This window comes from Gordonia zhenghanii, assembly GCF_021738965.1.
GTDB lineage: Bacteria > Actinomycetota > Actinomycetes > Mycobacteriales > Mycobacteriaceae > Gordonia > Gordonia zhenghanii.
On the sequence record NZ_JAKKOQ010000006.1, the window covers coordinates 1 to 224726 of the forward strand.

Below are 224726 nucleotides of genomic sequence, written 5' to 3' on the forward strand. Positions count from 1 at the left end.
GGAGGGGAAACGCCCGGCCCCATTCCGAACCCGGAAGCTAAGCCCTCCAGCGCCGATGGTACTGCACTTTAATCAGTGTGGGAGAGTAGGACACCGCCGAACTAAACATCGTAGAGCCCCCAACACATCCGTGTGTTGGGGGCTCTACCACTATCTACACACTTATAGAACTCGCAGCGGCACGTAACCCCGTTCGCTGGTCGAGCGGAGTCGAGACCCTCGTGCGTACAGCGGATCTCGACTCCGCTCGATCAACGAAGAAGCCGCTCAACCCGCCGGTCGAGCGAAGTCGAGACCCTCGTATGTACGACGGATCTCGACTCCGCTCGATCAACAGGGTGGCGGGTTTGCGCTTGTAGCTCACTGCCGCGTACAGCGGATCTCGACTCCGCTCGATCAACGAAGAAGACACCCACCCCGCCGGTCGAGCGAAGTCGAGACCCTCGTGCGTACGGCGGATCTCGACTCCGCTCGATCAACGAGGTTGGCGGGCCGCGCTGTGGCTCACTGCGGCGTAGAGCGGATCTCGACTCCGCTCGATCAACCGAGGCGGCGGGCCCGCGTCCTGGCCTCACAGCGGTACACGCCCACCCTGCTCGTCGAGCGGAGTCGAGACCTCCTGGCGTACAGCGGATCTCGACTCCGCTCGATCAACGCGATTGGTGGGTGAGAGGTCCAGCCTGACGACGGTTCTGGACGCCGCTCGATCAACGTGGGTGGTGCGTTATAGCGGAGCACGCCCCATTCTTACTGGTCGCGCAAACAGCCCGGGTCGTCGACGACGACCCGGGCTGAAGTGCTCTGACGAGTCAGAGGAGGGCAGACAGGGCGGTGAGCCGCTCGTGCGCCTGCGTCATGATGGACTGGATCAATTCGTCACAAGACGGGAGGTCGTTGATCATTCCGACGACCTGACCGGAAGCGAGCACACCCGCATCGGTGTTCCCCTCGACGAGGCCTGCCTTCAGCAACATGGGCGTGTTGCCTGCCATGATGATCTGCTGCCAGGTCCGTTCACCGGACTTGCGCATCGAGGCGCCGTCGCGGAGCATCGTGGTCCAGCGCATGCCCGTCATCTGCTTGAACTCGTTGGCATTGCGGGCTGCGGCGATGAGTGCCTTCGGGCGTGAACCGCTCTCGAGTGCCTCGACGAGTCGGGTGCGGAGCACGCGATGCGGCATCCCGTCGACCTTGGTCGAGACGACAGTGTCGTTCAACGTGCGGTCCAGGTACTCCTGTTTGACGCTGTCCGGGACCGCCGAATCGGACGTCAGCAGGAAGCGAGTGCCCATCGCTACGCCGTCGGCTCCGTAGCCGAGCGCTGCCACCAGTCCCCGGCCGTCGAAGAATCCGCCGGCAGCGACCACCGGAATCGACGTCTTGCCCGGTCCACCGAGTGCGTCGACCACGGAAGGCAAGAGGAGAGTGGTCGCGACGGGTCCCGTGTGGCCGCCGCCCTCACCGCCCTGCACGATCACGGCGTCCGCGCCCCACGAGGCGACTTTGACCGCATGCTTGGCCGCTCCGATGGACGGAACGACGGCCAAGCCATGATCTTTCAACTTCGCGATCAGATCAGGCTTCGGGGCGAGCGCGAAGGAAGCGACCTTGACGCCTTCGCGGATGAGCAGGTCCACCCGCTCGGCTGCGTCGGTGGCGTCCGCCCGAAGATTCACACCGAACGGCTTGTCGGTCAACGTCTTCGTCTTCTTGATCGCGAACTCGAGCTCGTCGTACGTCATCGTCGCCGATGCGAGGATCCCCAGTCCGCCTGCATTCGCGGTGGCCGCGGTGAGTGACGGTCCCGAGACCCAGCCCATACCGGTCTGCACCACCGGGTACTTGACTCCGGCGAGTTCGGTGAACCGGGTGCTCAGAGCGGGAGCGGTCACGATTTGACCTCGCGGTTGCGCGTCGCCTTCGGGTCGAGCACATCGCGGATGATGCGGAGTTGCTCGTCGGTCGGAGTCTCGGTGACCGGTGCGGCCTCGAGTCCAGCGACGGGGAATCCCGTGTTCTCGGCGACCTCGTCGGCCGTCACCCCGGGATGAAGCGAGCGTGCCCGCATCGTGTGTCCCGGGCCGTCGAAGTCGAAGACACCCAGGTTGGTGACGACGCGGTGGATGTTCAACGAGTCGAATGCCGGGTTGCTGCCGTCGACCTTGTCGAAGCCGACGCCGCACACGATGTCGACGGTCTCGACGAACACGCGTGTGGAGTGGCGAGCCACCCAGTAGCTGGTCGGATGTCCGAGCGTGTTGCCGGGCGCGCCACGCAATCCGAACATTTGGCGCGTCGGCTGTTGAAGTGGTCCGAACGCAGACAGATTCTGGTTGCCGAACCGGTCGATCTGGTTGGCGCCCATGACGACATGGCGGCGGCCGCCTCCGATGACGTCGAAGACCTTGCGGAACGGCATCCACCCCTCGGCTGCGCCGGACTGGCCGACGGCAGGTGTGTCGGCGAGGATCAGCGCTTCGCCGTCGGTGATGAGGAGGTCGGGCTCGGTGGTCAGACGCGCGAGACGGGCGCCGATCAAGGGCGTCGGCGCCATCGGCGACGCCATGATCTCGCCGGATCCGGTGAAGATGTCTGCGCAGGCTGCGACACAGTACTCGGCGCGGGTGATGTCGGTGGTGCTCACTTGTTCTCCTCCTGCTCCGCGTGCCAGCGGATGACTTCCTCCTGGTACGTGGCCTCGTCGACGTCGAGGAAGCGCGTCCGGAACGCGGCCCACGACTGCTCGTCGCCGGCGGACTCGGCGTAGAAGCGCTGGAACGACTCGTCGCGGCGATAGGCGCCCGCGAATGTGAAGTGCGCTCCGTTCGGCGCGCTGACGACCCGGTCGACGTCCATCCGATTGAGGAGGAGACGCTCGTTGGGCGCCTCGGCCATCAGTTCCTCGGTGGAGACGATGCGGTCGACCTCCAGGTAGCGGCGTTGCGCCGCTGCCAGGTACAGGCCGTCGAAGTAGGGGTCGATGCCGGTGTAGGCGGCGTTCCCGTGGGCGTCCGCGACGTCGAGGTGGACGAAAGCCGCATCGAGGGTCAGCGCGGGCATCGCGACCAACGTCTGGGTGCGACCGTCCGCATCCGGGTACGGCGACTGAACTGTCTTCAGTTCGCCCTGCCAGAAGTCGAATGCCGCGGACCCGAGCCCGGCGCGGATCGGCATGAACGGCAGGCGGGCGGCCGCAGCCTGCAGACCGCACTTGACCATGCCCTCGTCCATCTCACGCGACTCGATGGCGCCGGAGGTCCGGGCCTTCGCGAACCACGGATCGTAGAACGGCGCGGAGTCCAGGGAGACGAACCCGTAGTAGGCGCGGCGGACCTTGCCCGCGGCACACAGCAGCCCAAGGTCGGGTCCGCCATAAGTGACGACGGTCAGATCCTTCACGTCGCTGCGTGCGATCGCCCGGACGAGGGCCATCGGCTTACGTCGAGATCCCCACCCGCCGATCCCGATCGTCATACCGTCGCGGAGTTCGGCGACGACGTCGTCGAGCGAACTCGTCTTGTCTCGAAAACCCATTCCTCAGTTCCCTTTCGGCTTGCCGGTCTCGACGAACGCGTCACGGTGTTCGTCGCTCACTCCGGCCAGATTCAATTCGTAGGTGTATCGCTGCTCGAGCAGGTAGCTCGTCTTGACGTCGACCGGATCGATTCCGTTGATCGCCGCCTTCGCTGCGCGGATCACCCGAGTGTCCTTGGCGTCGATCTTTCGGGCGACGTCGAGTGCGGCGTCGAGCAGTTCCTCACGAGGGACGGCCCGGTACACCGAACCGAAGTGGACGAGTTGCTCGGCAGTCGCGTTCTGCGCGGTGTAGTACAGCGTCCGCATCATGTGCTGCGGGACGAGTCGCGCGAGGTGAGTCGCGGCCCCGAGCGCTCCACGATCGACTTCGGGGAGCCCGAAGACCGCATCGTCGGATGCGACGATCACGTCGGCGTTGCCGACGAGTCCGATGCCGCCGCCGACGCAGAAGCCGTTGACCGCGACGATCACCGGGACGGCGCAGTCGTAGACGGCGGAGAACGCAGCGGCGCAGCCCTTGTTGGCGGCGACGAGCGCGTCGAAACCCGCCGACTCCTGCATCTCCTTGATGTCGACGCCCGCGTTGAAGCCACGGCCTTCGGCCCGCAAGATCACGACGGTTGTCTCGGGGTCGTCGCCAGCGGCGCGAATGTCGTCGGCCAATTGAAACCATGCTGTGCTCGGCAGCGCGTTGACCGGTGGAAAGTCGACGGTCACGGTGACGATGCCTGATTCGATGCGGTCGGTGGTGATCGGCACACCTGCTCCTTACATTCCGCAGTACCCAAGCAAATGCTTGCTTGTCCGGTAGGGTAGCACTCATGAGTGAAACAGCGCATACGCCTGCCGATCTCGGTATCGCAGGTTCGACGGTCCTGGTGACCGGCGGCGTTCGCGGCGTCGGAGCAGGAATCGCCGACGTCCTGGAGGGGCTGGGGGCGACTGTCGTCGTCTGTGCTCGCCGCCCTCCCGACGAGCCTGTCGACGGCCGAGACTTCCATTCGTGTGATGTCCGAGACCCGGATGCGGTCGCTGCGATGATCGAGGCGGTCGTCGCTCGACACGGACGGCTCGACGGGCTGGTCAACAACGCGGGCGGATCGCCGTTCGCATTGGCGGCCGATGCCTCGGACCGGTTCACGCAGAAGATTCTCGAACTGAACCTCCTCGCGCCGATGATCGTTACGCGCGCCGCACAGGCTGTGATGGCGAGGCAAGAGGACGGCGGCGCCGTCGTCAACGTCTCGAGCGTCAGCGGTCACCGACCGTCGCCCGGGACGTCGGCGTACGGAGCAGCCAAGGCCGGGCTGGACAACCTGACCCAGTCCCTGGCTGTCGAGTGGGCTCCGGCGGTCCGGTTGAACTCCGTCGTCTGCGGCCCCGTCCAGACGGAACTGTCGCACCTGCACTACGGAGACGACGCCGGGATCGCCGCTGTCGGCGAGACCATCCCGATGGGGAGGCTGGCGTCGCCAGTCGACGTAGGTCGGGCCGTGGCCTTCCTCCTGTCGCCGTTGGCCTCCTACATCACCGGTTCGACGCTCACCGTCCACGGTGGAGGCGAGAAGCCGGCGTTCCTCTCGGCGTCGAACGCCGACAACGCGGTGTGAGACGTCCGGCCCGTTCGCGAGCCGCGTCTGACGAAACTGCCTGACGAACCTACAAGTGCCAGAACAGGAAGTGATTGAACAGTGACAGAGGGAAGAGATCTCGACTCCGCTCGATCAACGGAAGACGACTCCGCTCGATCGGCGGAAGGCGACTCCGCTCGATCAACGGAAGGTACCGCTCGCGTCGTCATCGTGACGGGCGCCGGGCAGGGGATTGGTCGCGCGCATGCTCTCGCATTCGCCGCAGAGGGCGTGAAAGTCGTCGTCAACGACTACGCTGCCGACTCCGCCGAGTCCGTGGTGGCAGAGATCGTCGAGTCGGGTGGCGAGGCCGTGGTCGCCGCGGGCGACGTCGCGGACTGGGACACCGGTGCGGGCATCGTGCAGAAGGCGATCGACTCGTTCGGACGTCTCGACGCGCTCGTGAACAACGCCGGATTCCTGCGCGATCGCATGTTGGTGTCATTGAGTGAAGAAGAGTGGGACTCGGTGGTGCGAGTGCATCTCAAGGGGCATTTCGTGATGCTTCGGCACGCGGCTGCGTACTGGCGCAGCGAGGCGAAGGCCGGTCGGACCCCGCAGGCACGCATCGTCAACACGTCGTCGGGTGCGGGCATCTTCGGCTCGGTCGGGCAGGGCAACTATGCGGCAGCGAAGGCCGCCATCGCCGAGCTGACGATTCAGGCGGCTACCGAGCTCGGCGGCTACGGGATCACGGTGAACGCCATCGCACCGTCCGCTCGCACGCAGATGACGCTCGGTGCAGGCGGCGAGATGGCCGAGCAGATGGCGGCGCCGGAAGACGGCTCGTTCGACGCGATGGACCCGGCGAACATCTCGCCCCTCGTCGTGTGGCTCGCCTCCGCCGACGCCGGTGACGTCACCGGCCGCTTGTTCGAGGTCGAGGGCGGGGTCGTGACTGTTCTCGACGCCTGGCAGCGCGCCGCGACCGCCGACAACGGTGCACGGTGGGAGCAGGGTGAACTCTCCAGCGTTGTACCCCGGCTCGTCGCCGAGTCGCCGAATCCGGTCAAGGTGTACGGCGCCCGCTGACCGACGCTCGCGCAGTCGAGGCCCCGCACTCCGAAATCGGAGTGCGGGGCCTCGATTCTGCTATGGGAGCGGGCGTTCCGTCAGGCGGTCGCGCCGGGGGCGCGGACGACCATCGGGACGCCGGGGAAGTAGGCGGCCATCTCCGAACGGCAACGGCGGAGTGCGGCCACGCCGTAACCCTTCTTGCGGCTCTCCGGACGGATCCAGATGCGGACATCGACTTCGCCGCCGACGAGCTCCCCGAAGACGATGCCGATCTTGTCATCGTTCTCGACCGCGACCAGCCAGACAGCGTCCTCGTTGTCGACGCGTCCGACCCCTTGCGCGATCTCGTCGCCGATCTCGCCGGCCGGTGCGCCCGAGCCGTCACCCGCGACGCCCTGTTCAGCGGTGCGCTCGGTGAACAGGTCTGCGTCGTCGCTCGCGGAGAACGGACGCAGGTTCAGCGTATCGCCGCTGCTGGCCGGTCGGTCGGCGAGCGTGAACGTGATCTCGTGGTTGAGATCGTCGAGCTCGCTCTGGTTCTTGCGGCGTCCCTCTTTGGTCAACTGATGCAGCGACATGTTGAGGACGGCTTCGGCTCCGAGCTGAGACTTCCCGAGGAGCTGGGAGATCGCGGCGGCCGCGGAGTCCCGGTCGTCGGCTTCGACGATCGTGTCCAGAACCTCGTGACGCCGCTCGAGGGCGGTGAGCAATGCATCGGTGATGTCGCGACGGGTGGTTGCCTGGTCCAAATCAGTCATAGACCGATCGTTGCACGACTTCTCTGTTACCGGCAGGTCTACCGAAGGGTAAGTTCGCGGCGCTGCCGATGGTGTGGGGCAACGGGTTTCGGCGAGTCACTTTCACAAATCTAGAACACGTTCTAGTCTGGTGTGATGAGTGGAGAACAGACCGACCTGCCTGCCGACCGACTGCTGCACAACCCGGTGCACCTCGGCGATCTGATGGTCGCCGCGCTCAAACGGCACGCGAACAGCCCTGTCCTGCAACTGGGCGACACTGAGCTCACCGGCCGCGAGATGGCCGACGCGATCAGCCGGTACGTCCAGGCGTGCGAAGGCCTGGGGTCGGGAACCGGCACGGCCGTCGGTCTCCTCGCGTTGAACCGCCCGGAAGTGCTGTTCGTCGTCGGCGCCGGGCAGACGCAAGGATGGCGTCGGACGGCGTTGCATCCTCTCGGATCGGCCGACGATCACGCGTACGTCCTGTCGGACGCCGGTGTCACCACGCTGATCATCGATCCGGTCCCGATGTTCGTGGAGCGGGCCGTCGCGTTGCTCGAGAAGGTCGACGGCCTCACCCAGGTCCTTACGCTCGGACCGGTGCCACCAGAACTCGCCGAGGTGGGCGTCGACCTGATCGCGGAGGCCGACCGCTACACAGCAAAGACGTTGACGGCCAAGACTCTCGACCCCGAGCACGTCGTGTCGATCACCTACACCGGGGGCACCACAGGCAAGCCGAAGGGCGTGATCGGGACTGCGCGCGCGATGTCGACGATGACACAGATCCAGCTGGCCGAATGGGAGTGGCCGGAGCGGCCGCGTTTCCTCATGTGCACACCGCTCTCGCATGCCGGCGCCGCCTTCTTCGTGCCCACCCTCATCAAGGGCGGCACGATGCTGGTGCTCAGCAAATTCGATCCGGCCGAGGTGTTGGAGACGATCGAGCGGGAACGGATCACGGCGACGATGCTGGTGCCGTCGATGATCTATGCGCTGATGGACCATCCCGACTCCCGCACGAGGGACCTCTCGTCGTTGGAGACCGTCTATTACGGTGCGTCGGCGATCAACCCGGTCCGGTTGGCAGAGGCCATCGACCGGTTCGGTCCGATCTTCGCGCAGTACTACGGTCAGTCCGAGTCGCCGATGGTGATCTCGTACCTCCGCAAGGACGAGCACGATCAGGCCAGGCTCGGTAGCTGCGGTCGGCCGTCGGCGTTCTTGCGAACCAAACTGGCAGGCCCCGACGGAGAGCCTGTCGCGCCGGGCGAGCCCGGTGAGATCTGCGTGTCCGGGCCGCTCCTGGCAGGCGGCTACCTCGGACTGCCCGAGCAGACGGCCGAGACGTTCTCCGACGGTTGGCTGCACACCGGCGACGTCGCGCGGGAGGACGAGGACGGATTCTGGTTCATCGTCGACCGGACCAAGGACATGATCGTCACCGGGGGATTCAACGTGTTCCCCCGCGAGGTGGAGGACGTCGTCGCCGAGCACCCGGCGGTCGCCCAGGTCGGGGTGATCGGGGTGCCCGACGAGAAGTGGGGCGAAGCGGTGACCGCCGTCGTCGTCCTGCGATCGGACGCCGACCGGTCCGACGCTGCAACCGGCCGGATCGCCGAGGAGATTCAAGCGGCAGTCAAAGAGCGCAAAGGCGGGGTACAGTCGCCCAAACGCGTGGTCTTCGCCGACTCTCTGCCACTCACGGCACTCGGCAAGCCCGACAAGAAAGCCCTGCGCGCTCAGTTCTGGGAGGGTCTCGAGCGCTCAGTAGGGTGATCGTCTCCGCTGCGCTCAGAATGTGGCCGGGTGCAGCCGGAGACCGCCCACACCGATCCCGTCGCACGATTCGACTGACAGTCGACTCGTGCGGCGGGATTCTCCCTTTCTGGCCGCTACTCTGTAGCGAAAGCGGCGAGGAGATGTGATGCGGATTCGCATGGGTGCGACAGTTGCGAGCGTAGGACTGCTGGTGGGAATCGTTCCGCTCGGACTAGTTCCGGTAGTCCGGGATGCGACACTCGGCGTCGCGCAAGCGCAGTCCTGCGCTCACGCATCGGTCGACGTGAAGATCCCGGCTGCGACGCCGGTGCTCTCATGGGCCGAGAACGTCGGGTTCGACGCGGACGGAGACCTGTGGGTCTCCCGCGTCCTCGGGAACGTGATCGAACGGTACAGTTCGGGGCCGTCGCAGCAGACAGCTGGCCGTCCGACCGCCCGCGTCCACATCGATTCTCCGGGTGCGGTCCGTCTGGGGCCTGGCGGACGGATGTACGCGACGTCGGGTGACACCACGCTCAACATGATTCCCGGGCTGCCCCTTCGCGGCACTGTCGTTTCATTCGATCCGGCTGCGCCGGAACGGGTTCGGGTCGAGGCACGTGGGCTGGGCATGCCGAACGGACTTGCGTTCGACGAGCGGGGCACGATGTATGTCGCGGACTCGAACCTCGGCGTCGTCCGTGTCCGAGGAGACGGGACGATCGACCGTGCTTGGTCCGCGCGTGCACCGCGAAATCTGGCTCCCGATGCGACCGTGAACGGGACTGGAATGAACGGAATGGCGATCGTCGGCGGGGACGCTTACGTCGGGATGACCACGAGTGCGAGCGGTCGGATCTTGCGCGTCTCGCTCGACGATCCCGCCGACGTGTCGGTCGCTGCGGACCTGACGGCTCCGTGGCCCGGAGTCGTCGACGACCTGGCGATTCTGGCCGACGGGCGTCTCGCCGCCGCGACGACGACGGGACAGATGATCGTCGTCGACAAGAACAAGCGACGCTGCGTGGTCGACGCCGGCCGCCCGCTGACGTCTCTCGCAGTGACGCCGTCCGGCGATTCCCTTGTCGCGGGAACCGAGGACGGCGCCGTGCTCGAGTTCAGCGGGCGATTGTTCGGCGCCCCGGCCTGACCGTGCTCACGCGCGATCGCAGACGATGACCGGGATTCTCCGGTCAGTCCATGCCGCGTACGCGTCGAAGTCGGCATACAACTCGACCAGCTTCGGCCACAATTCGCCGCGCTCGGCGTCCCCCGCGATGCGGGCCGTGTAATCGCCAGTGTCCGAACCGATCTGAATCCGCACCGCCGGATCGGCCTTCAGGTTGTGAAACCAGGCGGGATTCGCGGGTAGACCGCCCTGCGACGCGACGAGCACGATCGACTCGCCGTGTCGCAGGTACAGCAACGGCACCGTGCGCTCCTGGCCGGACTTGCGTCCCGTGGTCGTCAGCAGACACACGGGGACCGGCCTGCGCATGGCGGCCCCGACCCGCCATTTGTCGCCCAGGCGTCCTCCGGTGGCCCGGTACAGAGCGGTGTTCAGCCGCGACCCGTACTTGATGAGCCGTCCGACGATCGGCGAATCCAGTTGTGCGGGCCGGTTACTAGGATCCATCGGGTCAGATTCGCTCGAGAATCGTCGCCGTCGACAGCGCTCCGCCTGCGCACATCGTGACCAGCGCGTGCTCGCCGTCGGTGCGTTCGAGCTCGTGCAGCGCGGTGGTGATCAGCCGCGACCCCGTGCTGCCGACCGGGTGCCCGAGAGCGATCGCACCGCCGTTGACGTTGACCTTGTCCATGTCGGCGCCGTGGACCTGCGCCCAGCTGAGCACGACCGACGCGAATGCCTCGTTGATCTCGACGATGTCGATGTCGCCCAAGCTCATGCCGCTCCGGGCGAGGACACGCTCGGTGGACTGCACGGGCCCGTCCAGATGGTAGTAGGGCTCGGCTCCGACGAGGGCCTGGCTCTTGATCCGGGCGCGGGGACGCAGCCCGAGCTCGCGTGCCTTGTCCTCGTCCATGATGAGTACCGCCGCCGCACCGTCCGAGATCTGCGATGCCGTTCCCGCCGTGTGGATTCCGCCCTCCATCACGGGCTTCAGTGCAGCGAGCGACTCACGCGTCGTCTCGCGGAGACCTTGATCCCGTGCGACGTCGAGGATCTGGCCGGTCAGTTCGCCTTCTTTGGTGCGCTCGGGCGCCTTGACGGTGAGGACTTCGCGGTCGAAGCGACCCTCGTCCCAGGCGCGCTTGGCGTTCGTCTGTGACCGCACGCCGAGCGAATCGACGTCGTCGCGGCTGATGCCACGTCGTTCGGCGATGCGTTCGGCCGCGTCGAACTGGTTGGGCATGTCGATGCTCCACGACTCAGGACGACGCGGGCCCGCGTCAGTGCCGACGTTCGCGCCGAGCGGCACATGCGACATCGATTCGACGCCGCAGGCGATACCGATGTCGATCGCACCGGCCGAGATCAGTCCCGCCACAAGATGATTCGCCTGCTGTGCGGATCCGCACTGGCAGTCGACGGTGGTGGCGCCGGTCTGCCACGGCAGCCCGGAATGCAGCCACGCGGTGCGCGTGACGTTGTTGCCCTGCTCGCCGACCTGCATCACCGCGCCGCCGATCACCTGCTCGACGAGAGCCGGATCGATTCCCGCTCGCTCGATGACCCCGAGCTGCGCGGTGCCTAGTAGCTCGGCTGCGTGCAGCCCTGACAACCAGCCGTTGCGCTTGCCGATCGGCGTGCGAGCCGCCTCGACTATTACCGGTACACCCATGCCGAAAGTCCTTTCTTGACGTTAATCTTCACCAAAACTAGAACAAGTTATTGTTCACGTCTATCCAGTGTGGCAGAGTGTGAGCTACAGCAAATTGTAACGGGTTCTCGTTTCAGGCGGGGCCCGCGCAACCTTCCGAAATGAGGTGATGACGTGACCCAGGCGCAGAGCGTTGAGACGGGGGCGTCGAAGGAATCGGCGGGCGGCTGCCCGTTCATGCATCAAGAGGGGTGGGACTTCACAAATCCCGATCTTTTGCAGCAGGGCATCCCGGTCAAGGAGTTCGCAGAGCTCCGCAAGACCGCGCCGATCTGGTGGAACGCACAACTTCCAGGCAAGGGCGGCGGCTTCCGGGACGGCGGCTACTGGGTGGTGTCACGGCTCGACGACATCCGAGAGATCTCGAAGAACGCCGACGACTGGTCGGCGGCCGAGAACGGCGTCATCATGCGATTCGACGACGAGATGGAGCCGGAGCAACTCGACGCCACCAAGGCGCTCCTGATCAATCACGATCCGCCGGAGCACACTCGCATGCGCAAGATCGTCTCGCGGGCATTCACGCCGAAGGCGGTCCACGCACTCGAGGACACCCTCGACGAGGCGGCACGCCGGATCGTGTCCGAGGCAGCAGCGGCAGGAAAGGGCGACTTCGTCGAACAGATCGCCGTCGATTTGCCACTCCTGGCGATCGCCGACCTGCTCGGCGTCCCCGAAGAAGATCGCGCCAAGCTGTTCCACTGGTCCAACGCGATGATGAATTACGACGATCCCGACTTCGAGCCGGACGCGTTGACCGCCAACATGGAGATCCTCGGGTACGGCTACAACATGGCCGAGAAGCGACGCGAGTGCCCGGCCGACGACATCGTCACCACCCTGATCGAGGCCGACATCGACGGCCACGCGCTCGACGAGACCGAATTCGGATTCTTCTTCATCCTGCTCACCGTCGCGGGCAACGAGACCACGCGTAATGCCATCTCGCACGGCATGAACGCGTTCCTCGACAACCCCGAGCAGTGGGAACTGTTCAAGAAGGAGCGGCCCGCTACGGCGGTCGACGAGATCGTCCGCTGGGCGACCCCGGTCAACTGCTTCCAGCGCACCGCCAAGCGCGATCTGACCCTCGGCGGCGTCGACATCAAGAAGGGCGAGCGCGTAGGCATGTTCTACGGGTCCGCCAACTACGACGAAGACATCTTCGACGATCCGTACACCTTCGACATCACGCGTGATCCCAACCCGCACGTCGGATTCGGCGGCAACGGAACGCACTTCTGCATCGGAGCCAACCTGGCCCGCATGGAGATCAACCTGATGTTCAACGCGATCGCCGACCTCATCCCCGACATCACCAAGATCGGAGACCCCAACCGTCTCCGTCACGGGTGGATCAACGGGATCAAGGAACTTCAGGTCGACTACGGGACGAAGTGAGGGTGCATGGCTGACGAACTGCCGTCGTATCTCGACCTCGATCGAGAGAACAATCCGGCGGTGCTCGCCGGGCGTCGCTCGCGAGACGCAGTGCTCGCACGCGATAAAGACGCGTGGCTCGCCAACTTCGCCGCCAACGCCGTCGTCGAAGACCCGGTAGGGCCGTCGATGTTCGACGAAGACGGCGTCGGACACCGTGGGGCCGAAGGTCTTTCCGCTTTCTGGGACAAGACCATCGGCACCACCGAGAAGATTGACTTCGCCTTCGACAAAGAGATCATCTGCGGCGACGAAGTGGCGTACGTCGGAAAGATCGTCACCCACATCGCGGGACACATCTCCGAAGCGAACGGGGTCTTCACCTACAAGGCCGACAGCAACGGCGACCTGGTGGCGTTGCGGGCCTTCTGGGAGGTCGGAGAGACGATGTCTTCTCTGCGCCCCGCTTAGATTCGGTTCGTGACAAGAGCCCGACGCCATTCGGTTGGCGTCGGGCTCTTGTTGTTTCGTCGCTTGTGCGTTGCGTGAGGCGTGTGTCGCGGAATTGTCCGCCGCGCAGTCCTCGCCGACTCGGCTAGCGCCTCGTGGGCTGCGGGGAGCGCGGCGAACAATTCCGCGACACACGCTTTGGGCATCAGTTGTTGAGTCTCAGATGCTCGGCGTCAACCGAACGGCGTCGGGCTCTTGTCCTGAGCTGTCTTTGCGGGGCGCAGTTTGTCCTCGGAGTCTCTGCGCCCGCGTTGAGTTACGCTGTCCTACTTTTTGAATCTCTTCGCGACGTGGGAGTCGACGGACGCGACGCCCTGGTCGGCAATCGCGATGGCGATCAGGCCTGCGATGAGGGCGAGGGGGAGTTCGTAGCCGCCGTCGGACGACCAGAAGCCTGCGTCGATGTGGGCGATGAAGATGGCGCCGATCATGTCGAAGATCAGGAGGAGCGCGACCAGCGGGACGGCGATGCCCGCGATCAGCGCGATGCCGCCCGCGAACTCGAGGATCGCGGCGACCCATGCGGACAGCGTGGGCAGCGGAGCGCCCATCATGTCGAAGCCTGCGGACGTGGCGTCCATGCCGTTGACGAACAACTTCTGGCAGCCGTGTGCCAGGAAGATGATGCCGAGAATGACGCGGGCGATCGTCGTCGACAGGCCCTGTGCGTGTTTGAGCGGGTTCATATGTGGCTCTCCTCCGAGAGTGTGGGGGCGGGCGCTCTCGCGAAACGCCTGAATAGAACGAACTAGAACGATCGAACCACTTACCTTTCGTAAGCGCAAGTGAAGGCGTACATTGATCTTGTGTCCGATTCCGCAGTGCTGCCGTACGACGTCTTCGCGAAGAAGTGTCCGTCGCGGCAGGTGTTCGAGCACGTCACCGGGAAATGGGGCGCGCTGGTCCTCGGCTGCCTGGACAGCGGGCCGCAGCGTTTCGGCGAGATCCGCTCGCAGATCGAGGGAATCAGCGATCGGATGCTCACTCAGACCCTGCGCACCCTGTGCGACGACGGGCTCGCCGTCCGTACCGCGGACTCGCCTGCGCACCCCGTCTATCGGCTGACCGAAGCCGGCGAGGATGTCGCCGCGGCAGTTCGGACCCTCATCACGGCCGTCGAGGACGCGATGACGAACGGTGCGGGAGTATAGGTTCTCAATGACATCTCGGCCGAGCCCAACGAGAACGAGCGGAGCCGAGATCGATGATCTCGGCTCCGCTCGTCTAGTTCAGTCGGTGCGTGCGGACTAGGGTTTGTCCGCCCCGACGACCCACATCGAGAAGTACTGGGAGCCGCCGCCGTATGCGTGACCGAGCGCCTTCCGGACGTCCGGCACCTGGTGGGCGCCCCCCTTGCCCATCACTTGGATGGCAGCTTCGGCACAACGGATCATTCCGGACGCGCCGATGGGGTTGGACGACAGCACGCCGCCGGAGGCGTTGACTGGCAGTCTGCCGCCGATAGCCGTCTCACCGGCCTCGGTGAGTTTCCATCCCGAGTACTCGGGCATGAAGCCGAGGTTCTCCAACCACATCGGTTCGAACCAGGAGAACGGCACGTAGATCTCCGCCGCATCGATCTCTTCGAGCGGATTCGTGATCCCGGCGGCCTTCCACAGTGCGGCGGAGGCGTCGCGCCCCGCCTGCGGGCTGACCACGTTGCGATGCGAATAGGAGAGCGGTTCCGTGCGCATCGCCGTTGCGTGCACCCACGCGACCGGACGCCCCTCGGCGAGTGCGTCGTCGGCGGATGCCTCGTCGCCGATGACGACGGCGCAGGCACCGTCCGACGACGGGCAGGTCTCGTCGAATCGAATCGGATCCCACAGCATCTGGGAGGCGAGGACCTTCTCGACAGTGATGTCCGGCTGCTGCAGATGGGCGAGCGGATTGAGGGAGCCGTTCTTCCGGTCCTTCGCCGCGACCATCGCGCCGATGTGAGCTGGAGCCTTCGAGTTGTTGATGTACGAGCGTACGTGCGGGGCAAAGAAGCCGCCGGCACCCGCGCCGACCGGCATCGTGAACGGGACAGGAATCGACAACGCCCACATGGCATTCGACTCCGACTGCTTCTCCCAGGACACGGCCAGCACGCGGCGGTGCACGCCGCTGCTCACCAACGACGACCCGACGATCGCCGTCGACGCTCCGACTGAACCGGCGGTGTGCACCCGGATCAGTCGTTTGCCGACGGCGCCGATGGCCTCCGCCATCGCGAGTTCGGGCATCATGGACCCCTCGAACAGGTCGGGAGCCTTTCCGATGACGATCGCATCGATGTCGTCGAGACTCACCTGAGCGTCCTGCAGGGCCCGGTCGATCGCCTCGCGGCACAGTCCGGCCATCGTCACGTCATGTCGCTTGGCGACGTACTTGGTCTGCCCCGTGCCCAGCACGGCGGCGCGATTGCGGCCCATCAGTTCCCGCCTTCCAACGTGAGCACCATGTTCTGCTGCAGCAGCGGCCCGCTCGTGGCGTGCGCGACGGCTGTCCAGGCGTCCTGGGTCAGGATCGCGTGCGCCGCGTAACCGATGCGCTGCAAGCCTGCGGAGAACAGCGCGTTCCCGCCCATCACTCCGCCGGACGGATTGATCCGCGTGCTGTCGCCGATCCCGAGTTCGCGTCGGACGATCAGTTCCTGATGCGTGTACGGCGCATGGATCTCGGCGACGTCGACATCACGGCTGCGGTCGCCGAATGCGGTGTCGGCGGCCAGTTTCGTCGACGGTGAGCGCGTCAGATCTCGCGCTCCGAAGTTCGGGGTGTCGATGCGGTGATCCCAGCCGGTGACCCAAGCCGGGTTGTCGACGAGCTCGCGGGCTCGTTCCTCGCTAGCGAGGATGACGGCGGCACCTGCGTCCGCATACGGCGCGATGTCATGCGCGCGCAACGGATCTCGAACATACGGCGCAGTCAGGAGTTCATCGGCGTCGGCGCTGTTCGTGCGTGCGGCGACGGCGGCCATCTCGGCCTCGGTCCAGCTGCCGGCGTCGATGCCTGCGCGAGCCTGCAGTCCGGCGAGTGAGGACGCGCCCGGCCACAGCGGCACCACCGTGTACGGGTCGGTCTGCAGTGTCAGAGTCATGTCCATGTCGCCAGCCGACGACTTGCCGAAACCGTAGGCCAAGGCGAGGTCCACTTCGCCGGTCGCGATCTTGACCCACGCCTCGTACAGGGCCCATGCAGCGTCCATCTCGACGTGCGACTCGTTGATCGGTGGGACGGCGCCGATCGCGTCGATCGCCGAGATGAACGAGAACGCCCGCCCGGCCAGATAGTCCGATGAACCGCTGCACCAGAATCCGATGTCGGTGCGGCTGATGTTCAGGTCGGCGTACAGCTTCTCGAAGCAGGGGATGAGCATCTCGACACCATTGGTGGTGCCGTGCGTCTGCGGGACGTTGGCGCTGTGGGCGAACCCTACGACTGCGATCCGCGGGAAATCCGTACTCATGGTTCGGTCGACTCCTTTCGCAGGTCTACAGGTGGTTTCGGTACGACTCGAAGTCGGCGTCCGGTTCGCCGTTCGGAGCGAAGTGACTCACGTTGCGTAGCGTGTGGTCCCATTCGGCTTCCGGGCGCCAGACGGCTTTGACGCGCATGCCCATCCGAACGTCCTCGGCGGGGGTGTCGAGGATCAGATGCAGGAACGGGATGTCGGCACCGTCGAGCAGCACGTAGGCGGCGACGTACGGCGGTTTGATCTGCTGACCGAGGAACGGCACGTTGACGATGCAGAACGTCGTGATCGTTCCGGTGTCCGACAGTTCGACGCGGTCGACAGTCGGTGAGCCGTCGGCCGGGCTCGCCTGGCGTGGTGGGAAGTAGACCTCGCCGGTCGCGACGCGGCCGCCGATGAGCTTGCCCGCCTTGAGTCCTTCGAGGTACCAGGACTCCTGTTCGGTGGCCGAATGGGAGATCGTCATGCCGATCGGCGTCGTGACGATCACGTTGCCTGCGTCGTCGGCGATCGACTCCCCGTCTGCCGGCACTGCGGCCTCGGCGGTGTCGCCGAGCGAGAAGTGGCCGATGTCGTCGATCCGTCCGGTGCGCACTTCGCGCCACACAGCGTGCACCCGTGCTCCGGTGCTCATCTGATCGGGCGAGTCGGCGGCCACCGCGTGCAGCAGCGACGTGTCGGCGCCGTCGAGGCGGATCAGCGCCCACGCGAACGGCCGGTCGAGCGGCTGTACGTCGGACGGAGACGGTTGCCAGGACCAGGACTCGACTGTGCCGACCGGCGAGACCTCGACGATGTCGGTCGTCGCCGATCCGGTCGTGGGGTCGAACTCGTTCGGCGGCACGCTCACTCGGCCGTCGGACCCGCGACTGCCGACGATGCGGCCGTCTCGGAGGGCGAGTGCGAACTGGGAGAGCACGGGGCCGAGCGACCTCGTGTAATCGAAGGTGTTGGTCAGGTCCGCGGATAGGATCTCCGACTCGGGCGCGGGCACCGACACTTCGGGACTCGAATGTTGGGCACTAGTAGTCACCTCCTAACTAGAACACGTTCTAGTATTCTGGGCAAGGGTTCGATGAGTCTTCGATGAAAGGTGCGCGCGTGAAACTCGGTCTACAGCTGGGATATTGGGGTGCGGATCCCATCGAGAACGCTGCTGAACTCGTACTCGCAGCCGAGCGCGAGGGCTTCGATTCGGTGTTCACCGCGGAGTCGTGGGGGTCGGACTGCTACACCCCTCTCGCCTGGTGGGGGTCGCAGACCGCACGCGTGCGGTTGGGGACTGCGGTGGCGCAACTGTCGGCGCGACCTCCGACGTCACTGGCGATGGCGGCATTGACGCTCGACCACCTCTCGGGCGGACGGCACGTGATCGGGCTCGGCGTCTCCGGTCCGCAAGTGGTCGAAGGCTGGTACGGGCAGTCGTTCGGCAAGCCACTCGCGCGGACTAGAGAATACGTGCAGGTGGTGCGGGACGTACTCGCGCGTGAAGCGCCCGTCACCAGCGACGGGCCGCACTATCGACTCCCGCTGGCCGACGGGACCGGCGTCACCGGGCTGGGAAAGCCGCTGAAGTCGATCACCCATCCGCTGCGCGCCGACATTCCGATCTGGCTCGGCGCAGAAGGGCCGCGGAACGTCGCGCAGACTGCGGAGATCGCCGATGGATGGCTCGCCGTCTTCTACACGCCGCGACTGGCCAGCATGTTCGACGCCTGGCTCGACGAAGGCTTCGCACGACCGGGCGCCCGCCGGTCGCGTGCGACCTTCGAGATCGCTGCGAACGCGCAGTGCGTCATCACCGACGACGTTCCGGCGGCCATCGAACGGTATCGTCCGTCGACCGCCCTTTACGTCGGCGGCATGGGCGCGAAGGAGAAGAACTTCCACGCTGACCTGTACCGTCGGATGGGGTACGGCGAGGTCGTCGACGAGGTCGGACGTCTGTTCCGGTCTGGTGACAAGGCCGAGGCCGTCGCCGCCGTGCCCGACGAGATGGTCCGCGAGACGATGCTCGTCGGCACCCGGGACGAGGTTCGCGAACAGATCGGTGCGTGGGAGAGGGCCGGCGTCACAACGCTGATGGTCACGGCTCGGGACGTGCAGACGATTCGGGAGTTGGCCGGACTGGTCTGACCGTCGCGCGCGGTCCGGAACGTCAGTGCATCGCTCGGATGCAGTAGCTGCGGAGCTCTTTGACCGTGGCAGATTTGGCAGCTCCCGCGAATCTGAAGGCATGGCTGAACGAGACTCGCCCCGACTCCGTCTCGACGAATCCGTCGCAGGCGGCGAGGCGCCCGTGAGTGATGACGGCTGCGATCTCCAGGCTTCGGGCCGAGGTGCCCTGGCACGCGTGGACCGCCGCATCTCTGCCCTCGTGAGTCACGTCGCCGACGACTGTCCAGGTGACGTCTTCGGACATCCAAGTCGACACTGTCTGTCCGTCGCCGCTGGCCCACGCGGTGACGATCTCGGTGACTATCCCTATCCGGGGTGCATTCCCGCAATCGGTCGGGAGCGTGATCTCCATGACCGGATTGTAGGCCTCGGGGTGATGCGCGGCAGGGCGTCGTCCGGCAGTCAATCCGTCGACGAGATCACTTCTCGTGCGGTCGCAGTGACGGAGTCTCGCAGCCACTGTCGAGGTCTGCCGTCGGGAAGGTGCCTGCGGACTGCTCCGTACGGAAGGTCGACGAGTGCGTACATCGCTCGGTCGAACTCTTCGGGACCGGGCTTGTCGAAGTGGCGGCGCGCCCAGTCTTCCAGCGCCGCGCGCGCGGTGGCGTTGCGTTCGCGGAGTTCGGCGGCGACCGTGTGCGGTGCGCGACGGTCTATCCCACGTTCGTCGAACGTCAGAAGCAGTCGGGCCTTGCCTGGGTTCGCGCCGCACCAGTCGAAGACGTAAGCGATCGCGGCGTCCGCCGCCGCCGCGGTGTCGGTGTCTGCCAGCGCGTCCACGAAGCCCGTTTGGAACTCGGCGATCGTGCGTATCCAGAGTCGTGCGAGGATCTCGTCGCTCCCCGCGAAGCGGTGGTAGACCGAACCGGAGGGGGCGCCGGTCGACCGGGCGACGGCCGCGGCGGTGACGGCGGCGGGCCCCTCGTCGACTGCGATCTGCAGTGCCGCGTCTAGGAGGTCGTTGGTGCTGAACTTAGGACGGCGGCCCACGTCACGTTGCGGTCGACGTCGCCAGGACGGTGCCCTGCGCCACGGCGCAGAGCTTCGTTTCACCCGCGTCGTCGACGACCTCGATCCGACATCGAGCCGTCGCCTTACGGCGGCTGGAGTGCACGAGTTCGGCCGTCGACCGCAGTACGGAGCCATCTCGGGCGCTGGACACGTAATCGATGGTGAATCCACTGGTCAATACGCTTGGTCCGAGGCCGATCGCGGCGGCGAAGGTGATGCTGTTGTCAGCGAGATAGGCGAGAACGCCGCCGTGGACGAGACCGTACTGCTGGCGGAGTCGGTCGTCGACGGGCACTTCGAGAACGGCGCGGTCGTCGCCGAATGCCGTGAGACGCGCGCCGAGCAATTCGCTGAACGGCTGCGCGTGCAGGACTTGACTGGCGAGTTCGAACTCCATGTATTAGAGACTGGCCGCTAATAAAATCGATGTCAAGGCCTCGATCACGGACCGCGTCCGCAATTTCATTCGCCGGTGAACGAAGGCTTCTCCTTGTTGGCGAACGCGCGGGGGCCGATCTTCGCGTCGGCCGACTTGAAGACGGCGGCGCCGAGTTCGGCGTCGATCTTGAACGCCTCCTCCTCGTGCAGGCCTTCCGAGTCGCGGATGGTCTTGAGGATCGCCTGGACCGCCAGCGGTCCGTTCGCCGCGATCTGGTCGGCGATCTGCAGCGCCTTGTCGAGTGCCGTGCCGTCCGGGACCACATAGCCGATCAGTCCGTACCGCTCGGCTTCGGCCGCGGTGATGTGCCTGCCGGTCAACAGGATGTCGGCGGCGACGGTGTACGGAATCTGCCGAACCAGGCGGACGGCGCTGCCTCCCAATGGGAAGAGTCCCCACTTCGCTTCCGACACACCGAATTTCGCACTCTCGCCTGCGACGCGGATATCGGTTCCCTGCAAGATCTCAGTACCGCCTGCGATCGCAGGTCCCTCGACTGCTGCGATCAGCGGTTTGGTGAGACGACGGCCTTTGAGGAGTGCGGGCAGTCGGGTCAGGTCCCAGCCGCCCTGGGTGAACTTGTCGCCGGGGGCCTGCTTGTTCATCGACTTGAGGTCGGCCCCCGCACAGAAGTAGCCGCCTGCGCCGGTCAGGATGGCCGCCCGGATCTCCGGATCTGCGTCGACCTGGTCCCATGCCTGCTCCATGATCGCCATCATCTCGGCGGAGAGTGCGTTGCGTGCCTGTGGACGATTCATCGTCACGATCAGGACGTGGCCCCGCTTCTCGACGAGGCATTCCGGTGCTGCGGTGGCGGTGGTCTGTTCGGACATTGATTCCTCCGGTCTCGTGCCATGCCTTGCCACGGACAGTAACACGTTCTAGTTTTGACGCATGGCTTACACAATCGCGGACCTCATCGAGCACGCCGTCGACCTGATGCCCGACCGAGTCGCCCTCGAATCAGGGGACGAGTCCCGGACCTACACCCAGATGGAGGAGCGGTCGAACGCGATCGCTCACCAACTCGCCGAACTCGGTGTCGGACCCGGCGATCGAGTCGGTCTGTACAGCAGAAACACCATCGAATCCGTCGAGTCGATGATCGCCATCTTCAAGATCCGCGCGGTCATGGTGAACGTCAACTACCGCTACGTCGAGCCCGAACTCGAGCACATCATCACCGACTCCGGGATGAAGGTGCTCATCCACGAAGGCCGCTACACCGAACGCGTCTGCAACGTGTTATCGAAATCGCCGCACGAGGTGGTCGCACGGGTGGTGGTCTCGGCTCCGACCGACCAACAACCAGGGCTCGACGAGCGGGACGGCGTGGCCGTCGTCGACTACGAGGAGGCGATCGCCGGATCGTCTCGCGAGCGCGACTTCACCGAGCGCAGCGACGACGACCTGTACATGCTCTACACCGGCGGAACCACCGGGAAGCCGAAGGGTGTCGTCTGGCGTCAAGAAGATGTGTGGCGCGTCCTCGGCGGCGGGATCGACTGGTACTCGGGCCGACCGGTCGAGAGCGAGTGGGAGCACGCCGAGACCGGGGCCGCGGGCGGTCAACTCGTCCGATTCCCGATCCCGCCGTTCATCCACGGCGGCAGCCAGTGGGCCATCTTCCAGTCCCTGTTCGCGGGCGGCAAAGCCGTCGTCTACCCCGACTTCGATGCGGCCGAAGTGTGGGCGGCCGTCGAGAAGCACAAGGTGAACGTCGTCTTCATCACCGGAGACGCGATGGGGCGCCCGATGATCGAGGCGCTTGAGGCCGGCGACTACGACACGTCGACCGTCGTGTCCGTCGCCTCGTCTGCCGCGCTGTTCTCGCCCGCCGTCAAAGAGCGGTACTTGGAGAAGTTCCCGAATGCCGTCGTCATCGACGCGATCGGGTCGTCCGAGACCGGGTTCGGCGGCATGGGCATGGCGGTCAAGGGGCAGAGCCGAGTCGGCGCGCCGACGGTCAAAGCCGATCCGAACACGCACGTGCTGCGTGAGGACGGGACACGGCTGCAACCGGGCGACGACGAGGCCGGCCTTCTCGCCCGGTCCGGTCACATTCCGCTGCGCTATCACAACGCGCCTGCCAAGAGCGCCGAGACATTCGTCGAATACGACGGCATCCGCTATTCGCTGCCCGGTGACTCGGCGCGCATCGAAGCAGACGGAACCATCACGATGCTCGGCCGCGGGTCGATGTCGATCAACACGGGCGGCGAGAAGGTGTTCCCCGAAGAGGTCGAGGCCTCGCTGAAGTCGCATCCCGACGTCTTCGACGTGAGCGTCGTCGGTGTCCCCGACGAACGGTTCGGGCAACGCGTCGCAGCCGTGATCGCCTCGCGTAGCGGCGCCCGTCCGACGCTGGCGGAACTCGGCGAGGTGGTTCGCTCGGACCTGGCCGGATACAAGGTTCCGCGCAGTGTGTGGTTCGTCGATGAACTCAAGCGTTCGCCCGCAGGAAAACCCGACTATCGGTGGGCAGCCGAGGTGGCATCGGACCGGCAGCCCGACGAGGCCCTGTAGCGATGTCCGCCGTACCGACGTGCATCAATCAAGCCCCGTAGTCACTCAAGCCCGTAGCGAATGTAAGGACACAAGAATGAAGACTGACCTCAGCGAGAAGTTCGGTATCGAATACCCGATCTTCGGATTCACGCCGAGCGCGCACGTCGCTGCGGCGATCAGCCGAGCAGGCGGCCTCGGGGTGCTCGGGTGCGTGCGATTCAACGAGGCCGAGGAGCTCGACGAAGTCCTCGAATGGATGCATGAGAACACCGACGGCAAGCCGTTCGGTGTCGACGTCGTGATGCCTGCAAAGATCCCGACCGAAGGGTCCAAGGTCGACCTGGACTCGATGATTCCGCCCGAGCATCGCGCGTTCGTGGAGCGGACGCTCGACGACCTCGGCGTCCCGCAATTGCCGGACGGTGGCGACCGCGTGAACACCGGGGTCCTCGGGTGGCTGCACTCGGTGGCCCGCTCGCACGTCGACATCGCCATGGAGCATGCGCGCAAGTACGGGCAGATCAAGCTGATCGCGAACGCGCTCGGCTCGCCGCCCGAAGACGTCATCGGGCTCGCGCACGAGAACGGCGTGCAGGTTGCCGCACTGGCGGGAGCTAAGGAACATGCGCTCAGTCACGTGAATGCGGGCGTCGACATCGTGATCGCGCAGGGGTACGAAGGCGGCGGTCACACCGGTGAGGTCACGTCGATGATCCTGTGGCCCGAACTCGTCGACGCGCTCGGCGACACCGCCCCCGTCCTCGCCGCAGGAGGGGTCGGGAGCGGCAGGCAGATGGCTGCCGCCATCGCGCTCGGCGCACAGGGCGTGTGGATGGGCACCTACTGGCTGACGGCGGCCGAGTACGAGTTGGGCGCCACCGGCGACGGCCCGTCCACCGTCCAGCAGGCCCTTCTCTCTGCGACGTCGCGCGACACCGTTCGGCGGCGCATCTACTCCGGTAAGCCGGCCCGGCTGCTCAAGACGAAGTGGACCGACGCATGGGACGCGAAGGGGGCGCCCGAACCGCTTCCGATGCCGCTGCAGAACTTGCTGGTCGGCGAGGCTCACGCGCGTATCTCGCAGGCAGCCGACCCCGAGGTCGTCGCCATGCCCGCAGGTCAGATCGTGGGCCGCTGCAATGAGATCCTGCCCGTCGAAGAGATGATCTCCGGACTGGTGGCCGAGTACAAGCAGGCTGCGTCCAGGATTCAGGCGACCCTCGACTGACCGAGGCGGTGGCGGTCCTACTTCCGCCCGTATCGACGGTTGAACCGTTCGACTCGGCCCTCGGTGTCCATGACGCGTTGCGCACCCGTCCAGAACGGGTGCGAGTCACTGGTCACGTCGACGACGATCAACGGGTAGACGTTGCCGTCCGACCAGTCGACAGTGTTCTCCGACGTCGCCGTCGACCGTGTCAGAAACTCGGTGCCGGTCGCGGCGTCACGGAACACGACGGGGTGGTAGTCGGGGTGGATTCCGGTCTTCATTCTTGTTTCCCTTCGGTGCGCTTTGGCTGTTCAGGCTGGTTCTTGGGTCTCGACTCCCCTCGACCAGCGGCGGAGGGCTCCGCTCGACCAGCGGCGGAGGGCTCCGCTCGACCAGCGGTAGGGGATTCCGCTCGACCAGCGGCGGGGGTCTCCGCTCGACCGGAGACGGGAGCCTCCGCTGGGGACGGGACCTCCATGTCGTCGCACGGGTCGCGATGGGCGTGCCCGAACGGCGACGGCAGTGATGTCACGTACTCCTGACCGCGCGACATCTCGTCGTCGGTGACCAACGCGTCGTACAGCGCGCGACGCACGTCGTCGGGGTCGGCGCGATGACACAGGACGGTCAGCGCGTTGTGCCGGTCGCCGTGATCGGAGTCCCACCGGAGTGCGGCAATGGCCAGATGCTCGGGGTCCACGGTCGAATGGTCGTCAACGCAGGCCAGCCACGTTCCGACGTGCAAGATCGAGAGCCCGCCGCCCGCGGACTCGAGCCACATGACGTCGTCGGGGTCGGAGGCCAGCCACATCCGGCCACGTGCTGTCACCACGCCTTCGAGTAGTACATCGAGGGTGTCGTGGAGTCGTTCCGGATGGAACGGGCGGTCGGCCTCGAACGAGACGAGCCGTACTCCGCAGTCCTCATCCAGGTCGGGCCCCCCGGCCAAGAGCGGATCGAACGGCTGCGTCGGCCGACCGCGAGGAGCCCCCGGCGCCATCGAACCGAGAGCGCCTTCGACGATCTCCCGCGTGAAGGCCTGCTGACTGTTGAGAGTGCGCATCCCGGCAGAGGGCGCGAGACGCAGGAGGACCGCATGCAGGCGAGCGAGGTCGTATGCGCTCTCCACGCCGTCGGCGCCCTCGATGATGATCGCATCCGCGAACCGGGCCTGGGAGACAGCGATCTGCGAGAGGGTGCGCTCGTCGTCGAGTGAGGTCAGTTGCGCCTCGGTGAGAGTCAGGTCGCCGGTCGCGTCGGCCAACCAGGTACGCGCGTCGATCCCGCACAAGGTGTCCTCGACGGCGACGTCCACGCCGGCCGGGCCGGGGGCGACTCCCGGAGCTTCCACTACTGTGCTCGCGATCTCGACGGCCAACTGCTCGGGCTCCACGGCGGGGTCGAGCAGCACGATGATCCGCTGCACGTCCGGATCGCGGTGCAGAACGCGGAGCATCGGCAACAGGTCGAGACGGAGCGTGCACGACACGCATCCGTGCTCGAGTTCGACGTCGTCGATGGTGAGGGCGTCCGCGCCGTCGCGCGACATCCGGTGCTCGATGCGAGTGACTCTCCCGGTCGCTACGTCGCGCAGGTCGTGTGAGACGACGGTCGTGCCCGGAGTCAGAAGCGTGTAGGCGATGCGTGCGCTGATGGTTCGGTTCAGACCGGTCACCAGTGTCACTGGCGTGCGGTGTGTCGCGTCGGGCATGGGCGACTCCTTCGGTTCACATTCTCGCGTCACCTTAATGAACACGATTTCCGTTTGATTGATTCCGACTGTAGCGTGCCGGATGTATCTAATGCGAATCGTTACCGATAAGAAGGAGTGCATGTGTCCGCCGAATGCCAAGTGACCGGGCGGGTTCCCGGATTCGGAAAGCGAGTCTCGCACTCGCATCGACGAACGTCACGGCAGTGGCGACCCAACATCATGCGCAAGACGTACTGGGTTCCCTCGCTGGGGCGACGTGTGACGTTGCGGGTGTCCGCAGCAGGAATCAAGACCATCGACCGGGACGGTATCGACGCCGTCATCGCACGAGTCCAGGCAGCGGGGCGACTTTCCAGATGAGCAAGAGCACTGACATCCGCCCGATCGTGAAACTCAAGTCGACCGCAGGTACCGGGTACACCTACGTCACCCGCAAGAACCGTCGTAACGACCCGGACCGCCTCGTGTTGCGGAAGTACGACCCGGTGGTCCGTCGCCATGTCGAGTTCAAGGAGGAACGCTGATGGCCAAGAAGTCCAAGATCGTCAAGCAGGAGCGGCGCCGTGAGGTCGTCGCGCGTTACGCGGAGCGTCGCGCCGAGTGCAAAGCGATCATCGCCTCGCCGTCGAGTACGGGTGACGCCGTCGCGTCGGCGCGGTCCGAACTGGCGAAGCAGCCGCGCGACGCCAGCGCCACCCGCCTCCGCAACCGCGATGCCGTCGACGGGCGGCCGCGTGGATACATCGGCAAGGCCGGTGTGTCGCGCATTCGGTTCCGCGAGATGGCCCACCGAGGCGAACTCCCGGGAATCACGAAGGCGAGCTGGTGATGGCGAAGAACTCGAAGCCGCGCATGTCGCCGGTCAAGCGACGCCGGGCCGACCCGAACCTGACGTTCGACTACAAGGACACCGAGGTCCTCCGTCGTTTCCTGTCCGACCGCGGACGGATCCGCGCTCGCGCGGTGACGGGACTGTCGCCCCAACAGCAGCGGCAACTCGCGACCGCCGTGCGGAACGCACGCGAAATGGCACTGCTCCCTTTCGGTTCCGCTCGCTGATGTGCAGTCCCGTCGGTCGATCGAGCGGTCCTTTCCGTTGATCGAGCGATTTCCTCCGTTGATCGAGCGGAGTCGAGATCGTGTGCGTGCGTTGTGGTCTCGACTCCGCTCGACCAGCGGGGTGGCTCGGCGAGCCGGGGCGGAGCGGATCGCCTTGCGTGCGTTGTGGTCTCGACTTCGCTCGACCAGCGGGGTGGCTCGGATCGTGTGCGTGCGTTGCGGTCTCGACTTCGCTCGACCGGCGGGGTGGCTCGGCGAGCGGGGTGGCTCGGCCAGCGGGTGGGCTCGGCGAGCGGGGCCGACCTCAGGTGGTCCAGGTCGGGGAACCCAGCGAGGCGACGAGGGCCGAGCGGGCGGTCTTGAAGGTCGCGGTCTCGGGGAGCGTGTCGACGATCCAGACGCGAGTCGGGCGCTGTTTGGGGCCGAGGTCGGGCTGTTCGTCGAGGAACGTCTCGAACTCGGCACGATCGACGCCGTCGGCGACGAGGACGGCTCCAACGGCGTCGCCGATCTCGATCGGGACGCCGAGTACCACCACGTCCGATACGCGAGGATGCCTGCGGAGCACGCTCTCGATCGGGCGGGTTCCGAGGTTCTCGCCGTCGACTCGCAACCAGTCGCCGATTCGGCCGGCGAAGTGCACGTAACCGTCGGCGTCCACCCAGGCCAGATCGCCGGTGCGGTACACGTCGCCCCGCATCCGTTCAGCGGTCGCCGCCTCGTCGCCGTAATAGCCGTCGAATAGTCCAGGACCCGACATGTTCACGATCTCCCCGACCACTCCGGGGTCGACGGCGTCGAGTGTGTCCGGGTCGACCACGGCGACCGGAGCGACCAACGGGCCGAGCGCGTCGTCCGGTGTCTGAGGCGTTCGTGAGATCGAGACGCCCGACTCGGTCGACCCGAAACCGTCGACGACCCGTGCGCCGAAACGGCGTGTGAACTCGGCGCGGTCGGCGGCCGACGCTTCGTTGCCGTACATGATGCGCAGCCCGGTCTCTGCATCGTCCGGGCGCGGAGCCGTCTTGAGTATGTAGTTCAGCGGTTTGCCGACATAGTTTGCGTACGTGACGCCGTACCGTCGCACGTCGTCCCCGAACCCGTGGGCCGAGAAGCGTGGTGCGATCGCGATCGACGATCCGCCGGCCGCCGCGACCGACCAGCCTGCGATCAACGCGTTCGAATGAAACATCGGCATCGACAGGTAGGCGACGTCGTCCGGGCCCATCCCGAAACGGTCGGCGAGCATCGCTCCCGGCGCGGCGAACTTCCGTTGACTGCACCGCACGGCCTTGGGGTCTCCCGTGGTGCCCGACGTGAAGATGAGCATCGTCAGATCCTGCGGGTCGCTCTCGACCGGCACGAAGTCGCCGGGTGTGAACGCTTCGACGGTCGACGTCCACTCGGTTGACGAGACGTCGACTGTCCGGGCTCCGGGGACCTCTGGCAGCAGGGGAGCAGTCTCCGGTGACACCAGGATCAGTTGGCAGTCGGCGAGCGCAGCATCGGCGGCGAGTGCATCGCCTCGCCGGGTCGAGTTGAGGCCGACGAGCACGAAGCCGCCCAGTGCTGCCGCCGCGAAGAGCCGCGAGAACTCGACACCGTTGCCCAGGAGGACTCCGACGTGCGCCGGTCGTTCCTCGTCCAGCAGCGACGACGCTGAGGCCGCATAGCGGCGAGCGTCGGCGAGGTGATCACGCCACGAGGTGAACTCGCCGTCGAACCAGATGCCTCGGTCGTCGACGTCGGCCAGCGGTGCGAGCAACTGTCCGAGCGTGACGGCGTCGGTGACCGACGACGTCGTCATCGGTCGGCCAACGCTGCACCGAGGTCGCCGAGTGCCACCGGGGCCGATCCGTACGTGAACTCGTTCTGCTTGGCGCGCAAGAAGAACCGGTGGACCGGATGAGACGTGTCGAGGCCGACGCCACCGTGCACGTGTACGGCGGTGTGCGCGACTCGATGGCCGGCGTCCGCCGCCCAGAACGCAGCGGTGTGGACTGCCGACGTGGCCTCAGCGGCGTCGGTGTCTGCCGCACCCGACAAGAGCCAGGCGGCCTGAGCAACGGTCAACTCGAGTGCCTGTGCATCGATGTAGGCATCGGCAAGGCGTTGGGCGACGGCCTGGAACGAGCCGATCTTGCGGCCGAACTGTTCGCGCTCACGCGCGTACTCGGCCGTCGTCGCGAGCGCGCCTGCCACGACCCCGGACTGGTCGGCGGCCACGCCGAGACGCAGGAGGTCACGAGCATGGGCCGCGGTGGCCGCGCCGCCGCCCAAGACGGTGCCCGCGGCGTCGTCGAAGGCGACCGAGTACACCGGGCTCAGGCCGGTAGACCGGGTCTCGGCGACGGTTACGCCGGGGCCGTCCTCGACCACCACGACCACCGGGCCGTCGGTGCTCGCCGCGATCACGAGGAGCGCGTCGGCCGCGTCCGCATACGGCACATTGACCTTGGTTCCGGTGACCCGACCGTTCGGGGACACCGTCGTCGACGGGACGAGCACGTCGAAGCCCAGGTCCTCTTCGACGGCGGCCGAGATCACTGCGTCGCCGACGACCGCCTTGCCGAGCAGATCGCGAAGGGCATCGCCGCCGTGTTCGGCGAGAAGGGGGACGGCGGCCACTGCGTGCTGCGGGTACGGCAGACGAGCCAAGGCGCGGCCGAGGACCGTTGCGACCGCTGTCGTCTCTAGCGTCGTCAGATCGGCCCCGCTGTCGCCGGCGACAGCGGATGGCGCCGCCAGACCGAGAAGGCCTGCGCTCGCGACCTCGCGCCAGAGGTCTGCGTCGATCGGTGCGCGGTCGGCTTCGAGCTGTGCAGTGTGCTCGGGGGGCGCGACTCGTGCGGTGATGTCCGTGGTGAGGCCGGTCAGATCGCCTGCCGCCTCGGTGGGAGTGAAGTCCATGTGAGAGTTCTCCTTAGAGGTGGTCAGCGCCGGGCGTGCGGCAGGCCGAGTGCGAGCATGCCGATGATGTCGCGTTGGACTTCGTTGGTGCCGCCGCCGAAAGTGAGGATCAGGGAGGTCCGCGCGAAGCGCTCCAAGCGGCCCTGCAGGTGTGCGCCGGGGGAGTCCTCGCGCAGCGTCGCTGCCGGACCGACCACCTCCATCAGCAGTCGGTACGCCTGCGTTGCGAACTCGGTCCCGAACACCTTGGTGGCCGACGCGTCTGCGGGCGACGGCGAACCGCCCTGTGCCGCGATGGAAGCGATCTTCCAGTTGATGAGTTTGAGGAACTCGACTTTGGCGTGGACCTGCGCCAGGTTCGCCTGCACCCACGGCAGGTCGGCGAGGCGTCCGCCGCCGTATGGCTGTTCCCGCGCGAACGTGAGCGTCTCGTTCAGAGCAGTCTGGATGGGCGCGGCGCTGCACAGCGCCACGCGCTCGTGGTTGAGCTGGTTGGTGATCAGCGACCAGCCGCCGCCCTCTTCGCCGACGATGGAACTCGTGGGCACTCGGACGTCCTGGTAATAGGTCGCACTGGTATCGACGCCCGACATCGTGTGGACCGGCGTGTAGGAGAAGCCTTCCGCCGTCGTCGGCATGACCAGCATCGAGATACCCTTGTGCTTGGACGCCTCCGGATCGGTGCGGCACGCCAACCAGACGTAGTCCGCGTACGGGATCAGGCTGGTCCACATCTTCTGCCCGTTGATCACGTACTCGTCGCCGTCGCGGACCGCCGTGGTGCGCAGAGCCGCCAGGTCGGTGCCGGCGCCTGGCTCGGAGTAGCCGATCGAGAAGTGCAGTTCGCCTGCCGCGATCTTCGGCAGGAAGAACTCCTTCTGCTCGGGAGTCCCGTAGTGCATGATCGTCGGCGCCACCGAATTGATCGTCAGGAACGGGACCGGAGCACCCGCGATCGCGGCCTCGTCGGTGAAGATCAACTGGTCCATCATCGACCGGTTCGCACCGCCGAACTCCGTCGGCCACCCCAATGCCAGCCAGCCGTCTGCGCCCATCTGTCGGACGACGTCCCGGTACGCGTCCCCCTCGCCCATCTCGCCGCCATCGCCGCCGCTCAGGGCCGTTCGTCGATCGGTTGTCATCAGGCCGCTAAAGTAGGAGCGCAACTCGCGGCGCAACTCCTCCTGATCGGCTGTGTACGCGATGCGCATGGGTGATTCTCCTGCGATCCTCGAGACGCTCGCGCGCCGGTATGGTTGGCTACTTCTGAAACACGTTCTAACGTGAATGTGCCGAGTCCGTCAACCAGCGGGCAGGAGATCTCAAGGAGGAAGCAATGCGAGTGAAGTGTGATTTCGACCTGTGTGAGTCGAACGCGGTCTGTGTGGGCATGGCGCCGGACGTGTTCGATCTGGACGACAACGACTACCTGGTGATTCTGGATGAGGATCTGCCTGACTCCCGTGCCGAGGAGATGCGTCAGGTCGTAGCGTCATGCCCGCGTTCGGCGCTCTATATCGAGTGAGGCGAATGCGGTTCGGGTCAACGTCTTTCGCGAAGGCACTAGCCGAATTGTTAGAACATGTTCTAGTCTGAGTCGCGATGTGGACGATCGGCGCCGATCCGGCGCGCAGTGGAGAGGGTTCGAGAGTGGGCGAAACATTGGACGGCAAGGTCGCGATCGTCACCGGCGCAGGCGGCGGTCTGGGGCGGGCCGAGGCCATCGGTCTGGCAGCTGACGGTGCGACAGTCATCGTCAACGACCTCGAGCGCGCACTGGGCGCCAGCGACGTCATCGACACGATCACGTCGGCCGGCGGCAAAGCAGTACGAGTCGCGGGCGACATCGCCGATTCGGCGACCGCGCGCGAACTCATGCGTACCGCGACCGACGACCTCGGCGGACTCGACGTCGTGATGAGTAACGCGGGCATCACGCGCGACACGATGCTCTTCAACATGTCCGACGATGAGTGGGACCTCGTCCTCAACGTGCACCTGCGCGGACACTTCCTGCTCAACCGGAACGCGGCTGCCCACTGGCGTGCCGCGTCGAAGGCCGAAGGCGCCCCGACGTACGGGCGCCTCATCAACACTGCGTCCGAGGCCGGTCTGCTCGGCCCGGCAGGGCAAGCCAATTACGGAGCTGCCAAGGCGGGAATCACCGCGTTGACACTCTCCGCGTCGCGCGCCCTGTCGCGATACGGAGTCACCGCGAACGCGATCTGCCCGCGCGCGCGAACATCGATGACGGAGAACGTCTTCGGCGATGCGCCGGAGAACGGTGTCGATCCGCTGTCGCCTGATCATGTCGTCACGCTGGTCCGCTACCTCGCGAGCCCTGCCGCGGAGAACGTGTCCGGTCAGGTCTTTGTCGTCTACGGTCCGAAGGTCACTCTGATGGCGGCTCCGAAAATCCGTGAAGTCTTCGCTGCAGAGGGTGACGAGTGGAGTTCGGAGGCGCTGGCCGGGACACTGTCGTCGTATTTCGAGACGCCTGCTGGAAAAGAGACATTCTCCGCGTCCGAGTTGATGGACTAGAGCGATTAGTCTGATGAATCGTCGATGTCGAGTTGCGTCTCTGAAGCGCCTTACCACCGTGGTAGGTTGCCTTCAGCGCTGGGAGGAGGGGACTTGCTGACTAAGCTGGCCGCTCCGATGAACGGCGTCGGCAACTTCGTGGCTATGACCGTTGAGGCGACCCGCGAGCTGTTTCGCCGACCGTTCCAATTCCGAGAGACAGTGGAGCAGTCCTGGGCGATCGCCCGCGTCTCCCTGGTTCCGACGCTGCTCGTCGCCATTCCGTTCACCGTCCTCGTGAGCTTCACCCTGAACATCCTGCTCCGTGAGATCGGCGCACAGGACTTGTCGGGCGCAGGCGCAGCGCTCGGAACGATCACGCAGATCGGTCCGATCGTCACCGTGCTCATCGTGGCGGGCGCAGGTGCGACCGCGATCTGTGCCGACCTCGGTGCGCGCACGATCCGCGAAGAGATCGACGCCATGCGGGTCCTCGGCATCAACCCGATCCATCGACTCGTGGTTCCGCGGGTGGTCGCCTCGACCGGCGTCGCACTGCTGCTCAACAGCCTGGTCTGCACGATCGGCATCGCGGGCGGTTTCGTGTTCTCGGTGTACTTGCAGGACGTCAACCCCGGCGCGTTCATCGCTAACCTGACGTTGCTCACCGGCCTCGGCGAACTCATCATCTCGATGATCAAAGCCGCACTGTTCGGTCTGTTCGCGGGGTTGGTCGGCTGCTATCGCGGACTCAATGTAAAGGGCGGAGCCAAGGGCGTCGGCGACGCGGTGAACGAGACGGTCGTCTACTCGTTCATGGCGCTGTTCGTCGTCAATGTGGTCGTGACCGCGGTCGGGCTGAAAGCGACGATGGGCTGACATGGTACTTCCGGGAACTACGCGACTCCTCACTGCGCGCGTTGCGCTCAAGCGTGCAGGTGAGGACTGGAACAAGATCGGCGATCAAGCCCTCTTCTACTGGGACTCGATCATCTCGATCCCGCGGGCGATCCGCCTGTACAAGAAGGAGATGCTGCGGCTCATCGCCGAGATCTCGATGGGCACGGGCGCGCTCGCCATGATCGGCGGCACCGTGGTGGTCGTCGGCTTCCTGACTCTGTTCACGGGCGGCACCATCGCGGTCCAGGGCTACAGTTCGCTCGCCAACATCGGCGTGGAAGCGCTGACGGGCTTCTTCTCCGCGTTCATCAACGTCCGTATCGCGGTCCCGGTGATCGCGGGCATCGGGTTGGCAGCCACCATCGGGGCAGGCGCGACGGCACAGTTGGGCGCCATGCGCGTGAGCGAAGAGATCGATGCCCTCGAAGTAATGGCGATATCGTCCATCCCGTACCTGGTCAGCACCCGAATCGTCGCAGGGCTTGTCGCGATCATTCCGCTGTACTCACTGGCCGCACTCGCGTCGTTCATCGCGAGCCGGTTCGCGACGGTCGTCATGTACGGGCAGTCCGGCGGCGTCTACGATCACTACTTCTCGACGTTCTTGATCCCGTCGGACATCCTGTGGTCGTTCGTGCAGGCCATCTGTATGGCCGTTGGAGTCATGCTCATCCACACCTACTACGGCTTCAACGCGTCGGGCGGCCCCGTCGGCGTCGGCGTCGCGGTGGGCAACGCGGTCCGCGCCTCCTTGGTCGTGGTCGTCGTCATCACGCTTCTCACGTCGCTGGCCATCTACGGCTCCGACGGCAACTTCAACCTGGCCGGGTGAGGGGACATGGCAACTAGGACCCGTGGAAACGGTGTGCGCAAGATCGCTGCGAGCGTGATGGTCGTGTCGCTCGTGGTCATCGTGGCGCTCGCTGCCGGGCAGTTCCTCGGCTGGTTTCAGGACACGAAGACGGTCACGGTGTTCGCGCCGCGCGCAGGCTTGGTGATGAATCCTGATGCCAAGGTGAAGCTCCGCGGTGTCACCGTGGGCCACGTCGCCAGTGTGCGGGAGATCGGCGATCAGGCCGAATTGAAGCTCGACATGAACACCGGTCAGCTGTCGTCTGTCCCCGGGAACGTGCGTGCCGACATCAAGTCGAACACGGTCTTCGGCGCCAAAGCCGTGAATCTCGTGGTGCCGGCCGACGGCCCGCGCGGAACGCTCACGGCAGGCGACGAGATCGACGCCGACCACGTCGTCGTCGAACTCAACACCGTCTATCAACAACTCGTCGGACTGCTAGCCGAGACCCAGCCCGAGAAGTTGAATGTGGTGCTCGGCGCCGTCGACGAAGCACTGTCGGGCCGCGGCAAGCAGATCGGTGACTCGCTGGTCCAGCTGAACGACGTCCTCGGCAAGACCAATCGTCACCTGCCCGAACTGAACCGAATGTTCAAAGAGGCCGCGGGTGCGACCGACGTCTACGCGGATGTGATGCCCGACCTGATGCGGACCGTCGACAATGCGACGGTCGTCGGCAACACTTTCGTCGAGAACTCGGCGAATCTCGACCAGTTGTTGATCAACGTCACCGGAATGGCGCGCAGCGGCAACGGCGTGCTCAGCAAGAGCAAGAAGGACTTGATGAGCACGCTCAGCGATCTGAACCCGGTCACCGACCTGCTCGGCTACCAGTCTCCGGGCCTGCGGTGCTTCATCACCGCGGCCAGCGACGCCGCCGACACGGCAGGGCCGTTCCTCGGCGGTCGCAACGGGATGCTGTTGCTCGACGCCGCGCTCATCCCCGGCCAGGACCCGTACCGCTACCCGCAAGACCTGCCGGAAGTCGGTGGCGACGGTCCGCCGACCTGTGAGGGCGGGCTCTCGGACATCACCTCCAAGAAGAAGACTGACTTCTACGTGATCGACAACGCACCTCAGCCGTATCAGCCGCGTACCACTCCGAAGGTGCAGTCGGCCAAACTCTTCAACCTGTTGTTCGGAGGTACGCCTCGTGGATAGACGCGCACGCGCGTTCCGCGCGACACTCATCAAACTCGGCACCTTCATCGTCGTCATGCTCATGGTCCTGACTGGTCTGGTGATCGTGTTCAGCAAGTACCAGAGCGGCAGCTCCATCACCTACGTTGCGATGTTCGACAGTGCGTCCGCGATGAAGTCGGGGAGCTCGGTCGAGATCGCGGGCGTCGAAGTCGGCACCGTGAAGAGCATCGAACTGACCGAGGACAACAAGGCGCACGTCGAGTTCACGGTCAACGAGAACTACCGGCTCCCCGAGTCGGCGCGCGCGCTCATCCGGTACGAGAACCTCACCGGCGACCGATACCTCGAACTGCAGCCCGGTGACGGCGATCTCAACACAGCGATGGCCCCGGGTGACGAGATCCCGATGGGCCGGACCGAACCTGCCTTGGACCTCGACAAGCTGTTGGGCGGGTTCAAGCCGCTGTTCCGGACGATGGACGCCGATGAGGTCGACAAGCTCTCGTCTGCGCTCATCGCGGTGTTCCAAGGCCAGGGCGGCTCGCTGAACTCGTTGCTCGCGAGCACCTCGTCGTTCACGAACGAGATCGCCGACCGCGACCAGCTCATCGGCAGTGTCATCGACAACTTGAACAAGACGCTCGGCACACTTGAAGCCGATCATCGGGGACTCGACGAGAGCGTCGACCGGATGCAGCAGCTGATCAGTGGACTGGCGGGTGACAAGGACGTGATCGGTCGGGCGATCAGTGAGAGCGAATCGGCCACCACCGACCTCGCCGATCTGATGGGGGCCATCCGCCCAGACACGAAGAAGGCGATCACCGCACTCGGGACCACGTCCGGAAACGCCCTCAAAGCGGAGCCGTTCATTCGCGACCTGCTGACGCGCCTGCCAGGCGACTTCAAGAAGCTGTCGAACCTCGGCAGCTACGGTTCGTGGCTGCAGATCTACTTCTGCCGGATCCGACTGCTGTTGCCCGGCCCCGGAAACACCCAGTACTACTACACGGCCATCGACGCGATGGGCGACCAGACGACTGCAGGCGGGAGGTGCGCGCAATGAGTGAAGCCCAGACTCCTGATCGCCGGACCAAGCGGTCGAAGGCGTCCGTCGGCGTGATCGGCGTGATCCTCACCGCGATGCTCGTCATCAGCGCCCTGCAGATGGACCGGCTGCCGTTCCTGTCCCAGATCAGCACCTACGACGTGTACTTCGACGACGCGGGAGGCCTCGCATCGGGCGACGTCGTGATGGTCGCAGGCATCGAGGTCGGCAAGATCGAAGGGCTGACGCTGGATCAGACCGACGACGGGACGCGTGCGAAAGTACGGTTCCGACTCAACGACACCGTGGTCCTCGGCGAACGGACGCGCGCCGCGATCAAGACCGAGACGGTCCTGGGGCGTCGTAATCTGACGTTGAATCCCCTGGGGGAAGGCCGTCTCGAACCGGGCCAGTCGATTCCGGTGGACGCCACCGTGTCGCCGTACACGCTGACCGACGCACTCGACGACGCGACCACGACGCTGCGGGATACCGACACCGACCAGCTCAACGAGGCGCTGTCGACGATGTCGGACACCTTCTCCAAGACCCCTGACAACGTCCGCGGCGCCGTCGACGGCGTCGGCCGGTTGTCCAAGGCGATCGCCGACCGTGACAACGCACTCAACGACTTGCTCGACCGAGCTCGCGGTGTGACCGACATCGTCGGCAAGCGGAGCCAGCAGATCCGAGAGATGCTGATCGACGCGAACTCGCTGCTCGGCGAGCTGAACATGCGCCGCCAAGCGGTGCGTCAGTTGATCACGGGTGTCCGGGACGTCGCCTCGCAGATCACCGGCGTCGTCAACGACAACGAGGAGCAGCTGCGTCCGGTCCTGGAGAAGTTCAACGGAGTCCTCGACATCCTCAACGACAACGAAGAGGACTTCGGGAAGGCCATCGACAACCTCGGGCCGTACGCGAACATCCTCGGTGAAGCTGTCAGTTCCGGTCCGTACTTCTCGTCGCTCGTCGGTCTCCCGACCTTCGGTGATTACATGGGCTCGTTCATGAGGGTGATGCAACGCAAGTACCCGGAAGCCGCCAAGTACTTCTACGACTTCTCCGGCGGGCCGTTCTTCCCGAAGAATTGGGGCCAGGGCCCGAACTCGGACGCGCCTGACATCCCGCGTGAGACGCCGAAGCGAACCTATCCGACTCCACCTCCTTCTACTACCAAGCCCTCGACCACCAAGCCACAGAACGGGGGCCGCTGACATGGGTAACAAGCGTCGCGTGTTTGCGGCAGTAGCCGGCGTAGTCGTCCTCGCCTTGATTGCGGGAGGTGTGTGGTTCGGTGTGCAGCGTGCCACCACCCGAAATCTGACTGCGTACTTCCAAGCGGTCTCCAGCCTCTACGAGGGCGACTCGGTGCGAGTCGTCGGTGTCCCGATCGGCACAGTCACCTCAATCGAACCGCGGTCGGGCGAAGTGAAGGTCGTCATGCGCGTCGACAACGACGTGCAGCTTCCGGCCGATGTGCGCGCGGTCATCGTCGCGCAGTCGCTGGTGTCCGGGCGGTTCGTACAGCTCAGTCCCGGGTACGCGAATGGCCCCGAGCTGGCACAGGGTGACGCCGACATCCCGATGGAGCGCACCGCCGTGCCAATGGAGTGGGATGACGTGAAGAAGCAACTGTCCGAGCTGACCGAAGCGGTCGGTCCGGACGGTGCGGACAAGGGCACCGCGGCCCGAGCGGTCGACACGATCGGCGACAACCTGGACGGGAACGGCAGCGCCATCGCCGAGTCGATCAAGCAGATGTCGTCGGTCATGGGCACCCTCGCGGAGAACCGCGACGACGTGTTCGCAACGGTCAAGAGTCTGCAGACTCTCACCGATGCGCTGTCGACGAGTCATGAGCAGATCGTTCAGTTCAACGGCCGGATGGAGTCGGTGAGCGGTGTCATCGCGGGCAGCAGCGAAGCCATGGGCGACGCGATGACCAACCTCAACGAGGCCATCGGCGAACTGGAAGGCTTCCTCGGCGAGAACAGCTCGACAGTCGTCTCGACCGTCGACAAGCTGTCGCAACTCACTGCCACGCTTAAGCGCAAGGACGAGCAGCTGCAGGGACTGCTGCATTCGGCTCCGACTCAGCTGGCCAACTTCTTCAACATCTACAACCCGCTGACCGGCGCGCTCGACGGCGTGTTCGGCCTCGGAATGGGCAACAACCTGATCACCATGCTGTGCGGCAGTATGGAGTCGACGGCCCGACCCGGCGACACTGAGGCCGACATCGAGGCGTGTGTCGACATGATCGCGCCGATCATGAAGGACGTCGTCGTCAACTTCCCGCCCTTCATGGCCAACCCGGTGATCGGCCGGACGGCGACTCCCGATCAGATCACCTATCAGGACGCGAGCGTTCGGGCGCGAGCGCGTGCAGGTGTGGTCCAACGTGACGAGATCAGTCGCGAGGCTGCTCCGGACCCGTTGGCCGATCTCCTCGTGCCGTTCGGAGGAGAAGGATGACGCGCACACGGAGACACCGGGATCTGGGACACCGGGGTCTGGGACACCGGGGACAGGCGCCCAGAGGAACGGCTCCCAAAGGAAGGGGTCGCCGTCGTGTCGCCTGCCTCGCCGCAGGCGTACTCCTGCTCGCCCCCGTCGCGGCGTGCGGAACCGGGCCGGTGTCGACTCTCTCGTCGATCGGCGCCCAAGGAACCGGGGACGGCGCATACACGATCAACGCGTTGATCCCGACGGCGTCCGGCCTGGTCGTGAATGCCCCGGTCATGATCAAAGACGCAACCGTCGGAAGCGTCGGTGACATCAAGATCAAGGACTGGAGCGCCGAGATCACGTTGCGACTCGAGAAGGGGGTCGAGGTTCCGGCCGGTTCGCACGCCATGATCGGAATGACCAGCGTTCTCGGCTCCGCGCATATCGCGATCGTCCCGCCGGACGAGCCGACCGGCCAGAACCTAGCTCCCGGCGGGAGCCTGGCGCTGCCGAACTGTCCCGAGCAGAAGAACATCGCCGCGCCGGAAGGTAAACCGGTCGCCGACATCAACTCGGCGCAGCAGGTCGAAGCGTGCATGTATCCCACCACCGAGCAGGTCTTGAGCTCGCTGTCCGTGGTGCTCAACGGAGGCGGCCTCTCGCAGGTCGGCGACGTCGTGCACGAGTTGAGCCAGGTGTTCGGCGACAACGACGACGAGCTGCGCACCCTGATCCCGCGACTGAGCACTCTGGTGAACGACTTGAACGGGCAGACCGGGAACATCATCTCGGCGATGGAGGGTCTCGATCGTCTGTCTGCGGCCATCAACGACCAGACACCGACCGTTGAGCGGGCTCTCGAGTCGGGACCGGAGATCCTTCAACTCCTCGTCGATCAGCGCAAGAATCTGACGACTGCACTCGACAACGTCGGGAATCTCTCGTCGACGGTCAACGACGTCCTCGACGAGAACACGAAGGACATCGAGACGATCGTGCCGAACCTGCGCAAACTGCTCGAACAGTTGGCGCAGACCGGTCCTGCGCTCTCGAACTCGCTGCGGATCCTGCTCACCTTCCCGTTCATCGAGGAGAACATCCCGACGATCGTGAAGGGTGACTACGTCAACTCCGATCTGGTCCTGGACCTGACGTGGAATCGCCTGAACAAGTCGATGATCACGTCGTTGTCGACGGGGCCCGAAGGCGTCGTCGGCAAACCCGCAGCAGGCGCCAAACGCGGAACGAACCCGTTCACGTCGCCGCTGAAACCGGGAGTCACGACGAAGAAGCCCAAGGACCCCGCCAACCCGACGCCGTCGGAGCTGACGCCGAGCGCTAAGAAGCCCGCGGCCAGCACCAAGGCCCCGGCCTCGACCTCGAAGAAGAACGGAGCGAACTGATGAAGATCACCGGGTTCGTCCGTATGCAGCTCATCATCTTCTCCATCGTCTCGGTGATCTCGCTGCTCGCAGTGGCGGTGTTCTACATCCGAATCCCGCAGATGTTCGGGATCGGGTCGTACAACGTGACGGTGTCGATGCCGACGACCGGTGGGCTCTACCAGAATGCGAATGTCGCATTTCGCGGCGTGAACGTCGGCAAGGTCGGCAGTGTGAAGCTGACCAGTGACGGTGTCGTCGCCGAACTGACGATCGACTCCGGCACCGACATCCCGGCGAACTCGTCTGCCGCGGTCCGCAGCGTGTCTGCCGTCGGTGAGCAGTACGTCGACTTCATCGCACCGGAGTCGCCGTCGACCGAGGTGCTGACCGAAGGCGCCGACGTCCGCACCGAGGACGTGCCGATCGAGATCTCGACGATGCTCGACCAGGCCGACGCGTTGTTGGCCGAGGTCGGGGACGCTCGTGTCCGTGAAGTGATGGACGAGGCGTTCACCGCGTTCAACGGAACCGCGGACGATCTCGCGCGAATGATGGACTCGATGGTGTTGTTTGTGGGCGCCTTCCACAAGAACGTCGACGTCGCGGTCGATCTGGTCCGTCAGGCCGGACCGCTGCTGGCGACGCAGACCAAGACTGCGTCAGAGATCCGGTCGTGGACAGCGGACCTCACGAAGGTCACCGACCAGTTGCGAGCCAGCGATCCGGACATCACCGATATTCTCGCGAAGGGCCCAGGGGTCGCGAACCAGGCGCAGGACCTCTTCGACGACATGGGGCCGAGCTTCATCTCCGGAATGGGGAACCTCCAGGTCGCCGCGCAGACCATGCGAATCTATCTGCCCAACCTGCGCCAGACTGTCGTCCTGTACCCGCGAGTGCTGTCGGCGCTGATCACCGCGATCAACACCGGATCGAGCAGACACGGTCCGAACGTGAGCTTCGGTCTCGGTTTCCAGGACCCGCCGACGTGTTCGGTCGGCTTCGTGCCACCGGATCAGTGGCGGTCGCCTGCCGAGACGACCGCACAGGACCTGCCGCCGGGCATGCTGTGCCGCCTGCCTCAGGACGCGCAGTCGTCCGTTCGCGGCGCCCGCAACTTCCCGTGCGTCGAGTTCCCCGGTCGGCGAGCGCCGACGCCGGAGGAGTGCCGAACCGGCTACGTGCCGTCCGAACGCGACAACGTCGCACTTCCCAACGGCTTCCCCGGGACGGACCTTCCGAAACAGCCCGCGGGGTACGTCGTTCCGGGTACTCCTACCGATCACGACCCGACGCCGGCCACTTACGGCACCACGTACGATCCGGAGACGGGAAAGTTCATCGGGCCGGACGGCAAGACGTACTCGACCCAGAACAGCACCGATAACCGCAACCAGAAGACGAAATGGTACGAACTGATCACGAAGACGGTGGAATCCTGAATCCCTCGGGCGACGACGAGCGTAAGGCTTCGATAGAGCGGTCGAGTCCCCTCTCTCGTCGCCGGAAGCCCGGCAGACGTGACGGCACCCGTGAAAAACCGGCAGATCGTGAAGGGCCGGTCACGTCTGAGGAGGGTACTGAGCCTGACGAAGCGGTGAATGCGGACGAGGCGGCGACCGAACAGGCCGCTGTCGAGAAGCCCGGTTCCGACGCCCTCGATGCTGATTCCGTTGCGGTCGAAAGTGATTCGACCTCGGCCAGCGATTCCGAGGACGCGATATCGGCGGACGATCGTGGGCGCGGGGTCTCCTATCGAGATCGCCGCCCGTCGGTGAAGGCTCCGGTCGGGTCGGGGCGCTCGTCGTCCAAGACAATGCTGATCGCTGTCGGCACCGCGCTCGGTGCGATCGTCTTGGTCGCCGCGATCGTGGTGAGCATCGTGTTCATGGTGGCGTCGGCACGCATCGACGACGAGCGCGAGCTGCGCGCGAACTACGACCAGTTCGCTCAGGAAGTGGTCGTCAAACTGACCACCCTGAACAAAGAGAACGCCGACTCGATGCTCGACTTCATGAACAAGCACACGAGCGGTCGCGCGCTGCAGCAGATGCGTGAGTCGATGAAGCAGGCGACCGATCTGATCCGCGAAGACGACATGAAGACCAAAACGACGGTCGTCGCGTCGGCGGTCGAGAACGCCGACGAGGACGCAGGTTCGGTCCTCGTCGTGTTCGTGTGGGAGAGCACGGCGCCCGAGGCCCCGGACAAGCCGGTGATCGAGACGTTCCGTTCGCGGATCGACATCACCCGGATCAACGGAGACCTGAAACTGACGAATTACGAGTGGGTGGGCTGATGAGCAGAAAGCTACGATTGCTGCTCGCCGGCGGCGGACTACTGGTCGTCGTCGCAGTGGCACTGGCCGTGGTCACCGGCGTTCGCTACTGGAGCATGAACGCCGAGGAGTCCGCTCGAGACTCCGCGGTGCAGGCCGCGCAGGAGCACACGCTCACCATGTTCGGGCGTGACCCCAAGAACGTGTCGGAGAACATCAACAAGACGATGGGTTTCCTGACGGGCTCGGCCAAGCAGGAGATGCAGAAGAACGTCACCGAGCACAAGATCGCGGAGACGGTGAAGAAGGACAAGATCGTCACCGTCGCCAAGGTCGAAGGCGCAGGCGCCATGGAGAACACCCGTGACACCGCGAAGGTGTTGATCTACCTCAATCTGTCGACATCGCGGAACACGAACACAGAGGAAGTCCAGATCGACCAGAGTCGCATCGTGTACGACATGGTCAAACGTGACGGCGAATGGTTGATCAGCACCATCGACATCCTTACCGACGACTCGCTGGCCTCGCGCGTTCAGCAGTCCGACGGGCCTGTCCCTTCGGGCGCAGTTCCGATCCCCTCGGGGACTCCGTCACCGGGGACGTCAGCGTCACCGGGTACTTCAACGCCGGCGCCTGCCACGCCGTAGCGCCGGCCCAACCAGGTCAGTGCAGAAGAATCCAGTTCAGAAGGGGCGTATCGAGACCGTGGTCTCGATACGCCCCTTCTGAACTGTGGTCTTGGCCCGAGAGCAGGTTCAGTTGCTCGTGTAGCCCATCGGCATCACGACGGCCTTGTGCTCGAGGTAGCTCTCGAGCCCCTCCCTGCCGTTCTCGCGGCCGATACCGGACTTCTTGTAGCCGCCGAACGGCGATGCGGGGTCGATCGAGTACCAGTTGATGCCGAACGTTCCCGTTCGGATCTGCTTGGCGACTTCGAGTCCCTTGTCGATGTCCTGCGTCCACACCGAGCCGGCGAGGCCGTAGTCGGAGTCGTTGGCGACGGCGATCGCTTCGTCGAGGTCGTCGTAGGCGATGACGCTGATGACCGGGCCGAAGATCTCTTCACGGGCGATCGTCATGTCGTTGGTGACGCCGGTGAAGATGGTCGGGCCGATGAAGTTGCCGGTGCCGACGCTCGGGGCCTGGACCTCGAGCACTGCGGTGGCGCCTTCCTCCTTGCCCTTCGCGATGTACGCGGCGACCTTCTCATGCTGCTTGGAATTGATGATCGGGCCGACCTTGGTCTCCGGATCGTCGGGCATTCCCGGCGTGAAGGTCGAAGCGACGGCGACCATCGCGTCGACGATCTCATCGTGGCGCGAGCGGGGCACGAGCACGCGCGTCTGGGCGACGCACGCCTGGCCTGCATTGAGGAGACCGGAGAAGATCAGCATCGGCGCGCTTGACTCGATGTCGGCGTCGTCGAGGACGATTGCGGCCGACTTTCCGCCGAGTTCGAGGGAGTAGCGCTTGAGCTGTTCGCCGCAGCGCGAGGCGATCTGCTGGCCAGCCCGCGTGGAGCCGGTGAAGGTGATCTTGTCGACGTCCGGATGCTCGACGAGGGCCTGTCCGGTCTCGACTCCACCGGGGACGATGGAGACGACGCCTTCGGGGACGCCTGCCTCGGTGAAGATCTCGGCGAGGACGTTCGCATTCAGCGGTGTCTCGGGTGCGGGCTTGAGAACGATCGAGCATCCGGCGGCGAGCGCAGGTCCGAACTTGTTGCAGAAAAGGAACAGCGGAACGTTCCATGCGATGATCGCGCCGACGACTCCGACGGCCTCGTGGAGCACCTGGGTCTCGCCGAAGATACCGGTCCGAGTCTCCTCCCACGTGTACTCGTCGGCAGCATCGGCGTACGCGCTCAGGCAGGCGGTGCCTGCGAATTGTTGGATGGTCGCGACGTCTGCGGGCGTCGCGCCCATCTCGGCGGACAAGAGTTCACTCAGTTCGGTCCCGCGCTCGTTGATCAACTCGACGGCGCGGCGGATCACTGCAGCTCGTTGGGCCGGAGGCGTGTTTCGCCACACCCCGGAATCGAAGGATTCGCGGGCGGCTCGGACCGCAGCGTCGACGTCGGTCGCGTCGGCGTTCGGGACCGACCCGATCTTGTCTCCGCTTGCGGGCGAGAAGACCTCGAGCACTTCGGTCGAGTGCGGGTCCACCCACTTTCCGCCGATGTACAGCTTGGTGATCTCGATCGGGTCGGTCATGCGTGCTCCTGATGCGTCGAGGGGTTTTCCTCGATACTAGAGCACGATGTAGAACACGTTCTAGAAACTGGGCACGGAATCTCGGTCAGGCGGTCGGCGCGACGTCGATGACGACCTCGAACTCGAGGAGTTCGGCTCCGGAAGCGACGGGCTTCTTGTCGCTCTTGTGTGCTGCGCGTGCATCGCCGCCCGCCCATGCGTGATAGCTGTCCTCGTCCTCCCACTGGGTGACGACGAAGTATCGGTCGTCGCCCTTCACCGGGCGGAGGAGCTGAAATCCGAGGAACCCGGCAGCGCCGTCGACGACACCCGCACGAGCGGCGAACCGCTTCTCCAGTTCTTCGCCTGCGCCTTCGGGGACACTGATCGCGTTGATCTTCACAATTGCCATGCCGCCGAGGCTACGCGGGGCGACGCGGAGCCGATAGGGTCGTTCGTTGTGAACTCGGACCCGATCCACGCATCGTCGTCGTACGACGTGATGGCGACGTCCGACGTCGGTCTCCTCGATCACGGCGGGCTCGACGTCGCGGACGGTGGATTCGGGGCAATAATCCTGGTCCACGGGCTGATGGGGCGCGGTCGTACCTGGCGTCGACAGGTGCCGTGGCTGCGGCGCTACGGCCGGGTGTTCACCTTCGACGCGGCCAATCATCAAGGCGCCGACGCCGTCGACCCGTCGGACACCTCGACGGAGCGGTTCGTCGCCGACCTCGCCGAGATCATCACCTGGATCGACCGGGGGCCCGCGGTGCTCGTCGGGCACTCGATGGGCGGACTGCACTCTTGGTGCACCGCGGCCGCCTATCCGGAATTGGTGTCGGCGCTCGTCGTCGAAGACATGGCCCCCGACTTCCGCGGTAGGACGACGGGGACGTGGACACCGTGGTTCGCCAGTTGGCCTGACCGGTTTCCCGACTTAGCCGCCGCGGTCGACATGTTCGGCGACGTCGCAGGCCGCTACTTCTACGAGGCGTTCGACGACGGTCGCCTGCACGGGTCGCTCGCCGTGTGGACTGAGATCGCGCAGGAGTGGGCCGTTCGGCACTTCTGGGACCAGTGGGAAGCCGTCGACATTCCCGTTCTTCTGGTGGAGGCAGGCTTCTCAGTGACGCCGCCGGGGCAGATGTCCGAGATGGCGAGTCGCAGGCCGGGGGCCTCCTACCTGCGAGTGGACGGCGCCGGGCATCTCGTGCACGACGATGCGCCGGGCGTCTTCCGGGGCGCCGTCGAGGCGTTCTTGAGTGAGCTCGCAGCGCGGGGGGCCTGAGGCGGGCAGGCAGCTAGCGAGACTCTCCGGCCAGACAGAACAGTCCGTCGTCGGTCACTTCGATCAGACCGTCGACCAGCAGTGAATCGAGGGCGCGAGCCCGCTGGCCCGGATCTCGTTCCCATGCGAGGTCGAGCGCGGAGCGTTCCACCGGGCCGGACGTGCCGCGCAGAACGTCGAGGAGACGTCCGCGCGCCTGACGATCGGTGCCCTCGAACTTCTGCACCCTCCGGGCAGGCCGATCGTGCTGCGGACGGCCGAGGCGCACCCAGTCGCACGTCGGCTCCAACGGGCACGCTTCGCACCGGGCTTCACGAGCAGTGCAGACCAGAGCGCCCAGTTCCATCAGCGCGGCGCTGAACGTCGGTGTCTCCGGGGTAGGCGATCCGTCGTCGGCGAGCGGGAACAGCGCCTGTGTCTCGGCCAGGTCGCGTCGCGCAGGGCTGCCAGGATGCTGGCGGCCGTGGACGGCGCGAGCCACCACACGTCGTACGTTGACGTCGACCACCGGCACCGACTGTCCGTACGCGAAACAGGCGACGGCGCGAGCCGTGTAGTCGCCGATGCCCGGAAGTGTCAACAGGGTGTCGACGTCCGACGGCACGACGTCGTCGAACCGCTCGGCGAGTACACGGGCGCACTCGTGCAAGCGCATCGCGCGACGTGGATAGCCGAGCTTTCCCCAGGCTCTGACTACCTCTCCGACCGATTCGACGGCCATGTCTGATGGCACGGGCCAACGCTGAACCCACTGGGTCCACGGTTCGACGACCCGCGACACCGGAGTCTGCTGGAGCATGACCTCGCTGATCAGGATCTGCCAACCGGTCACGCCCGGTTCGCGCCAGGGAAGCTGTCTGTGGTGCGCCCTGAACCAGGCGATGATCGTGGGCGGTGGCACACTGTCAGACATGGAGAATCTCACCCCGGCTCAAGCATGGGCACACCTCAAAGAAGGCAATAAGCGTTTCGTCGAGAGTCGCCCCATTCATCCGAGCCAGGGTATCGCCGACCGTGAAGCCCTCGTCGGTGGGCAGTCTCCGCAGGTCGTCCTCTTCGGCTGCGGTGACTCTCGACTTGCCGCCGAGATCATCTTCGACCAGGGACTCGGCGACATGTTCGTCGTCCGCACCGCGGGGCACGTCCTCGACCAAGCCGTGCTCGGGACCATCGAGTACGGGGCCGACATCCTCGACGTCCCGCTCATCGTCGTTCTCGGACACGACCAGTGCGGTGCTATCGGCGCGACGCTCGACGCGTTGGACAACTTGAACCTGCCCAACGGCTACGTCCGCACCATCGTGGAGAAGGTCGCGCCGAGTATTCTCCTCGGCCGAGCCGAAGGCCTCACGGCGTACTTCGAGTTCGTCACCAGGCACGTCCAGGAGACGACGCAGCTCCTCATGCAGCGCAGCCTGAAGATCGCTGAACGCGTCGAAGCGGGCGAACTCGCGATCGTGGGTCTGAGCTATCGCCTCGAAGACGGTCAAGTGAACCTCGTCGAGGTGATCGGCGACATCGGGGAGAAGCTCGAAACGCAGCCGGGGAATGCACAATAGCCGGGATCGCCCGAGAAGAATCTGCCGACACGCCGACGGTGACGACGTCGATCGCGCGGTTGCGGCGATACCGTTGCAACCGTGATCGAACCACAGGGACCGCTGCCTCCCGAGGTGTATTGGCGACGCCGACTCCTCGCGATCGTCGGTGGCGTGGTCGCCGTCATTGTGGTGATCGCCCTGATCGTTTGGGCGGGCAGTTCGTCCGACGACGGCTCCGATCCCACGAACGCTGCTGCAACGGATTCGGCGTCGCAGACGCCGAAGGCTCCGGCGCCCGCTCCGTCGTCGTCGAGTCAGGAGCCTGCGCCGAGCAGTGAAGCTCCGAGTGGAGGCGGTGAGCACGGAGCGGGCGGAGATCCGAGCGAGTCGTCGGCCGCGCCGACCAGCGACGCATCCGCGCCGATTGAGAACCTGTGCCCAGACCAGAGCCTCTCGGTCGTCCTCTACACCGACAAGCCGACGTACACGCAGGGCGACCAGCCGGTGTTCACGATCGTGACCACCAACGGCTCCCTCGCCGCCTGCAACCGTGACCTCGGAAAGAACGCGCAGAACGTGATCGTCCGATCGCTCGACGGCGCCCGCACCCTGTGGTCGGCGCAGGACTGCGCGCCCGACAAAGCCGTCAACGTCCAACTCCTCGAGCCGGGTCAGCAGGTCAGCGACGACACGACGTGGTCGGGCACCACGAGCAGCCCCGGCTGCAAGAAGCCCCGCCAACAGATTCCGGCAGGCGCGTACCAGGCGATCGCCAAGGTAGGCGAGAAGGAATCGGCGCCCATCACGTTCAACGTGGTCAAACCGGCCCAGCAGTAATCGGGTCGAGTGCTCTCGGGGTGGTCGAAGCAGCCCGGTCAGTCGAAACGTTCTGTCAGTCGAAACGTTCCAGGCTGCTCTCGGCCAGTCTCGAGAGTCCTTCGCGGATATGGCGAGCCCAGATGCTGCCGATGCCTTCGACCGCCTCGAGATCGGCCGCACTGCACGCGAGCAGCGCCTGAAGGGTGCCGAAGTAGCGGACCAGGCGATCGACGTGAGCGAACTGCAGACGCGAGATGCGCGCGAGCAAGCGATAACCGCGCGGACTCATCGACGTGTCCTGCGCTTCGATCGTCGTCGGATAACCGAACGCACCGGCGAGCATCGTGAGGTCGAGTAGATCGGCGTCCGACAGGCTCTCGACGGCTTCCAGGATCTGACGGGCCTGTTCGGGGCCGGCAGGCTCCGGACTCGCGTGGTAATCGCGGACCAGTAGTTCGCGCATCGTGTCGTTGTCGCTGATCAACTCCTCGAGCTGCAGCGAGACCTGCCGTCCGTTGACGCCGAGCTCGAGGACGTACTCCTCGATCTCCACGGACACGCGGCGCACCATCTCCATTCGCTGTGCCGCGCTCATCGCATCGCGCAGCAACACGTAGTCTTCGATCTCGGCACGCGAGAGCTGCGCGCTCACCTCGTCCAGTCTCGACTTGTATCGCTCGAGGGTCGAGAGGGCGACGTTCGCGCGCGAGAGGATCGCATCGGGATTCTCCACCACTCGACGTTGACCGTCGACGTAGACGCTGACGATCGACATCGACGCGCTCACCACGATCACCGGCACCCGCATCTGGATCGCCGTGCGTTCGCCTGCGCGATGCCGAGTCCCCGACTCCTCGGTCGGAATGGAGGGGTCGGGAACGAGTTGGACGTTTGCGCGGACGATGCGCCGACCGTCCGCCGACAGCACGACGGCCCCGTCCATCTTCGCGAGTTCACGCAGCCGGGTCGGTGCGAACTCGACGTCCAGGTCGAAGCCGCCGTCGCAGATCCGCTCCATGTCGTCGTCATAGCCCAGAACCACGAGTGCGCCCGTGCCTCCGCGCAGAATCCGCTCGAGGGAGTCGCGCAAGGCAGTGCCGGGGGCGACGCGTCGCAGAGTCTCCCGAGTCATGTCGACACGGACCGCATCGAGCGCCGATGTGTCGTTCATCGCAGCACGCACCTCTCGCACGAAGACGGTTACCGGTCGGCACCGGACCACGACTAGCGTAGCTGTGCGTGAAGCACGTTTTCCTGCCGCCCGCAGACCTCGAACCACTGACCCGCCACCCGAAGGCCGCGGCACCAGGCCAGCACATCGATCTGCATCACAGCACGTGCTTCGGCTGCGGCGTCGACGCTCCCCGCGGACTGCACCTGAAAGTCCTCGCGGGCGAAGGGCTCACCACCGACGCGCAGATGCCGGTTCTGGACTGGATGCAGGGCGGTCCGGGAGTCATCCACGGCGGTGTGCTGTCCGCCGCGTTCGACGAGGTGATGGGCACGTCGCCGTTGCTCGTCGGAAAGCCGGTCGTGACCGCCCACCTGGAGATCGACTACGCCAAGCCGATTCCGTTGGGGTCCACCCTGTACTTCCACGCGCGGATCCTCGGCCGACAGCGTCGGAAGATCTACATCGAGGCGTTCGCGCACCTGGGCGACCCGCAGGAGCGGGTCGCGGGCGCGCACTCGGTGTTCGTCATCATCGACGTCGAGGCACACTTCGCCGACTACTACGACAAGCGAGTGGTCCTTTAGCGGTGCTTCCCGTTCGGTCGGGCGTCAGAACGGTGCGTCGACAGGCTGCAGTCGGCGGCGTTCGAGCGCGCCGACCGCGTCGGCGAGACTCGCCACCTTGGTGATGCGGATGCCCTTCGGGAGTTCCTCGTCGCTGCCCGCCGGAATGATCGCGTGCCGGAAACCGAGCCGCTTCGCCTCGGCCACACGGCGTGCCGTCGACGAGACCCGACGGATCTCGCCTGCCAGCCCGACCTCGCCGATCGCCACGGTCGTCGACGGGACCGGTCGATCCGACGCCGACGAACCGATGGCGAGGAAGATCGCCAGATCGGCTGCGGGCTCGGTGACCTTCATCCCGCCGACAGTCGACGCGTAGACCTCGTGTTTACCGGTCGATATCTTCGCGTGTTTCTCGGCGACTGCCAGCATCATCGCGACGCGGGCGGAATCGAGCCCGGAGACCGCACGACGCGGCGACGGCATCTCGCTCTTGTTCAGCAACGCCTGGATCTGCCCGACCATTGCCCGCCGACCGTCCATCGCGACTAACGCGACGCTGCCCGGCACATCGGTCGGATGCTCATGGACGAAGATGCCGGACGGATCGGACACCTCGTGGATGCCGTCCGAACGCTGCTCGAAACAGCCGACCTCGTCCGACGGGCCGAACCGGTTCTTGATGCCGCGCACCATGCGCAGCGACGAATGACGGTCGCCCTCGAACGCCAGCACTACGTCCACCAGATGCTCGAGCGAACGCGGGCCCGCGACGTTGCCGTCCTTCGTGACATGCCCGACCAAGACCACCGCGATCCCACTCGTCTTCGCCAGGGAGACGAGTGCCGTTGTGACGGCGCGGATCTGGGTCACACCACCGGTCACCCCGTCGACGCCGGTCGCGACGAGCGTCTGTACCGAGTCGACGATCAACAGGCTGGGACGGACCTCGTCGACGTGGCCGAGGACCGTCGCCAGGTCGGTCTCAGCCGCGAGGAAGACGTTCTCGTGGACCGCACCGGTGCGTTCGGCGCGAAGCCGAACCTGCCCGGCCGACTCCTCGCCGGTGACGTACAGGGCGATGCGCCCCTGCGCAGCCCATTGCTTGACGGTCTCCAGCAGAAGCGTTGACTTGCCGACGCCCGGCTCACCAGCCAGCAGCACGACAGAACCGGGGACGATGCCCCGCCCGAGGACCCGGTCGAATTCGGCGATACCGATCGGCGTCGCACTCGACGTTCCCGCGTCGACGTCGGTGATGCGGCGCGCGGGGCTGCGCGGGACCACCGATGTCGTGCCGGCGGCGGCAGGCGCAGGCGCGCCCTCCTCGATCGACCCCCACTCGCCGCAGTCGGGGCAACGGCCGACCCACTTGGACACCTGGTGCCCGCACGCCGTGCACCGGAAGACTGCCTTCGCTTTCGCCACGCACCGAACTCTATGCGGAGGCTCCGACAATCGACAGCCGTGGCGCACGAGCCCGTGGACAACGCGAGAGCGCCTCCCCCGTAGAACCGGGGGAGACGCTCACTGAAGCTCTGGTCTGGACGGGTCAGTGACCCGATTCCTCGCCCTGGACGTCGCGGACCACGTCGGCACGCTCCTTGAGGGTTCCGGCGTCCACCGGGGTCTGGACGGTGAGGCTCTTCTCACCGATCTTCTTGCCTGCCAGATCGAGCACGTCGAACTTGAAGGTGATGGGGGCGGTGAGGCCCGCGCGCACCGACTTCGCGTTGGTCAGGGTCGCGGTGAAACGCTCGATGTCGGCAGCCTGCGCCGCCGAGGTGTCGACGTTCGCGGGGACGCCCGCCAGCAAGTTGTCGCCGGGCCCGAGCACGCGTGGGCCGGACTCCGGGCCGGTGTACTCGGCCTTGGGCTCGGTGAGCGAGACCGACGATCCTTCCGGACCGATGAGTTCGACGAACTTGACCTTGCGGGTGACGCTGTCGTTGGAGACCAGGAACGAGATGTCGAACGGTCCGCCGTCGGCGAACGTCTTGTCGGTGTTCTCGACCGGGTACACGATCTGAACGTTGCGCACCGAGATCTGGCCGTTGCGCAGTTCGTCGCCGTCGCGCATGTCCGGGTCGAGGGCGACCGATCCGGCCGAGCCGTTGACGGCGGGGAGCTGGTTGGTCGTCTGCGCGATCTTGCCTGCGCCGCAGGCCGCAGAGCCGAGGGCGATCGCGGCGCCGAGCGCACCGACGACGGTGGCCTTGGCCAAACGGCCGGTAGTCCGATTGAGCACTGACACCTTTTCCTCCGGGTGGTCGTCGCGCTGTCCGCCGGATGCGAACGCTCACTACGCAGCGTAGTGGTGTCGACCCGGAAAAGTTCGCCCGGGTCTGTCGATAATACTGGCGAATTATAGCCCGACCGCCGTGAACATGTGTTGACCTGCACCGTTGGAAAGGCGGTCAGTGGGTGGGTGTTACACTGGTAACACTCGAAAGGGGCAGGGAACATTGAATTTCAAAGTTGGCGACACCGTTGTGTACCCCCATCACGGTGCTGCTCGGATCGACGACATCGTCGTTCGGACCATCAAGGGTGAAGAAGTCGAATACCTGGTCCTGAAGGTCGCAGACGGCGACATGACAGTGCAGATCCCCTCGAGCAAGCTCGACTATGTCGGCGTGCGCGACGTGGTCGGCGAAGAGGGGCTCGGCGAGGTTTTCCAGGTGCTCCGTGCACCGAACGTGGAGGAGCCTACGAACTGGGCGCGCCGGTTCAAGGCAAACCAGGAGAAGTTGAACTCGGGCGACATCATCAAGGTCGCCGAGATCGTTCGCGACCTGTGGCGTCGTGAACAGGATCGTGGACTGTCAGCAGGTGAGAAGCGGATGATGACCCGTGCGCGTCGCGTATTGGTCGACGAACTCTCGCTCGCTCGGAACACCGATGACGAGAAGGCCGACAGCATCCTCGACGAGATCTTGGCTGCAGCGTCCTGACAATGCACGGTCGGCCACGCGTGGCCGTATTGATTCCCGCCGCAGGCATGGGCACCCGACTGGGTGAAGCCCAGCCCAAGGCGTTCGTAGAGGTCGGCGGAGTGACGCTGCTGGAACGCAGCGTCGCCGCCGCCCGCGAATCCGGGGTGGTCGACGAGATCGTCGTCGCCGTCCCGGAATCCCTCGCAGACAGCGCGCATCGGCTCGTGCCGGATGCGCGAATCGTCGTCGGCGGGGCGCAACGAAGCGACTCGGTGCGCGCGGCGCTCGCCGCGTCAGACGCCGCGCTGATTCTCGTCCACGATGCGGCTCGCGCGCTGACGCCGCCATCACTGTTCGCCGATGTCGTCGCCGAACTGTGCGATGGCGCCCCGGCGGTCGTTCCGGGAACACCCGTCGCCGACACCCTCAAACGAGTCGACTCCACATCCGGAGTCGTCGACACGGTGGACCGAGACATGTTGCGCGCCATCCAGACTCCGCAAGGCTTCGCTGCGGACGTGCTGCGGGCCGCGCACGCCGGATCCGGCGACGCGACCGACGACGCCGGGCTCGTCGAAGCCGCAGGCGTCGCAGTGAAAGTGATCCCCGGCGATGCGATGGCGTTCAAAGTGACCACCCCGTTCGACCTTCGCCTGGCGCGACTGCTCGCCTGAATCGGATACGAGAGAAGGAGACGCCCTCATGCGTGTGGGAATCGGCACGGACGTTCACCCGATCGAACCCGGCCGCGACTGCTGGCTGGCCGGACTGCGCTTCGACGACGCCGACGGCTGCTCCGGCCACTCCGACGGCGACGTCGGGGTGCACGCACTGTGCGATGCGCTGCTGTCCGCTGCGGGCCTCGGGGACCTCGGCGTCGTGTTCGGCGTCGACCGCCCCGAATGGCGGAACGTGACCGGTGCCGCGATGCTCACACACGTCGCGTCGTTACTCGACGCCGCAGGGTTCTCGCCGGCCAACGCCGCTGTCCAGGTGATCGGCAATCGGCCCCGAATCGGTCCGCGTCGCGCCGAGGCTCAGGACGTTCTCTCGGGCCTTCTCGGAGCTCCCGTGTCGGTGTCGGCGACGACGACCGACGGTCTCGGACTCACCGGGCGCGGCGAAGGCGTCGCCGCAGTGGCTACCGCACTGCTGGTCCTCAAGTAGAATCCCAGGCCGTGACGCTCAACCTGTACGACACCGCATCGCGCGAGGTCCGCGAATTCGTTCCCCTGCGACCAGGGACGGTCGGCGTGTACCTGTGCGGCGCCACTGTGCAGGGCGTCCCGCACATCGGGCACGTCCGAAGCGGTATCGCATTCGACGTTCTGCGACGATGGCTCGCCCACCGGGGATACGACGTGTTGTTCGTCCGGAACGTCACCGACATCGACGACAAGATCCTGCGCAAGGCCGCCGACGCCGACCGGCCATGGTGGGAGTGGGCAGCCACCCACGAGCGCGCGTTCACCACGGCGTACGACGCGCTGGGCGTCCTCCCGCCGTCCGCCGAGCCGCGCGCCACCGGCTTCATCACGCAGATGGTCGACTACATGCAGCGGTTGATCGACCGCGACCACGCCTACGTCGCCGATGGCAACGTCTACTTCGACGTCCGCAGCCTGCCCGAGTACGGGAGCCTGTCCGGGCACAAGCTCGACGATGTCCACCAGGGCGAGAGCGCGGGCACCGGAAAACGTGACCCGCGCGACTTCACACTCTGGAAAGCCGCCAAGCCCGGCGAGCCGTCGTGGCCGACCCCGTGGGGCGACGGCAGGCCCGGATGGCATCTGGAGTGCTCGGCGATGGCCACGTCACTCCTCGGCGGCGAATTCGACATCCATTGCGGCGGCATGGATCTGGTGTTTCCGCACCACGAGAACGAGATCGCGCAGAGTCACGGCGCAGGCGACGGTTTCGCGCGCTACTGGCTGCACAACGGCTGGGTGACGATGGGTGGCGAGAAGATGAGCAAGTCGCTCGGCAACGTCGTCGCCATCCCGGCGATGCTCGAGAAGGTGCGGCCCGTGGAACTGCGCTACTACCTCGGCAGCGCTCACTACCGTTCGATGCTCGAATACACCGACGCCGCGCTGCACGAGGCCGCGGTCGGGTACCGGCGCATCGAATCGTTCGTCCAGCGAGTGGCCGACCGGGTAGGCGACGTCGCGGTGGGCGAGGTGACCGACGAGTTCGCTGCGGCACTCGACGACGACCTCGCCGTCCCCGCGGCCCTCGCCGCCGTCCACAACGCAGTCCGTGAGGGCAACACCGCTCTCGAATCGGGAGATGCCGCGTCGGCGTCGGCGATCGCCGGGTCGGTGCGCGCGATGACGGCGATCCTCGGTACCGACCCCCTTGACGACCACTGGTCGGCGAGCGGTACGGACGAGGCGTCGACCGCGGCCCTCGACGTGCTGATCGGAGCCGAACTGGAACGTCGTGCTGCCGCACGCGCAGCCAAAGACTGGCCAGTCGCCGACGAGGTGCGTGATCGGCTCGCGGCAGCGGGCGTCGAAGTGACCGATACCCCCGACGGCGCCCAGTGGGCGCTGAAGACGAAGGACTCCTAGATGGCCGGCAATTCGCAACGTAAAGGCGCAGTCCGGAAGACGGGCAGTAAGAAGGGGCAGACCGCCGGATCCGGCGGTCAGCGCCGGCGCGGACTCGAAGGGCGCGGCGCGACGCCGAAGGCCGAGGACCGGGTCTACCACGCGAAGCACAAGAAGGCGAAGGCCGCCGAGCGGTCGTCGACCGGCCGTCCGCGCACCACGCGGAAGTCCGATGACGGGCCCGAGTACGTGCTCGGCCGCAACCCGGTCGTCGAATGCCTCCGCGCCGATGTCCCGGCGACGGCGTTGTACGTGCAGACCGGGCTCGACGCCGACGACCGGGTGCGCGAAGCAGTGCACACCGCGGGCGACCGCGGCATCTCGATCCTCGAAGTCGGCAGGCCCGAACTCGATCGGATGTCGCCGAACGGGATGCACCAGGGGCTCGCGCTCCAGGTGCCCGAGTACAAGTACGCCCACCCGGACGATCTGATGGCGGACGCGCTTGCATCGTCGTCGCAGCCGTTGCTGGTGGCACTCGACAACATCACCGACCCGCGGAACCTCGGCGCGGTGGTCCGCTCGGTCGCCGCGTTCGGTGGGCACGGTGTCCTGATCCCGCAGCGTCGGAGCGCGGGCGTCACGGCCGTCGCGTGGCGGACGAGTGCGGGCGCGGCAGCGCGGCTGCCCATCGCGCAGGCGCCGAACCTGACTCGAACCCTGGTCGCGTGGGCGAAGGCCGGCGCTCAGATCGTCGGCCTCGACGCGGGCGGCGACGTCACGCTCGACGAGTACGACGGCACCGGTCCGGTCGTGGTCGTCGTCGGATCGGAGGGCAAGGGTCTGTCCCGTCTCGTCCGGGAGACGTGCGACTCGGTCCTTTCGGTGCCGATGGCCGGTGACGTCGAGAGCCTCAACGCGTCCGTCGCAGCGGGCGTCGTGCTCGCCGAGTTCGCCCGTCAGCGACGTCAGGTCTAGCTGACGAGCGTGCCGCAGTATGCCGGTCTATGCCATGGGATTTCGTCGTATATCGGGCGAATCGTCATGCCGGGGCGTCCTGCGGGCGTCGACTGAATGACAGACGCGTCACAGGATTCTAGAAATTCAGCGTTTGTTCATTAACCTGTAAGCCGTGTTACACCAAGCGCAGCCGGGGTTCTTCGATCGCGTGCGTCGTCTGACGTCGCGACGAGTCGAACTCGGCGTGCGCGGATGGTGGGCGGTCGTCCTCGTCCTCGTAGCGTTCGTCGTCGTCATCCAGTGCGTCGCACTGGTCTACGGCATCCGCGGACCGGTGGACCTATTGGCCCATGACTTCGTCGGCCGTCCCGGCATCGGCGAGATCAAGATGGCGGGGCTGCTGCTGGCGCTCGTCTGCATGCCTGCTCGTCTGCGGTGGTGGATGCTCGGCGGCGTCGTGCTGCTCGAAGGCGTCTGGAACCTGCAGCGACTGATCGTCGGAGACCCGGCCACCGTCGGCAACGGCATCCTCTTCGGGCTCGTCGGCACCGGACTGTACGCGTTCTGGAGACTCCGCGGCGACGATAAGTCGGCGACGCTGAAAGCGGTCGGACTCGGCTTGATGATGCCGATCATGGGGCGCGTCGGCGACGCGTGGCTGGTGTTGTCGGCCAAAGCGAACGCGAAGGTCCTCGACGAGTACGTCGAGGTGGCCGACCGGGCACTCGGCTCACCGTCATGGGTGATCGGCCGCATCGTGTCCGACAGCGCGGCGCTCACTGAAGTGCTGAGCAAGGTGTACGTCTATCTGCCGGTCGGTGCGGCGATCATCGCGTTCTTCCAACTGCGCCATGTGGCGCGCGAGGGTTTTCCGCGCCATCACATCGTCCGCACGTTCCTGGTGATCGGCATGGTCGGTCCGATCATCTACTTCATCTTCCCGGTGGTCGGCCCGACGTACGCTTTCGGCCACGAGCAGTTGGGGTCGGGCTGGGTGGACGTCTGGCCGTGGGTCACACCTGACATCACCGAGCCCGTCGCCGCATATTTCAATCAGGGCATCGCGCGGAACTGCATGCCCAGCCTGCACACTGCGTGGGCGACCTGCATCCTCCTGCACGGTCTGCGTGGCTCGACGGCCTCGAAGATATTCGGCTCGGTGTGGTTCGTCTGCACGATCGCCGCGACCCTCGGGTTCGGCTTCCACTACGCGATCGACATCCTCGCAGGCATCGTGTTCACCCTGACTCTCGAAGCCGCGTTGACACGTCCGGAACTCGGCTGGACGCGACTGCGGATGGGGGTCGTCGGTGCGGGTGCGGTGGTCTTCGCCGGACTGCTGTTGGTCACCCGCCTCGCCGCGGTCCCGTTGTCGACGAGCGGCGCCGGGGGAGCGGTCCTGCTTCTGGCGCCGGTCCTGATGATGGCGGTGGCCTTCCTGTTCGTCGAGCGGCCCGAACTGCTGTCGGTGGGGCAACGACCTGGCGGTCCGACGATGCCGCCGCGCCTGTTCCGCGAACGGTCGCGCGCCTAGCCGTCGCGGTCGGTGCCTGCTCGTGAACGGCGCCGCGACGCTGTGACGTTCCACAGGCTGTCGGTCGTCAGCAGGATCAGCGCGACCCAGACGATCCCGAATCCGATCCAACGTTCGGTCGGGAGGTGCTCGTCGAGCACGAACACCGCGCACAGGAGTTGGACGACCGGGGTGACGAACTGGATCAGTCCGACGGTGACGAGCGGGATGCGTCGAGCCGCTGCGGCGAAGAACAGTAGCGGGACGGCGGTCGCGACGCCGGACAGCGCGAGCAGTGCGGCATGTCCGGCGCCGTGATCACCGAAGTCCAAGCCGCTCGATGTGCCGGCGAGGATCGCGAAGATCACCAGCGCGGGAGGTGTCAGGATCGCGGTCTCCAGCGTCAGACTGTGCAGCGCGGGAAGGCGGGCTCCGACCTTGTTCTTTGCGAGACCGTATCCGGCGAACGAGAAGGCGAGAGCCAATGCCGTGATCGGGATCGCTCCGCCCGCGATCGCCAGGTAGAGGCCCGCGACGACGCCGACGGACACCGCGGCCCATTGCAGCGGCCGGAGCCGTTCACGGAGGACGACGACGCCGAGCGCGACGGTCACGAGTGGGTTCAGAAAGTAGCCGAGAGCGGCGTCGCTGGTATGCCCGGAAGTGACTGCCGCGACGTACACGACCCAGTTGGTCGCGATCAAGAAGGCCGCGATCGTCACGCCAGCCAACAGTCGGCGCTGACCGCGCAGGCGAGCGATCCACGTCCAGTCCCGCATGATCGCCAACACGACGACGCACAACAGCAGGGTCCACACGATTCGGTGGGCGAGGATCTCCCATGGCCCGGTCGGTCGCAGCGCGTCGAAGAAGAGTGGGAACAGACCCCAACTGCCGTAGGCCGCGAAACCCGCGATGACGCCGCGAGTCGATTGCGGGACGATTCGCGGCGTCATCGCGCGCGTACGTCGATATTCGCAGCTGCCAACGACTTCCGTACTGCACGTGCGTGCTCAAGCGCCCCCGGAGTATCGCCGTGCAGGCATACCGACGTCGCGTCGGCGTCGATCATCGATCCGTCGACTGCGGTGACGGCTCCGGTCCGTGCGAGTGTCACGACACGGTCGGCGATCGTCTGGGAGTCGTGCAGCAGCGCGCCGGGTTCGGTCCGGGGCACCAGTGTCCCCTCCGGTGTGTAGCCGCGGTCGGCGAACGCCTCGGTGATGACCGGAACGCCGGCGTCGAGCGCGAGTCTCTGAGCAACGGAACCGGGCAGGCACATCAACGGCAGACCGGCCTTCGTGACGGCGTCGACCACGGCCCTAGCCTGTTGCTCGTGGTGCACGACGGCGTTGTACAGCGCCCCGTGCGGCTTCACGTACTCGACGGTGCCGCCGACGGACTCGGCCAGCGCGCGGAGCGCGCCCACCTGGTAGAGGACGTCCGCGATCAAGTCTTCAGTCGTCACGTCCATGAACCGTCGTCCGAAGCCGGACCGGTCCGGGTAGGAGACCTGCGCGCCGATCCGGACGCCCGAGTCGACAGCCTTCGCGCAGGTGTCACGCAGGATGGTCGGGGTGCCCGCGTGGAAGCCGCACGCGATGTTGGCGCTGCTGATGAGCGGAATGATCGCCGCATCGTCGCCGACGCCTTCCCCGAGGTCGGCGTTGAGGTCGATGACGGCGGTTGGACCCATGGGCTCAAGCCTAATCCCGTCCGTTCTGCGGACGCCTATAGTGTGGGCGCATGGCAGTGATGGACACGACGGTGATGATCGCCGACGGCGCGGTGCAGGGGCGCCGAGGCCGCGGCGGACGCAAGGGCACGATCGCGTGGAAGGGCATTCCGTTCGCGGCCCCGCCCGTCGGACCGCGCCGGTGGCGCGGACCGGAGCCCGTCGTGGGGTGGCCCGGTGTGCTCGACTGTGACGACTACGGGAACGCCCCCGTTCAGGACAAGTTGTTCACCGCGCGCGGGGCCGGACGCTTCCAGCCTCGCCACGAGGACTGCCTCACCCTCAACGTGTTCATGCCGGAGACTGTCTCGGCGGCGCCGCGCCCGGTCATGGTGTTCAACTACGGCGGGGCCTACATCCTGGGCGGTACGTCCACGCCGATCTACGACGGCGCGTATCTCGCGCGCTCGCGCGACGTGATCGTGGTGACCGTCAACTATCGCGTGGGTCCGCTCGGGTTCCTCGACTTGAGCGACTACTCGACTCCGGAGCGTCGGTTCGAGTCGAATCTCGGCCTGCGCGACATGGTCGCCGGGCTCGAGTGGGTGCAACGGAACATCGCCGCATTCGGCGGGGACCCCGACCGGGTCACCGTGTTCGGGGAGAGCGCGGGAGGGTCGGCCGCGATCACTCTGCTGTCGACGCCCGCCGCCGCCGGACTGTTCGCCGGAGCCATCTCGCAGAGCCCGGCTCCGGACCTGGTGGTGGAGAAGGAGAACGCGCAGGTCTTCGCCGACGAGTTCGTCCGGTTGCTCATCGATCCGACGCGGCGCGCTGGTGCCGAACGCACTGAGCCGCCGTTGGATCCCGAGGTCGTCGCACGGATCGTCGACGAGGCGTCGGGGATGGACTTGGTGCGCGCGGGCAACAAGCTGTTGGGATTCGCTCGAGCGGCGCAGTTGTCGGATCCGATGCCGTTCGCGCCGACCATCGACGGCGACTACCTGCCGCAGCGGCCGAACCATGCTGCCCGTGACGGCAACACGCATCCAGTTCCGCTGATGATCGGGCACAACAAGGACGAGGGCGAGTTGTTCGCTCGGTTCTGGAACATCCTGCCCGACGCGACCCAGGCGTTCGTCGGCGTCGACGATCCAGAGATCCAGATCGAGGTGCAAGCGCTCTATCCGGGCACTCGTGACCATGTACGTCTCGCCGCGGACGCCACCTTCTGGATCCCGACGCAGATGTTCGCCGCCGACCACAGCAAGCGTGCGCCGACCTACGTCTACCGCTACGACTACGCGCCCGCAGCGTTGAACCTCACCGGAATCGGCGCCACCCACGCGACGGACCTGTTCGCGGTGTTCGGCATCTACCGCGACCCGATCGGTGCGGGGCTGGCCGCCGCAGGCAGTTGGGCGTCGACCAGGCGGATCACCGCGACGGTGCAGTCGCACTGGACGTGGTTCGCGCGCAAGGGCGTTCCGTCGCCCAGCTGGCCGCGCTACACGGTCGACGACCGTCAGGTGATGATCCTGGACGATCCGCCCCGCGTCGTCGCCGACCCCGACGGCGGCCGCCGCAACGCCTGGGAGCGGGTGCATATGGCGGTCAGCGGGTGATTCGTCGGCGCTTCACGGTGTCGGCGCTCGCTTGCGCGGCGGTGCTGTTGGTCGGTGCGTGCAGTGACGGTGGTGGGGGTGATGACGGCGGCGGGGACGCGTCGTCGGTGCCCGACACGCCGGTGTCGACGTCGATGCCCTCGGCATTGACCCCCTCCTCGGCGTCGCCGACCGATTCTTCGCCGACTCGTTCTTCCCGGCCGCAACCGCCGACTCTGCCCCCGCCGTACGTCGAGGGCGCGGACTGGGTCGACACCGAGGTCGGACCGAGCCTGCAGATCCGACCCACTCGGAACGGGCGGAACGTCTCCGGCGACACGACCGGCGCCGAGGCGTGGAACGAGGTCCTCGCGCTGTACCCGGATGCGGACAGTCCCGGAATGCGCGCCCAGTTCGACTGCCACTGGACGTTCGCGCGTCTCGTCGATCCGGAGAAGCCGAGCTGGAACCTGGAACCCGACCGCCCCGTCGTCACCGAGAGCGAGATGATCTCGGCGAGATGCAATCCGGGTTTCGCCGAGGAGCAGTAGGCGGCTGGACTCGAGACCCTCTGCTACGAGCCGCGTGACCACATACTGGTCACGCGGCTCGTAATAGCAACTGCTGGGGGATCTCGACTGCGCTCGATCGGCAGGGTGAGGCAGTAGGGGTCAGTCGCGTCGGCGCATTCCGATGAGGCGGCAGACGACGTAGATGGCGAACGAGATGGTCGTGACAGCCACCGACACCGGGAGTTCCGGGGCGAGGGACAGGACGAGTCCGCCGACGGCGGCGAGTTCGGCGAAGACCACCGAGAGGACCAGGACGGTAGTCGGATTCGCGGTCAGACGGGACGCTGCGGCCGCGGGCGTGATCAGCAGGCTCATCACGAGCAGGGCTCCGATGATCTGGACGCCCTGCGCCGCCGCGAGGCCCACGAGGATCGCGAACACCACGGACAGCAGGCGGGTGGGGACGCCCGCAGTCTCGGCGACTCTCGGGTCCAGGCTCGCGAACAGGAGTGGTCGGTAGATGATCGCGTAGACGACGAGGACGACAGCCGCCGTCACGCCGACCGCGATCAGGCCGTCGGTGCCGACGCTGACCACCTGGCCGGTGAGCAGAGCGAAGCCCTGGCCGACGCGTCCGTGCAGTGACAAGAAGAGGACGCCGAGGCCGAGTCCGAACGCCATGACGACGCCGATCACTGAATCGCGTTCGCGCGCACGCTGACCAAGCAGACCGAAGACTGCTGCGGCGATCACGGCGCCGATCACGCCGCCGATGTTGACGCCGACACCCGCCAACAGTGCGGCCGCCGCGCCGGTGAACGACAGTTCGGCTGCGCCGTGTACCGCGAAACTCATCTGGCGCGCGACGATCATCGGGCCCAGGACGCCACCGATGAGTCCGAGGAGGGCGATCGCGAGCAATGACTGCTGCACGAACTCGTACGACAGCAGGTGGCCGGTCGCAGAGAACTCGAAGAACTGTCCCATGTTCGCGGCGATGGGCGTCGACGTCACGAGACCGCCTCGTCGGCGTACCCGTGCTCGACACAGTGATGCGAGTCCTCGCCGCCGACCACGATGAGCCTGCCACCGATCTGAACCACTTCGATCGGGCTGCCGTACAGATCAGACAGGGTCCTCGAGTTCATGACCTCGTCGACTGTCCCGATCCGGAACCGGCCGTCGGCGAGGTAGAGGACGCGGTCGACGAACGGCAGGATCGGGTTCAACTCGTGCGTGACGAACAGGACGGCGGTGTCCGCTCGACGTCGTCGCGCGTCGAGGAGGTCGACGACGACCTGCTGGCTCGTCAGGTCGAGGCTGGCGAGCGGTTCGTCGCACAACAGGATCGACGGATCGCGCATCAACGACTGGGCGATCCGCAGTCGCTGCTGTTCGCCTCCGGAGAGCAGACCGACCGCGGTGTTCGCGAAACGGGTCGCGTCGACCTCGGCGAGCACGGAGTCGACCCGCGCGCGGCGCGACCGCATTCCGCGAAGTCCCATGCCCCAGGACGATCCGTCCGCACCGAACCCGACGAGGTCGCGGCCGCGCAGCATCATCGTGTCCGAGTCGTCCGCGTGCTGCTGGGGGATGTAGCCGATGCGCCCGTTCACCGACACTTCGCCGTCGGTGAGACCGATTTGGCCGAGGGCGGTGCGCAGAAGCGTCGTCTTACCCGACCCGTTCGGGCCGAGAACGGCGATGAACTCGCCGGGAGCCACGTCCAAGTCCAGATCGCGCCATAGGGTCCGGGAGTCGAACGACAACCCGGATCCGGTGAAGCGCATTACCGGGTCGCTCACGCGTTCAATGCCTTCTCCAAGCCGGCGATCTGAGCCGACTGCCACGCGATGTAGCTGTCGACGCCTTCGGGGAGGGACTCGGTGAACTCCACCACCGGAACGTTAGCCGATTTCGCGGTCGCCAACACGGCCTCGGTGGCCGGATCGACCGACTGGACGTTGTAGAGCAGTGCCGCTGCTTTGTGACTGCGTAGAAGGTCGTCGAAGGTTGCGCGGTCGGCGGCCGACGGCGACTGCCCCTCTTCGACGGCTGAGGTGAACGCGGGCGGCGCGACGTCGGTGATCCCGGCCTCGTCCAGCAGTGTCGTTGCGAGCGGTTCGGTGGCTGCGATGCGGGTGTTCGGGTGGGCGGTTCCCAACGCGCTCATTCGCGCGCGCAGTCGGTCGATCTCGGCGCGGAAGGTCTTCGCGTTCGCTCGGTACGCCGCCGCGTGCGACGGGGCGACTTCGGCGAGTGCGTCGGCGATGTCGTCTGCGGTGTCGGCGACGACAGGCAGCGTGTAGAAGGCGTGCTCGGTGGCCGCGTGGTCGTGATCATCGTGGGTCTCGTCGGCGTGGTCATGATCGCTGTCGTCGTCGCCGTGGTCATGATCGCTGTCGTCGTCGCCGTGGTCATGATCGCTGTCGTCCGCGTCGTCGCCGTGGTCATGGTCGTGATCGCTGTCGTCGTCCTCGTCGAGGGCGGTGACCTTGTGCCCGTCGGCGTCGGCGGCGATGCGTTCCATATAGGCGTCGTAGTGCCCGCCGTTCATCACGATCACATTCGCGTCGAGGACGCGTGCGGCGTCGGCGTTCGTCGGCTCGAACTCGTGTGGATCGCCGCCGGGCTTGTCGAAGAGCGCGGATACGTCGGCGTCGTCGCCCGCGACCGCGTTCGCGACCGATGCCCACACGTCGGTCGAGGCGACGACGACGGGGTGATCGGTCTCTTGTGGACCCGAATCGCTGCCGCACGCGACGAGGGCTGCGGTCAACGCTGCGGTCGACACCAGGGCGGCGAACAGGCGGAATCGACGTGTGGAAGGCATGTGGTGTGCGGCTCCAGAAATCAAGGATGAAAAGTAATGACAATCGTTACCGAAAATAATAGGGCGCTCTCGAAGTGTTTGTCGAAGCGATGCGTGAACGTGCATCAGTCACCGCGACCGGTGGCCGGTTCCGTCGGTGGTTACGCTGGACACCATGACGGGTCGACACCTCCCGCGACGTCTGGCACTCATCTCGGTGCACACGTCGCCGCTCGCGCAGCCGGGGACCGGCGACGCGGGTGGGCTCAACGTCTACGTGTGGCAGACGGCGACGCGATTGGCCAAACGCGGGGTGGAAGTCGAGATCTTCACGCGGGCGACGTCGTCGGCCGACGAGCCGAGCGTTCAAGCTGCTCCGGGCGTCACCGTGCGGCACGTTCCGGCCGGACCGTTCGACGGTCTGGACAAACGGGATCTCCCCGGTCAGCTGTGTGCGTTCTCGGCCAACGTGCTGCGTGCCGAAGCCGCGCAGGACCCCGGCTATTACGACCTGATCCACTCTCATTACTGGCTGTCGGGGCAGGTCGGCTGGCTGGCCCGCGACCGCTGGGGTGTTCCGCTGGTGCACACCGCGCACACTCTCGCGGCGGTCAAGAACGCGTCGCTCGCGATCGGTGACACCGCCGAACCGGCGATGCGAGTCATCGGTGAGCAACAGGTGGTCGACGAGGCGGACCTGCTCGTGGTGAACACGCCGACCGAGGCCGCGGAACTCATCGACCTGTACGGGGCGGATCCCTCGCGCGTCGACGTCGTCGTCCCCGGAGCCGACCTCGATCGGTATTCGCCCGGATCGAAGCTCGCTGCACGTGCGCGGCTCGGTCTCGATCCGGACGATGTGCTCGTGACGTTCGTCGGCCGCATCCAGCCGCTGAAGGCTCCGGACGTTCTGTTGCGCGCTGTCGCGCCTTTGATCCACGCCGACCCGACGGGCCGTCTTCGGCTGCTCGTCGTCGGCGGACCGTCCGGCAACGGCCTCGGTCTGCCGGAGAGCCTCATCGAACTCGCCGCCGAACTCGGCGTAGCGAACCGGGTGACGTTCCTTCCGCCGCAGGCTCCCGACGATCTCGCCCAGGTGTACCGGGCGTCCGACCTGGTGTCGGTGCCGAGTTACTCGGAGAGCTTCGGACTCGTCGCCGTCGAAGCGCAGGCGTGCGGTATCCCCGTCCTCGCGGCCGACGTCGGCGGCCTCGGGGTAGCCGTCCACGACCGAGTGACCGGGCGCCTCGTCCGTGGACACGACATAAGCGAGTGGACCGAGCGGTTGGCGGAACTGCTCGCCGACCCGGATGGATTGCGCGCCATGGGGTCCCGTGCTGCCGTCCACGCCGAGAAGTTCTCGTGGGAGCACACCACCGATGCGCTCTTGACCAGTTACGACCGCGCGCTCGCCGGGTATCGCGGTTCCGGAAGTCGCCTGGCGGGACGCTTCGGGCTGCGCCGTCGTCGCCGTACCCGGTTGACGGTATGACCGGGACATACGTTGTGAAGGCCGCAGGCAGGGTGATTCCAGACGGATCGGGAATGGAGACCAGATGAGCACGACTGACTACACAGAGCAGTTGCGGACCGCCCTCGACGAGAGCGGCATCGACTACTCGCGGCGATCGTCCGGTGGCGCCAAGTCTGAGCACCTCGTCGTCGAACTCCCCGGCGAACGGAAACTCAAGACAACGGTCCTGCTGACCGCGGCCGTCCACGGCGTCCGGGTCGAGGCGTTCGTGTGCCGCCGGCCGGACGAGCAGTTCGAGGCCGTGTACAAGTATCTGCTCAAGCGGAATCGGCGGCTGTACGGCGTCGCCTACACGCTCGACAACGCGGGCGACATCTACCTGATCGGCCGGATCTCGAGCGACGCAGTGAGCCGCGACGAGATCGATCGGGTCCTCGGGCAGGTCCTCGAAGCCGCAGACGGTGACTTCAACCAGATCCTCGAGATCGGCTTCCTCACCTCGATCAAACGAGAGTGGGCGTGGCGGGTGTCGCGAGGCGAGCCGATGAAGAACCTCGAAGCGTTCGCACACCTCATCGACCCGGACGACCTTCCCGAGATCGCGCCGCTCGCCGATTCGGCTGCGCTCGACGCGATCGGTGAGCCGTCCAGAGACTGAACGGGACCGCGACTGGGTAAGGTCGGTGGAATCCCTCACCGACGAAGGACCGCCATGACATTCACTTCGCCTTTCCCGCCCGTCGAGATCCCCGATGTCAGCGTCTACGACTTCCTGTTCGGATCCCTCACCGACGCCGACCGTGAGCGGGTCGCTCTCGTCGACGCGGGGTCCGGAGCCACCACGACCTACGGTCAGTTGGTTGACCAGATCGACGCCGCCGCAGGCGCATTCGCCGCCCGCGGTATCGGAGTCGGCGACGTCGTCGCCGTCCTCGCGCCGAACATCCCGGCGTTCGCAACCGTCTTCCACGGTGTTCTTCGAGCCGGCGCGACAGCGACGACGCTGAACGCGCTGTTCACGGCGAACGAGATCACCAAACAGCTGCGCGACTCGAAGGCGCGGATGATCGTCACCATCTCGTTGATGGCTCCGCAGGCACTCGAAGCGGCGCATGCGGTCGGTATCGCCGACGGCGATGTCGTGATCCTCGACGGTGAGGGGTCGGAACCGACCGGGCACCCCAACGCTGCGGAACTGCTCGGTTCGGGGCAGCCTGCTCCCGACGTGACCTTCGATCCGGCGACGCACGTCGCTGCGCTCCCGTACAGCTCCGGCACCACGGGAAATCCGAAGGGAGTCAAACTCAGTCACCGGAACTTGGTGTCGAACGTCTCGCAGACCGTTCCCGTGCAAGGATTCCGGAGCGACGACGTCGTTCTCGCCGTGCTTCCGTTCTTCCACATCTACGGGATGACGGTTCTGCTGAACTCTGCGTTGAACGCGCGGGCGTCGCTCGTCGTCATGCCGAAATTCGACCTCGTCGCGTTCCTGGAGAACATCGCGGACCGCAAGGTCACCTACACGTTCATCGCGCCGCCGATCGCGGTCGCGCTGGCCAAACATCCGATCGTCGACGAATACGACACGTCGTCGCTGCACACCATCGTCTCCGGTGCCGCTCCTCTCGACGAGGAGCTCGGCAACGCCGTCGCCCGCCGTCTCGACCTGCGAATGCTGCAGGGCTTCGGTATGACCGAGTTGTCACCGGTCAGCCATGTGATCCCGTTCGACGGCGGCGAGAACACGATGGGGCGGGTGGCGTCGCTGCAGTCGTGTGGATGGCCGATCCCGAACACCGAGAACCGAATCGTCGACCCGGCGACCGGCGACGACGTCGAAGTGCCCGCCGACGGGACTTCGGCGCCCGGCGAACTGTGGGTGAGTGGCCCCAACGTGATGCTCGGGTACCTGAACAACGAGCAGGCGACCGCCGAGACGATCGTGGACGGGCATTGGCTGCGCACCGGCGACATGGCGACCGTCGACTACGACGGCTGCGTCACCATCGTCGATCGCCTCAAGGAACTCATCAAATACAAGGGCTACCAGGTGCCGCCCGCCGAACTCGAAGCGTTGCTGTTGACGCATCCGCAGATCGCGGACGCCGCCGTGATCGGTGTCGCCGACGCCGACGGTGAGGAGATCCCGAAGGCGTTCGTCGTTCTGCAGGACGACGCACAGCTCACCGAGGACGAGGTCATGGCCTTCACTGCGGAGCGCGTCGCACCGTACAAGAAGATCCGTGCCGTCGAGTTCATCGAGGCCGTCCCGAAGTCGGCGTCGGGCAAGATCCTGCGTAAAGACCTGAAGCAGTAGGACGGTTGGTCGAATGAACAGCGAGCATGCAGTCATCGAAGAGCAGCACGGCCGGGTACGGGTGCTGCGGTTGAACCGACCCGACGCCCGGAACTCGCTCACGAGCGGAATGATTCGTGAACTGCAGCGGGCACAGGCCGCTGCGGAGTCGGACGACGACGTGGACGTCGTCGTCCTCACCGGATCCGATCCAGCGTTCTGCGCCGGCCTGGACTTGCGTGAGCTCGGCGAAACCGGTGCCAATCTCACGGCGGAACCCGACCCCGGCATTCCGTTAGGTCATCCGTGGAAGCCGATGTCCAAGCCGGTGATCGGCGCGATCAACGGTGCAGCCGTCACCGGCGGCCTCGAGTTGGCGCTCGCCTGTGACTTCCTGATCGCCTCCGAGAAAGCGCGGTTCGCCGACACTCATGCGCGCTTCGGCCTCGTCCCCAGTTGGGGGATGACCGCCCGCCTGCCAGCTCTCGTCGGCCGTGCCTTCGCGGTCCGAATGAGTCTGTCTGGCGACTTCGTCGATGCGCGGACCGCGTTGCGCGTCGGGTTGGTCACCGAAGTGGTCCCGCACGAGTCCCTGATGGACAAGGCTCTGGACGTCGCATCGACTGTCGCGGGCAACGACCGGCCCGGTGTGCGCAGACTGCTCGCGTCCTACCGCCGAGCCGAACATCACCTTCTCGACCCGGCTCTCGCCGTCGAGCAGGAGACGGATCAGGAGTGGAAGAAGACTTTCGACCCGTCGGTGGTCGAAGATCGGCGCTCCTCGGTCATGGCGCGCGGCCGCGACCAGGCGCGCGGCTGACCTATCCGGCTTTCCTCTCGTCGAGCACTCTTCTGCTTGTCGAGCCCTTCTCCGTTTGTCGAGCCCTTCTCCGTTTGTCGAGCGGAGTCGAGACACGCTCTTGCTGGTCGAGCGGAGTCGAGACACGCCCGCAATCAGTGCGCTCACCGGGCATCGAGGACTAATAGTCCGTGGTGGCCAATGCGCGTACTGATTTCGGCACGACTCCCTGCCGTCGCGCTCGTATGGATCTCGACTCCGCTCGATCAGCAGTGGCGGGGCTCGATCTGCGGGGGATCTCGACTCCGCTCGATCGGCGGGCGGGGATCTCGACTCCGCTCGATCAGCGGGCGGGGACAGCAGTCGGTCGGTCAGCGGGGCGAGGGGTGCGGGCGATATGGAAAACTGGGCTCCATGAGCAACGGCACCTTGATCCTTATGCGTCACGGCGAGAGCGAGTGGAACGCGTCCAACCAGTTCACCGGCTGGGTGGATGTCGCACTGACCGAGAAGGGGCGCGCCGAAGCGGTCCGCGCCGGTGAGCTGCTCACCGAGCACGATCTGCTTCCCGACGTCCTGTACACGTCGCTGCTGCGTCGGGCGATCGCGACCGCGCAGATCGCGCTGGACGCCGCGGACCGCCACTGGATCCCGGTGATCCGCGACTGGCGGCTCAACGAACGTCACTACGGTGCGCTGCAGGGCCTGAACAAGGCCGAGACCAAGGCGAAGTACGGCGACGAGCAGTTCATGCTGTGGCGCCGCAGCTACGACACTCCGCCTCCTGCGATCGAGGCCGACGCCGAATACAGCCAGGTCGGCGACCCGCGGTACGACGGAATCGATGTACCGCTCACCGAATGCCTGCTCGACGTGGTCGAGCGCTTCATCCCGTACTACACGGAGACCATTGAAGCGGACCTTCGCGCAGGCAAGACCGTGCTGATCGCTGCACACGGCAACTCGCTGCGGGCGCTGGTGAAGCATCTCGACGGCATCTCTGACGCGGACATCGCCGAACTCAACATCCCGACCGGCAACCCGCTGCGGTACGACCTCGACGAGAACCTGCGTCCGGTCACGCCCGGCGGTGTCTACCTCGATCCGGAGGCCGCGGCCGCCGGAGCGGCAGCCGTTGCCGCCCAGGGTGGGAAATAGCGACGCCGTGCTCCGCGTCGGCTGATCCACGGGTCGCCGACGCGGAGCGGACGTGGTTCCTCCACGTCATGAGGTCGACCCGAATGGGCACTGCTCATCGGCTGCACAATCAGTGCGCGCAACCGGTGACCTCGGCTACATTGGAGGCATGGCAGACGCGACGATTTCGGTGACACATCTGGCCGAGCGTGAGCGCTATCGCGCTGATCTCGCAGATGAGGAACATGGCACGGTCGAAGTCGGATACATCGACTACACGACCGACGGCGACAACCTCGCGCTCACCCATACGGTCGTGTTCGACCAGTGGGGCGGAAGGGGTTTCGCGGCAGAACTGGTCAAGCAGGTCCTGGACGACATCCGAGCGAACGGGCGACACGTCGTCCCCGTGTGCTCGTACGTCGCCAGTTACCTCGACAAGCATCCGGAGTACTCGGACCTCGTCGCGAAGTGACATTCGAGTCGCGCGTGCATCACCGGGAGTTCATGTGTGAGTAACCAGCATTGCCCCGGAATGAATGGACGGCGAAGACTGGTCGCCCAAGCTGCGAACTCCAGGCGGTGACCGTAAGATCGCGGCTGTGTCCGAAACCAGCGGTGACCGCTTGATCGATGGTGCCGCGTCGAACGGTCGATTCGGTCCGGCGCGAGTCGACGCCCGCAGTCTCGACGCCCCCAATCTCGACGCCCGCAGTCGCGAGGGCGACAGTACCGGCTCCGCAGAGGTCGCCGACGTGTCGCGAACCCATCTCCTCGCGCTGATGGTGGCCGAGGCAGAGACCGGGATCGTAGTGGTCGACGAGTTCCACACCGTCGTGATGTTCAACGACAGAGCCACCGAACTGGGAATGGTTCGCGGTGTACTCGCCGACGCCATCGCCGAAGGCGTAGCGGAAGTCATGTCGACCGGAGCCGACCGACGATTCGACTTCTCGCCACCGCATTCGACGCTCGGCTTCGTCTCCACGGGGCGTGCGGTTCCGCGCCCGGTCGACACTGTGCGGTGCGTGGCGAGCCTCGCCGAGGCGAACGGTGAACGGTTCGTCCTCGTGTACGGCGACGACGACTCGACCAACCAGCGTGTGGAGGCGACCCGCCGCGACTTCGCCGCAAACGTCTCCCACGAGCTGAAGACGCCCCTCGGTGCGATCAGTCTGATGGCCGAGGCGATGCTCGAATCGCGTGACGACCCGCGCGCCGTCGAGCACTTCGGTCGTCGCGTCCTGAAAGAGGCGACCCGGATGGGCTCCCTCGTCAATGAACTCATCGGACTGTCCAAACTGCAGGACGGCCGAGTCGCCGACCTCATCGACGTCGACGTCGACGCACTCGTCGACGACGCAGTGGCCGGTGCAGGGGTGTCCGCCGAGGTCGCCGACATCGAGCTGGTCACCGACACGCCGAGTCGTCTGTCGATGAAAGGCGACCGAACGCTTCTCCTCACCGCGTTGAGCAATCTCCTCGTCAACGCCATCAACCATTCACCGACCGGCGACGTCGTGTCGGTGAGCCGCAAGGAAGTCGTCATCGACGACCGGGCGATGGTGTGCATCGCGATCACCGACCGCGGAATCGGCATCGCGGCCGCCGATCAGCAACGAGTCTTCGAGCGGTTCTACCGTGTCGACAAGGCGAGGTCGCGCGCCACCGGCGGCACCGGCCTCGGCTTGGCTATCGTGAAACACGTGGCAGCCAGCCACGGCGGACACATCGGGCTGTGGAGCAGGCCGGGGACCGGCTCCACGTTCAGCCTCTACATACCCATCGAACAGACCCCGGACCAAGCAGAGGAACAGTCGCGTTGACGCATGTACTGATCGTCGAAGACGAAGAATCGCTGGCCGACCCGTTGGCCTTCCTGCTCCGCAAGGAAGGTTTCGAGGCGAGCATCGTCAATGACGGAACGCAGGCGCTGCCCGCGTTCGAGCGAATCAATCCGGACATCGTGCTACTCGACCTGATGCTCCCCGGAGTGTCGGGAACCGACATCTGCAAGTCCATCCGCGCCAAGTCGGCGACACCGGTCATCATGGTGACCGCGCGCGACAGCGAGATCGACAAGGTCGTCGGCCTCGAACTCGGCGCGGACGACTACGTGACCAAGCCGTACTCGGCGCGTGAGCTGATCGCGCGCATCCGTGCCGTCCTGCGCCGTGGCGGAGTCGTCGCCGACGACGAAGACGCGGCGATCGGCGTCATCGAGGTCGGTCCGGTGCGGATGGACGTGCAGCGCCACACTGTGAGCGTCGGCGCCGACGAACTCACCTTGCCGCTCAAGGAGTTCGACCTTCTCGAGTACCTCCTACGCAACTCCGGGCGAGTCCTCACCCGCAGCCAGCTGATCGACCGCGTGTGGGGAGCCGACTACGTCGGCGACACCAAGACCCTCGACGTCCACGTCAAGCGTCTGCGGTCGAAGGTCGAACCCGATTCGTCGCAGCCACGCCACCTCATCACCGTTCGCGGACTCGGATACAAGTTCGAGGCGTGAGACCGAGCCCCGAGGCTACATCCGCTCGTACTTCAGATCCCGATCACCGCGGGAGGTAGCGGCCGCAGTCGCCGGATGCACGGCGACGAGACCGAGTTGGTCGCGGCGGCGGCAGGCGTCGGCCAGGATCTCATAAGCGGGTTCGCCGATCAGTTCGACGAGTTCGGGACGGTACGACTCGAACACCTGTGTCGCGCCGGTATGCGCGTCCGGCGATCCCGAGCAGTACCAGTCGAGGTCGTGTCCGCCCTCTCCCCACCCTCGTCGGTCGAACTCGGTGAGGGTGGTCTTCAGGATCTCGGTGCCGTCGGGGCGGGTCACCCAGTCCTGCTCGCGTCGCATCGGAAGCTGCCAGCACACATCGGGTTTGACGGTGAGCGGTTCCACACCGGTGCGCAAGGCCATCGAGTGCAGTGCGCATCCCTGCCCGGCGAGGAAGCCCGGCCGGTTCAAGAAGATGCAGGCGCCGTCGTGCAACCGCGTCTTCAGTGCCGGTTCGCCGTCCAGGTCCTCGTTCTCCTCGAGGTAGCCGTTCGGTCCGAGCGGATCGTCTCCGGACCCGTCGGCGTAGAACTGCCAGTCGTCGGGCGACAGCATCGCCGCACCTGCGGCCAGACGTTCGCGATCGTCGTCGTCGGTCAGATATGCACCGTGGGTGCAACATCCGTCGTCTGGGCGGTCGGCGATGATGCCCTGGCACGCCGGAGTGCCGAACACGCACGTCCACCGGGACAGCAGCCAGGTGAGGTCGGCGCTGACGAGGTGTTCGGGGTCGGCGGGGTCGACGAACTCGTACCACTCCCGCGCGAAATCGAGACCGACTTCAGGGGCGGGGGCGGGGTACGGCTGCTGTGATGACACGGGGATTCCTCTCGACACTGCGCGTCTACCGTAGTCGTGACTCGCGCCCGCGTGCATCGCCGAGTAGTTTGAACCAGTGCGACTAGGAGTGCTCGACGTGGGCAGCAACACCGTGCATCTGCTGGTTGTCGATGCGCATCGGGGTGGTCACCCCAGTCCGATGAGCTCGACCAAAGCAGTGCTGCGGCTGGCCGAGGAGATCGACGACGACGGACGGATGCGCGAGTCCGGGTCCCAGGCGCTCGTCGACACGACCGAGGAGTTCACGCGCATCGCGAACTCGTCGGGGTGCGAACAGATCATGGCCTTCGCCACGTCCGCCGTCCGAGACGCGACGAACTGCGACGACGTGCTGCGCAAGGTCAAGGACGCATCTGGCCTGGACATCGAAGTACTGCACGGCATCGACGAAGCGCGGCTCACCTCGCTCGCGGTCCGACGCTGGTACGGGTGGAGTGCAGGACGCATCCTCGCTCTGGACATCGGCGGCGGGAGCTTGGAGATGTCCAACGGCGTCGACGAAGAGCCGGATGTGGCGCTGTCGCTCCCGCTCGGCGCGGGTCGACTCACTCGAGAATGGCTGGACGGCGATCCGCCGAGTCGTCGCCGCGTCTCGGTGCTCCGCGACTGGCTCGACGCCGAGTTGAAAGAGCCTGCGAAGCAGTTGCGCGGCGCAGGCAAGGCCGATCTCGCCGTCGGATCGTCGAAGACCTTCCGGTCGCTCGCCCGACTGACCGGAGCTGCGCCTTCGGGTGCAGGCCCGCGCGTCAAACGGACTCTGACTGTGAGTGGTCTGCGGCAGCTCACCGCCTTCATCTCTCGGATGACCACGGCCGACCGGGCCGAGCTCGAAGGGGTCAGTGCGGACCGTGCTCCGCAGATCGTGGCTGGCGCGTTGATCGCCGAGACCGCGATGCGTGCACTAGGAGTCGATACACTCGATATCTGTCCATGGGCGCTGCGGGAAGGGGTCATCCTGCGTCGCCTTGATTCCGAGCAGGCAGGCGCCATGACGATCGCCTGAGAGACCACCGCACGACAGGCCACCGGAAGACAGGCCACTGCAGTACCGGCCACGGCCTGACACCCCACGGCCGACCAGACCAGACCATGAACTGACGACCAGGACGGAGCCACCACATGGCGGACAAATCCGAACCGGAGTCGAAGCCGATCACAGTGTCGGAGCTGATCGCGCGATCCGAAGGCGACGATGCGTTTCCACGCTCGGAGTCGATGTCGGTGCGCCGCCCCGATCGGCGCGACACCCCGACGACTGGGCCGACTGCGTCGGGAATGCCGTCGTACCGGGCACCCGAACGAGCTGACGACTCCACCGGCCCCCGCACGGTCGGTGCGAGCGGCATGCCCGGTTACGCACCGCCGACGACACCGCGTCCGACCCCGGACGCGAATGCCGTGACGGGCATCATCCCGGTGGTGCCCGACGGCCCGGACGTCGAACGCGACGGTGTTCGCGCAGCCGAGGCCGACGACTTCTTCGACGACGACCTGCCTGCCACCGAGTACCGCAGGGTCGAGGCGGACTCGTCCTCGATGGTTCAGGTGCGGCGCCCCGCCGAGTCCTCGCCGTTCGAGGAGACGGCGGCGATTCCCCTCGTCGACGACCGAGTCGACGACGATGAGGACGCCGCAGACGACGTGACGGAGGCCCCCGGCGACGACGAAGTCGCCGAGGACGACTCCGACGACACCGACTCTGCCGGTGGCTCGAAGACCGGGAAGGTCGCGGGCGCGGTCGGCGTCGTGTCGGCGGGCGTCGGCGGATCCATCCTGGCCGGTCGCGCCGCGCGGAAGGCGAAGAAGGCCGAGCGGAAGGCTGCGCGCCGGGCGGGCAAGGACCGGGCGGGGCACGAGGACGCGCACGAGAAGGTCGACGACCAGACCGCCGACGAAGCCCTGGCTGAGGACGGGCCAGCGGCACGCACGGCTCCCGTCGGGGCGGCGATGGCCGACGATCAGCCGACTCAGTCGATCGAACCAGTCGACGCCGACCGTCCAGTGACGGGCAAGGAGTCCCGCACCCCGGGCTCCCACGCTGCCGGCTCCCACGCCGCCGGCTCCCGCGCTGCTGGCTCCCACTCTGAAGACTCGAGCACCGAGGACTCGGACACCGGGGACTCGGAAACTGGGGACTCGGAAACTGGGGACTCGGAAACTGGGGACGGGGCTTCGGCGAAGTCCGAACCGTCGCCGGTGTTGGGCTGGCTGACGTTCGTCGGCGAGCTCATCCTGGGTCTCGCGGTCGGGGCCGGACTCTTCTGGGGTTTCACCGAACTCTGGAAGCGGTACGTCTATCTGGCCTTGATCTTGGCGATCGTGGTGATCTTCGCGATCGTCACGTTCGCTCACGTCCTGCGTAAGCGTGACCTGCCGACGACCCTGCTGGCGCTCGGCGTCGGCATGGTGGTGACCATCGGGCCGCTCGTCCTGCTCGCGGCGCAACCGTAGTGCGCGCGCGTTGACCCGATTGCAGTTCCAGATCCCGGTCGGCCTGTCGACGGCCTCGGTGTATCCGCAGAACACCGAAGCGGCGTTCGGCTACGCCGCCGACCTCGGATTCGACGGTGTCGAACTCATGGTCTGGGGAGAGTCCGTCAGTCAGGACATCGGGCAGGTCGCCTACCTGTCCCAGAAGTATCAGGTCCCGGTGCTGTCGATTCACGCGCCGTGCCTGCTGATCTCACAGCGCGTGTGGGGCCGCGATCCGAAGGCCAAACTGGTGCGCTCGGTACAAGCCGCCGAGGATCTCGGGGCCTCGACCGTCGTCGTCCACCCGCCGTTCCGCTGGCAGCGCGAATACGTGGCGGCATTCGACGACCTGGTCACCGGGCTGGAAGCGTCGTCAGGCGTGTCGGTCGCGGTGGAGAACATGTTTCCGATGCGGGCCGATCGGCTGTTCGGCGGCGGTTCCACGTCGTCGCAGCGCATGGCCCGCCGCGGTGGGCCGGGCGTCAGCGCGTCGGCGTTCGGCAAACCCATCGACCCGACCGCGACCGGTTACGACAACTACACCCTCGATCTGTCGCACGTCGCGACTGCTGGGCACGATGCGCTCGCGATGGCCTCGCGGATGGGGGCAGGCCTCAAACACCTGCATCTCACCGACGGAACCGGTGCCGCACACGACGAACACCTGATCCCCGGCGACGGCTCACAGCCGTGCATCGAGATCTGCAACGACTTGGCCGCAGGCGACTTCGACGGCACCGTGGTGCTCGAGGTGCACACCACATCGGCTCGGACTAAGAACGAACGTGCCGCGATGCTCGCGCGATCGCTGGAGTTCGCTCGTACGCATCTGCATCGCGACTCAGTGAAAGGCGTGCGATGACGAAACTGGGAGACCTGCTCGACCTGACTCGTATCGACGACCCGACGGGGACCGACGACTCGAGCGGATACGACCTCGTCTACCGGGCGCGGATCGACCAGACGTTCACGATCGGCCCGAAGGTACACGGCGGCAGCGTCCAGATGCTGGCGGCGAAGGCAGCCCGCGAGGCACTGCTCGACCTCGCCGATCCCGACGCGCGGGCCGCGTTGGAGGACGTCTCCGCGATCGCGATCGCGAGCGACTATCTCGCGGCGCCCGACCCTGCGGAGGTCGACGTCGCCGTGTCCATCGTCAAACGCGGGCGAACCGTGAACCTCGCGAGGGTGGACGTGACGCAGGGCGGACGCACGATGGTGTCGTCGGCGGTGACCCTCGGACGAGTGGACACAGGCGAAGCGGCGTACCGACTGCCCGGTCTGCTCGACGGTCTTCCCGTCGAGCCGGCCGACGACGGCCTGTCGATCGACGACTCCGCACTCGGCGACGTCATGCATCTCGGTCCGGCGTTGGACATGGTGCTCGACGCTGCGACGTTCGCTGCGGGGCGCGGAGAACGGGGCGACCCGGTGATTCGCGGGTGGATCCGACCCAAGGAGGCCGCGGACCAACCGAGCGATCTGGACCGGGACTTCCCGGTGCTGGTGTGCGATGTGTCGCCGCCGGTGTTGATGAATCTCGGCATGTTCGGCTGGGCGCCGACGGTGCAACTGACTACCTTTGTGCGGCGCAGGCCGGCAGCGGGCTGGCTGCGATTCGAGTCGTCGACGCACGAGGTGGGCAAGGGCATGTTCGACGAGGACCACGTGGTGCTCGACTCGACGGGCGCTGTCGTCGCGAATTCGCGACAGCTGGCCCTGATTCCTCGCCGGCCCTGATTCTCAACCGGCCCTGATTCTCACAGTCAACGAAAGGCACGTGATCACATGAGCGAGCGAGTAGCGATCGTCGGTGGCGGAAAGATCGGCGAGGCGCTTCTGGCCGGTCTGATCAACTCGGGCAAGCCGGTTCGCGACCTAGTGGTCGTGGAGCGTTTCGCGGAGCGGTCGGCCGAGTTGGTCGAGGACTACGGGGTGCGTGTCACTGACGACATCGCGGACGCGGCCGACGGCGCGCAGGTCTTGTTCATAGCGGTGAAGCCGGACGCCGTCGACGGTGTCCTGCAGGCGTTGAGCAAGGCGGAGGACAACAGTGACGAAGAGCGGGTCACCGTCACCCTCGTCGCCGGGCTCCCGACGAGCCGCTACGAGTCGGCGCTGCCTGCCGGGTCGCCGGTCATCCGCGTCATGCCGAACACGCCGATGCTCGTCAACGAAGCGATGTGTGCGGTCAGTCCCGGGCGGTACGCGAACGACGACCAGGTCGCGGTCGCGGTCCGGCTCCTGGAGTCGGTCGGCAAGGTGATGGTGGTTCCGGAGAAGTCCCTCGACGCGGTCACCGCGATCTCGGGTTCGGGTCCCGCCTACTTCTTCTTGATGGTCGAGGCCATGATCGACGCAGGCGTCTCGCTGGGCCTGACGCGCGCGCAGTCGGCAGAACTCGCAGTCCAGACGGTGAAGGGCGCGGGTGTGCTGTTGGCCGAGTCCGGGCTCACCTCGGTCGATCTGCGGGCGGCCGTGACGTCGCCCGGCGGGACGACGGCCGCCGCGCTTCGCGAGTTCGAGCGACACGGCCTGCGACATGCGGTCAACGAAGCGGCGTCGGCCTGTGCCGAGGCCAGCGCACGCCTGGCACGTCGACCCGACATTGAGGGTTCGCGGCCTGCGTCGCCGTTCACGCCAGAATCAGTTGTCGGCGGGCAATAACGTCGCTGCCAGCGACGATTGCGCTCAGCGGGAGTCCGTGTCGGCGAAATCGGCTCTTTCTGAGCCACTCACGTCGCACTAATCACATCCGCCACGCTAAGCTGCTCGCAGCACGTACGTGTCTGATGTCCGCCGGAGGGGAAGCCGGTGGCCGCGATGCGTGCACCGGAGGTTATAAATTCATGGCTGCAGAAAAGCCGGGAGAACGGAACGACTTCGCCGACCGTGGAGTTGCGAACGCATCGTCTGCGTCGCAGTTCCTCACTGTCGCAGAGGTCGCATCCCTGATGCGGGTCTCGAAGATGACCGTGTACCGACTCGTTCACAATGGAGAACTGCCCGCAGTTCGCGTGGGACGCTCGTTCCGCGTGCACGCGAAGGCAGTTCACGAGTACCTGGAGACGTCGTACTTCGACGCAGGTTAGTCACCCGTAAGGCGTGAGAACCACCGCCTGCCGCTCGGTGCGGCAGGCGGTTCGCGCATGTCCGAGCGTGTTCACGCTCGGACATCGGGACCGCCCGATTTCGCCTCGTGTTCACCGGGGCGGTAACATCGACCATCAGGTCGCTGTCGCCCCGGTATCCGCGAGGATGTCATGAGTCGGCGACGGCCCCGATAAGCATTGCCGGTCCACGGGGCGGCAGTAATCCGTATCGATCGTGAGGGAGAGCCCCATGGGTTCCGTTATCAAGAAGCGCCGCAAGCGCATGTCGAAGAAGAAGCACCGCAAGCTGCTCCGCCGCACCCGAGTGCAGCGTCGTAAACTCGGCAAGTGATCGAAGACCCGCCCCTCACCGGGCGGGTTCTTTGTTTCGGAGGGTCGTTGTCTCTGGGGTGCTTCCCGGATGCCACCGGTGGTCGATCGGAGTCGGGCACCCTAGTCTGGTCGCATGGTGCGTGAATTCGACGGCGAGGAGCCGGTCATCCCGCGTTCGGTCCTGGTGACCGGAGCGTCGTCGTTTCTCGGCGGGTACCTCGTCGCACGTCTGGCGGCGAATCCGGCGATCGAACGGGTGATCGCCGTCGACTCGCGTATCCCGAGCAAGGATCTGATGCGCCGAATGGGTCGCGCCGAGTTCCTGCGCCTGGACATCCGCAGACCGGCCATTGCGAAGGCCATCGCCACCTACGACGTGGACACGGTGGTGCACACCGCCCCGTCGATCATGGACTCGGCAGAGCATTCGGCGGCGATCAAAGAACTCAACGTGGTCGGGTCGATGCAGGTGTGCGCGGCCTGCCAGCGGAGTCCGTCCGTCAAGCGGCTCATCCTGCGCTCGACCTCGATGGTCTACGGAGCGAGCGGCAGTGATCCCGCGATGTTCGCCGAAGGGACCCGCGCGCGCCGCGAACCCACGGGCGGCTACGGCCGTGACCTCATCGACGTGGAGGGCTACGTCCGCGGTCTGTCCCGTCGACGGCAGGACATCGACGTGACGATCCTGCGATACCAGTCGATGCTGGGACCGCGCATCAAGACCCGAGTCAGTTCGTACCTGTCGATGCCGGTGGTGCCGACGGCGTTCGGCTACTCGCCTCGATTGCAGTTCCTGCACGAAGAGGACGCGTTGGCCGCGCTGGAGCACGCGACGCTCGACTCGAGGCCGGGCACCTTCAACGTCGCAGGCGACGGCGTGGTGAGCCTCGCCCAGGCAGTGAATCGGGCCGGACACGTTCGGCTGCCGGTAGCGGCGAGCATGATCCAGCCGATCATCGGCGTCCTACGCGACGGCTCGCTGCCGACGATGAGGTCGGGCACGACCGGGTACCTGACGTATGGCCGTGTGCTGGACAACACACGCATGCGGACCGAGTTCGGATTCGAACCGAAGTACACGACATCGCAGACTTTGGACGACTTCGTCACCCGCGGAAAGACCACGCCGCTGGTGTCTGCGGCAGCGTGGCGCGACCTCGAAGCACGGGCCGTCGTAGCGGCGACCGCACTGCAGTGACAAGGCTGTGCGCACGTACGATGGACCGCGACGGTAACGCAGACGGCCGCAGCGGCAGAGCCGAAGCGCAGCAGCAGTGGAGAGGGGGAGGTCGATGACGCCAGCAGACGAGCCGGGCGATGCGCGGACGGCGAAAGTGATCGCCCTCTACACCGATCCCCGAATCGGCGGGCGCGCCCCGGCCGGACACCCGAACACCGACGGTTTCGGACGCCCGGCGGCTCCGGTCACTCCGCTGCGAGACGGAATCGAACTGGGCGACGAGCCGTCGCCGACGCCGGTCGCCCCCGTCACGAACTCGCCGTTGTTCAGTCTCAGTGGACTCCGTGGAGCCGTCGCCGACTCTCTCATGGCGACATCGGGCTTCATCCGGGAACGCATGACCGGCGACTACACAGTGGACGAATTCGGATTCGACCCGCACTTCGCCGAATCCGTCTGGTTCCCGGCCCTGCGTCCGATCTATCAGAACTGGTTCCGAGTCGAGGTGACCGGTATCGAGAACCTGCCGTCGTCTGGAGGCGCACTGCTCGTCGCGAACCACGCGGGGTCGGTTCCGGTGGACGCGGTGATCACTTCTCTAGCGGTCCGCGACAACCACCCGAACGAGCGGTATCTGCGCATTCTGGCAGCCGACATGGCGTTCGAGACGCCTGTCGTGAGCGATCTGGCACGCAAGGTCGGGGCGACACTCGCCTGCAACAGCGACGCCGAAGCGCTGCTGCGACGCGGCGAGCTGACCGCGGTGTGGCCGGAAGGCTACAAGGGCATCGGCAAGCTGTACAAGGACCGCTACAAGCTGCAGCGCTTCGGTCGCGGCGGGTTCGTGACGACGGCGATCCGCACGCAGGCTCCGATCGTTCCGGTGTCGATCGTCGGATCCGAGGAGATCTATCCGATGATCGCCGATTTGAAGCCGTTGGCGAGGGCGCTCGGGCTTCCGTATTTTCCGGTGACCCCGCTGTTCCCGTGGCTCGGTCCGCTCGGTGCGATCCCGCTCCCGTCCAAGTGGCACATCCACTTCGGCAAGCCGATAGCCACCGACGGCTACGACGAGCAGGCCGCCGACGACCCGATGGTGGTCTTCGACGTCACCGACCACGTCCGCGAAGAGATCCAGCAGACACTGTTCCGCATGCTGAGCAGGCGCGGCAGCGTCTACATCGGCTAGACCGGACCCCCCCCGGGGGGTCCGGGCGGCCCGGCTAGCGCCGCTTACGCAGAACGCGCGTCGCAGCCGCAGCCGCTCCGCCCGCCGCACCGAGGACCATCGCCGAGCGTGCTCCGTACTTCGCCGCCTTGCGGGCGGTCCGGAAGTCGTACTGCTCCCAGCCTCGGACGCGAGCGACCTCTCGGAGGTCCGCGTCCGGGTTGATCGCGACGGCGTTACCGACCAGTGAGAGCATCGGGACGTCGTTGTGCGAGTCGGAGTAAGCCGTACAGCGCTTCAGGTCGAGGCCTTCGCGCACCGCGATCGACCGGACGGCGTGCGCCTTGCCCGGTCCGTGCAGGATGTCGCCGACGAGGCGTCCGGTGAACCGGCCGTCGACGCTCTCGGCGACGGTGCCGAGAGCACCCGTCAATCCGAGACGCTTGGCGATCGTCTGCGCGAGCTCGACGGGAGTCGCGGTCACCAGCCACACCTGTTGTCCGGCGTCCAGATGACGTTGGGCCAGTGCAGCGGTCGCAGGCCAGATCTTGTCGGCGATGAACTCGTCGTAGATGTCCTCGCCCAACTGCGCGAGCTCGGACGTCTCCCGGCCCGCGATGAACGAGAGGGCCTTGTCGCGACCGGACGCGACGTCGTCCAGGTTCTCCCGGCCGGTGAGACGGAACTTGGCCTGCTGCCACGCCACGTTCGCGATGTCGCCGTACGAGAAGTACTTGCGCTGCGCCAGGCCGCGAGCGAACAACACGATCGACGCGCCGTGCACCAGGGTGTTGTCGACGTCGAAGAATGCGGCCGCGGTCAGGTCCCGCACCTGACCGGGCTGATCGACGTGAATCCGGCTGCCGAGGGACTCGATCGCGGCGCGTGCGGAGGCCTCGCCGGCCAACGTCTGACGGAGCTCTTCGGCGGTCTGCCGGAACCGGCCTGCCCGCTTGTTGAGCCACGCCGTCATCCGGTGGAACTCGTCGTCGTCGGTCGGTCCGGTCCATTCGGCTCCGAGCATCTCGTCACCGGGACGCTCGCCCTCGGTGCGCAGCCGCGCACCGTCTCGGTCGTGTCGGACGTCGTCGCCGTCGGGATCCTCGGTGTGGTCGACGTCGAACTGCTCGGCTTCGAGCTCGGTCGCCTCGCGGAGATCGTCGCTCTCCTCGTCGGCGGCCTCGTAGTGCGAAGCGATCTCGTGATCGGGATCGTCGGGGGTGATCTCTTGATCGGGCTCGATCCAATCGCGGCTCATCGGCCACCTCCCATTCGTTGCGAGCGGAGCTCCACCGTGCACTGCAGCCAGCCTATCGTGGCGGGCGTCAGACGGTTCTGTTGCGCGACACCGCGCTGGCACGCTGGCACAATCGCAGGCATGAACGCCACCGTGGAACTGATGACGCGCGCCGGATGCCACGCGTGCGCCGCCGCCGAGCAGCATTTGCGCACCGTTCTCGCCGACTACGGGCTCGAACCGTCGATCGTCGACGTCGACGCAGCCGCTCAGTCAGGCGATTCGTCGCTGCGCGCCGAGTACGGCGACCGCGTGCCCGTCATCGTGCTCGACGGCGAGGAGCACGGCTACTGGGAGGTCGACGAACCACGACTGCGTGCGGATCTCGACATCCGCCGCTGACCGTCGGCGCCGATTGTCTGTCTTGTCACCCACGGCCTGGGGTGCCATCTGGGCCGTCGGTGATCTAGCCTGGAGACACATGTGCCCATCACGATGGCGCCGCAGGGGCGTTGTCGGCTCGATGGGCGGGAAACGGGCGATGCAGTGAGTGTCTTGTTGTTCGGAGTGTCCCATCGGAGCGCTCCGGTGTCGGTCCTCGAACGACTCACCGTCTCCGACACCGACCGCCCCAAGCTCGTCGAATCGCTCGTCCGGTCGCCTGCGATATCCGAAGCGATGCTCGTCTCCACCTGTAACCGGGTCGAGGTCTACGCCGTCGTCGAGGCGTTTCACCCGGCGCTCGAGGCCGTCGGCGACGTCTTCGGCGATCACACCGGCATGACGGTCGCCGAATTGACCGGCCACGCATACGTCCGATACTCCGAGGCTGCAGCCGAGCATCTGTTCACCGTTGCGGCGGGACTCGACTCGATGGTCGTCGGCGAGCAGCAGATCCTCGGCCAGATCCGAACGGCGTACACCGAGGCCGACCAGAACAAGTCGGCGGGCCGCACCCTGCACGAACTGGCTCAGCAGGCGCTGCGAGTGGGTAAACGCGTCCACCACGAGACCGGTATCGACCGGGCGGGCGCGTCGGTCGTGTCCGTCGCACTGCATCGGGCGGCGACCCTGCGCAACGTGTCCGTCGAGCACGGCCCGATGAAACGCGCCGTGGTCTTCGGGGCAGGCGCCATGGGGTCGTTGGCGACGAGCCGCCTCGCAGGAGACGGAGTCGAGCACCTGACGGTCGTCAACCGGACTTCCGAGCGTGCCGTCGAAGTGGCTGCCACCGTCGCCGAACGGTACGGGGTCACCGCAGTCGGTCGCGACGTCGAGGACCTCAGTGACGCGATGACCGACGCCGACGTCGTGGTCACCTGCACCGGATCGGTCAGTTCGGTCATCGACGTGGCAGCCGTCCACTCGGCGCTCAAACGACGAGTCAACCCGGCTCCGCTGATGATCTGCGACCTCGGCATCCCGCGCGACGTCGACGCCGCCGTCGTCAAACTGCCCGGCGTGCACGTCGTCGACATCGAAGGGCTCCGCGGCGACGAGGAGACCAAAGCGGCGCAGGACGACGCGATAGCCGCCCGCTCGATCGTGACGGACGAACTCGCCGACTACCTCGCCGCGCAGCGTCAAGCGGCGGTGACACCGACCGTGGCGGCCCTCCGTCAGCAGGCCGCCGAGGTGGTCGAGGGCGAGATCCTGCGTCTGCAGTCCCGGCTGCCCGACCTGGACACCGCCCAGCGCGACGAGGTCGCGAAGACTGTCCGTCGGGTGGCCGACAAACTGCTGCACGCTCCGACGGTGCGCGTCAAGCAATTGGCGTCCACCGGCCGCGGTGACCATTACGCGGAAGCTCTCCGTGAACTCTTCGAGCTCAAGCCCGGCGCCGCCGAATCGGTGTCGGCGTCCGAGACAGGCATCCCGGTGCCCGGCGAGCGCGACTCGCACTGACGTCACCGCGTCCCGTCTCGCATCACGACCGACTCTCATCACGACCCGACACGACAGGACGGCTACTGTGCCAAACGCTGCCTCAAGCGACCGACCCATCCGTATCGGCACCCGAGGTTCGCAGCTCGCGACCACCCAGGCTCAACAGATCGCCGATCGCCTGACCGCAAACGGGCATCCTGCCGAACTCAAGATCATCACGACGGCCGGTGACACGTCGACGGCTCCGGTCGCGCAGATCGGCGTCGGCGTCTTCACCACGGCGATCCGGCTCGCATTGCGCAACGGCGAATGCGACGTCGCGATCCACTCGTACAAGGATCTGCCGACGGCTCCCGAGCCGGACCTCGCGATGGCCGCGGTACCCGAACGCGTCGACCCCAGAGACGCCCTGGTCAGTCGTGGTGGCCTGGTCCTCGGTGAGCTGCCTGCGGGGTCGACGATCGGTACGTCGTCACCCCGAAGGGCCGCACAGCTTAGAGCACAGGGTCTCGGTTTGGAAATCCGCCCCCTACGAGGCAACCTTGATTCTCGGTTGGGCAGAGTCGCGAACGGGGAACTGGACGCGGTAGTGGTCGCCCGAGCCGGACTGGTACGCGTCGGTCGAGCCGATGAGGTCTCCGAAGCGCTTGACCCCGTGGTCATGCTTCCCGCTCCGGCACAGGGGGCCCTGGCCGTCGAGTGTCTCGCCGACGATGCCGAACTGGTGAGAATACTCGCCGAGTTGGACGACCCGTCCACCCGCATAGCGGTTGACGCCGAACGTGCAGTGCTCGCGGCCCTCGAGGCCGGATGTACGGCACCGGTCGGCGCGATCGCAGAGGTGGTCGAGTCGATCGACTCCGACGGACGCATCTTCGCCGAGCTCTCGCTCCGCGCGGGGGTGGCGGCCGAGGACGGATCGGACGTGATCCGCGCTTCGGCGGTTGGTCCGCTGGAGCGGGGCGTGCAACTCGGTAAGGATCTCGCCGCCGAACTGCTGGAGCTCGGCGCAGCCGAATACGTGCCCAAAGCGTAGGGCACGGTTCGCGCGACGCTGCACTCCGGTAAGAGGACAAGTCGGTGCTCATGACAGCGAGCAGAGCACCGAACGGACTGCAGCCCCCAGGGCGGGGGCAGGAGAGTGCGAACGCATGAGCCGTACGAAGAATGCTAAACCCGGTCGGATTCTGTTCGTCGGGTCGGGTCCGGGAAATCCGGACCTGCTCACAGTGCGAGCGCAGAACATTCTGGTCAACGCCACATCGGCGTTCGTCGATCCCGACGTACCGTCCGGTGTCGTGGCGCTGATCGGTTCGGCGCACGCCAAGGCCGAACCTGTTCCGACGCGCGCAGGCCGCAAGGCCGCCGAGGCAGCTGCCGAGGCCAAGGAGCAGGAGGGCCCCGACGTCATCCGTCCCGCGCTCGGCGAACCGGCTCAGGTCGCGAAGACCCTCGTCGCCGAGGCCAAGACCGGAGTCAACGTCGTCCGTGTCGTGGCAGGCGACCCGATGAGCGCCGACGCGGTACTCGCCGAGATGGGCGCGGTTGCGCGGACATCAGTGGCGTTCGAGGTGCTGCCGGGCATTCCCTCACACGCCGTCGTCCCGAGCTTCGCAGGCATGCCGATCGGCTCCGGACACACCGTGGCGGACGTCCGCGGCGACGTCGACTGGGGGGCGCTGGCCGCAGCGCCCGGCCCGCTCGTACTGAACGCGACGGCCGGACACCTTGCGGAACTCTCGAGCGCACTGACCGAGCACGGAGTGGCTCCGCAGACCCCGGTGGCGATCACCGTCAACGGCACCACGTGCGCTCAACGCACCATCGAGGCGACCCTGGCCACGGTCAACGACCTGGGAAGTGCTCTCACCGGGCCGCTGGTCCTGACGATCGGCAAGGTCGTCACCTCGCGCGCCAAGTTCTCCTGGTGGGAGTCGCGGGCTCTGTACGGCTGGACCATCCTGGTGCCGCGCACCAAGGATCAGGCAGGCGACATGAGTGAACGACTCCAGTCGCACGGCGCTATCCCGCGTGAGGTCCCGACGATCGCCGTCGAGCCGCCGCGCAGCCCTGCGCAGATGGAACGCGCAGTCAAGGGACTCGTCGACGGTCGCTACCAGTGGGTGGTGTTCACGTCGACCAACGCGGTTCGCGCCGTGTGGGAGAAGTTCGAAGAGTTCGGGCTCGACGCCCGCGCCTTCTCCGGCGTCAAGATCGCCTGCGTCGGCGACGCGACAGCGGCCAAGGTCCGCTCGTTCGGCGTCAACCCCGAACTGCTGCCGAGCGGTGAGCAGAGCTCGCTCGGACTGCTCGAGGAGTTCCCGCCGTACGACGAGGTCTTCGACCCGGTGGACCGCATCCTCCTGCCGCGAGCCGACATCGCGACCGAGACCCTGTCCGAAGGCCTGCGTGAGCGCGGCTGGGAGATCGACGACGTGACCGCGTACCGAACCGTCCGCGCCGCGCCGCCGCCAGTCGAGACCCGCGAGATGATCAAGACCGGCGGATTCGACGCCGTCTGCTTCACCTCGAGCTCCACTGTCCGCAACCTCGTCGGCATCGCGGGCAAGCCGCACGCCCGCACGATCGTGGCGTGCATCGGCCCGAAGACCGCGGAGACCGCGATCGAGTTCGGTCTGCGCGTGGACGTGCAGCCCGAGAGTGCGTCGGTCCCCGAACTGGTCGACGCGCTGGCTGCGCACGCCGCGCAGCTGCGCGCCGAGGGCGCGCTGCCGCCGCCGCGCAAGAAGTCCCGTCGATCGCGGTCTTGAGGGCGGCGGACATGAGTGCGTCGTTCACTCGGTTGCGTCGTCTCCGGACCACCCCGGCGATGCGTCGGCTGGTGGCCGAGACCCGGTTGCACCCGGCCCAGCTGGTGCTGCCGATGTTCGTCGCAGACGGCATCGAGGAGCCCCGTGCCATCTCGTCGATGCCGGGCGTCGTGCAGCACACGCCCGACTCTCTCGTCGTCGCGGCCCGCGAAGCGGTCGCGGCCGGAGTCGGGGGACTGATGCTGTTCGGCGTCCCCGAGCCCGCAGACAAAGACGGAGTCGGTTCCGGAGCCGATGACCCGGACGGCGTGCTCAACCGCGCGCTGCGTCTGCTGCGCGACGAACTCGGCGACTCGACGGTTCTCATGGCCGACACGTGTCTCGACGAGTTCACCGACCACGGGCACTGCGGCGTACTCGACGACCAGGGGCGTGTCGACAACGATGCGACTCTCCCGCGCTACGAGTCGATGGCGGTCGCGCAGGCTCGTGCGGGTGCGCACGTCGTCGCGCCGAGCGGCATGATGGACGGCCAGGTCGCAGCGATCCGCTCCGCCCTCGACGACGCCGGATTCACCGACGTGTCGATCCTCGCTTACACCGCCAAGTACGCGTCCGCGTTCTACGGACCGTTCCGGGAAGCCGTCGGCTCGTCCCTGCAGGGCGACCGCCGCACCTACCAGCAGGACACCGCAAACCGTCTCGAGTCGGCGCGTGAACTGCTCGCCGACCTCGACGAGGGCGCGGACATGGTGATGGTCAAGCCCGCGATGAGCTACTTGGACATCGTCCGGGACGTCGCCGATCGCGCCGATGCACCGGTCGTCGCCTATCAGATCAGCGGTGAGTACGCGATGATCGCGGGCGCCGGCGCGAACGGCTGGATCGACGCCGACGCCGCATTCGACGAAGCCGTGCTGTCGATCGCCCGTGCCGGTGCGTCGATCATCCTGACGTACGCAGCGGTCGACGTGGCGAGGCGGTTGTCTGAGCGCCTTCTTGGGTAGACCCATTACCCTGGAATCATGACCACCCCCGATCCCGGCGCACCGGACGTGCCGACCAGACCCGACAGTGTGAGACTGGCCGTCGAACTCTGGTGCGCGGTGATCGTCGCACAGTTGATCGCCGCCGTCGCCCAGTATCCGGTGGTGCTGGATCAGTCCCGCACAGTCCTCAACGACATGGCCGAACAGCAGGGGCAGGAGATGCCCGCGTCGCCGACTACGATGGCCGTCCTGTCGATGGTCCTGGTCTGCGTGATCGTGACGGCGATCGCTCTGACGGTGCTGAAGTTCTTCTGGGACGGGCGGAACTGGGCTCGCCAAGTACTCGGTGTGTTCAGCGCCTTCCTCGCCGTGGAACTGGTGTTCAGCGTGCTGTCCATGTTCGGCGACAGCGATTCCGGTGAGGGCGTCTCGGCGCCGGCGTGGTCCGGCGTGTTCAGCATCATCGGCGGCGTCGCCGCGATCGGCGTGCTCGTCGCGTTGATGAACAAAGACACCGCGGCCTACTGCCGAGACATGGCAGTCTGGCGAGACCACAAGCGACAGAACGGTGGCGTGCGAGGATGATCGAGTTCAGAACCCGGCTGCGGGAAGACAAGCCGAACCCTGATGACCGGCCGTCCCTGGTGGGCTGGGCCCTGCGACTGTGGATGATCTCGGGCGCACTGCTCATCGCTCTGGGTATCCTGACCATCATCGACCACTCGGTCTCCGTAGGCCTCGAGTTCGGTCCGTTGGCGATCGGCGTCCTGATCGTGCTCATCGGTGTCGCGTACTTCCTCCTCGGAGCCAAGACGTACCGGGGCGAACTGCAGTGGCGTTCGTCGCTGTCGGCACTGACCTGTGTGATCGTGGCACTGCTGCTTCCGTTGACGATCGGTTTCCAGAGTCCGGGTCTGGCCATCGTCCTCGTGGTCGCGGTGATCGGCCTCGGCGGATCGGTGCTCGCCTATCGGCCAGTGTCGGACGCCTGGTTCAAATGCCAGCTCGACGGAGACTGCGGCCCGCAGAGCGGTTCTGCGCCGACCGTGGGCGGGCGGACCGGCTCCGGTGACGAATCGTCCGGTCACGAATCCTCGGGTCGGCAGTCGTCCGGCGACGGCGGTGCCGCGTGAGCGGTGAGCACGACGAGATCGACGGGCCTGACGGGCTCGACGAGACGGCCGATGTCGCTGAGGAACTCGACGGGGATGACCCGAACGGGGACGAGCCGACCGGAAGCGAGGATGCCGGCGCGAAAAGCGAGTGGGCGGTCCCCGAGCGCGGCGAGACCCTCTTCTACGAGGAGGGCGGCAGCAAGTGGATCATCGCGATCGGTCCGGTGATGCTGGCTTTGACTCTGGCGTTGGAGATCGCGGGCGGCGGCCGCATCCACTGGGAGGTCCTGACGATCTTCGGGGTGATCCTCATCGGATTCTCGATCATGCAGGTGGTCGCGGCGCGCAGGCACGTCTCGGTGCGACTCACCGAGGAGACCCTGCGACAGGGGACACGTGTCATCGACCTCGCCGACATCGTGAAGATCTACCCGGAGAACACCGGGACCGAAGCCCAGAACTGGGAGGCCGCGCCTGCGCTCGGCGAACTCCACGCAGTGCCTCGACGACGTAAGGGCATCGGCGTGAAGCTGGCCGACGGCAAGCTCGCACAGGCGTGGGCCCGCGACGTCGACCGGTTCCGCACCGAACTCACCGAGGCACAACTCGCGGTCGCGATGGGGCTGCCGCCCACGGGAGCGTCGTCGACAGGTGCGTGACCGAAGCAAGAGGTCGCTGGTCGCGGCGGTCGTCGTCATCCTGGTCGTCGCTGCGGGCGTCGTGTGGTGGCGAGCAGATCGGGAGCCGTCGCATACAGCGCAGGAGCCGCAGCGCCACCAAGTCCATCTGGGCGACAGCTTCGCGTCCGGTGCGGGCACTGAACCGTTGGTGGACGGTGCGCAGTTCACCTGCCAACAGTCGTCGGTCAACTTCGGTCAGCTCGTCGCCGCGCGTCACGACTACCGACTGACGGACGTGTCGTGCGCGGGTGCGTGGACGAAGAGCCTCTACGAGGGACAGTACGAGGGCGTCGGACCGCAGTTGGACGCGGTGACCCCGGACACCGACCTCGTGACGCTCATGCTCGGTGGAAACGATGCGACTCTCTACTCGACGCTCATCGGCGTCTGCGCCCGCGTCGAGCCGTCGGACCAGAAGGGTGCGCCGTGCCGCGCCGAACTCGGGCGCGCGCCGACTCGGGCCGTCGACGACGCGATCGAGCCGGCCGTCGAACAGGCTCTGCGCGACATCGCCGTTCGTGCACCCCGCGCCCGCATCGTCGTCGCAGGTTATCCGTGGCTGGTACCCCGGGAACAGTCGTGCCGTCCGTCGGTCCGGATCGCCGACGGCGACATCGCATTCGTGCGGGGCGTCCAGGCGCGTCTGAACAGCGCGATCGAGAAGGCTGCGGACGCGACCGGTGCGAGGTTCGTCGACATGGCGCAGCGTTCGGACGGACACGACGCGTGCGCAGCCGACGACGTCCGCTGGATCGAACCGATGACCGGGACGACGGCCCGAGTCACCATGCATCCGAACGAGGCGGGCCAGCGCGCACTGGCCGACGCCGTCGATGAGGCCCTCGGATCGTAGGGCCGTACGGGCCGGGCGAACCTGAGACGAACCTTTGGCGATTGGGCCGAGCGGGTAGCTTTTGGGACACTGGAAGCCATGGCCGTCTCAGCGAACATCCCCGGTCCGAACACGGCGCGCAGTGACGAACTGTTCGCCCGCGCCGCACTAGCCGTTCCGGGTGGGGTCAACTCCCCGGTCCGCGCGTTCTCCGCGGTCGGCGGCACCCCCCGTTTCATCTCCGAGGCATCCGGGTGCACGCTGACCGATGTCGACGGAAATCAGTACGTCGACCTGGTGTGTTCGTGGGGCCCGATGATTCTCGGCCACGCTCATCCGGCCGTCGTGGACGCTGTCCGAAGCGCTGCTCTCGGCGGCTTGTCGTTCGGCGCGCCGACGGTCGGCGAGATCGAACTCGCCGAAGAGATCATCGATCGAGTCGACCCCGTCGCGCGCGTCCGCCTCGTGAACTCGGGCACTGAGGCGACGATGTCGGCGGTGCGTCTGGCGCGCGGATTCACCGGTCGCAGCAAGATCGTGAAGTTCTCCGGGTGTTATCACGGTCACGTCGACGCCCTCCTCGCCGACGCCGGATCGGGCGTCGCGACACTCGGCCTCCCGACGTCCCCGGGCGTGACCGGTGCCGCAGCCCACGACACGCTCGTCCTCCCGTACAACGACCTGGCGGCCGTCGAGGCGGCGTTCGCCGAGCACGGCGACGACATCGCCGCGGTCATCACCGAGGCCGCAGCGGGCAACATGGGCGCTGTCGCGCCCCAGCCGGGCTTCAACGAGGGACTCCGCGCAGTCACTGCGCGGCACGGCGCGCTCCTGATCATGGATGAGGTGATGACCGGGTTCCGAGTGAGTCCGGCAGGCTTCTACGGCGTCGACGGCGTCGCGGGCGACCTCTACACATTCGGCAAAGTGATGAGCGGCGGCCTGCCCGCTGCGGCGTTCGGCGGGCGCACCGACATCATGGAGCACCTCGCCCCCACCGGGCCCGTCTACCAGGCGGGCACGCTGTCCGGGAATCCGGTCGCCGTCGCCGCCGGGCTCGCCACGCTGCGCAACGCGACCGCCGAGGTCTACGAGCGGCTCGACGTGAACGCCGACCGGCTCGCGGGACTCGTCAGCGATGCGCTCGCCGAGGCGTCGGTCGCCCACCAGGTGCAGAAGGCAGGCAACTTGGTGAGCTTCGCGTTCACCGAGTCCGCCGATCCGCTCACCGATTACGCGGGCGTCCAGGCGTCACAGACGTGGCGGTTCGCCCCGTTCTTCCACGCACTGCTCGAACGCGGCGTCTACCCGCCGCCGAGCGCTTTCGAAGCCTGGTTCGTGTCCGCGGCACTCGACGACGCCGCGTTCTCGAAGATCGCCGAAGCCCTGCCCGCGGCTGCCGCAGCCGCGGCCGCCGCCGTCGCACCCGGAGAGGGAGACCGATGAAGACGATCGTCCACATGCTGCGCCACGGCGAAGTCCACAACCCCGAGGGCATCCTGTACGGCCGCCTCCCCGGATTCCGGCTCGCCGACAACGGACGAGACCAGGCCGAGCGGGTCGCAGGCGCGCTCGACGACCACGACATCACGCACGTGTTCGCGTCCCCTCTGCAACGCGCGCAGGAGACAGCTGCCCCGATCTCGGCATCGCACGGTCTCAAGACCGAGACCATCGACAACCTGATCGAAGCTGGCAACCAGTTCGAGGGGCTGCGCGTCGCCGTCGGCGACGGCGCGCTCAGCCAGCCACGGCACTGGCCCAAGCTGCGCAACCCGTTCACCCCGTCGTGGGGCGAGCCGTACATCAACATCGCTCACCGAATGCTCGCCTCGGCGAACGAGGCACGCGACGCGGCGCGCGGCCACGAAGCGGTGTGCGTGAGCCACCAGTTGCCGGTGTACACACTGCGCCGATTCCTCGAAGGCCGCCGCCTCTGGCACGATCCGCGGATCCGCCAGTGCTCGCTCGCATCGCTGACCAGCCTCGTCTACGACGATGACGAGCTCGTCGACATCGTGTACTCGGAACCTGCAGGCGCCTCCGACCCGCGCCTCACCGGAGCGTGAGCGGGATGCGACGTCCGCACCGGGTGTGGGTCGCCGCCCTCGCGGTGATCGCATCCGTCGGACTGGTCACCGCGTGCAGTACCGGCGACGACGCCGTCGCGCAGAACCAGAGCAACCAGTTCGTGTCGCCGGACGGAAAACTCGTCATCGCGTACCCCGAGAGCGAGCGCAAGGCCGCAGGCGATGTGACCGCCCCCGACCTGCTGACCGGTGAGGACATCGACCTCGCGGAGTTCAAGGACCAGGTCGTCGTCGTCAACGTGTGGGCGTCCTGGTGTGCTCCGTGCCGTAAGGAGTTCACCGAACTCGAGGCCGTCTATCAGAAGACCAAGAACGAGGGCGTGACGTTCCTCGGCATCGACTTCCGCGACAGCAAGTCGAACGCCCAGGACTTCTTCAGCGACAACAAGGTGAGCTACCGGTCGATGTACGACTACGGCGGCGCGTCGCTCGCGGCTCTCGGGGTGCCCGTCGGCGCCGTCCCGACGACGGTGGTCCTCGACCGGCAGCATCGTCCGGCGAAAGTCTTCCTCAAGGCGATCACCGAGAAGGAGCTGACCGCAGCGGTGCTCGACGTGGCGAACGAGCAGCCGCCCCGATGATCGAGACCAACCTGGCCGACGTCGGCGACTCGTTCGCCACGACCGTCGTCTCCGGACCGCTGCTGCTCGCCCTCGGGGCGTGCGTGATCACCGGCTTCGTGTCGTTCGCGTCGCCGTGCGTGGTTCCCCTCGTACCCGGCTACCTCTCGTATCTGGCCGGACTCGTCGGAGCCGAGGCTCCGGCGGTGTCGGTCGGCGAGGACCGCAAGGCAGGCCGTTGGCGTGTCGTCGGCGCAGCAGGCCTGTTCGTGCTCGGCTTCACCGCCGTGTACGTGCTGGCGACCGCAGCGCTGTTCGGGGTCACTTCGGTGTTCCTGGACACCGACCGCCTCGAACTGATGCAGCGCATCGGCGGTGTCATCACCATCGTGATGGGGCTGGTCTTCCTGGGCATGATCCCGTTTCTGCAGCGTGACCGCCGGGTGGCGCCGCGCCGCTACTCGAATGTGATCGGCGCACCGATCCTCGGCGCAGTGTTCGCCGTCGGCTGGATCCCCTGCAGCAGTGCGACGCTCGGCGCGGTGTTGAGCGTCTCGATGGCGACCGAGGGGCCGTCGGCGTGGCGTGGCGCACTCCTGGTGACCGCGTACTGTCTCGGACTGGGCATCCCGTTCCTCATCCTCGCCGCCTCGTCGGCGTGGGCGGTCCGGAGCCTGGGATTCATTCGACGGCACGCACGCACCATCCAGATCATCGGCGGCGTCGCGCTCATCGCAGTCGGTGTCCTGCTGGTCACCGGGATGTGGAACGAGGTAGTCGACTGGTTCCGACTCAATCTGATGAACGATGTGGAGTTGCCGGTATGAGTGCGACGCAGAGCTCGCTTCAGCGATTCGTGGTAGCCCCGCTGCGTAAGGCGTGGCGTGGACTCACCTCGATGCGCACGGCGCTCGCACTGCTGTTCCTGCTCGCTCTCGCCGCGATCCCCGGAGCTCTGCTGCCGCAGCGCGAGCTCAACGAACAGAAGACGAACACCTACATCGCCGACAAGGGCACGCTCGGCGAATGGATGGACCGGGTCCAACTCTTCGACGTCTTCTCCTCGAGTTGGTTCACGGCGATCTACCTCCTGCTGTTCATCTCTCTCGTCGGATGCCTCACCCCCCGTATCTGGGAGCATTACAAGGCATTCCGGACGCCGCCGGTCACCGCACCGCGCAACCTGGGCCGCCTGCCGCGACACATCACCGAGACCGTCGACGGTGACCCGGAGTCGGTCGCCGAGACGATTACCGGAAACCTGCGGGGATGGCGCAAGCGGGTTCGCGTCGTCGAGCCGTCCGAGCGCTATCCCGACGGCGCCGTCGAGGTGTCGGCCGAGAAGGGCTACCTCCGCGAGTTCGGCAACCTCGTCTTCCACTTCGCACTGCTCGCCCTCCTCGTCGCTCTCGCGACCGGGAAGATGTTCGGCTACGAAGGGTCGCGCACCCTGGTCGCCGACGGCGAGCAGGTGCTGTGCAACACCTCGACCGCCGTCTACGACACGTTCCGCTCCGGTGCACTCGTCGACGGCACCGGCCTTGCGCCGTTCTGCTTCCGCGTCGACGACTTCTCGGCGACGTTCCTGCCGAACGGGCAGCCCGACATGTACGACGCGAAGGTCGCGTACACGACCGACGTCGCATCGGCGCCCGACACATGGCCGACGACGTCGGTCCAGGTGAACAAGCCGTTGCGCATCGCGGGCGACCGCGTCTACGTTCTCGGCAACGGTTTCGCGCCGACGTTCACCGTCACCTTCCCGAACGGTGACCGACGGACTCAGACCGCGCCGTTCCTGCCGCAGTCGACGCAGACCATGCTGTCCGAGGGCGCCCTGCGTTTCGAGACGCCCGCGGGCATGTTCCCGAACCCGGACGAACGCCGGAAGAATCAGGTGGCGATCCAAGGTCTGTTCGCGCCGGACCCGGCCTTCGGTCACGGCGGTCTCCTCGACTCGCGTTCGCCGATCGTCTCCAATCCGACCGTCGCCATCCGCGTCTATCAGGGCGACACCGGCATCGACTCCGGGACACCGCAGAACGTGTACTCGCTGGATCAGAGCCTCGTCGACCAGGGGCGTCTCAATCAGAAGGCGTCGGTGAACCTCGAAGTCGGCAAGGACGTGCGGCTCGAAGACGGAACGCGGGTCTCGTTCGACGGGTACCAGCGGTGGGTGTCGGTGCAGGTGTCGCATGATCCGGCACAGACGTGGGTCCTGGTGTCCGCGGTCGCGATGGTGCTCGGCCTGGTGGTCTCGTTGATGATCCGCCGGCGTCGGATCTGGGCGAGGCTGGTGCCGGCCAAGGGCGACGACGGTATTGAAAACTCTGAAGTCCGACGTACTGTAGTAGAGGTTGCCGGGCTGGCTCGTACCGACCAGGCCGGCTGGGGCGAAGGCTTCGACGACCAGGCGCGAGGTCTTCTGACCAACGCCGACAAGCGCGCCCGACTGTGACGCGCGAGTTCGAGGAGAAGGATCACTGATGGAAGAATCGGCGTACGTCAACGAGACGCTCGGCCAGTACTCCGACTGGTTCTATGCCACGGCGATCACCGTGTACGCGATCGCGATGATCTTGTTCCTCGCATCGCTGGCGTCGGCGCGCTTCGCCAAGATCGAGCAGGCTCAGGAACGTGAACTCGTCGGGGCAGGCGTCGGGGCCTCCGCCGATGACCGGGTCCCGGGACGTGTCGCAGGTCCCGCGCCGCGCCGCGCCGCGGGCGAACGTCTCGGCGCCATGGCCTACCCGGTCGTGTGGGTCGGTCTGATCGCACACCTGGCCTCGATCGTGCTGCGCGGAGTGGCGACCGATCGCGCTCCGTGGGGCAACATGTACGAGTTCATCTCGTTGACGAGCATCGCGTGTGTCGTCGCTGGCGTCGTCGTGCTGCGTCGGCGCGAGCAGCGTCCGCTGCTGAGCTTCGTTCTGGTGCCCGTGGTCCTGCTCATGTTCATTGCGGGCAAGTTCCTGTACACGGTGCCTGCCCCTGTGGTGCCCGCGCTGAAGTCGTACTGGCTCGCGATCCACGTGTCGATCATCTCGATCTCGTCGGGCATCCTGCTCGTCTCCGGTGTGGCCAGCATCCTGTTCCTGGTGAAGCAGCGGTGGAACTTCGAAGCCGACGAGACCGCGAAGGGATTCACCGGAGGGCTGAGCCGACTGCTCGGGCACCTTCCGTCGTCCGAGTCGTTGGACCGCCTCGCGTACAAGTGCGTGGTGATCGGATTCCCGCTCTTCGGCCTCGGTGTCATCTGCGGCGCGATCTGGGCCGAGTCGGCGTGGGGACGTTTCTGGGGCTGGGACCCGAAGGAGACCGTCTCGTTCATCGCATGGATCGTCTACGCGGCGTACCTGCACGCCAGGGCGACGGCAGGGTGGCGCAACGCTGCGGCGTGGATCAACGTCGCCGGATTCGTGTCGCTCCTGTTCAACCTGTTCGCGATCAACCTCGTCGTCTCGGGTCTGCACTCGTACGCCGGACTCTGATCGGCCGCAGAACTCTCACAGACTCCGCAGGAAGTCCGGATCGTCGTCCGGGCCCTTCGGTGCTTGTTTGCGGCGGCGATCAGGGACGGGCTGCTCCGACGACTGCTGTAGGCCGACGAGCCGCCAACCCACGAACGCGATAGCGCAGATCAGAACTGCGACGAATACAAAACCCATGGCAACGGCCACCTCCTTCGAGTCCACGGTACTCGGAACTCCAGGGAGGTGGCCGTAATGTCGTTCGCCTGCCGTCTCCGGGGGCGGAACAGTAGAGGAAGTGTCAGGAACGATTGAGGAGGGCCACGACGTCGGCCTCGCGGAACCGGCGGTGGCCGCCCGGCGTACGGATCGACTTGAGGACACCGGAGGATGCCCAGCGGGCGACGGTCTTCGGGTTGACGTTGAACATCGCGGCCACCTGACCCGGCGTGAGGTTGTGCTGGGTCGCCAGCGCTGGCGTGATCAATCCGGTCTGCTCGTCGTTCTCGGCAATTGCGGTCATTGGGAGACCTTCCTGTATGTCGTGTGACGTTCCGTTGACTCTGGCGGGCTGCACGGTGCCGGTCGCCCGGTCATGTTCTATCTGTACACGCAGTTGGGGTGGTTGCTCGAACAGTCAGGTGTAAGTAAAGAGACCGTAATGTCCGTTAGGCGGGGGACTAAGGTCCCTATCGCCCGGGCCGATGAGCCCGCTCGGTGGGCGAAGAACGAGTCCGCACGTGCACGTATCCTGGAATCCATGAGTGAAGACCGTTCCGTATCCACGCCGTCGAACCAGGACGCGCCCGCCACGATGGGGACGCTCGCCGTCGCAGTCCTCCTGTACACAGCGGCACGACTCGCGCTCGTCGTCGCTCTCGCCGCGATCATCTACTTCGTCGGCAAAGCGGTGGGCGTCGACGTCCCCGTGCTCGTGGCTGCGGTGTTCGGCGTGCTGATCGCCCTCCCGTTGGGAATGGTCTTGTTCAAGACGCTACGGCTGCGAGTCAACGATCAGATCGCGCGAGTCGACGCCGAGCGCAGCGCCCGCCAGGCAGACATCCAGTCGCGTCTGCGAGGCGACGAGAAGTGACCCAGACGCGGGTCGTCGAGCGCTCGAGCGATCGAGCGTGGACGGCCGACGCCGTCCGTCGCATCGAAGCCGACGGTCGGCGCAGCGCCGACACACACCTGCTGAAAGTCGACCTCCCGGATTGGTCTCGCACGCCTGCAGGCGGCGTCGACCTCTACTTGAAAGACGAGTCGACGCATCCGACGGGTTCGTTGAAGCACCGACTCGCTCGATCGTTGTTCCTGTACGCGCTGTGCAACGGGTGGATCACGCCAGGCACCACGGTCATCGAGGCGTCGTCCGGGTCGACGGCGGTGTCGGAGGCGTACTTCGCGAAGCTGATCGGCGTCCCGTTCGTCGCGGTGATGGTCAAGGGCACGTCGCCGAGCAAGACCGCGTTGATCGAGGCTCAGGGCGGCATGTGTCATTTCGTCGACTCGCCGACCGAGATCTACACGGTCGCTCAACGACTCGAACGCGAACTCGGCGGCCACTTCATCGATCAGTTCACGATGGCCGAACGCGCCACCGATTGGCGGGGCAACAACAACATCGCCGAATCGGTGTTCGCGCAGATGGCTCGCGAGCCGCACCCGGTTCCCGAGTGGATCGTCGTCGGGGCGGGCACCGGTGGGACGTCCGCGACCTTCGGTCGCTACCTCCGCTACCAGCAGCACGACACGCGGTTGGCTGTCGTCGACGTCGAGAACTCGGTCTTCCTGCCCGCGTACGAGACGGGTGACGGAGCCCTCGTGTCCGCCGGTGCGTCCCGAATCGAGGGGATCGGCAGGCCGCGTGTGGAGCCGTCGTTCGTCTCGCAGGTGATCGACGCGATGATCGGGGTGCCCGATGCGGCGTCGGTCGCTGCCGCCCGCTTCCTGTCCGACCGCCTCGGTCGGCGCGTCGGCGGCTCCACCGGCACCAACTTCTGGGGCGCGTGCACCCTCCTCGGCGACATGGTTCGGCACGGGCGATCGGGCAGTGTCGTCACCCTCCTCTGCGACAGCGGAGACCGCTACGATCACACCTACTTCAACGACGACTGGGTTGCAGCCCACGGGCTCGACCTCGCGCCGCCGACCGCACTCCTGACCGAATACTTCGCGTCGGGCGTCTGGCGCGGCTAGAAGTCTCGTAACGTTGGTGTTCGACGGGCCTGCGGCGCAGGTCTAGTCGCCGGTCCGAATGCCAACGTCGGCGTGAGTGGAGGGGGACGCACGTGCCCGTTGTCGAGGCCGTCGATCTGGTTCGCGAGTACCGGATGGGTTCGGAGACCGTGCGCGCGCTCGACGGCGCGTCCCTCACCCTCGACGGCGGACAATTCGTCTCCGTCGTCGGACCGTCCGGGGCGGGCAAGTCGACGTTGCTGCACGTCATAGGCGCCCTCGACACACCGGACTCGGGGAGCATCCGGGTCGACGGAACGGATCTCGGCGGACTCGACGACGATGCGGCGTCCGCGTTCCGGCGGCATCGGGTCGGCTTCATCTTCCAGTTCTTCAATCTCGTCCCGACGCTGTCGGCGTGGGAGAACGTCGCCCTGCCGAAGCTCCTGGACTCGAAGTCGCTCGCCAAGGCGCGACCGCGAGCAGTCGAACTGATGGAGCGTGTCGGCCTCGGCGATCGGATCGACCACCGGCCGTCGGAACTGTCGGGCGGCCAGATGCAACGGGTGGCCATCGCACGTGCCCTCATCATGGATCCGATGATCGTTCTCGCCGATGAACCGACCGGAAACCTCGACTCGCACACCGGGGCCGATGTGCTGGCGCTGCTCGCCGACGTCGCCCACGAAGGCGCCGACCGACTGGTCCTGATGGTGACGCACGACCGCACCGCCGCCGAGGTCTGCGACCGCGTGGTGACGGTCCGGGACGGCCGGGTCGTCGACGGGATGGATAGGGCCGACAGGGTGAATAAGGGCGACAGAACTGATAGGGCCGACAGGGCGGACCGATAGGTGCGAGCGCTGCTGGCAGGCGTCACGCGTGTGCGGGTACTCGGGCTGCGTGAACTCGCGTCGCACCGATTGCGCGTGGTGACGTCGCTGCTCGTCGTGCTCGTCTCCTCTGCCCTCCTAGTGGCCGTCCTCTCCGTGTACGGCTCGCTCACCACGTCGGTGCGCGACTTCACCCAGGCCGTCTCCGGTGACGCGACGCTCGAGGTGGCGGCAATCGCCGACTCCGGGGTCGACGCCGACCTGGCAGGCGAACTCCGCCGCGACGTCGCGCAGGCCCGCACGGTGGTCCCGGTGATCCGCGGAACCGTGACGATCGCCGACGATCCGATGGTCCTGATCGGCTCCGATTATCGGGCGGCGTCGCTGTCGGAGGGACTGCGCGACGCCGTCGACGCCGACTCCGGCGTGAGAATCGACGACCTGGCCGACGGGATCGTCGCAGGTGACGCGACGGGCCTGCGCAAAGGTCACGAGGTCACGATCGGCGAACGAACGGTCACCGTCGTCGAGGTCCTCGGTGAACAGTCGCACCTACTCAACGGCGGCCGGTTCGTGTTCGCGTACCTCCCACTGGCTCAAGAGTTGAGCGGGTTGGACGGAGCCGTGGACTCGCTGCTGATAGTCCCGAAGCCGGGAGCCGACGAGGCGGCGCTGCGCGAGGGCGTCGAACGGGTCGTGGGAGATCGAGCGAGCGTCGTCGACCCGGAGTTCCGCGTACGCCAGGCCGAGGTCTCGGGATCGGTGGTGCGCGATTCGACGCTCCTGGTGTCGATGGTGTCGCTCGTGATCGCCGCATTCCTGATCTTCAACACGATGAACATGGCGGTCGCGTCACGGCGGCAGAGCATCGCGATGATCCGCGCTCTCGGCGGGCGGCGCAGACACCTGGCCGCGGACCTGCTCGGCGAGGCCGTGGTGTTCGGCGTCGTCGGCGGTGTCCTCGGCGTACCGGTCGGAATCCTCGCCGGTCGCTGGGCGCTCGGCCGCGTGCCACAGGACGGCGGTACGGCGGGCCTGGTCGTCGCATATTCGCTGCCGTCGTACGTTCCGGTGGTCGCTGTCGCGGCTGCCGTCGTCGCGTGTGTCGCGGCGACGTCGCTGGCTGCGAAGACCGTGTTCTCGGTCAGTCCGGTTGAGGCGATGTCGCAGGGGCAGGCTACCGACGCCGGACCTCTCTCACGGCGACTGCTCGTCGCGTGCGGGATCCTCGGCGTCGCGGGAGTGATCGCGTCGTGGGCGATCGTATCGGGCGTCGACGGGCGGCCTGCGATCCTGGCCGGTGCGGTGTACGCAGTGGGCGGAATCGTCCTGTGCTTCGCGCTGAGTCCGGTCCTGGTCGCTGCGGTGCGGGCCGTCGCGAACTGCTTCGGCAGTCCGGGGCGGCTGGGCGCCGTCAACTCCGAACGCGCTCCCCGGCGAGCGTGGGCCACCGTCATGACGGTCGCGGTCGCCGTGGCGGTCGGCATCGGTGTCTCGGGCGCCCTCGCCAATATGATCGGCTCGATCTCCAGTTCGTTAGACGGCCTCGCCGATCCCGACCTGTACGTCTCGTCCCAGGACGAGGACTCGGTGCCGCTCGGGCCGGTCCTCGCGCCGGAGATCCGACGCGACGTCGCGGCGATTCCGGGCGTGCACCAGGTCGTCGGCGGCCAGTGGGCGAGCGTCAACATCGGTGACGCCCGGGCGTTGATACAAGGCCTCGAAGAAGGGGCGTCGGCGCCGTTCCTGCGAAAGGCGACGCCGGAGTCGGCGCGAGCTGTGCTCGACGGTGACGGAATCCTGTTGTCGCACACCTTGGCTCGCCTACTCGATGTCGAGGCCGGGGACCGAATCGACATGGCGACGCCGACCGGACCGCACGCGATCACCGTCCTCGACACCGTCGACTACGTGTCGATGGACTCGGGGACTGCGGCCATGTCGGTGGACCTGCTGCACGACTGGTTCGAGCGGCCCGGCGACACCTACCTACAGGTGACACTCGATCCGGGGGCGGACGAACCCGCGATCCGCAAGGCGGTGGCCGCCGTCGCCGACGCGCACCCCGGGGCGGGCGGTGCTCCCGTCCACGTCTATTCGGGTCAGGAAGCGTTGGCGGCGACGCAGAAGACCGTCGAGCAGTCCGGGGCGTTCACCGTGGCCATCGGGTGGATCGTCTCGGCGGCCGCGGCCGTCGCCCTGCTCAACACATTGTTGCTGTCGGTCCTCGAACGCCGCCGCGAGATCGGCGTGCTGCGATCGATGGGGGCGTCCCGACGTTTCGTGTCGCGCATGGTGCTCGCCGAGGCCGGCGCGATCGCGATCGTCGGCTCCGTCGTCGGCGTCGTGATGGGGACGGGCCTGCACGTGCTGGCCGACGAGATCCTCGCCGAGACCACAGCCATCGAGATCGTGTACTCGCCGCTGTGGTCCTCGGCCTGGTACGTCGTGCTCGCCATGTCGTTGTGTCTGATCGGCGCGTTGGTGCCTGCGGTCCGTGCGTCACGGCTGAACATCAGCGAGTCGGTGGCGGCCGAGTGATTCACCGGCACCAGGTTGCGATCTGTCTCGCAGGCCTCGCGCTCGGCGCGGTCGTCGGGCTGCTCGTGCCTTCGGTGAGCGGGCCGGCGGCGGCCGCGATCGACCCCTTGCTGGTCACGTTGCTCTACGCGACGTTCTTCGGGATCCCGTTCGGCCGCATCGGTCGGGCGCTGCGAGACGGACGCTTTCTCGCGGCGGTGTTCGTCGTGAACTTCGTCGTAGTGCCGGTCGTCGCGTTCGCGCTGTCGCGGATCGTCGCAGACGATCAAGCACTGCTGGTGGGGGTCCTGTTCGTGTTGTTGGCACCGTGTGTCGACTATGTGATCGTCTTCAGTTCTCTCGCCGGCGGCGCCACGGACAGACTGCTGGCGGCGGCCCCGCTGTTGATGCTCGTCCAGATGGTCGCATTGCCCGCATACCTCTGGCTGTTCGTCGGTTCGGACGTGGCATCGACGATCGACGCGGGGCCGTTCGTCCGCGCGTTCGTTCTCATCGTCGTGGCTCCGATGGTTCTCGCGGGACTCACTCAGGGGCCGCGGCGCGCACTCGGTGGGGTCGCCGCGTGGAGCACGTCGTCGCCGAAGCGATGGTGCCGGTCATGGCATCGACTCTCGCCGTGGTGGTGGCCTCACAGATCTCCGATGTCCGGGACGAGTTCTCGTCGCTGACCCTCCTGATGCCCGTCTACGTGCTGTTCGCGGTCGTCATGGTCCCGATCGGGATGGGCGCGGGGCGACTCGCCGGACTCGACGTACCAGGCGTGCGCAGTGTCGCGTTCAGCGGTGTGACTCGGAACTCGCTGGTCGTCCTGCCGCTGGTTCTGGCGTTGCCTGCAGAGTTCGGGCCGGTGCCCCTCGTCGTCGTCACCCAGACGTTGGTCGAACTCGTCGTCATGGTCGTCATGGTGCGAACGGTCCCGCGTCTCGTCGCCTGACGTACACCTGCGCCGCGTGCGTCGAGAAGCCATCCCGCCGGTCGAGCGGAGTCGAAATCCGGTTGTCAATAAATATTGACAATCCGGTGACTGTCAACATAACCTGACATCATGCACGACGATGAAATGACGACAGACGCGACGTCAGTCGCGGGAACAGCCGCCAGCGACGATCCCGGAGTAGGTCTGGGAACGGTCCGGGCCCTCCGCGCACTCGCGGACCGCCTCGAAGACGTCCACGTGGCCTCGGCTCGCGCCAAGGGGTGGAGCTGGCAAGCGATCGCCGACGTCCTCCAGGTCAGTCGTCAGGCCGTGCATCAGAAGCACTCACAACGAGAGGCCGCTCCGGCGGCTGGGAAGGACGGCAACGATGTTTGACCGTTTCTCGCGCGACGACCGCGCACTGTTCATGTTCGCCACCGAGGAGGCTCGAGACCTCGGGCATCCTGTGTTCGGCAACGACCACCTGATCCTCGGCATGCTCTGCAACGCCCGGAACCCCATGTTCGGGGTGCTCGGCGACCTGGGATTCACGCTCGACGGCGCCCGCAAGGCCGTCACCGACTATCACGAAGACAATGACGAGCCGTCGACAACCGATGTCGACGGCCGGTACGAAGACGACAGAGAGGCACTCCGTAGTATCGGCATCGACCTCGATCGCGTCCGGGAGGCCGTGCAGTCGAAGTTCGGCGACGATCTCGCCGACGGCTGGGGTGAGCGCTCCAGACGCGGTCCGGGCCGCGGACGTGACTGCAGCGAAGGCCGCGGTCGCGATCGCGGACCGCACGGGCGTGGACCCGGCTTCGGCGGGCGCGGCCCCGGCTGGGGACCCGGTGGTCCGCGCGGTGGAGAAGGCCCGTGGGAAGGCGGCCCGTGGGAGGGCGGTCGGGGTCGTCGCGGACCCCGCGGTCGAGGTCGCGCCCGGATGAACGGCCCGGTGCGCGACGCGATGCGCTCGGCCGTCATGCTCGCGCGCAGTCGAGGCGATGACCGGATCGGCGTCCCTCACCTGATGCTCGGGATCCTCGAGGCGAACGACGGAGCCTCTCGCGCCGTCGTCGAGTCGGTGACCGGCGTCGAGACGCTGCGCGCCAAGGTTCAGGCGATGTTAGAGCCCGCCGCCGTGTGAGCGCCCGGGCCGGTACGGCGAGCTCGCGCCAGGCTTACGTGAGGCCGAGCGCGACGCCCGTGGCGAGGGCCCACACCAGCATCGCCAGACCGGTGGTCGCCAGCGACGGGATCAGGTCCCGGCCGCGAGCTCCCGAGACGATGGGACGGACTGCGATCACCGCGAGGGGAGCGGCAACGAATCCCGCGAACGCGGCCGTCGTCGCCGGGACGAGCGCGATCGTCATCACGAACGGGACGGCCAGCAAGAAGGCGAACAGTCCGCGGGTTCCACTCTCGCCGAGCCGGACGGCGAGCGTGATCTTGCCCGACTCCCGATCGGTCGGGATGTCGCGCAGGTTGTTGACGACCAGTACTGCGCTGGAGAAGGAGCCGACGGCCACCGCGGACAGACCGCCGATCCAGTCGACGCTGCCGACCGTCACGTACTGGGTGCCGAGAACGGCGACGAGACCGAAGAACACGAACACGGCGATCTCGCCGAAACCGAGGTAGCCGTACGGCTTCTTGCCGCCGGTATAGAACCATGCGCCCGCGATGCACACCACGCCCACTGCGATGAGCCAGTAGGCGGTCGTGATCGCGATCGCCAGGCCGGCGACGGCGGCGATCCCGAAGCAGGTGAACGCCGCGGCCTTCACCGCTCCCGCGCGGGCCGCGTTCGAGCCGACCAGCCGCATCGGCCCGACGCGGTCGTCGTCGGTGCCCCGGATCCCGTCGGAGTAGTCGTTGGCGAAGTTGACCCCGATGATCAGCGCGAGCGCGACGACGAGCGCCAGTGCTGCCTTCCACCAGGTCACGTCACCGAGGTGGGCTGCCGCCCCGACGCCTACGACGACGGGTGCGATCGCGTTCGGCAGCGTCCGAGGACGGGCGCCTTGAATCCATTCGTTGACGGTTGCCACGCTCTAAAGCATGTCATGGGGGCGGCGACTGTCGTCACGGGCCGCGACGGGGGCCGCGGAGGTGTGACATGGGACATGTGACTGGAAGTTTCCTACGTTCGGACGATGGTCCGCGAATCTGGAAGCATGCTGAGATCTTCCTGTGAAGATTACGCGGAAGGTTGCGGCCACGACGATGGCCGGACTAGTGGTCACGGGAGTGGCAGCGCCGGCATGGGCGAATGTGAATTTCGACGAGGCACTACTCCAACATGCGGATGCAGGAGTGCTGGCCGATCCATTCGAGGACGCCCTGGACGACCTGCATCTATGGGTCGACGATGAGGAGAAGCGGAAGAATTCGCTCGTCGTCGTCACTCCAGGGACCGCCGACACCGGACTGGGGGAGCGGACGGCGGGTCTGACCGGCAATCGAGAGAACTGGATCGTCAAGTATCCACAGTCGATCTGGCCGGTCAGTTCGGGCACGTCGTCATCGCTGCTGCCGATCTTCGCGCCCACCTACGACCAATCCCGCGGCGCAGGCGTCGACGCCAACGTCGCGATCATGCGAGCGCTGAAGGATGCTGAGCGAGTCGTCGTCTACACGGGCTACTCGCAGGGGGCGGACGCGCTCGGGAATGCGGTCGAGCGCGCTAACGCCGAGGGAGTGCTCGACGAGAATGACGTGATCGTCCTCGTCTCAGATCCGCGGGGGCCGTGGGGCCTCAAGTCGGGGCTGCAGAAGATCCCGGGCACCGGGATGATCATGGCTCTCGTCGGCGCTCAGAACGACGGCGCCCGCGACCCCGGGGACACGGGCGAGGCCCGAGTCGTCCAGGTGATCGTCAAGGGTGACCCGGTCGCGAACTGGCAGTGGGATCCGTTGCGTCCCGTGTCGTCATTGCTCGTCGACGCCGCCGGGTTCATCACCATCCACGCGGGCACCGGGAAGCACTCGTACGCCAACCTCCGAGGGCTCGAACTGGAGACGACGCTGTACAGCGCCGATGGCAACACGACGTACGAGGTGTACGACACCTACCACCCGTTGGCGCTACTGAACCTGATGATCGCCGAGGCTCTCGGAATGTCGGTCAGCGACGAACAGCTCGCCGAGTGGGATCAACAGGCCGAGAGCTTCTACCCGCTGCAGGACATCTCGCCGGAGACGGCGGCGCCGGGCGTGGAAGTACGTGACACGAAGCCTGAGACCACGACGGCCAAGCACCGTCTGATCGGCTCCGGTGGCAACCAGGTCGAGGCGCCGGCGTCGACGTCCGGGACCGATACCGACACGTACGAGCCCCGTCACGCGGCACCCTACGAGCCGCGCCATGCGGCTCCGGAGGTCGAGGAGACCGGATCCGGCGACCAGGGGAGTGGGAGTACCGAAACCGAAACCGAAACCGAGACCGGAGGATCGGATACAACAGGCTCGGACGCAGGGGGATCGGATGAAGCGCCCGAGCCCGAAGCAGCAGAGCCTGAAGCGGCCGAAACCGAGACGCCTGCTGCGGAGGCGACAGTGCCGGACGCCGGCAGTGACACGACGGCCGGCAGTGACACGACGGACAGCGAGGCTCCCGCCGCCTGATCTCAGCTCAGGTGTTCGCGCAACCGTCTGCGGTCCACTTTGCCGGGTCCGCGGCGTGGGAGGGCGTCGAGCACGAACACCTCGCGGGGTGCGGCGTACTTGTCGAGGCTTGCGGTGACGTGCTCGCGGACCTCGTCGACGGTCGGTGCCGTCGCGTCTGCCCTTGGCACGATCGCGGCCACCACCCTCTCGCCGAGTCGGTCGTCGGACAGTCCCACGACGGCGCAGTCGGCGACGTTCGGTAGGGCGCCGATCACGGCCTCGACGACTTGCGGGATCACGGTGAGGCCGCCGCTTGAGATCGCTTCGTCGGCGCGTCCGACGATCCGCAGGACGCCGTCGTCGACGGCTCCGAGATCGTCGGTGCGGAACCAGCCGGGTTCGACGAACGCGGGATGGTCGGGCAGATTGCGGTAGCCGAGAGCCACGGTAGCGCCGCCGAGAATCACGCGGCCGACCCCGTCGTCGGTCGGGCTCTCGATTCGAATCTCGGTGCCGCGCAAGGGAACACCGTCGTACACGCATCCGCCGGCGGTCTCGCTCATCCCGTAGGTCCGCACGATCGTCAGGCCGGCGTCCACGGCGTGATCTGCGAGCGGAGCCGGGGTGGCTGCACCGCCGACGAGGACGCCGTCGAGTTCGGCGAGCGCCGCAGTGGCCTCCGGCGACTCGAGCGCCTTGCGTAGCTGGACGGGCACCAGCGACGTGTACCGGCGCGGCCCGTCGAGGGCGTCGACCCCTTTGCGGACGTCGGCCGGGTCGAATCCGGACGAGACGTCGACGACGACCGGATCATGGCCCGCGGCCAGCGACCGCAGCATCACCTGCAGGCCCGCGATGTGATGCGGCGGCAGGGTCAACAGCCACGCGCCCGGGCCGCCGAGGGCTTCGGCGGTGGCGTCGGCCGATGCGCGCAACGTGTCGCGAGTGTGCATCGCGCCCTTGGGTGCTCCGGTGGTCCCCGACGTCGACACGACCAGTGCGGCGCGGTCGTCGATCTGTTCGCCGACACCGAGGTTCTCGGACAGCCGACGTGCCTCGTTCGAGTCAGTGTCGGGGAGCGGCAGGTACGCGGCGTCCCCGGACAGCAGCGCCGACAGATCCCGCCGTGCTTGCAGCACAGCGGGATTCGGCGGAAGCACCAGCGGTTGCAGGAGTCTCAGGGCAGGTCCTTCGGTGGCGGGAACGGATCGTCGTCGAACGGCCACGAGTTCTCGGCCAGGTGGTCGCGCACTCGTTGCACATCCTCGTCGCGCGGCAACTCGTCGGTCACCTTGGTGATCTCGACTCCGATGTCGACCGAGCCGACACGGCCACCGGGTATCAGATCGCTGGCGACCTGTTTCACCTCGTCGTCGGTCAGTTGGCGGCGCAGTAATGACAGAAGCGGGACGTAATCGCTCTGCGGAACTCCTTGCGGATATCCGGCGCGCAGCCACGCGCGGATCGTGGTGAGGAGCGATGGGCGGTCCATGAGGGTCGGCTAGTCGGTCGCGGGGACTTCGAGTGCCAGCGGCCACCCGGCTGCCGCCAGACGGGACGCGACCTGATGCATGTCATCGGCCGACGGAGCCTGTTCGGTGACGGCGTGGATCGCGTCCACGATCTGTTCGGGCGTTGCCGGGTTCTCCGTGCCGTGCTCGACCGCGAGTTTGAGCACGATGTCGGTGATCTCCGACTCGGTAAGTACCGGTGTGAGCAGTGCGAACAACGGCGGGTAATCGGCTGAGGGGACACCTTCGGGATACCCGGTGCGGATCCACTTGACGACGTTCTCAAACAGTGAAGGAGCCATGGTGGTCGATGATCCTTTCAGATCACTTGTAGGCGAAGTCGGGGAAGATCCGCAGATCGAAGTAGTACAGGAGGGTCTGGCGGGTGACCCAGAGGATTCCGACGATGATGATGAGCACCGCGAGTCCGACCAGGAAGTACCCGAGGTATTTGAGAGCGGGGTTCTTTCCTCCGGTGCTGGTGACGAGTTCGCCTTCGCCCGCGGCCTCGGCACGCATGCCGAGTGCGAACAGCGCGGGGATGCCTGCGCCGAGGAGCAGGCCTGCGGCGAGGACCTTCATGATGGATTCGACGATGTCCATGGGGATGCCTTTCGAGGTCCGGCGAATCAGGCCTGGGTGGTCGTCGACGAGTCGGTCGACGTCGGGACCGGCGAGCTGTTGTCGTCGTCCCATTCGGAGTTGACGTTGCTTGCGTCGATCTTCTGCTGCTGGGCTCGCCAGTACATGTAGGCGGAGAGCGCGGCGAGGATCACGAAGATCACGATCGCGCCCGGCGCACCGCCGATGAGATGAGCCACCCAGAAGCAGAGCGCGCCGACGATCGCGGCGGCCGGCAGAGTCGTGACCCAGGCGATCGCCATGCGGCCCGCGACGCCCCAGCGGACTTCGGCGCCCTTCCTGCCCAAGCCGCTGCCGAGGATCGAACCGGTTGCGACGTGCGTGGTCGACAGCGCCATGCCTGCGACCGACGAGGTGAGGATGATCGCGGCGGACGAGGCTTCGGCTGCCATGCCCTGCGGAGCCTTGATCTCGACGAGGCCCTTGCCGAGCGTGCGGATGATGCGCCAGCCACCGAGCCAGGTGCCGAGCGCGATCGCGCTGGCGCAGGCCAGGACGACCCAGAACGGGAGGCCGTGTGCGACGGATGCTGCGTCGAGGTGACCGGTGGCGATCAGGGCGAGGGCGATGACACCCATCGTCTTCTGTGCGTCACCTGTGCCGTGGGCGAGTGAGACCAGCGAGGCCGAGGCGATCTGGCCGCGGCGGAAACCGCGCTCCTTCTTGATCTCCGACATGCCGTTGGTGATCGCGTAGATGAGCAGCGTGCCGACCGCGGCGACGACGCAGGCGATGACCGGTGCGAACAGGGCCGGGACGATGATCTTGCCCAGGATGCCGTGCCAGTTGATGCCGGTGGTGCCGATCGCCGCCAGGCCCGAGCCGATGAGGCCGCCGAACAAGGCGTGCGAGGAACTCGATGGCAGACCGAACAGCCACGTGAAGAGGTTCCAGAGGATCGCGCCGATGAGGCCGGCGAAGATGATGATCAGCGCCTTGTCGGCGTCGAGTCCTTCGACGAGAGCCCCCGCGGAGTCGCCCGAGGTGTTCTGAATCTTCAGGACGTCCTTCGTGATCGTCGCGGCGACCTCGACCGAGAGGAACGCGCCGACCAGGTTCAGGATCGCCGAGAGACCGACTGCCACCTTGGGCTTGAGTGCGCCGGTGGCGATCGACGTCGCCATCGCGTTTCCGGTGTCGTGAAAGCCATTGGTGAAGTCGAAGCCAAGGGCTGTGACGATCAACAGCACCAGAATGATCATCTCTGCGGTCATGACGATAACTATGGGGTCCGCACCGTATACGACGTCAACTCATGTGGGATAGGAAACATTGCCTCGACCTGGGTGTTTACCATCTATTCCGACCTATTCACGCAATGTTCACCGACCTGATGGATGCGCGTCACCGAATGCGTTCGGCAAGGATTTCCGGACGGGGTACGAAAGGTGTCGCGCAGGTGAACGGCGCGCCGAGTCGGTTTCGGGGCTGTTGAGTGCGACGGGCGTCGCGGTCGGAGCGCTCGGTCGGTGTGCGAGAATCGGCCAATGACGATGAAGCTGGGCATGCCTATCAATTACGCAGGCGATTTCCGCGAGACCATCGAGAACTTGCGCGACTTCGAAGCTGTCGGCGTCCGAAGGGTGGCGGTCCCCGAGGCCTATAGCTTCGACGCGGTCAGCCAGCTCGGATACATCGCCGCGCGCACCGAGACGATGGAACTGCAGAGCGCCATCCTGCCCATGTACACGCGGACGCCGACTAACCTGGCGATGACCGCGGCCGGCATGGACTACATCAGCGGCGGCCGTTTCATCCTCGGAATCGGCGCGTCGGGCCCGCAGGTCATCGAAGGGTTCCACGGCGTCAAATACGACTTTCCTCTCGGCCGCGCTCGCGAGCACGCCGACATCTGCCGCCAGGTGTGGCGTCGGGACAAGGTGGAGCACCGCGGCCGCTCGTACCAGGTGCCGTTGACCGAGGAAGACGGCGGTTCCGGGCTCGGTAAGTCCCTCAAAATCATCAATCACCCGGTACGCGAGAACATCCCGATGCTGCTCGCGGCGATCGGCCCGAAGAATGTCGAGCTCGCTGCCGAGCTCTATGAGGAGTTCCAGCCGTTCTTGTTCCACCCCGAATACGTCGACGAGGCGTTCGGTCCGGCACTCGCGGCCGGTCGCGCCAAGCGCGACTCGTCGCTCGGCGAACTGTCGATCGTCGCCCAGGCGTCGGTGTTGATCACCGAGGACGCCGACAAGGCCGAAGCGGCGCTGAACGCGGTTCGTCACCACTCGGCGCTCTACATCGGCGGCATGGGCGCCCGCGGTAAGAACTTCTACAACTCGCTGGTCCAGCGCTACGGCTACGTCGACGAGGCTAAGCTCATCCAGGACCTCTACCTGGATGGCCGCAAGGACGAGGCCGCCGCAGCGGTTCCCGACGAGCTGGTCCGTGCGATGAGCCTCATCGGGCCGCGCTCGTTCGTGCAGGAGCGAGTCGCTGCCTTCCGCGGTGCGGACGTCGGCGTCATCCTCGCTTCGCCCGCCGCGCCGACCCACGCCGAGCGCGTCGAGGACATGCGCGTTCTCGCCGAGATCATCGGCTGACGCCGCCCCGTCGCTGGTCGAGCGGAGTCGAGACCCGCTAGTCGAGCGTTCCTCCGCTAGTCGAGCGGAGTCGAGACTGATCTCGACTCCGCTCGATCGGCGGGTCGACTCCGCTCGATCGGCAATAGAGGCGCTCAGTAGTAGTACGGGTAATCGTCCCAGTTGGGCTCACGCTTCTGAAGGAACGCATCGCGGCCTTCGACGGCCTCGTCGGTCATATAGGCGAGGCGGGTCGCCTCGCCTGCGAACACCTGCTGACCCATCAGTCCGTCGTCGGCCAGGTTGAAGGCGAATTTCAGCATGCGTTGCGCAGTCGGCGACTTCGAGTTGATCTTCCGCGCCCACTCGATGGCGGTGGACTCCAACTCGGCGTGGTCGACGACGCGGTTCACCGCGCCCATCTGGTGCATGGTCTCGGCGTCGTAGGCCTCGCCGAGGAAGAAGATCTCGCGCGCGAACTTCTGGCCGACCTGCTTGGCCAGGTACGCGCTGCCGTAGCCCGCGTCGAAACTCCCGACGTCGGCGTCGGTCTGCTTGAAGCGTGCGTGCTCGCGAGAAGCGAGAGTCAGGTCGGCGACGGCGTGCAATGAGTGGCCGCCGCCTGCGGCCCAGCCGTTCACTACCGCGATCACGACCTTCGGCATGGTGCGGATGAGTCGCTGCACTTCGAGGATGTGCAGGCGCCCGCCTTCGGCTTTCACGCGTGCGGCGTCGACGCTGTCGGAGGTCGCGCCTTCGACGTCCGAATCGTGGGTCGTCGCGTACTGGTAGCCGCTGCGCCCACGGATGCGCTGGTCGCCGCCGCTGCAGAACGCCCATCCGCCGTCCTTCGGCGACGGCCCGTTGCCGGTCAGGAGCACTGTGCCGACGTCGGGGGAACGGCGCGCGTGGTCGAGAGTGCGGTGCAGTTCGTCGACGGTGTGCGGACGGAACGCGTTGCGGATCTCGGGGCGGTCGAACGCGATCCGAACGATGCCGTTGGCGCGGCCCTCGCCGACGTGACGGTGGTAGGTGATGTCGGTGAGGTCATCGAATCCGGGCACCGGGTTCCACTGCGTCGGATCGAACGGGGCGTTATTCGCGTCAGTCATGCAGACGAGCCTATCGCCGGAGTGGTCGCTGTCGATGTCGCGATCCGGACCCGCCGACAACCGAAGGCTGCGCGGTGACGTCGGACGTAGTGCGGATACGGTGAGACGATGACGGAGACCTCCAAGCACGAGTGGGACATTCCTGCCACCGAAGAATCGCCGCTCGAAGGCGGTTTCCGTGCAGATCTGCAGATCACCACTGAGCGCGGCGGGCCGACGTACGGCGAGATGATCGAGCAGGTCCGGACGTTCATGGGCAAGGTGCGGTACGCCTGCCCGACCCACGAACTGGCCGACGAGATCATCGAGGACCTGCGCAAGCTCAACGCGAAGCTCGACACCATGCTGGTCGACGAGTGGACCAGCCCGTCGGGCACACGCATCGATCTCCCGTCGCGCGGCAACATCACCCTCCCGCCGTACGAGGTCCGAGACGGTGGACCCGACGGCGTCGAAGCCGAGGTCCGCTTCGGTGACTTCCATCTGGGCGGCAACGGCGTCGCGCACGGCGGGCACGTCGCTGTCGTCTTCGACGATCTGGGTGGAATGGCGGCCGCCTTGAAGGTCGGCGGCGTGGCCAGGACTGCGTATCTCACGGTGAACTACCGATCGTTGACGCCGCTGAACACCCCGTTGACGCTCAAGACCTGGGTCGAGACCCATGACGGCCGCAAACTGTTCGTCAAGGGCACACTGCACGACGGTGACCGTCTCTGCGCCGACCTCGACGCGCTGTTCATCCAACTCAAGCCCGGTCAGGCCTGATCGGGCACGGACGACCGACGCGTGGGCCCCGCACTTCAGTGACTATTGCGCGCCTCGTCGACCAACGTCAGGGCCGTTCTCAGGGCGGCGATTCTGTTCGTCATGAGAGTGCGTCGTCCGACGCTCAGGGCAGTGAGGTCGACTGCCTCGCATTTGGATAACAAAGAGCGCAGCTCACGGTTCGCGAGGTCCAGATCAGACGCGTCGTCGCCAGGCGTTTGTGTCATGTCCGCCACTCTTCCACTGTCGGCGTGACGGGGGCGTCGCGGTGGTTCAGAATCGACGGTATGGACTCGCCCGATTCTCGACTAGCTCTCGATATCGCCGATCCAGACTTCCTGCCGCCAGTCAATCCTGCGTGAGCTGATTCCCATCGACCACCGAGCCGGCCCGGCCAGCGATTTCACGGTGCGGGCAGCTGACGCCTCGGATGCCTCATTCCTGACCGAGATGCTGATCGAAGCAGCGTTCTGGCGCGCCGATGGGCCACTAGGCGCGGTCGACGACATCCTGCACGATCCAGAGCTCGCCCACTATGTCGCCGGATGGCCCAGAGTCGGCGACCGCGGAGTTGTCGCCGAAGACGCCGATACCGGCGCCTCCGTTGGAGCGGCCTGGCTGCGGTACTTCACCGCAGACGACCCCGGCTATGGCTTCGTCGAATCCGACATTCCCGAACTGGCGATGGGAACAGTCCGGCACCGCCGAGGGCAAGGAATCGGCGGGTGCCTACTCCAAGTGCTGATCGAGAGCGCTCGCAGCACCGCGATCTCGACGCTGAGCCTCAGCGTGGAGCCGGACAACAACGCCCGGCGTCTTTACGAACGCTTCGGATTCGCGACAGTCGGCCAAACGGGCGGCTCGCTCACCATGCTTCTTAGTATCTGACGTCGACCTAGACGCGATCATTGACATATTCTTATATGGGAATACCATTTCGCTATGGCACGCGCAGCAACGACGTCTGATGTCTTCAACGCAATTGCCGAGCCGCAGCGCCGGGAGATTCTGATGCTGCTACGCGGCGGTGAACGTGCGGTGACCGACGTCGCCCACGAACTGGGGATTTCGCAGCCGGGCACGTCAAAGCATCTGCGAGTGCTCCGGGAAGTCGGGGTGGTACAAGACCGACAGGAAGGTAAGCAGAGGCTCTACTGCCTGAATGCCCAGGGGCTGAGGCCGGTTCATGAGTGGACCGGCGGATTCGAGCAGTTCTGGAACGAGAGCTTCGACCGGCTGGACGCCTATGTCCAGGAACTCAAGCAGCGAGACGCCGAAGGGTGACTGATGAGTATTGGAAGACGAGACGCGAACGGGCCGAACGCCGCGGCGGACCGCGAGATAGTGGTCTCTCGCGTGATCGACGCACCACGGGAGTTGGTGTTCGAAGCATTTACCGAGGCGCGGCATCTTGCGCATTGGTGGGGGCCGCAGGGCTTCACCACCACGACGCGGACCTTCGAGTTCTGCGTCGACGGTGTCTGGGGATTCACGATGCACGGCCCGGACGGCACCGACTACCCGGAGTGGATCACCTGGACAGAGATCACTCCGCCTGAGCGGATTGTGATGGTCCACGGCGAGTCTCGCGACGATCCGAACGCATTCGAATCGGTCCTCACGTTCACGGCCGACCGGGGCGCGACCACCGTTGAAATGCTGAGTAGATTTCCGACCAGGGAGTTGCGCGACGAGGCGATCGAGAAGCACGGTGCGATCACGATGGGACAGCAGACCCTCGACAGTCTCGCTGCGCACGTCCTTGCCGATGCCCAGCAGAACGGGACTCAGATCTGATGGCCGGCAAGTTCGACGCTGGCGAGCACTCCTGGCCCGACGAGCCACCGTTCCACTCACGGTCTTCGTCGTCACGCACGAGACACGCGAGCCGTGGGAACGGCTGGGCGGGACCACGTTCCACTTCGTCAACGGTGGTATGAAGGCGGCGATCGAGCAGGCGCGTGCCGCTGCAGGCGAGCGGGACGTCCGCGTCTCGGGCGGTGGCGAGACAATTGTGCAGTGCCTCAATGCGGGTCTGATCGAAGAGTTCACAGTCGCACTCGCACCCGTGCTGTTCGGAAAGGGCATTCGGTTGTTCGAGGGCGTGGACGCGAGTCGCGTCGCCGTGGAGCAGGTCAGTTCGGAGTCGTCATTGCCGCTCGCCACTCACCTGACGTACGCCGTGCACGGTCGGAGTTCCCGCGGCTGATGCACAAGTCGGGGTGAGGGACGGACTGTCGCACGGACCGTATCGGCAACGCTCCCGTCGTCTACCAGCTATCGCGGATCCCCCGTGGGCGACCGTTTGGGCGGTTGTTTCGGGAGAATCATGGTGAAGGTGGCTCCGTGCCCAGTGCCGCGGCTGCTGGCGATGAGGGTTCCGCCATGTGCTTCGGCAAGCGCGCGGGCGATGGTCAGGCCGATTCCGCTGCCGCCCGCATCGCGGCTACGGGAGGTATCGGTGCGGTAGAAGCGATCGAAGATGTGCGGCAGGTGGTCGGCGGCTATCCCGTCCCCGTTGTCTTTGACTGTGATGTCGATCTGGTTGTTGTTGCGTCGGTGGCTGCTGACTGTGACTGTGCCTCCTGATGGTGTGTGCCGGAGAGCGTTGCTGAGCAGATTCGCCAAGGTCTGGCCGATCCGAGCGCGGTCGGCGTCGACGAAGTCGGGGACGGTCGAGCCTACGGTCAGTGTCACGCCCGCGTTATCGAATCCCGTTTGGGCTTCGCGGATCGCTGCAGTGACAATGTCGTTCACCGCAGTCGGTTCTGGGTTCGTCCGAAGTTGCTTTTCGCCAGCGAGGGAGACTGCGTCGATGTCGTCGGCGAGACGTTTGAGGCGGTCGGCGGCTCCACGTATGACGCTGTACATCTGCTCTCCAGGCACTCGAATTCCGTCTTCCGCGGCTTCTACCTGCGCAGCGATAGTCGTTATGGGTGTCCGTAGCTCGTGGGCGAGGTCGGACAACATCTGCTGGCGGACCTCCTCGGAGGTATCGAGTTGAATGGCGAGCTGGTTGACGCTGCCGGTGAGGTCACTGAATTCTCGGCCCAATCGGCTTGGCGGGACGCGAACAGTATGGTTACCTGCAGCGATGTTCGCTGTGGAAGTGACCACGGCACCGATGGATCGTTCGACTAGGCGCGTGATAAGCCAACTGACCACCAGTGCTAGGACAACCGAACTGAGTAGCGCGACAGATACCGACACTATGAGCGAGGAAGTAAACGCTTCCTCGACGTGGTGGGCCTGCGATGAGGTCGAGGATAGCCCTGCGTGTTCAAGATGAGTGTGGAACAGCTGCGGTGCCACTGCCCAGGCGACGAGTGCGGCGATGCTCGCGCCAGCGGCGATCACCAGGGTTTGCGCGATGAACAGGCGTGGAGCAAAACCAGATCGCGACGCGACGGTTTTCAGCTGACCGCAGAGGAGCCTCATTCGGGTTGCCGACCTTCGCCCATTCGGTACCCGACGCCCCGAATGGTGCGGATGTAGCGGCGGATGGCAGATCTGTCTCCTAGTTTCCGTCGCAGACTCGCGACATGCACGTCGACGACATGCGAGTCACCAATCCATGTCGAGCCCCACAATTCGGCCAGTATTTGGTCGCGACTAAAGACCATCCCGGGACGTCGCGAGAGAACGTCGAGGATGTCGAATTCGGTCCGAGTGAGTTCGACTGGGACTTCGGCGACTGTCACCTCGCGTGCGTAGGGGGCGATCGTTAGGTCGCCGATGCGGCGCTTCGTGCATTGCGGTGCCCCGGATGTGCTGGTCGTTCCGGTCCGTGGCCTGCGCAGCATGGCTTCGATGCGAGCGATGAGTTCGCGTGGGCTGAAGGGTTTGGTCAGGTAGTCGTCGGCCCCGGCTGACAAACCGATGAGGGTATCCACCTCGGAGGCTCGCGCCGTGACCATCACGACGTACGCGTCGCTGAATGTGCGCAATTGCCGACATACCTCGACTCCGTCGAGGGAGGGGAGCCCAAGATCGAGTATCACGACGTCCGGTGGGGTATTGGTCGCCGCTGAGACGGCAGCGGCACCGTCGCCGCTGATCGTCACGTCGAAACCGCTGCGTTGCAGGTAATCGGCGATCACCTCAGCGAGGTCAGGCTCATCTTCGACGACTAACGCGCGCAGTCCCGACCGCGGTCGCGGCTCAGCAATTGGCACATGGCCAGATCCGGCAACAATCGCATCCATGCCCTCTATCCTGATCGACCGCAGGTCGTGGTTCGACTCTCATCTGGGATCTTGAGCAAATCTTGATAGAGAGCATACGTAGCGGGCAGGTTGGCGCATGCACAGTCGAGGGGCATCAGAGCTTCACCGCTCTGATCACAATCTCCTGGCGCGTCCGATCGGATGCGTCACGGGCCGTCGCAACTGGCATCACGGCGAAAGTGCCGTATGTCTGCGGTGGCCTACTCCGCACCCGAAAGGACCACTACGTGAGCATTGACGTCACCACCGCTCCTTCTCTGAGTCCGTTGCCGTCTCCGCGTGACTTGTTCGCTGGCCACGCGGCCACCTTTCCGTGCCCGGGCGGGTTGGTGGGCAATACACCGGTGATGCGGATCGTTGAGCCGTTCTCGTCTATTGGGAATGGTTTCTGGGCGAAACTCGAAGGATTCAATCCAGGCGGGATGAAGGACCGACCTGCGCTCCACATGGTCGAGCGTGCTAAGTCTCGCGGGGACCTCGTACCTGGTGCGCGAATTGTGGAGTCGACCAGCGGTACGCTCGGCCTCGGTCTAGCGCTGGCTGGCATCGTGCACGACCACCCCGTGACACTCGTTACTGATCCAGGTCTGGAACCGATCCTCACTCAGATGCTCGCTGCGTACGGTGCCCGAGTCGAGACGGTTACCGATCCCCACCCCACCGGCGGATGGCAGCAAGCCCGGCGTGACCGGGTCCAGTCGATCCTCGCCGCGGACCAAAATGCATGGTGTCCGGATCAGTACACCAACCCCGACAATGTCAGCGCCTACCAGCCGCTCGCGTTGGAACTCCTGGCGCAGTTGGGGCACATCGACGTGCTGGTCTGTTCGGTCGGCACGGGCGGGCACTCTGCTGGAATAAGCCGGACCCTGCGCCAGTTCCTACCTGACCTCGACGTCGTCGGCGTGGACACTGTCGGGTCGACGATCTTCGGTCAACCGGCCCATAAGCGCCTCATGCGAGGCCTGGGATCGAGCATCTACCCCGAGAATGTCGATTACTCGGCGTTCTCCGAAGTGCACTGGGTCGCTCCGTCCGAGTCGGTGTCTGCATGCCGGACACTGGCATCGACGCACTATTCCACCGGCGGTTGGAGCGTCGGCGCGGTCGCGTTGGCGGCTGGATGGGTGGCCAGTACACGCTCGCCGGGCACAGTGGTCGCCGCTGTGTTTCCGGATGGTCCGCAGCGGTACTACGGAACGGTCTACAACGACGCGTTCTGTCACGCCAACGGCATCGATCCAACCGCCGGGCTGCCAACGGCGCCACTGACCATCGCTGACCCTGCCGATTCCGTCGTCACCCGCTGGTCACGTTGCAGCACCGTCTACCATCCGCTGGCCGCGCGATGAGGGGGCCGATCGCGACCTTTCGTACCTTTGATCGACCCAGTCAGGTTTTGATGGTGAACCAGTTCACCATCAACCTGGGCTTCTATATGCTCATGCCCTACCTCGCCGGATACTTGGCCGGTCCGCTTGGACTCGCCGGCTGGGCAATCGGACTAGTGCTGGGCATTCGCAACTTCTCTCAGCAGGGCATGTTCCTCGTTGGTGGCACCCTTGCTGATCGACTCGGTTACAAGCCGCTCATCGTTGCCGGATGTCTCCTACGAACTGTCGGCTTCGGGCTGCTCGCCGCTGTGGATTCACTGCCAGCGGTACTGATAGCGTCCGCGGCGACCGGATTCGCAGGTGCCCTGTTCAACCCGGCGGTGCGCGCTTATCTGTCCAAAGACGCTGGCGACCGTCGCATTGAAGCCTTCGCCGTCTTCAACATCTTCTATCAGGCCGGCATTCTCCTTGGCCCTTTGGTCGGGGTCGCATTGATGGCGTTCGACTTCCGTGCCACCGCGCTCGTCGCAGCGCTGGTCTTTGCCGTGCTCACTGTTGCGCAGATCCTCGCATTACCTCGCGATCGCGAGGACCGCGCAGCCGAGCAGCGAAAGTCTGTCGGTGCTGACTGGCGCACCGTCGCCGGAAACAAGAGATTCGTTCTCTTCTCGTGCGCGATGATCGGCTCGTACGTCCTGTCGTTTCAGGTGTACCTCGCGCTCCCTCTACACGCGGCGTCGATCACCTCCAGTGAGAAGGCTCAGTCTTCCCTCGTGGCTGCGGTGTTCGTTGTCAGTGGAGTCATCGCTGTGGCGGGACAGTTGCGAATCACGACGTGGTTTCGCCGCCGATTCGGGTCAACGCGCAGTCTGGGAGCGGGAATGGCGATCATGACCGCTGCCTTCGTTCCGCTGTTACTCGTTCCGACGGCGACGCTGGCCGGACAGGTCGCAGCGGTGATTGCGTTGCTGGTAACGGCCGCTGGTCTCGCTGTCGCGACAGCGACAGTCTTCCCGTTTGAGATGGACACCGTGGTCACCCTGTCCGGGGACCGGCTGGTGGCCACACACTACGGCCTCTACAACACCGTTGTCGGGGTCGGAATCCTGGCCGGAAACCTGGGCACCGGAGCGCTGCTCGGACTGGGTTACCAGATTGGGTTTCCTTCGCTGATCTGGATAGTTCTCATCGCCATCGGGGTTGGAGCGACGCTCGCGCTCCGTGCCCTCCACCGGGCAGGTGCCCTCGCCGGGCCGCAGTCGCGGACTGGTCCAGATGATGTTTCAGGTGGGCAAGGCGTCGCGCGGCGCGTCCAGCAAAGCTCGCCGACGACGCCATGACGTCATCGGTCACTGCTGGTCCGGTGTCGGTGGAGCAGCAGAATGCACTGCTTGGCATATACCCCATAGGGGTATATGCTGTCTCGTACGAACAAGGATGGAGTCCACATGCGAAAGCGTCTCACTGCGGTCGTCGCCGCCGGGGTCATTGGCGGAGTACTGGCGCTGACCGGTTGTGCCTCAGACGACAACGAACCGACAGCGTCATCGACACCAGGGAACACGCAGAGTCACGTGAGCGATCATGGCCACGCGGAATCCAGCGTCGGCGGAACGGGCCATTCGGGGATGGAACACCCGATGGATGGCGGGCCTGCACCGGAAGGCATCGAGACCGCGGCTGCTCCCAAGTACGCCGTCGGAACGCAGGTGAAGCTCACCGCCGACCACATGGAGGGCATGGACGGAGTGACGGCCACGATCGCGGGCGCGTACCGAACCAACACCTACGCGGTGACCTACACCCCCACCACGGGTGGAGATCCGGTCGAGAACCACAAGTGGGTCGTGCAGGAGGAACTCGAGAATGCGGGGGACCAGCGTCTGGCCGACGGCGCCGAAGTCACGCTCAGCGCCGGACACATGAAGGGCATGAAGGGCGCGAAGGCCACGATCGTCAGTTCGACCGACGAGACCGTGTACATGGTCGACTACGAAGCCGGCGGCATGAAGATGACCAACCACAAGTGGGTCGTCGAGAGTGAGATCCAGCCGGCGTCCTGAGGCGGAACATGAACGACTCGCCCCGCCCACGGCAGGGGTTGTGACCAGAACTAGGTGGGAGGAAAAGGCGATGCATTCTCCTAGCGGGCACCACCACGACGGCGTGGCCGGCGTAGCCGCGCACAACGGGTCCCAGCCTGGTTCGATACCGACTCACGGAGAACCGGCCGAAGCCGGCACGTCCCACAGTGGCCACGACATGGGCCGCGGCGACCATGGCGACCCCGAGCACCACGCGCATGGCGGCCATGATGGGCATGGCGGCGATGGGCATAGCGGTCACGGGGACCACGTCGGCCAGTTCCGCCGGCTGTTCTGGATCAATCTCGTCATAGCGGTACCGGTCGTTGCGTTCTCGCCGATGTTTGCGATGCTCCTCGGCTATTCGGTTCCCGGCTGGGGAGTGTGGGTCGCCGCGGTTCTCGGCACGGTCATGTACGTGTGGGGCGGTCGGCCGTTCCTCACCGGTGGCTGGAGTGAACTAAAGAGCCGCAAACCAGGGATGATGCTGCTCATCACCCTCGGGATCACCGTGGCGTTCCTCGCCTCGTGGGCCGCAACGCTCGGGCTCGTCGACCACGAACTCGAGTTCTGGTGGGAACTGGCACTACTAGTCGTCATCATGCTCCTGGGGCACTGGATCGAGATGCGGTCCCTGGCCCAGACCACCTCAGCGCTCGACTCCCTCGCGGCGCTCCTCCCCGACGCCGCCGAGCGGGTCGAGGACGACCAGGTGGTCGAGGTCGATCCGTCCGACCTCAGAGTCGGTGACGTCGTGATCATCAGGCCGGGCGGGAGCGTCCCCGCCGATGGGACCATCGTCGACGGCCGCGCAGACATGGACGAGTCCATGATCACTGGCGAGTCGCATCCAGTCGGACGGGGAGAGGGTGACGCGGTCACCGCTGGAACGATCGCGACGGACTCCGGCCTGCGGGTCACGGTCACCGCCACCGGAGACGACACCGCCCTGGCGGGTATCAACCGGCTCGTTGCCGACGCTCAGAACTCCACCTCGCGCGCCCAGCGCATCGCCGACCGCGCAGCCGCATGGCTGTTCTGGTTCGCGCTCGGCGCCGCCGTGATCACCGTCGTGGCCTGGACTCTCGTCGGAAATCCCGATGACGCAGTGGCCCGAACGATCACCGTGCTCGTCATCGCCTGTCCTCATGCGCTGGGGCTTGCGATTCCACTGGTGGTCGCGATCGCCACCGAGCGCGCCGCCCGCGGTGGCGTCCTGGTCAAAGATCGGCTCGCTCTGGAATCGATGCGCCACGTCGACGCGGTGCTTTTCGACAAAACGGGCACCCTGACAAGGGGCGAACCCACCGTCACCGGAATCGAGCCGGCCGACGGACTGAACGCCTCCGACGTCCTCGCTCTCGCAGCGGCCGCCGAGTCCGACAGCGAACACCCTCTCGCTCGGGCGATCGTGGTCGCCGCGAAGCAGCAGGACGTGCAGTTCGAACGGGCCAGCAGCTTCACCTCGTCCCCCGCGGTGGGCGTCACCGCGACAGTGGCCGGCCACGAGATCCGGGTCGGCGGACCACGCCTGCTCGAGGAGACCGAACAGGCAGAGATCGGTACCGCCGACGACTGGCGAGCCGAAGGAGCGATCATCCTGCACGTCGTCCGCGACGGCGAGATGATCGGTGGTCTCAAACTCGCTGATGAGATCCGCCCGGAATCGTTCGCAGCAGTCGATGCGCTGCACAGGCGCGGCGTAGACGTCGTCATGATCACCGGGGACGCCGAAGCTGTCGCGTCTGACGTCGGCGACGAACTGGGTATCGACCGCGTGTTCGCCGGAGTCCGTCCCGAGGACAAGTCTGCGAAGGTCGCCCAGCTGCAGCACGAGGGCAAGACGGTCGCGATGGTCGGTGACGGCGTCAACGATGCCCCGGCACTCGCCCAGTCGGACGTCGGCATCGCGATCGGCGCAGGCACGGACGTCGCGATCGCTTCGGCCGGCGTCATACTGGCGAGCTCCGACCCGCGCAGCGTCCTGTCGATCACTGAGTTGTCCCACGCCGCGTACCGGAAGATGAAACAGAATCTGTGGTGGGCAGCGGGCTATAACCTCGTGTCTGTGCCTCTTGCTGCTGGAGTCCTGGCGCCGGTGGGATTCGTGCTTCCGATGTCGGTCGGAGCTGTCCTGATGTCGCTGTCCACCGTCGTAGTCGCACTCAATGCCCAACTGTTGCGTCGCATCGATCTCGAGCCAGCCAAGCTCGCAGCGATTCCGGGCAACGACGACGCGCCGTCCCGCAAGGTTGCGGTGGCGAATCGCTCCTGACCGTCCCGCCGAAGACTGGGTACACCGCACTCGTTGTGCGTCCGACGCAATGCCGGTCCGTTTCACTCCTCGACGGGCAACTGCCTGATCGGCACGGCGGGCGATCCCACCGCGACGACATGATCGGGGAGGTCGCGGACCACCACGCTGCCGGCGCCGACAACCGTGTTGCGGCCGATCGTCACGCCAGCGCCGACCGTGACATCTGAACCGAGCCAACAGTTCTCACCGATGACGATGGGCGCGGTCCGCTCGGCGCCCGCGCGGCGGAGTGCATGATCGTCGATGGGATGCAGTGCGGTGGCGAGGGTCGCGGACGGGCCGATGCGGACATGGTCGCCGAGGACGATCGGACCGTCGTCCATCAAGAACGCGTTCGCGTTGATGTAGACGCCTGCACCGACCGTGATGTTGAATCCGTAACTGCACCGAAGGCGCGGGACGATCTCAGACCCGTCGCCGAATGCGGCGAACAGTTCGCGCGCAATGCTCGCCCGAGCATCGTGATCGGCGGCGCCGAGTGCGTTGAACCGGTCCATCGCGCGGCCGCACGAGTCTCGTAACGCGCGTAGATGAGGGGTGTCGAAGTACCAGTCGCCCGAGAGCAGCGCTTCGACGTCGGTCATCAGTCAGTCAGTTCGTGCGCCTCGACGACGAAGCCCGCTGCACGGAGACGGACGGCGAGGACGTCGCCCATCGCGACCGCCGGTGTCAGGACTCCTGAGCGGTCCGGGAGCGCGTCGCGGTCGAGCGCGAGGGTCAGTGCACTCTCACCGAGCATCACCGCGGTCGCCTTGTAGCCCGGGTCGCCGTGCGCACGCATCTGCGATCGGTATCGGCGTCCGGTGGTGGTGCGTGTGAACGTCTGGGTGACGAAATGTCCTGCGTCACGCGACTTCTCGGCCGGTCCCTCGCCGGGTTTCGGGAGGAGGTAGTCGAGGAGTTTGCGGGTGGGACGGAAGCTCATCGCACCGAGGAAGGCTCCGGTGCCGACCGAGACCGCGCCTGCGAGCAGTGCGGACAGACCGGGGACGCCGCCGACCGCCATCGTCTCCTGATAGCGGAACGCGTCGCCGTAGGCGCCGTTGAGCAGTGCGTTGGAGCGTCGGACGATTCGCGTGTTGTACGACGCCATGAAGAACGGTGCGAGTGTTCCGCTCAGCGACGGATCGACTCGATGGGCGTCGACGGGGGAGATGTCGCTCGGCTCGGAGTTCATCCCGGCCCGCGGGGTGTCGCCGGGACCGCCCGACAACGCTTGCGGGTTCAACAGTAGGCGCCGGGTCTGCGCGTCCTTCGCCTGATCGGCGATCACCCGTATCGAGTCGACGGTGCCGCCCGACGCGCCGCCGCGCATCGAGGTGAGCACCATCGTGGTGTCGGTCATCTCGCCCGCGCCGTCTTCGCTGATCTTCTTGTGCAGGACGTAGGCGCCGAGATCGGAGGGAATCGAGTCGAACCCGCACGCGTGGACGATCCGCGCGCCGGAACTCCGAGCCGTCTCGTCGACCTTGTCGATCGCGAAGCGAACGAACGGGACCTCACCGGTCAGATCGACGTAGTCGGTGCCCGCAGAGGCCGCGGCGACCACCAGGTTCTCGCCGTACCGCAGGTAGGGGCCGACTGTCGTGCACACGACTCGGGTGCGGGCGCACATCGCGTCGAGCGACGCAGGCGAATCCGAGTCGGCGACGACCAGCGGCCACGCCGCCGCGGCGTCGCCGAGCCTGCGGCGCACCGCCGCCAGCTTGGTCTCCGATCGCCCCGCCAGCGCCACCTTGGTGCCCGAAGGTGCGTGCTGTGCGAGGTACGTGGCGGTGAGTTCGCCCACGAAACCTGTTGCTCCGTAGACGACGACGTCGAATTCGCGACTCATGGGGTCGAGCCTAGTCGGGTCGCGCCCCGCTGTGCAGAGACGTGAGACGGCGGTGTGTCAGATAGCCGTGCGTCAGACGGCCGAGCCGAGAACGAACGCGCCGAACGACTTCGGAGCCTGGTCTGCGTAGAAAGCGTCGACGTCGACGACATTCCACCCCGCCGCAGTGATCGCGGCAGGGATGTCGCGTGTCAGATGGCAGCCGCCGCCGAGTCGCTTCTGAATCGGTTCGAGTCGCCGCTGCCACTTCCGGACGTTCGAGTCGGGCGCGGTCCCGTGTTCGAGGAACGCGAAGACGCCGCCGGGCCGAACCACCCTGCGCAGTTCTGCCAGCGCCGCATCGAGATCGGGGATCGTGCAGAGCGTGAACGTGGACAGTGCCGAATCGAACGAGTCGTCGTCGAAGGGAAGGCGCTCGCCGTCCAACCCGGACCGCTCGATCGGCACCGTCGACGCAGAGACCCGGGCGGCTCCCAACCGCCAGCCCGCATCGCTCGGCTCCACGGCCGCGACTGCGGTCACCGCGGGCGGGTACTGGCCGACGTTGAATCCCGAACCGAAGCCGACTTCGACCACCCGTCCGGACAGCGGCTCGCAGGTGCGGCCACGCAGTCCGTTCATCGCGGGCATTCCGCACGTCCGGGTGATGATCCGCGGCAGCACACGGTCGCTGTAGAAGCTCATGCACCGACGCTATAGGCCGCGGCATAGTGTGTCAGCCATGAATCCGTCCACTCTGCAGGCCCGGGTGATCGTCGACGAGATGATCAGCTGCGGCGTCCGTGACGCCGTCCTCTGCCCTGGCTCCCGCAATGCGCCGCTCGCGTTCGCTCTGCACGCCGCGCATCAGCAGGGACGCCTTCGCCTGCACGTGCGCATCGACGAACGCTCCGCAGGCTTTCTGGCGCTCGGACTGGCGGTCGCCGCCAAAACCCCGGTGCCGATCGTGATGACCAGCGGCACGGCCGTGGCCAACATGAGTCCGGCCGTCTTCGAAGCCAATTATGCGCGGGTCCCGCTCGTCGTCGTCAGCGCAAACCGGCCGTACGAACTCCTGGGGTCCGGCGCGAACCAGACCGTCGAGCAGTTCGGGATCTTCGGCACCCAGGTTCGGGCCACCATCAGCCTCGGACTCGCCGAGCAGGACCTGGACACCAACTCCCAGTGGCGATCGGCTGTCGGGCGCGTCCTCGCGACCGCGCGCGGCGCTCGTACCGGAAACGCGGGCCCCGTCCAGTTCGACATCCCGCTCCGCGAACCGCTGGTTCCCGATGCCGGTGACGACCTGGGTGCGGACCTCGCCGATCTCGAGGCAGGCAAGTTCGCGGGTCGGCCCGACGGAGCGCCCTGGACCAACGCTCCCGTCGGACGTCTCGACATCCCCCTCGAGATCGACCTGTCGCGCGACACCGTCGTCGTCTCCGGGCACGGTTCGGGAGTCCATCCGGAGCTAGCCGACCTTCCGACCGTCGCCGAACCGACTGCACCGACACCGCGAAACCCGCTGCACCCGTTGGCGTTGCGTGACCTGAAGCCGCAGCAGGCGATCATCTGCGGCCGGCCGACGCTGCACCGCTCGGTGTCCAGGCTCCTGGCCGACCCTTCCGTCGACGTGTACGCACTCACCACCGGGCCTCGCTGGCCCGATGTGTCCGGCAACGTCTGCGCCACCGGAACCCGAGCGGAGCCGACGGAGCAGCCTCGTTCCGCGTGGCTCGACGAGGCGCAGGCCGTCCACCGGCGCGTCGTCTCAGCGGTGGACGCCGAACTCGACGCCGCCGACACCACGACCGGACTTCACGTGGCCCGCACGGTCGCTTCGGTCATGGAACCCGGCGATCGTCTCGTCGTCGGCGCGTCCAACCCGGTCCGCGACATCGCCCTCGCCGGCCGTGTGGCCGACGGCGTCACCGTGATGTCCAATCGCGGAGTCGCGGGCATCGACGGCACCAACTCAACCGCTGTCGGTGCGGCGCTCGCCGCTGAGCCGGGACAGCGCACCGTGGCACTCATGGGCGATCTCACGTTCGTCCACGACGCAACGGGACTCCTGATCGGCCCGGCCGAGCCGCGGCCGCACCACCTTCGGATCGTTGTCGCGAACGACGACGGCGGCGGGATATTCAGCCTTCTGGAACAAGGCGATCCTCGGTTCGACACCGGCGACTACACGGGCGTCTACGAGCGAGTCTTCGGCACACCGCATCGCACCGACCTCGCGTCGTTGTGCGCCGGATTCCACATCGGGCACCGGCGCGCCGATCTCACTGACGTCCCGGGACTCCTCGCCGAACCCGCCCCGGTGGGCGGAATCGAAGTCGTCGAGGTCTCGACGTCACGCGACGGACTCCGAGCACTCCATGACCGGATCGTCGCACGCCTCGATCGGACCGCCCGGTAACCTCGTATCTCATGACAACCACCGTGCAACGGCGTGTGCAGATCGCGCTAGCCGCACTCGGCGTCGTCGTGACGTTGATCGGGGCGGTCATCGTCGCAGGCGCCTACCGCAACGACGCCAAGATCGACGCGAACAAGGCCACCGCGGTCGCGGAGGTCATCTCCGCCGACCGGCTCCACGCCGCGGTCAACTTCGTCACGCCCGACGGGGTCCTCCGCAATCCGAAACTCGGCTTGCTCTACCCGACGCGGCTGTCCACCGGACAGCGCATCCTCGTCGACTACGACGCGTCCGATCCCGACACGCTCGCCCGCCCCGCGGACCGCGGAGCGTCCCTGTCGATCAGACCGGCGCTCTCCGTCGTCGCAGCCGGTTGGGTCGTCGTGATCGTGCTCATGCTGGGTGTGGCCGAAGTCGGCCGCCGGACCCGCCGCAGCTAGTCTCGACGCATGAGTGGAGACCGTGCAGGCCTGGACAAGAAGCCGTCCGAAGTAGCCGAGATGTTCGATGGCGTCGCCAAACGCTACGACATCACCAACACGGTCCTCTCGTTCGGACAAGACCGTCTGTGGCGTCGCAACACCCGTAAAGCGCTGCACCTCCGCCCGCGCGACGTGGTCCTCGACCTCGCCGCGGGCACGGCGGTCTCCACCGAGGAGCTCCGCACGTCCGGCGCTACCTGCATCGCTGCGGACTTCTCCCTCGGCATGCTCCGCGCGGGCGCCCGGCGGAACGTCGACAAGGTCGCCGCCGATGCGCTCCACCTGCCGTTCGCGAACGAGTCGTTCGATGCTGCGACGATCTCGTTCGGTCTCCGCAACGTCAACGATGTCGATCTCGGACTCCGGGAGTTGCGCCGTGTCCTCAAGCCCGGCGGCCGACTCGTCATCTGTGAATTCTCCACGCCGACGTGGCGTCCGTTCCGGACCGTCTACATGGAGTACCTGATGAAGGCATTGCCTGCCGTCGCCACCCGGGTGTCCAGCAACCCCGCAGCCTACGTGTACCTCGCCGAGTCGATTCGAGAGTGGCCGAACCAGGAGGGACTGGCGGCCAAGCTGCGCGACGCGGGATTCGTCGACGTCGGGTGGACGAACCAGACCGGCGGGATCGCGGCGATCCACCACGGCGTCCGCACCTGAGCGACTCGTCGACCCCGGCGGCCCTCAGGTGAACGGCGGACGCGACTCGACTCTCGACGCGGTCCGTCCCGCGGTCCGCCACGCACGGGCGATCAGATCGGTGTCGTCGGGCGTCAACAGGTTGCCCATCACTCGCACCACCGTCGCCATCAGCGTCGCCGAGCGGATACCGGGACGGCCGAGGAGGGGAACGGTCTGGGGGAGGGTCAGCAGACCCGCTGCGCGACGTGCCGCGGCGAAGACCGCGCCGTATTCGTGGCGCAGATGTGCGGGCCACGCCTCCGAATAGTCGTTCGCCGACTCGAGCATCGAGACTGCGGCTTCCGCGGTCTCGAACGCGTAGTCGATGCCTTCGCCGTTCAGTGGGTTCACGCATGCGGCGGCGTCGCCGATCAGCATCCAGTTCGCGCCTGCCACACCGGAGACCGCACCGCCCATCGGCAGCAGCGCCGAGGTGATCCGTTCGGGCGGCGCCGTCAACGACCACTCGTCGCTCACCATCCGCGCGTAGTTCTCCAGAACCGGACGCAACGCCATCGAGGCCGGGCGGCGCCCGGTGGCCAATGCGCCGACGCCCACGTTCACGAGGCCGTCGCCCAGCGGGAACACCCAGCCGTAGCCCGGAAGCAGTTCGCCGTCGGGGCCGCGTAGTTCCAGGTGGGATCCCATCCATTCCGAGTCCGACCGGTCGGACTTCGCGTACGACCGGGCGGCGACCCCGTAGGCGGTGTCGCGGTGCCATTGCCGACCCAGGGACTTGCCCAGCCCCGATCGGACCCCGTCGGCGACGATGACGTTCGTCGCAGCGATCTGCCGGCGTTGCCCGCCGCGCACCACGGTCACCGACTCGATGCGGCCGCCGGTCATCTGGACGCCGATGGCTTTGGCTCCCTCCACCATGTGCGCTCCTCGTCCGACGGCGAAGCGGCGCACGGCGTCGTCGAGTTCCATCCGCGAGACGGCGCTCCCGACCGCACCGAACGGCGACGACGGCCACGGCACCCGCCGACGGGCGCCCCAGCCGTTCAACTCCAACCCGCGAACGTGTGGGCGGTCGGCGAGGAACTCGCCCATCCCGAGTGTCTGCATCGCCGAATAGGCCCGCGGGGTCAGCCCGTCGCCGCACGTCTTGTCGCGCGGGAACACCGCAGCGTCGAGCAAGACGACGTCGACGCCTCGGCGCGCGGCGTGTGCAGCGGCAGCGGCGCCTGCCGGACCTGCACCGACGACAAGCAGGTCGGTGCTCTCCGGTATCGCGGTGGGAGGTTTGTCGTCGCCGGGTGTCACGGTCGTCACCCGACCAGTATGTCGTCCGCCGCCAACGGCTACGCTGCTGGTGTGCAGCGTCGCCCGAACCGTGGCGGCAGGAACGGAACGAAGTGGGGCTCGAACACCCGTGAAGTCAACATTCGCCGGACTGGACCTCGGAACTGGTGAGTTCGCAGACCAGGTCCGCTCTTCACTCGCTGATATAGAGGACCTGCTGCTCAGCGAGCTGTCGTCGGGCGACGAGATCCTGACCGAGGCGGCGACCCACCTGGCGAAGGCGGGCGGCAAGCGGTTCCGACCGATGTTCGCGGTCCTGGCCTCCCATTTCGGTCCGGAGCCGGGGAATCGTGACGTCATCACCTCGGCGACGGTCCTCGAGATGACGCATCTGGCGACTCTGTACCACGACGACGTCATGGACGAGGCTCCGCTGCGACGCGGCGCGCAGTCGGCCAACGCTCGATGGTCGAACTCGGTCGCGATCCTCGCAGGCGACTTCCTCTTCGCTCGTGCCTCGCACCTCGTGTCGACTCTCGGCCCCGACGCGGTCCGCATCATCGCCGACACCTTCGCCGAACTCGTCACCGGTCAGATGCGGGAGACCGTCGGTGCTCGAGGGGCCGACCCCGTCGAACACTATCTGCGCGTCGTCTGGGAGAAGACCGGCTCGCTGATCGCCTCGGCAGGCCGGTTCGGTGCGATGTCGGCGGGCGCCGACGAGACCACCACGCGGACGCTGACTCGCCTCGGCGACATCATCGGTACCGCGTTCCAGGTGTCCGATGACATCATCGACATCGCGTCCGTCACCGGTGACTCCGGTAAGACTCCCGGCACGGACCTCCGCGAAGGCGTGCACACGCTGCCGGTCATCTACGCACTCGACGGCGCCGCGACCGACTGTCGGCTGCGGGAGCTTCTCGTCGACGCCACCACCGGCACTCCTCGCGCTGTCACCGACGACGCGGAGGTAGACGAAGCTCTGCACCTGCTCGTCGACTCCGACGGGATGGTCGCCGCGCGCGCCAAGTTGCAGGAGATGGCCGACGAGGCGGCAGCTCTGCTGGCGACCCTTCCGGCGGGCGAGGCCAATGACGCGTTCACGTCGTTGGTCCGCTACACGGTGGATCGGATCGGCTGAGACGCGCCTGTCACCGCCGGGGAGGAACTGAACGACGAGTCCGTACGTTTGAGAAGGTAGACATTCTTCCGGCACACAGGAGGCACGGTGCATTTCAACGGGCTCAAGACGGCTGCGTTGATGGGCGTGATGTCGGCGATCATCGTCGGCATCGGAGCGGCTTTCGGCAACAAGACGATCCTCATCGTCTCAGTGGTGCTCGCGGTGGGCACCAACGCGTACGCCTACTTCAACAGCGCCAAGCTGTCGCTCAAGGCGATGCACGCGCAGCCGGTCACCGAAGTGCAGGCTCCTGCGCTCTATCGGATCGTCCGTGAACTGGCGACCGACGCACATCAGCCGATGCCCGCGCTCTACATCAGTCCGACGGAGTCGCCGAACGCGTTCGCGACCGGACGGAACCCGAAGAACGCGGCGGTGTGCTGCACGTCCGGGATCATGAACCTGCTCACCGAACGCGAGCTCCGAGCCGTCCTCGGCCACGAACTGTCGCACGTCTACAACCGCGACATCCTCATCAGCTCCATCGCAGGCGCGATGGCTGCAGTCATCACCGGTCTCGCCAACATGGCCATGTGGATGGGGATGTTCGGCGGCAACCGCAACAACGGGCCCAGCCCGATCGCGATGATCCTCGTGTCGCTTCTCGGGCCCATCGCCGCTGCGGTGATTCAGATGTCGGTGTCTCGGGCCCGCGAGTTCCAGGCAGACAAATCCGGTGCAGAGCTCACCGGCGACCCGCTCGCCCTGGCGTCTGCCCTCGAGAAGATCTCCGGCGGCGTCCAAGCCGCGCCACTGCCCCCGACCCCGGACCTGACGACGCAGTCCCACATGATGATCGAGAGCCCGTTCCGGGCCGGCGAGAAGCTCTCGCGCTTCTTCTCGACGCACCCGCCGACGCAGGAGCGCGTCGCGCGCCTGCAGGAGATGGCACGAAAGATGGGCGACTAACGCGCCGTAGGCGAACGCGAAGCAGCTAAGCCACCCCGCCAGGCCAGTTCGTGAACGGACACGAGAGACGAGGCATGTGGGCGGGCGGTGGATTCATTTGAGGAGCCCTCCGCAGCCCCCGAGCCGCTAGGCGAGGCGGCGAGGACTGCCGACGAAAGTGAATCCACCGCCCGCCCACACGCCGGGCCAGAAGAACAACCTAGCGGTAGTTCACAAACTGCAACGCGATCCCGAAGTCTTCACTCTTCAGCAGTGAGATGACCCCTTGGAGATCATCACGCTTCTTGGACGAGACGCGGAGCTCTTCGCCCTGAATCTGGGCTTTGACGCCCTTCGGGCCTTCGTCGCGGATCTTCTTGGAGATCTTCTTCGCGTGCTCGGAGTCGATGCCCTGCACGAGGTCACCGGAGATCTTGAACGTCTTCCCGGAGGCGACGGGCTCGCCCGCGTCGAACGCCTTCAGCGAGATGTCGCGTCGGATGAGCTTCTCCTTGAACACTTCGAGGCCGGCGAGCGCGCGCTCCTCGGTGTCGGAGGTGAGGACGATCTTCTCTTCGCCCGACCAGTCGATGCTGGTGTTGGTGCCGCGGAAGTCGTACCGCTGCGACAGTTCTTTGCCTGCTTGATTGAGGGCGTTGTCGACCTCCTGGCGGTCGACCTTGCTCACGATGTCGAATGAGGAATCAGCCATGCATCGAACAGTACACGGCTGCCTGAGCAGCGGATTTGCATGGACATGGGAGAGTCGTTGTATTCTAGTCGCCGTTGCCTTCACCGGGCGTTCCACGCAAGCGGAGCACCGTCCGGCGCAGGGTGGCAATGGCAGATTGCCCGAGCGGCCAAAGGGAGCGGATTGTAAATCCGTCGCGCAAGCTACATAGGTTCGAATCCTATATCTGCCACAACGAGTGGACTCGTACGGATTCATGGAGACCAGCGGTTTTGGTTTCTCGGTGTCCGTATGTGTAACCTCGTTGAGGCTCTTGACTAACAGTGGCGGCGACGTCACTGGCTGTTGAGGCACGCCCCCTTAGCTCAGTCGGTAGAGCGTTTCCATGGTAAGGAAAAGGTCGACGGTTCGATTCCGTCAGGGGGCTCGCTGGTTTCGCGGTCGCAAGGCTTCGGAGCCGACAGGGCGGTGTAGCTCAGCTGGTTAGAGCGCACGACTCATAATCGTGAGGTCGGGGGATCGAGTCCCCCCACCGCTACACATCGATCACCCGGTGCACGCCCCGGCCCGCAGGCAGGGTCGCGATACGGGACCGATAACTGCAAGACGCGAAAGTAGGCAACAAAGTGGCTTCCTCAACCGATGTGCGGCCGAAGATCACCTTGGCATGCGAGGTGTGCAAGCACCGCAACTACATCACCAAGAAGAATCGGCGCAACAACCCCGACCGCCTCGAGCTGAAGAAGTTCTGCCCGAACTGCGGAACGCACCAGTCTCACAAAGAGTCGCGCTGACTCGATGCGCGCCCTCGGGCGTGCGGGAGACGTAATACTTCGACAGCGGGCCACCTCTTCGTGAGGTGGCCCGTTTTCGTGTTGGGAATGGGCGCATCGACGTCGGAATGCGTAACGATCGTGTCTCGATCTGTTACTCATGACAGTGAGAAGCGCGAGAGAGTCCATGCGGCACAGCCTTGCCGCGTGGCGTGGACAGCGGCCCACGAGCGGGTGCCGTGTTGAGGAGTGAGTAGGCGATGACAGATCAGATCGATGATCCGGAGATCCAGGCGCGAATCGAGCAGCTGAAGGCCGGGGCGAAGATGACTCCGGAGGAGATCGCCGAGCACACGCAGTCGATGGTCGGTTACAACTACACGGTCGACGACTACTACGAGGTCGGGCGTGAGGAACTCCGGAAGCTGGCACGGGCCGTCCAGTCCGATCACCCGGTGCACTGGAACGAGGACATCGCAGCCGAACTCGGGCACGACACGTTGATCGGAACCCCGACTTTCGTGTCGATGCTCGGCATCATCGCCCAACGTCGCCTGTTCGAGGACGTCGTGACCGGCTACGACCTGTGGCAGGTGATGCAGACCGATCAGCGGTTGATCCTCCACCAGCCGGTGAAGGTCGGAGACAAACTGATCTGCGATGTCTCACTCGAGTCGTTCCGGCAGGCGAGGGGCACCGACATGATGGTGACCAAGAACATCGTCTGGAACCAGCGAGACGAACCGGTGATGACGACGTTCACCTCGCTCGTCGCGCGGCCGTCGGTGGAGGTCGAGCCGGAGGTCCTCGATCAACTCGAGCACGTGATGATGAAGGTCGACCGGGAGCCGCAGAGCGCGCAGACTGTCTTCGGGCCGTTCGACCGGTACAACGATCCCGATCCGGTCCTGGAGCCGCGAGCGTACGGAGCGATCGACTTCGACTCGTTGGAGGTCGGCCAGGAACTGCCGGCCGTCACCAAGGTGTTGACTCTCGGCAACCTGGTGAACTTCGCGGGTGTCGCAGGCGATCCGAACCCGATCCACTTCTCACCGGAGGTCGCGAAGTCGACCGGCCTGGACGGGATGGTGGCCCACGGCATGCAGACCATGGGTCTCGGCGCCAGTGTGATCAGTGACTTCGTCGGCGATCCGGCCGCGATCTACGAGTACAACGTCCGTTTCACCAGTCCCGTGTACGTGCCGACGGTCGGATACGCGGAGATCGACTTCACCGGAAAGGTGAAATCGCTTGATCCGACGACGAGGCGCGGTGTGATCGCGATCGTCGCCAAGCAGGGGGAGCGCAAGATCTTCGGGCGGGCGCAGGCGCACGTTCAATTCGCGTAGTGGAATTCGTTTGAGGCCGACCGGTTCGCGGACGTGCCCGGTACCGGCCTCTACCTGGGTTTACCGGGCGAAGTTGGGTCGCACCGTCGAATTGCTCTACACTTACGAAGTCTGATGCTTTTCTTCACTTGCGCGCTACCCATAGGGTGGCGCGTTGGTCTTGTGGAGCATCGGCGGTGGCGGATGCGCATCCGCCACAAAGGGGCGTAGCTCAACTGGCAGAGCAGCGGTCTCCAAAACCGCAGGTTGCAGGTTCAAGTCCTGTCGCCCCTGCCCTCGGGCAGAATGCATACGAAGGGATCGGTGAGAAGGTGGCCAAGCGCGACCGCAAGGCCGGCGACGTCGACGACGCGATCGAGGTCGACGACGTCCGGGCCGACGAACTGCGTCCGAGCGGCAAACGCTCAGCGCGTGGCCGTCGGGCCGAACAAGGTGGCGGCACCGCAGTCGCGACCAAGTCGCGTGCTGCGGAATCCGCACCGTCGACCAGCCGCAACCCGTTCGTGCGCATCTGGGTGTTCCTGAAGCAGGTCGTCAGTGAGATGCGCAAGGTCGTGTGGCCGACGCGCAACGACATGGTCAACTACACGATCGCGGTGCTCGCGTTCCTCGTGGTTCTGACCGCGATCATCGCGGGCTTGGACATCGGCTTCGCGAAGTTGATGTTGCTGGTGTTCGGCTGACAGTCGGACCACGCTGCGGGGTGGACCTCCCGGAGAACTAGCGGACCGTTGACGGTCCGGTCTGAGAATGAAGGAGTTGGGCGCAGTGAGCACCCCGGAGAACGAAATCGAATCGCCGGAGGCCGGCGGCACGATGCCCGACGACACCGTGCAGGACGACGCCGTGCAGGTCGACCCCGTCGATTCTGATGGCGCTGTCGATTCTGATGGCGCAGGCGATTCTGACGGTGCAACACCTGACGCTGAGGCGGCAGGCGTCGACGCTGCGGCCGCCGATGAGTCCGAACCCGAGGTCGAGGTCGATCCGGTTGCGGAGTTCAAGGCGGAGCTGCGTCGTCAGCCCGGCGACTGGTACGTCATCCACTCGTACGCGGGGTACGAGAACAAGGTGAAGACCAACCTCGAGACCCGCGTCCAGAACCTCGACGTCGGCGACTACATCTTCCAGGTCGAAGTTCCGATCGAAGAAGTCACCGAGATCAAGAACGGCCAGCAGAAGAAGGTCAACCGCAAGGTGCTTCCGGGCTACATCCTGGTGCGCATGGAACTCAACGACGAGTCGTGGAGTGCCGTGCGGAACACGCCGGGTGTCACCGGATTCGTCGGGATGACCTCCAGGCCGTCGCCGTTGTCGCTGAAGGAAGTCCTTCAGTTCCTGATGCCGCGCGCCGAGGTGCGTAAGGCTCAGGCCGCGAAGGCGGCATCGGAAGCGGGCGAGAGCGTCGAGGCTGCTGCGGCGGCCGCGTCGAACCTCGTCGAGGTCGACTTCGAGGTCGGCGAGTCGGTGACTGTCATGGACGGCCCGTTCGCGACCCTCCCGGCGTCGATCAGCGAGGTCAACACAGAGCAGCGCAAGGTGAAGGTCCTGGTGTCGATCTTCGGCCGCGAAACGCCGGTCGAGCTCGGATTCAACCAGGTCGAGAAGATCTGACGATCTCTTCAGCGAACGTTACGAAAAGACTTCCGCGTATCCAGCGTGCGCGGATCTGTAGGAAAAAGGACTAGAGGATATGCCTCCCAAGAAGAAAAAGAAGATCTCCGGGATCATCAAGCTCCAGATTCAGGCGGGCCAGGCCAACCCGGCTCCGCCCGTGGGTCCGGCCCTTGGTCAGCACGGCGTCAACATCATGGAGTTCTGCAAGGCGTACAACGCCGCGACAGAGAACCAGCGTGGAAACGTCATCCCGGTCGAGATCTTCGTGTACGAAGACCGCTCGTTCGATTTCAAGCTGAAGACCCCGCCGGCAGCGAAGCTGCTCCTGAAGGCCGCAGGCCTGCAGAAGGGTTCGGGTGTTCCGCACACCGACAAGGTCGGCAAGGTTTCGATGGACCAGGTCCGCGAGATCGCCAAGACCAAGGCTGAAGATCTGAACTCCAACGATGTCGACTCAGCAGCGAAGATCATCGCGGGCACCGCGCGTTCGATGGGCATCACCGTCGAAGGCTGATCTCTTCCCCTGCTGATCGAGCGTTACCCTGCTGATCGAGCGGAGTCGAGATCCCCCCTGGTACCCACCAGGAACCAGAACATCCGTGGGAGGGCCGTGCTCGGCCCATTAACCACTAACTCCCGCACGACCGCGGGGAGAAGGAACAGAGCATGAGCAAGAAGAGCAAGGCCTACCAGGCCGCCGCTGAGAAGATCGATCGCGACAAGCTGTACAGCCCGCTGGAGGCCGTGGAGCTCGCGAAAGACACCTCCTCGAAGAACACCGACGCGACCGTCGAGGTCGCAGTGCGCCTCGGCGTCGACCCCCGCAAGGCCGACCAGATGGTCCGCGGCACCGTCAACCTGCCCAACGGCACCGGTAAGACTGCTCGCGTCATCGTGTTCGCCGCTGGCGACAAGGCGACCGAGGCCGCCGCAGCCGGCGCCGACGAGGTCGGCGCCGAAGACCTGATCGAGAAGATCCAGGGCGGTTGGCTCGACTTCGACGCCGCGATCGCCGCACCGGACCAGATGGCCAAGGTCGGTCGCATCGCGCGTGTCCTCGGCCCGCGTGGTCTGATGCCGAACCCGAAGACCGGCACGGTCACCAACGACGTGACGAAGGCTGTCAACGACATCAAGGGCGGCAAGATCAGCTTCCGCGTCGACAAGGCAGCCAACCTGCATTTCGTCATCGGCAAGGCGTCGTTCGACGCAGCCAAGCTCGCCGAGAACTACGGTGCGGCATACGACGAGATCCAGCGTGCGAAGCCGTCGGCAGCCAAGGGCCGCTACGTCAAGAAGATCACGGTCTCGACCAACACCGGTCCGGGCATCCAGGTGGATCCGTCGGTGACGCGTAACTTCACAGGCGAAGACCAGGCGTGATTCGGCTGCGTCCGCCTCGATAGGGGCGACGCACAGAGACACCCACTGGGGCCCGGCACTTTCGAGTGCCGGGCCCCAGTTCTCGTATCGAGACACATCTGTGTGTCGGGATGATCGACTAGGAGACGTGATGGAGGTCGTGCTGCTCGGCGCCGGAGCCGCGGACGGATGGCCCAACCCGTTCTGTGGTTGCGGGTCGTGTGTCGGCGCGGCGTCCCTGTGCGAGACGCGCGGGCAGACGTCCGCACTCGTCGACGACACACTGCTCCTCGACTGCGGCCCCGGAGTCCCCGGCGCGGCCGTCCGGGCGGGCAGGTTGTTGGCGGGAGTGCGGTTCCTGCTCATCACCCATGCGCACACCGACCATCTCGAGCCGCACGTGCTGTTGTCTCGGTCGTGGGTGCCCGGTCTGGACGAGCTGTGTGTGGTCGGACCGACAGACGCAGTGGACGCCTGTCGCGACTGGGTCGGGCCGGACGATCCGGTGCGCTTCCTCCCCGTCGCCGCGGGCGATCGTGTGCGCCTGGGCGGGTACGACGTGCGAGTGCTCCCCGCGCGGCACCGAGTGTTCGTCGACGGCGACGCGGTTCTCTACGACGTGACGGGTCCGGACCGGTCACGGCTGCTGTGGGCGACCGATACGGGGACGTGGCCGCGGTCGTGGTTCGATGTGGTCGTCGATGCGCAGTACGACGCGGTGTTCCTCGAGGAGACGTTCGGCGACCGAGCCGTGGAGTCGACCGGACACCTGGGTCTGAGTGGGTTCGGGGACATGCTCGCAGTGATGCGCGAGGTCGGTGCCGCCACGGAGCGGACCGACGTCGTCGCAGTGCACCTGGGACACCACAACCCGCCGATCGACGAACTCGGGCGGCGCCTGGCGGAGCTCGGTGCTCGGCCGGGCCGAGACGGCGAAGTCGTCGAACTCGGCGATCCAGCGGCCGCGGGCAGAACGCGACCCCAGCGGCGGCACCTGTTCGTCACCGGAGGTGCGCGGTCGGGCAAGTCGCGGTACGCCGAGAACCACCTGGCGGACGTCGACGACGTCGTCTATGTGGCCGCAGGCGGACCGCCGGACCCGCACTCTGTCGACGCAGAATGGGCGCATCGCATCGACCGCCACCAGCGTCGCCGACCGTCGTCGTGGACGACGCTCGAGACCACCGCGGTCGCCGACGTCCTGCGTGCGGCGACGGCACCCGTCCTCGTCGACTGTCTGGGAACGTGGCTCACCGCTAGACTCGACCATCACGGCGTGTGGGAGTCCGGCGATCTGAACGGCGTGCGCCGCGACGTGGACGAGCTCGTGCAGGCTTGGCGCTCGTGCCCGGTCTCGGCGGTCGCAGTGAGCAACGAGGTCGGAAGCGGGGTGGTCCCGGCAACGCCGTCCGGCCGACTGTTCCGAGACGAACTGGGACGCCTCAACGCCTCGATCGCGAGTATCAGCGACACCGTGGTGCTGATGGTCGCCGGGCAGGCACTCGTCGTACGGTGACCCCCGGAGCCGGCCTGTGGATAACGAGATCGACGGATACCGGCGGCGCCGATAACCTGTGTCGCATGCGCGACGACAGACTCCTCACCCGCATCTCGGGACTGCTGCGGCAGGCCGAAGGCACCGACAACGAGCATGAGGCCGAGGCGTTCATGGCCGCCGCGCAACGTCTCGCGACGGCGTCGTCGATCGACCTGGCGTTGGCGCGATCCCACGACCCGGCGGCGCGGACTGCCAGTGCGCCGATCACCCGCCAGGTGAGCATCGGGGAGAAGGGCAAGCGTGGCCTGCGGACCTACGTCCAGTTATTCGTGCAGATCGGCCGGGCCAATGATCTCACCGTCGACGTCGCGTCGAACTCGACGTTCGTCATCGCCTATGGATTCGAATCCGATCTCGACGCCACCGAGGCGCTGTACACCTCCCTGGTCATCCAGATGGTCGCTGCGAGCGACGCCTACTTGAAGTCCGGCGCATACAAAGGCGAGACGGCCCGCCAGGTGGTCACCGTCGGCGACGGCTTCTTCCGGAGGCGGGCGGTCGCCGAGAAGCCGTTGTCGCCGATCACCGCCCGACTCAACTTCCAGTCCGCGTTCGCCGAACGGATCGGCAAACGGTTGCTCCAAGCACGCGACGACGAGCGCGCTCATGCGCTCGCGGCCGATGACACGGCAGGCGGATCCACCGAGATCGCGTTGCGCGACAAGGAATTGGAGGTCCGCGACTTCTACAAGCAGTCGTCGACGGCGCGTGGCACGTGGCGGCCGTCGTCTGCGCGGTCCGGGTATTCGACGGCGGCCCGACGTGCAGGCGACCGGGCAGGCAGGCGTGCCCGCATCGCGCAGGAGCAGTCCCTGCCGGGCGCTCGCGGCGCCATCGACCGGTGACCAGGGACTCCAACCGGTCCGCGGTCTATGACGCCGAACGTCTGGTCCATCGGATCTTCGAACGCGCAGGCTCCACGCGGACGGTGCAGATAGCGGGCACCGATCTCACCGTGCCGCCGGAGGCGAAGTTCTCGTCGGTCGAGTCTGTTCGACGTTACGTCGACGACGTACTCGCCGCGCCGGCCGTACGAGCACGCTTTCCGCGAGCCGCGCATCCGGTCGCCGTCCGACGGCGTCGGGGGAGCAGGGCCGCCCACTACGAGCGCGACGGTGCGGTGATCGCCGTCCCCGACTCGGCCGACGGGGCCTGGGCGTTGCGCGAGCTGGTCGTGCTGCACGAAGTCGCGCACCACGTCGACGACGTCGGGAGTCCGGCTCACGGTCGCTGCTTCGTCGATGCGCTCATCGACCTCGTCGGTCTGGTGCTCGGTCCGGAGACTGCGTTCGTCTACCGCGTGGTGTTCGGTGACAGCGGGTTGCTGTGAGCCGGCGGACGTGGAACCAGAGCGTCGCGGGTCAGCTGTTGGCGGCGAGGCTCACGACGGGCACCGGCTCGGCTCCGAAGCCGCCGTCGGCCTGGAAGGTGAGGTAACTCGGTTTGTTCGGGTCCAGGACCAGTTGCTGCCTGCGGCCGCGCGCCTTGATCAGATCGGGGACGATCGTCAGGTAGCGAGGCAGGCTCGCCGCGTACACGTCCACCCGAAGCCGGTGTCCCGCGGCGAGGACCGCGTCGGTCGGGACCAGGTCGACGTCGATACGAACCGGCTCGTCGGCGGGCACAGGCAGACGACGCTGGCGAGTCAGATAGTGAACGGCGTCGAGGAGCACTCCGTCCTCCGTGTACGTGCAGCGGGACGGGTCGAGCGCCCGGTTGGACGCGGTCAGCGCGCCGTTCGTGAGGACGCGAGAGCGTCCGTCGGGGGCGACGTCGTTGACCGTCACCGCCCAGATCCCCTCGTGCGCGGTGGTCGAGACGTTCAACCTCAGATTCATCTGCCCGGACACTTGAGTCGGTGTCGAGACCGGCTCACTGGTGAACGAGAGCCCGCCCTCCTCCTGGTACCGCGCGTCGGTCGAGAAGTTCTCGCCGAGCGCGATGGCGGCGCCAGCCGTCACTTGCGCGATGTCTCGGGATGCGAATCCGCGGAGGTCAGGTGTGATCCGCAGTGCTCGACGCCGGGTGGCGGGGCCCGTCCGCAGGCTTCCGTCATGCCGCGTGTGCCAGGCCGTGCCAGACGGCTCCTCGGTGAGGAAGAGTCGGCGCGGAGAGACGGAGGCACGCGGGAACGACTCGCCGCACGACCAGTCGCCGCCCTGCTGCTGCATGGTGACCGGACCGTACGCGTCGACCTCGTTGTCGATGCCCTTGAGCCACTTGTCGAACCAGGCCCGCTCGAGCACGTCCAACCGCGGCGGACGGCCTGCGGTCCCGTGGTCACAGCCCGGATCGAGGTGGTAACCGTCGGCGACGAGCATCTGTTTGCGTCCCGGCTCCATCTGGAGTTTGGCGTACACGCGGCTCGCGCTGCGACCGAACAGGTCGTGCCAGCCGCCGACCGTGAACGTCGGGCAGTCGATCTGCTCGACCTTAGGGTTGCGAACGTCGAAGTAGGGATCGTCGAAGATCCGCTCGTCGCGTGCGGTGAGGAAACCCCACAGCAGAGACGGCATCTCCGACGCCGGCGACTTCAGCCGGTCCTTGACCCAGCGGTACGCGTCGCCGCGCAGGACGTCGGCGACGCCGGTCGCCGGGTTCGGGAGCCATTTGAGGCCGTTGACGAGGGCAAGCCACAGCGGGATGAAGGCCGACGGCATGCCGCCCGTGAGGTAGACGTCGCGAACGAGGTCTTCACCGCCTTCGATCGCGAAGACCGCCTTGAGAGCCGGGGGACGATGACCCGCGGCCTGCAGCGCGTTGATCGCCGAGTACGACCACCCGGCCATGCCGACGTTGCCGTCGCACCAAGGCTGTCGACTGATCCAGTCGATCACCTCGACGGAGTCCTGCTGTTCGCGCGGCGACAGGATCTCCCAGCGACCGTGCGACGACCCCGTACCGCGAACGTCGACGATCACCTGGGTGTAGCCGGAACGGACCAGGCTCCGGTTGATGCCGAACACGTCCCACAGTCCGGTGCCGAAGGTGCGCCCCATCCGTGAAGCTCCGTCGCCGAGTGGGATCGACGCGCTCGCGGTCCGGACCGCACTGCCGATCCCGGGCGCGTGCAGCGCGTGGTCGATCCCGTCGAGGACAGCCCGGTTGTACGGATTGACGTTGAGGACCGTGGGGAAGGATGTCTTGACCGGTTGGCCCAACAAGTTGGCAGGTCGGACGAGAGTCGCGCGCAGCCGTGTGCCGTCGGACGCGGTCACGACGACGCTGCGGTCGATGTGCACTCGCGGATACGGCTGTTTGCCGTCGACTGCTTCGCGCCACGCGTGCGCCCTATCGCCGCCGTCAGCGTTTCCGTACAGACGTGCGGCGCCTCGGTCTGGCCCCAGGAACGCGTCGTAGTCAAAGTCGAGTGTCATCGCGCAGCTCACCCCTCTCGCCGTCCGTTTCCCCTGTCCGGCCTGCCTTTCTCAACAGCCCGGCTCCCGACCAGACGGCGCGCCTGTGGTGCGCGTCACCATCGGTCTCGTTAACCCATTTAAAACGACGGCGTTCCAGATGCCTAATCCGGGGTGGAACCGATGTGCTCCGGTGACCGGATTGTGACCGCAACCGCAGCCTCCAGGAGCATCGTCGCCCCGATCTGGACGGACAGGTCGCGTTCTGGTGTCTTCGACGAGGCGACGGCTCCGCCGTGCTTGCGGGCGGACGGTCCCGCCGATGTCGGGACGACGGCGGGTTTTCGCCAATCGGGACCGAACACCGGCAGCCCGTCGTGCTCGGTGCGGTTCGCCCATGCGGCGTCGGCGCTCGCGGTGACGATGGCCGCGGCCCGGCTGCGCACCGACTCGGCGGTCTCGTCCTGACCGGGGAGGTCGGTTGCGACCAGAGCGAGATTCCTGGTGAGGACGCCGCCGAACAATCCGCCGTCGCCGCCACCTGCCCCGCGCACCACCCCGTCTGTGGTGAACCGAGCAGCGGTCGCGGTCAGCAACGCGTCGATGCGGTCGAGTCGACGTCGGTCGCCGGTGTGTCGGTAGGCCTCGGTGTACGCGCCGAGAGCCACGCCCTGGCAGTACGTGAACAGAGCGTCGTCGAGGTCGCGGGACCCGTCGGATCGGCGCCACACGCCATCGGCGATCAGCCCGGACGGCAGGCAGAGGTTGTCGTCGATCCAGTCGGCCATCGCGACCGCGCGCTCGACCCGGTCGGTTCGCGACAACAGGATCGCGGCCGGGCCGTTCGCCGGCGCATTGAAGAAGGTGTCGGTGGTGCGCCACGGGATCCCGCCGCCCGACTCCGGCGACCACGCGTCGACCATCCGGTCGCGCAGCACGCGCAGTGCACGCGGTCGGCAACTCGGCCCGCCGGACCCCAGCCTGCGTTCGGTCCGCTCGACGGCGAGACCGAGCCAGGCCATGTCGTCGTAGTACGAGTTGGTCCATCGCCCGACGTTGCGGATCCGGATTCCGCGCAGCAGAGCGGTGGCGTCCCGCGCGCACTGCTCGTCGCCCCGGTGGATCGCGCCGTCGACGAGGACATCGACCAGGTGGGCCTGCCACCAGTAGTTCCACGACGCGGTGAGCCGTTCCTTCGACAGCGGTCGTCCGGCAGGCGGCCATGCGACCCGGCCGATCCGGGTGAACGGAACCCACCCACCGATCGGGCGGAGATGGCGTGCGCGAAGCGCGGATTGAGCCGCGGCGGCCCGGCGCTGCGCCGATTCGACTTCTGGGGACATGCGAGTTAGCCTATTAGCCGGTACATCGAGTTCGCTCGATGCATCGAGTTCAACCAGAGACCGTTGGTCGTCGGAAACGAGTTTTCCGATCGAAGGTCCGGCGAGAGTCGGCGACCCACGCAGGATGAACGTGGAGTACTCCTCACGCTACGCGCTGAGTTCTTGTTCGCCCCGTGCCTCCTGCGCCGGGGCGTTTTTCTTTCGCCTGACATCGATCGGGTGCGCCGCTCTCACGACACGACGGCCTGGGTCCGATTCGGTCCGCTCACCCGGACCGACGTGAAGTGACACGAGAGGAGGCGAAGTATGGCTAAGGCCGAAAAGGTTTCTGCAGTTGCAGAGATCGCCGAGCAGTTCAAGGGCTCCGATGCTGCGGTCGTCACGGAATTCCGTGGCCTGACCGTCACGCAGCTGGGAACCCTGCGTCGCTCGCTCGGTGAAGGTGCAACCTACTCCGTCGCCAAGAACACCCTCGTCAAGCGTGCTGCCGCAGAGGCAGGCGTCGAGGGCCTCGACGAGCTGTTCACCGGTCCGACAGCGATCGCATTCGTCCAGGGCGAGCTTCCCGAAGCTGCCAAGGCAATGAAGACGTTCGCCAAGGAGAACAAGAACCTTGTCATCAAGGGCGGGTACATGGACGGCCGCGCGCTGTCTGTGGCCGAGGTCGAAGAGATCGCCGACCTTGAGTCCCGTGAGGTTCTGCTGGCAAAGCTCGCCGGTGCCATGAAGGGCAACTTGGCAAAGGCTGCAGGGCTGTTCAACCAGCCTGCGTCGCAGGTCGCGCGTCTCGCCGCGGCACTGCAGGAGAAGCAGGAGGCCTCGGGCGACGCGGCCTGAGTCACTGTTGCTCCACCCGATCGGTTCGCCGATCACCACCCATGAACGAGCCTGCACTGCAGGCGCCCCCGCACCGGCGGGGAACTACGGAAGGACGCCACCATGGCGAAGCTCACCGCTGACGAGCTCATCGAGCAGTTCAAGGAACTGACCCTGCTGGAGCTCAGCGATTTCGTGAAGAAGTTCGAAGAGGTCTTCGAGGTCACCGCTGCCGCTCCGGTCGCCGTTGCCGCTGCAGGCGCTCCGGCCGCTGCTGAGGCCGCTGTCGAGCAGGACGAGTTCGACGTCGTGCTCGAGGGTGCGGGCGACAAGAAGATCCAGGTCATCAAGGTCGTGCGTGAGGTCGTCGCCGGTCTGGGCCTGAAGGAAGCCAAGGACCTCGTCGAGGGTGCTCCGAAGGCGCTCCTGGAGAAGGTCAGCAAGGAAGACGCTGAAGCAGCCAAGACCAAGCTCGAAGAGGCTGGCGCTTCGGTCTCGCTGAAGTGATCTGACGCGCCGCACGGCGCACTGGCCACGGTGTGTGGCTGGAAAGGGCGAGGCCCGCAGGAATCCCTGCGGGCCTCGCTTTTTTTCGCTTCAGTACCCGTTTCTCGGGGTGTGTGAGGACGACCCACAGACGCTCCGCGGCCGCCCAGTGGCAGCGGTCTCAGCCACGGGGGGCGGGGAGTCGCCCGTCACTTGGAGTACAGCGATTCTTCGCGTATTCTCAGACCACCGAGAAAGTTACTGTCCAGTAAGGCGATCACAGATCAAGCTTTACCCTGGTCCGATGGTATGAGCGGCCACTCGCGTGAGTTAGAGTGACCGCAGCCACAAACGGCACGCCGGACGAGCGGGAACGCTTGAATGCTGCGACAACGGATGGCGCGGTGACAGGACCGGTGGAGATACGTCTGGAGGGACGCAGTGGGAGTTGAGGTCACCGTCGAGGGACTCACGAAGTCGTTCGGCTCGCAGAACATCTGGAGGGACGTCAGTCTGACGTTGCCTGCAGGTGAGGTCAGCGCATTGCTGGGCCCGTCGGGTACTGGTAAATCGGTGTTCCTGAAGACGTTGATCGGTCTGCTGCACCCGGAGCAGGGTTCGGTGATCGTGGACGGCACGGACATCACGCAGTGTTCGGCGAAGGAGCTCTACGAGATCCGAAAGCTGTTCGGCGTGTTGTTCCAGGACGGTGCGCTGTTCGGTTCGATGAGTCTGTTCGACAACATTGCGTTCCCGCTTCGTGAGCACACGAAGAAGAAGGAAGACGAGATCCGCAAGATCGTCCTGGACAAGGTCGAGTTGGTGGGTCTGACGGGCGCTGAGGACAAGCTGCCCGGTGAGATCTCCGGCGGTATGCGTAAGCGTGCCGGTCTGGCGCGTGCGCTGGTTCTCGATCCCGAGATCATCTTGTGTGACGAGCCGGACTCGGGTCTGGACCCGGTCCGTACCGCGTACATCTCGCAGCTGTTGATCGACATCAACGCCGAGATCGATGCGACGATCATGGTTGTCACGCACAACATCAATATCGCTCGAACGATTCCGGACAACATCGGCATGCTCTTCCGTAAGGAACTGGTGATGTTCGGTCCGCGTGAGCAGTTGCTGACCTCGGAGCAGCCGGTGGTCAAGCAGTTCCTCGCGGGTGATCGTTTCGGTCCGATCGGCATGTCGGAGGAGAAGGACGAGGGCGCTGCTGCGGCGGAGGCCGCGATGCAGGCCGCGGGTATCTCCGGTGGTGGCACGAAGGATGATTTCTCGGAGATCATTCCGCAGGTCCAGCCGAACCCGGGCATGCCGGTCCGCAAGGCCGCGATCCGCCACCGCGCGAACGTGCTCAGCATGATGCACACGCTGCCGGCCAACGCGCAGGAGGCGATCCGCAACTCGATCGCCGAGGAGGATCGGCGCGCTGCCGAACTGCCCGAGACGTCGACCACGCTGGTCGCGCTCGCCGCGACTGACTTCAACGAGCCGAACGTCGAGCGCACCGGGCTGCCCGGCGGCCCGGAGGGCGTCCACGTCGAGCCGACCAACGTGCACGACGTGGTCAACGCTCAGACCGAGAACGGCAACCGGCCGGACCTGGCTAAGACCTCGGTCGCTCAGCCGGCAGGCGATGACGCCTTCACCCAGCCGATCGACACGTCCGCCATCGAGACGGCCATCAACGACAAGTCGAACGGACAGGGGAGTAACCAGGCATGACGAGTGCCACCACGCGTGGCGTCGACAGGATCGGGAAAGCCGGTGAGGGCGCCCTCGCGCAGACCGGCAATATCGTTCAGCTGTTCGTCGACGTCGCACGCCAGCTCTTCGTGCGGCCGTTCCAGTTGCGCGAGTTCATTCAGCAGGCCTGGTTCATCGCCAGCGTCACGATTCTGCCGACGGCGCTCATCGCGATCCCGTTCGGCGCCATCGTCTCGCTGCAGACCGGCTCGCTGATCAAGCAACTCGGCGCTGAGTCGTACACCGGTGCGGCCAGTGTTCTGGTCGTGGTCCAGCAGGGGTCCCCGCTGGTGACCTCACTGCTGGTGGCCGGAGCCGCCGGGTCGGCCGTCGCGGCCGACCTCGGGTCCCGCACCATTCGCGAAGAGATCGACGCGATGGAGGTGCTCGGGATCAACCCCGTCCAGCGCCTCGTCGTGCCACGCGTGTTGGCCATGGTTCTCGTCGCCATCCTGCTGAACGGCCTCGTCGCCGTGGTCGGCATCGGCGGCGGGTACTTCTTCAACGTCGTCGTCCAGGGCGGAACCCCCGGCGCCTACCTGGCGTCGTTCGGCGCCCTGGCCCAACTGCCGGACCTCTACATCTCGACACTGAAGGCCGCGGTCTTCGGTGTGCTGGCCGGTGTGATCGCCGCGTACAAGGGCCTCAACCCGAAGGGTGGTCCGAAGGGCGTCGGCGACGCGGTGAATCAGAGCGTCGTCGTGACGTTCCTGCTCCTGTTCTTCGCGAACCTGATCATCACCGCCGTGTTCCTGCAGATCGTTCCGCCGAAGGTAGGTTAGTGATGACTCGTGGTGTGACGATCGCGAAGAGCCGTCCGGAGTACTACCTCTACGAGGCGCGCAAGCAGCTCGGCAAGCCGTTGAAGATGCTCGACGGCGCAGGCGAACAGATGTCCTTCTACGGGCGGACCCTCGCGTGGATCCCGAAGACCCTCGTGCACTACACGCGCGAAGTGATGCGCCTGTTGGCGGAGGTCGCGTTCGGTTCCGGCGGCCTCGCTGTCATCGGCGGCACGGTCGGCGTGATGATCCTGATGTCCGGTTTCACCGGCGTCGTGGTCGGCATGCAGGGGTATGCGGCTCTCGACCAGATCGGTTCACAGGCGCTGACCGGCTTCCTGTCGGCGTATGTGAACACTCGTGAGGTCGCGCCGCTGGTCGCCGGTCTCGCCTTGTCTGCGACCGTCGGCTGCGGTTTCACCGCCCAACTCGGCGCCATGCGGATCTCTGAGGAGATCGACGCACTCGAGGTGATGGCGGTTCCGTCGATTCCGTTCCTCGTGAGCACTCGCGTCATCGCAGGCTTCGTCGCCGTCATCCCGCTCTACGTGCTCGGGTTGATGGCCGCGTACCTCGCGTCTCGGGTGGTCAACACGGTGTTCAACGGTCAGTCGACGGGTTCGTACGATCACTACTTCAATCTGTTCCTGCCACCGGTCGACGTCTTATGGTCGTTCGGCAAAGTCCTAGTGTTCGCGTTCGTGATCATCATGGTGCACTGCTACTACGGCTACTACGCCAGTGGCGGTCCGGCGGGCGTCGGTGTGGCGGTGGGCCACGCGGTCCGCGCCGCACTCGTGCTGATCGCCGTCATGGACTTCTTCCTCGGACTCGCGATCTGGGGAACCACAACGTCGGTCAGAGTCGGAGGTTAGACGAACGTGGCGACTGCTAAACGCAGGCTGCTCGGCCTGCTCTTCTTCGTCGTGGTCATCGGACTTCTCGCGACTTCGATCCTGAAGTTCCGCGGAGCGTTCGACGATTACACGACGGTCACCCTGCAGACCAGCGACATCGGAAGCGCACTCGGCGTGAACTCCGACGTCAAGGCGCGCGGCGTCCTTGTCGGCACCGTACGTGAAGTGGATGTGCAGTCCGGTGGCAAGGCGACCCTGGAACTGGGTCTCGATCCGAGTAAGGCCAAGGACCTGCCGATCGGAACCACTGGCCGCGTGCTGCCCAAGACGCTCTTCGGCGAGCGGTTCGTCTCGCTGACCGTGCCGGCGGACGGCAAGGGCGAGTTGAGCGACGGCGACGTCATCAAGACCGATCCGCGGGGCAGTTCCAAGGAGGTCGAGGACCTGTTCGACGCCCTGCTTCCGGTGCTCGAAGCGATCCCGCCGCAGGATCTGAACGTGACGCTCACGTCGATCTCGCAAGCGATCGGCGGCAAGGGCAAGGAACTCGGCGACACTTTCGACCGACTGAACACGATCTTCACCCGCGTCAACGCGAACATGGACGACCTGCAGGGCACATTGCGCGGACTCGCGACGTTCTCGGACACCTATTCCGAAGCGCTGCCCGACGTGATCGACGCGCTCGATTCGATTCGAGTCACGGGCAACACGATCGTGGAACGGCAGAGCGACTTGAGTTCCCTGATCTCCACGCTCGGCGTCGCAGCGACCGACACCACGAAGTTCCTGAAGACCAACCGGCGTGACCTGTTGGACCTCACGATCGAGTCGGAGCCGTTCCTGCGCAAGATCGCAAAGCAGTCGCCGACCTTCGGATGCATGTTCCACAACTTCTCGACTCTCCTGCCTGAGGCGGCGAAGATCGTCGGCAAGGGCACGGAGAACCCCGGTGTCCACGTGAACCTGCAGTTCGTGAATCCGCGTGGCCGCTACCTCCCGAACCAGGACGAACCGCGCCTGTTCTGGGAGGACCCGCCCGCTCGGTGCTACGAGCCTGCGACCAATGGCCGACCGTTCCCGCAGTACCCGGGCGGCGGAGTGCCGGACGGCTCGTACCAGCCGCCGTCGCGTAACGCCGGACCGACCACGTGGCCAGATCTGCCGCAGCCGCAGTTCAGCGCGAAGCCCGCCGGAAAGGTCTCCGACGCCGACTATGTCAAGCAGATGAAGCTCGTGTACGGGGCGTCGAGCGGCGTGGACCCGTCGCAGGTTCCCACTTGGATCACATACATCGGCGGAGGCGCCGCAGACGGAGCGGGGGTGACGATCAAGTGAGAGGCCTCATCGCACCATTGGTCAAACTGATCGTCTTCGCAGTCGTGACCGTCATCGCGACGGCGATGCTCGGCCTCACGATCGCGAATGCGGGCGGCGGCGGCCGAACCGGTTACAAAGCCGTCTTCACTGACGCCGCGATGCTCAACCCCGGCGACGAAGTCCGCATCGCGGGTGTCCGCGTCGGTCAGGTGGAGAGCGTCGAGATCACCGAGCGGAACAAGGCGCTTGTCACGTTCAACGTCGACCGCGACTCGCTGCCGGCGAGCACAAACGTGTACATCCGTTACCGGAACCTGACGGGGCTGCGGTACGTCGCACTGGAGAAGGGTGCGGGCCAAGCCAACGAGAAGGTCGAGACGGGCTACACGTTCGGCACCGACCCGAAGGTCGAGAACACTCATCCCGCGGTGAATCTGACCGAACTGTTCAACGGCTTCAAGCCGCTGTTCAAGCAGATCGAGCCGGGCGACATCGACAAGCTCGCGGAGACCATCATCAAGGTCTTCCAAGGCGATATGGACACCACGATCAGCCAGCTGATCAGCCAGACGTCCGAGTTGACGAATGCTCTCGCGGACAAGGATCAGGTGATCGGCGACATGATCACCAACCTGACGAAGGTGCTGGACACCGTGAACCGCAACGACAAGGAGTTCTCCAGCCTTCTGGTGAACACCGAGAAGCTGGTGACCGGATTGGCCGCGCAGCGCGGTTCGATCGGATCGGCCGTCAGCTCGGTGTCGAACCTCACGACGGTGACCGGCTCCATCCTGAGCAAGTCACGGCCGGCGATCCAGGGCGACATCGCCGGGATCAAGTCCCTGTCCGATCAGCTCAACTCGCGCGAAGACGATCTGAAGCAGGCGCTCACCAATCTGCCGGTGAAACTGCAGAAGATCGGTCGCGCTGCGACGTTCGGCTCGTGGTTCCAGTTCTACATGTGCGGTATCGACGTCGTGGCAGGCAACGGTAAGTCGGAACTCCTCACGAAGCCTGCCGTCGGACTGCCCGACATCAACCACGTCCTGTACACCAGTGCCGCCACCCGGTGCTGGAAAGACAACGAGCGACCGGGGGCGTGAACATGACGCGAGAACCGAACTCCCCAGACGCCCAGCGGCCGGAAGACGCCGAGCAGAAGGCGGAACCGAAGAAGAGCAGGCGATTCGCCGGTCGTCGCAGTGCGACGAGCATCGGTGGCATCGGACTGATCATTCTGATCATGGTGACGGTGTCGTCGTTCTACCTGAAAGACCTTCCGCTGATCGGCTCCGGACCGCATTACACCGCGGTCTTCTCCGAGGCAGCGGGTCTCAAGTCCGGCAACGAGGTCCGTGTCGCGGGCGTCAAGGTCGGTCAGGTGACCAAGGTGTCGCTCGACGGAGACAAGGTCGACGTCGACTTCCGTGCCGACAACACCTGGATCGGCGACCAGACACAGGCGTCGATTCAGATCAAGACGGTCCTCGGCCAGAAGTACCTGGCGCTGAATCCACGCGGCAGCGAACTCGCCGACCCGGATGTCCCGTTCACCGACACGGTTTCGCCGTACGACGTCATCGAGGCCTTCGGCGACGCGGCCGACCAGATCGAGAGCATCGACACCGACAACGTCGCGAAGTCGTTGCGCACCATGTCGAACGCCTTCTCCGGCACCGCCGGCGACATCGGGCCGTCGTTGGACGGCATCGCGCGGCTCTCGAACACGATCGCCAGCCGCGACCAGGAAGTGCAGCACCTGTTGCAGGCGACGAAGGACTCGTCGAAGATCCTCGCCGACCGCAATGAGGAGTTCACCCGGTTGATCGCTGGTGCGGGCACGCTGCTCAAGGAACTGAACAAGCGTCAGGAAGACATCTCGGCTCTGCTGGCCAGCACCCAGACGTTGAGCAAGGCGCTGACCGGCATCGTTCGCGACAACGAGGAGCAGCTCGCTCCGGCGCTCGACTCACTCAAGGGCGTGACGGACCTGCTCACCGACCAGAACAAGAATCTGCGCGACACGATCACGAACATGGCGCCGTTCTATCGCCTGTACGCGAACGTGCTCGGCAACGGACGCTGGTTCGAGTCGACCGTGACCAACCTGCTGCCGCCCGCATTGCCGCAACAGAACACGACACGGCCGCCGAACATGCGCGAGAACCTGACTAACGGTGGAACGGAGGCCGGTTGATGACCACCGCTGAGCAGGAGTCCGGAGTGTTCACGCGCCGCAACATCGTGTTCGGTGCACTTGCCATGGTTCTCGTCCTGATCGTCGCCGGCGCCGGATGGTGGGCGTCGACCCTGGTCGGGACGACCAAAGTGCACGCGACGTTCACGAGTGCCGTCGGCATCTACAAGGGCAGCGATGTCCGCGTCCTCGGCGTGGACGTCGGCAAGGTGACGTCAGTGACGCCGCGTGGCGACGTCGTGGACGTCGACATGCGCGTCGACCGCGGGGTCAAGCTGCCCGCAGGCGTTCAGGCCGTGCAGATCATTCCGTCGATCGTCGCCGACCGTTATCTTCAGTTGGCTCCGGCCTACAGCGGCGGGGAAGAGGCGTCCGACGACGTCACGTTGACCACTGATGACACGCGCGTCCCGGTCGAGATCGATGCGATCTACGCCAACCTGCAGAAGCTGTCGAAGTCGCTCGGCCCCGAAGGCGCCAATAAGCGCGGTGCGGTCACCGACTTCGTCGAGACGGCTGCAGACAACCTCGACGGCAACGGAGCAAAGCTCGGCAAGGCGCTGACCAACTTGTCGAAGGCGGCGACGACGCTGTCCGACGGTCGAGGCGACCTCGCGTCGACCATCAAGAACTTGAACGTCTTCGTCGGAGCGCTCCGCGAGAACGACTCCCAGGTGCGGCAGTTCAACTCCCAGATGGCGTCGTTCAACACGTTCCTGGCAGGCGAACGAGACCAGCTCGGCAAGGCTCTGGACTCGTTGTCGTACGCGCTCGGCGACGTCGCGACTTTCGTAGCCGACAACAACGACCGCATCGGCAACGCGATCCGCGACCTGCACCCGACGGGTCAGGCGCTCCTCGACAACAAAGAGCACCTGCTCGAGATCTTCACGGTCCTGCCGGTGACGATCTCGAACCTGATCAACGCGTATGACGCCGAGTCGGGAACCCTCGCGATGCGTCTGAACCTGCCGGATCTACAAGATCCGCTGAGTGCGGGATGTCGCTTCCTGGATTTGAAGAACCTGATGCCGGGCAACCCGCTCGCCATCGACTTCAGTAAGAAGATGGCACCCCTCATCGACGGCTGCGAGAAGGTCGGCAAGCAGGTCACCGACGGCGTCCTCGAGCCGATGCTGCCGATCCTCCCGTTCGGCATCCTCAGTGCGAAGAAGCTGCAGAAGGCTCCGGCACCGGGTACCAACTCCGGTAACCCGGACCCGCGACTCCCCGGAGGCAAGTGATGAAGGTGACGCTCAACAGGCGCGCCCGCGCATCCGCGGTCGGCGCGGTCATGGCAGTCGTCGTCGCAATGTCGTCCGCGTGTGGCGGTTTCCAGTCGATTCCGCTTCCCGGCGGCGTCGATGTGGGCGACGATCCGCGCGAGTACAAGATCGAGTTCGCAGACATCCTCGACCTGGTCCCGCAGTCGATGGTCAAGATGGACGGCGTCCCGGTCGGGCGGGTGACCAAGGTCGAGGTGCCCGAGGACTCGTGGAACGCCCTCGTCACCGTCAGCGTCCGGAACAACGTGGACCTGTCGGACAAGGCGACCGCGGCAGTCCAGCAGACCAACCTGCTCGGCGAGAAGTTCGTTGCTCTCAACGAGCCGCAAGGCGTGTCGGCGTCGACGCCTCGTCAGCCGTCGTCTCGGGTTATCAAGACGGCGCGCACATCGACCACGACGGACATCGAGCAGTTGCTCGGAGCCTTGTCGATGCTGCTCAATGGTGGCGGCATCAACCAGCTGGAGCCGATCATCACCTCGATCAACGAGTCGATCGGCAGCGACCCTGGCCGGTTCGCGTCGCTTCTGCGGCAGACGGAGACCCTGATCTCGGGGCTCAACGCGCAACGCGACGACATCATCCGCGCGATCGACGGTGTCGACCGGTTGTCGGCTCGGGCCAACGACCAGACCGATCAGATCGAGCGGATCCTCGACGAGCTGCCCGCCGGCGTGGAAGTCCTCGAAGAGCAGCGCCCGCAGTTCGTCGACCTGTTGACCAAGCTCGACGACCTCGGTCAGGTCGGCACCGACGTCCTCGGCAAGGCGCACGATTCGATCATCACCGATCTGAAGGCGCTCCGGCCGATCCTCTCCGAGCTGTCGAAGTCGGCGCAGGATGCGGTGACCGCGTTGCCGCTGATGCCGACGATCCCGTTCCCGGACGACCTCCTGCCCGGCGTCCAAGGTGATTCGACCAACCTGTTCATCACTCTCGACCTCCGGCTGCAGAACCAGCTCGAAGCGCTCGGCGTCGGCCAGGGCACACCGAAGTACAGCCCGCCGAGCGTGAAACCGCCGAAGGTGAATCAGAACAACCCGTACATCAACGGGAACGGCCCGCGGTGGGGTTGGCCCACGATCTCGCTGCTCCCGCCGCCGTTGAACTCCCGTCCCGGACCGAACACCCCGCCGTCAGGTGGCCGGTATCCGGTGTCGGGTGCGGAGGCGCCGACGAACTCGTCCCAGAAGACTGAGAAGTCCCAGACGACGACGAAGAAGCCGTCGAAGAAAAAGACGGGAAACCAGTATTCGGTCACGTCCTCGGAATCTGGTGGCAGTTTCCTGGACGCTCCGATCTCGATGATGCGGGGTGAAGGCTGATGATGAGCCGATTGGTCAAAATTCAGTTGATCATCTTCGTCGTCGTCGGAGCGGTGGCGATCGTGTATGTGGGCGCCAAGTACGCCCGGCTGGACAAGATGGTCGGCGTCGGGACGTACGACGTGACGATCCAGGCCGAGAACGCCGGCGGTGTGTTCCCGAACGCCGAGGTCACCTATCGAGGCGTCCCGGTCGGACTGGTGGGCGACATGGAGTTGACCACCGACGGCATGGTGATCCACCTCGACATGAATTCCGACGGCCCAGACATCCCGGCGTCGGCGAAAGCCGTCGTGGCGAACCGGTCGGCGATCGGTGAGCAGTTCGTCGACCTCCGTCCGCCGAACGACGAGGGCCCGTACCTGGAGGCCGGGTCGGTCATCAGGAACTACTCGCTCCCGCCGAAGCTGCAGGACGTCATCGGTGACGCGATCACGCTGACCGAGACGGTCCCGACCGACGATCTGCGCACTGTCGTCACCGAACTCGGTAAGGCGTTCAATGGCCAGGGCGAGAACCTGACTCGGCTGATCGACTCGCTGGACAAGCTGTCCCGGACCGGTGTCGACAATCTCGACGACACCATCTCGTTGATCAACAACTCGAACGTGGTGTTGTCGACTCAGGCCGACCAGTCGGACGAGATCCTGTCGTGGTCGAAGAATCTCGACCGTGTCGCGGCGACCCTCGAGGGCTCCGATCCGGCGATCCGGCGCATCCTGTCCGACGGTCCGCGAGCTGCGACGACGTTGTCGAACTTCTTGGAGACGAACGGTGACGACACCACCAAGCTGATCCACCAGCTCGGGCGGACGGTCGACACGATCTCGCCGACCTCGTTCGCGACGGGCGCGACCTTCGCGATGCTGTCGGCACTCTCGGCCGGTAGCCACTCGCCGACACCGGGCGACGGCCAGATCCACTTCGGCATCGTGCTGGAGACGGACAACCCGCCGAGCTGTACTCGTGGCTACGAGAGCACCGACAAGATGATCGCCGAGATGAAGAAGCGGGACCCCGACTTCGACATCAACTACGACGACTTCCCGTTCAACACGAAAGCAAGCTGTGACGTCCCGGTGGGCAACCCGACGGGTGTGCGTAGCGCAGGTCGCGCCGCGCTGGCGAATCCGGACTACGTTCAGCCGTGGGACAACAAGCCGAAGGCCGACCCGGACAAGCTCAACCTCAATCCGATCGCCACTCAGTTGGCGCGACTGATGGGTGTGCACGCGAAGTGACCTTCGAGTCGTTTCGCGGACATCCTGTCGCCGGTTGAACGTAAGAACGGGGCAAAACCCTCCAACCGGCACACAGTCTGCCGTGACATTCGATAGGTACAGTGGCGCTCGATGAATTCTGATGAGATCAGCGAACCGGACTCGGTCGACGAGCCGGTGAGCGAGGAGACAGGCGCAGGGGAGACGAGCGCTGAGACGGGCGACGTATCTGCTGCCGACGACGACGCGCAGACGCAGGGAGGCGACGACTCGGCAGACGGAGACGATTCCGCTGAAGACGACTCCGCTGAGGACGACTCCGCTGGGGACGACTCGGCTGAAGACGACTCCGCTAGGGAGCCCTCCGACGAGTCTTCTGGCGCCGATGGCGAGTCTGACTCGCCCCGGCACCCGGTGGCGTCAATGGTCCTCGCAGTCGCGGTCGCCGCGCTCGTCGCGGCAGTCGTCTGCGTCGGATACTTCGGGTACACCGGCATCCGGGCGTACACCGTCGACTCGGGTCGCGAACAGGCGCGGGTCGAAGCGGTCGACGGTGCTGAGCAGGCGATGCTGAACATCCTCACTGTGGACGACACGGGCGTCGACGAATGGCAGAAGCGGATGAAGTCGTCGCTGACCGGTGACGCGCTCAAGCAGGCGATCGAGGAGACGAGCGGCGGAGTCGTGAAGCAGATCGAAGCTGCGAAGAAGAACAACCTGACCATCAAGGCCTCGATCGTGCGCAGTGCCGCGACCGAACTGAACCCAGATGAGGACACCGCGACGGTGTTCGTCCTGAGTCAGGCGGCGACCTCCGAAGCGCCCGGCCAGCCGCAGCCGCAGTCGACGCTGCTCTCGATGGTCAAAGACGACGGCGCGTGGAAGGCCGACAAGATCGTTCCGCTCACCGACATCACGTACTACGACGACTCGGCGACGCCCGAGAGCGCCCCCCAGTCAGGGACACCCCAGTCAGGGACACCCCAGTCAGGGACACCCCAGTCAGGGACACCCCAGCAGGGCGGACAGCAGCAGGGAGGCGGCAACTGATGGCGGCCGAACGTCCGAACCAGCGTCGTCCCCGTAAGGTCGCAGGCCGTACGGCGGCACGTGTCGAACTGTCCCAGGAGGCGCAGGACCGGAGGAAGACGGCCGGTGAGCAGGCAGAGACGGTCGCGCTCACCAAGAAGTCGTCCGCTGCCGAGCCCGCCGTCGCCGAACCCGCCGGCGATGCGCAGGCCACGCGGACTGTCGGGCTGCGTAAGCCCGAGTCCGGCGTGGACCGCAAACGTAGCCGGGTCGAGGCCGAACGAGGGGTCGCCGAACGCGAGCGGGCTGCGACCGACGTCGAACCCGGGGTCAACGACACGAAGGGCACGTACCGCCTGGCCGCTGTCCTCGGAGCCATCGCAGTAGTCATCGGCGCCATTGCGGCCGTCCTCGCGTTCCACCCGGGCGCCGACGTGTCCGACAACAAGGCGTTCGTCGATCAAGAGGCGTCTGAGAAGGTTCTCGCGCAGGCCCGTACGGCAGCGTGCGCACCGTTCCAGTTCAAGTACCAGAACCTCGACCACTGGCTCGCGGATGCGGAGAGCAAGCTGAGCGGGTCGGCCGGCGAACAGTTCAAGACGCATCTGAAGACGAATCGTTCGATCATCGAGCAGACCAAGGCGTCGTCGGTGTGCCGCGTCGAGACCGTGGGTCTGATGGATCTCACGCGCGATCGGGCGACGGTCCTCGCCGCGCTCCAGATCGACATCACGCGTGACGGTGCGCTGGTCGAGTCGAACAAGCCCAAGACCGGCGTCGTGCTCGTCCGTAACGGCGACGACTGGCTGGTCGACGAGTTCCTCGATCCCTAGTCAGTAGTCCGTACGGAGAATCTCGGCCGGCGAGCCCGTGCTCGCCGGCCTGGAGATCGGCCGGTCGTCCGTATCTGCCACGAATTTTGCGGCGGATCCGCGCGTTCCCTTGACGAGCGGGTGCCTCGGGGGCCACTCTAGTCAGCAACCGATCGACTCAGGTGGCAGCCGAGCGATCTCGGTTCTATTGTGAGTTGACAAAACTCGCCTCTCTTCTGATACAGTTGGACGTTGCGCTGGCTGCCTCCTGTTCGCTGTTTGATGCCCTTCCGGTCACCTCGGTGCCCGTCGTGGGAATTCGCTGCTCACCAGGTCGATATGCCTCGCAGCGGCCCCACGGCCAACGGCTATATGCCATGCACCGAGAAACTTCGTGTTGGAAGGACGCATCTTGGCTCTCGACCGCCAGTCCACCTCAACCACTGCGGGTATCATCCCGGGAGCGCCGCACCGCGCTTCATTCGCAAAGATTGACGAGCCACTGGAGGTACCGGGTCTCCTGGACGTCCAGCTCGACTCGTTCGATTGGCTCGTCGGCACGCCTGAATGGCGCGCCAAGGCGATCGCCCGCGGTGAAGAGAACCCGGTCGGCGGACTCGAGGAGGTCCTCCGCGAACTGTCACCCATCGAGGACTTCTCGTCGTCGATGTCTCTGTCATTCTCCGAGCCTCACTTCGACGAGGTCAAGGCCTCGATGGATGAGTGCAAAGACAAGGACATGACGTACGCGGCTCCGCTGTTCGTCACCGCCGAGTTCATCAATAACAACACCGGCGAGATCAAGTCGCAGACCGTCTTCATGGGCGACTTCCCGATCATGACCGAAAAAGGCAGCTTCATCATCAACGGCACCGAGCGTGTCGTTGTGAGCCAGCTCGTCCGCAGTCCCGGCGTGTACTTCGACGCCACCATCGACAAAGCCACCGAGAAGACTCTGCACTCGGTCAAGGTGATCCCGGGCCGCGGTGCATGGCTCGAATTCGACGTCGACAAGCGTGACACCGTCGGTGTCCGTATCGACCGCAAACGCCGTCAGCCGGTCACCGTGCTGCTGCAGGCCCTCGGTCTGACCCGTGAGGAGATCGCCGAGCGCTTCGGCTTCTCCGAGATCCTCATGTCGACGCTGGAGAAGGACTCGACCGGCAACCAGGACGAGGCACTCCTCGAGGTGTACCGGAAGCTGCGTCCGGGCGAGCCGCCGACCAAGGAGTCGGCGGAGAGCCTGCTGGAGAACCTGTTCTTCAAGGACAAGCGCTACGACCTCGCTCGCGTCGGTCGCTACAAGATCAACAAGAAGCTCGGCATGACCGACGCTCCGATGTTCGGCGAGTCGGTTCTGACCCGCGAGGACATCATCGCGACGGTGGAGTACCTCGTGCGTCTGCACGAGGCCGACCTGAACATCACCTCGACCATGACGGTCCCCGGCGGCGTCGAGGTCCCGGTCGAGGTCGACGACATCGACCACTTCGGCAACCGTCGTCTGCGCACGGTCGGCGAGCTGATCCAGAACCAGATCCGTGTCGGTCTGTCCCGTATGGAGCGCGTCGTCCGCGAGCGCATGACCACGCAGGACGCCGAGGCGATCACCCCGCAGACGCTGATCAACATCCGTCCCGTCGTGGCCGCGATCAAGGAGTTCTTCGGAACCAGCCAGCTGTCGCAGTTCATGGACCAGAACAACCCGCTGTCGGGCCTGACCCACAAGCGTCGCCTGTCGGCGCTCGGCCCGGGCGGTCTGTCGCGTGAGCGCGCAGGCCTCGAGGTCCGCGACGTCCACCCGTCGCACTACGGCCGCATGTGCCCGATCGAGACCCCGGAAGGACCGAACATCGGTCTGATCGGTTCGCTTTCGGTGTACGCACGGGTCAACCCGTTCGGTTTCATCGAGACGCCGTACCGCAAGGTCGTCGACGGCAAGGTCACCGATCAGATCGAGTACATGACCGCTGACGAAGAGGACCGTTACCTCATCGGCCAGGCGAACACGAACTACGACGCCGACGGTGTCATCACCGATGAGCGCGTGCTCGTGCGCATCAAGGGCGCCGAGGTCGAGTTCGTTCCTGCTCTGCGGGTCCAGTACCTCGACGTCTCGCCGCGCCAGATGGTGTCGGTCGCGACCGCGATGATTCCGTTCCTCGAGCACGACGATGCCAACCGTGCCCTGATGGGCGCGAACATGCAGCGTCAGGCCGTGCCGCTCGTCCAGAGCGAGTCGCCGCTGGTCGGCACCGGCATGGAACTGCGTGCCGCCGTCGATGCGGGCGACGTCATCATCACCGGCAAGACGGGTGTCGTCGAAGAGGTCTCGGCCGATTACATCACCGTGATGGCCGACGACGGCACTCGCGACAGCTACCGGCTGCGCAAGTTCGAACGAAGCAACCACGGCACCTGTGCAAACCAGGTTCCGATCGTCGACGAGGGACAGCGCGTCGAGTCCGGCCAGGTCCTGGCCGACGGCCCCTGCACCGATCAAGGCGAGATGGCGCTCGGCAAGAACCTGCTCGTGGCGATCATGCCGTGGGAGGGTCACAACTACGAGGACGCGATCATCCTGAGCCAGCGCCTCGTCGAAGAGGACACGCTCACGTCGATCCACATCGAGGAGCACGAGATCGATGCCCGCGACACCAAGCTCGGTGCCGAGGAGATCACTCGTGACATTCCGAACGTCTCGGACGAGGTCCTCGCCGATCTCGACGAGCGCGGCATCGTGCGCATCGGTGCCGAGGTCCGTGACGGCGACGTGCTGGTCGGCAAGGTCACGCCGAAGGGCGAGACCGAGCTGACCCCGGAGGAGCGTCTGCTCCGCGCGATCTTCGGTGAGAAGGCGCGCGAGGTCCGCGACACGTCGTTGAAGGTTCCGCACGGCGAGACCGGCAAGGTCATCGGCGTCCGCGTCTTCAGCCGTGACGACGATGACGATCTCGCTCCCGGTGTCAACGAGTTGGTGCGCGTCTACGTCGCACAGAAGCGCAAGATCCAGGACGGCGACAAGCTGGCAGGCCGACACGGCAACAAGGGCGTCATCGGCAGGATCCTCCCGCAGGAGGACATGCCGTTCCTGCCCGACGGCACGCCGGTCGACATCATCCTCAACACCCACGGTGTTCCGCGTCGTATGAACATCGGCCAGATCTTGGAGACGCACCTCGGGTGGGTCGCCAAGGCCGGTTGGAACATCGACACCGAGAAGCTCGAGGAGGAGTGGGCCAAGCGCCTGCCCGCCGACATGCGCTCGGCCGAGCCGGACACGAACACCGCGACCCCGGTGTTCGACGGTGCGAAGGACGACGAGTTGGCAGGTCTGCTCGGTTCGACCCTGCCGAACCGTGACGGCGACGTCATGGTCGGTGCGGACGGAAAGGCGACTCTGTTCGACGGCCGTTCCGGCGAGCCCTTCCCGTACCCGGTCGCGGTCGGCTACATGTACATCATCAAGCTGCACCACTTGGTCGACGACAAGATCCACGCGCGTTCGACCGGTCCGTACTCGATGATCACGCAGCAGCCGCTCGGTGGTAAAGCGCAGTTCGGTGGACAGCGTTTCGGTGAGATGGAGTGCTGGGCGATGCAGGCGTACGGCGCCGCATACACCCTGCAGGAGCTCCTGACCATCAAGTCGGACGACGTCGTCGGCCGAGTGAAGGTCTACGAGGCGATCGTCAAGGGCGAGAACATCCCGGAGCCGGGTATCCCCGAGTCGTTCAAGGTGCTCCTCAAGGAACTTCAGTCGCTCTGCCTCAACGTGGAGGTGCTGTCGTCCGACGGTGCAGCCATCGAGATGGCCGACAGCGATGACGAAGACCTCGAGCGTGCGGCCGCGAACCTGGGCATCAACCTCTCGCGCAACGAGAACGCGACCGTCGACGACCTCGCGAACTGATCACGCAGGGGAACTCCGTTCCCGTGAATCACGGCTCTGACCACTGATTCACGGGACGGGGTCGCCCCCGGACGACTGACACGACTTAGACCTCGACGCTTTTAGAGCTGATTAGCTTTCTGAGGAAGGGCAATAGATTGCTCGACGTAAACTTTTTCGACGAACTGAAGATCGGTCTCGCGACCGCCGACGACATCCACAAATGGTCGTACGGTGAGGTCAAGAAGCCGGAGACCATCAACTACCGCACCCTGAAGCCGGAGAAGGACGGACTCTTCTGCGAGAAGATCTTCGGTCCGACCCGCGACTGGGAGTGCTACTGCGGCAAGTACAAGCGCGTCCGCTTCAAGGGCATCATCTGTGAGCGCTGCGGCGTCGAGGTGACCAAGGCCAAGGTGCGCCGTGAGCGCATGGGCCACATCGAGTTGGCCGCACCGGTCACGCACATCTGGTACTTCAAGGGTGTGCCGAGCCGTCTCGGCTACCTGCTCGACCTGGCGCCGAAGGATCTCGAGAAGATCATCTACTTCGCCGCCTACGTGATCACGTCGGTCGACGACGAACTGCGTCACGCCGAGCTCTCGACCCGTGAGGCCGAGATCGGTGTGGAGCGCAAGGCGATCATGGACGACCTCGAGGCCGCACTGGCCGAGCGTCAGACCAAGCTCGAAGCCGACCTCGCCGAACTCGAGGCCGAGGGCGCGAAGGCCGACGCCAAGCGCAAGGTCCGCGACGGCGGCGAGCGCGAGCTCAAGCGCATGCGTGACCACGCCAACCGTGAAGTCGAGGCACTCGACGAGATCTGGGACAAGTTCACCAAGCTGTCCCCGGGCGAGCTGATCATCGACGAGCGTCTGTACCGCGAGCTCGAGGACCGCTTCGGCGAGTACTTCGCAGGCTCGATGGGCGCCGAGGCGATCAAGAAGCTCCTCGAGACCTTCGACATCGACGCCGAGGCCGAGATCCTGCGCGAGACCATCCGCAGCGGCAAGGGCCAGAAGAAGCTGCGTGCGCTCAAGCGACTGAAGGTCGTCGCCGCGTTCCAACGGTCGGGCAATGAGCCGAAGGGCATGGTCCTCGAGGCCGTGCCGGTGATCCCGCCGGAGCTTCGTCCGATGGTTCAGCTCGACGGCGGTCGTTTCGCGACGTCCGACCTGAACGATCTGTACCGCCGCGTCATCAACCGCAACAACCGACTCAAGCGACTGATCGACCTCGGCGCGCCCGAGATCATCGTCAACAACGAGAAGCGCATGCTTCAGGAGTCGGTCGACGCACTGTTCGACAACGGCCGTCGTGGTCGTCCGGTCACCGGACCGGGCAACCGTCCGCTCAAGTCGCTCTCTGATCTACTCAAGGGCAAGCAGGGTCGCTTCCGTCAGAACCTCCTCGGCAAGCGTGTCGACTACTCGGGTCGTAGCGTCATCGTCGTCGGTCCGCAGCTCAAGCTGCACCAGTGCGGTCTGCCGAAGCTGATGGCTCTGGAGCTGTTCAAGCCGTTCGTGATGAAGCGTCTGGTCGACCTGAACCAGGCGCAGAACATCAAGTCGGCCAAGCGCATGGTGGAGCGTCAGCGCCCCGCCGTGTGGGACGTCCTCGAAGAGGTCATCGCGGAGCACCCGGTTCTGCTGAACCGTGCGCCGACGCTGCACCGTCTGGGCATCCAGGCGTTCGAGCCGCAGCTCGTCGAGGGCAAGGCGATCCAGCTTCACCCGCTCGTCTGTGAAGCGTTCAACGCCGACTTCGACGGTGACCAGATGGCCGTGCACCTTCCGCTGTCGGCGGAGGCGCAGGCCGAAGCACGCATCCTGATGCTGTCGAGCAACAACATCCTGTCGCCTGCGTCGGGTCGCCCGCTCGCCATGCCGCGTCTGGACATGGTGACCGGTCTGTACTTCCTGACCACCCAGAAGCCGGGTGCGAAGGGCGAGTACCAGCCGGCGAACGGTGACGACGTCGAGCGCGGTGTGTACTCGAGCCCCGCGGAAGCTCAGATGGCCGTCGATCTCGGCACGTTGAGCATGCAGGCGTCGATCAAGGTGCGTCTGACCGACCAGCGTCCGCCCGCGGACGTCGAGGCTCAGCTGTTCTCGGACGGCTGGCACCGGGGCATGGCGTGGGAGACCACGACCACGCTCGGCCGTGTGCTCTTCAACGAGCTGCTGCCGCGCGATTACCCGTTCATCGACGAGCAGATGCCGAAGAAGCGTCAGGCCGTGATCATCAACGATCTCGCCGAGCGCTACCCGATGATCGTCGTCGCGCAGACCGTCGACAAGTTGAAGGACGTCGGCTTCTACTGGGCGACCCGTTCGGGCGTCACCGTCTCGATGTCGGACGTCCTGGTTCCGCCTGCCAAGGCCGAGATCCTGGAGCGTTACGAGGAGCGTGCCGACGGGCTGGAGCGCAAGTACCAGCGCGGTGGTCTGACCACCGAGGAGCGTCGCGACGCTCTGGTCGAGATCTGGAAGCAGGCCACCGAAGAGGTCGGCCAGGCTCTGGAGGACTACTACCCGGACGACAACCCGATCACGATGATCCCGAAGTCGGGCGCCACCGGCAACATGACGCAGGTCCGCAACCTGTCGGGCATGAAGGGCCTGGTGACGAACCCGAAGGGTGAGTTCATCCCGCGCCCGATCAAGTCCTCGTTCCGTGAGGGTCTGACCGTCGCCGAGTACTTCATCAACACGCACGGTGCTCGTAAGGGTCTGGCCGACACGGCTCTGCGTACGGCGGACTCGGGTTACCTGACTCGTCGTCTGGTCGACGTCTCGCAGGACGTCATCGTCCGCGAAGAGGACTGTGGCACCGAGCGCGGCATCAACGTGCCGCTCGCGGAGCGACAGGCGGACGGCACGCTCATCCGTGACGCGCACGTCGAGACCTCCGCGTACGCCCGTACGCTCGCGGTGGACGCGGTGGACGCTGACGGCAACGTCGTCATCGAGAAGGGCCACGATCTCGGCGATCCGGCGATCGAGGCTCTCCTCGCTGCAGGCGTCACCGAGGTGAAGGTCCGTTCGGTCCTCACCTGTGCGACCGGCACCGGCGTCTGCGCCTACTGCTACGGCCGTTCGATGGCCACCGGCAAGCTCGTCGACATCGGTGAGGCCGTCGGCATCATCGCGGCTCAGTCGATCGGTGAGCCCGGCACGCAGCTGACGATGCGTACGTTCCACCAGGGCGGTGTCGGTGACGACATCACGGGCGGTCTGCCGCGTGTCACCGAGTTGTTCGAGGCGCGTGTCCCCAAGGGCAAGGCTCCGATCGCCGAGGTGTCCGGCCGCGTCTCCATCGAGGACGACGATCGTTTCTACAAGATCACGATCGTGCCCGACGACGGCAGCGAAGAGGTCGTGTACGACAAGATCTCGAAGCGTCAGCGCATGCGTGTCTTCAAGCACGAGGACGGCACCGAGCGTCTCTTGGCCGATGGTGACCACGTCGAGGTCGGCCAGCAGCTCATGGAAGGTGCTGCCGATCCGCACGAGGTGCTTCGTGTGATGGGTCCGCGCCAGGTGCAGATCCACCTCGTCAACGAGGTCCAGGAGGTGTACCGCAGCCAGGGTGTGTCGATCCACGACAAGCACGTGGAGACGATCGTCCGCCAGATGCTCCGTCGCGTCACGATCATCGACTCCGGTGCGACCGAGTTCCTGCCGGGTTCGTTGACCGAGCGCGCCGAGTTCGAGGCCGCTAACCGGTCGGTCGTCGCCGAGGGCGGGGAGCCGGCTGCCGGCCGTCCGGTCCTCATGGGCATCACGAAGGCGTCGCTGGCGACGGACTCGTGGCTGTCGGCGGCATCGTTCCAGGAGACGACGCGAGTCCTGACCGATGCGGCGATCAACAGCCGCAGCGACAAGCTCGTCGGCCTCAAGGAGAACGTGATCATCGGTAAGTTGATCCCGGCCGGTACCGGCATCGACCGTTACCGCAACATCCAGGTCCAGCCGACCGAGGAAGCTCGTGCCGCTGCGTACGCGCTGCCTACGTACGACGACACCTACTACAGCCCGGACAGCCCGTTCGGTGCTCCGAGTGGTGCGGCCGTCCCGCTGGACGACTACGGTTTCGGCGGCGACTTCCGCTGACCCGCTGAACGACGAGGCCCCCACCGCGAGGTGGGGGCCTTCTCGTTCTCCCGGCCACGTCACACTGGTCGAGCGGGCCCACGCTGGTCGAGGCCCCCCTCACGTTGGTCGATCGGAGTCGAGGCCCCTGCCACGTTGGTCGAGCGGAGTCGAGGCCCCTGCCACGTTGGTCGAGCGGAGTCGAGGCCCTAGAACGTGTTCTACAGTGACGGTATGAGCTTTGTAAATGACAACAGCATCGAGATCGCCGCGCCCGCCGACGTCGTCTGGAGCGTACTGACCGATTTCGACGCTTACCGCGAGTGGAATCCTTTCCAACTGGAGTGTTCGACGGCCTTCACTCCCGGCGCACCGATCGACATGAAGGTGGATCTAGGTCCCGGCGGACCGATGCGCCAGCGGGAGTTCATCGATGAGGTCGACGTCGCGAACCGATGGTTCACCTACCGGATGAAGCCTGCACCGTTCGGACTCGTCACCAGCCTGCGCCGACAGACGGTCGTCGAGGTCGACGCCGGGCGATCGAGGTACGAGTCGCACTTCGAGATCAACGGTGCGCTGTCGGTTGTCGTGAAGGCTCTGTTGGGCAAGTCCATGGTCAGCAAGTTCGCGGCTGCGACGAAGGCACTCGGCGCTCGCTCGGAGGCCGTGAGTCGGTAGCAGCGGAGCCGCTAGCTGGTTGAGCCGGTGAGGAGCGTGGTGACGAGCCGTGTCGAAACCCGGTGCGGTGGGGCGTCAGAGGTCTCGACCCTTCGACTGAGTCAGGCTCCGATGGACCGGGCGATCATCGGCCACGAGTTGTGGAGGTCGGCGCTGAAGAGACCCCAGGTGTGGACGCCGTCGTTGCGGTGGACGAACCGGTGGGGGATCCGCAGGCTGTTGAGCCGGTTCGACATGTTCGTCGTGCACCTCAGTGCGACTCGTTCGATCACATTGCCTCCGACGAGCCCGCCGCCGTTGCGCAGGAGGCTGCCGTCGACCGGGCCTGCGACGCCGGAGCCCGCGGAGAGGTAGATCGCGGTGCCGCGGAGCTTGCCCGCGTTGACGATCGGATCGTGGTGTCGCCATTGGGGGCTGCCGGGCGGACCCCACATGTTGGCGACGTTCCCGCCGCCCCGGGAGACGACCGCGGTGTTCGCGAGGAGCCCGAGGGGGTCGCTGGTGCTCGGGCAGCCGCTGTATGAGGCGACCGCACGCCAGCGCGACGGTGCGTGCGTCACGATGTCGAGGGCCGGGCCCGCCGTCATGGAGACGCCAGCGAGAGCTTTGACTCCGTTGGTGCGGTAGGCGGCGTCGATCGCTGCCGGGAGTTCCCGGTTGACGTACGTTTCCCATTTGTTCACGCCGAGCGCCGGGTCGGCGGAGTTCCAGTCGGTCCACATGGAGAACTTGCCGCCGATCGGCAGGACGACGTTCACTCGCTTTCGCGCGAAGTAGGCGCGGACACCGCCGTTGTTGTACCAGGAGATTCCGTCCTCGGCGCCGCCTGCTCCCGGAAGCATGTAGAAGGACGGCAGCCCCGCAGGCTTGCCGCCGGGATGCAGGACGTGGTTGCCGATCACCCGGTGCATGGACGGCGAGTACACCGAGACGAGGTCGACCTGTGGGCTGATGGGTTGAATGCCGACGACGCGGGGCGCTGCACTTGCGACCGGCAGGCCGGGGGCCATTCCGGCGAGCAGCGAGAGCACGGCGGCGACGAGGACGGCTCGCGAGGCGAGACGACGACGCGGCCGCTTCGAATCTGTTGTCGAAACTCCGACGGCGGCGCGGGACACAACAACCATTACTCGACGGTAGGGGCGGTCGGCGTCCCGGCCGAATCGCGTTACACGTTTGTTGTTCGATCGACGCACGTTCGTCGGTCGAGACCGTTCGGACGAATGCTCGCGCCGTCGACGTCGCACCGCGCGTCCGGTTCGGCCACCGACTCGGGCTACGGCCTCCTACAGTGGAACGCGTGGCAGAGCGCACGGAGCGAGACCGGCCGTCGGCGCGATTCCGATGGCTGCTGCACATCGACCTGGACCAGTTCCAGGTCTCTGCCGAACGTCTGCGACGAACGGATCTGATCGATATCGCGGTGATCGTCGGCGGTGACGGCGATCCGTCGCACGGTCGGCAGGTCGTGACCTGTGCGTCGTACGAAGCGCGCGCCGCAGGTGTTCGAGCCGGGCTGCCGATGCCTGCTGCGAAGAAGAAGTGCCCGGATGCAGTGTTCCTTCCACTCGACATGGACTACTACACGCAGGTGTCGACTCGCGTGATGGACGTGCTTCGCGAACAGGGGTACCCGGTCGAGGTGTGGGGGTTCGACGAGGCCTACCTCGGTATCGACGGCGGGGGTATCGACGCCTCGGCCGGCGGGCGGCCCCACGAACGGACGGAGATCGTCGCACTGGCCGATCGGATCCGCCGAGCGGTCTCGGACGCGACCGGTCTTCCGTGCTGCCTCGGGGTCTCCGACAACAAGCAGCGTGCCAAAGCGGCGGCGGGATTCGCGAAGGCGGCGGTGCGATCGCCCGACGCTGCAGCGGAAGATCGGGTATTCGTGCTCGACGACGTGAACTGGGCCGAACTGATGGGTCCCCGACCATGTCGTGACCTGTGGAGCGTCGGCCCGAAGACGGCCGCGAAACTCGCCGACCGCGGAATCGACACCGTGGACCGGCTCCAGGGCGTCGCGCGGGACGACTTGGTCGAGTGGTTCGGTCCGAGCCAAGGCAACTGGCTGTACGTTCTGTGCCGCGGGGGAGGGGACGATGCGATCGCGGTGGAACCGTGGATCGCGAGATCGCATTCACGATCGCGGACGTACCCCGAAGACCTGACCGATCGCGAACAGGTCCGCGCAGCGGCGACTGAGCTGGCCCGCGAAGTGCGTGAGCAGGTCATGAACGAAGGCCGTGTCCCGTTCCGTGTGGGACTCACGGTTCGGACGTCGACCTTCTACACGCGTACCAAGATGCGGAAGATGGCCGAGCCGAGCACCGAGTTCGCGGCGATCGGCCCGGTCGTCGACGGTCTCGTCGACGCCTTCGATCTCGACCGGCCAGTCCGGCTGTTGGCGGTCCGACTGGAACTGCTCGACGTGTGACGCGACAGCTTGCCTAGCGGGGAATCCGTAGCGCGACGAGTCTCGCCTCGGGGTCGGTGTCGAGGCCGATCCGGTCCCATTCGACGCCCACCTGGACCACGGCGTATGCCGACGTCGGGAAGCGGTCGATGGACCCGTCGGCGTCCAGAGTCAGCGCGGTCTCGGGCACGCCGGGGAAGTGCCCGACCATCACGACAGTCTCGGCTTCGGCTGGGGCATGGATGCGCAGCACCTCGAGAAGTTCGTCCGGGGTGCCGCCGTAGATGTCGGCGACGTACTCGGTGGGTGCGTCGATCTCGGCCCGTTCCAGCGTCGAGCGGGTACGGGTCGCCGTCGAACACAGGACGGCGTCGACGCGGTAGCCGTCGTCCCGGATCCAGTCGCCTGCGAGCGCGGCCTGACGACGTCCGCGTTCGTTGAGGGGACGCTCATGATCGGCGACGCCGAGCGGGTAATCGCTCTTTCCGTGTCGGAGCAGGATCAGCGTTCGGCTCATGCCGCCCCCTGGGCACGGTCGGCGGTCGACGCGGTCGCCATCGTCCGCAGCACATGCGCGGTCGCGCGCCACGCCGCTGATTCTTGCGTGTAGTAGGCGTGGGCGTCGATGTCGCAGGCGCCCGCCGCCTCATCGGCCAATTCTGCCAACTCCAGGTGTTCGTCGAGGCACCGTGTCATGAGACCGCGCAAGCGGTCGCCGCGGCAGGCGGCGTCGATCTCCGCCGATGACAGGGTCATCAGGCGTTCCAATTCGCTGCGATACATGAGTCAACGGTAGATCGGACGTCCGACAATTCCGGGTAGGCGCGCAATCGGGCGCAGAGCGCTCGGTGATGTGAACGCCGACGTGTTCATCCGAATATGTGACATATCCATGCGGGGCGGTCGCGACTGCGTGGTGGGCCCGCGCCGACCGCTAGTCTGGGCGGGATGCACACCTGGGTTCCCGCACTGCTGGCGATCGCCGCAGCGTTGTTGATCGCTGCGGGCACCGTGCTGCGACAACGGTCGTCGTCGGCGAGCGGCGCCATCACCAGCGGGTGGTGGCTCGGCGCGTCGATCGCGTTCTCCGGCTTCTTCCTGCAGGCCGCAGCGCTCGGACTGGGATCGATCCTTCTCGTGCAACCCCTCATCGTGCTCGCGGTACTGTTCGCGCTGCCGTTGGAGGCCTGGGCCGACCACCGGAGCCCGCGCAGATCCGAATGGGCGTGGGGCGGCGTGCTCGTGGTGTGCGTCGTCGTGTTCCTGCTGATCGCGCGTCCCGTCTCGACGGACCGTCGACCAGACGTAGTGATCATGGGATGCACAGTCGGCGCCGTGGTGGCGGGCCTGATCGCACTGGTCGTGGTGGCCGAGCGGTGCAGCAACCGGCACCACAAGGCGCTGCTGTACGGCCTGGCGTCCGGTGCGTTGTTCGGGGTGTCGTCGCTGCTGATCAAGGCCGTGGCGTTCCGGGTGATCGACGATCCGCTGTCGGTCTTCGTCCACTTCGAGGTGTATCTGTTGGTCCCGGTGGCGCTGCTCGCCGTCGTCGCGCAGCAGCGTGCGTTCGGTGCGGGCGATCTGCAGACGTCGTTCCCGGCGATGAACGTCATGGAGCCTGCGGTCGCGATGGTCCTGGGTGTCGCACTCCTCGGCGAAACCCTGACGGTCGGGGTGTCTGCGACGATTCTGCTGGCCGCCATCCTGGCGCTGTCCGTGGTGGCCGTGGTCAAGTTGGCCAGACATGCAGCGATCCGCGGGGACCAGCGTGTGCTGGCGCTCGCGGATCGGTGAACTCGAGAGAGGTCAGTCCTCGACGACGGGCCTGATCAGGCCTCGTCGATGACGGGCTTGAGACGCTCGGCCCAGGCTTCGGCGGCCTTAGCGGGTTTCTCCGCGCTCGACGCGTCGTGACGATAGTGCTCGCCGACCTCGACGGCGCCCAACGCCGTCAGTTTCTCTGCGATGACCTCGCCGCCGCGATTGAACGTGTCCGGGTAGACGGAGTCGCCGAGTCCGAACACCGAGAAGCGCAGACCGTTGAGGTCCGGTTTCTCTCCGTCCAGTTCGTCTGCGAAGGGCAGCGCGCTCGACGGGAGTTCGCCTTCGCCGTACGTCGAGCAGACCACGACGAGGAAGTCGTCGGAGTTCAGGTCGTCGGCGGCGTACTCGGCCATGTCGAAGATCGACGGATCGTGATCGGCGGCCAGCACGTCGGCGATGGCGTCGGCGGCGAGTTCACCGGTGCCGGTCTCGGTGCCGTAGAGGATGACAGCTGCCATTATCGGGCATCTCCTGGGAAGATTCGGGGTCAACGACGACGATTACGGTATCGTAACCTCGGCGTCGCGTCGAACCCCGACCAGGGACTTTAGGCCAATGTCACAGCTGTGAGGTCAATTGATCTCCCAGCGGTCCTCGCCGCCGCCCTCGGCGACGAAGTACGTGAGCGTGTCCGATTCGCCAGCGTCGTTCGACACCGTGCACTCGAAGGTCGAACCCGGAGTCAGTGCTTTGAGACCGTTCCCGCAGTCGACGTTCACCTGGAAGCCGAGTTGTTGCGAGACCGACGGCGCGAGCGTCTTCGACGCGTAGGCCATGTCGTACAGAGTGTCGACGGTCTGGTACTTGACGTCCATGTCTTCGGTCGTGGTGGTGACGTCCACTCGGACATCGGTGCCGTCGACGTCGGCGACGCACTGGAACTTGGTGCCGACCTTCGGGTCCTTCCCGGGATCGTCGCAGTCGACGGACGAAACGGTCCGGGGGAACTTCGCGTAATTCGCGTTGAGTTCCGTCGTGATCTCGTCATTGAGTTTGTCGTGGTCGAGCGTTGTTCCGCCGATCGAAGCGCTGCAGGCGGCGAGGAGTGGGATGGCGGCGAGGGCCGCGACGACGGTGGCACTGCGCAGGGTTCTCATGCCCCGAAAGTCTAGTCTCGCCTGCAGTGAATTGTCCGGTTGCGAGTATTTTGTCCGCCGTTCGAATGAGTGGATCCGCACGGGCTGTCGTTGCAGGTCATCCGTGAGTTCGTGTTCGACGAACAGCGGTCGTTCCGCGGGATACGATGACATTTCCGATATTTGAAGAAAGGTGCGCTAAATGGACTGGAGTTCGTTCTGGGGTGTGCTGTGGTACACCCTCGTGATTTTCGCCTTCATCGCTTATCTGGTCGTGTTGTTCATGATCCTCAGCGATCTGTTCCGAGACCATAAGTTGAGCGCCGGATGGAAGGTCCTGTGGATCATCGCGTTGGTGATCTTCCCGTACCTCACAGCGTTCGTGTACATCCTCGCGCGCGGTCAGGGCATGGCCGAACGCAGTCATTCGGCGGCCGTCGCCGCTGCGCGGTCGCAGGAGCAGTACATCCAGCATGCTGCGGGTCAGGCGTCGCCTGCGCACCAGATCGCGACTGCGAAATCGCTGCTCGACGCTGGCGTCGTCTCGCAGGAGGAGTACGAGGTGCTCAAGTCCAAGGCGCTCGCTGCTGCCTGAGGCCTGCCGGAAGAGCCCGATCGGAACGGTGGTCGCCGTTTCGGCCGGGCTCTTCGCATTGGCGGCCCGGTCGTTCGCCGAACCCTGCGTCGGTCGAACGATCGTGGGCGTGCCGTGTCCGTCGTCACGGACAGATACTCTGGACGCGAACCGAACACTGCGTTCCGCGAGAGGGGCTGCCCATGGCGACCCGCATCGACAGTTGGATCTGGGCGATCCGGTTGACGAAGACCCGCTCGGCCGCTGGCGCCGCTTGCCGGGGCGGCCACGTCCGGCTCAACGGAGCGCCGGTGAAGGCGTCGACGACCGTCTCGATCGGCGATCGAGTGACGGTCCGTCAGGGCGCGCGCGAACGCATCGTCGAAGTGACGGGGCTGATCAACAAGCGAGTCTCGGCGCCGGTCGCCGTGCAGAACTACATCGACCACAGTCCTCCTCCGCCGCCGCGCGAGGTGGTCGCTTCGATCCCGAGGCGAGACCGAGGGGCCGGCCGGCCGACGAAACGCGAGCGTCGCGAACTCGATCGATTCCGCCGGGCGACGATGGTCGTCCTCGCGTTGGCCGCGTTGGGGCTGTCGGCCTGCGGCGGCGGGGACGGGACCTCGGACGCAGTGGATTCGACACCGGAGCCGAAGACCGGCACCGGTCCGGATTTCGATCGGTGCGGTGGACTCACCGCGGACGACGTCATACGGATCACCGGGCTCGGCGGGCTGAGTGAAGTCGTGAACAACCCGTCGGCCTGCGAGTGGCGGCGCGGTGCGGCCAGCGCGCCGTCGGTCTCGTTCAACTGGTATCGAGGGTCGCCGATCGGGCGCGAGCGCGGAACAGAGCAACTGTCGCGCGACTCGACGCAGGACTACGAGATCGACGGGCAACCGGGCTTCATCGCGCACCACGGTTCGATCTGCGAGATCGGCGTCGCCTGGGAGGCCGACTTCATCGAGATCTCGGTGCAGTCCGCATCGTTGGACGGCACGACGACCAAGACCACCGACGAGACGTGCACGGCGACCAAGCGTCTCACCGAGACCGTCGTGAAGGGGGCGTCGTGATGGCTCGGATTCGGATGAGGAGAGCCGTCGCGGCGTCGGCGCTCGCGACCGCCGCGGTGCTCGCCGTCGGTGCGTGCGACGTCGACGGCACACCCGTGCGCGAAGGACGCGAGGCCGCAGTCGACACCGGTCGCGTCGACACCGACAAGTTCGAGAACCTCCTCGCCGAATGCGAGATCCTGCCCGCGAAGCAGATCGCCGACGCGGTAGGCGGACAGATCGCCGACCCCAGTTTCTTCGGAGCCAACTGTCGATGGACGGTCATGGCTCCCACCACAGTCGAGGTGATGTTCAACTGGTTCGAGTGGGGCTCGTACACCCATGAGAAGGACACCGCCAAGCGTCTCGGATACACCACCGAGAACATCACGGTGCGGAGTCAGGCGGCGTTCACCGCTCGCGATGCGAAACGTCCGAACGTCTGTGGCGTCACCTCGAAGGCCCCGAGCGGCGGGGTGTACACCTGGTGGGTCGAGCCGTCCGGCGGCGCCCACGGGGACGCGTGCGACGCTCCGATCAAACTGATGGCGTTGATCTTGACGGGCGCGTTCTAGCGTCGTCGACGCTCCACGGCAACCCGGAGTCCCGTTCTGTGCACGGGTCCGAGTGCTGTGAGTGTGACGGATTACGCTATCCTAGAAGGCAAAATTAGAACACGTTCCCCCTGTGGATCGCCGGTTCTCGGCTTGGAGGAAAGACTCGATGGCGCACATCATCACCCGCCCCTGCTGCAACGACGGATCATGCGTCGCGGTGTGTCCGGTGAACTGTATTCACCCGACCCCGGACGAACCGGAATTCCTCACTGCGGAGATGCTCTACATCGATCCCGAGACCTGCATCGACTGCGGCGCGTGCATCGACGAGTGCCCAGTGGACGCGATCGTCCCCGACGACCAGCTCGAAGCATCCGATGAGCCCTACCTGCAGATCAACGCCGACTACTACAAGGACCACGACGTCGACGGCGGCCTGGTGAAACACCCCAAGGCTCCGAAGCTGCCGGACGGCGAGGAACTGGAAGTCGCGATCGTCGGGGCAGGCCCTGCCGCGTTCTACGCGGCCGAGGAACTGGTCAAGAAGCGGCAGGTCAAGGTGCACATGTTCGACCGGTTGCCCACCCCGTACGGTCTGGTGCGCGCTGGTGTCGCGCCCGATCACGCGAAGACCAAGGGCGTCGAGTCGACGTTCGCGGCGGTGGAGAAGAAAGCCAACTTCACGTATCACCTGAACGTCGAGGTCGGCGTCCACGTCACCGTCGACGAACTGCGCGAACGGTTCGGCGCGGTGCTGTACGCGGGCGGGGCCGCGCACGACCGTCGTCTCGGCATCGACGGCGAGGACCTCCCCGGTTCGATCGCCGCCACCGACTTCGTCGCGTGGTACAACGGCCATCCCGACCACGCAGACCGCACGTTCGACTTGTCTGCGGAGCGCGTCGTCATCATCGGAAACGGCAACGTCGCGCTCGACGTCGCGCGCATCCTGGTCACCGACCCCGAGTCGCTGGCACGCACCGACATCGCCGACCACGCACTCGACGCGCTGCGCCAGTCCGCAGTCCGGGAGGTGGTCGTCATGGCGCGCCGCGGCGTCGAGCACGGAGCCTTCACCAACAGCGAGTTCCTCTCGCTGAGCGAACTCGAGGGCGTCGACGTCGTGATGCCGGACGAGCTGCTCCTCTCCGACGAAGCGGCTGCCGCCGAAGCGGACGATTCGATCGACTCGGTGATGGGCACCAAGATCAGGTTGGCGCGCGAGTTCGCCGAGAAGTCGGTCGGCGACGCTCCGCGGCGGATCGTGTTCGAGTTCCTGACGTCGCCGACCGCGATCGTCGGCGACAACGACGGCGTCGCGAAGGTCCAGTACGTCCGCAACAAATACGTCGACGGATCGTCCATCGAGCCGACCGGGGAGACCGGCGAGCTCGATGCCGGCGCCGTCGTCCGATCGGTCGGGTACCGCGGTCGGGCGGTCGACGGTCTGCCGTTCGACGACGAGCGGGCCGTCGTCCCCAGCGATGACGCGCGAGTGCTCGACCGCCCGGACGGCGAGCGAATCCCCGGACTGTATGTTGCGGGCTGGATCAGGCGCGGCCCGACCGGCGGCATCGGTCGAAACCGGTACTGCGGCGAGGAGGCCGCGAAAGCGGTGCTCGCCGACTTCGCGCACGGTGAGCTGCCGTCGCCGACGGGGAGTGCCGACGACGTCGACGAGCTGGTGGCCTCGCGCGGCGGCAAACGCGTGGATCTCGCCGGGTGGAAGGCGATCGACGGCGTCGAGAAGGCTGCGGGCAAAGTCGAGGGCAGGCGCCGGGTCAAACTGGTATCGGTGGCCGCCCTCGAGCAGGCCGCGGGAGAGGGCGAGTGAGCGCCGACGGCGATCGGTTGCGCATCGCGCTGCTGTCGTACCGCAGCAAGCCGCACTGCGGCGGGCAGGGCGTCTACGTCCGTCATCTGGCGCGCGAGATCGCGTTGCTCGGCCACGACGTGGAGATATTCTCGGGTCAGCCGTACCCGGACCTCGACGAGTCGGCGCTCGACGCGGGCGTCACTCTGACGAAGGTGCCGAGTCTCGACTTGTTCGGCGAGCCCGACCCGTTCCGGACTCCGCGCCCCAAGGAGTACCGCGACTGGATCGACGTCGTCGAGGTCGCGCAGATGTGGACGGCGGCGTTCGGTGAACCGTTGACGTTCAGCCTCCGTGTAGCGCGGCTGTTGAAGGAGCGTCGCCGAGCGAGCGCCGCGGCGGGGGACCCGACCGGAGGGTTCGACGTCGTACACGACAACCAGTGCCTCGGATACGGACTCCTGTCGGTCAAGCGCGCCGGCTTCCCGCTGGTCGCGACCATTCACCATCCGATAACGCGCGACCGCGCCCTCGCCGTGCGCGCGGCGCGCGGCATCAAGAAGATCAGTGCCTGGCGGTGGCACTCGTTCCTCGCGATGCAGGGACGCGTCGCGCGTCGCATCCCGTCGTTGTTGACGGTCTCGCGCAGCAGCGAAGAAGACATCAGGAGCGCGTTCCGGGTCAGCGAGGACTCGCTGGCGACGATCCCACTCGGTGTCGACACCGAGGTGTTCGCACCGCGCGGCGACCGCGAGCGGGGGCATATCGTGTGCGTCGCCAGCGCCGACGCTCCACTCAAGGGCGTCTCGTACCTGCTGGAGGCGGTCGCGAAAGTCGCGGCCGAACAGCCCGTGCACCTGACGCTCGTGTCCAAGCTCGCCCCCGACGGTCCGTCCGCCGCGTTGATCGATGAGCTCTCGATCGTCGACCGGGTGTCGGTCGTGTCGGGCATCGACGACGCCGAGCTCGCGAATCTGTTGGCGAGTGCGGAGATCGCGTGCGTCCCGTCGTTGTACGAGGGCTTCTCCCTCCCGGCCGTCGAGGCGATGAGCTGTGGGACGCCGTTGGTCGCGACCCGCGCGGGTGCGATCCCCGAGGTGGTCGGCGAGAACGAGGAAGCTGCCGTGCTCGTCGATGCCGGCGACGCCGGACAACTCGCACAAGCCTTCCTGCGGTTGTTCGACGACGACGATCTGCGTGCTCGCCTCGGTCGGGGAGGCCGTGAGCGAGTATCGGCGAAGTACAGCTGGTCGGCGGTCGCCGCCACCACGGTCGAGCGGTATCGCGCGGCGATCGAATCCACCCGGGGACGAAAGGGAACAACATGCTGACAGTCGACTTCGATCGACTCAACGTCGGTCCGGGTGTGCGAGTCATCGACATCGGCGCCGGTCAGGGACGGCACTCGTACGAGATGCTGCGCCGCGGAGCCGAGGTGACCGCATTCGACATGAGCGCGTCCGACATGGCCGACGTCTCGGAGATGTTCGGTGCACTGGTCGCAGCGGGTGAGGTCCCCGAGACCGGGAACGCCGACGCGCGAGTCGGCGACGCTCTCGGACTGCCGTACGAGGACGAGTCGTTCGACGTCGTGCTCATGTCCGAGATCCTGGAGCATATCCCCGACGACGAGTCGGCGATTGCCGAGATGGTCCGCATCCTCAAACCGGGCGGTCATGCAGCGGTCACTGTGCCGCGGTTCTGGCCGGAGAAGATCTGCTGGGCGCTCTCGGACGAGTACCACGAGGTCGAAGGCGGCCACGTCCGCATCTACAGGGCCTCCGAGCTGGCGGCGAAGCTCGCGGCGGCCGGACTGGAAGTCGACGGCACCGACCACGCGCACGCATTGCACGCGCCGTACTGGTGGCTCAAATGTGCGGTCGGCGTCGAGAACGACGACAACCCACTGGTCAAGGGCTATCACAAAATACTCGTGTGGGACATGATGAGCAAGCCGTGGGTGACGCGCGTCGGCGAGCAACTGCTCAACCCGCTCGTCGGCAAATCGGTCGCCATCTACCTGCGTAAACCGGTATAGGGATGGCGGTCCCGTACATCGACGGAGTCCTCACTCCGACCCAGGTCCGGGCGACGGGGCAGTCGATCGCCGGGATGCAGGAGCCGTCCGGCGCCCTGCCGTGGTTCCCCGGCGGCAAGACCGATCCGTGGGATCACATCGAATCGGCGATGGCGCTGTCGGCCTGCGGATTGCGGCGGGAGGCCGAAGCCGCCTACGCGTGGTCGCGTCGGACTCAACGGGCGGACGGGTCGTGGCCCATCGAGTTGCGGGCGGGCCGGGTCGTCGATCCCGGCGTCGACAGCAACTTCTGCGCGTACATCGCGGTCGGCGTCTGGCACCACTTCCTAGTGTTCGACGACGCGGGGTTCCTGCGTCGGATGTGGCCGACCGTTCGGGCCGCGATCGACCGGACGCTCGCGTTCGTGCGCGACGACGGAGCCTTCCGCTGGGCCGCCGACCACGAGAGCGGTGCAATGTTCCCGAACGCTCTCATCACCGGTAACGCCAGCATCTTCTCGGCGTTGGACTGTGCGGTGCGAATCGCCGAGATCCTCGACGAGCCGAGGCAGTCGTGGGAGAGGGCACGACGTCGTCTCGGTGACGTGTTCGCGCGGTGGACCGGCGATCGGGGCGTTCTCGACCCGGTGTCGCAGCATTCGATGGATTGGTACTACCCGGTCCTCGGCGGTGCGGTACGGGGCGACGCGGGACGCGATCTCATCGACGCCCGGTGGTCTGACTTCGTCGTCGACGGTTTGGGTGCACGCTGCGTCGACGATCATCCGTGGGTGACGGGCGCGGAGACGTGCGAACTCGCCATGGCCTGCGAAGCCGTCGGCGACGCCGACGTCGCCACCGAACTCGTGCAGTCGATCCAGCATCTGCGCGAGGACGACGGTTCGTACTGGACCGGGCTGGTCTTCTCCGACGGAAAACGCTGGCCGGTGGAGCTCAGTTGTTGGACGGCCGCGGCTGTCGTCCTCGCGGCCGATGCGATCAGCCGGGCGACGCCGGGAAGCGGGATCTTCCGCGACGTCGCCGCCAGTCGCGTGGTCGGCTAACTGCGGATCAGCACGCGCAACGAGCCGTGCACCTCGGCCTCGGTGAACTGGCCGGAGTCGATTGCCTGGCAATAGATCTCGTAGGGTGGCCGTCCGCCGTCCGCAGGGTCGGGGAAGACGTCGTGGATCAGCAGCGCGCCGCCGGGACGCACCCACTGGGCCCATCCGTCGTAGTCGTTCTGGGCGGCCTCCATCGAATGCCCGCCGTCGATGAACACGAAGTCCGCGGGCCGACCCCATACGCGGGCGGCGGCCGTCGACGGTGCGAGCAGCCCGAGGACGGTCTCCTCGAGCCTCGCGTCGAACATGGTCCGGCGGAATCGTGCCGCAGTGTCCAAGATGCCTGCGTGCTCGTCGACGAGGGCCGTGTCGTGGTACTCCCAGCCCGGCTGGTGCTCTTCGGAACCGCGGTGATGGTCGACGGTCACGATGAGCGCGCCGTGGCGCTGTGCAGCGTCACCGAGGTAGACAGTCGACTTCCCGCAATAGGTGCCTATCTCGACGCCGATTCCGACGGAATCAGGCTGGGACAGAAAACGATCCGCGACGCCGTGCAAGGCGTCGGCCTCGTCGGCCGGCATGAAGCCGGGTGTGTCGTCGGCGACCTTGCGGCGGTCGTCGGGCAGCGTGGAACATCCAGTGGGCGAAGACATGACTCGATCGTACGGGTGGTGTGTATTACAGCTACGGTGAAACCCATGAAGGCTCAGATGATCGTCAGCGAGACCGGCCCCGACGGACTCGAACTCCAAGAAGTCGCAGCCCCGGAGGCGCAGGACGGCCAGTATCTGGTCGACGTCCGTTCGTGCGGTGTGTGCTTCCCTGACCTGCTCATGTCTCAGGGCAAATATCAGATCCGTCCGCCGGTCCCGTACGTCCCGGGCACCGAGGTGGCCGGTGTCGTCGCGCAGGCTCCGGACGGTGGGGCGTACGCCGTGGGCGATCGTGTCCTCGTGACCTCGCTGATCGGCGGGTTCGGTGAGCGCGTCGCCGCGGCCGAGAGGCAGATCGTGCCGATGCCCGGCGAGTTGACGTTCGACGAGGGCGCGGCGATGGGCATCAACTTCCAGACGGCGCTGTTCGCACTGAAGGTCAGGGCCCAGACAGCTCCTGGCGAGGTCGTCGCCGTCCTCGGCTCGGCGGGCGGAGTGGGCGTCGCGTCGATCCTCGTCGCGAAGGCCATGGGCGCCAAGGTGATCGCCGTGGTGCACCGCACCGGCCAAGAGGAGATGCTGCGCGGTCTCGGAGCCGACGAGGTCGTGCAGTTGACCGACGGATGGAAGGACAAGGTCCTCGAACTGTCCGACGGCGGCGTCGACGTGCTGATCGACCCCGTCGGCGGCGACGTCTTCGACGAGGCGTTGCGCACCGTCGGCGCAGACGGCCGGTACGTCGTGATCGGCTTCGCGGCCGGTGGGATCCCGACGGTCAAACTCAATCGCGTCCTGTTCCGGAACATCTCGATCGTCGGCGCGGCGTGGGGCGAGTACATCACCAAGAAGGACCCCGGACTGCCCGCGCTGCTGCACGACGAACTCACCGAGATGATCGCTGCCGGGATGCGTCCGCCGGTGTCGCACACCTACGAACTCGACCAGCTCCCGACGGCGCTGGACGATCTCGCCAACGGTCGGATCAAGGGCAAGGCCGTCGTCCACGTCTCGGAGTAGTTCTCCTCACGCAGTGGATCGCGACTCCCGCGACGCTCGGTGTGTCCCGCTACTGGAGTGTCCAATAGCGGGGACCGCTGACCGTCGCGGGAAGCGTTTCTAGCCGTCGATTCGTCGGACTTCGCGAGCGAGACCGGCGAGCAAGTCCGGGTCCGCACGGTAGGGGGTGTTGAAGCCGAGGCGGTCGACCGATGGTCCGTACCGTCGCAGGATCTCGGCCGCGCCCTCGGCGGGATCGTCCACCGTCACTGCGACGGCGTCGACGAGGTCGTCGGGCACGAGCCGGGCGATCGCCTGCCAGTCGCCGTCCCTGGTGAGCTCGCGGAGCTGCGGTTGAAGATCGCCGAACCCGACCGAGTCGAGGACCCGGCGGTAGGCGGGCGTCGAACCGTAGAAGCCGATCTGGGCCCGGACGGCGGCCCGCGCGGCGGAACGCTCGGTGTCGTCGCGTCCGACGATCACCATCGCCGAATGGTGCACGGCGGGACGTGGGCGGCCTGCGGCGCCGTCGTCGAGCGCGACGAGCGTCGTGTCGCGCAGGAACTCCGGAGTGGCCAGCGGATGGGACAGGAATCCGTCGGCGACCTCGCCTGCGACTCGGGTCATGCGCGGCCCGACACCGGCGAGCCACACCGGCGGAGGACCGAAACCGTCGACGTCGCCTGCCTCCGGTCGGAACAGCGGCGGCATGAGCGTCTGGGTGTAGAACTCGCCGCGGTGGTCGAGGCGTCCGCCGGTGAGCCAACTGTCCCAGATCGCTCGGACCGCGGTCACCAGGTCGCGCATCCGGTCGGCCGGACGACTCCACGGCATCGAATAGCGTCGTTCGATGTGCGGCCTGATCTGGGTGCCGAGCCCCAGCACGAACCGCCCGCGCGAATACGCCTGCAGGTCCCAGCCCATGGTCGCCAACAGCAAAGGGTTCCGCCCGAACGCGACGGCGATCGACGTGCCGAGAGTGAGGGTCTCGGTGTGCTCGGCGGCGAGGAGCAACGGTAGGAACGGGTCGTGCGCGCCCTCGAAGGTCCACACCCCGTCGTACCCGGACTCCTCAGCGGCGGCTGCGCGGGCAGGCATCTCGTCGAGCGGACAGGTGAGCGTGGTGTCGACGAGCATGCGCGGTTATCCGATCTCGAACAGGCTGGCGGCGTTGTCGTGGAGGACCCGGCGCGACCAGTCGTCGCCGAAGTCGAGGCGGAGCACCGCGTCGATGGCGTGCGCGTACCCGTACGGGATGTTCGGGAAGTCGCTGCCGAACAGGATCTTGTCGCCGAGGTCGGACACGCGAGGCAGGAGATCGCGCGGGTACGGGGCGTTCTGCTCGGAGAAGTCGGTGAACGACATAGTCGTGTCGAGGCGGATGTTCTCGAATCTCTCGGCCAGAGAGAGGAATTCGGCATGCTCGGGCGTCCCCATATGGGCGACGATCAACGGCAGCGTCGGAAATCGGGACATCAGGGTCTCGATCGGCTCCGGCCCGGTGAACGTGCCCGAGGCAGGCCCGGAGCCGCAGTGGATCACCACGGGCGTCTGCGCGTCGTCGATCGCGCCCCAGACGTCGTCGAGCAGCGGATCGATCGGCGAGTACTCGCCGACCTGCACATGCGACTTGAAGACCCGGGTCCCGGCGTCGATCGCCGTCCGCACGTAGTCGCCCGCCCCGGGCTCGGGGTAGAAGGTCGACGTGTGGAGGCAGTCGGGGTGTCCGGCTGCGAAGTCGGCGGCCCACGAGTTGAGCCACTGCGCCATCCCCGGCTTGTGTGGGTAGAGCATCGATGAATAGGCGAGCACGCCGAAGTTGCGGAGCGTGTCGACCCGGGTGTCTTCTTCGGCGCGATAGGTGATCGGCCATTCACGGCCGATCATCGGTCCCGCCGAGTCGAAATACGCCCACACCTTGTCGAGGACGCGCCCCGGCATGAAATGCGTGTGCACGTCGATGATTCCGGGGAGTCCCAGGTGCTCCCAGCGTTCACGGACGGCATTCGCCTCGGCCGCCGAGAACGGCTGCACATCGTGGTCGTCGCACATGGCTCCGACGCTACCGTCGCGCCCTCGAGTACATCACTCTGACTCGGAGATGGCGGCCAGCAACTCGTCGTGCCCGGGAAAATCCTTGGGGCGGATCATGATCGCTTGACCTTCGACGGTTGGGCCCTCGTCGTCGCGGACTTCGGCGTGAATGAACACCTTGCGGCCCTGCGCCTCGGTGACCTCGGCGTGCAGCGAGACCGGCCCGAGCTTTGTCGGACGAAGGTAACGCATGGTCAGAGTGCCGGTGAAGTGAGGAATCGAGCTGAGATCGCTCGCGCACTCGCCGACGAGTTGGTCCAGGAGCAGGGCGAGAACACCGCCGTGCACGTGTCCGCCCGGCCCTTCGTAGGCGGCGCCGAGCGTCACCTCGGCGGTCATGGCGCCGTCGACGCTGGCCGTGCGAAGCGGCGGCGCAATCGCGTTGCGGGCGCCCATTGCGGCATTGCCCCACGGCATCCCGACGAGGTCACGGGTGAACGGGACGCCGAAGGCTCCGGGTTTCTGGTCGGAGCGAAGGCGAGCGACGATCGCCTCGATCTCGCGTCGCGCTTGGTCGAGCGAATCGTCGTCGGCGTTGGTCCGTATGACGGCGTCGATGAGGTCGCGAACCGAGTCGGTCAACGGCTCGACCACGCTGATGCGCCGCTCGACCTCTTCGGGGCTGACGTCCTCGAATCGAAAGTCCATAATTCACCTCGGGGTCGGTGGAACCTCGATCGTGAGGTGCCGGAAGATGAGGGTCAAGAGCGGATTGCAGTACCGCCCCACAGGTAGAACGTATTCCATTTCACGTCTGAACCACTAGCCGGATTCCATTCTGGACAGGTGTCTGGACTTTGTTTCGATGCGCGGGTACGGTCATTCCCATGTCCACTTCCTTGGAAACCGAATCCACTCGTCGGCGGCTCACTCCGCAACAGGCGGAGAAGATCACGAGGATGACCGACGCGGCCGTCGAGATCGTGTTGGCGGACGGATTCGACAAGCTGTCGGTGCGGGACGTCGCGAAGCGGGCCGGTGTCGCGCCGGCGACGGCATACACCTATTTCAGCTCCAAAGGTCACCTCGTCGCCGAGGTGTTCTGGCGGCGACTCGCCGTCGGGGTCCCCGAACCGGATCCGGCGTCACCGGTGTTCGAGCGCGTCGCGCAGGTCCTGCGCGGAGTGTCGATGGTCGTCGCGGGGGAGGGACAACTCGGCGGCGCGGTCACCGTCGCGCTTCTGTCCGACGATCCGGAGTCGCAGCATCTGCGGCTGAGGATCGGTGGCTTCATTCACGACCGACTGTCGGCTGCTGTCGCCGACGACGTCGACGACCCTCAGGGGCTCGTCGACGCGCTCCAGATGCTCTATGCGGGTGGTTTGGTCACCGCGGGCATGGGGCATCTCAGCTACGAAGCGACCTCCGAGCGGCTCGTCGCAGCCGCCGCACTACTGATGGGACACGCATGACTGTCGCCGATTCTGGTATGCAGCAAAAGATTCCGTTTGATCCGTACGACTACGACTTTCACGAGGATCCGTATCCGACGTACGCGAGGCTCCGGGCGGAGGCTCCGGTGTACCGCAACACCGAGGGGGACTTCTGGGCGCTGTCCCGTCACGAAGACGTCACCGAAGCGTTCCGTGACAACGTTCGCCTGTCGAACAGTTGGGGCGTGTCGCTGGACCCGACGGCGTACAACAAGAACGCCGAGTATTCGATGAGCTTCCTCGCGATGGACGACCCGCGCCACCTGCGTCTGCGCAAACTCGTCTCGAAAGGCTTCACGCCGCGTCGCGTCGGTCAGCTCGCACCGCGGATCGCAGAACTGACCGCTCAGCACTGGGACCGGTGCTTGGAGATGGGCGAGTTCGACTTCGTCCACGACTTCGCCGGACTCCTCCCGATGGATGTGGTGTCCGAGCTCCTCGGCGTCGGAGAGGCCGACCGTGCCCACCTGCGGAAGCAGTCGGACCTGTTGATCCACCGCGAAGAGGGCGTCACCGACGTCCCGCCCGGAGCGATCAACGCCTACCTCGATCTGCACGGCTTCTACACCTCGCTGCTCGCCGAGCGCCGCAAGAACCCGGGCGACGACCTGGTGTCGGCATTGACGACCGCAGAACTCGTCGACGGCGGCGAACGCACCGCGTTGAGCGACGAGGAGATCGTCGGCTTCATGATGCTGATGGTCGTGGCCGGTAACGAGACGACCACCAAGCTGCTCGCGAACTCGATGTTCTGGGGTGGACGAAGCTCCGACCAGATCGCTCCGATCATCGCGGCGGCGACCGACGAGGACTCCGCACTCGAAGCCGTCGGTCCGTGGGTGCAGGAGACGCTGCGCTACGACACGTCCACCCAGATGCTGATCCGCCGGGTCGTCGAAGACGTCGAGTACGGCGAGTTCACGATCCCGGCGGGCGATCGTGTCCTGCTGTTGATCGGTTCGGCGAATCGCGACGAAGAGATCTTCGGCGACGACGCCGACCGGTTCGTGATCGGACGCGACAGCGACCGCACCATCATGAGCTTCGGCCTGGGCACGCACTTCTGCCTCGGAGCACACCTCGCTCGACTGGAGACCGAGATCGGTCTCGCGCAGATAGCTCGGACCATCAGCTCGTTCGACATCGACTTCGAACGTGCGGCTCGTGTCCACTCGGTGAACGTCCGCGGCTTCGCAGACCTTCCCATGACCGTGAAGGCCCGGTGACTCGCGATGAGATTCCAGCCGCACCCCGACCGCCGTCCCGTCCTCGTCGCAGGCGCATCGTCCGGAATCGGTGAGGCCACCGCTCGACGACTCGGCGGTCTCGGCTACCCGGTGGCGCTCGGCGCCCGCCGTGTCGACAAGCTCGCCGCACTCGCCGACGAGATCAACGGTGCAGGCGGGGAAGCGGTCGCGGTGGAACTCGACGTCACGTCGGACGAGTCGGTGTCCTCTGCGGTGAAGTCCGCGCAGGACGTTCTCGGACCGTTGGAGATCGTGGTCTCCGGGGCGGGTGATCTGCAGATCGGTCGCGCCCACGAGATGGCCGTGGACGAGTGGGCGGCGCAGATCGACGTCCACCTGGTCGGCGCGTACCGCCTGTACCGCGCAGTGGTCCCCGACATGATCGAGCGCCGTCGCGGCGACTTCGTGTTCATCAGTTCCGACGTCGTCTCGCATCCGCGCCCGTGGTCGTCGGCGTACGTCGCAGCCAAGTTCGGGGTCGAAGGACTCGTCGCGACCGCCTACATGGAACTCGAGGGCACGGGTGTCCGTACGGGCCTCGTCCGTCCCGGTCAGACGATGACCGGCATGGGCATGAACCTGGATCAGAAGGCCACTGAGAGCATGCTCGGCGACTGGGTGGAGTTCGGCCTCGCCAGGCACGGGCACTTCCTGGAACCCGACAACCTCGCGCACGCGGTCTTGGCGATGGTGACGCTCCCGCCGGGGGCACACATGAAGGCCGTCGACGTCGAAGCCGAAGGCAAACTGACCGCCACGACCTCGGGTTGAGCCTCGCTGCTGATCGAGATCCCCCAAACCCCCGAAAACATCAACAGTCTCAAGGAGAACCGACATGACTGCTGTCACCTCAAAGCGCGTGTCCGGCGGGGCAGGCGAGCACGGCCACCTCGACGAGATGGCCACCGATCCGATCGCTCTGTTCCAGCGCGTGCGCGACGAGTGCGGCGACGTCGGGACGTTCCAGTTGGCCGACCGCGAAGTGGTTCTGGTGAGCGGCGCTGCCGCGAACGAGGAGTTCTTCCGCGCACCGGACGAAGTGCTCGACCAGGCTGCGGCGTACCCGTTCATGACACCGGTGTTCGGTGAGGGCGTCGTCTTCGACACCAGTCCGGAACGCCGCAGCGAGATGCTGCACAACCAGGCGCTCAAGGGCGCGCACATGAAGCAGCACGCGGTGACCATTCCGCTCGAGGTCGAACGAATCATCGCGGACTGGGGCGACGAAGGGGAGATCGACCTTCTGGAGTTCTTCGCCGAGCTGACGTTGTACACGTCGTCGTCCTGTCTGATCGGCGGCAAGTTCCGAGAGGAGTTGGACGTGCACGTCGCTCATCTCTTCCACGATTTGGAGAAGGGCACGGACCCGATTGCGTATGTCGACATGCACGCCGACATCGAGAGCTTTCGACGCCGCGACGCGGCCCGTGCCGAACTCGTCGAGTTCATCGGGAAGATCATGAAGGGACGTGTCGAGAACCCGCCGGAGAACAAGGACGACCGCGACCTGGTCGACGTCCTCGTCTCGCTGATGAACGACGACGGTTCGCCGATGTTCGACGCGAACACCGTCACCGGCATCTTCATCTCGATGATGTTCGCCGGGCACCACACGACGTCGGGCACGGCGGCGTGGACGTTGATCGAGTTGCTGAAGAACCCCGATCATCTCGCGCAGGTCACCGAGGAGCTCGACGGGATCTACGCCGACGGCATCGAGTACTCGTTCGCGGCGATGCGCCAGATTCCGAAACTCGAAGGCGCCCTCAAGGAGGCGCTCCGCCTGCATCCGCCGCTGATCATTCTCATGCGCGTGGTGCAGGAGGCATTCGAGGTCGGCGGCGTGACGGTCGAGAAAGGGCAGTCGGTCGCGGTATCGCCTGCCGTCTCGAACCGGCTGCCCGAAGACTTCCCGGACCCCGACTCGTTCGATCCGGACCGGTATGCGGAAGGCCGTCAGGAAGACCTCGTCAATCGGTGGACGTGGATCCCGTTCGGTGCGGGGCGCCACCGGTGCGTTGGCGCTCAGTTCGCGATGATGCAGCTCAAGGCGATCTTCTCGGTTCTGTTGCGCAACTACGAGTTCAGCCTCGTCCAGGATCCGGACAGCTACCGAAACGATCACTCGAAGATGGTCGTCCAACTGCAGCAGCCGTGCCGTGTGGCCTATCGCCGCCGAGACCTGAACGACGCCGAGACCACCGCCGAGGCGTCGTGATGCGCGTCGTCGTCGACCGGGATCTGTGCCAGGGGCACGGGATGTGTGAGCTCGAGGCGCCCGACGTCTTCGAAGCGGGCCGAGACAGCGTGAATCTGCTCGATGAGACCCCCGGCGAGGCGCGGCGAGCCGAGGTCGAAGCCGCGGTGCAGTTCTGCCCGACACAGGCACTGAAGATCGTCGAGGAGTGACGTGATGAAAGACCGACTGACCAAGGATCAACTCGCCGCACTGGTACCGGAGCTGTTGCTGACCGGACAGTTGATCGACCGGAGCGGCATGGCCCACCTCATCTCGGCGTTCGGCCGAGACGGGATGGCGCAGGTGGCGATCGAAGAGTGGATGGCGGCGAGCCCGGTGTACACGGGGCGGATACGCGCGGCACTCGGCATCGACGGCGACGGCGTCGTCGACATGTTCAAGTGCCTCCAACTCGACATCGGTGCGCCGCCGCAGTTCATGGACTTCCGGTACCGCATCGACGACGAGTACCACGGTTCGTTCGTGCTCGATCACTGCGGCGCGCTCCTCGACGTCGAGCCGATGGGGGAGGACTACGTGACCGCGATGTGCCACACCATCGAGGATCCGACGTTCGACGCGACGGCCATTGCGACCAATCGGCGTGCGCGCATCCGGCCGGTGCATCGTCCGCCTCGGATGCCTGCCGACCGTGCGCCGCACTGCGAGTGGGCGGTGACGATCGAACCCGATCGCGAGGAACTCCCATTGCCGAAGGTGACCGAGCCGATGCTGGTTACGCAGGCCGCGACGGTGGAGCTGACGCCGATCGACCCCGATGCGACGGACGGATTGGTGGACTATCGCGGGCCGCTCGTGGAGGACGTGAACTTCGCCGAATGGTCGACGTCGGCGTTGCGGCGGGTCCTGGAAGAAGTGACTCTCCAGCATCAACTGTTGGCGCTCGGCTTCCTCGACGCAGTGAGTCGCCGGGCCGACGACGTGGCGACGGACGACATCTTCGACAAGCAGCTCATCGGCATTGCGGGCATCGCCTCCGAGCGGGTGCGGGCAGCGGTGTGCGAGGACCGGTCCGACGCGCAGGCGCTCGCCGACGTGCTGAATCTGAACCCGGTGTTCGGTCCGCGGCAGTACACGGGCTTCTACGCCGAGGCGGTCGACGACGAGCACGTCGAGGTCCATATCGCCCGAGACTCGAAGGCACTGGCCGACGGCGGGTGGCTTCGTCTTCTCGTCGACGGGAGGCTGGACGCGCTGCAGTCCGCCGCGACCGCAGTCCACCCGACGTGGGTTGTCGGCGAGACGGTGGATGCTCCGCTCGAGAAGCTGGTCCGGATCGGCCGTGGCGAACCGCAGCGCGAAGCAGGAGAGGTGGCGATCGTCCGGTTCTCCGGCGGAGCGTCGTTCACCTTCGCCGATCGCGGGCCGTCGCGTGCGCTTCCGTTGACGGTGGTGTGACTGTCAGCGACGTTCCGCTGACGGCGTCACCCGGCTCCCCTGTCGTGAATCGCTGACGGGCGACGGGCGAATCCCCCTCAAATGCGTGAATCCGGCACGAAGTGTGCTGCGGGTTGGCACGATTGAGGCGGTTCTGCTCTCCGTCCTCCCGGTCTGTTCCGAGGGGACGAATCGTCACCGATGGAGGTCATGTGTCGTCTCCCGTCTCCTCGCCGTCCCGCGTCTCCTCGCCGCGGCAGGCGGCAGTCAGTCGAACCGACCGTTTGACTCCGTCCGTCGTCGCGGCGTGGAAGGCCGGCCTCGGCGTCGACGCGTCGGAGATCGTGGACCCGATGCCGAGCGCGAACACCTTTACCCGCGTCGAATTCACCTCGAATCGCGATGAGCCGCTCCGCACGGTGCGGTATGGGCACATGCTGTCGCAGTCTGCCGTCTACTGTTCGCTGCAGTCGCCGGTGCGGATCGAGTGCACGGCCGAGTCGATCAAGGAGGACCCGCGCGAGGTGCTGATCGCCAGTGTCTCGCCGATCCGTGGGGAGTCGACCCTGTGGCAGCGTGGCCAGGAATATCGCTACGCGCCGAGGGATTTGATCCTGGTCCCGACTCTGTATCCGTTCGTCCGGGCGACGACGTCGATCCACGAGTCGGCCGGAATGTTCATCCGACTCTCGGCGCTCGGGGCTCACCGGTACCTCGCTGAGCTTCCGCGGCGGCCGTCGGGGCAGGACACACCGCTGGCCCGTGCCGCCGCGACGTTCCTCCGGCGATTCGCGGTCGAGACGTCGATGACCGGTGCGAGGGTGGCGGCAGACACCGAACTCGCCGTGCTCGACCTCATCACGGCCGCGCTGTCGGAGCTCACGCTCGACGACCGGTATCGGTTGCAGGACGACAAGTTGTTCGTCAAGCAGTCGGCGGTTGACTTGATCGCGCGTCGCTGCCGCGACCCGGCGCTCACCCCCGAGATGGTCGCCGACGAACTGCACGTGTCGCGGCGACACCTGTACCGGATGTTCGAGGGCGAGGAGAAGTCGCCCGCGATGTTGATCACCGATGGTCGGGTCGAGGCCGGTCGTAAACTGCTCGACGCAGATGCTCGGGTCCATATCGGCGACGTCGCCGTGGCGTCCGGGTTTCGTTCGCTCGCGACGTTCCGTAATCAGTTTAAGGCCCGTCACGGAGTCGGGCCGTCCGAGTATCGCGAGCGTCGCCGCGGGTGATCCCTGTCGGTCTCGTCGGTCCCTGTCGGTCTCGTCGGTTCAGACGTCGAAGCGCACGTCCGCCGTCGCGTGCGCGAGGAGTGTCCCGTCGTCGTCGCGCAGATCGGCGTCGAACACGCTGAGACGTCGCCCGAGCTTGACCGGAGTGACGTGGGTGTGGATGCGGCGGCCGTCGACGGCGGGGGAGCGCAGGAACGCGACGGTGAAGTCGACGATCTGGTACTGCTGTCCGGCGCGGGTGTGGAGCTGGGCGCCGAACGAACAGCCTTGGGCGACGACGGCGCCGATCACTCCGCCGTGCATGGTGCCCATCATGTTGCCCATCCAGGGCGCGGTCTCGGTCGTGAATGTGAGCGCGTCGTCGTCCACTGCAGAGATCGAGCCGCCGAGGAGTTCGGCGATCGGGCCGATCGGTGCGCCGCGTCGGATCTGGTCGATCACGTCCCTGCCGGTGGCATCGGCGGGAGGGCCGTCCACTGCGGGCACGTCGTTCGGGGCCTGTGGGACGGGGACACCTGACACCGAGTCGGTGCTCTGTGCACGGCCGACCCGGACGTTGCGTGCCAGGCCCGAGCAGAGCACTCGACCGTCGGCGCCGGTGACCTCCACACTCGTCGTCCCGTACTCGTGCGAGGACATGCGCAGATCCGCGGTCGCCTGTAGTCGCTCGTCGATGCTCGGGCGGGCCAGCATCGACATCGTCAGACGGGACTGCAGGGAGGACGTTGACGGGTCCTGGAAGTAGAAGCGGTACCCGCCCAGGTCGTCGAACAGCACAGCCAATGCGGGCAGTTCGATGAGACCGCGATGGTCGGTGACCGAAGTGCCGAGACACTGATGCATCACGGCTCCGTCGAAGCCTTCGTCCCGGCCGACGGCGAAGGCGAGGAACGGGTCGGCAGGGTTACGGCTCATGTCGAACTGTCTATCAGGGCCTTCAGTGTGATCAGCGGCACGGATAGTGGCTGACTCTCGCATAAAACAATCATTCGTGCTTGATTATTTTAGTGTCGTGTGTGACGCTCGACGCATGACGATCGCTGACGATCTGCGAGCCGAGTACACCGCGCTCGACGACCTCGTGGCCGATCTGCCCGCTGCGGAGTGGACACGGCCGACGCCCGCTGTGGGTTGGACGATCGCGCACCAGGTAGGTCACGTCCTGTGGACCGACCGGGTGTCGTTGATCGCGGCGACCGATTCTGATCGATTCGCCTCCGACGTCCTGGCTGTGGGGGTTCAAGACACGAGTGGGTTCGTCGACGCCGCCGCCGAGGTAGAGGCGTCGCGCGCACCCGCCGAACTCCTCGCTGACTGGCGCGAGACACGTACCGCGCTCGTCGGCGCCCTCGTCGCAGTTCCCGACGGCGTTCGACTCCCGTGGTTCGGGCCGCCGATGTCTGCGCCGTCGATGATGACTGCTCGCATCATGGAGACCTGGGCGCACGGACTCGATGTCGCGGACGCGCTCGGTGTCGACGTCGAACCGACCGATCGGCTCCGCAACGTCGCCCATATCGGTGTCCGCACACGAGACTTCGCGTACGTGGTGAACGGGCGGACACCGCCGGTCGAGCCGTTCCGCGTCGAACTGACCGGACCGAGCGGCGAGCTGTGGACGTGGGGGCCGGGCGACGCGGCGAACATCGTCCGCGGGACGGCGCTGCACTTCGCGGAACTCGTGACACAGCGCCGCGCCCTCGCCGACCTCGATCTGGAGTTCGTCGGCGACGACGCGGCGCAGTGGGCGTCGATTGCGCAATGTTTCGCAGGCCCTCCTGGATCTGGGCGAGCCTCGGTGAAGGAAGGACACTGATTTGGCTTCCGACTCGGTCCGGATCGGCAACGCATCCGGCTTCTACGGCGATCGACTCAGTGCCGTGCACGAGATGTTGGACGGTGGCAGTCTCGACTACCTGACCGGTGACTACCTCGCCGAGCTGACCATGCTGATCCTCGGCAAGGATCGTCTCAAAGACCCGTCACGCGGCTACGCCAAGACGTTCCTGCGGCAGATGGAGACCAGCCTCGGGCTTGCGGTCGACAAGAACGTGCAGGTCGTGGTCAACGCGGGCGGGCTCAATCCGCACGGGCTGGCCGTCGCACTCCGCGAACTCGCCGAACGGCTCGGCGTCGACGCGCAAGTCGCCTTCGTGAACGGCGACGACCTCGCGCCGCGCGCCGCCGAGCTCGGACTCGGCACACCGATCACCGCCAACGCCTACCTCGGCGGCTTCGGCATCAAAGCCGCGCTCGACCGCGGGGCCGACGTCGTCGTCACCGGCCGCGTCACCGACGCATCGCTGACCGTCGGCGCGGCCGCATCGGCTTTCGGGTGGGGCTATGACGATCTCGATGCCATCGCGGGCGCCGTCGTCGCAGGCCACGTCATCGAATGCGGAACCCAGGCGACCGGCGGCAACTACTCGTTCTTCACCGAGGTGCCGATGGACAGGCCACTCGGCTTCCCGATCGCCGAGGTCGCAGCCGACGGGTCATCGATCATCACGAAGCACGACGGCACCGGCGGCGCGGTGAGCGTAGGAACCGTCACCGCGCAACTCCTGTACGAGATCCAGGGACCACGGTATTTGAACCCGGACGCCACAGCGCTGCTCGACACGATCGAGCTCGCACCGGCCGGACGGGACCGGGTCGCGATCACCGGCGTGCGGGGCGAAGCGCCGCCGAAAGATCTCAAAGTCTCGCTCAACCATCTCGCGGGCACTCGCAACGAGGTCGACGTCGTGATCACCGGGCTCGACGTCGAAAGCAAGGCCGCACTGTTCCAGAAGCAGTTCGAGGCCGCGCTGCCGACGAGGCCAGCCGAGCTGACCTGGGAGCTGTCCCGTCTCGACAGAGCCGACGCCGATACGCAGGAACAGGCCAGCGCCCTGCTGCGGTGCGTCGCACGCGACACCGATCCCAACGCGGTCGGCCGCTCGTTCAGCGCGACTGCTGTGGAACTGGCGCTGGCCAGCTTCCCCGGCTTCACGCTGACCTCGCCGCCCGGCAACGGAGCGCCCTACGGGGTGTTCGAACCGGGCTACGTCGACGCCGGCCTCGTCGAGCACCGCGTCAACCAGCCCGACGGAGTGTCCGTCCTGATCGAGCCGTCCCCGTTGCGTGCCGAGCCGATCCGCGACGTCAGCGTTCCCGACTCCGGGCCGGTAGGCGACTGGGGGCCGACCCGGCGCACCCCGATCGGCGAGATCGTCGGCGCCCGCAGCGGCGACAAAGGCGGCAGCGCCAACATCGGAGTGTGGGCGCGCGGCGGGGCAGACGAGTTCGAGTGGCTCGATACGACGATGACCGTCGCCAAGCTCAAAGAACTGCTGCCCGAGATCGTCGATCTGACGGTGCACCGTTACCGACTGCCGCACCTGCAGGCTCTCAACTTCGTCATCGAGGGAGTCCTCGGACGAGGAGTGGCCGAGAACGTCCGCTTCGACCCACAGGCCAAAGGCCTCGGAGAGTGGCTGCGTTCGAGAGTCGTGGACGTGCCGGAGCGGTTCGTGCGATGAGCCCCTTCCCGCTGATCGAGCGGAGTCCCTCCCGCTGATCGAGCCCCGTATTGCTGATCGAGCGGAGTCCTTCCCGCTGATCGAGCGGAGTCGAGATCTCGACCAGCAGACGGATCTCGACCGAACGACAACATTTCACAAGGAGACATATGCCTATCCCCAGCCCGATCTGGGACAGCCCGGAACGGCTCGCGCTGCGCGAGTCGGTTGCCGGTTTCATGCGGCGGCACGTCGTCGGCCACCAAGACGAGTGGGAGAAGGCCGGTCTGATTCCGCGCGACCTGCATCTGGCGGCAGCTGAGATCGGGCTGTTCGGGCTCGGCGTCCCCGAAGAGTTCGGTGGATCGGGCGGCGACCTGATCGATGCGACGATCCTCGGCGAGGAGTTCCACTATCGGGGCGGGGCGGGCGGCGTGTTCGCGTCGCTGTTCACCAACGGCATCGCCTTGCCACATCTGATCCGGGCAGGCGATCCCGCGCAGATCGAGAAGTGGGTGCGTCCGACGCTGGAGGGCCGCCTGATCGGCAGCCTCGCGATCACTGAGCCGGGCGGCGGCAGCGACGTCGGACATCTCACGACGACAGCGGAGCTCTCCGGCGACCACTACGTCGTCAACGGTGCCAAGACCTTCATCACCTCGGCCGTGCGTGCCGACTTCGTCGTCACCGCGGTGCGTACCTCCGGGACGGGTGCGTCCGGTGTGTCACTGCTCGTCGTCGAGAAGGGGACACCTGGTTTCGAGGTGGCCCGCAAGCTCGACAAGATGGGGTGGCTCTCCTCGGACACTGCAGAACTTTCGTTCGTCGACGCACGGGTTCCGCGCGAGAATCTCGTCGGACCGGAGAACTCCGGTTTCGCGCAGATCGCGCAGGCCTTCGTGACCGAGCGAGCCGCCCTCGCCGTACAGGCGTATGCGAGCGCGCAGCGCTGCCTCGACCTGACCCTCGAATGGGTCCGTGACCGCGAGACGTTCGGTAAGCCGCTCATCGCCCGACAGTCGGTGCAGGACTCGGTCACCGAGATGGCGCGCCGTATCGATGTCGCGCGCACCTACACGCGCGCCGTCGTCGAACGGAAGGTCGCCGTCGAATCCGGTCAGGTCGCGCCCGGCGCGAACGACGACCTGATCGCCGAGGTCTGCTTCGCCAAGAACACCGCCGTCGAGACCGGCGAGTGGGTGGCGAACAAGGCCGTCCAACTGTTCGGCGGCATGGGCTACATGCGCGAGTCCGAAGTGGAACGCCAATACCGCGACATGCGCATCATCGGCATCGGCGGCGGTACGACCGAAATCCTGACCGGCCTGGCTGCGAAGCGACTGGGATACCAGTCAGGTCGAGCCCAGTGAGCCGAACCCAAATGGGAGGAACCCAGTGAGAGGAACCCGGGCATGACCGTTCTCAAGTCTCGAGTCGACACGGCTTCTGACGAGTTCGCCGCCAATGTCGACGCGATGAACGCCAGACTCGCCGACCTCGACGTCGAGTTCCGTGCCGTGCTGGTGGGCGGCGGCGAGAAGTACGTGGAGCGGCACCGCAAGCGCGGCAAGTTGACGGCCCGCGAACGCATCGAGCTGATGATCGACGAGGACTCGCCATTCCTCGAGCTGTGTCCGCTCGCCGCGCACGGATCCCAGTTCACGGTCGGCGCATCGGTCGTCGTCGGTCTCGGCGTCGTCGAAGGCGTCGAATGCATGATCGTCGCCAATGATCCGACGGTCAAAGGCGGAACGTCGAACCCGTGGACGCTGCGGAAGATTCTGCGCGCCAACGACATCGCCCTTCAGAACCGGCTTCCGTTGGTCTCCATGGTCGAGTCCGGCGGCGCCGACCTCCCGACACAGAAGGAAGTGTTCGTTCCCGGCGGCCGTATGTTCCGCGACTTGACGCGACTGTCCGCTTCGGGGATTCCGACGATCGCGCTCGTGTTCGGGAACTCGACGGCGGGTGGTGCGTACGTTCCCGGCATGAGCGACCACGTCGTGATGATCGACGAGCGTTCCAAGGTGTTCCTCGGCGGCCCGCCGCTGGTCAAGATGGCGACCGGCGAGGTCAGCGACGACGAGGAACTCGGCGGCGGCGCGATGCACGCGCGCACCTCCGGACTCGGCGACTATCTGGCGGCAGACGAGCAGGACGCGGTCCGCATCGGACGACGAATCGTCGCCCGACTCAACTGGCGGAAGCAGGGGCCTGCACCTGCCGCCGAGGTCGTCGCGCCTCTGTACGACGAGGCCGAGCTCCTCGGCATCGTCCCCGGCGACTTGAAGATCCCGTTCGATCCGCGCGAGGTGATCGCCCGCATCGTCGACGGCAGCGACTTCGATGAGTTCAAACCAGAGTACGGGGCGTCGTTGTGCACCGGATGGGCCGTGATCCACGGGTACCCGGTCGGCATCCTCGCGAACGCGCAGGGGGTTCTGTTCTCTCAGGAGGCGCAGAAGGCGACCCAGTTCATCCAACTCGCCAACCGCAGTGACACGCCGCTTCTGTTCTTGCACAACACGACCGGCTACATGGTCGGCAAAGAGTACGAGCAGGGCGGCATCATCAAGCACGGCGCGATGATGATCAATGCGGTCTCCAACTCGACGGTCCCGCACATCTCGGTCCTCGTCGGCGCCAGCTACGGAGCAGGCCACTACGGGATGTGCGGCCGGGCCTATGACCCGCGATTCCTATTCGCGTGGCCGAGTGCGAAGAGTGCCGTCATGGGGGCGCAGCAGTTGGCAGGCGTGATCTCGATCGTGTCCCGCGCGGCCACCGAGGCGCGCGGCGGCGTCGTCGACGAAGAGGCGGATGCCGGGATGCGAGCCATGATCGAGGCGCAGATCGAAGCGGAGTCCGTTCCCACGTTTCTGTCGGGGATGCTCTACGACGACGGGGTGATCGATCCTCGGGACACGCGCACGATCCTCGGGCAGACGCTGTCGGCGATCGCGACAGCGCCGGTCGAGGGCACAAGCAACTTCGGCGTATTCCGGATGTGAGGAGAGACTTCATGACTAAGACCATCACGTCCGTTCTGGTAGCCAACCGCGGCGAGATCGCCTGCCGGGTGTTCACCACGTGCAAGGCCATGGGGTTGGGCACGGTGGCTGTGTACTCCGACCCGGACGCTGACGCACCTCATGTGCGGATGGCCGATTCGGCTGTCGCGCTTCGCGGTTCGACATCGGCCCAGACCTATCTCCGGCCCGAGAAGATCATCGCGGCAGCCCGGGCCGCCGGCGCCGACGCCATCCACCCCGGTTACGGGTTCCTCTCGGAGAACGCCGATTTCGCGCGGGCCGTGGTCGCTGCCGGTCTGGTGTGGATCGGCCCGCCCGCGGACGCGATCACGGCCATGGGCTCCAAGGTCAACGCCAAAGAACTGATGGCGAAGGCCGGAGTTCCCGTCCTCACCGACATCGATCCGGACGCAGTGACGGAGTCGGATCTGCCGCTGCTCATCAAGGCGTCGGCGGGCGGCGGAGGACGCGGTATGCGGGTGGTCCGCGAACTCGCCGAACTCGGTGACGCGGTCGCGGCGGCCAGACGAGAAGCCGAGTCGGCCTTCGGGGACCCGACAGTGTTCTGCGAGCCGTACATCGAGCGCGGCCATCACATCGAGGTACAGGTGATGGCCGACGAGCACGGTGTCGTGTGGGCCGTCGGCGAACGCGAATGCTCCATTCAGCGCCGTCACCAGAAGGTGATCGAGGAAGCTCCGGCTCCGCTCGTGGAACGCATCGGTCCGAATATGCGTGAGCGTCTGTACGACGCTGCGCGCCAAGCAGTCTCGTCGATCGGCTATCGAGGTGCCGGGACGGTCGAGTTCTTAGCCGACGCCGGGAGCGGAGCGAGCGGGTCGAATGATGCCGACGCCGGGAGCGGAGCGAGCGGGTCGAATGATGCCGACGCCGGCAAGTTCTTCTTTCTCGAGACGAATACGCGTCTGCAGGTTGAGCATCCGGTCACGGAGTTGACCACGGGCATCGACCTCGTCGCATGGCAGATCCGTGTCGCCGAAGGTGAGGCGCTGCCGGTCGAGGAGCCGGTGGCGAGCGGCCATTCGATCGAGGTCCGCTTGTATGCGGAGGATCCGGCCAACGACTGGCAGCCTCAGTCGGGCACGGTCACCGCCTTCGATCTCCCGGCCGACGCGCATTTCGAATCGCTCGCGCGTCCCGGCATCCGGGTCGACGCCGGTATCGCTGCGGGCAGCGAGATCTCCACGTTCTACGATCCGATGCTCGCCAAGGTCATCTCGTGGGCGCCGACCCGCGACCGGGCGGCGGCGATGCTGGCCCGGACACTGGCCGACGCGAAGATTCACGGACTGGTGACCAACCGGGACATGCTGGTGCGCACGTTGCGCGACGAGACGTTCTTGTCCGGCGACACCGATACCGCGTATCTCGACACCGTCGGACTGGACGTCCTCGCCGCGCCGCTCGCTTCGGCGGGCGACGTCGAGGCGGCGGCCGTCGCGGCTGCGCTCGCTCAGTCTGCGGCGAACCGGTCGGCGGCGCGAGTGGCCGGTTCGTTGCCGTCGGGCTGGCGGAACATCGCGTCCGGTTATCAGCAGAAGACGTACACGACCGCGGCGGGTGACGAGGTCGTGGCGCGTTACCGGATCGGCCGCGCCGGGATCGAACTCCCCGATCTGGACGACGCAGTGGTCTGCTCGGTCGCCGCGGAGGAGGTCGTCATGGCGACCGCCGGAGTGACCAGACGGTACGCGGTGACGGCGGCGGAGAACGGGGCCGTGAACGTCGACTGGCCAGGCGCGTCGGTCGCGTTCACGCGGGTTCCGCGCTACATCGATCCGGCAGCACAGACGCGGCCAGGATCACTGCTCGCGCCGATGCCTGGTTCGGTGATCCGAGTCGCGGCAGCCGAAGGCGACACCGTCACAGCTGGCCAGCCATTGTTGTGGCTGGAGGCGATGAAGATGGAGCACACCATCAGCGCACCGTCGGACGGCGTCGTGTCTGTGGTCGCTGTCGAAGCCGGCCGCCAAGTATCCGTCGGCGACGTCCTCGCCGTCATCACCGACCTATAGATGGGAAACACCATGACTTTCACCGAGACTGAAGAACGCACGGCACTCCGCGAGGCCGTCCGCGGGCTGGCGAACAAGTACGGCCAGCAGTACTTCCTGGACTGCGCGAACTCCGACAGGAAGACCGACGAGATGTGGAAGGAGGCCGGTGAACTCGGTTTCATCGGCGTCAACCTGCCCGAGGAGTACGGCGGGGGCGGAGCGGGCATGTACGAACTGGCGATCGTCATGGAGGAGATCGCGGCGGCCGGAACAGGTCTGCTCATGCTCGTCGTCTCGCCCGCGATCTGCGGCAACATCATCGCCAAGTTCGGCACCGACGAGCAGAAACAGCGGTGGATTCCGGGCCTGGCCGACGGCAGTGTCACCATGGCGTTCGGGATCACCGAACCCGACGCCGGATCGAACTCGCACAACATCACGACCACCGCGCGCCGCGACGGCGACGAGTGGATCGTGTCCGGTCAGAAGGTCTTCATCTCGGGAGTCGATCAGGCACAGGCCGTGTTGATCGTCGCGCGCACCGAAGACTCCAAGACGGGGCGCCTCAAGCCCGCGCTGTTCATCGTGCCGACCGACGCGCCTGGCTTCAGTCACACGATGATCGACATGGACCTGAAGAATCCCGAGAAGCAGTTCACCCTGTTCCTCGACGATGTCAGGCTCTCTGCCGATGCACTCATCGGGTCCGAGGACGCCGCCCTGAGTCAGTTGTTCGCAGGCCTCAACCCGGAGCGGATCATGGCGTCGGCGTCGGCCGTCGGCATGGGACGATTCGCGCTCGAGAAGGCCGTGGCCTACGCGAACGACCGCACCGTGTGGAAGGCTCCGATCGGCTCGCATCAGGCGATCGCGCATCCGCTCGCGCAGTGCAAGATCGAGTTGGAGATGGCCAAGCTGATGATGCAGAAGGCCGCGACGCTGTACGACGACGGTGACGAGTGGGGCGCTGCCGAGCCGGCCAACATGGCCAAGTACGCGGCGGGCGAAGCCTGCGTGAAGACCGTGGATCAGGCGGTGCAGACGCTCGGTGGAAACGGACTGACAGTGGAATACGGTGTGGCAGCAATGGTTCCGCTGTCGCGGCTGACCCGAATCGCACCGGTGAGTCGCGAGATGATCCTCAACTTCGTCGCACAGACGAGCTTGGGGTTGCCGAAGTCGTACTGATGGGGCTCGATCAGCGAGAAGGAAGGGAAGGCGCCGTGACGGAGACACTCGTCCGGACTGAGGTCGCCTCAGCCATTGCGACGATCACCCTCGACTCACCGGGGAACCGGAATGCGTTGAGTTCGGTGCTGGTCGCACAGCTGCGGCAGGCGCTGGCGGAGGCTGCGGCCGACGCGTCGGTCCGCGCTGTCGTGCTCACCCACACGGGCGGCACATTCTGTGCGGGCGGAGACCTGAAGGAGGCCCTCGGTCGTGGTCTCTCGCCGGAGGAGGCGACGGCCGAGGGCACCAGGGCGATGACGGACCTGATGGGCGCGATGCTCGAGACGGCGAAGCCGATCGTGACCGTCGTCGACGGTCATGTGCGGGCAGGCGGGTTCGGTCTGCTCGGCGCTGCGGACATCGCGCTCGCCGGACCGAACGCGACGTTCGCGCTCACTGAGTCGCGACTGGGGCTGGCCCCGTCGATGATCTCCCTCGTGCTGTTGCCGAAGATGTCGGCGCGAGCCTCAGGCCGCTATTTCCTCACCGGCGAGACCTTCTCGGCTGCCAACGCCGAGGAGTCCGGCATCGTCAGCCGTGCAGTCGATTCCGCCGACGACCTCGCCGACGAACTCGAACGTGTCTGCGAGGGGATTCGGAAGGCGTCGCCTCAGGGGCTGGCGGCCTCGAAGGCGTTGACCGCCGCGGGTGTCCTCGCCGATTTTCGGTCCAGTGCGGATGCCCGTGCCGCTGAGTCGGCAGCGTTGTTCGCTTCCGATGACGCACGCGAAGGCATGACGGCGTTCCTGTCGAAACGACGTCCGTCGTGGGATGCGAGTGCGTCGTGAACCTGCCGAATCGTGAACCCCAGCAGGACCGTTCTCGGCTGACGCGCGAGCGGCTGCTGGCGTCGACGGTGGACATCCTCGCTGATCAGGGATGGGCGGCGGCCACGGTCGCTCGCGTCGCCGAAGCGGCCGGTGTCTCGCGCGGCGCCGCCCAGCATCACTTTCCGACACGGGAAGCGCTGATCACCGCGGCGCTCGATCAGATGTTCACCGATCTGACAGCGCTCGCAGCTGACGACGCGGCCGACCTGCCGCCGGGACCCGAGCGGATCCGGGTCGTCGTCGAGCACGCTGTCGACATCTATGTGGGCCGGAACTTCCGGGCGGCACTGCAGGTGTGGGCTGCCGCAGCGTCCGACGCCGCGCTCCGCGAACAGATCTTGCCGCTGGAGGCCAAGTTCGCACGGGCCGCGCACACCAGGACGCTCGCCGGCCTCGATCCCGAGGGGACCGACCCGAACGCGTTCCGCCTCGCGCAGGCCACGCTCGACCTCGCGCGCGGTCTCGGTCTGGCCGGGACGTTGTCGGACGACTCACGCCGTCGCGCACAGGTCGTCGGGACCTGGGTGGAGCAGGTGACGGCTGCGCTGGGGCGTGCCTGACCGGCCTACAGGTCGCGATCCCAGCGGACGACGGATCCGATGATGTCGGGGAACTTCTTCTCCGCGTACTTGAGATAGTCGTCGATGTGCTCGCTCATCGCGACCATCGAGGCTCCGGCGTCGCGGTTGCTCATCGCGGTGAAGATCGATTCGTGCGCGGCGAGGGTCGCCTTCCTGCGGGCCTGCGGAAAGTCCATACCGACGATCGTGCTGTTGGTGACCTCCAGCAGCGAATCCGCGAGATACCCGAGCAACGGATTGTCCGTCGACCACGCGATAATGTCGTGGAATTCCTTGTTGGCCTCCAAGAAGGCGCGTCGGTCACTCTTGAGCGCCGCCGCCATCTGCTCGACCGTTGCGCCGACCTCGGCCAGCCGTTCGTCGGAGATATTGGCCGCCGCCAACTGGGTGATGACCGGCTCGATGGACAGGCGCGCCTCGAAGATCGATCGCAGCGGAGCGTTCCGCAACTGCATCAGCAGGACGAACGCGCCCGACAAGAATGCGCCGCTCGGCTTTTGGAGGACTGGCCCGCCTCGCGGGCCGGGCTTCATGACGACGACGCCCTGGAATTCGAGCAAGCGCAGTGCCTCGCGAAGGGTGCCGCGTCCGATCTGGTACTTCTCGACCATGATCTTCTCTGAGGGCAGAAGATCGCCGGGCGCAAGACCGGCATCGAGCGCTTCCTGCACGATCCGCTGGCTCACCACCACCGCAGCCTTCGGCGACCGTGTCGGTCCCGTCACCTGTGGACTCCGACCGTCGAACGCTCGAACCTACTGGTGTGCACTCGATTGCCCCCTCTGACCGACAGGTCCGCACCGCACAGCCTGCGGAGCGGACGAAACATGACAGACATCACGGTACTACGTGGTAACTCTCGAGTCCGACGCCGTGGTCACGCGACGACGCCGGCCGACTACTGATCTGATCTGAACTCAGTAGTCGGCCGGTTCTGGGAGGGAGTCGCTGCTGCCGGAATGGATCCGATCGCGCAGGGAGGTCAGGCAGCGTTCACCTCGTGCATGTCGACCACGGCGCCCGCACCCGCGAAGTTGGCCATGTCGGCGGTGCCCGCCTGCCCTTCGGACGAGGACAGGCCTGCGATCGCAGCCTCCTTCGAGTCGAATGTCAGGACGCCGACGACGAAGTGCTCGGGTGTGGTCCCGTCGAGGGTCTCGCAGACGCCCCATTCGAACTTCGCGCCGGGCATCGTCGCGGTCAGCGGAGCATGGACCGTGCGGTAGTGCTCGAGGAACTGCTCGGGATTCTCAGGATGGTTGTAGCTGACAGTTACACGGAACACGATTGCGTCCTCTCTTACAGCGAATCGAGGTGGGCGGACACGGTGTCGCAGACGTACGCGATGCCGGCGGCAGACCCGGGAAGGATGTTGACGAACTGGAAGAACCCGTGCATCTGGCCGCTGAACGTGCGCGCCTGAACGGGTACGCCTGCCGCTTCGAGCTTGGCGGCGTACGCCTCACACTCACCGCGGAGCACATCGTGTTCGGCGATCACGATGACGGCGGGCGGCGTGCCCGCGACGTCGCCCTGCAGCGGGGAGACGTTCGGATTCGAGCGAGTGGTCGGATCCGGGGTGTACAGCTCCCAGAACCAGTCCATCGCCTTCTTGTCGAGCATCAACTGGTTGGCCGGATCGAGGTAGGTCGCGTTCTCGGTGTCACTGTCGGCGACCGGATAGACGAGTGCCTGGAATGAGACGTCGGGGCCGCCTTCGCGTACCGCCTGTTGTGCGACGACCGCCGCGAGGTTGCCGCCAGAACTGTCACCGCCGACGATGAGCGGGAGCCCGGCGAAACGCTCAGCGGTCCACGTGAGGACGTCCCACGCGTCATTCGCTGCGGTGGGGTAGACGTTCTCGGGTGCGAGGCGGTAGTCGGGGAGCACCACTGTGCACCCGGTGCCTGCTGCGAGTTGGCGTGCAAGCGTGTCGAACTGGTCAGGGCTGCCGACCACCCATCCGCCGCCGTGGTAGTAGACCAGCACGCCGCGTGGGTTCTCGGAGGGTGCGAGGACACGCACCGGGATCTGATGGCCATCGCCCGCCGCGACAGTCAGGTTCTCGACTGACGCCATGTCGGGGCCTGGGCCGTACAGTTCGATGAAGCCGTCGTTCATCGCGCGGACTTCGTCCGGTGTCATCTCGTACAGGGGCTTGCCGCCGCCCTCGGCCGCTTGCGCGAGGAATGCTGCGGTCGCTTCGTCCAAACTCATCTGAGCTCGCCTTCTCGTCGATCGACTGGGAGGGTATTCATGCACATCATAAGTATGAAACGCGAGAGTGTCAACGATCACATGTGAGATTGTGGAGTGACTGAGACTATGTGCATGATTACCGTAGGTCGGCCCCTTCGTGGGGCCGTGAACGCTAGTGAGGAGAAATGATGACGAACGAGTCCTCGGTCACGACCGTGCTGGACGGACGTGCCTTTCTCGAGTGCCCACGGTGGCGCGAGGGCCGGCTCTGGGTCTCCGACCTGTACGCCCACGAGGTGCTCTCGATCGGCGACGGCGACGATGTGCGTCTCGAGGTGACGATGGACGATCAGCCGTCGGGGCTCGGGTGGCTGCCGGACGGTCGACTGCTGATCGTGTCCATGGTCGACGGGAGGATTCTCGTCCGCGACGACGTGAATGATCCGAGTTCGGTGTCCGAGCACGCCGACGTCTCGCAGCTCGCGACCGGCAAGCTCAACGACATGACCGTGGACGAACGCGGCCACGCGTTCATCTCGACGTTCGGTTTCGAGTTCCGTTCCCGCTCATACGTGGAGTCGGCGGTGCTGCTCCACGTGGCTCCGGACGGGTCGTCGCGAGTCGCTGCCGACGACCTGCTCTTCCCGAACGGCTCGGTGATTCTGGGTTCGCCCGACGACGACGTCCGCACGTTCGTCGTCGCTGAGAGCATGGGGAACCGACTCACCGCCTTCGATCTCGACCAGGCCGGAACATTGACCCGCAGACGGGTCTGGGCAGCGTTCGGTCCGGAGGTTCCGCGGACCTCGGTGCGTGATGCAATGGCGGCTTCTCAGGTCGCTCCGGACGGCATCTGCATCGGTGACGCCGGCACGATCTGGGTCGCTGATGCGCTCAACCAGCGGGTCGTTCGCGTCGCCGAAGGTGGCGAAATCCTCGACGAGAAGCGTTTCGACACAGGGGTATTCGCGTGCGCTGTCGGCGGGGCCAACGGCGACATCTTGTACGGGTGCGCCGCACCGTCGTCATCGGAGCATCAGCGTCGAGACACCCGTGACGCTAGTCTGCTCGCTACCCGGATCTGATTGCAGGCGAGTCTGACCGGCCGCGCGCTCGTCACCGAGTGCGGCCGGTCAGTCGGGCCATCTGCCGTAGCCGAGGGTGATCGTGGCGATGCTCATCGCGACGAAGACGACGGCCGCGAATCCGAGACCGGCGACCATTCCGGCTGCGCTCACGATCGAGCCGGTGGACACGGCGAGAACGCTGGTGAACCCGTAGGCGATCGACGCGTACTGCGATGCGATACGTCCCTGATCGACCGGTTTCAGCGAGGCGGTCACGATCCGCAGCCCGCTCGCATAGGCGAAGCCCTGTCCTACGCCCCACACCACACAGCCTGCGAGGATCGTCGGCAGGCTGGTGGTCCAGACGCCGACGAAGCACAGGACTGCGCCTGCCCCGATCGCACTCGCACTCAGGGGTGGCCGCAGAGATCTGACGATTCGAGGCGCGATACAGGCGACTCCGATGAGCACGATCGGGCCGAGTGAGGTCATGATGATCGACCCGGATCCCGTCATGTCGGTGACGACTGTGGGGAGTAGTCCGACGACGACCCCGCCGATGGCCCACCCTGCGGTCCCGAGTGCGAATCCCGCGAGTCGGACGCGCGGTGGGTGCGGCTGAGGCGCGCGAGCGCCCGTCGTCGGGAGTCCGGCAGGCTCGACCACGTCGGCTGTCACCGGTTCGTCGTCGGGGCGGCCTCGGATGAGGAGGGCGACGGCACTCCTTGCTCTTGCGTGAGTCGCCGCCAGCGCGACGATCGCGGACGCCAACAGCGCGAGGTGGAAGTAGTAGACGGTCGTCGTCGGGCCGGGCAGCGTGTCGGCCACGACGGCTGCGAGGAGGAGTCCGAGGAAGGATCCGAGCAGCGTCCCAGTCGCGGCGATAGCGCGCCCGCGTTCACCCCGGGTCGCGAGGACGATGGTCGCGGCCGCGCCGGTTCCCAACCCGACGGAGATGCCGACGAGGACGCGGCCCGCGAACAGCCAGGCGACGGAGTGGTTGCCTACGAGCAAGGCGACGTCACCGAGGAAACACACGGCGACGGCGATCGGGAGCATTCGGGTGGCGTACGCGGGCAGCCGCGTGCGGGCCACGACGGTGAACGTCGCGACGAGCCCGACCAGGTACGCGGCGAACAGCGCGGTGACTGTGAAGGCGCTCAGGTCGAGTTGGTCGCGGTAGATCGGGAGCAGAGGGCCGGGGACGTTCGAACCGACGATGAGAAGGCAGAAGGCGACAGTCGCGGCAGCTCCGTACGTCGATGCCGAGCGGCTCTTGGGTGATCCGGATGCTTCGTAAACCGCTCTCACCTGCGTGGAACCTGAACTCTCAGTCATCCTTGGATGATTCTTGGCTAGTCACTCTTTACTTCTATCATGATAATGGTTAGCGTGATTAGCATCACGAGACGGCAATCACGTGATGCCTGTGCAGTGGCATACATCGCGCCGGGAATCGGCGACGAGCGACTCTGAGGAGAACTTGATGAAGACAATGGGTGCGCTGATCTGGGAGCCCGGAACTCGATCGGGCTGGAGCGTCGAAGAGATCGAGATCGATGCTCCGAAGAGCCGAGAAGTGAAGGTGAAGCTCGCGGCATCAGGAATCTGTCACAGTGACGACCACGTCGACACCGGTGACATCCCGCTCGACTGGGCGCCGATCATCGGCGGTCACGAGGGCGCGGGCATCATCGAAGAAGTCGGTCCGCACGTCACCGACTTCGAGGTCGGGGACCATGTGGTCCTGTCGTTCATGCCGGCCTGCGGGCACTGCGAGAAGTGCAACGTCGGTCTGACCAACCTGTGCACGATGGGCGCAGGTGTTCTCGGCGGATACGCGCCCGACGGCACCTACCGCGTCCATGCTCGGGGTCAAGGCGTCGGACCGTTCTCGTACCTCGGAACGTTCTCGCCGTACGTCGTGGTCAACATCGACTCGTGCGTGAAGATCGGCAAGGACATTCCGCTGGACAAAGCGGCGCTCATCGGCTGCGGCGTGCCGACCGGATGGGGTTCGTCGGTCTATGCCGCGGACGTTCAACTCGGTGAGACGGTCGTCGTCATCGGCACCGGCGGCGTCGGCATGAACGCGGTGCAGGGAGCCCTGCACAAGGGTGCGAAGACGATCATCGCGGTCGACCCGATCGAGTACAAACGCGATCAGGCCAAGAAGTTCGGCGCCACCCACACGGCGAACAACCTGGAACAGGCCGCCGAGATGGTCTCCGACATCACCAACGGGCAAGGGGCGGACAAGGTACTCATCACCGTCGACGTCGCCTACGGCGAACTGCTCAATCCGGCGCAGGAGATGGTGTGCCGCGGCGGGACCCTGGTGCTCACGTCGGCCGCGCCGGTCACCCAGCGCGACGTCCCCTTCGACCTGTTCACATTCGCAATGAGCGGCAAGCGACTGCAAGGCACACTGTACGGCTCGACCAACGCCCGCCGTGACATCCCGCTGATCGCCGACATGTACCGCCGCGGCGAGTTCAAGCTCGACGAACTGGTCACCAAGACCTACGAACTCGAGCAGATCAACGAGGCCGTCGCCGACATGCGGGAGGGCAAGAACATCCGCGGCGTCATCATGTACGACCTGTGATCCGACCGCGATCACCTGAAAGGACAGACATGCGAGCAGACGACATCAACGACATCGTGCGTGCCACCAATCTGTACGCGCGCGGTCTCGATCTCGCCGACCCGGACGAAGCCTCATCGGCCTTCGCTTCGGACAGTGTGTGGGACGCGACGGCCGTCGGACTGGAGCGTTACGAAGGATACGACGCCATCCACGCGTTCTTCGTCGCCGACGCGGCGGCAGTGGCACGTGGCGCGCACATCTTGACCAACCACATCGTCGACTTCGACGACGACGATCACGCACACGGTACGAACTACGTGTTCGCGGAGGCCGAGATGAACAATGGCGCCGCGATCAAGGCGATCGCACTCAACCGTGACAAGTACATCCGCACGTCAGATGGCTGGAAGATCTCTGAACGTGTCATCACTCCGATGACCACTCCCCAGATGGACGGCTTCGAAGTCTGATCGTCGTCACTGCCTGACCAACTGCTCGGTGAGCGTCTCCTCTGTCTGTTCCGGACCGAGGGGTCGCTCACCGCTGCTTTGTGGGCCAGGTGGAGAGCGAGGCGACTGGACCTGATCAGGAGGAATAGACAATGGGAACAACTGAAGCGGGCACAACTGAACCGGACAACACGGGACCGGACAACACGGGACCGATCATCGTGGTCGGCGGCGGGCTCTCGGGCCTGGCGACGGCATTGACGAGCGCGACGAACGGGCGCGCGGCCATCGTCCTCGAAGCGGCGGAGCTCGTCGGCGGAGCGGCGGCCTACTCGGGCGGACAGATCTGGTGCGGCGCCAACCACGTCGCCCGCCGCGAAGGCGTCACCGACGATTCGCTCGAACTCACCGAGACCTACATCCGTGACGTCGCACGGCATCTCGCTCCCGAGGTGCTCGACGAGGCCGCGTTGACGAGGTGGCTGCAGACCTCGCCGGGAGCGATCGAGTACTTCGAGGAGCTCGGCGCGATCCGCTGGACGATGATTCCCGGGCTCGCCGACTATCACAACGAGGCCGACGGGGCGCTGCCGCAGGGGCGGTATCTCACCAACGAGGTGATCGATGGATCGGTCCTCGGGGAGTGGCGGGACAAACTGCGGTACAGCCCGTACTTCCCGGTCGGCACGACCTATCGCGAGTTGCTGGAGAAGGGGCGACGAGCGACCTACGTCGACGACGAGGGGCGTGAGGCCGAGTCTGCGAAACACTCGCACGCCGGACTTCCCGCGTTCGGCCTCGCCGACGACAACGGGTTCGACGGTCCGGCCGACGGCGATCCGCTGACGTACGGCACGGGAGTGGTCGCGTCGTTCCTGCGGCGAGTCCTCGCCGAGCTGGCTATCGATATCCGGCTGGAGCATCGCGTCACCGCACTCCTGCAAGACGATGACGGCGCAGTCACCGGCGTGCGCGCGCAGAGCCCCGACGGCGAGGTCACGCTTCGCGGCCCCGTCGTGCTCGCGACCAGCACGTACGACTGGGATCCGGAAGCCGTCTCGGACATCCTGGGACTCGACTCCGAGGACTGGGGTTCGGTTGCGCCGGAGTCGATCCGCGGTGACGGACTCCGCCTCGCACAGTCAGTCGGCGGAGAACTCGCACGGATTCCCGCGAACGCGACCCCGATCCTGCCCGGCTGGCGGTCGCAGGTCGGAACCGGCTTCGGCTACGGCCCGGAGTACGCGATGCCGCACTCGATGATCGTCGACCGGACCGGACGTCGATACTGCAACGACTCGTACTGGGTCGACATCTGCCGCAAGACCTTGGATCCCGGCGACCGTCACCTGCCCTTCTTCCTGATCTGGGACGACCAGCACCGCCGCAAGTACGGCCTGGCCGCGACGCCGCCCGGCGGCGACTATCCGGAGGGGTGGGTGCAGGAGGGCGCGACGCTCGCCGAACTCGGCGAGCAACTCGGCATCGACGGTGTGGAACTGGCGAAGACTGCGCAGCGGTTCAGCGGATTCGCTCGCGACGGCGCCGATCCGGACTTCGGTCGCGGCAGTGTCGACTACGTCAACCGGTTCGCGGGCGATCCGGACAACACGCCGTCGCCGGTCCTCGGCCCCATCGAACAGGCGCCGTTCTTCGGGATCCGCCTGCGCTTCGTCGGCACCGGGATCGGAACCTCCGGCGTGCACATCGACGGTGACGGCCGGGTGCTCGACGGCGCAGATACGCCGATCCGCGGACTGTACGCCGCGGGCTCTGTCGCGGCGTTGACCACGACGGGCACCGCGTACAACTCCGGCATCGCGCTGGGGCGAGGTATCACGCTCGCCTATCTGATCGGACACGAGCTCGCGGGTGCGCCGATCTCTTGACCACGCGGGTCGAACGTCGACCCGAACACCGAATGGAGGATTGATTATGGGAAATCGCATGCAAGGCAAGGTCGCTTTCATCACGGGTGTCGCGCGCGGACAGGGACGCAGTCACGCGGTGCGCCTGGCAGAGGAAGGCGCGGACATCGTCGGTGTCGACATCTGCGCCGACATCGACTCGGTGTCGACGTACTCGCTCGCGACGCCTGAGGACCTCGACGAGACGCGACGTCTCGTCGAGAAGACGGGCCGTCGAATGGTCGCCGAGGTCGCCGATGTCCGTGACTTCGATGCGCTGCAGTCAGCGTTCACGGCCGGGCTCGAGGAGTTCGGCCACGTCGACACGGTGGTCGCGAACGCGGGCATCGCATCGTTCGCCAAATCGTGGGAGCTGACCGCCGACGAGTGGCGGGACATGATCGACGTGAACCTGACGGGTGTGTTCCACACGGCCAAGGTCGCGATCGAACCGATGATCGCCGCGGGCAACGGCGGCTCGATGGTGTTCACGTCGTCGATCGGCGGACTGAAGGGGATTCAGAACGTCGCGCATTACGTCTCGGCCAAGCACGGCATCGTCGGTCTGATGCGGAACCTGGCGAACGAGCTCGCGCCGTACGGGATCCGAGTCAACACCGTGCATCCGACGAACGTCGACACGACGATGATCCACAACCCGGGCACATACGCGATGTTCGCTCCGGACGTCACCGAGCCGACGGTCGACGACGTGCGTGAGGGCTTCGTCTCGCTCAACGCGTTGCAGGTGCCGTGGGTCGAGTCGATGGACATCAGCAACGCAGTGCTGTTCCTGTCGAGCGACGAGGCCCGGTACGTGACCGGGGTGCCCTTCCCGGTGGATGCGGGAGCGGCCGTCCGATAAGTGGGTGACCGTTGACACAGTGGTGATAATCATATTTACTATGATCATGGAATAGCGACGCTCCCTCGGATCGTCACCTCCTGTCCCGGTCGGCCTGTCGGCGCCGACCCCTCGATTCCGGACACGTTGAAAAGGAACCTCGATGATGAAGATCAGAACGACGAAGACTGCGTTGACCGCGGTGGTCGCGGTCGCTGTGCTCACAGTGAGTGCGTGCGGCGGAGGCGGGGGAGGCGCTCAGCAGAGCGGGCAGGGGATCGCCGAGAACATCACGATCGCGGCAGTCAACGACCAGACCGGCCCGGTGGCCTACGCGGGTGTCGGCGCCAGCAAGGGCGCCGAGCTGGCGATCGAGCAGATCAACGATCAGGGCTTCCTCGGTGACGGGGTGACTATGTCGCTCGAGCAGGTCGACACCGCGGGCGAGATCGACCGCGCGGTGAGCGAGATGACGAAGACCATGGGCAACGGCGAGGTCTCCGCGGTCCTCGGTCCGACAATGGCCCAGCAGGCCGCGGCGGTCGCCCCGCTGGTCGGTCAGCGAAAGGTGCCGACCGTGTTCACGCAGTCGGGCGCCGAGGGGGTCGTCGTCAACGACTACACCTTCCGAGCGACGGCTCCGATGGAGAGTTACTACGACATCGCGGCGAAGTGGCTCAGCGAGAACGGCCATAAGGACGTCTCGGTGATCTACAACGCGACCTATCCGACGTTCGCGAACCTCGGCAAGACTGTGTTCCCGAAGGAGGCCGCGGCGGCGGGCGTCAAGATCGGTCAGTCACTCGAAGTGCAGTCGACGACTCAGGACTTCACCGGCCAGGCGCAACAGATCGCTCAGGCGAACCCGCCGGCGGTGGTCATGATGCTGATCGCGTCCCAGGCCGTGACCTTCATGAAGCAGTTGCGTCAGGCCGGCTACCAGGGACAGATCGTCGGCACGTCGGTGCAGGGATCGGGCAACGCCGCGTCCGCGGGCGCCGCGGCCGACGGTCTCGTCTACCCCGTCGACTTCTCGGCGGCGATGGACGGCGACACCTCGAAGGAGTTCACGAAGGCGTTCACCGACAAGTTCGGCGAGTCTCCGGATACCTACGCGGCTGAGGGCTTCGACGCGATCTGGTGGATCGCGCGCGGAATCAAGGCATCGAACGACTCGTCGCGCGATGGCGTTCAGAAGGGCCTCGCACAGGTCGCAGGCGAAGGATTCACCGGAGCGATGGGCGACCTGACGTTCGACGGCAACGACATGCGGGTGACCGGTGCGATGGTCGAGTGGCGTGGCGGCGAGGAATCGCTCGTCAACTGAGTCGCATCTCCGAGCACGACGAATACGTTCGGTCCAATATCACGAGAGATGTGTGGCACCAGTGAAGCATGTACGAACAGGAATTGCGCTCACCGCTATCGCCATGTCGAGTCTTCTCGCCGTGACCGCATGCGGTCAGGGGCGAGGCGGAGCTCAACAGAGCGGCCAGGGCATAGCGAAAGAGATCACCGTCGCGGCGGTCAATGACCAGAGCGGTCCGGTCGGCTACGCGGGCATCAGTGCGAGTCAGGGTGCGCGGCTGGCCGTCGAGCAGATCAACGACCAGGGTTACCTCGGCGACGGTGTGGTCATCGACCTCGCGCAATCCGATCCTGCGGGAGAGATCGAGCGCGCCGTCAGTGACATGACGAAGGCGATGGCGGACAACGACGTGTCCGCGATCCTCGGGCCCACACTCGGCCAGCAGGCCGCCGCGGTCGCTCCGCTCGTCAACCAGCGCAAGGTGCCGACCGTGTTCACCCAATCCGGTTCGCCGGGCGTCGTCACCGGCGACTACACGTTCCGGGCCACCGCTCCGATGGAGACTTACTACAGTGCCGGCGACAAATGGCTGGCCGAGAACGACTTCACGAAGCTGTCCCTGATCTACAACGGCACGTTGCCCACGTATGCCAGTCTCGTCGAGGACGTCATCACACCCGATCAGAAGAAGTACGGGCTGTCGATCGATCAGCGAGTCGAAGTGCAGTCGACGACCCTCGACTTCACCAGTCAGGCGCAGCGGATCGCGGCAGCGAAGCCACAGGCGGTCGTCATGCTCCTCACGGCGCCGCAGTCGGTCACCTTCATGAAGCAACTGCGACAGGCCGGATACACCGGACAGGTATTGGGTTCCACCAACCAGAGCGCAGGAATGATCGCTCCTGCTGGTCCGGCTGCCGACGGCCTCGTCTACCCGGTCGACTTCTCGGCATCGATGGACACCCCCGAGTCGAAGGCCTTCGTGGACGCGTTCGCCAAAGAGTACGGCGAGGCTCCCGATCCGTACGCCGCCGAAGGCTTCGACGCGCTCTGGTGGATCGCGCGCGGAATCAAGGCATCGAACGACTCCTCGCGTGACGGCGTTCAGAAGGGTCTCGCACAGGTCGCGTCACAAGGGTTCGCAGGCGCGATGGGCGACATCACCTTCGACGGAAACGACATGCGTGTTCCGGGTGTGGTCGTCAAGTGGCAGGACGGAAAGGAACACCTCCTCCGATGAACGAGATCGGCCGGGCACCGGACACAGTCTGTCGACACGCAGACGTACACAGAGGAAGTCCGACATGCAGGAAATTCTGAACGCAGCGACGCTGGGGTCGGTGTACCTCTTGTTCGCACTCGGCATGGCGCTGGCGTGGGGCACCATCGGGATCCTGAATTTCGCACACGGTGCGACATTCGTGTTCTCGGTGCTCGTGGCGCACATCGTCACGAAAGAAGTGGCTCTGCCTCTCCCGGTGATCCTGATCATCGCGATCGCCGTCGGTGCGGCACTGTCGCTGCTCACGCAGTTGTTGGTGTTCCAGAAGATCGTGGGCGACGGGACCAACCACCGGACGACCGAGCTCCGGATCATCATCGCAGGCATCGGCGTCTCGTCGATCCCGATCGCGATCGCCCAACGAGTCAGCGGCTCGAGTCCGTTCGGATTCGACACCGGCTATGAGGCGTCGGTCTACGAGTTCGCGGGCCTGCGTCTGACCACGACGACCGTCATCATCCTGATCGCCGCGATCGGCATCGGCGTCGGGCTCACGGTGTGGCTCCGGAAGTCCCGGCAGGGTCTGGCCTTGCGGGCGATCGGTGTCGACCAGGAGACCAGCGAGGGCATGGGTGTCAACCGTGGGGCGCTGGCGCTGGGAACCATGGCTGTCGCGGGTGGCCTCGCCGGTCTCGCCGGAGCCCTTCTGACCCTGCAACTCGGGGCGATCGCCCCCGAATCGGGAGATCCGTTGCTGATCAAGGCGTTCGCGATCATCGTCCTCGGCGGTCTCGGATCGATGGGCGGCGCGGTCCTCGGCGCCTACATCCTGGCGGCCGCGGAGACGCTGATGATCCAGTTCGAACTCGGAACCTGGGTGGACGCGGTGTCATTCGGACTGATCTTCCTGGTGCTCCTGTTCCGACCTCAGGGCATCTTCGGAACCAAGGAAGTGAGACGCACATGAGCGACTGGTACTACTCCAACACGGTTCTGCTCCAGCAGACGCTCACGACCCTGCTGATGGCACTGAGCATCCAGATTCCGATGCGCATGGGAGTGTTCTCGTTCGCAGGCATCGGTGCATTCGGAATCGGCGGCTACACCGCGGCCGCCGCGATGCTCCACCTCGGATGGGGTACCTTCCCCTCGATCGTCCTCGGGATGGTGATTCCCGGCGTGGTCGTCTATCTGCTCGGCCTGATCATTCACAAGCTGAACGGTCTGTACCTGGGCATGGCGACTATCGCATTCACCCTGATCGTGGCCGTGGTGGCAGTCAACGGCGGCGAGCTCACGGGCGGAGCTGCCGGACTGTTCGGCGCTCTCGGTGACCTGACCTTCGAGTCGATCCTCGTCGTCACGATCCTCGTCATCGCGATTGCTCAGCTCACCGAGTCGCGTGGTCTCGGCCGTCGGATCGACGCAGTGCGCGAAGACCCGGAACTCGCGAACGCGATGGGAATCAACGTCGCGCGATACCGGAAACTCAGCTTCCTGGCGTCGGGTCTCGTCGGCGGCCTTGCGGGCGGCATTACCACCCTGCTGCGGAGCACGATCACCCCTGCCGAAGTGAACTTCCATCTCGTCGTCTTGGCGTTGACGGTGATCGTCGTCGGCGGCACGCGATCGTGGTTCGGCGTGGTCATCGGATCGGTCGTGTTCGTCTGGCTCCCGACACTCGTCTCGTTCGTCAGCGAATGGGAGGAGTTCATCTACGGAGTCATCGTGGTGCTTGCGGCTCTGTTCCTGCCGAACGGCGTCCTGGGTGTCCTCCGCGACCTGTGGCATCGGATTCGAACGCGGGACGTGCGCGATACCGGAGTCGAGCCCGTCCGACCCGATATGACGAAGGTGGAGTCATGACCAGCAGCGACAATCGACCGCCGCTCCTCGAACTGACCGACATCGCAGTGCATTTCGGCGGAGTCAAAGCCGTCGACGGGGTGTCGATCAGTCTCGATCAGGGACGCATCTACGGGATCATGGGCTCGAACGGATCCGGGAAGTCGACGCTTCTGGGCGCGATCACCCGGCTCAATCCGCTGACCCGCGGGCAGATGAGGTTCGACGGTGAGGACTTCACCAAGGTGCGGCCCCATCAGGTGGCTCACCTGGGGGTGGCCCGGACTTTCCAGACGGTGCGTCTCATCGACGACCGCACAGTCCGCGACAACGTCCAGCTCGGCGTGGACACCGCATTGCGCAGCAGGAGACGTGAGCTCATGTCGTCGGTCGACGAGGTCATGGAGCGCGTCGGCGTCACAGCGGTGCAGCGGATGCGGCCGAGCGAACTGTCGTACGGCATGCAGCGCCGGGTCGAGATCGCTCGCGCGATCGTGAGCAGACCCCGACTGCTGTTGCTCGACGAGCCGACGGCGGGCATGAACACCGACGAGCGTGACGAGGTCAGCGAACTCATGCGCACCCTGCAGCAGGAGGGACTCACTCAGCTCCTCGTCGAGCACGACGTTCAGATGATGGTCGATGTCTGCGACTACCTCTTCGGTATGAACCAGGGAGAACTGATCGCGCAGGGCGAGCCGGAGGCCGTCGTCGCTGACGAGGCTGTCCGCGAGTCCTATCTCGGAAAGCAGGCCAAGGATGCTTGAGGTCAACGATCTGCATGTCAGCTACGGCGCGGTCAACGCCGTTCAAGGAGTCTCGCTCCGGGCGGAGGTCGGGGAGGTCACCCTGGTGCTCGGAGCCAACGGCGCCGGGAAGTCGACGACCCTGCGTGCAGTCGCCGGATATCACAAGCCCAAGGCCGGATCCGTGCTCGTCGACGGGGCAGATCTGACAGGCAGTCGTGCGCACAAGATGGTGCGCAACCGATTGGTGTTGGTCCCGGAAGGCCGTCGCGTCTTCGCCACGCTCACCGTCGAAGAGAACCTTCGAATCGGCGGCTACCGCGCGTCGCGTGCGGAGGTCGAGGCGACGATGGCCGAAGTCTACGAGCAGTTCCCGATCCTCTCCGACCGCAAGGGGCAGCAGGCAGGTCTGCTCAGCGGCGGCGAACAGCAGATGCTCGCGTTCGGGCGAGCGGTGATGTCGCAGCCCACAGTGATTCTGATGGACGAGCCGTCGATGGGACTGGCACCGACGATGGTCGACTCGGTGATGACGAAGGTCCGCGAGATCGCCGACCGGGGCATCGCCGTGCTGATCGTCGAGCAGAATGCCGACGCCGGACTCCGCGTCGCCGATCAGGTCTCCGTCATCACCCGAGGGAAGACCGTCTGGACCGGTGCCGCGGCAGACGCAGACACGGCGGCGGTGCACGCGGTCCTGGGGGAGACAGCACTCGAGAAGTAGGGCATCGACGTCACACGACGTGATGCGACAACAGGACACGGATGAGGACCCAGGAGTGACCACCATGGACAAGCCCGGAACCAAGGACATCGAGCGACTGTCTGGTGCGCGGCTGACCTCCGAAGCGAAGGCTGCGCTGCTCGCCGAACAAACCGAATGCACGTTCTGCTTCCTCGACGAGGACGGAGGACCCGCCGCAGTGGTGCTCAGTTTCGCCGTCGACGACGACCGCTTCTGGATCACGAGTGTGCAAGGCCGCGTCCAGGTTCGCGGAGTGGAGCGGGACCCGCGCGTGTCGATCGTCGTGTCGGGCACCGGAACCGGGTCACAGGGCCGCCAGATGCTGTCGATAACCGGCACCGCGGAGATCCACCGCGACATCAGCGGGCTCGGCGAGCGACTCGACCTCCTTGCCGCTCGGCTCGCCCCCGACCACCCGGAGAAGTTCATCGCACTGCTGACGAGCCCCGGACGTCTCCTCATCGAGGTGACTCCGACATCGACGGTCGCCAGCCACGACTCACGCAGGCTCGCCGGTGACGGGCGAGGCGGCCCGGCCCGAGTGGCCCAGAACGAAGAGGACAGATGATGACGCCGACCATGGTGGACGAAGGCGCCGACACGTCGATCGGGGACTGGTTGACTCGGTGCGCCGACCGGGCGTCGACGATCGACGTCGACGGCGTCCGGACGACAACAGCCGAACTGGATCTCGCGGCCTCGCACGGGGCGGCAGGTCTCCGAGCGCTCGGTTTGAGTGCGGGCGATCGTGTCGGCGTGGTGATGAAGGCGTCCGTGTCCGCACTGCACGCCTGGTTCTCGATTGCGCGCGCAGGCCTCGTGGAGGTCCCGTTGAATCCCGGCACCGGTCCGGCACTCCTCGAATACTGCCTCGAGCACGCCGCCGTCCGCGTCGTGATCTGCGACGCCGAGTTCGCCGCCCTGATCGGGGACATCGCCGATCGCGTCGATTCGATCGAGAAGGTCGTCGTCGCCGGGGAGGCAGCGGGGGATCGGGACGACTTCGCTGATCTCATGGCGACGCCGACGCGAGACCTGCCGGCCGTCGACCCGCGGTCGACGGCAGTGATCCTCTACACGTCCGGGACCACCGGTCCGCCGAAAGGTGTGCTGTTGAGCCATCGTGCCAACGTCAACCTGGCACGCCACACCGTCGGACTCATGAAGTACACGAGCGCCGATCGCCTCTACAGCGTGTTCCCGCTCTACCACTCCAACGCCCGATACTGCTCGGTGATGTCGGCTATCGAAGCGGGTGCGGACGTGGTGATGCACCGGAAGTTCTCGGCGACCCGATTCTGGGACATCTGTCGCGACGAACGGATCACCGCGTTCAACTATCAGGGCGCGATGATGAGCATTCTGTTCAAACAGGAGCCACGGACCGACGATCGTGATCACGTCGTACGCGCCGCGTTCGGCGCCCCGTGCCCCAAGGAGATCTTCGACGAGGTCGAGTCCCGCTTCGGCATCGAGCTCACCGAGATATACGGAAGTACCGAGACGTCGATCGTGTGCGACATGCCGCCCGCGCGGCGGCGAGTCGGGACCGCGGGAACAGAATCGGTGAACTATCACGTCCGCGTCGTCGACGAGTACGACGAGCCGGTCGGCCCCGGCGTGATCGGCGAGATCGTCGTCCGGCCAAAGAAGGCCGGGATGATGTTTGACGGCTATGACGCGCGCTCCGACGCGACGGTGCAGGCGTGGCAGAACCTGTGGTTCCACACCGGCGACCGCGGCGTATTCGACGCCGACGGGTTCCTGACTTTCGTCGACCGCGTCAAGGACACGATCCGCCGACGTGGCGAGAACATCTCGTCCTGGGAGATCGAGCGAGTCGTCGCAGACGACCCGGACGTCGTCCAAGTCGCCGCTTACGGAGTGCCGTCTGAGCTGTCCGAGGAAGACGTGGTGATCGCCGTGGTCCCAGCGCCTGGGTCGCGGATCGATCCGGGAGAACTCGTCGGTCGCATCGACATGCGTCTGACCACGTTCGCGAGACCGCGGTACGTCCGAGTGATGGACGCACTGCCGTTGACACACAGCCAGCGCGTCGAGAAGTACCGGTTGCGCGCCGACGGCGTGACCGTCGACATGTGGGATCGGGAGAAGGTGCGGGCGTGAACTACGAACGATTCCGGATCGAGGACGTCGGAGACGGTGTCCGGCTCGTCACGATGTGTCGACCGGACAAGCTCAATGCGATGGACCAACGGTGGTTCGCCGAACTCACAGCGCTCACCGCGGAACTCGGTGACTCGTCGGACGTTCGGGCCGTCGTGCTCACCGGGGAGGGACGGGCATTCTCTGCGGGCGGCGACATCGACATGTTCGCCGACTTGGACGGCGCCGTCTCACGCGTGCGGCCGCATCTGCGTCGCGTGTACGAGGCGTTCCACAGCGTGGAGACGTGCGCGGTGCCGGTGATCGGCGCGATCAACGGCATCGCGTTCGGTGGCGGAACCGAGTTGGCGTTGGCGTGCGACATCGTCGTCGCGGGCAGGTCGGCGTCGTTCTCGTTCAAGGAGGTCACCGTCGGACTGATGCCCGGATACGGCGTGATCCGTGCGCCCGACGTGATCGGTCGGCATTGGACGCGGTATCTGTCGTTGACGGGCCGTGCCGTCGGCCCGGACGTCATGGAGCGGGCGGGCCTCGTCATCGAGACCTTCGACGATGACGAGCTCGTCGATCGGGCCCTCGCGACCGCTCGGGAGATCGCGGCGCATTCACCGCTCGGTGTGCGTGTCGGGAAAGCATTCCTCAACCGGGACACGGGATCTGGCTACGCCGAGTCGGTCGAGGCGACCGCGCTTCTGTTCGGCACCGACGAGCACCGAGACGCGGTCGATGCGTTCAGGACGCGTCGATGACGGAGACAGTCCGCTAGACCATTATTATCGATAGCATAAATATCCGGTGTTTACCCAGGTCGATCGTCAACGGGTAGGCGAAGGGGTGGATGGCGATACGACTGACCGTCATCGTCGGGAAAGGAAACGCAGATGACATTGCACCGGGGAGGTTCTCGACCGGAGAAGGCCGCGCTGATCGTCGCGCGCGGCATTGTGCAGGACATCGATCGTCGCGGCCTGACGGCGGGCGATCGACTGCCGGCCGAGCGCGCGATGCTCGAGACCTATGGAGTGGGTCGTGGGACGCTGCGCGAAGCGCTGCGGTTCCTGGAATTGCAGAACGTGTTGTCGCTCAAACCGGGGCCGGGCGGTGGGCCGACCATCGAGAAGCCGGACTCGTCGGCTCTCGCGAACGCCATGCTGCTGCTCCTTCAGTTCGAGAACGCGCCGTTCGCGAACGTCGCCGAGACCCGCGGCGGGATCGAGCCACTGCTCGCGAGGCTGGCGGCCTCCCGGATGTCCGACGATGCGATGACCGAGCTGGAAGTCTCGGTGGATCGGATGGCGGTCCATCTGGACGATCTCGGGGTCTTCCTGGAGACCAACAAGGAGTTCCACAACTCAGTGGCGTGGGCCACGCAGAACTCTCTCTTCGGGTTCCTCGTCGACGCGATGCTCGACATCTTCGACGGCACCGTGGTCGGTGTCGACTACAACGAACGGCGTCGCCACGCCGTCCTCAAGGCGCATCGTCGGATCCTCGACGCGTTGAAACTGCGCGACGGCGACGCGTCGGAAGCTGCGATGACCGACCATATCGATGAGTACTCCCGGTTCATGGCCCGGAAGTTCCCCGAGGCGCTGGCGCGTCCGATCACGTGGGACATCGGCTGGCGGAACGGCCAACTGCTCGGCTGAGCCAGGTCGGGCGGTGACTCGGGTCAGACGGTGACTCGGATCAGGCGGTGACTCGGATCAGGCGGTGACTCGGATCAGGCGAAGGTGAGCGCAGGTCCGTACTCGGCGACGCGTTCGATCGGCCGCTCGCGGTCGGTGATGATCCGATCGACTTCGTCGATGGCGGCGACCTTCGCGAGCGTGCGCTCACCGAACTTCGAGCTGTCGGCGACGACGATCGACGTGCTTGCCGCGCGCAGCATCGCGCGTTTGATGCTGATCTCGAGCGTGTTCGTGTTGGTGATGCCTGCGGTCGGGTCGATAGCGTCGGCTCCCAGGAACGCCCAGTCGGCGGAGTAGTCGGCCATGAAGTCCACTGCGCGCTCGCCGACCAGCGTGTACACCGAACCGAGCAGTTCGCCACCGGTGACGAGCAGGCGGACGTTGGGCAGCGTCGCAGTGTACTTCCCGATGCGGAGGTCGTTGGTGATGATGGTCAACTCCTGCCGGTGCCGGAGTTCCAGGGCGATCTGATAGGTGGTCGATCCACTGTCGAGAACGACAGTCTGACCGTCGCGCACGTCGGCCGCGGCCGCGCGCGCGATCGCCAGCTTCTCCCGTCTGCGTTCGCCTTCTTTGACGGCGTACGGAATATCGTTCGGCGCTCCCGCCGTACCGCGCGCGCCGCCGTGCGTGCGTTCGGCCTGGCCGGATCGAGCGAGGGCGTCGAGGTCACGGCGGATGGTCGACGCATCGACCCCGAGATCTCGGGACAGGGCGGCAGCCTCCACATAGCTGTCGATCTGCAGGCGGCGCAAGATCTCCCGGCGCCTGTCGTCAGCGGCCATCGAGCACCTCCTGACGCGTATCGAGCGCCTCGCGGCGATGCGCTACCGATTCAGTCATGCGTGAATCTTGACACATGAGCCACCCGGTTGCATTATTACGTGCATACGATGCGCGATTTCGCGCAGCCTCGGTTCTCTTCTGTGTAGTTCCGGGGAAGCTTCGTGAAGGGAGTCCCCGTTGGAGATCGGACTGGTCGGCCTCGGTCGGATGGGCGCGAACATGCGTGACCGTCTGCAAGCGCGCGGGCACACGGTGATCGGTTATGACGCGGCACCCGGTGTCGGCGACGTCGACTCGCTGACCGACCTCGTCGACCGGCTCGCCGGTCCTCGCCTCGTCTGGACCATGGTTCCCGCGGGAGATGCGACCCACGCGGTCATCGAACAGCTCGCCGACCTGCTGTCGGACGGTGACCTCGTCGTCGACGGAGGCAACTCCCGTTTCACCGACGACCAGGCGCACGCTGCCGCACTCGGTGCGCGCGGCATCGCATACGTCGACTGCGGGGTGTCGGGCGGCATATGGGGCGCGACCGACGGCTACGGCCTGATGGTCGGCGGCGCCCTGGCCGATGTCGAGCGCGCGATGCCGATCTTCGACAGCCTGCGACCGGACGGCGCTCGTGAGCGCGGATTCGTGCATGCGGGACCGACCGGTGCGGGGCACTACGCGAAAATGGTGCACAACGGTATCGAGTACGGCCTGATGCAGGCCTATGCGGAAGGCTACGAGCTGCTCGCCGCAGAACCGCTCATCACTGCACCGAACGAAGTCATGGCGGCGTGGCAGTCGGGCACCGTGGTTCGGTCCTGGCTACTCGAACTCCTGGTCCGCGCACTCGCTGACGATCCCGACCTCGGGGCGATCACCGGATACGTCGACGACTCCGGTGAGGGGCGGTGGGCCGTCGAGGAGGCGATCGGTCACGCCGTGCCGACTCCGGTCATCGCCGCAGCGCTCTTCGCACGGTTCGGGTCCAGGCAGGACCAGTCGCCTGCGATGAAGGCCGTTGCGGCGCTACGCAATCAGTTCGGGGGACACCAAGTGCACACGAACCCGGAGGCAGCAGAATGATCAAACTCGGATACAAGGCGTCGGCGGAGCAGTTCGCTCCCCGAGAACTCGTCGAGCTCGCCGTCCTAGCCGAACAGTGCGGAATGGACTCGGCGACCGTCTCGGACCACTTCCAGCCGTGGCGACACAACGGCGGACACGCTCCGTTCTCGATCTCGTGGATGACCGCCGTCGGCGAACGGACCGATCGGATCCTGTTGGGGACGTCCGTGATGACGCCGACGTTCCGGTACAACCCGGCGGTCATCGCTCAGGCGTTCGCGACGATGGGCTGCCTGTATCCCGATCGGGTGATGCTCGGCGTCGGCACGGGCGAAGCGCTCAACGAGATCGCGACCGGGTTCGACGGCGAGTGGCCTGCGTTCAAGGAGCGGTTCGCTCGTCTGCGGGAGTCGATCACGTTGATGCGCCAACTGTGGCGTGGCGATCGGGTCGACTTCGACGGCGAGTTCTACAAGACCAAGGGCGCGTCGATCTACGACGTCCCGGAGTCGGGGGAGATCCCGGTCTACATCGCGGCGGGCGGCCCCGTCGTCGCACGGTATGCCGGTCGTGCGGGCGACGGGTTTATCTGCACCTCAGGCAAAGGGATGGACTTGTACACCGAGAAACTGATGCCTGCTGTCGCGGAGGGGGCGGCCAAGGCCGAGCGCTCGGTGGACGACGTTGACCGGATGATCGAGATCAAACTGTCCTACGACACCGATCCGGACGCCGCGCTGAACAACACGCGGTTCTGGGCGCCGCTCTCGCTGACGCCGGAGCAGAAGCACAGCATCTCCGACCCGATCGAGATGGAGGCGGCCGCTGACGCACTGCCGATCGAGCAGATCGCCAAGCGGTGGATCGTCGCATCGAACCCGGATGACGCACTCGCACAGATCAAGCCGTATGTGGACGCGGGACTGAATCATCTCGTGTTCCACGCGCCCGGCCATGACCAGCGTCGGTTCCTCGAGTTGTTCGAACGCGACCTGGCGCCCGCATTGAGGACTCTGACATGACCGTCGCAGACACCTCCGCGTGGGCGCCCCTGGCCGAGCACCGCGCGTCGATCGCCCGGCACAGCATCCGTGACCTGTTCGCTGCCGATCCGGCGCGCGGCACCGCGATGACGGTCACCGCGGGTGACCTGTACATCGACTACAGCAAGCATCGGATCAACGGCGAGACGATGCGTCTGCTGCACTTGCTTGCCCGTGAGACGCACGTCTTCGAGAAGCGGGACGCGATGCTGCGTGGCGATCGGATCAACGTCTCCGAAGATCGCCCCGTCCTGCACACCGCGCTGCGCAAGAGGCGGGACGAACGGTTGTATCTCGACGGGCATGACGTGGTATCCGACGTGCACACCGTCCTCGATGCGATGGGCGAATTCACCGACCGGGTGCGCGACGGCTCCTGGCGAGGGGCCGACGGCCGCCCGATCTCCACTGTCGTCAATATCGGGATCGGCGGCTCCGACCTCGGCCCGGCCATGGTCTATCGCGCACTGCGCGCGTACTGCGACGGCCCCGACGTTCGATTCGTGTCGAACGTCGATCCGGCTGACCTTCTGTCCACGCTCGCCGATCTTGATCCAGCCACGACGCTGTTCGTCGTCGTGTCGAAGACCTTCTCGACCTTCGAGACCATGGCGAACGCCCACGCTGCACGCCGTTGGCTGGTCGACGCTCTCGGCGAAGACGCAGTCGCACAGCACTTCGTCGCGGTGTCG

The 224726-nt window shown here is 66.0% G+C and carries 227 protein-coding genes, 4 tRNA genes, 1 rRNA gene and 1 pseudogene (1 of these 233 running past the window's edge); 167 read left to right on the plus strand and 66 right to left on the minus strand.

Annotation, left to right across the window (positions count from 1 at the left end; genetic code table 11):
- Positions 1-102, plus strand: a 5S ribosomal RNA gene (gene rrf, locus L5G32_RS06710); the annotation flags it as partial.
- Between the two features lie 707 nt (positions 103-809).
- Here the strand turns inward: rrf and L5G32_RS06715 are convergent.
- Genes L5G32_RS06715 through L5G32_RS06730 form a run of 4 tightly spaced genes read right to left on the minus strand, consistent with a single transcriptional unit; the run spans position 810 to position 4296 of the window.
- Positions 810-1892, minus strand: coding sequence for an NAD(P)H-dependent flavin oxidoreductase (locus L5G32_RS06715; protein WP_237010263.1), 1083 nt, complete (start codon positions 1890-1892; stop codon positions 810-812).
- On the minus strand, positions 1889-2644 hold the full coding sequence (locus L5G32_RS06720) for a CoA-transferase subunit beta (protein ID WP_237010264.1): 756 nt from the start codon (positions 2642-2644) through the stop codon (positions 1889-1891). The genes L5G32_RS06715 and L5G32_RS06720 overlap by 4 nt, the downstream gene beginning before the upstream one ends.
- Entirely contained in the window at positions 2641-3534 is an 894-nt protein-coding gene (locus L5G32_RS06725; protein ID WP_237010265.1) for a CoA transferase subunit A, read from the minus strand. Before L5G32_RS06725 ends, L5G32_RS06720 begins: the two co-directional genes overlap by 4 nt.
- Positions 3535-3537: 3 nt before the next feature.
- On the minus strand, positions 3538-4296 hold the full coding sequence (locus L5G32_RS06730; RefSeq protein WP_237010266.1) for an enoyl-CoA hydratase family protein: 759 nt from the start codon (positions 4294-4296) through the stop codon (positions 3538-3540).
- A gap of 62 nt (positions 4297-4358) precedes the next feature.
- On the opposite strand from L5G32_RS06730, the gene L5G32_RS06735 reads away from it, so the two are divergent.
- Positions 4359-5147 carry an SDR family oxidoreductase gene (locus L5G32_RS06735; protein ID WP_237010267.1) on the plus strand — a complete coding sequence of 263 codons (789 nt, stop codon included), beginning with the start codon at positions 4359-4361 and terminating at the stop codon, positions 5145-5147.
- 189 nt (positions 5148-5336) lie between these two features.
- Complete coding sequence (locus tag L5G32_RS06740) at positions 5337-6200, plus strand: SDR family oxidoreductase (RefSeq protein ID WP_308192024.1); 864 nt, start codon at positions 5337-5339, stop codon at positions 6198-6200.
- A gap of 80 nt (positions 6201-6280) precedes the next feature.
- Here the strand turns inward: L5G32_RS06740 and L5G32_RS06745 are convergent, their stop codons facing one another.
- Complete coding sequence (locus tag L5G32_RS06745; protein ID WP_265738794.1) at positions 6281-6979, minus strand: GNAT family N-acetyltransferase; 699 nt, start codon at positions 6977-6979, stop codon at positions 6281-6283.
- Between the two features lie 99 nt (positions 6980-7078).
- On the opposite strand from L5G32_RS06745, the gene fadD8 reads away from it, so the two are divergent.
- Together fadD8 and L5G32_RS06755 are read left to right on the plus strand one after the other, a co-directional pair.
- Positions 7079-8704 (plus strand): fatty-acid--CoA ligase FadD8, encoded by a 1626-nt coding sequence (fadD8, locus tag L5G32_RS06750; protein WP_237010270.1) that lies wholly within the window; start codon positions 7079-7081, stop codon positions 8702-8704.
- A gap of 148 nt (positions 8705-8852) precedes the next feature.
- The gene (locus L5G32_RS06755) at positions 8853-9836 is read left to right on the plus strand and encodes an SMP-30/gluconolactonase/LRE family protein (protein WP_237010271.1); all 984 of its coding nucleotides are present in this window, start codon (positions 8853-8855) and stop codon (positions 9834-9836) included.
- A 6-nt stretch (positions 9837-9842) separates the two neighbouring features.
- On the opposite strand, the gene L5G32_RS06760 is transcribed toward L5G32_RS06755, so the two are convergent.
- The gene (locus L5G32_RS06760) at positions 9843-10322 is read right to left on the minus strand and encodes a nitroreductase family deazaflavin-dependent oxidoreductase (protein WP_237010272.1); all 480 of its coding nucleotides are present in this window, start codon (positions 10320-10322) and stop codon (positions 9843-9845) included.
- A 4-nt stretch (positions 10323-10326) separates the two neighbouring features.
- Positions 10327-11490, minus strand: coding sequence for a steroid 3-ketoacyl-CoA thiolase (locus tag L5G32_RS06765; RefSeq protein ID WP_237010273.1), 1164 nt, complete (start codon positions 11488-11490; stop codon positions 10327-10329).
- Between the two features lie 153 nt (positions 11491-11643).
- On the opposite strand from L5G32_RS06765, the gene L5G32_RS06770 reads away from it, so the two are divergent.
- Together L5G32_RS06770 and L5G32_RS06775 are read left to right on the plus strand one after the other, a co-directional pair.
- Entirely contained in the window at positions 11644-12930 is a 1287-nt protein-coding gene (locus tag L5G32_RS06770) for a cytochrome P450 (RefSeq protein WP_372491648.1), read from the plus strand.
- Positions 12931-12936: 6 nt separating this feature from the next.
- Complete coding sequence (locus L5G32_RS06775; protein ID WP_237010274.1) at positions 12937-13380, plus strand: nuclear transport factor 2 family protein; 444 nt, start codon at positions 12937-12939, stop codon at positions 13378-13380.
- A 305-nt stretch (positions 13381-13685) separates the two neighbouring features.
- Here L5G32_RS06775 and L5G32_RS06780 read toward each other — a convergent pair whose 3' ends face one another.
- Entirely contained in the window at positions 13686-14105 is a 420-nt protein-coding gene (locus tag L5G32_RS06780; protein WP_237010275.1) for a DoxX family protein, read from the minus strand.
- A 120-nt stretch (positions 14106-14225) separates the two neighbouring features.
- On the opposite strand from L5G32_RS06780, the gene L5G32_RS06785 reads away from it, so the two are divergent.
- Complete coding sequence (locus L5G32_RS06785) at positions 14226-14570, plus strand: winged helix-turn-helix transcriptional regulator (RefSeq protein WP_237010276.1); 345 nt, start codon at positions 14226-14228, stop codon at positions 14568-14570.
- 96 nt (positions 14571-14666) lie between these two features.
- Here the strand turns inward: L5G32_RS06785 and L5G32_RS06790 are convergent, their stop codons facing one another.
- The 3 genes from L5G32_RS06790 to L5G32_RS06800 are packed head-to-tail and all read right to left on the minus strand — an operon-like array spanning position 14667 to position 17912.
- Positions 14667-15836: a thiolase family protein gene (locus L5G32_RS06790; RefSeq protein ID WP_237010277.1), complete on the minus strand. Its 1170-nt coding sequence runs from the start codon at positions 15834-15836 to the stop codon at positions 14667-14669.
- A complete protein-coding gene (locus L5G32_RS06795; protein WP_237010278.1) occupies positions 15836-16873 on the minus strand; it encodes a thiolase family protein in 1038 nt (345 codons plus the stop codon). The genes L5G32_RS06790 and L5G32_RS06795 overlap by 1 nt, the downstream gene beginning before the upstream one ends.
- 25 nt (positions 16874-16898) lie before the next feature.
- Complete coding sequence (locus L5G32_RS06800) at positions 16899-17912, minus strand: Zn-ribbon domain-containing OB-fold protein (protein WP_237010279.1); 1014 nt, start codon at positions 17910-17912, stop codon at positions 16899-16901.
- A gap of 68 nt (positions 17913-17980) precedes the next feature.
- On the opposite strand from L5G32_RS06800, the gene L5G32_RS06805 reads away from it, so the two are divergent.
- Positions 17981-19015, plus strand: a complete 1035-nt coding sequence (locus L5G32_RS06805) for an LLM class F420-dependent oxidoreductase (RefSeq protein WP_237010280.1) — start codon at positions 17981-17983, stop codon at positions 19013-19015.
- Between the two features lie 22 nt (positions 19016-19037).
- On the opposite strand, the gene L5G32_RS06810 is transcribed toward L5G32_RS06805, so the two are convergent.
- The 4 genes from L5G32_RS06810 to L5G32_RS06825 form a co-directional block, all read right to left on the minus strand.
- Positions 19038-19409 carry a nuclear transport factor 2-like protein gene (locus tag L5G32_RS06810; protein ID WP_237010281.1) on the minus strand — a complete coding sequence of 124 codons (372 nt, stop codon included), beginning with the start codon at positions 19407-19409 and terminating at the stop codon, positions 19038-19040.
- 50 nt (positions 19410-19459) lie between these two features.
- Positions 19460-20047: a TetR family transcriptional regulator gene (locus tag L5G32_RS06815; RefSeq protein WP_237010282.1), complete on the minus strand. Its 588-nt coding sequence runs from the start codon at positions 20045-20047 to the stop codon at positions 19460-19462.
- A gap of 1 nt (position 20048) precedes the next feature.
- Entirely contained in the window at positions 20049-20465 is a 417-nt protein-coding gene (locus L5G32_RS06820; protein WP_237010283.1) for a PaaI family thioesterase, read from the minus strand.
- Positions 20466-20530: 65 nt separating this feature from the next.
- A complete protein-coding gene (locus L5G32_RS06825) occupies positions 20531-21340 on the minus strand; it encodes a crotonase/enoyl-CoA hydratase family protein (protein WP_237010284.1) in 810 nt (269 codons plus the stop codon).
- 61 nt (positions 21341-21401) lie between these two features.
- Here L5G32_RS06825 and L5G32_RS06830 point away from each other — a divergent pair, with 61 nt between their 5' ends.
- Both L5G32_RS06830 and L5G32_RS06835 read left to right on the plus strand, forming a co-directional pair.
- Positions 21402-23033 (plus strand): acyl-CoA synthetase, encoded by a 1632-nt coding sequence (locus tag L5G32_RS06830; RefSeq protein ID WP_237010285.1) that lies wholly within the window; start codon positions 21402-21404, stop codon positions 23031-23033.
- 76 nt (positions 23034-23109) lie between these two features.
- On the plus strand, positions 23110-24243 hold the full coding sequence (locus L5G32_RS06835) for an NAD(P)H-dependent flavin oxidoreductase (protein ID WP_237010286.1): 1134 nt from the start codon (positions 23110-23112) through the stop codon (positions 24241-24243).
- A 17-nt stretch (positions 24244-24260) separates the two neighbouring features.
- On the opposite strand, the gene L5G32_RS06840 is transcribed toward L5G32_RS06835, so the two are convergent.
- Positions 24261-24506, minus strand: a complete 246-nt coding sequence (locus tag L5G32_RS06840) for a type B 50S ribosomal protein L31 (RefSeq protein WP_237010287.1) — start codon at positions 24504-24506, stop codon at positions 24261-24263.
- On the minus strand, positions 24503-25936 hold the full coding sequence (gene mrf / locus L5G32_RS06845; protein ID WP_237010288.1) for a ribosome hibernation factor-recruiting GTPase MRF: 1434 nt from the start codon (positions 25934-25936) through the stop codon (positions 24503-24505). The genes L5G32_RS06840 and mrf overlap by 4 nt, the downstream gene beginning before the upstream one ends.
- Before the next feature lie 123 nt (positions 25937-26059).
- On the opposite strand from mrf, the gene rpmB reads away from it, so the two are divergent.
- The 4 genes from rpmB to rpsR are packed head-to-tail and all read left to right on the plus strand — an operon-like array spanning position 26060 to position 26998.
- Positions 26060-26299, plus strand: a complete 240-nt coding sequence (gene rpmB / locus L5G32_RS06850) for a 50S ribosomal protein L28 (RefSeq protein ID WP_237010289.1) — start codon at positions 26060-26062, stop codon at positions 26297-26299.
- Positions 26296-26463 carry a 50S ribosomal protein L33 gene (gene rpmG / locus L5G32_RS06855; RefSeq protein ID WP_236998828.1) on the plus strand — a complete coding sequence of 56 codons (168 nt, stop codon included), beginning with the start codon at positions 26296-26298 and terminating at the stop codon, positions 26461-26463. The genes rpmB and rpmG (L5G32_RS06855) overlap by 4 nt, the downstream gene beginning before the upstream one ends.
- Positions 26463-26768: a 30S ribosomal protein S14 gene (gene rpsN, locus L5G32_RS06860; RefSeq protein ID WP_237010290.1), complete on the plus strand. Its 306-nt coding sequence runs from the start codon at positions 26463-26465 to the stop codon at positions 26766-26768. The genes rpmG (L5G32_RS06855) and rpsN overlap by 1 nt, the downstream gene beginning before the upstream one ends.
- Positions 26769-26791: 23 nt before the next feature.
- Positions 26792-26998: a 30S ribosomal protein S18 gene (rpsR, locus tag L5G32_RS06865; RefSeq protein ID WP_237010620.1), complete on the plus strand. Its 207-nt coding sequence runs from the start codon at positions 26792-26794 to the stop codon at positions 26996-26998.
- A 304-nt stretch (positions 26999-27302) separates the two neighbouring features.
- Here rpsR and L5G32_RS06870 read toward each other — a convergent pair whose 3' ends face one another.
- From L5G32_RS06870 to L5G32_RS06880, 3 genes are read right to left on the minus strand one after another with little or no spacing between them, the layout of a single operon-like run.
- On the minus strand, positions 27303-28805 hold the full coding sequence (locus L5G32_RS06870) for an AMP-binding protein (protein ID WP_237010291.1): 1503 nt from the start codon (positions 28803-28805) through the stop codon (positions 27303-27305).
- Positions 28802-29908 (minus strand): acyl-CoA dehydrogenase family protein, encoded by a 1107-nt coding sequence (locus L5G32_RS06875; protein WP_237010292.1) that lies wholly within the window; start codon positions 29906-29908, stop codon positions 28802-28804. Before L5G32_RS06875 ends, L5G32_RS06870 begins: the two co-directional genes overlap by 4 nt.
- 23 nt (positions 29909-29931) lie before the next feature.
- Positions 29932-31119, minus strand: coding sequence for an acyl-CoA dehydrogenase family protein (locus tag L5G32_RS06880; protein ID WP_237010293.1), 1188 nt, complete (start codon positions 31117-31119; stop codon positions 29932-29934).
- A gap of 125 nt (positions 31120-31244) precedes the next feature.
- On the opposite strand from L5G32_RS06880, the gene L5G32_RS06885 reads away from it, so the two are divergent.
- The 12 genes from L5G32_RS06885 to L5G32_RS06940 all read left to right on the plus strand — a co-directional run bounded on the left by L5G32_RS06885 (position 31245) and on the right by L5G32_RS06940 (position 43136).
- The gene (locus L5G32_RS06885; protein ID WP_237010294.1) at positions 31245-31433 is read left to right on the plus strand and encodes a ferredoxin; all 189 of its coding nucleotides are present in this window, start codon (positions 31245-31247) and stop codon (positions 31431-31433) included.
- Between the two features lie 125 nt (positions 31434-31558).
- On the plus strand, positions 31559-32449 hold the full coding sequence (locus tag L5G32_RS06890; protein WP_237010295.1) for a 3-oxoacyl-ACP reductase: 891 nt from the start codon (positions 31559-31561) through the stop codon (positions 32447-32449).
- 93 nt (positions 32450-32542) lie between these two features.
- On the plus strand, positions 32543-33307 hold the full coding sequence (locus L5G32_RS06895) for an MlaE family ABC transporter permease (RefSeq protein ID WP_237010296.1): 765 nt from the start codon (positions 32543-32545) through the stop codon (positions 33305-33307).
- Between the two features lies 1 nt (position 33308).
- Entirely contained in the window at positions 33309-34160 is an 852-nt protein-coding gene (locus L5G32_RS06900) for an MlaE family ABC transporter permease (RefSeq protein WP_237010297.1), read from the plus strand.
- 6 nt (positions 34161-34166) lie between these two features.
- Entirely contained in the window at positions 34167-35342 is a 1176-nt protein-coding gene (locus L5G32_RS06905) for an MCE family protein (RefSeq protein WP_237010298.1), read from the plus strand.
- Positions 35335-36390 carry an MCE family protein gene (locus L5G32_RS06910; RefSeq protein WP_237010299.1) on the plus strand — a complete coding sequence of 352 codons (1056 nt, stop codon included), beginning with the start codon at positions 35335-35337 and terminating at the stop codon, positions 36388-36390. Before L5G32_RS06905 ends, L5G32_RS06910 begins: the two co-directional genes overlap by 8 nt.
- On the plus strand, positions 36387-37589 hold the full coding sequence (locus tag L5G32_RS06915) for an MCE family protein (protein WP_237010300.1): 1203 nt from the start codon (positions 36387-36389) through the stop codon (positions 37587-37589). Before L5G32_RS06910 ends, L5G32_RS06915 begins: the two co-directional genes overlap by 4 nt.
- Position 37590: 1 nt before the next feature.
- Positions 37591-38850: an MCE family protein gene (locus tag L5G32_RS06920; protein ID WP_237010301.1), complete on the plus strand. Its 1260-nt coding sequence runs from the start codon at positions 37591-37593 to the stop codon at positions 38848-38850.
- Positions 38851-38888: 38 nt separating this feature from the next.
- Entirely contained in the window at positions 38889-40226 is a 1338-nt protein-coding gene (locus L5G32_RS06925; RefSeq protein ID WP_372491659.1) for an MlaD family protein, read from the plus strand.
- A complete protein-coding gene (locus tag L5G32_RS06930) occupies positions 40226-41650 on the plus strand; it encodes an MCE family protein (RefSeq protein ID WP_237010302.1) in 1425 nt (474 codons plus the stop codon). The genes L5G32_RS06925 and L5G32_RS06930 overlap by 1 nt, the downstream gene beginning before the upstream one ends.
- A gap of 155 nt (positions 41651-41805) precedes the next feature.
- Positions 41806-42507, plus strand: coding sequence for an Rv1363c family protein (locus L5G32_RS06935; RefSeq protein WP_237010303.1), 702 nt, complete (start codon positions 41806-41808; stop codon positions 42505-42507).
- Positions 42507-43136, plus strand: a complete 630-nt coding sequence (locus L5G32_RS06940) for a hypothetical protein (protein ID WP_237010304.1) — start codon at positions 42507-42509, stop codon at positions 43134-43136. The genes L5G32_RS06935 and L5G32_RS06940 overlap by 1 nt, the downstream gene beginning before the upstream one ends.
- Positions 43137-43244: 108 nt before the next feature.
- Here the strand turns inward: L5G32_RS06940 and L5G32_RS06945 are convergent, their stop codons facing one another.
- Positions 43245-44702, minus strand: a complete 1458-nt coding sequence (locus tag L5G32_RS06945) for an aldehyde dehydrogenase (RefSeq protein ID WP_237010305.1) — start codon at positions 44700-44702, stop codon at positions 43245-43247.
- 85 nt (positions 44703-44787) lie between these two features.
- Entirely contained in the window at positions 44788-45093 is a 306-nt protein-coding gene (locus L5G32_RS06950; RefSeq protein WP_237010306.1) for an antibiotic biosynthesis monooxygenase family protein, read from the minus strand.
- Between the two features lie 90 nt (positions 45094-45183).
- Between L5G32_RS06950 and L5G32_RS06955 the strand changes: the two genes are divergently transcribed.
- Positions 45184-45972 carry an alpha/beta fold hydrolase gene (locus tag L5G32_RS06955; RefSeq protein ID WP_237010622.1) on the plus strand — a complete coding sequence of 263 codons (789 nt, stop codon included), beginning with the start codon at positions 45184-45186 and terminating at the stop codon, positions 45970-45972.
- Between the two features lie 13 nt (positions 45973-45985).
- Here L5G32_RS06955 and L5G32_RS06960 read toward each other — a convergent pair whose 3' ends face one another.
- Positions 45986-46885 (minus strand): HhH-GPD family protein, encoded by a 900-nt coding sequence (locus L5G32_RS06960; RefSeq protein WP_237010307.1) that lies wholly within the window; start codon positions 46883-46885, stop codon positions 45986-45988.
- On the opposite strand from L5G32_RS06960, the gene L5G32_RS06965 reads away from it, so the two are divergent.
- Entirely contained in the window at positions 46884-47531 is a 648-nt protein-coding gene (locus tag L5G32_RS06965) for a carbonic anhydrase (RefSeq protein ID WP_237010308.1), read from the plus strand. The genes L5G32_RS06960 and L5G32_RS06965 overlap by 2 nt on opposite strands.
- A gap of 81 nt (positions 47532-47612) precedes the next feature.
- On the plus strand, positions 47613-48350 hold the full coding sequence (locus L5G32_RS06970) for a hypothetical protein (protein WP_237010309.1): 738 nt from the start codon (positions 47613-47615) through the stop codon (positions 48348-48350).
- A 55-nt stretch (positions 48351-48405) separates the two neighbouring features.
- Here L5G32_RS06970 and disA read toward each other — a convergent pair whose 3' ends face one another.
- Complete coding sequence (disA, locus tag L5G32_RS06975) at positions 48406-49503, minus strand: DNA integrity scanning diadenylate cyclase DisA (protein WP_237010310.1); 1098 nt, start codon at positions 49501-49503, stop codon at positions 48406-48408.
- 68 nt (positions 49504-49571) lie between these two features.
- Here disA and L5G32_RS06980 point away from each other — a divergent pair, with 68 nt between their 5' ends.
- Positions 49572-50090: a PaaI family thioesterase gene (locus tag L5G32_RS06980; RefSeq protein ID WP_237010311.1), complete on the plus strand. Its 519-nt coding sequence runs from the start codon at positions 49572-49574 to the stop codon at positions 50088-50090.
- Positions 50091-50114: 24 nt separating this feature from the next.
- On the opposite strand, the gene radA is transcribed toward L5G32_RS06980, so the two are convergent.
- Together radA and L5G32_RS06990 are read right to left on the minus strand one after the other, a co-directional pair.
- Positions 50115-51497, minus strand: a complete 1383-nt coding sequence (gene radA / locus L5G32_RS06985; protein WP_237010312.1) for a DNA repair protein RadA — start codon at positions 51495-51497, stop codon at positions 50115-50117.
- 124 nt (positions 51498-51621) lie between these two features.
- Positions 51622-52317 (minus strand): copper-binding protein, encoded by a 696-nt coding sequence (locus L5G32_RS06990; RefSeq protein WP_237010313.1) that lies wholly within the window; start codon positions 52315-52317, stop codon positions 51622-51624.
- A gap of 217 nt (positions 52318-52534) precedes the next feature.
- Here L5G32_RS06990 and L5G32_RS06995 point away from each other — a divergent pair, with 217 nt between their 5' ends.
- From L5G32_RS06995 to L5G32_RS07020, 6 genes are all read left to right on the plus strand, one after another.
- Positions 52535-53023: a CarD family transcriptional regulator gene (locus L5G32_RS06995; RefSeq protein ID WP_237010314.1), complete on the plus strand. Its 489-nt coding sequence runs from the start codon at positions 52535-52537 to the stop codon at positions 53021-53023.
- A 2-nt stretch (positions 53024-53025) separates the two neighbouring features.
- Positions 53026-53679, plus strand: coding sequence for a 2-C-methyl-D-erythritol 4-phosphate cytidylyltransferase (ispD, locus tag L5G32_RS07000; protein WP_237010315.1), 654 nt, complete (start codon positions 53026-53028; stop codon positions 53677-53679).
- 28 nt (positions 53680-53707) lie between these two features.
- A complete protein-coding gene (gene ispF / locus L5G32_RS07005) occupies positions 53708-54172 on the plus strand; it encodes a 2-C-methyl-D-erythritol 2,4-cyclodiphosphate synthase (protein WP_237010316.1) in 465 nt (154 codons plus the stop codon).
- 11 nt (positions 54173-54183) lie between these two features.
- Positions 54184-55578 (plus strand): cysteine--tRNA ligase, encoded by a 1395-nt coding sequence (cysS, locus tag L5G32_RS07010; protein ID WP_237010317.1) that lies wholly within the window; start codon positions 54184-54186, stop codon positions 55576-55578.
- Positions 55579-56535, plus strand: a complete 957-nt coding sequence (gene rlmB / locus L5G32_RS07015; protein ID WP_237010318.1) for a 23S rRNA (guanosine(2251)-2'-O)-methyltransferase RlmB — start codon at positions 55579-55581, stop codon at positions 56533-56535.
- Between the two features lie 154 nt (positions 56536-56689).
- Positions 56690-58051 (plus strand): phosphatase PAP2 family protein, encoded by a 1362-nt coding sequence (locus L5G32_RS07020; protein WP_237010319.1) that lies wholly within the window; start codon positions 56690-56692, stop codon positions 58049-58051.
- On the opposite strand, the gene rarD is transcribed toward L5G32_RS07020, so the two are convergent.
- The gene (gene rarD, locus L5G32_RS07025; RefSeq protein WP_237010320.1) at positions 58048-58986 is read right to left on the minus strand and encodes an EamA family transporter RarD; all 939 of its coding nucleotides are present in this window, start codon (positions 58984-58986) and stop codon (positions 58048-58050) included. The two genes, L5G32_RS07020 and rarD, sit on opposite strands and share 4 nt — an antisense overlap.
- A complete protein-coding gene (locus tag L5G32_RS07030; RefSeq protein ID WP_237010321.1) occupies positions 58983-59726 on the minus strand; it encodes a LamB/YcsF family protein in 744 nt (247 codons plus the stop codon). The genes rarD and L5G32_RS07030 overlap by 4 nt, the downstream gene beginning before the upstream one ends.
- A 50-nt stretch (positions 59727-59776) precedes the next feature.
- Between L5G32_RS07030 and L5G32_RS07035 the strand changes: the two genes are divergently transcribed.
- Both L5G32_RS07035 and L5G32_RS07040 read left to right on the plus strand, forming a co-directional pair.
- Positions 59777-61330, plus strand: a complete 1554-nt coding sequence (locus L5G32_RS07035) for a carboxylesterase/lipase family protein (protein WP_237010322.1) — start codon at positions 59777-59779, stop codon at positions 61328-61330.
- The gene (locus L5G32_RS07040) at positions 61327-61860 is read left to right on the plus strand and encodes a DUF2599 domain-containing protein (protein ID WP_237010323.1); all 534 of its coding nucleotides are present in this window, start codon (positions 61327-61329) and stop codon (positions 61858-61860) included. Before L5G32_RS07035 ends, L5G32_RS07040 begins: the two co-directional genes overlap by 4 nt.
- Positions 61861-61980: 120 nt before the next feature.
- Here L5G32_RS07040 and L5G32_RS07045 read toward each other — a convergent pair whose 3' ends face one another.
- Genes L5G32_RS07045 through L5G32_RS07055 form a run of 3 tightly spaced genes read right to left on the minus strand, consistent with a single transcriptional unit; the run spans position 61981 to position 64654 of the window.
- Positions 61981-62808 (minus strand): metal ABC transporter permease, encoded by an 828-nt coding sequence (locus L5G32_RS07045; RefSeq protein WP_237010623.1) that lies wholly within the window; start codon positions 62806-62808, stop codon positions 61981-61983.
- A 23-nt stretch (positions 62809-62831) separates the two neighbouring features.
- A complete protein-coding gene (locus tag L5G32_RS07050) occupies positions 62832-63626 on the minus strand; it encodes a metal ABC transporter ATP-binding protein (protein WP_237010324.1) in 795 nt (264 codons plus the stop codon).
- Positions 63623-64654, minus strand: a complete 1032-nt coding sequence (locus L5G32_RS07055; RefSeq protein ID WP_237010325.1) for a metal ABC transporter solute-binding protein, Zn/Mn family — start codon at positions 64652-64654, stop codon at positions 63623-63625. Before L5G32_RS07055 ends, L5G32_RS07050 begins: the two co-directional genes overlap by 4 nt.
- Before the next feature lie 154 nt (positions 64655-64808).
- Here L5G32_RS07055 and mshA point away from each other — a divergent pair, with 154 nt between their 5' ends.
- The 8 genes from mshA to L5G32_RS07095 all read left to right on the plus strand — a co-directional run bounded on the left by mshA (position 64809) and on the right by L5G32_RS07095 (position 72851).
- Positions 64809-66125, plus strand: coding sequence for a D-inositol-3-phosphate glycosyltransferase (gene mshA, locus L5G32_RS07060; RefSeq protein WP_237010326.1), 1317 nt, complete (start codon positions 64809-64811; stop codon positions 66123-66125).
- A 64-nt stretch (positions 66126-66189) separates the two neighbouring features.
- Positions 66190-66765 (plus strand): type III secretion system chaperone family protein, encoded by a 576-nt coding sequence (locus tag L5G32_RS07065; RefSeq protein ID WP_237010327.1) that lies wholly within the window; start codon positions 66190-66192, stop codon positions 66763-66765.
- Between the two features lie 54 nt (positions 66766-66819).
- The gene (locus L5G32_RS07070; protein ID WP_237010328.1) at positions 66820-68424 is read left to right on the plus strand and encodes an AMP-binding protein; all 1605 of its coding nucleotides are present in this window, start codon (positions 66820-66822) and stop codon (positions 68422-68424) included.
- Between the two features lie 13 nt (positions 68425-68437).
- Positions 68438-69223, plus strand: a complete 786-nt coding sequence (locus L5G32_RS07075) for an enoyl-CoA hydratase (RefSeq protein WP_237010329.1) — start codon at positions 68438-68440, stop codon at positions 69221-69223.
- A gap of 393 nt (positions 69224-69616) precedes the next feature.
- Positions 69617-70360, plus strand: a complete 744-nt coding sequence (locus L5G32_RS07080) for a phosphoglyceromutase (protein WP_237010330.1) — start codon at positions 69617-69619, stop codon at positions 70358-70360.
- A 148-nt stretch (positions 70361-70508) separates the two neighbouring features.
- Positions 70509-70814: a GNAT family N-acetyltransferase gene (locus L5G32_RS07085; RefSeq protein ID WP_237010331.1), complete on the plus strand. Its 306-nt coding sequence runs from the start codon at positions 70509-70511 to the stop codon at positions 70812-70814.
- Between the two features lie 127 nt (positions 70815-70941).
- Positions 70942-72165 carry a sensor histidine kinase gene (locus L5G32_RS07090; protein ID WP_237010332.1) on the plus strand — a complete coding sequence of 408 codons (1224 nt, stop codon included), beginning with the start codon at positions 70942-70944 and terminating at the stop codon, positions 72163-72165.
- A complete protein-coding gene (locus L5G32_RS07095) occupies positions 72162-72851 on the plus strand; it encodes a winged helix-turn-helix domain-containing protein (RefSeq protein ID WP_237010333.1) in 690 nt (229 codons plus the stop codon). Before L5G32_RS07090 ends, L5G32_RS07095 begins: the two co-directional genes overlap by 4 nt.
- A 15-nt stretch (positions 72852-72866) precedes the next feature.
- Here the strand turns inward: L5G32_RS07095 and L5G32_RS07100 are convergent, their stop codons facing one another.
- Positions 72867-73769: a DUF3109 family protein gene (locus L5G32_RS07100; protein WP_372491649.1), complete on the minus strand. Its 903-nt coding sequence runs from the start codon at positions 73767-73769 to the stop codon at positions 72867-72869.
- Between the two features lie 19 nt (positions 73770-73788).
- On the opposite strand from L5G32_RS07100, the gene L5G32_RS07105 reads away from it, so the two are divergent.
- The 9 genes and pseudogenes from L5G32_RS07105 (at position 73789) to L5G32_RS07145 (ending at position 81999) form a co-directional block, all read left to right on the plus strand.
- On the plus strand, positions 73789-74736 hold the full coding sequence (locus L5G32_RS07105; protein ID WP_237010335.1) for a Ppx/GppA family phosphatase: 948 nt from the start codon (positions 73789-73791) through the stop codon (positions 74734-74736).
- Positions 74737-74852: 116 nt separating this feature from the next.
- Positions 74853-76184: an Rv0497 family membrane protein gene (locus L5G32_RS07110; RefSeq protein ID WP_237010336.1), complete on the plus strand. Its 1332-nt coding sequence runs from the start codon at positions 74853-74855 to the stop codon at positions 76182-76184.
- Between the two features lie 19 nt (positions 76185-76203).
- A complete protein-coding gene (locus L5G32_RS07115; protein ID WP_372491660.1) occupies positions 76204-77067 on the plus strand; it encodes a sugar phosphate isomerase/epimerase family protein in 864 nt (287 codons plus the stop codon).
- Positions 77064-77945 carry a thioesterase family protein gene (locus tag L5G32_RS07120; RefSeq protein WP_237010338.1) on the plus strand — a complete coding sequence of 294 codons (882 nt, stop codon included), beginning with the start codon at positions 77064-77066 and terminating at the stop codon, positions 77943-77945. Before L5G32_RS07115 ends, L5G32_RS07120 begins: the two co-directional genes overlap by 4 nt.
- Positions 77946-77984: 39 nt before the next feature.
- Positions 77985-78872 (plus strand): annotated as a pseudogene (gene proC / locus L5G32_RS07125) (pyrroline-5-carboxylate reductase); the annotation flags it as partial.
- Positions 78873-79054: 182 nt separating this feature from the next.
- Positions 79055-79297 (plus strand): helix-turn-helix domain-containing protein, encoded by a 243-nt coding sequence (locus L5G32_RS07130; protein ID WP_008377474.1) that lies wholly within the window; start codon positions 79055-79057, stop codon positions 79295-79297.
- Positions 79298-79547: 250 nt separating this feature from the next.
- Positions 79548-79649, plus strand: a complete 102-nt coding sequence (locus tag L5G32_RS07135) for a 30S ribosomal protein bS22 (protein ID WP_003402602.1) — start codon at positions 79548-79550, stop codon at positions 79647-79649.
- 114 nt (positions 79650-79763) lie between these two features.
- Entirely contained in the window at positions 79764-80828 is a 1065-nt protein-coding gene (locus L5G32_RS07140; RefSeq protein WP_237010340.1) for an NAD-dependent epimerase/dehydratase family protein, read from the plus strand.
- A gap of 94 nt (positions 80829-80922) precedes the next feature.
- Positions 80923-81999, plus strand: coding sequence for a lysophospholipid acyltransferase family protein (locus tag L5G32_RS07145; RefSeq protein WP_237010341.1), 1077 nt, complete (start codon positions 80923-80925; stop codon positions 81997-81999).
- Positions 82000-82033: 34 nt separating this feature from the next.
- Here L5G32_RS07145 and L5G32_RS07150 read toward each other — a convergent pair whose 3' ends face one another.
- Positions 82034-83236: an HAD family hydrolase gene (locus tag L5G32_RS07150; protein WP_237010342.1), complete on the minus strand. Its 1203-nt coding sequence runs from the start codon at positions 83234-83236 to the stop codon at positions 82034-82036.
- 120 nt (positions 83237-83356) lie between these two features.
- Here L5G32_RS07150 and L5G32_RS07155 point away from each other — a divergent pair, with 120 nt between their 5' ends.
- The 15 genes from L5G32_RS07155 (at position 83357) to ccsB (ending at position 97630) form a co-directional block, all read left to right on the plus strand.
- Positions 83357-83617 carry a glutaredoxin family protein gene (locus L5G32_RS07155; RefSeq protein WP_237010343.1) on the plus strand — a complete coding sequence of 87 codons (261 nt, stop codon included), beginning with the start codon at positions 83357-83359 and terminating at the stop codon, positions 83615-83617.
- A gap of 144 nt (positions 83618-83761) precedes the next feature.
- Positions 83762-85120, plus strand: a complete 1359-nt coding sequence (locus L5G32_RS07160) for a glutamyl-tRNA reductase (RefSeq protein ID WP_237010344.1) — start codon at positions 83762-83764, stop codon at positions 85118-85120.
- Positions 85121-85187: 67 nt separating this feature from the next.
- A complete protein-coding gene (gene hemC / locus L5G32_RS07165; RefSeq protein WP_237010345.1) occupies positions 85188-86138 on the plus strand; it encodes a hydroxymethylbilane synthase in 951 nt (316 codons plus the stop codon).
- 115 nt (positions 86139-86253) lie between these two features.
- Positions 86254-87873, plus strand: coding sequence for a bifunctional uroporphyrinogen-III C-methyltransferase/uroporphyrinogen-III synthase (locus L5G32_RS07170; protein ID WP_237010346.1), 1620 nt, complete (start codon positions 86254-86256; stop codon positions 87871-87873).
- An 11-nt stretch (positions 87874-87884) separates the two neighbouring features.
- Positions 87885-88880 carry a porphobilinogen synthase gene (gene hemB, locus L5G32_RS07175; protein ID WP_237010347.1) on the plus strand — a complete coding sequence of 332 codons (996 nt, stop codon included), beginning with the start codon at positions 87885-87887 and terminating at the stop codon, positions 88878-88880.
- 18 nt (positions 88881-88898) lie between these two features.
- Positions 88899-89447 carry a hypothetical protein gene (locus L5G32_RS07180; RefSeq protein WP_237010348.1) on the plus strand — a complete coding sequence of 183 codons (549 nt, stop codon included), beginning with the start codon at positions 88899-88901 and terminating at the stop codon, positions 89445-89447.
- Positions 89444-89995, plus strand: a complete 552-nt coding sequence (locus L5G32_RS07185; RefSeq protein WP_237010349.1) for a hypothetical protein — start codon at positions 89444-89446, stop codon at positions 89993-89995. Before L5G32_RS07180 ends, L5G32_RS07185 begins: the two co-directional genes overlap by 4 nt.
- On the plus strand, positions 89992-90636 hold the full coding sequence (gene mce1N, locus L5G32_RS07190) for a transport-regulating membrane protein Mce1N (RefSeq protein WP_237010350.1): 645 nt from the start codon (positions 89992-89994) through the stop codon (positions 90634-90636). Before L5G32_RS07185 ends, mce1N begins: the two co-directional genes overlap by 4 nt.
- Positions 90629-91510, plus strand: a complete 882-nt coding sequence (locus L5G32_RS07195) for an SGNH/GDSL hydrolase family protein (protein ID WP_237010351.1) — start codon at positions 90629-90631, stop codon at positions 91508-91510. Before mce1N ends, L5G32_RS07195 begins: the two co-directional genes overlap by 8 nt.
- Positions 91511-91588: 78 nt before the next feature.
- Positions 91589-92935, plus strand: coding sequence for a glutamate-1-semialdehyde 2,1-aminomutase (hemL, locus tag L5G32_RS07200; RefSeq protein ID WP_237010352.1), 1347 nt, complete (start codon positions 91589-91591; stop codon positions 92933-92935).
- The gene (locus L5G32_RS07205) at positions 92932-93558 is read left to right on the plus strand and encodes a histidine phosphatase family protein (RefSeq protein WP_237010353.1); all 627 of its coding nucleotides are present in this window, start codon (positions 92932-92934) and stop codon (positions 93556-93558) included. Before hemL ends, L5G32_RS07205 begins: the two co-directional genes overlap by 4 nt.
- A 5-nt stretch (positions 93559-93563) precedes the next feature.
- Entirely contained in the window at positions 93564-94160 is a 597-nt protein-coding gene (locus tag L5G32_RS07210; RefSeq protein ID WP_237010354.1) for a TlpA family protein disulfide reductase, read from the plus strand.
- Positions 94157-94966 carry a cytochrome c biogenesis CcdA family protein gene (locus L5G32_RS07215; RefSeq protein ID WP_237010355.1) on the plus strand — a complete coding sequence of 270 codons (810 nt, stop codon included), beginning with the start codon at positions 94157-94159 and terminating at the stop codon, positions 94964-94966. Before L5G32_RS07210 ends, L5G32_RS07215 begins: the two co-directional genes overlap by 4 nt.
- Complete coding sequence (gene resB / locus L5G32_RS07220) at positions 94963-96597, plus strand: cytochrome c biogenesis protein ResB (protein WP_237010356.1); 1635 nt, start codon at positions 94963-94965, stop codon at positions 96595-96597. Before L5G32_RS07215 ends, resB begins: the two co-directional genes overlap by 4 nt.
- A 28-nt stretch (positions 96598-96625) precedes the next feature.
- Positions 96626-97630, plus strand: a complete 1005-nt coding sequence (gene ccsB / locus L5G32_RS07225; protein ID WP_237010357.1) for a c-type cytochrome biogenesis protein CcsB — start codon at positions 96626-96628, stop codon at positions 97628-97630.
- Between the two features lie 15 nt (positions 97631-97645).
- On the opposite strand, the gene L5G32_RS07230 is transcribed toward ccsB, so the two are convergent.
- Positions 97646-97807: a hypothetical protein gene (locus L5G32_RS07230; RefSeq protein WP_237010358.1), complete on the minus strand. Its 162-nt coding sequence runs from the start codon at positions 97805-97807 to the stop codon at positions 97646-97648.
- A gap of 103 nt (positions 97808-97910) precedes the next feature.
- Positions 97911-98132 (minus strand): BldC family transcriptional regulator, encoded by a 222-nt coding sequence (locus tag L5G32_RS07235; protein ID WP_237010359.1) that lies wholly within the window; start codon positions 98130-98132, stop codon positions 97911-97913.
- 237 nt (positions 98133-98369) lie between these two features.
- On the opposite strand from L5G32_RS07235, the gene L5G32_RS07240 reads away from it, so the two are divergent.
- The 8 genes from L5G32_RS07240 (at position 98370) to L5G32_RS07270 (ending at position 105227) form a co-directional block, all read left to right on the plus strand.
- On the plus strand, positions 98370-98702 hold the full coding sequence (locus tag L5G32_RS07240; protein WP_237010360.1) for a DUF4229 domain-containing protein: 333 nt from the start codon (positions 98370-98372) through the stop codon (positions 98700-98702).
- On the plus strand, positions 98699-99808 hold the full coding sequence (gene cds1, locus L5G32_RS07245; protein ID WP_237010361.1) for an L-cysteine desulfhydrase Cds1: 1110 nt from the start codon (positions 98699-98701) through the stop codon (positions 99806-99808). The genes L5G32_RS07240 and cds1 overlap by 4 nt, the downstream gene beginning before the upstream one ends.
- A 134-nt stretch (positions 99809-99942) precedes the next feature.
- Complete coding sequence (locus L5G32_RS07250; protein WP_237010624.1) at positions 99943-100641, plus strand: ABC transporter ATP-binding protein; 699 nt, start codon at positions 99943-99945, stop codon at positions 100639-100641.
- On the plus strand, positions 100642-103161 hold the full coding sequence (locus L5G32_RS07255; protein WP_237010362.1) for an ABC transporter permease: 2520 nt from the start codon (positions 100642-100644) through the stop codon (positions 103159-103161). It begins immediately after the preceding gene.
- Positions 103158-103829: a bile acid:sodium symporter gene (locus tag L5G32_RS19350; protein ID WP_308192021.1), complete on the plus strand. Its 672-nt coding sequence runs from the start codon at positions 103158-103160 to the stop codon at positions 103827-103829. The genes L5G32_RS07255 and L5G32_RS19350 overlap by 4 nt, the downstream gene beginning before the upstream one ends.
- A complete protein-coding gene (locus L5G32_RS19355; protein ID WP_308192022.1) occupies positions 103760-104095 on the plus strand; it encodes a hypothetical protein in 336 nt (111 codons plus the stop codon). The genes L5G32_RS19350 and L5G32_RS19355 overlap by 70 nt, the downstream gene beginning before the upstream one ends.
- A gap of 111 nt (positions 104096-104206) precedes the next feature.
- The gene (locus L5G32_RS07265) at positions 104207-104473 is read left to right on the plus strand and encodes a helix-turn-helix domain-containing protein (protein ID WP_237010363.1); all 267 of its coding nucleotides are present in this window, start codon (positions 104207-104209) and stop codon (positions 104471-104473) included.
- Entirely contained in the window at positions 104466-105227 is a 762-nt protein-coding gene (locus tag L5G32_RS07270) for a Clp protease N-terminal domain-containing protein (RefSeq protein WP_237010364.1), read from the plus strand. The genes L5G32_RS07265 and L5G32_RS07270 overlap by 8 nt, the downstream gene beginning before the upstream one ends.
- A gap of 34 nt (positions 105228-105261) precedes the next feature.
- On the opposite strand, the gene L5G32_RS07275 is transcribed toward L5G32_RS07270, so the two are convergent.
- Positions 105262-106131 (minus strand): 1,4-dihydroxy-2-naphthoate polyprenyltransferase, encoded by an 870-nt coding sequence (locus L5G32_RS07275; protein ID WP_237010365.1) that lies wholly within the window; start codon positions 106129-106131, stop codon positions 105262-105264.
- 142 nt (positions 106132-106273) lie between these two features.
- Between L5G32_RS07275 and L5G32_RS07280 the strand changes: the two genes are divergently transcribed.
- Positions 106274-107707 (plus strand): PE-PPE domain-containing protein, encoded by a 1434-nt coding sequence (locus L5G32_RS07280; protein WP_237010366.1) that lies wholly within the window; start codon positions 106274-106276, stop codon positions 107705-107707.
- Between the two features lie 2 nt (positions 107708-107709).
- Here L5G32_RS07280 and menE read toward each other — a convergent pair whose 3' ends face one another.
- The 5 genes from menE to L5G32_RS07305 are packed head-to-tail and all read right to left on the minus strand — an operon-like array spanning position 107710 to position 111056.
- Positions 107710-108870 (minus strand): o-succinylbenzoate--CoA ligase, encoded by a 1161-nt coding sequence (menE, locus tag L5G32_RS07285; RefSeq protein ID WP_372491661.1) that lies wholly within the window; start codon positions 108868-108870, stop codon positions 107710-107712.
- Entirely contained in the window at positions 108867-109181 is a 315-nt protein-coding gene (locus L5G32_RS07290; protein ID WP_237010368.1) for a DUF3349 domain-containing protein, read from the minus strand. Before L5G32_RS07290 ends, menE begins: the two co-directional genes overlap by 4 nt.
- 9 nt (positions 109182-109190) lie before the next feature.
- Positions 109191-109502: a DUF3349 domain-containing protein gene (locus L5G32_RS07295; RefSeq protein WP_237010369.1), complete on the minus strand. Its 312-nt coding sequence runs from the start codon at positions 109500-109502 to the stop codon at positions 109191-109193.
- Between the two features lie 22 nt (positions 109503-109524).
- Positions 109525-109803 (minus strand): hypothetical protein, encoded by a 279-nt coding sequence (locus L5G32_RS07300; protein ID WP_237010370.1) that lies wholly within the window; start codon positions 109801-109803, stop codon positions 109525-109527.
- Positions 109804-109829: 26 nt separating this feature from the next.
- Positions 109830-111056 (minus strand): inorganic phosphate transporter, encoded by a 1227-nt coding sequence (locus tag L5G32_RS07305; protein WP_237010371.1) that lies wholly within the window; start codon positions 111054-111056, stop codon positions 109830-109832.
- 279 nt (positions 111057-111335) lie between these two features.
- On the opposite strand from L5G32_RS07305, the gene L5G32_RS07310 reads away from it, so the two are divergent.
- Entirely contained in the window at positions 111336-112388 is a 1053-nt protein-coding gene (locus L5G32_RS07310) for an LLM class F420-dependent oxidoreductase (RefSeq protein WP_372491662.1), read from the plus strand.
- A 134-nt stretch (positions 112389-112522) separates the two neighbouring features.
- Here the strand turns inward: L5G32_RS07310 and L5G32_RS07315 are convergent, their stop codons facing one another.
- Positions 112523-113479: a 1,4-dihydroxy-2-naphthoyl-CoA synthase gene (locus L5G32_RS07315; RefSeq protein WP_237010373.1), complete on the minus strand. Its 957-nt coding sequence runs from the start codon at positions 113477-113479 to the stop codon at positions 112523-112525.
- Between the two features lie 108 nt (positions 113480-113587).
- Between L5G32_RS07315 and L5G32_RS07320 the strand changes: the two genes are divergently transcribed.
- The 5 genes from L5G32_RS07320 (at position 113588) to L5G32_RS07340 (ending at position 116453) form a co-directional block, all read left to right on the plus strand.
- A complete protein-coding gene (locus L5G32_RS07320) occupies positions 113588-114244 on the plus strand; it encodes a PaaI family thioesterase (protein WP_237010374.1) in 657 nt (218 codons plus the stop codon).
- Between the two features lie 408 nt (positions 114245-114652).
- Positions 114653-115132 carry a GNAT family N-acetyltransferase gene (locus L5G32_RS07325; RefSeq protein ID WP_237010375.1) on the plus strand — a complete coding sequence of 160 codons (480 nt, stop codon included), beginning with the start codon at positions 114653-114655 and terminating at the stop codon, positions 115130-115132.
- Positions 115133-115186: 54 nt separating this feature from the next.
- The gene (locus tag L5G32_RS07330) at positions 115187-115528 is read left to right on the plus strand and encodes an ArsR/SmtB family transcription factor (RefSeq protein WP_237010376.1); all 342 of its coding nucleotides are present in this window, start codon (positions 115187-115189) and stop codon (positions 115526-115528) included.
- 3 nt (positions 115529-115531) lie between these two features.
- The gene (locus L5G32_RS07335; protein ID WP_237010377.1) at positions 115532-116041 is read left to right on the plus strand and encodes an SRPBCC domain-containing protein; all 510 of its coding nucleotides are present in this window, start codon (positions 115532-115534) and stop codon (positions 116039-116041) included.
- On the plus strand, positions 116013-116453 hold the full coding sequence (locus L5G32_RS07340) for a dihydrofolate reductase family protein (protein ID WP_237010378.1): 441 nt from the start codon (positions 116013-116015) through the stop codon (positions 116451-116453). The genes L5G32_RS07335 and L5G32_RS07340 overlap by 29 nt, the downstream gene beginning before the upstream one ends.
- 68 nt (positions 116454-116521) lie before the next feature.
- Here L5G32_RS07340 and L5G32_RS07345 read toward each other — a convergent pair whose 3' ends face one another.
- Both L5G32_RS07345 and L5G32_RS07350 read right to left on the minus strand, forming a co-directional pair.
- Positions 116522-117682, minus strand: coding sequence for a sensor histidine kinase (locus L5G32_RS07345; protein ID WP_237010379.1), 1161 nt, complete (start codon positions 117680-117682; stop codon positions 116522-116524).
- Complete coding sequence (locus L5G32_RS07350; RefSeq protein ID WP_237010380.1) at positions 117679-118449, minus strand: response regulator transcription factor; 771 nt, start codon at positions 118447-118449, stop codon at positions 117679-117681. The genes L5G32_RS07345 and L5G32_RS07350 overlap by 4 nt, the downstream gene beginning before the upstream one ends.
- Before the next feature lie 287 nt (positions 118450-118736).
- Between L5G32_RS07350 and L5G32_RS07355 the strand changes: the two genes are divergently transcribed.
- From L5G32_RS07355 to L5G32_RS07370, 4 genes are all read left to right on the plus strand, one after another.
- Complete coding sequence (locus tag L5G32_RS07355; RefSeq protein WP_265738812.1) at positions 118737-119822, plus strand: PLP-dependent cysteine synthase family protein; 1086 nt, start codon at positions 118737-118739, stop codon at positions 119820-119822.
- Positions 119819-121144, plus strand: a complete 1326-nt coding sequence (locus tag L5G32_RS07360; RefSeq protein WP_265738787.1) for an MDR family MFS transporter — start codon at positions 119819-119821, stop codon at positions 121142-121144. The genes L5G32_RS07355 and L5G32_RS07360 overlap by 4 nt, the downstream gene beginning before the upstream one ends.
- A gap of 108 nt (positions 121145-121252) precedes the next feature.
- On the plus strand, positions 121253-121867 hold the full coding sequence (locus L5G32_RS07365; RefSeq protein WP_237010381.1) for a YdhK family protein: 615 nt from the start codon (positions 121253-121255) through the stop codon (positions 121865-121867).
- Between the two features lie 199 nt (positions 121868-122066).
- Positions 122067-124163, plus strand: a complete 2097-nt coding sequence (locus L5G32_RS07370) for a heavy metal translocating P-type ATPase (RefSeq protein WP_237010627.1) — start codon at positions 122067-122069, stop codon at positions 124161-124163.
- A gap of 62 nt (positions 124164-124225) precedes the next feature.
- Here the strand turns inward: L5G32_RS07370 and L5G32_RS07375 are convergent, their stop codons facing one another.
- From L5G32_RS07375 to L5G32_RS07385, 3 genes are all read right to left on the minus strand, one after another.
- Positions 124226-124789, minus strand: coding sequence for a sugar O-acetyltransferase (locus L5G32_RS07375; RefSeq protein WP_237010382.1), 564 nt, complete (start codon positions 124787-124789; stop codon positions 124226-124228).
- Positions 124789-126039, minus strand: a complete 1251-nt coding sequence (locus tag L5G32_RS07380) for a saccharopine dehydrogenase family protein (protein ID WP_237010383.1) — start codon at positions 126037-126039, stop codon at positions 124789-124791. The genes L5G32_RS07375 and L5G32_RS07380 overlap by 1 nt, the downstream gene beginning before the upstream one ends.
- Before the next feature lie 72 nt (positions 126040-126111).
- A complete protein-coding gene (locus L5G32_RS07385; RefSeq protein WP_237010384.1) occupies positions 126112-126723 on the minus strand; it encodes a class I SAM-dependent methyltransferase in 612 nt (203 codons plus the stop codon).
- A 37-nt stretch (positions 126724-126760) separates the two neighbouring features.
- Here L5G32_RS07385 and menD point away from each other — a divergent pair, with 37 nt between their 5' ends.
- From menD to L5G32_RS07400, 3 genes are read left to right on the plus strand one after another with little or no spacing between them, the layout of a single operon-like run.
- Positions 126761-128440, plus strand: coding sequence for a 2-succinyl-5-enolpyruvyl-6-hydroxy-3-cyclohexene-1-carboxylic-acid synthase (menD, locus tag L5G32_RS07390; protein WP_237010385.1), 1680 nt, complete (start codon positions 126761-126763; stop codon positions 128438-128440).
- Between the two features lie 11 nt (positions 128441-128451).
- Entirely contained in the window at positions 128452-128880 is a 429-nt protein-coding gene (locus tag L5G32_RS07395) for a DUF3592 domain-containing protein (RefSeq protein ID WP_237010386.1), read from the plus strand.
- 9 nt (positions 128881-128889) lie between these two features.
- Positions 128890-129582, plus strand: a complete 693-nt coding sequence (locus L5G32_RS07400; RefSeq protein WP_237010387.1) for a demethylmenaquinone methyltransferase — start codon at positions 128890-128892, stop codon at positions 129580-129582.
- Positions 129583-129606: 24 nt separating this feature from the next.
- Here L5G32_RS07400 and L5G32_RS07405 read toward each other — a convergent pair whose 3' ends face one another.
- On the minus strand, positions 129607-130878 hold the full coding sequence (locus tag L5G32_RS07405; protein ID WP_237010388.1) for a geranylgeranyl reductase family protein: 1272 nt from the start codon (positions 130876-130878) through the stop codon (positions 129607-129609).
- Between the two features lie 61 nt (positions 130879-130939).
- Between L5G32_RS07405 and L5G32_RS07410 the strand changes: the two genes are divergently transcribed.
- Both L5G32_RS07410 and htpX read left to right on the plus strand, forming a co-directional pair.
- Complete coding sequence (locus L5G32_RS07410; protein ID WP_504928343.1) at positions 130940-131992, plus strand: polyprenyl synthetase family protein; 1053 nt, start codon at positions 130940-130942, stop codon at positions 131990-131992.
- 87 nt (positions 131993-132079) lie between these two features.
- Complete coding sequence (gene htpX, locus L5G32_RS07415) at positions 132080-132943, plus strand: zinc metalloprotease HtpX (protein WP_237010390.1); 864 nt, start codon at positions 132080-132082, stop codon at positions 132941-132943.
- 199 nt (positions 132944-133142) lie between these two features.
- Here htpX and L5G32_RS07420 read toward each other — a convergent pair whose 3' ends face one another.
- Complete coding sequence (locus L5G32_RS07420; RefSeq protein ID WP_237010391.1) at positions 133143-133634, minus strand: YajQ family cyclic di-GMP-binding protein; 492 nt, start codon at positions 133632-133634, stop codon at positions 133143-133145.
- A gap of 130 nt (positions 133635-133764) precedes the next feature.
- Here L5G32_RS07420 and L5G32_RS07425 point away from each other — a divergent pair.
- The 13 genes from L5G32_RS07425 (at position 133765) to L5G32_RS07485 (ending at position 141602) form a co-directional block, all read left to right on the plus strand.
- Positions 133765-133845: transfer RNA gene (locus tag L5G32_RS07425), tRNA-Tyr, on the plus strand.
- Positions 133846-133967: 122 nt separating this feature from the next.
- A tRNA-Thr gene (locus L5G32_RS07430) sits at positions 133968-134040 on the plus strand.
- Positions 134041-134077: 37 nt separating this feature from the next.
- Positions 134078-134151: transfer RNA gene (locus tag L5G32_RS07435), tRNA-Met, on the plus strand.
- An 88-nt stretch (positions 134152-134239) separates the two neighbouring features.
- Positions 134240-134407, plus strand: a complete 168-nt coding sequence (gene rpmG, locus L5G32_RS07440; RefSeq protein ID WP_237010392.1) for a 50S ribosomal protein L33 — start codon at positions 134240-134242, stop codon at positions 134405-134407.
- Between the two features lie 239 nt (positions 134408-134646).
- Entirely contained in the window at positions 134647-135735 is a 1089-nt protein-coding gene (locus L5G32_RS07445) for a fused (3R)-hydroxyacyl-ACP dehydratase subunits HadA/HadB (RefSeq protein ID WP_237010393.1), read from the plus strand.
- Between the two features lie 200 nt (positions 135736-135935).
- Positions 135936-136008: transfer RNA gene (locus L5G32_RS07450), tRNA-Trp, on the plus strand.
- Positions 136009-136046: 38 nt separating this feature from the next.
- Entirely contained in the window at positions 136047-136418 is a 372-nt protein-coding gene (secE, locus tag L5G32_RS19360) for a preprotein translocase subunit SecE (protein ID WP_237010394.1), read from the plus strand.
- Between the two features lie 85 nt (positions 136419-136503).
- Positions 136504-137349, plus strand: coding sequence for a transcription termination/antitermination protein NusG (gene nusG, locus L5G32_RS07460; RefSeq protein WP_237010395.1), 846 nt, complete (start codon positions 136504-136506; stop codon positions 137347-137349).
- A gap of 79 nt (positions 137350-137428) precedes the next feature.
- Positions 137429-137866 (plus strand): 50S ribosomal protein L11, encoded by a 438-nt coding sequence (rplK, locus tag L5G32_RS07465; RefSeq protein ID WP_237010396.1) that lies wholly within the window; start codon positions 137429-137431, stop codon positions 137864-137866.
- Between the two features lie 152 nt (positions 137867-138018).
- A complete protein-coding gene (gene rplA / locus L5G32_RS07470; protein WP_237010397.1) occupies positions 138019-138735 on the plus strand; it encodes a 50S ribosomal protein L1 in 717 nt (238 codons plus the stop codon).
- Between the two features lie 130 nt (positions 138736-138865).
- Positions 138866-140230: a bifunctional adenosylcobinamide kinase/adenosylcobinamide-phosphate guanylyltransferase gene (locus L5G32_RS07475; RefSeq protein WP_237010398.1), complete on the plus strand. Its 1365-nt coding sequence runs from the start codon at positions 138866-138868 to the stop codon at positions 140228-140230.
- A gap of 65 nt (positions 140231-140295) precedes the next feature.
- Positions 140296-141117 carry a DUF2786 domain-containing protein gene (locus L5G32_RS07480; RefSeq protein ID WP_237010399.1) on the plus strand — a complete coding sequence of 274 codons (822 nt, stop codon included), beginning with the start codon at positions 140296-140298 and terminating at the stop codon, positions 141115-141117.
- On the plus strand, positions 141114-141602 hold the full coding sequence (locus L5G32_RS07485) for a TIGR04338 family metallohydrolase (protein ID WP_237010400.1): 489 nt from the start codon (positions 141114-141116) through the stop codon (positions 141600-141602). Before L5G32_RS07480 ends, L5G32_RS07485 begins: the two co-directional genes overlap by 4 nt.
- Positions 141603-141633: 31 nt before the next feature.
- On the opposite strand, the gene L5G32_RS07490 is transcribed toward L5G32_RS07485, so the two are convergent.
- Together L5G32_RS07490 and L5G32_RS07495 are read right to left on the minus strand one after the other, a co-directional pair.
- Positions 141634-143649, minus strand: coding sequence for a CocE/NonD family hydrolase (locus L5G32_RS07490; RefSeq protein WP_237010401.1), 2016 nt, complete (start codon positions 143647-143649; stop codon positions 141634-141636).
- 143 nt (positions 143650-143792) lie between these two features.
- On the minus strand, positions 143793-144971 hold the full coding sequence (locus L5G32_RS07495) for a glycoside hydrolase family 76 protein (RefSeq protein ID WP_237010402.1): 1179 nt from the start codon (positions 144969-144971) through the stop codon (positions 143793-143795).
- A 306-nt stretch (positions 144972-145277) separates the two neighbouring features.
- Between L5G32_RS07495 and rplJ the strand changes: the two genes are divergently transcribed.
- The 16 genes from rplJ (at position 145278) to L5G32_RS07575 (ending at position 167517) form a co-directional block, all read left to right on the plus strand.
- Positions 145278-145808 (plus strand): 50S ribosomal protein L10, encoded by a 531-nt coding sequence (gene rplJ / locus L5G32_RS07500; protein ID WP_237010403.1) that lies wholly within the window; start codon positions 145278-145280, stop codon positions 145806-145808.
- Positions 145809-145910: 102 nt separating this feature from the next.
- Positions 145911-146294 carry a 50S ribosomal protein L7/L12 gene (rplL, locus tag L5G32_RS07505; protein ID WP_237010404.1) on the plus strand — a complete coding sequence of 128 codons (384 nt, stop codon included), beginning with the start codon at positions 145911-145913 and terminating at the stop codon, positions 146292-146294.
- Between the two features lie 420 nt (positions 146295-146714).
- On the plus strand, positions 146715-148001 hold the full coding sequence (locus L5G32_RS07510; RefSeq protein ID WP_237010405.1) for an ABC transporter ATP-binding protein: 1287 nt from the start codon (positions 146715-146717) through the stop codon (positions 147999-148001).
- Positions 147998-148804: an MlaE family ABC transporter permease gene (locus L5G32_RS07515; RefSeq protein WP_237010406.1), complete on the plus strand. Its 807-nt coding sequence runs from the start codon at positions 147998-148000 to the stop codon at positions 148802-148804. Before L5G32_RS07510 ends, L5G32_RS07515 begins: the two co-directional genes overlap by 4 nt.
- A gap of 2 nt (positions 148805-148806) precedes the next feature.
- Positions 148807-149679, plus strand: a complete 873-nt coding sequence (locus L5G32_RS07520) for an MlaE family ABC transporter permease (RefSeq protein WP_237010407.1) — start codon at positions 148807-148809, stop codon at positions 149677-149679.
- Between the two features lie 6 nt (positions 149680-149685).
- Positions 149686-150999 (plus strand): MCE family protein, encoded by a 1314-nt coding sequence (locus tag L5G32_RS07525; RefSeq protein WP_237010408.1) that lies wholly within the window; start codon positions 149686-149688, stop codon positions 150997-150999.
- Complete coding sequence (locus L5G32_RS07530; RefSeq protein ID WP_237010409.1) at positions 150996-152084, plus strand: MCE family protein; 1089 nt, start codon at positions 150996-150998, stop codon at positions 152082-152084. Before L5G32_RS07525 ends, L5G32_RS07530 begins: the two co-directional genes overlap by 4 nt.
- 2 nt (positions 152085-152086) lie before the next feature.
- The gene (locus tag L5G32_RS07535) at positions 152087-153178 is read left to right on the plus strand and encodes an MCE family protein (protein WP_237010410.1); all 1092 of its coding nucleotides are present in this window, start codon (positions 152087-152089) and stop codon (positions 153176-153178) included.
- Positions 153178-154422: an MCE family protein gene (locus L5G32_RS07540; RefSeq protein WP_237010411.1), complete on the plus strand. Its 1245-nt coding sequence runs from the start codon at positions 153178-153180 to the stop codon at positions 154420-154422. The genes L5G32_RS07535 and L5G32_RS07540 overlap by 1 nt, the downstream gene beginning before the upstream one ends.
- The gene (locus L5G32_RS07545) at positions 154422-155789 is read left to right on the plus strand and encodes an MCE family protein (RefSeq protein ID WP_237010412.1); all 1368 of its coding nucleotides are present in this window, start codon (positions 154422-154424) and stop codon (positions 155787-155789) included. The genes L5G32_RS07540 and L5G32_RS07545 overlap by 1 nt, the downstream gene beginning before the upstream one ends.
- Entirely contained in the window at positions 155789-157030 is a 1242-nt protein-coding gene (locus tag L5G32_RS07550) for an MCE family protein (protein ID WP_237010413.1), read from the plus strand. The genes L5G32_RS07545 and L5G32_RS07550 overlap by 1 nt, the downstream gene beginning before the upstream one ends.
- 111 nt (positions 157031-157141) lie before the next feature.
- A complete protein-coding gene (locus L5G32_RS07555; protein WP_237010414.1) occupies positions 157142-158059 on the plus strand; it encodes a hypothetical protein in 918 nt (305 codons plus the stop codon).
- Positions 158059-158871 (plus strand): hypothetical protein, encoded by an 813-nt coding sequence (locus L5G32_RS07560; protein WP_237010415.1) that lies wholly within the window; start codon positions 158059-158061, stop codon positions 158869-158871. The genes L5G32_RS07555 and L5G32_RS07560 overlap by 1 nt, the downstream gene beginning before the upstream one ends.
- Before the next feature lie 391 nt (positions 158872-159262).
- Entirely contained in the window at positions 159263-162763 is a 3501-nt protein-coding gene (gene rpoB / locus L5G32_RS07565) for a DNA-directed RNA polymerase subunit beta (RefSeq protein WP_237010416.1), read from the plus strand.
- Between the two features lie 137 nt (positions 162764-162900).
- Entirely contained in the window at positions 162901-166857 is a 3957-nt protein-coding gene (locus L5G32_RS07570; RefSeq protein WP_237010417.1) for a DNA-directed RNA polymerase subunit beta', read from the plus strand.
- A 213-nt stretch (positions 166858-167070) separates the two neighbouring features.
- Positions 167071-167517, plus strand: coding sequence for an SRPBCC domain-containing protein (locus tag L5G32_RS07575; protein WP_237010418.1), 447 nt, complete (start codon positions 167071-167073; stop codon positions 167515-167517).
- Positions 167518-167618: 101 nt separating this feature from the next.
- On the opposite strand, the gene L5G32_RS07580 is transcribed toward L5G32_RS07575, so the two are convergent.
- Positions 167619-168644, minus strand: a complete 1026-nt coding sequence (locus L5G32_RS07580; protein WP_237010419.1) for an alpha/beta hydrolase — start codon at positions 168642-168644, stop codon at positions 167619-167621.
- Positions 168645-168817: 173 nt separating this feature from the next.
- Here L5G32_RS07580 and L5G32_RS07585 point away from each other — a divergent pair, with 173 nt between their 5' ends.
- The gene (locus L5G32_RS07585) at positions 168818-169954 is read left to right on the plus strand and encodes a DNA polymerase IV (RefSeq protein WP_237010420.1); all 1137 of its coding nucleotides are present in this window, start codon (positions 168818-168820) and stop codon (positions 169952-169954) included.
- A 13-nt stretch (positions 169955-169967) separates the two neighbouring features.
- Here L5G32_RS07585 and L5G32_RS07590 read toward each other — a convergent pair whose 3' ends face one another.
- Together L5G32_RS07590 and L5G32_RS07595 are read right to left on the minus strand one after the other, a co-directional pair.
- Positions 169968-170450 (minus strand): SixA phosphatase family protein, encoded by a 483-nt coding sequence (locus L5G32_RS07590; RefSeq protein WP_237010421.1) that lies wholly within the window; start codon positions 170448-170450, stop codon positions 169968-169970.
- Positions 170447-170716 carry a hypothetical protein gene (locus L5G32_RS07595; protein ID WP_237010422.1) on the minus strand — a complete coding sequence of 90 codons (270 nt, stop codon included), beginning with the start codon at positions 170714-170716 and terminating at the stop codon, positions 170447-170449. The genes L5G32_RS07590 and L5G32_RS07595 overlap by 4 nt, the downstream gene beginning before the upstream one ends.
- A 165-nt stretch (positions 170717-170881) precedes the next feature.
- On the opposite strand from L5G32_RS07595, the gene L5G32_RS07600 reads away from it, so the two are divergent.
- Entirely contained in the window at positions 170882-171727 is an 846-nt protein-coding gene (locus tag L5G32_RS07600) for a DMT family transporter (protein ID WP_237010423.1), read from the plus strand.
- A gap of 35 nt (positions 171728-171762) precedes the next feature.
- On the opposite strand, the gene L5G32_RS07605 is transcribed toward L5G32_RS07600, so the two are convergent.
- Positions 171763-172215 (minus strand): flavodoxin domain-containing protein, encoded by a 453-nt coding sequence (locus L5G32_RS07605; protein WP_237010424.1) that lies wholly within the window; start codon positions 172213-172215, stop codon positions 171763-171765.
- A gap of 114 nt (positions 172216-172329) precedes the next feature.
- A complete protein-coding gene (locus L5G32_RS07610; RefSeq protein WP_237010425.1) occupies positions 172330-172854 on the minus strand; it encodes a DUF4333 domain-containing protein in 525 nt (174 codons plus the stop codon).
- 181 nt (positions 172855-173035) lie between these two features.
- Between L5G32_RS07610 and L5G32_RS07615 the strand changes: the two genes are divergently transcribed.
- The 7 genes from L5G32_RS07615 to L5G32_RS07645 all read left to right on the plus strand — a co-directional run bounded on the left by L5G32_RS07615 (position 173036) and on the right by L5G32_RS07645 (position 179913).
- Positions 173036-173428 (plus strand): SHOCT domain-containing protein, encoded by a 393-nt coding sequence (locus L5G32_RS07615; RefSeq protein ID WP_237010426.1) that lies wholly within the window; start codon positions 173036-173038, stop codon positions 173426-173428.
- A 182-nt stretch (positions 173429-173610) separates the two neighbouring features.
- Positions 173611-174483: a DUF3558 family protein gene (locus tag L5G32_RS07620; protein WP_237010427.1), complete on the plus strand. Its 873-nt coding sequence runs from the start codon at positions 173611-173613 to the stop codon at positions 174481-174483.
- Positions 174484-174497: 14 nt separating this feature from the next.
- Positions 174498-175037: a DUF3558 domain-containing protein gene (locus tag L5G32_RS07625; RefSeq protein WP_237010428.1), complete on the plus strand. Its 540-nt coding sequence runs from the start codon at positions 174498-174500 to the stop codon at positions 175035-175037.
- Positions 175038-175185: 148 nt separating this feature from the next.
- Positions 175186-176853: an FAD-dependent oxidoreductase gene (locus L5G32_RS07630; protein ID WP_237010429.1), complete on the plus strand. Its 1668-nt coding sequence runs from the start codon at positions 175186-175188 to the stop codon at positions 176851-176853.
- 17 nt (positions 176854-176870) lie between these two features.
- Positions 176871-178163 carry a glycosyltransferase family 4 protein gene (locus L5G32_RS07635; RefSeq protein WP_237010628.1) on the plus strand — a complete coding sequence of 431 codons (1293 nt, stop codon included), beginning with the start codon at positions 176871-176873 and terminating at the stop codon, positions 178161-178163.
- A complete protein-coding gene (locus L5G32_RS07640) occupies positions 178157-178870 on the plus strand; it encodes a class I SAM-dependent methyltransferase (protein ID WP_237010430.1) in 714 nt (237 codons plus the stop codon). Before L5G32_RS07635 ends, L5G32_RS07640 begins: the two co-directional genes overlap by 7 nt.
- Before the next feature lie 2 nt (positions 178871-178872).
- Positions 178873-179913, plus strand: a complete 1041-nt coding sequence (locus L5G32_RS07645) for a glucosidase family protein (protein WP_237010431.1) — start codon at positions 178873-178875, stop codon at positions 179911-179913.
- Here L5G32_RS07645 and L5G32_RS07650 read toward each other — a convergent pair.
- Positions 179910-180566, minus strand: coding sequence for a class I SAM-dependent methyltransferase (locus L5G32_RS07650; protein WP_237010432.1), 657 nt, complete (start codon positions 180564-180566; stop codon positions 179910-179912). The two genes, L5G32_RS07645 and L5G32_RS07650, sit on opposite strands and share 4 nt — an antisense overlap.
- A 45-nt stretch (positions 180567-180611) precedes the next feature.
- On the opposite strand from L5G32_RS07650, the gene L5G32_RS07655 reads away from it, so the two are divergent.
- Complete coding sequence (locus L5G32_RS07655; protein WP_237010433.1) at positions 180612-181583, plus strand: NADPH:quinone oxidoreductase family protein; 972 nt, start codon at positions 180612-180614, stop codon at positions 181581-181583.
- Positions 181584-181682: 99 nt separating this feature from the next.
- Here the strand turns inward: L5G32_RS07655 and L5G32_RS07660 are convergent, their stop codons facing one another.
- Genes L5G32_RS07660 through L5G32_RS07670 form a run of 3 tightly spaced genes read right to left on the minus strand, consistent with a single transcriptional unit; the run spans position 181683 to position 184304 of the window.
- Complete coding sequence (locus L5G32_RS07660; RefSeq protein WP_237010434.1) at positions 181683-182699, minus strand: TIGR03617 family F420-dependent LLM class oxidoreductase; 1017 nt, start codon at positions 182697-182699, stop codon at positions 181683-181685.
- 6 nt (positions 182700-182705) lie between these two features.
- Positions 182706-183614, minus strand: a complete 909-nt coding sequence (locus tag L5G32_RS07665) for an amidohydrolase family protein (RefSeq protein WP_237010435.1) — start codon at positions 183612-183614, stop codon at positions 182706-182708.
- 33 nt (positions 183615-183647) lie between these two features.
- Entirely contained in the window at positions 183648-184304 is a 657-nt protein-coding gene (locus tag L5G32_RS07670) for a hotdog domain-containing protein (RefSeq protein WP_237010436.1), read from the minus strand.
- A 179-nt stretch (positions 184305-184483) separates the two neighbouring features.
- On the opposite strand from L5G32_RS07670, the gene L5G32_RS07675 reads away from it, so the two are divergent.
- The 7 genes from L5G32_RS07675 (at position 184484) to L5G32_RS19365 (ending at position 191214) form a co-directional block, all read left to right on the plus strand.
- Positions 184484-185068: a TetR/AcrR family transcriptional regulator gene (locus L5G32_RS07675; RefSeq protein ID WP_237010437.1), complete on the plus strand. Its 585-nt coding sequence runs from the start codon at positions 184484-184486 to the stop codon at positions 185066-185068.
- On the plus strand, positions 185065-186315 hold the full coding sequence (locus L5G32_RS07680) for a cytochrome P450 (RefSeq protein ID WP_237010438.1): 1251 nt from the start codon (positions 185065-185067) through the stop codon (positions 186313-186315). Before L5G32_RS07675 ends, L5G32_RS07680 begins: the two co-directional genes overlap by 4 nt.
- A gap of 6 nt (positions 186316-186321) precedes the next feature.
- Positions 186322-187107, plus strand: coding sequence for an SDR family oxidoreductase (locus tag L5G32_RS07685; protein ID WP_237010439.1), 786 nt, complete (start codon positions 186322-186324; stop codon positions 187105-187107).
- Between the two features lie 64 nt (positions 187108-187171).
- The gene (locus L5G32_RS07690; RefSeq protein ID WP_237010440.1) at positions 187172-188554 is read left to right on the plus strand and encodes a cytochrome P450; all 1383 of its coding nucleotides are present in this window, start codon (positions 187172-187174) and stop codon (positions 188552-188554) included.
- Positions 188554-188745, plus strand: a complete 192-nt coding sequence (locus L5G32_RS07695; protein ID WP_237010441.1) for a ferredoxin — start codon at positions 188554-188556, stop codon at positions 188743-188745. Before L5G32_RS07690 ends, L5G32_RS07695 begins: the two co-directional genes overlap by 1 nt.
- Before the next feature lie 4 nt (positions 188746-188749).
- The gene (locus L5G32_RS07700; protein WP_237010442.1) at positions 188750-189994 is read left to right on the plus strand and encodes a hypothetical protein; all 1245 of its coding nucleotides are present in this window, start codon (positions 188750-188752) and stop codon (positions 189992-189994) included.
- A 191-nt stretch (positions 189995-190185) separates the two neighbouring features.
- Complete coding sequence (locus L5G32_RS19365; RefSeq protein ID WP_237010443.1) at positions 190186-191214, plus strand: helix-turn-helix transcriptional regulator; 1029 nt, start codon at positions 190186-190188, stop codon at positions 191212-191214.
- Between the two features lie 39 nt (positions 191215-191253).
- Here the strand turns inward: L5G32_RS19365 and L5G32_RS07710 are convergent, their stop codons facing one another.
- The gene (locus tag L5G32_RS07710; protein ID WP_237010444.1) at positions 191254-192129 is read right to left on the minus strand and encodes a PaaI family thioesterase; all 876 of its coding nucleotides are present in this window, start codon (positions 192127-192129) and stop codon (positions 191254-191256) included.
- A 115-nt stretch (positions 192130-192244) separates the two neighbouring features.
- On the opposite strand from L5G32_RS07710, the gene L5G32_RS07715 reads away from it, so the two are divergent.
- The 8 genes from L5G32_RS07715 to L5G32_RS07750 all read left to right on the plus strand — a co-directional run bounded on the left by L5G32_RS07715 (position 192245) and on the right by L5G32_RS07750 (position 202387).
- Entirely contained in the window at positions 192245-193030 is a 786-nt protein-coding gene (locus L5G32_RS07715; RefSeq protein WP_237010445.1) for a TIGR03084 family metal-binding protein, read from the plus strand.
- 1 nt (position 193031) lies between these two features.
- Positions 193032-194738, plus strand: a complete 1707-nt coding sequence (locus L5G32_RS07720) for an acyclic terpene utilization AtuA family protein (RefSeq protein WP_265738788.1) — start codon at positions 193032-193034, stop codon at positions 194736-194738.
- Positions 194739-194887: 149 nt separating this feature from the next.
- On the plus strand, positions 194888-196087 hold the full coding sequence (locus L5G32_RS07725) for an acyl-CoA dehydrogenase family protein (protein ID WP_237010446.1): 1200 nt from the start codon (positions 194888-194890) through the stop codon (positions 196085-196087).
- A gap of 42 nt (positions 196088-196129) precedes the next feature.
- Positions 196130-197728: an acyl-CoA carboxylase subunit beta gene (locus tag L5G32_RS07730; RefSeq protein WP_237010447.1), complete on the plus strand. Its 1599-nt coding sequence runs from the start codon at positions 196130-196132 to the stop codon at positions 197726-197728.
- Positions 197729-197739: 11 nt separating this feature from the next.
- Positions 197740-199785, plus strand: a complete 2046-nt coding sequence (locus tag L5G32_RS07735; RefSeq protein ID WP_237010448.1) for an ATP-binding protein — start codon at positions 197740-197742, stop codon at positions 199783-199785.
- A gap of 12 nt (positions 199786-199797) precedes the next feature.
- Complete coding sequence (locus L5G32_RS07740; RefSeq protein ID WP_237010449.1) at positions 199798-200955, plus strand: acyl-CoA dehydrogenase family protein; 1158 nt, start codon at positions 199798-199800, stop codon at positions 200953-200955.
- Between the two features lie 35 nt (positions 200956-200990).
- A complete protein-coding gene (locus L5G32_RS07745) occupies positions 200991-201785 on the plus strand; it encodes an enoyl-CoA hydratase family protein (protein WP_237010450.1) in 795 nt (264 codons plus the stop codon).
- Complete coding sequence (locus L5G32_RS07750; RefSeq protein WP_237010451.1) at positions 201782-202387, plus strand: TetR/AcrR family transcriptional regulator; 606 nt, start codon at positions 201782-201784, stop codon at positions 202385-202387. Before L5G32_RS07745 ends, L5G32_RS07750 begins: the two co-directional genes overlap by 4 nt.
- Positions 202388-202392: 5 nt before the next feature.
- Here the strand turns inward: L5G32_RS07750 and L5G32_RS07755 are convergent, their stop codons facing one another.
- The 3 genes from L5G32_RS07755 to L5G32_RS07765 form a co-directional block, all read right to left on the minus strand.
- The gene (locus L5G32_RS07755; protein ID WP_237010452.1) at positions 202393-203133 is read right to left on the minus strand and encodes a FadR/GntR family transcriptional regulator; all 741 of its coding nucleotides are present in this window, start codon (positions 203131-203133) and stop codon (positions 202393-202395) included.
- Between the two features lie 257 nt (positions 203134-203390).
- On the minus strand, positions 203391-203693 hold the full coding sequence (locus tag L5G32_RS07760; protein WP_237010453.1) for an EthD family reductase: 303 nt from the start codon (positions 203691-203693) through the stop codon (positions 203391-203393).
- A gap of 14 nt (positions 203694-203707) precedes the next feature.
- Positions 203708-204625, minus strand: coding sequence for an alpha/beta hydrolase (locus L5G32_RS07765; RefSeq protein ID WP_237010454.1), 918 nt, complete (start codon positions 204623-204625; stop codon positions 203708-203710).
- A 170-nt stretch (positions 204626-204795) separates the two neighbouring features.
- Between L5G32_RS07765 and L5G32_RS07770 the strand changes: the two genes are divergently transcribed.
- A complete protein-coding gene (locus tag L5G32_RS07770; RefSeq protein ID WP_237010455.1) occupies positions 204796-205692 on the plus strand; it encodes an SMP-30/gluconolactonase/LRE family protein in 897 nt (298 codons plus the stop codon).
- A 48-nt stretch (positions 205693-205740) separates the two neighbouring features.
- Here the strand turns inward: L5G32_RS07770 and L5G32_RS07775 are convergent, their stop codons facing one another.
- On the minus strand, positions 205741-207012 hold the full coding sequence (locus tag L5G32_RS07775) for an MFS transporter (RefSeq protein ID WP_237010456.1): 1272 nt from the start codon (positions 207010-207012) through the stop codon (positions 205741-205743).
- Between the two features lie 148 nt (positions 207013-207160).
- Between L5G32_RS07775 and L5G32_RS07780 the strand changes: the two genes are divergently transcribed.
- The 14 genes from L5G32_RS07780 (at position 207161) to L5G32_RS07845 (ending at position 221107) form a co-directional block, all read left to right on the plus strand.
- Positions 207161-208282 carry an NDMA-dependent alcohol dehydrogenase gene (locus L5G32_RS07780; RefSeq protein ID WP_237010457.1) on the plus strand — a complete coding sequence of 374 codons (1122 nt, stop codon included), beginning with the start codon at positions 207161-207163 and terminating at the stop codon, positions 208280-208282.
- A 29-nt stretch (positions 208283-208311) separates the two neighbouring features.
- Positions 208312-208734 carry a nuclear transport factor 2 family protein gene (locus tag L5G32_RS07785; RefSeq protein ID WP_237010458.1) on the plus strand — a complete coding sequence of 141 codons (423 nt, stop codon included), beginning with the start codon at positions 208312-208314 and terminating at the stop codon, positions 208732-208734.
- 131 nt (positions 208735-208865) lie between these two features.
- The gene (locus tag L5G32_RS07790; protein ID WP_237010459.1) at positions 208866-210602 is read left to right on the plus strand and encodes an FAD-dependent oxidoreductase; all 1737 of its coding nucleotides are present in this window, start codon (positions 208866-208868) and stop codon (positions 210600-210602) included.
- Positions 210603-210648: 46 nt separating this feature from the next.
- Positions 210649-211485: a mycofactocin-coupled SDR family oxidoreductase gene (locus L5G32_RS07795; protein WP_237010460.1), complete on the plus strand. Its 837-nt coding sequence runs from the start codon at positions 210649-210651 to the stop codon at positions 211483-211485.
- A 142-nt stretch (positions 211486-211627) separates the two neighbouring features.
- A complete protein-coding gene (locus tag L5G32_RS07800) occupies positions 211628-212791 on the plus strand; it encodes an ABC transporter substrate-binding protein (protein WP_237010461.1) in 1164 nt (387 codons plus the stop codon).
- A 61-nt stretch (positions 212792-212852) separates the two neighbouring features.
- A complete protein-coding gene (locus tag L5G32_RS07805; protein ID WP_237010462.1) occupies positions 212853-214013 on the plus strand; it encodes an ABC transporter substrate-binding protein in 1161 nt (386 codons plus the stop codon).
- A gap of 64 nt (positions 214014-214077) precedes the next feature.
- Positions 214078-214962 carry a branched-chain amino acid ABC transporter permease gene (locus L5G32_RS07810; RefSeq protein ID WP_237010463.1) on the plus strand — a complete coding sequence of 295 codons (885 nt, stop codon included), beginning with the start codon at positions 214078-214080 and terminating at the stop codon, positions 214960-214962.
- Complete coding sequence (locus L5G32_RS07815; RefSeq protein WP_237010464.1) at positions 214959-215861, plus strand: branched-chain amino acid ABC transporter permease; 903 nt, start codon at positions 214959-214961, stop codon at positions 215859-215861. The genes L5G32_RS07810 and L5G32_RS07815 overlap by 4 nt, the downstream gene beginning before the upstream one ends.
- Positions 215858-216607 (plus strand): ABC transporter ATP-binding protein, encoded by a 750-nt coding sequence (locus L5G32_RS07820; RefSeq protein WP_237010465.1) that lies wholly within the window; start codon positions 215858-215860, stop codon positions 216605-216607. Before L5G32_RS07815 ends, L5G32_RS07820 begins: the two co-directional genes overlap by 4 nt.
- On the plus strand, positions 216600-217310 hold the full coding sequence (locus L5G32_RS07825) for an ABC transporter ATP-binding protein (RefSeq protein WP_237010466.1): 711 nt from the start codon (positions 216600-216602) through the stop codon (positions 217308-217310). Before L5G32_RS07820 ends, L5G32_RS07825 begins: the two co-directional genes overlap by 8 nt.
- A gap of 64 nt (positions 217311-217374) precedes the next feature.
- Positions 217375-217899 (plus strand): pyridoxamine 5'-phosphate oxidase family protein, encoded by a 525-nt coding sequence (locus tag L5G32_RS07830; RefSeq protein WP_237010630.1) that lies wholly within the window; start codon positions 217375-217377, stop codon positions 217897-217899.
- Positions 217896-219458, plus strand: a complete 1563-nt coding sequence (locus L5G32_RS07835) for an AMP-binding protein (protein ID WP_237010467.1) — start codon at positions 217896-217898, stop codon at positions 219456-219458. Before L5G32_RS07830 ends, L5G32_RS07835 begins: the two co-directional genes overlap by 4 nt.
- A complete protein-coding gene (locus L5G32_RS07840; RefSeq protein WP_237010468.1) occupies positions 219455-220207 on the plus strand; it encodes an enoyl-CoA hydratase/isomerase family protein in 753 nt (250 codons plus the stop codon). Before L5G32_RS07835 ends, L5G32_RS07840 begins: the two co-directional genes overlap by 4 nt.
- A 132-nt stretch (positions 220208-220339) precedes the next feature.
- Positions 220340-221107: a FadR/GntR family transcriptional regulator gene (locus tag L5G32_RS07845; RefSeq protein ID WP_237010469.1), complete on the plus strand. Its 768-nt coding sequence runs from the start codon at positions 220340-220342 to the stop codon at positions 221105-221107.
- 74 nt (positions 221108-221181) lie between these two features.
- On the opposite strand, the gene L5G32_RS07850 is transcribed toward L5G32_RS07845, so the two are convergent.
- Positions 221182-221934 carry a DeoR/GlpR family DNA-binding transcription regulator gene (locus L5G32_RS07850; protein WP_237010470.1) on the minus strand — a complete coding sequence of 251 codons (753 nt, stop codon included), beginning with the start codon at positions 221932-221934 and terminating at the stop codon, positions 221182-221184.
- A gap of 178 nt (positions 221935-222112) precedes the next feature.
- Here L5G32_RS07850 and gnd point away from each other — a divergent pair, with 178 nt between their 5' ends.
- The 3 genes in view from gnd to pgi are tightly spaced (each overlapping or abutting the next) and all read left to right on the plus strand, a layout consistent with a single transcriptional unit that may run on beyond the window.
- The gene (gnd, locus tag L5G32_RS07855; RefSeq protein ID WP_237010471.1) at positions 222113-223009 is read left to right on the plus strand and encodes a phosphogluconate dehydrogenase (NAD(+)-dependent, decarboxylating); all 897 of its coding nucleotides are present in this window, start codon (positions 222113-222115) and stop codon (positions 223007-223009) included.
- Positions 223006-224013, plus strand: a complete 1008-nt coding sequence (gene fgd, locus L5G32_RS07860) for a glucose-6-phosphate dehydrogenase (coenzyme-F420) (RefSeq protein WP_237010472.1) — start codon at positions 223006-223008, stop codon at positions 224011-224013. Before gnd ends, fgd begins: the two co-directional genes overlap by 4 nt.
- Positions 224010-224726 carry the 5' portion of a glucose-6-phosphate isomerase gene (pgi, locus tag L5G32_RS07865; protein ID WP_237010473.1) on the plus strand. The gene runs 915 nt beyond the window's last position, so 717 of the gene's 1632 nt are visible here — the first part of the coding sequence; the start codon lies at positions 224010-224012; its stop codon lies off the right edge, out of view. Before fgd ends, pgi begins: the two co-directional genes overlap by 4 nt.

Excerpts from the sequence above, each read along its gene's own strand:
- L5G32_RS06725 (WP_237010265.1), bottom strand. The coding sequence starts at position 3,534 with ATGGGTTTTCGAGACAAGACGAGTTCGCTCGACGACGTCGTCGCCGAA.
- L5G32_RS06735 (WP_237010267.1), top strand. The coding sequence starts at position 4,359 with ATGAGTGAAACAGCGCATACGCCTGCCGATCTCGGTATCGCAGGTTCG.
- fadD8 (WP_237010270.1), top strand. The coding sequence starts at position 7,079 with ATGAGTGGAGAACAGACCGACCTGCCTGCCGACCGACTGCTGCACAAC.
- L5G32_RS06755 (WP_237010271.1), top strand. The coding sequence starts at position 8,853 with ATGCGGATTCGCATGGGTGCGACAGTTGCGAGCGTAGGACTGCTGGTG.
- L5G32_RS06760 (WP_237010272.1), bottom strand. The coding sequence starts at position 10,322 with ATGGATCCTAGTAACCGGCCCGCACAACTGGATTCGCCGATCGTCGGA.
- L5G32_RS06765 (WP_237010273.1), bottom strand. The coding sequence starts at position 11,490 with ATGGGTGTACCGGTAATAGTCGAGGCGGCTCGCACGCCGATCGGCAAG.
- L5G32_RS06775 (WP_237010274.1), top strand. The coding sequence starts at position 12,937 with ATGGCTGACGAACTGCCGTCGTATCTCGACCTCGATCGAGAGAACAAT.
- L5G32_RS06780 (WP_237010275.1), bottom strand. The coding sequence starts at position 14,105 with ATGAACCCGCTCAAACACGCACAGGGCCTGTCGACGACGATCGCCCGC.
- L5G32_RS06790 (WP_237010277.1), bottom strand. The coding sequence starts at position 15,836 with ATGGGCCGCAATCGCGCCGCCGTGCTGGGCACGGGGCAGACCAAGTAC.
- L5G32_RS06795 (WP_237010278.1), bottom strand. The coding sequence starts at position 16,873 with ATGAGTACGGATTTCCCGCGGATCGCAGTCGTAGGGTTCGCCCACAGC.
- L5G32_RS06810 (WP_237010281.1), bottom strand. The coding sequence starts at position 19,409 with ATGGAGATCACGCTCCCGACCGATTGCGGGAATGCACCCCGGATAGGG.
- L5G32_RS06820 (WP_237010283.1), bottom strand. The coding sequence starts at position 20,465 with ATGGAGTTCGAACTCGCCAGTCAAGTCCTGCACGCGCAGCCGTTCAGC.
- L5G32_RS06825 (WP_237010284.1), bottom strand. The coding sequence starts at position 21,340 with ATGTCCGAACAGACCACCGCCACCGCAGCACCGGAATGCCTCGTCGAG.
- L5G32_RS06830 (WP_237010285.1), top strand. The coding sequence starts at position 21,402 with ATGGCTTACACAATCGCGGACCTCATCGAGCACGCCGTCGACCTGATG.
- L5G32_RS06835 (WP_237010286.1), top strand. The coding sequence starts at position 23,110 with ATGAAGACTGACCTCAGCGAGAAGTTCGGTATCGAATACCCGATCTTC.
- L5G32_RS06840 (WP_237010287.1), bottom strand. The coding sequence starts at position 24,506 with ATGAAGACCGGAATCCACCCCGACTACCACCCCGTCGTGTTCCGTGAC.
- mrf (WP_237010288.1), bottom strand. The coding sequence starts at position 25,936 with ATGCCCGACGCGACACACCGCACGCCAGTGACACTGGTGACCGGTCTG.
- rpmG (WP_236998828.1), top strand. The coding sequence starts at position 26,296 with ATGAGCAAGAGCACTGACATCCGCCCGATCGTGAAACTCAAGTCGACC.
- rpsN (WP_237010290.1), top strand. The coding sequence starts at position 26,463 with ATGGCCAAGAAGTCCAAGATCGTCAAGCAGGAGCGGCGCCGTGAGGTC.
- rpsR (WP_237010620.1), top strand. The coding sequence starts at position 26,792 with ATGTCGCCGGTCAAGCGACGCCGGGCCGACCCGAACCTGACGTTCGAC.
- L5G32_RS06870 (WP_237010291.1), bottom strand. The coding sequence starts at position 28,805 with ATGACGACGTCGTCGGTCACCGACGCCGTCACGCTCGGACAGTTGCTC.
- L5G32_RS06875 (WP_237010292.1), bottom strand. The coding sequence starts at position 29,908 with ATGGACTTCACTCCCACCGAGGCGGCAGGCGATCTGACCGGCCTCACC.
- L5G32_RS06880 (WP_237010293.1), bottom strand. The coding sequence starts at position 31,119 with ATGCGCATCGCGTACACAGCCGATCAGGAGGAGTTGCGCCGCGAGTTG.
- L5G32_RS06885 (WP_237010294.1), top strand. The coding sequence starts at position 31,245 with ATGCGAGTGAAGTGTGATTTCGACCTGTGTGAGTCGAACGCGGTCTGT.
- L5G32_RS06900 (WP_237010297.1), top strand. The coding sequence starts at position 33,309 with ATGGTACTTCCGGGAACTACGCGACTCCTCACTGCGCGCGTTGCGCTC.
- L5G32_RS06905 (WP_237010298.1), top strand. The coding sequence starts at position 34,167 with ATGGCAACTAGGACCCGTGGAAACGGTGTGCGCAAGATCGCTGCGAGC.
- L5G32_RS06915 (WP_237010300.1), top strand. The coding sequence starts at position 36,387 with ATGAGTGAAGCCCAGACTCCTGATCGCCGGACCAAGCGGTCGAAGGCG.
- L5G32_RS06920 (WP_237010301.1), top strand. The coding sequence starts at position 37,591 with ATGGGTAACAAGCGTCGCGTGTTTGCGGCAGTAGCCGGCGTAGTCGTC.
- L5G32_RS06930 (WP_237010302.1), top strand. The coding sequence starts at position 40,226 with ATGAAGATCACCGGGTTCGTCCGTATGCAGCTCATCATCTTCTCCATC.
- L5G32_RS06940 (WP_237010304.1), top strand. The coding sequence starts at position 42,507 with ATGAGCAGAAAGCTACGATTGCTGCTCGCCGGCGGCGGACTACTGGTC.
- L5G32_RS06945 (WP_237010305.1), bottom strand. The coding sequence starts at position 44,702 with ATGACCGACCCGATCGAGATCACCAAGCTGTACATCGGCGGAAAGTGG.
- L5G32_RS06950 (WP_237010306.1), bottom strand. The coding sequence starts at position 45,093 with ATGGCAATTGTGAAGATCAACGCGATCAGTGTCCCCGAAGGCGCAGGC.
- L5G32_RS06955 (WP_237010622.1), top strand. The coding sequence starts at position 45,184 with ATGGCGACGTCCGACGTCGGTCTCCTCGATCACGGCGGGCTCGACGTC.
- L5G32_RS06965 (WP_237010308.1), top strand. The coding sequence starts at position 46,884 with ATGGAGAATCTCACCCCGGCTCAAGCATGGGCACACCTCAAAGAAGGC.
- L5G32_RS06960 (WP_237010307.1), bottom strand. The coding sequence starts at position 46,885 with ATGTCTGACAGTGTGCCACCGCCCACGATCATCGCCTGGTTCAGGGCG.
- disA (WP_237010310.1), bottom strand. The coding sequence starts at position 49,503 with ATGAACGACACATCGGCGCTCGATGCGGTCCGTGTCGACATGACTCGG.
- ispD (WP_237010315.1), top strand. The coding sequence starts at position 53,026 with ATGCACGGTCGGCCACGCGTGGCCGTATTGATTCCCGCCGCAGGCATG.
- ispF (WP_237010316.1), top strand. The coding sequence starts at position 53,708 with ATGCGTGTGGGAATCGGCACGGACGTTCACCCGATCGAACCCGGCCGC.
- rlmB (WP_237010318.1), top strand. The coding sequence starts at position 55,579 with ATGGCCGGCAATTCGCAACGTAAAGGCGCAGTCCGGAAGACGGGCAGT.
- rarD (WP_237010320.1), bottom strand. The coding sequence starts at position 58,986 with ATGACGCCGCGAATCGTCCCGCAATCGACTCGCGGCGTCATCGCGGGT.
- L5G32_RS07030 (WP_237010321.1), bottom strand. The coding sequence starts at position 59,726 with ATGGGTCCAACCGCCGTCATCGACCTCAACGCCGACCTCGGGGAAGGC.
- L5G32_RS07035 (WP_237010322.1), top strand. The coding sequence starts at position 59,777 with ATGGCAGTGATGGACACGACGGTGATGATCGCCGACGGCGCGGTGCAG.
- L5G32_RS07045 (WP_237010623.1), bottom strand. The coding sequence starts at position 62,808 with ATGGGACAGTTCTTCGAGTTCTCTGCGACCGGCCACCTGCTGTCGTAC.
- L5G32_RS07055 (WP_237010325.1), bottom strand. The coding sequence starts at position 64,654 with ATGCCTTCCACACGTCGATTCCGCCTGTTCGCCGCCCTGGTGTCGACC.
- mshA (WP_237010326.1), top strand. The coding sequence starts at position 64,809 with ATGACGGGTCGACACCTCCCGCGACGTCTGGCACTCATCTCGGTGCAC.
- L5G32_RS07065 (WP_237010327.1), top strand. The coding sequence starts at position 66,190 with ATGAGCACGACTGACTACACAGAGCAGTTGCGGACCGCCCTCGACGAG.
- L5G32_RS07070 (WP_237010328.1), top strand. The coding sequence starts at position 66,820 with ATGACATTCACTTCGCCTTTCCCGCCCGTCGAGATCCCCGATGTCAGC.
- L5G32_RS07075 (WP_237010329.1), top strand. The coding sequence starts at position 68,438 with ATGAACAGCGAGCATGCAGTCATCGAAGAGCAGCACGGCCGGGTACGG.
- L5G32_RS07080 (WP_237010330.1), top strand. The coding sequence starts at position 69,617 with ATGAGCAACGGCACCTTGATCCTTATGCGTCACGGCGAGAGCGAGTGG.
- L5G32_RS07085 (WP_237010331.1), top strand. The coding sequence starts at position 70,509 with ATGGCAGACGCGACGATTTCGGTGACACATCTGGCCGAGCGTGAGCGC.
- L5G32_RS07100 (WP_372491649.1), bottom strand. The coding sequence starts at position 73,769 with ATGCACGCGGGCGCGAGTCACGACTACGGTAGACGCGCAGTGTCGAGA.
- L5G32_RS07110 (WP_237010336.1), top strand. The coding sequence starts at position 74,853 with ATGGCGGACAAATCCGAACCGGAGTCGAAGCCGATCACAGTGTCGGAG.
- L5G32_RS07120 (WP_237010338.1), top strand. The coding sequence starts at position 77,064 with ATGACGAAACTGGGAGACCTGCTCGACCTGACTCGTATCGACGACCCG.
- L5G32_RS07130 (WP_008377474.1), top strand. The coding sequence starts at position 79,055 with ATGGCTGCAGAAAAGCCGGGAGAACGGAACGACTTCGCCGACCGTGGA.
- L5G32_RS07135 (WP_003402602.1), top strand. The coding sequence starts at position 79,548 with ATGGGTTCCGTTATCAAGAAGCGCCGCAAGCGCATGTCGAAGAAGAAG.
- L5G32_RS07140 (WP_237010340.1), top strand. The coding sequence starts at position 79,764 with ATGGTGCGTGAATTCGACGGCGAGGAGCCGGTCATCCCGCGTTCGGTC.
- L5G32_RS07145 (WP_237010341.1), top strand. The coding sequence starts at position 80,923 with ATGACGCCAGCAGACGAGCCGGGCGATGCGCGGACGGCGAAAGTGATC.
- L5G32_RS07150 (WP_237010342.1), bottom strand. The coding sequence starts at position 83,236 with ATGAGCCGCGATTGGATCGAGCCCGATCAAGAGATCACCCCCGACGAT.
- L5G32_RS07155 (WP_237010343.1), top strand. The coding sequence starts at position 83,357 with ATGAACGCCACCGTGGAACTGATGACGCGCGCCGGATGCCACGCGTGC.
- L5G32_RS07170 (WP_237010346.1), top strand. The coding sequence starts at position 86,254 with ATGAGCCGTACGAAGAATGCTAAACCCGGTCGGATTCTGTTCGTCGGG.
- hemB (WP_237010347.1), top strand. The coding sequence starts at position 87,885 with ATGAGTGCGTCGTTCACTCGGTTGCGTCGTCTCCGGACCACCCCGGCG.
- L5G32_RS07180 (WP_237010348.1), top strand. The coding sequence starts at position 88,899 with ATGACCACCCCCGATCCCGGCGCACCGGACGTGCCGACCAGACCCGAC.
- L5G32_RS07185 (WP_237010349.1), top strand. The coding sequence starts at position 89,444 with ATGATCGAGTTCAGAACCCGGCTGCGGGAAGACAAGCCGAACCCTGAT.
- hemL (WP_237010352.1), top strand. The coding sequence starts at position 91,589 with ATGGCCGTCTCAGCGAACATCCCCGGTCCGAACACGGCGCGCAGTGAC.
- L5G32_RS07205 (WP_237010353.1), top strand. The coding sequence starts at position 92,932 with ATGAAGACGATCGTCCACATGCTGCGCCACGGCGAAGTCCACAACCCC.
- L5G32_RS07210 (WP_237010354.1), top strand. The coding sequence starts at position 93,564 with ATGCGACGTCCGCACCGGGTGTGGGTCGCCGCCCTCGCGGTGATCGCA.
- L5G32_RS07215 (WP_237010355.1), top strand. The coding sequence starts at position 94,157 with ATGATCGAGACCAACCTGGCCGACGTCGGCGACTCGTTCGCCACGACC.
- resB (WP_237010356.1), top strand. The coding sequence starts at position 94,963 with ATGAGTGCGACGCAGAGCTCGCTTCAGCGATTCGTGGTAGCCCCGCTG.
- ccsB (WP_237010357.1), top strand. The coding sequence starts at position 96,626 with ATGGAAGAATCGGCGTACGTCAACGAGACGCTCGGCCAGTACTCCGAC.
- L5G32_RS07230 (WP_237010358.1), bottom strand. The coding sequence starts at position 97,807 with ATGGGTTTTGTATTCGTCGCAGTTCTGATCTGCGCTATCGCGTTCGTG.
- L5G32_RS07235 (WP_237010359.1), bottom strand. The coding sequence starts at position 98,132 with ATGACCGCAATTGCCGAGAACGACGAGCAGACCGGATTGATCACGCCA.
- L5G32_RS07240 (WP_237010360.1), top strand. The coding sequence starts at position 98,370 with ATGAGTGAAGACCGTTCCGTATCCACGCCGTCGAACCAGGACGCGCCC.
- L5G32_RS07250 (WP_237010624.1), top strand. The coding sequence starts at position 99,943 with ATGGGTTCGGAGACCGTGCGCGCGCTCGACGGCGCGTCCCTCACCCTC.
- L5G32_RS19355 (WP_308192022.1), top strand. The coding sequence starts at position 103,760 with ATGGCATCGACTCTCGCCGTGGTGGTGGCCTCACAGATCTCCGATGTC.
- L5G32_RS07265 (WP_237010363.1), top strand. The coding sequence starts at position 104,207 with ATGCACGACGATGAAATGACGACAGACGCGACGTCAGTCGCGGGAACA.
- L5G32_RS07270 (WP_237010364.1), top strand. The coding sequence starts at position 104,466 with ATGTTTGACCGTTTCTCGCGCGACGACCGCGCACTGTTCATGTTCGCC.
- L5G32_RS07290 (WP_237010368.1), bottom strand. The coding sequence starts at position 109,181 with ATGGACCGCCCATCGCTCCTCACCACGATCCGCGCGTGGCTGCGCGCC.
- L5G32_RS07295 (WP_237010369.1), bottom strand. The coding sequence starts at position 109,502 with ATGGCTCCTTCACTGTTTGAGAACGTCGTCAAGTGGATCCGCACCGGG.
- L5G32_RS07300 (WP_237010370.1), bottom strand. The coding sequence starts at position 109,803 with ATGGACATCGTCGAATCCATCATGAAGGTCCTCGCCGCAGGCCTGCTC.
- L5G32_RS07305 (WP_237010371.1), bottom strand. The coding sequence starts at position 111,056 with ATGACCGCAGAGATGATCATTCTGGTGCTGTTGATCGTCACAGCCCTT.
- L5G32_RS07310 (WP_372491662.1), top strand. The coding sequence starts at position 111,336 with ATGAAGCTGGGCATGCCTATCAATTACGCAGGCGATTTCCGCGAGACC.
- L5G32_RS07315 (WP_237010373.1), bottom strand. The coding sequence starts at position 113,479 with ATGACTGACGCGAATAACGCCCCGTTCGATCCGACGCAGTGGAACCCG.
- L5G32_RS07320 (WP_237010374.1), top strand. The coding sequence starts at position 113,588 with ATGACGGAGACCTCCAAGCACGAGTGGGACATTCCTGCCACCGAAGAA.
- L5G32_RS07330 (WP_237010376.1), top strand. The coding sequence starts at position 115,187 with ATGGCACGCGCAGCAACGACGTCTGATGTCTTCAACGCAATTGCCGAG.
- L5G32_RS07335 (WP_237010377.1), top strand. The coding sequence starts at position 115,532 with ATGAGTATTGGAAGACGAGACGCGAACGGGCCGAACGCCGCGGCGGAC.
- L5G32_RS07340 (WP_237010378.1), top strand. The coding sequence starts at position 116,013 with ATGCCCAGCAGAACGGGACTCAGATCTGATGGCCGGCAAGTTCGACGC.
- L5G32_RS07345 (WP_237010379.1), bottom strand. The coding sequence starts at position 117,682 with ATGAGGCTCCTCTGCGGTCAGCTGAAAACCGTCGCGTCGCGATCTGGT.
- L5G32_RS07350 (WP_237010380.1), bottom strand. The coding sequence starts at position 118,449 with ATGGATGCGATTGTTGCCGGATCTGGCCATGTGCCAATTGCTGAGCCG.
- L5G32_RS07360 (WP_265738787.1), top strand. The coding sequence starts at position 119,819 with ATGAGGGGGCCGATCGCGACCTTTCGTACCTTTGATCGACCCAGTCAG.
- L5G32_RS07365 (WP_237010381.1), top strand. The coding sequence starts at position 121,253 with ATGCGAAAGCGTCTCACTGCGGTCGTCGCCGCCGGGGTCATTGGCGGA.
- L5G32_RS07370 (WP_237010627.1), top strand. The coding sequence starts at position 122,067 with ATGGGCCGCGGCGACCATGGCGACCCCGAGCACCACGCGCATGGCGGC.
- L5G32_RS07375 (WP_237010382.1), bottom strand. The coding sequence starts at position 124,789 with ATGACCGACGTCGAAGCGCTGCTCTCGGGCGACTGGTACTTCGACACC.
- L5G32_RS07380 (WP_237010383.1), bottom strand. The coding sequence starts at position 126,039 with ATGAGTCGCGAATTCGACGTCGTCGTCTACGGAGCAACAGGTTTCGTG.
- L5G32_RS07385 (WP_237010384.1), bottom strand. The coding sequence starts at position 126,723 with ATGAGCTTCTACAGCGACCGTGTGCTGCCGCGGATCATCACCCGGACG.
- menD (WP_237010385.1), top strand. The coding sequence starts at position 126,761 with ATGAATCCGTCCACTCTGCAGGCCCGGGTGATCGTCGACGAGATGATC.
- L5G32_RS07395 (WP_237010386.1), top strand. The coding sequence starts at position 128,452 with ATGACAACCACCGTGCAACGGCGTGTGCAGATCGCGCTAGCCGCACTC.
- L5G32_RS07400 (WP_237010387.1), top strand. The coding sequence starts at position 128,890 with ATGAGTGGAGACCGTGCAGGCCTGGACAAGAAGCCGTCCGAAGTAGCC.
- L5G32_RS07420 (WP_237010391.1), bottom strand. The coding sequence starts at position 133,634 with ATGGCTGATTCCTCATTCGACATCGTGAGCAAGGTCGACCGCCAGGAG.
- L5G32_RS07445 (WP_237010393.1), top strand. The coding sequence starts at position 134,647 with ATGACAGATCAGATCGATGATCCGGAGATCCAGGCGCGAATCGAGCAG.
- rplK (WP_237010396.1), top strand. The coding sequence starts at position 137,429 with ATGCCTCCCAAGAAGAAAAAGAAGATCTCCGGGATCATCAAGCTCCAG.
- rplA (WP_237010397.1), top strand. The coding sequence starts at position 138,019 with ATGAGCAAGAAGAGCAAGGCCTACCAGGCCGCCGCTGAGAAGATCGAT.
- L5G32_RS07475 (WP_237010398.1), top strand. The coding sequence starts at position 138,866 with ATGGAGGTCGTGCTGCTCGGCGCCGGAGCCGCGGACGGATGGCCCAAC.
- L5G32_RS07480 (WP_237010399.1), top strand. The coding sequence starts at position 140,296 with ATGCGCGACGACAGACTCCTCACCCGCATCTCGGGACTGCTGCGGCAG.
- L5G32_RS07490 (WP_237010401.1), bottom strand. The coding sequence starts at position 143,649 with ATGACACTCGACTTTGACTACGACGCGTTCCTGGGGCCAGACCGAGGC.
- L5G32_RS07495 (WP_237010402.1), bottom strand. The coding sequence starts at position 144,971 with ATGTCCCCAGAAGTCGAATCGGCGCAGCGCCGGGCCGCCGCGGCTCAA.
- rplJ (WP_237010403.1), top strand. The coding sequence starts at position 145,278 with ATGGCTAAGGCCGAAAAGGTTTCTGCAGTTGCAGAGATCGCCGAGCAG.
- rplL (WP_237010404.1), top strand. The coding sequence starts at position 145,911 with ATGGCGAAGCTCACCGCTGACGAGCTCATCGAGCAGTTCAAGGAACTG.
- L5G32_RS07515 (WP_237010406.1), top strand. The coding sequence starts at position 147,998 with ATGACGAGTGCCACCACGCGTGGCGTCGACAGGATCGGGAAAGCCGGT.
- L5G32_RS07520 (WP_237010407.1), top strand. The coding sequence starts at position 148,807 with ATGACTCGTGGTGTGACGATCGCGAAGAGCCGTCCGGAGTACTACCTC.
- L5G32_RS07535 (WP_237010410.1), top strand. The coding sequence starts at position 152,087 with ATGACGCGAGAACCGAACTCCCCAGACGCCCAGCGGCCGGAAGACGCC.
- L5G32_RS07540 (WP_237010411.1), top strand. The coding sequence starts at position 153,178 with ATGACCACCGCTGAGCAGGAGTCCGGAGTGTTCACGCGCCGCAACATC.
- L5G32_RS07545 (WP_237010412.1), top strand. The coding sequence starts at position 154,422 with ATGAAGGTGACGCTCAACAGGCGCGCCCGCGCATCCGCGGTCGGCGCG.
- L5G32_RS07550 (WP_237010413.1), top strand. The coding sequence starts at position 155,789 with ATGATGAGCCGATTGGTCAAAATTCAGTTGATCATCTTCGTCGTCGTC.
- L5G32_RS07555 (WP_237010414.1), top strand. The coding sequence starts at position 157,142 with ATGAATTCTGATGAGATCAGCGAACCGGACTCGGTCGACGAGCCGGTG.
- L5G32_RS07560 (WP_237010415.1), top strand. The coding sequence starts at position 158,059 with ATGGCGGCCGAACGTCCGAACCAGCGTCGTCCCCGTAAGGTCGCAGGC.
- L5G32_RS07575 (WP_237010418.1), top strand. The coding sequence starts at position 167,071 with ATGAGCTTTGTAAATGACAACAGCATCGAGATCGCCGCGCCCGCCGAC.
- L5G32_RS07580 (WP_237010419.1), bottom strand. The coding sequence starts at position 168,644 with ATGGTTGTTGTGTCCCGCGCCGCCGTCGGAGTTTCGACAACAGATTCG.
- L5G32_RS07590 (WP_237010421.1), bottom strand. The coding sequence starts at position 170,450 with ATGAGCCGAACGCTGATCCTGCTCCGACACGGAAAGAGCGATTACCCG.
- L5G32_RS07595 (WP_237010422.1), bottom strand. The coding sequence starts at position 170,716 with ATGTATCGCAGCGAATTGGAACGCCTGATGACCCTGTCATCGGCGGAG.
- L5G32_RS07600 (WP_237010423.1), top strand. The coding sequence starts at position 170,882 with ATGCACACCTGGGTTCCCGCACTGCTGGCGATCGCCGCAGCGTTGTTG.
- L5G32_RS07605 (WP_237010424.1), bottom strand. The coding sequence starts at position 172,215 with ATGGCAGCTGTCATCCTCTACGGCACCGAGACCGGCACCGGTGAACTC.
- L5G32_RS07610 (WP_237010425.1), bottom strand. The coding sequence starts at position 172,854 with ATGAGAACCCTGCGCAGTGCCACCGTCGTCGCGGCCCTCGCCGCCATC.
- L5G32_RS07615 (WP_237010426.1), top strand. The coding sequence starts at position 173,036 with ATGGACTGGAGTTCGTTCTGGGGTGTGCTGTGGTACACCCTCGTGATT.
- L5G32_RS07620 (WP_237010427.1), top strand. The coding sequence starts at position 173,611 with ATGGCGACCCGCATCGACAGTTGGATCTGGGCGATCCGGTTGACGAAG.
- L5G32_RS07625 (WP_237010428.1), top strand. The coding sequence starts at position 174,498 with ATGAGGAGAGCCGTCGCGGCGTCGGCGCTCGCGACCGCCGCGGTGCTC.
- L5G32_RS07630 (WP_237010429.1), top strand. The coding sequence starts at position 175,186 with ATGGCGCACATCATCACCCGCCCCTGCTGCAACGACGGATCATGCGTC.
- L5G32_RS07640 (WP_237010430.1), top strand. The coding sequence starts at position 178,157 with ATGCTGACAGTCGACTTCGATCGACTCAACGTCGGTCCGGGTGTGCGA.
- L5G32_RS07645 (WP_237010431.1), top strand. The coding sequence starts at position 178,873 with ATGGCGGTCCCGTACATCGACGGAGTCCTCACTCCGACCCAGGTCCGG.
- L5G32_RS07650 (WP_237010432.1), bottom strand. The coding sequence starts at position 180,566 with ATGTCTTCGCCCACTGGATGTTCCACGCTGCCCGACGACCGCCGCAAG.
- L5G32_RS07655 (WP_237010433.1), top strand. The coding sequence starts at position 180,612 with ATGAAGGCTCAGATGATCGTCAGCGAGACCGGCCCCGACGGACTCGAA.
- L5G32_RS07660 (WP_237010434.1), bottom strand. The coding sequence starts at position 182,699 with ATGCTCGTCGACACCACGCTCACCTGTCCGCTCGACGAGATGCCTGCC.
- L5G32_RS07665 (WP_237010435.1), bottom strand. The coding sequence starts at position 183,614 with ATGTGCGACGACCACGATGTGCAGCCGTTCTCGGCGGCCGAGGCGAAT.
- L5G32_RS07670 (WP_237010436.1), bottom strand. The coding sequence starts at position 184,304 with ATGGACTTTCGATTCGAGGACGTCAGCCCCGAAGAGGTCGAGCGGCGC.
- L5G32_RS07675 (WP_237010437.1), top strand. The coding sequence starts at position 184,484 with ATGTCCACTTCCTTGGAAACCGAATCCACTCGTCGGCGGCTCACTCCG.
- L5G32_RS07680 (WP_237010438.1), top strand. The coding sequence starts at position 185,065 with ATGACTGTCGCCGATTCTGGTATGCAGCAAAAGATTCCGTTTGATCCG.
- L5G32_RS07685 (WP_237010439.1), top strand. The coding sequence starts at position 186,322 with ATGAGATTCCAGCCGCACCCCGACCGCCGTCCCGTCCTCGTCGCAGGC.
- L5G32_RS07690 (WP_237010440.1), top strand. The coding sequence starts at position 187,172 with ATGACTGCTGTCACCTCAAAGCGCGTGTCCGGCGGGGCAGGCGAGCAC.
- L5G32_RS07695 (WP_237010441.1), top strand. The coding sequence starts at position 188,554 with ATGCGCGTCGTCGTCGACCGGGATCTGTGCCAGGGGCACGGGATGTGT.
- L5G32_RS07700 (WP_237010442.1), top strand. The coding sequence starts at position 188,750 with ATGAAAGACCGACTGACCAAGGATCAACTCGCCGCACTGGTACCGGAG.
- L5G32_RS07710 (WP_237010444.1), bottom strand. The coding sequence starts at position 192,129 with ATGAGCCGTAACCCTGCCGACCCGTTCCTCGCCTTCGCCGTCGGCCGG.
- L5G32_RS07715 (WP_237010445.1), top strand. The coding sequence starts at position 192,245 with ATGACGATCGCTGACGATCTGCGAGCCGAGTACACCGCGCTCGACGAC.
- L5G32_RS07725 (WP_237010446.1), top strand. The coding sequence starts at position 194,888 with ATGCCTATCCCCAGCCCGATCTGGGACAGCCCGGAACGGCTCGCGCTG.
- L5G32_RS07730 (WP_237010447.1), top strand. The coding sequence starts at position 196,130 with ATGACCGTTCTCAAGTCTCGAGTCGACACGGCTTCTGACGAGTTCGCC.
- L5G32_RS07735 (WP_237010448.1), top strand. The coding sequence starts at position 197,740 with ATGACTAAGACCATCACGTCCGTTCTGGTAGCCAACCGCGGCGAGATC.
- L5G32_RS07740 (WP_237010449.1), top strand. The coding sequence starts at position 199,798 with ATGACTTTCACCGAGACTGAAGAACGCACGGCACTCCGCGAGGCCGTC.
- L5G32_RS07765 (WP_237010454.1), bottom strand. The coding sequence starts at position 204,625 with ATGAGTTTGGACGAAGCGACCGCAGCATTCCTCGCGCAAGCGGCCGAG.
- L5G32_RS07770 (WP_237010455.1), top strand. The coding sequence starts at position 204,796 with ATGACGAACGAGTCCTCGGTCACGACCGTGCTGGACGGACGTGCCTTT.
- L5G32_RS07775 (WP_237010456.1), bottom strand. The coding sequence starts at position 207,012 with ATGACTGAGAGTTCAGGTTCCACGCAGGTGAGAGCGGTTTACGAAGCA.
- L5G32_RS07780 (WP_237010457.1), top strand. The coding sequence starts at position 207,161 with ATGAAGACAATGGGTGCGCTGATCTGGGAGCCCGGAACTCGATCGGGC.
- L5G32_RS07785 (WP_237010458.1), top strand. The coding sequence starts at position 208,312 with ATGCGAGCAGACGACATCAACGACATCGTGCGTGCCACCAATCTGTAC.
- L5G32_RS07790 (WP_237010459.1), top strand. The coding sequence starts at position 208,866 with ATGGGAACAACTGAAGCGGGCACAACTGAACCGGACAACACGGGACCG.
- L5G32_RS07795 (WP_237010460.1), top strand. The coding sequence starts at position 210,649 with ATGGGAAATCGCATGCAAGGCAAGGTCGCTTTCATCACGGGTGTCGCG.
- L5G32_RS07800 (WP_237010461.1), top strand. The coding sequence starts at position 211,628 with ATGATGAAGATCAGAACGACGAAGACTGCGTTGACCGCGGTGGTCGCG.
- L5G32_RS07810 (WP_237010463.1), top strand. The coding sequence starts at position 214,078 with ATGCAGGAAATTCTGAACGCAGCGACGCTGGGGTCGGTGTACCTCTTG.
- L5G32_RS07815 (WP_237010464.1), top strand. The coding sequence starts at position 214,959 with ATGAGCGACTGGTACTACTCCAACACGGTTCTGCTCCAGCAGACGCTC.
- L5G32_RS07820 (WP_237010465.1), top strand. The coding sequence starts at position 215,858 with ATGACCAGCAGCGACAATCGACCGCCGCTCCTCGAACTGACCGACATC.
- L5G32_RS07825 (WP_237010466.1), top strand. The coding sequence starts at position 216,600 with ATGCTTGAGGTCAACGATCTGCATGTCAGCTACGGCGCGGTCAACGCC.
- L5G32_RS07830 (WP_237010630.1), top strand. The coding sequence starts at position 217,375 with ATGGACAAGCCCGGAACCAAGGACATCGAGCGACTGTCTGGTGCGCGG.
- L5G32_RS07835 (WP_237010467.1), top strand. The coding sequence starts at position 217,896 with ATGATGACGCCGACCATGGTGGACGAAGGCGCCGACACGTCGATCGGG.
- L5G32_RS07845 (WP_237010469.1), top strand. The coding sequence starts at position 220,340 with ATGACATTGCACCGGGGAGGTTCTCGACCGGAGAAGGCCGCGCTGATC.
- L5G32_RS07850 (WP_237010470.1), bottom strand. The coding sequence starts at position 221,934 with ATGGCCGCTGACGACAGGCGCCGGGAGATCTTGCGCCGCCTGCAGATC.
- fgd (WP_237010472.1), top strand. The coding sequence starts at position 223,006 with ATGATCAAACTCGGATACAAGGCGTCGGCGGAGCAGTTCGCTCCCCGA.